Genomic DNA, 230,686 nt, shown 5'->3' with positions numbered 1-230,686 from the left:
GGCGGCAAGAACCAGCGCGACGGCCGCCGAGACCCATCCGTAGATCGTCACCCGTTTCATCGCAGCCCCCGAGGTCCCGTCCCGCCTTAAAAAATACAGTACCATCCTCTTACCCACGCGCCAAGGAGCAGGGCATGCAGTTTCTCTGGCCGCAGATGCTCTGGTTGCTGCTGGCGCTTCCGGTGCTGGCAGCCGCTTACCTGTACCTGCTCGCGCGGCGCAAGAAGGCCGCCGTGCTGTATGCAAGCCTTGCATTGCCGCGCGCCGCGCTCGGCCCGCGCCAACGCCTGCGGCGCCACATTCCACCGTTGCTGTTCTTCTTCGCGCTGACCGCGGCATTGCTGGCGTGCGCGCGGCCCAGCGCCACCATCACGCTGCCGGCCGACACCGTGACCCTGGTGCTGGCGATGGATACCTCGCGCAGCATGGAGGCCGCCGACGTGCCGCCCAACCGCATCAGCGCCGCCCAGCAGGCCGCGCGCGACCTCGTGGTGGGGCTGCCGGCCAGCGTGCGGCTGGGCATCGTCTCGTTCGCCGGCACTGCCGCGGTGGTGCTGCCGCCCACCGACAACCGGCAAGACATGCTCGACGCGATCGAGCGCTTCCAGCTGCAGCGCGGCACCGCCACCGGCAGCGGCCTGTTCCAGGCGCTGGCGGTGCTGTTTCCCGAAGACGGCATCGACCTCGAAGTGATCCTGTTCGGCAGCCGCTCCGACCGCGCCGGGCGCGGCACCTCGCTCGACGAATCCGCCGCGGCCGACGCCGCGCGCCGGCGCGAACAGAACCAGCAGGCGGCGCAGCCCGGCTCATACCGCCACGGCGCGGTGATCCTGCTCAGCGACGGGCGGCGCACCACCGGCCCGGACCCGCTCGACGCCGCGCGCATGGCGGCACAGCGTGGCGTGCGCGTCTACACCGTGGGCTTCGGTTCGCAGCAGGTCACGGCCGCGCCGGAGTCCAGCCTTGCGTACTTCATGCAGCTCGACGAGCCGACGCTGCGTGCGGTCGCCAACATTACCGGCGGCGAATACTTCCACGCGGGCACGGCGACCGACCTGACCCAGGTCTACCGCCAGCTCAGCGCGCGCTTTGCGCTGGAGCGCAGGGAAACCGAGCTGGGTGCCTTGTTCGCCGCGGGGGCGGTGGTGTTGCTGGCGCTGGCGTGCGGGTTGTCGATGTTGTGGTTCAGGCGGTGAGGGGCGGCGGTGGACGATGGCGGCATCAAGCACCGCGACGAGGGCGAAGGCCGTCCCCTATTGGTCTGCCTTCGCCCCCGAGCGGCGCACGATCTCGGCCCATTTCCGGCCTTCGGCAGCGTTGTAGCGCGCAAAGTCGGCCGGTGAAGAGCCGACCGGCTCCGCGCCCATGTCGGCATATTGCTGCCGTACATCAGGCCGTTTCAGCGCCGCAGCCGCGTGCGAGGCGAGCTTTTCAACCACTGCCGGCGGGGTCCCGCGCGGTGCCCACAGCCCATACCAGGTACTGATGTCGAAGCCAGGCAGGCCGGATTCGGCGACGGTCGGAATGTCCGGAAGCGCGCTCGCACGGCGCGGCGTGGTGACAGCCACGGCGCGCAGTTTGCCGGACTTGATGAAGGGCATGGCCGACGGCATGGAGTCGAACATCAGCTGGATCTGGCCGCCCATCAGGTCCGTCAGTGCCGGGGCGCTGCCCTTGTATGGAACATGCTGCATCGGCACCCTGGCCGCCAGCTTGAACGATTCGCCGGCGAGGTGCTGCGCCGAGGCATTGCCCGCCGAGCCGAAGTTGAGCGCGCCGCCCTCGCGCCTGGCATAGGCAATCAGGTCCTGCACGGTCTTCACCGGCGAGGCGTTGTTGACCACCAGCACCAGCGGTACGTCGGCCAGCTGCGTGACCGGCACGAAGTCCTTGAACGCGTCATAGCGCATCTTCGGCTGGATGCTGGGATTGATCACATGCAGCGAGGCATTGGCGAGGATGGTGTAGCCGTCCGGGGCCGCGCGCGCCACGGCTTCGGCGCCGATCATGCCGCTGGCGCCGGGCTTATTGTCGACTACCACGCCCTGGCCCAGGCTTTCGCCCATCTTGACCGCCACCACGCGCGCCAGCAGGTCGGTGGGCCCGCCGGCCGGGTAGGGCAGCACCATGCGCAGAGGGTGTTGCGGAAATTCCTCCGCGCCGGCAGCAGCGGGCAGCAGCGCGCTCGCGGCCGACAGCACCAGCGCCGCGCGCAGCCGCGTCCATATCGTATGTGTTTTCGGATATCGGGTGTTCACGTCTCTGTCTCCTTGATTTTTATCGCTACCTTGCCCACCACCTGGCGGGATTCCAGTGCGGCCAAGGCGTCGCCCAGGCCGGTGATCGGATACGTCGCGGACACGGTCGGCGCCAGCTTGCCCTGCGCGGCCCACTCGAGCAGCGTTGCCATGACGTCCTGCAGCGCCGCGGCGTGCTGTGCGCGCTCGTTGGCGGGCGTCCAGCCGATATAGCGGCCAAAGAAGAAGCCGTGCAGCGTCAGGTTCTTGACCAGCAGCAGGTTCACCGGTGCCTGCGGGATGGTGCCACTGGCAAAGCCGATGCTGAGGATGCGGGCGTTGGCCGCCGCTGCGCGCAGCGCCTGCTGGAACAGCTCGCCACCGACGGGGTCCACCACCACGTCGGCACCGCGCCCGCCGGTCCGGCCCTTGACCGCGCTTGCCAGGTCCGCTGGCGCCACCGCGTGCGTGGCGCCGCGCCGCAGCGCGTCGGCACGCTTGGCCTCGGTGCTGGCGCAGGCGATCACGGTGGCACCGAGTTCGCGCGCAATCTCCACCGCGGCCAGACCCACGCCCGCGCCGGCGCCCAGCACCAGGACGGTATCGCCGGGGCGCAGCGCGCAGCGCCACACCAACCCGCAATAGGCCGTGCCGTACGAAATCGGAATCGGCAGCGCGACCGACGAGGGCAGCGCGTCCGGCACGCGATAGACCGTGTATTCGGGCACCGTGACCCGTTCGGCAAAGCAGCCCCAGTCCGCGATCGCCACCACGCGGTCTCCCGGGCGCAGCCGAGTGACGGCATCCCCGCAGGCGACCACGCGGCCGACAGCCTCAGTCCCCGGCACGAAAGGCAGCGGCGGGCGCCTTTGGTACTGCCCGGCAATCATCAGGCCGGTAGCGTGGCTTACGCTGGCATACTCGACCGCGATCGTGACCGCATGCGGGTCAGCCAGCGACGGCTCGGGAATGGATTGCACGGCGACGTCGTGCACACTGCCAAATTGTTCGCACACGAGCGCCTTCATTGGACACCTGCCCTGGCCGCTGGGGCCTGCAGCGCCACGCCCTGGCGCAGCCAGTCGTCGATGGCCAGCTGGCTGAATCCCGCCTCGCGCAGGATCTCTACGGTATGTTCGCCGTTGGCCGGCGCCGGGCCGGCATCCCGGCGCAAGCCGCGCGCCGGGATGCCGGCAAAGGGCAGCGGCGCCAGCCCGGGCTGCGCGATGGCCTGGAAGGTTTGCCGATGCGCCGCCTGCGGATGCGCGAGCACGTCGTCATAGGTGCGTACCGGGGCGTGCAGCACGTCATGCCGGCTGAGGGTGTCCTGCCATTGCGCGGTGGTGCGCGTGGCAATACGGCGCGCGACCAGCTGGTTGAGCAGCGCGGCGTGGACCATGCGCGCGGCGTTGTCGGCGAAGCGCGGGTCTTCGAGCCAGTCGGCATGGTCCAGCGCCCGGCACAGCTTGCCAAACTGCGCGTCGTTCAGCGCCAGCAGCGTCAGACTGCCGTCGCGGGTGGCATAGACTCCGTTGGGCGCACTCACTGGCCCCGCGGCGGACGGGCCGCCGATGGCATGCTCGAGCAGGTTGTTGGCCTGCAGCGCGCAGCAGGCCTCGAACAGGTTCAGCTCGACATGGCCGCCGCGCCCGCTGCGAAAGCGTCGGCACAGTGCCGCGGCGCACGCCTGCGCGGCATAAAGTCCGGTGGCGGCATCGGCCAGCAGCATGCCGATGCGGCGCGCGCTGCCATCGGCGTTCCGGTTGGCGAACATCAGTCCGGAGTCCGCCTGCATGACAGAGTCCGACGCCGGATAGTCGGCATACGGACCGTCCGGGCCATAGCCGCTGATCGACACATAGACCAGCGCGGGACGTTGCTCGGCCAGCGTGGCATAGCCCACGCCCAGCCTTTCGGCCACCTGCGGGCGAAAGTTCTGCACCACCACGTCGGCCTGCAGCGCCAGGTCCAGCAGCACTGCCTTGCCGGTGTCGGTGGTGGCATCGATGCAGGCGCTGCGCTTTCCGCCGTTATAGGCCAGCGTCAGCGCACTGGTATCGCCGCGCACGACACCGACCTTGCGGCCCCAGTCGCCCGCCGGCGGCTCGATCTTGATGACTTCAGCGCCTTGCTGCCACAGGATGTGAGCGCAATACGGACCTGCAATGCCCTGGCTGATGTCCAGCACGCGCAGGCCAGCAAAGGGCAGGTCGGTGTGGTCCGGGCTGCTAGTGGAGGGTGGGGGCATGAGCTCGTCGGCAGGGATAAACACGAGCTTTATGCTAGGGTTGGCCTCCCGCCGAAACAATCCCTCGATTTGTGCCAATGGTGTTGACTGATGATTGACAATGATTTCGATCTCAACCTGGTGCGGCTCTTCGTCACCATGGTCGAGTCGCGTACGCTGACGGCGGCGGCGCAGCGCAGCGGCATGACGCGCTCGAACGTGTCGCGCCGCCTTAAGCTGCTGGAGCAGCATCTGGGCGCGCAGCTGATGCGCCGCACCACGCGCCATGTCGAACTGACCGAAGCGGGACGGCTGCTGTATGCGCATGGCTTGCGCGTGCTGGATGAGCTGCAGTCCGCCAATACCGCCATCGACAGCCTTGGCAAGGTGGTGCGCGGCGATGTGCGGATCCGCCTGCCTACCGGACTGGGCCACCTCTATCTGACGCCGCTGCTGCTGGAATTTGCACGCAGCTATCCGCAGATTTCGCTGCGCGTGGTGATCAACGACAACATTGGCGACCTGATCCCGGCCGAGGTCGACGTGGCGCTGAAGATCACCTCGCAGCCGCCCGACGACCATGTGGCGCGGCGCATCTGCGAGGTGGGCTGGTGCCTGTGCGCATCGGCATCGTTTCTGGACCGCCACGGGCCGGTACGCACGGTGGCCGACCTCGAACGATGCGACATGATTGCGCCGGCATCGCTGGGGCGCCGCTTCACGTTGAAGGTATGGCTGGCCGGCACGCCGATGACCTTGCGGGTGTCTCCCCGGATCCAGTCAGGCGACTATCCGTTCCTGTTCGAATCGGTCATGGGCGGGCTGGGCGTGGCCCTGCTGCCGCGCTATGCGGTCTGGCGCCAACTGCAATCGGGGCAGATGCGCGAGGTGCTGGCCGAATGCGAAGCCGAAGGCGTGGGCGACAGCGTCTACATGCTGACCGCGCCCAACCGTTTTCCGACCCTGGCCACGCGCACGCTGATGGACTTCATTCGCCAGCACCTGGAGCGGCAGGCTGAGAACTGGGGCCGCCGCAAAGTGCCCCCGCCTAGCCATGGCAAGGCAGCAACCCCGCCTACTTCTCCTGCATCTTCGCCGCCCTGACGATCTCGCCCAGGCGCCGGCGTTCCGCGTCGACGAACTTGATGAAGTCCGCGCGCGTGCCGCCGATCGGCTCGATGCCCACCTGCTTCAGCTTGGCAGCGGCGGCGGGGTCTTTCATGGCCTTGTCGACCGCCGCGGCGACCTTGTCGAGGATGGCGTCGGGCGTGCCCTTGGGCGCATGGACGCCGGCCCAGTGCGCAATCTGCAGGTCGGCGAAGCCTTGCTCCACCGCGGTGGAAAGTTGCGGGTAGGCCGAGATCCGCTGCGTCCACGTGGTGGCCAGCGGCTTGAACTTGCCGTCATGCACGATATGCGGCAACGCGATGATGCTGGCCTCGGAGGTGCCTTCCACCTGGCCGCCCAGCACGGCCGTGGTGCTTTCCGACCCGCTCTTGTAGGGCACCGGCTGCAGCCTTGCGCCGTACTTCACGTTGAGGAGTTCCGCGACGAAGTGCGGAGTGCTGCCGGTGCCGGCGGTGGCGAAATTGAAGCCGCTGCCTTTCTTCGAGGCCTCGACGAAGTCGCGCAGGTCCTTGTAGGGCGCGTTCTTCGGCACCACGATCACCGATGGTGCCAACCCGATCATCACCACCGGCACCAGCGCGTCGTCCCGGAACGGCATCGACTTCTTGATCATGCTGTTGGAGATGACGCCGGCGGCGCTGATCAGGAAGGTGTAGCCGTCCGGCGCGCTGCGGGCCACCACGTCGGCGCCCACGGTGCCGCCCGCGCCGGGCCGGTTCTCGACCAGCACGGTCTGGCCCAGCGCCTTGCCGGCGCCCTCGGCGGCCGCGCGCGCCATCAAGTCATTGGCGCCGCCCGCGGCGAAAGGCACGACGAAGCGGATGGTCTTTGCGGGCCAGGGGTCTTGCGCGTTGGCGGTCGAGGCTGCAAGAAATGCTGCCGATGCCAGCAGGCCCACGGCAAATCGGTTTTTCATCGTCAAGTCAGGTCTCCGTTTCGAGGTTAAACACACCGTCAGGCCGCGGCACGTCTTCCGGCTTGGACCGTCCCGCTCCCTGACGTGCAGGGCCGATATTGTCACTCATCGGCCCTACTGCCGCGGTCATATGTGCCTGATGCGCTCCCCCGCCACCCCTTTTCCATATGCGCCGGAACCGGTATCGTCAGTTGAAATTCATATATATGAGTTGGTTGACATGGATGAATCCACCACCTACCATGACTTTCACGCACGACCCACACAGAGGAGACAACGATGATTCACGTAGTGCTTCATGACGCCAAGGACACCGTCGCGGTAGCCGTGGTGGAAGGGATCCAGCCCGGCACCCAGCTCAATGCCTGGATCATGGACGAAGACAAGATCGTGACGGTGACCGCGCTGCAGCCGATTCCCATCGGCCACAAGGTGGCGCTGCGCGACATGGAAGTGAACGACACGGTCTACAAGTACGGCATCGACATCGGCAAGGTGGTGGCGCCGATCAAGGCCGGCCAGCACGCCCACGTCCACAACATCAAGACCAAGCGCTGGTAAGCCGGGCGCGCCGCGCCTGCGTTCCATCCGCCTTCATTCCGCTTCCATCGCTTATCCAAGGATCCACGTCATGTCCGTGATCGACCAAAACACCACCTTCTGGGGCTACCGCCGTGACAACGGCCGCGTCGGCGTGCGCAACCACGTCATCATCCTGCCGCTGGACGACCTGTCCAACGCCGCCGCCGAGGCCGTCGCCGCCGCGATCAAGGGCACCATGGCGATTCCCCATCCGTACGGCCGCCTGCAGTTCGGGCCGGACCTGGACCTGCATTTCCGCACGCTGATCGGCGCGGGCAGCAACCCCAACGTCGCCGCGGTGGTAGTGATCGGCATCGAGGAAGGCTGGACCAAGAAAGTGGTCGATGGCATCGCCCAGACCGGCAAGCCGGTGGTCGGCTTCGGCATCGAAGGGCACGGCGACCACGACACCATCATGCGCGCCTCGAAGGCCGCGCGCGAGTTCGTGCAGTACGCCACCGCGCTGCACCGCGTGGAGTGCCCGATCAACGAGCTGTGGGTGTCGACCAAGTGCGGCGAATCGGACACCACCTCGGGCTGCGGCGCCAACCCGACCGTCGGCAACGCCTTCGACAAGCTGCATCCGCTGGGCACCACGCTGGTGTTCGGCGAGACCTCCGAGCTGACCGGCGGCGAGCATATCGTCGCGGCGCGCTGTGCCAACGACGACGTGCGCCATCAGTTCATGGCGATGTTCGAGCGCTACCAGGGCATGATCGACCGCTGGAAGACCTCCGACCTGTCCGAGTCGCAGCCGACCAAGGGCAATATCGCCGGCGGCCTGACCACCATCGAAGAAAAGGCGCTGGGCAATATCCAGAAGATCGGCAAGAAGTGCACCGTCGATGGCGTGCTCGACAAGGCCGAGGCGCCGACGCATCCGGGGCTGTGGTTCATGGACTCGTCTTCGGCCGCGGCCGAGATGGTCACGCTGTGCGCGGCGGCCGGCTATGTGGTCCATTTCTTCCCGACCGGGCAGGGCAACGTGATCGGCAACCCGATCGTGCCGGTGATCAAGCTGTGCGCCAATCCCCGCACCGTGCGCCTGATGAGCGAGCACATGGACGTCGATTGCTCGGGCCTGCTGCAGCGCGAGCAGACGCTGGACCAGACCGGCGACAAGCTGCTGGAGTGCATGCTGGCCACCATCAACGGCCGCTGGACCGCGGCCGAGGCGCTCGGCCATCGCGAGTTCGTGCTGACCCGCATCCACGAGTCGGCATGATGAAGCGCATCTGCATCAGCGAGTTCATGGACCCGGCCGCGGTGCAGGCGCTGAGCGCCGGCTTCGACCTGCGCTACGAGCCGGGCTGGGTGGACAGGCGTGGCGAGCTGCTCGAGGTCCTGGGCGGGGCGCACGCGCTGGTGGTGCGCAACCGCACCCAGGTGGACGCGGCGCTGCTGGCGAGCGCGCCGGCCTTGCGGGTGGTGGGACGGCTCGGCGTGGGGCTGGACAATATCGATGTCGCCGCCTGCCGCGAACGCGGCATCCGCGTGATTCCCGCGGCCGGGGCCAATGCGCGCTCGGTGGCGGAGTACGTGGTGACCACGGCCGCCGTGCTGCTGCGCGGCGCCTACCTGTCCAACGCTGAGGTGGCGGACGGCCAGTGGCCGCGGGCACGGCTGTCGGAGGGCCGGGAGGCGCTGGGCAAGACGCTGGGCCTGATCGGCTTTGGCGACATCGGCCGGCAGACCGCGGCGCTGGCGCGCGCCTTCGGCATGGAGGTCATTGCCAGCGATCCGATGCTGCCGGCCGACGATCCGGTCTGGACCGCTACCGGGGTGGCCTGCGTGCCGCTCGACGCGCTGCTGGCGCAGGCGGACGCGGTCAGCCTTCATGTGCCGCTGGTGGCGGCCACGCGCAACCTGATCGATGTCGGCCGCCTGGCGGCGATGAAGTCCGGCGCGGTGCTGATCAATACCGCGCGCGGTGGCGTGGTCGACGAGGCAGCGCTTGCCGATGCGCTGCGGGCCGGGCACCTGGCCGGCGCCGCGCTGGACGTGTTCGACAGCGAGCCGCTGCCAGCGGGCAGCGTGCTGCGCGGCGTGCCCAACCTGATCCTGACACCGCATGTCGGTGGCGTGACGCGCGAAGCCAATGCGCGCGTATCGATGATGATCGCGCGCGAGGTGCGGCAATCGCTGGAGCAGATGCCATGAGCCGGATTGCGTTGCAGGAACTGGAGCGCGTGGCCGCCGCGTGCCTGCGCCGGGCCGGGGCCAGCGCGCTGCAGGCGCGGGCGACGGCGGCGGCGCTGGTGCGGGCCGATGCCGCGGGACTGCCGTCGCACGGGGTCTCGCGCGTGCCGATGTACGTGGCGCACCTGCGCCATGACCGGGTCGACGGCAATGCCGAGCCGGCGGTACAGGGCACGCGTGCCAGCGCGGTGCTGGTCGACGCGCGCTGCGGCTTTGCCTTCGCGGCGTGCGAGCTGGCCATCGCCGAAGCCATGGCACGCGCGCGCGCAACCGGCGTCGGCGTGGCCGCGGTCACCAACAGCCATCACTTCGGCGCCGCGGCGCTGCCGCTGGAAGCGGTGGCGCGCGCCGGCATGGTCGGCATCGCCATGGGCAATTCGCCCGCGGCGATGCCGGCGTGGGGCGGCAAGCGGCCGCTGTTCGGCACCAACCCGATTGCGGCGGTATTCCCGCGGCAGGGCTGCGCGCCGGCGGTGATCGACCTGTCGCTGTCGGAAGTCGCGCGCGGCAAGATCATGGTGGCGGCGAAGCAGGGCAAGCCGATTCCGCTCGGATGGGCGCTGGATGAGGCCGGCCAGCCGACCACCGACGCCCAGGCCGCGCTGCGCGGCTCGATGCTGCCGGCGGGCGGCGTCAAGGGCGCGATGCTGGCGTTGCTGGTGGAGCTGCTGGTGACGTCGCTGGCCGGCGCGCAGTTCGGCGCCGAGGCCGATTCCTTCTTCAGCGATGCCGGCAACCGTCCGCGCATCGGCCAGCTGTTCTTCGTGCTTGACCCTGGCGCCTTCGCCGGCTCGCAGGTCTACGCCGAGCGCGTCGAAGCGCTACTGGAGGCGATGCTGGACGACGAAGGCACGCGCGTGCCGGGCGCCCGCCGCGAAACCTCGCAGGCGCGGGCGGCCGCGCATGGCATTGACGTGCCCGACGCGCTCTGGCGCGAACTGCAATCGCTTGCGGGCGAGGAGGCCGGCGCCCCGCATTGATTTCCTCACAACGGACCCACGCTCAGATGGGCCGGCCATAACTACCGGAGACAAACCATGGATCGACGCTTGATGTGCGGCGCGCGCAGGCACCTGAACCGCGTGCTGCTTGCCTTGTCAGTTGTATCGGCCCTCGCTGCGCTGGCGCCCCGGCCTGCCGCGGCGCAGGGCGGCAGCGATGCCGCCGCGGACTTTCCGGGCAAGCCGATACGGTACGTGGTGCCATTCGCGGCCGGCGGCCTGACCGACATCATGGCGCGCATGGTCGGCCACCAGCTCTCCGAAGAGTGGAAGAAGCCTATCGTGGTGGACAACCGGCCAGGCGGCAATGCCAATATCGGCGCCGAGCAGGTCGCCAAGGCACCACCCGACGGCTATACCTGGCTGGCGGTGACGCTGACGCACGCGTCCAACGTGACCTTGTTCCCCAAGCTGCCGTTCAGCATGCAGAAAGACCTGGTGCCGGTGGCGCGCATCGCCTCGTCGCCGATGATGGTGGTGGTGCCGGCCAGCTCGCCGATCAAATCGATGAAGGACCTGGCCGCGGCGGCGCAGAAATCCAAGCTGAACGCCGGCTCGAGCGGCAATGGCACGCCGCCGCACCTGACGCTGGCGCTGTTCGAAAGCCAGACCCGCACCAGCTTCACCCATGTGCCGTACAAGGGCGGCGCGCCGTCGATGACCGACCTGATCGGCGGCCAGATCGACGTGGTGTTCTCCAACTTCCCCGAGTCGCTCGCCTATGTGAAAGGCGGCAAGCTGCGCGCGCTGGCCGTGACCACGCGTGAGCGCCACCCGCTGCTGCCCGACGTGCCCACCGTGGCCGAGGCCGGCTATCCGGAGCTGATCGTCGAGAACTGGACCGGCCTGATGATGCCGGCCGGCACGCCCCGGCCGATCGTCGACAAGGTGGCCGCCTCGGTCGCGCGCATGCTGGCCACCGAGTCGGTGCGCGGGCGCATCGTCAGCGCGGGCTTCAGCCCTGCTGCCGGCGGGCCAGCGTTTGCCGACTACTTCAGCGGCGAGGTGACGCGCTGGGCCCGGCTGATCGAAGAGAAGCACATCCGCGTCGAATAGCGGATAGCGCCGCGTCATGCCGCCGCGGCCGGCTTTAGTATGATTCGTCTTATCTATATGAGTCAGTCATGGATCGGCCGGCCGCCCCGCAGGCGGCGTTGCAAAGGACACTAACGTGGGTTCCAGATTCGATGCCGGCGCAGCCATAGGCGGCGTGCTGTACAAGGACGTCAAGCACGCCATCCTGGCCGCCCTGGCCGAGGGCGAGTGGAAACCGGGCGAGGCGATTCCGTCTGAGCGCAAGCTGATCGAGCGCTTCGGCGTCTCCATCGGCACGCTGCGCAAGGCCATCGACGAACTGGTGGCCGAGAACATCATGATCCGCCACCAGGGGCGGGGCACCTTCGTCGCGACGCACCGGCAGGAAGACCATTTCTTCCGCTTCTTCCGCATCGTGCGCCAGGACGGCTACCGCGAGTTCCCCACGGTAAAGCTGGCAAAGTTCCGCCGCGCCAAGGCCGACAAGGAAGAGGCCGCGGCGCTGGGGCTGCCGCTGGGCGAAGCCGTGTTCCGCTTCACCAACGTGTTGTCGCTGGAAGGGCGCCCGGTCATGATCGACGCCATCACGGTCCCGGCGGAACGCTTCAGGACGCTGACCGAGAAGCTGCTGCGCGAGCGGCCGAACACGCTCTACAACTTCTACCAGGACGTCTTCGGCATCAACATCATCCGCACCGAAGAGCGCCTGCGCGCCGCGCTGGCCGACGAGGAAGACCATGAACTGCTGGGCGTCCCCATCGGCACCGCGATGCTGAAGATTTTGCGCGTGGCATCGTCCTACCAGAACGAGCGCATCGAGTACCGCGTTTCCAGGCTGGATACTTCGGATTATGAGTTTGCGCTGTCGCAGCCGTGAAAGGGGCTGCCGAAAGTAGTGGCGGCCGGGCTCAGTCCACCACCACCACGACGCTGGCAATGCCTTGCCGGGCCATCTTCACATAGGGGCAGAAGCGCTCGGTATTGCGCACCAGTTCTTCGGCCAGCGCCCGGGCCACGCCCGGCATCCTGACGCGGACGTCCGCGGACAGCGCATAGGCGCCGTCCACCGGGTCGCGGCCGAAGGCGACTTCGACTTCCACGGCGATGTTGTCGATGTGGAGGCCGGCGCGCCGGGCCAGCAGGTGCAGGGCGCCGTGGAAGCACGCGGCATAGCCCGCGGCGAACAGCTGTTCCGGGTTGGTGCCGTTGCCCGGACCTCCCAGCGCGGCCGGCAGCCGCAGGTCGATGATGAGGTTGCCGTCATCGGAGCGGGCCACGCCTGAGGCGCGCCCGTGTCCGGTTTCGCCGCCCGTGACGGTGACGGAGGTGGTGTAGAGCGGATCGAAGCGGGGCCCGCGATATTTGTCGAGCAGGGTCAACGGCGGGGCCTGCAGCTTCCGGTTCGCCATGGGCCAGCCCTGGGATCAGGCGTGCGCTTGCTGGCGCTGTCGCAGCCATGCCTCGAAGCTGGTCTTGCCCAGTCGCGCGGGGCCCTCGGGGACCAGCGTGCCATCGTCCAGCTCGGCGCCGAAATATCGCGCCCCGGCGTCGACGACCACCTTGCGCGGATCATCGGTGGCTTCGAGATAGCGTTGCACCAGCTCGCTCAGCGCAAAGCGCTGCGGCCCGGCGATATCGACGATGCCGTTGGCGGGATCGGCAAGGGCCTGGTCGGCCACGGCCTCGGCCACGTCGTCGGAAGCGATCGGCTGGATCGATGCGGACGACAGGCGGATCGCGTCGCCGTCGGCGCCGGATTCGGCGATGCCGCCGAGAAATTCGAGGAACTGCGTGGAACGGACGATGGTGTAGGGGATGCCGGCATTGCGGATCAGCGCTTCCTGCGCGATCTTGCCGCGGAAGTAGCCGCTTTGGGCAAGCTTGTCGGTGCCGACCACCGACAGCGCCACATGGTGCCTGACCCCTGCGGCTTTCTCCGCCGCCGCCAGGTTGCGGCCCGAGGTCTCGAAGAAATGCAGCACGGCATCGTCGGCGAACGACGGGGAATTGGCCACGTCCACGACCACCTTCGCGCCGGCAAGCGCCTGCCCGAGGCCTTCTCCGGTCAGCGCATTCACGCCCGTCTGTGGCGATGCCGCCACCACTTCATGGCCCTGCGCGGCAAGCCGGGCCACGACCTTGCTGCCGATCAGTCCGGTACCGCCAATCACAACGATCTTCATCACGCACCTCGGTTCGGTTGGAAGGGATGGGCCGTCGACCCATGTCCCATGCTAGGTGAACGAGGTTCGGCGCGGTAGCGCCGCGGACGGATGCATGCTGTTTCCCGTCCGGCACCAATTGCCAGGCTGCTGGATGGAGGCTTTCAGCCGGTAACCCCGGCGCGGTACGCGCTCGGCGAGATGCCAAGGTGGCGCTGGAATGTCAGTCGCATCCGTTCTTCGCTGCCGAAGCCGCACTGCCTGGCGATCTGGTCGACCGGCCGGTGCGGGTCCTGCAGCAGCCGCCGTGCGGCTTCCAGCCTGAAATGCTCTACCCCCTTGGCGGGCGTGCGGCCGGTCTGCTGCTTGTACACCCGCGCAAAGTTGCGCGGGCTCATGCCGGCCTGCTCGGCAAGTTGCTCCACCGACAGGATTTCCCGCGACAGGTTCTCGACGATCCAGAGATGGAGGGCCTCGAACAATGGCACCTGCCGGCTCTGCGTCAGCAGCATTTCGCTGAGCTGGGGCTGGCCGCCGGGTCGCTTGATGAACACCGCCAGTTCCCGCGCCGCGCTCAGCGAGATGTCGTGGCCGTAGTCGTCTTCGACAAGCGCCAGCGCCATGTCGATGCCGGTGGTCACGCCGGCCGAGGTCCAGATCCGGTCCTGGCGCACGAAGATGGCATCCTGGTCCAGCGTGACCGCGGGAAAGCGCGCGCGGAACGCGTCGTGCATGGCCCAGTGCGTGGCCGCGCGCTTGCCGTCGAGCAGGCCCGCCTGCGCCAGCAGGAAGGCGCCGCTGCAGACCGAGGCGACGCGGGGCACCTGGGCGGCGGCTTGCTTCAACCAGGCGACCAGGGAGGTGGCGCAGTCCAGCAGGGTGAGCATCCCGGGTGCGCCGGGCAGGACAATGGTGTCGATACGCCGCAGGTCGATGGCCGCAAGCGGCTGGGTATCCATGGACGTGCCTTCGGCCGAGGCGGTCAGGCCGCCATGCTCGCTGGCCAGATGTATCTGGTAGCCGGCCAGGCCGCGTTCGCGCGCGTAGCGCGACGCCGCCCAGAACGCGGTCTGCGGGCCCGTGAGGTCCAACACGCTCATGCCGGGAAAGGCGACGAACAGCAGGCCGCGCGGGTGGTGGTCGAACGGCAGGGCAGAGTCGTGTGCGGCGGGCGCGGATGCGGAAGGGGCCATGGCAGGGATCGCGAAAGTCGGTCGATGTTATGCCAGGCGCGCGCTGCGCGGCAAGGCGCGATGGCCGCTGTCGCGCGGCGTGCGACGCCTGCTTCACGAAGCGGCTGCGGTGAAGGTCCGGCGCCGCGCCATGTCTGCATTGTCGGGTGTCGCGGCGGGCGGCTGGCAGAAATCGAGGGGCATCTGGCATTTACCCGGCCCGCTACGTGTCATTAAGATCCCGGCATGGTTATGCCCCACCTAATGTGGCGCTGAATTCTGGCATTGCGCCGAAAGGCATGGACATGGACATCGTCGTCCCCGAGCTTCGTCCGGCATTCCCCGCCAACCGCGCCGGCGCCGACATGGAGCCCGCCGGCCCGCTGCAACGGGAACAGCAGGCCCGGCAGGACTTCCGCCGCGGCGCACCCGACCGCGCGGACGGCCTTTCCGCCAGCTTCGCCGCCAGCTACGCCGGCATCATTGCCTTCATGGCGGTCGCCACCGAAGGCAGTTTCTCCAGGGCGGGCGAGCGGCTGGGCATCGGCCGCTCCGCGGTCAGCCGCAATGTGCAGAAGCTGGAAGCGCAACTGAGCACGCGGCTGTTCCTGCGCACCACGCGCTCCACCCGGATGACCAGCGAGGGCGAGCGCTTCTTCGAGAACTGCCACCAGGGCGTGGCGCAGATCGTCGCAGCCATGAACGATATGCTGGCGCTGCGCCAGGGCCCGCCGAGGGGCCTGCTGCGCATCAGCGCGGCAACCGGCTTTGGGCGCAAGGTGGTGGCGCCGCTGCTGACGCGGTTCTCGGCCGCCTATCCGGAGATCTCGCTCGACCTGCTGCTGGACGACCGCCCGCCGGATTTCACTGCGGACAAGATCGATGTGGCATTCCGCAACGGGCGAATCGAGGATTCCAGCATCATCGCCAGGCAACTGATCCCGATGCAGATGGCGGTGTGCGCGTCGCCGGCGTATGCCGCGCGGCACGGCTTGCCGCTGGCACTGGACGATCTTGCCAGGCATGAATGCATCCATACCCGGGTCGGCGGCGCGCGCGTGCTGGAATGGGAGTTCAAGGTCGACGGGCACCTGCGCAAGGTCCTGCCCACCGCAAGGCTGACCTTCAACGACCCCGACCTGGTGCTGGCGGCAGTGCTGGACGGCATGGGTCTGGCGCAGATGGCGGGCTACCAGGTGTGCGACCTGATCGCCCGCGGCGCGCTGGTCACCGCGCTGGGCCGGCATGCGCCGGACGATCGCGGCCACTATCTCTGCTACCTGAGCCGGCAGCACCTGCCGTCGCGCATCCGCGTGTTCGTCGACTTCATGACGGATGCAATCCGGGCGCAGAACCTGCACTGCCTGGCGGACTTCGGCATGGACTATGCGAATGCGGGGCCGGCTGGCTAGCGCCGCCAGCCGTGCCGCCAGGACGAAGTCTGCCTACGCCGCGCCTGCGGCATGGCGCCGCTGCAAATCCTCGAACGACACCAGCTCCCCGCAGATCGCACTGGCGGCCACCGTTGGCGGGCTGGCCAGCCAGACCTGTCCCGGGCCGGAGCGCCCGGGGAAGTTGCGGTTGATCGAGCTGACCGTCACCTGCTCGGGCCGCTCCGACGATCCCGGTCCGCAGTTGGCGCAGGCGCCGCAGGACGGTTGAAGGATGCGCGCGCCAATCGCCTGGAACGTCTCCAGGTAGCCCCGGCGAATGCAATAATCGCGCACGTCGGTGGTGCCGAACTGCAGGTAGAGCGTGACCTGCGGCGCCAGGCGCAAGCCGCGCTGCACGGCCCAGTGCAGCACCTCGTGGTATCGGTCGAAGTCTTCGCGCTTGCCCGCCGTGCAGGAGCCGCCGTAGGCAATGTCCACCGGCACCCGCTGCGTCAGCGCGGCGAGCGGCATGCCGTTGCCCGGATCGCCGGGGCGGGCCACCATGGGTTCGAGCGTGCCGCAGTCGATGTCGAGCGTGGCGGCGAACGCGGCGCCGTCGTCGCTGCGCATCCAGGGCTCGATCTCGAAATCGATGCCGCGCCGTTCCTTCAGGAAGCGCACGGTCTGCGCATCGGGCGCGACGATGCCGGTGAAGCCGCCCAGCTCGGCGCACATATTGGTCAGCGTGGCGCGCTCGTCGATCGACATCGCGCCGACCACCGGGCCGGTGAACTCGAACACCTTGCCGACGCCCGCGCCGGCCTTGATGTCGGCCCGGGCCAGAAGATGCAGCACCACGTCCTTGGCGGTGACGCCCGGCGCCAGCGCGCCATCCAGGCGCACCCGGATGCATTGCGGCAGGGTCATGCGCACCGCGCCGGTCACGAAGGCATTGGCCATGTCGGTGGTGCCGACGCCGAACGCCACGCAGCCCAGCGCGCCGCTGTGCGGGGTGTGGGAATCGGTGCCGACCACGACTTGCCCGGGCAGGGCATAGCGCTCGGCCATCATGGCGTGCGAGATGCCGGCCGCCCGGGCGACCGCGGCCCCGCGGGACTCGTCCTCGGTCAGCGTGCGATGGCACCGCAGCTGGTAGTCGCGCACGAAGTCGCGTTGCGCCGCGCACATGCGGGCGACGTTGTCGACCAGGCCGCCGCGCACGTGGGCCGGGCTTTCGCCGACATACGAGGTGTGGTCCTCGAACACCACGATGCGGTCCGCATCCCTGAGCTGCAGCGGCTTGCCGAACGCCGCGTGCAGCATGTGGGCGCACATGCCGGTGTAGTACTCGTGGATAAAGCGCCAGTCGGCCCGCACGAAAATGCCGTCGCCCGCGACCGCGCGCTCCGGCGTCACCGGCGTGGCCAGCAGATGCCGCTGCACGATTTTTTCGAACAGGGTCTGCGGGCCGGTGGGGAGTCCGGACGGCGCGGGTTCCACGTCGCTCAGGTACGCCTGGCCGAACCTGAGCAGCCCGCCATGCCGCAGGATGGCGGCGGCGAGGGCGTCGCGTCCGGCCACCAGCGTGTCCGCGTCGATGGGCTCGCCTTGCTCCAGCCGGGCGAGCAGGCTGAAGTCGGTCGAGGTGAACAGGCCGATGTTGTCGGCATTCTGGCGATAGATGCGCTCAAAGCTGCGGGCGATGACGAGGCGGATGCCGGCCAGCTTCTCCGCCGCCGGACTATGCTCGCGCGACGAACCCTTGCCGTAGCGGTTGCCGGCAACGGTCACGGCAAAGCCGCCGTCGCGGATCGCGCCGGCATGGACCGGGCACACGCCTTCGACCTTGTAGCCGGTATAGGGAAAGCGGCCGAGCGCGTCGTCATAGTGCGTCAGGATCGGCACCGGCGTGATTTCGTCCGTCGAAACGTCGTCGCGCAACGCGCCGGCGGTGGCCAGCGTCATCGGCTGCCCCTGCAGCTGTGCCGTCATGGCCGACGCCGAGTCGGCAAGGAACAGGATGCGGGCCGTGGCCGCGATGGCGCTCATGCAGGTCTCCGAAGGCATTTCGGCGCAACTCTACCGGCCCTGCGCGCGCGAACGAAGCGCTGATGCGGCATCGCGGCTATCTGCGCCAGGCATATCCGGGTAAACCCGTAGATCATGCGCGACGCCCGCCGCAAGGTTAGTATCGGGCGACATTCCGGCCTGCCCACGCGGGCGCACTGACCCATGCACCGAATCGATCCCGTCAATATCCAGCTGTTCCTGGCCGCGGCCCGCGAGGGCTCGATCAAGCGCGCGGCCGAAACCGAGCATATCGCGCAATCGGCGCTGAGCCGGCGCATCGCGGAGCTGGAGCGCAGCCTGGGGGTGGTGCTGTTCGTGCGCTCGCCCGCCGGCGTGGTGCTGACCGATGCCGGCGCCCGCGCGCTGGAACTGGGCCGCAAGCTGAACGAGGACATCGCCAGCTTTGCGCGCGAGGTGCAGGATCTGGGTGACCGGGTCGCCGGCGTGGTGCGGGTGTCGGCCAGCCCGTCGGCGATCATCGGTTTCTTGCCGGAGCGCCTGCATGCGTTCAAGGCGGCGCATCCGCTGGTCGAGATCGCGCTGTATGAGCGCTCGACTGCGGAAACACTACGTGCCTGCCTGGATGACCGCGCCGACGTCGGCATCGGCGTCGCGGCCAAGACGCCGGGCGGGCTGGAATCGTGGGCCTTTGGCAGCGATCCGCTCAATGTGGTGGTGCCGTCGTCGCATGCGCTGGCCCGGCGCAAGCGCATGCGCTATGCCGAGGTGCTGGAACATCCGCTGGTGGTGGTGCAGCCGGGCGGCGCGCTCGACCAGGACCTGCGCGAGCAGGCGGCCAACCTGCGGCTGCCGTTCAACCAGGGCGTGGCGGTCTCCAGTTTCGAGGCCGCCTGCCGCATGGTGGAGGCGGGGCTGGGCATCGCGGTGCTGCCGGCCAGTGCCGGAGCGGCCTATGCCGGAACGCGGCGCTTTGTGCGCGTGCCGCTGGATGAACCGTGGCGCCAGCGCCAGCTGCGCATCTATGCACCATACAAGCAGCCGCGGCTGCGGGCGATTGCCGCGATGATCGAGGCGCTGCAGCCAAAGGCGGGAACCGACGCTATGCCGGGCTGAGATACCCGGTGCAGCGGATTAGCACTCGGCCACCGCGGCGTCGCAACCCTACACTCCGTGCCAAAGCCACCGTCCACGGTGCGATTGACGGTCGATTCGACCCACGGAGACAAACCATGCAGACCTCGCTGTTTCGACAGGCGTGCAAGGCGCTTGCGGCCCTGACCACGCTGGCAATGCTTGGCGGCCAGGCCGTTCCAGCCCATGCGCAGGACGGCAAGCCGCTCAGGCTGATCGTGCCGACCCAGCCCGGCTCACAGGCCGATGCCGTGGCCCGCGCGCTGAGCCAGCCGCTGGGCAAGCAGCTGGGCCAGTCGGTGGTGGTCGAGAATATCGCCGGCGCCGGCGGCGTGCCGGGCACCCAGCAGATCGTGCGCGCGCCGAAAGACGGTTCGACGCTGGGCCTGATCTCGTCGAACCACGTCATCAACCCGTTTATCTACAAGAGCCTGCCGTATGACGCGCTGCAGGACATCACGCCGATCACCGTGATCGGCACGCTGCCGCTGGTGCTGGTGGTCAATCCCGCGGTGAGCGCGCACAACACCAGGGAACTGCTCGCGCTGCTGAAGTCGAAGCCGGGCGAACTGAACTACGGCTCGTCGGGCAACGGCACGGTGCTGCACCTGGCCGGCCAGCTGCTGGCCAGCGAGGCCAGGGTGGACATCCGCCACGTGCCGTACAAAGGGGCCGGCAACTACACCACCGACCTGGTCGGCGGCCAGGTGCAGATGGGCTTCCTGACCGTGCCGGCGGTGCTGCCGCTGATCAAGGCGGGCAAGCTGCGGGCGATCGCCGTGTCCACCGCGCAGCGGGTGCCGGCGCTGCCGGAGGTGCCAACGCTGGCGGAATCGGGCGTGCCGCGCTACAGCTTCGACGCGTGGCTGGCGATCGTCGGTCCCGCGGGCATGCCGAAGCCTGGTGTGCAGGACCTGCAGGCGAAGATCCAGGCCACGCTGCGCGAACGCGAGGTGCAAGAGCAACTGTCGGCGCAAGGGCTGGTGGTGACGGGCACCGGCGCCGACGCGGCGGTGCCGTTCTTCAGGAGCGAGCTGGACAAGCATGCGCGCATCGTAAAGCAGGCTGGCGCCACGCTGAACTAAGGGCTCCGGGCCGGGGCAAGCCGGCCCGCCACACGCTTGCGCGCTTCAGCTGCCGCAAGCGTGGATCAGGAATTCGCGCAGCGCATCGGCGGGTTTGCCCAGCTTGCGGCCAGGCTGCCACAGCATGCCGACCTCCATGTCGGGTACCGCATTGGCAATCGGCCGGGCTTCGATCTGCTTGCCTTCCAGCGACCAGGGCCGATACACCATGTCGGACAGCACGGTGACGCCGAAGCCATGCGCCACCAGCCCGCGCAGCGCTTCCATCGAGCCGGTGCGGAAGGCGATATTGGGCGCGAGCCGGTGGCTGCGCCAGTAGCGCAGGGTCGAGTCCTCGGCCTCGTCGACGGTGATGAGCAGGTACGGATACGCCGCGATATCGCGCAGCGAAGGCCGCTCCACCTCCAGCAGCGGATGGCTGGCCGAGGTCCATAGCTGGCGCCGCGACCGCATCAGCGTATGGCGCTGGAAGCGCTGGGGTTTCTCCAGGTTGGACAGCAGCGCGATGCCGAACTCGATCTCGCCCGCCAGCACGGCGCGCTCGATGTCGGGGCGGTCCATGTCGAGCAGGTCCAGTTCGATATCCGGATAGTTGGTGCGGAAGCGCGCCAGCAATCCTGGCAGGAAGTATCCCAATACCGTATATGACGCCGCCAGCCGCACGCTGCCCTGCAGCCCGTGCACCTGGAAGCGCGGCTCGCGCAGCGCGTCTTCGACCGAGTCCAGGATCTGGCGCGCATGCTGGAAGAACAGATGGCCTTCGGCCGTCAGTGTCACCCCGTGCGGCCGCCGCTCGAACAGGCGCACGCCCAGGCGCTGCTCCAGCGCCAGCACGGCATTGGTCACCGCCGACTGCGACACGTGCTCGGCGGTCGCCGCCATCGAGAACTGCCCGGTTTCCGCCGCCGCGACGAAATAGCGGAACTGCCGCAGCGTGACTTCCTTGGCCAGCCTTTCCGACCCTTCGCGCGCCTTGAACATGGTGTCTCCGAGGTATCCGTTTTGCAGATATCAGGTGTTGGAATTGATGATTTTACGATGAACGCGGCCATTCCTACACTGCTCCGGACAGCAAAAAAAGCACCCAGAACAAAGCACCGGAGACCCACATCGTGAATGCCCCGCTCAATCCCGCCTTGCTGGAAGCCCTGGCCAGCGCCAGCCTGGACGACAAGTACACCCTGGACCAGGGCCGCGTCTACCTGAGCGGCGTGCAGGCGCTGGTGCGCCTGCCGATGCTGCAGAAGGCGCGCGACCGCGCCGCCGGGCTCAATACCGCGGGCTTTATCTCGGGCTACCGCGGCTCGCCGCTGGGGGGCGTCGACCAGGCGCTGTGGAAGGCCAAGCAGCATCTCGCGGCCAGCGACGTGGTGTTCCAGCCGGGCGTCAACGAAGACCTGGCCGCCACCGCGGTGTGGGGCAGCCAGCAGGTCAACCTGTTCCCCGGCGCCAGGCGCGATGGCGTGTTTTCGATGTGGTATGGCAAGGGGCCCGGCGTCGACCGCTCCATCGACGTGCTCAAGCATGCCAACTCGGCGGGTTCGTCGAAGCACGGCGGCGTGCTGCTGCTGGCCGGCGACGACCATGCCGCCAAGTCCTCAACCGTGGCGCACCAGTCCGAGCATGTGCTGCAGGCGGCCGGCATCCCGGTGCTGTACCCCGCCAACGTGCAGGAATACCTGGACTACGGCCTGCACGGCTGGGCCATGAGCCGCTATTCGGGCCTGTGGGTGGCGATGAAGTGCGTCACCGACGTGGTCGAGTCGACCGCCTCGGTCGAGATCGACCCCAGCCGCGTGCAGGTCGCGCTGCCGCAGGACTTTGCCATGCCGGCGGGCGGCCTCAATATCCGCTGGCCCGATTCGCCGCTGGAACAGGAAGCGCGGCTGCTCGACCACAAGTGGTATGCGGCGCTGGCCTACGTGCGTGCCAACCGCCTGAACCGCGTGGTGCTGGATTCGCCCAACGCGCGCTTCGGCATCATGACCGCCGGCAAGGCCTACCTGGACGTGCGCCAGGCGCTGGTGGACCTGGGCCTGGATGACGACACCTGCGCGCGCATCGGCATCCGCGTCTACAAGGTGGGCTGCGTGTGGCCGCTGGAGGCGCACGGCGCGCGCGAATTCGCCACCGGCCTGGAAGAAATCCTGGTGGTCGAAGAGAAGCGCCAGATCCTCGAATACGCGCTGAAGGAAGAGCTGTACAACTGGCGCGAGGATGTGCGACCCAAGGTCTTCGGCAAGTTCGACCAGCGCGGCAACGACGGCGGCGAGTGGTCGGTGCCGCGCGGCGACTGGCTGCTGCCGGCGCATTACGAGCTGTCGCCGGCGCTGATCGCCAAGGCCATCGCACGCCGGCTGGAACGCTTCGACCTGCCGGCCGAGGTGCCCACGCGCATCGCCGCGCGCGTGGCGCTGATCGAGGCCAAGGAGCGCGAAGCGGCGCAGCCGCGCATCGCGGTGGAGCGCAAGCCGTGGTTCTGCTCGGGCTGCCCGCACAATACCTCGACGCGCGTGCCGGAAGGCTCGCGCGCGCTGGCCGGCATCGGCTGCCACTACATGACCTTGTGGATGGACCGCAATACCGAGACCTTCAGCCAGATGGGCGGCGAGGGCGTGGCGTGGACCGGGCAGATGCACTTCACCGACGACAAGCACGTGTTCGCCAACCTGGGCGACGGCACGTACTTCCACTCGGGGCTGCTGGCGATCCGCGCGTCGATCGCGGCCAGGGCCAATATCACCTACAAGATCCTGTTCAACGATGCCGTGGCGATGACCGGCGGTCAGCCGATCGACGGCGTGCTGACGGTACCGCAGATCGCGCACCAGGTGCTGGCCGAGGGCGCGAAGAAGCTGGTGGTGGTCACCGACGAGCCCGCCAAGTACGGCGATGGCGCGATGCTGCCGTCCGGCGTGGCGGTGCTCCATCGCGACCAGCTCGATGCCGTGCAGCTGGAGCTGCGCGACACCGAAGGCGTCACCATCCTGATCTACGACCAGACCTGCGCCACCGAGAAGCGCCGCCGCCGCAAGCGCGGCACCTATCCGGATCCGGCCAAACGCGCCTTTATCAACGACGCGGTGTGCGAAGGCTGCGGCGATTGCTCGGCCAAGTCCAACTGCCTGTCGGTGGAGCCGCTCGAGACCGAGCTCGGCACCAAGCGCCGCATCAACCAGTCGTCGTGCAACAAGGACTTCTCCTGCGTCAACGGCTTCTGCCCCAGCTTTGTCACCGCCGAGGGCGCGCAGGTGCGCAAGCCCGCGGCGGCGGCCGGCAAGGGCAGCGGCGCCGATTTCGCGGCGCTGCCGCAGCCGCTGCTGCCGGCTTTGGAGCGGCCGTACGGCGTGCTGGTCACGGGCGTCGGCGGCACCGGCGTGGTCACCATCGGCGGGCTGCTGGGCATGGCGTCGCACCTGGAGCGCAAGGGCGTGACCGTGCTCGACATGGCCGGCCTGGCGCAGAAGGGCGGGGCGGTGATCAGCCACGTGCAGATCGCGTCCGCTCCGGATCACCTGCACGCGACCCGCATCGCCACCGGCGAGGCGCGCCTGGTGATCGGCGGCGACGCCATCGTCTCGGCCTCCGCCGAAGTGCTGTCCAAGGTCCGGCACGGCCTGACCGCCGCCGTGGTCAACAGCGCCAACACCCCCACCGCGGAGTTCATCAAGAACCCGAAGTGGAAGTTCCCCGGCGCCAGCGCCGAGCAGGACCTGCGCGCCAGCGTGGGCGAGGCCTGCGCCTTCTTCGACGCCAGCGCCTGGGCGGTGACCCTGCTCGCCGACGCGATCTATTCCAACCCGCTGCTGCTGGGCTATGCCTGGCAGAAGGGCTGGATCCCGCTGCAGCACGCCAGCCTGGTGCGCGCGATCGAACTCAACGGGGTCTCGGTCGACAAGAACCGTCTCGCCTTCGAATGGGGCCGTTATCTCGCCCACCACGGCGAGGCCGCGGTCAGGGCGCTGCTACCTGGGGCACCGGTTGCGCCGGCCGCCGCCAGCGCGCAGGTCGTGGCGATGCCGCAGACGCTCGACGCGCTGATCCGCAAGCGCGAGGCGATGCTGACCGATTACCAGAACGCCGCCTATGCCGCGCGCTATCGCGACGCTGTCGCGCGCATCCGCGCCGCGGAGCAGCAACTGGGCATCGATCGCAAGCTGCCGCTGACCGAGGCCGTGGCCCGCAACCTGGCCAAGCTGATGGCGTACAAGGACGAGTACGAGGTGGCGCGCCTGTACACCGACCCCGCCTTCCTCGACAAGCTGCGCGCGCAGTTCGAAGGCGAGCCCGGCCGCGACTACCAGCTCAATTTCTGGCTGGCGCCGCCGCTGCTGGCCAGGACCGACGCCAAGGGCCATCTGCTCAAGCGTCGCTTCGGTCCGCGCACCATGACGGCATTCCGCCTGCTGGCGCGCCTGAAGGGCCTGCGCGGCACCGCGCTGGATGTGTTCGGCAAGACCGCCGAGCGCCGCGCCGAGCGCGCGCTGGTCAGCGACTACCTGGCCATGGTCGAAGAGTTCGCGGGTTCACTGAGCGCGGACAACGTCGACACCGCGCTGGCGCTGGCCGCGCTGCCGGACGATATCCGTGGCTACGGTCACGTGAAGGAGGCCAGCATGGCCGCGGCGGCGGTGCGGCGCGAGGCGCTGCTGGCGCAATATCGGGGAGCGGCGCGGCGGGATGCGGCTTGACGCGGTCGCGCCGGCGGTGGTCGCCGGCGCGACGTGAGGTCAAGTTAGCCCAAGGGGCAGGAAATCCTGCATGGGCGCCGCACCGGCGCCGCGGCGTGGTTGCGGCCAGGCCTACGCCCCATGCAGAATGGCAGCAAAACTACCTGCCCCCGACATGGAAACGCCAGACCGCCTGCTGCGCAGCTTTTTGCGTATTGCCTCGCTGAAGTCGCTGTCGAAGGCTGCGGATGACCTGAACCAGACGCAGTCCGGTGTCAGCAAGCAACTGGCCGCGCTCGAAGCCCACCTTGGCAAGGCGTTGTTTACGCGAACGGGGCGCGGCGTTGCCCTGACGGAGGCCGGGCAAAAGCTGCAGGAAGCGATCGAAGGGCCCTATCGCGCCATCGATCACGCCGTGGACATGATCCGGGACGCGCATGGCAGTACCGAAGGGACGGTCAGGCTGGCCCTGGTCCACACCGTCAGCTACTACTTCATCGGCGATGTGGTGGCGAGTTTCGTCAGTGCGCATCCCGGCGTCAACCTGTCGATGATGGGGCGCAGCTCGCCGGAGGTGGTTGCGCTGGTGGAAAGCGGCAAGGCGGATCTGGGCGTGGCCTACGATACCGCGGTGGACACGGCCTCGCTGGCGGTTTATCCACTCTTCGACGATACGATGTGCCTGGTGGAGCAAGGCACCATGGCCCCGGCAGCGGACGATGCCGGCGTCGACCTGGCCGGGCGCAACTTGCGCCTGGTTACCTTCCCGCATGGCTATGCATTGCGACGCATGCTCGATAGCGCCGGCCTGAAGGGGTCCTATGTCGCGGAGGCGGAAACGGTGGATGCCATGCTCAAGCTGGTTTCCGCCGGAGTAGGGTCCTGCATCCTGCCGAGCCGGCTGCCTGACAAGCTGCTGGCCGAGTATGGCCTGTGCAAGGTGAAGATCCGTACGCCGCTGTTGAAACGGCGCATGGTGGCGGTGGCGCATCCCGAGCGCCAACCCTTGCCGCTGGCCGCCGCGCTGCTGTCATGTGCGCTCCAGGTTGCCAGGGCGCTGGACACGTGAAGCCATGACATAGCTGCTATGAGGCCGGCTCCGTAGCTCGGCTGGAACCCCAATCCCATACTGGATCCCGATCCTTTCGACCTCTCGTCGCAGGGAAAACCCGGAGAAGACCAGTATGAACGCCCCCCTCAGAGACAAGTCGTATTTCGACCAGCGCGCGTCCAGCGACATGGCGAAGCACCTGCCGAGCCAGTCGCGCACCACGCAGGAGACCATGGCCTATGCCTGCCGCATCCTGGCCATGACGGAGCAGGAAGCCGGCCTGGCGGGCCAGATCAGTGTCCGCTCCGAACGACCGGGCGCTTACTGGACGCTGCGTTTCGGGCTCGGCTTCGACGAAGCGACGCCGGCGGACTTTATCGAGGTCGACCGCGATCTCAACACGTTGAGCGGCGGCGGCATGGCCAATCCGGCGACGCGTTTCCACCTGTGGGTCTACGACGCCCGGCCGGACGTCAACGCCATCATCCATACCCATTCGCCGTGGGCCAGCGCGCTCGCTGCCGCGCGCCAGCCCCTGGTCATCGCGCAGATGGACATGACCCCCCTGCATAACGACTGCGCGTTCCTCGGCGACTGGCCGGGAGTTCCGATCGCAGACCAGGAGGGCGTGATCATCTCGGAAGCGCTCGGTGACAAGCGCGCGATCATCCTCGCGCACCATGGCTATCTGACCGCAGGCAAGACCTGCGAAGAGGCGACCTACCTGTCCGTCTATCTCGAGCGCGCTGCCCGAATGCAGATCCGCGCGCAGGCTTTCGGCGCGCTCACGCCGGTCGATGACGAACTGGCCAGGGAGGCTCGCGACTACCTGCTGAAGCCGTCCATCGTCAACTCCACGTTCGCGTACTGGGCGCGCCAGACGCACGGCATCGCGCCGTACGTCAAGCCGTGACGCACAGGCAGCACGCATCAGAACAGACAAGGAGACAAGACGATGACCACGCAACAAGGCACGCGCTCGCGCCGCCACTACATCACGGCGGGCCTGGCCAGCATGATGGGCACGACCATCGAATGGTATGACTTCTTCCTCTACGGCACCGCCGCGGCCCTGATCTTCAACAAGATTTTCTTTCCCTCTTTCGATCCGCTGACCGGGACCCTGGCGGCGTTTGCCACCTACTCGGTCGGCTTCTTCGCGCGCCCGCTGGGTGGCATCGTCTTCGGCCATTTCGGCGATCGGGTCGGACGCAAGTCCATGCTGCTGATCACGCTGTTCATGATGGGCATCCCGACCATCCTGATCGGCCTGATCCCGTCCTATGACAGCATCGGCTACTGGGCTGCGGTCGCGCTCGTGCTGCTGCGCTTCCTGCAGGGCGTCGCGGTCGGGGGCGAGTGGGGCGGTGCGGTGCTGATGGCCGTCGAGCACGCACCCGAAGGCAAGAAGGGCTTCTTTGGCAGCCTGCCGCAGGCAGGGGTGGCACCAGGCCTGATCCTGTCCTCGCTGGCGATGGGCATGGTCGCGACGCTGCCGGAGCAGGACATGCTGACGTGGGGATGGCGCGTGCCGTTCCTGGCGAGCGTGGTGCTGCTGGCGGTAGGCTGGTTCATCCGTGCGAAGGTGAGCGAATCGCCGGACTTCGAGCAGATGAAAAAGTCTGGCGACAAGGTCGAGATGCCGGCGCTGGTGGTGCTGCGCCGCTATCCGCGCCAGGTCCTGACCGTGGTCGGCGGCCGCCTGGCAGAAGTCACGTGGTTCTACACCGTGGTGACCTTTGCCCTGGCCTACGCCACGGGCACGCTCGGCATAGCCAAGACCGTGATGCTCGATGCCACGGTGTGGGGCGCCGCGGTCGCGATGTTCACCATGCCGCTGTTCGGCATCCTGGGTGACCGCTTCAGCTTCAAGTGGGTATTCATGGCCGGCACCGTGGGGATCCTGGTCTTTGCGCCGCAGTTCTTCGCGCTGCTGCAAACGCTCGATGCAGGCCATGTCACGATTGCCATGGCGATTGCGATCGGTCTCGTCTATGCCTGCCTGTACGGCCCTGAAGGCAGCCTGTTCTCAGCCCAGTTTCCGCCCGAGGTCCGCTATAGCGGCATCTCGATCGCGGTGCAGGTGTCCGGTGCGATCGGCGGGGGCCTGGCGCCCATCGTGGCCACGTCGCTGTTGAATCATGGCGGCGGCGATCCCGCATACATCGTCTGGTACCTGGGTGCGCTTAGCGTGATCGCCTTCGTCAGCACGGCACTGATGCGCGATGCCAACGTGGCCAGGCATGCGGTCCCGCTGGCAAAGGGTGGACGGGTATGAAGGCCGGTGCGCATATCGACTACTACTTCTGGCTCAAGTCCGACCGGACTTTGCTGGGCATCGTCCAGACTAGACAGCGGCAGCACGCGCCCGCTCGGGGTCGGGGAGCAGGCATAGCCGGCAAGTGCGCGGCACGCTGCACGCGGCGCTGGTGCATAGCGCGCTGCTGCCGGTGCGGTCGATCGGCACTGCGGTAATTCATGCACGGCGCCGGCGGCAATATCTGCAAAGCCGGCCATCACGGCAGCACGTGCCGCTCGCCGGATGCAACGTGGTGAACCCGTCGAAGCCGATGGCATGACGCTTGCTGCCTTCGTTCACTTCTCCCCAGAACGTGAACCAGCGGAGGCGCCCATGGCACTGGAAGACCCGCTTGCTCCCCCGGCATCCGAGGCCGGCGCACTGCAACAGATCCCCACCACGCTGCACATCAACGGCATCACCCACGAGCTGCTGCTGGCCCCGTGGGTGATCCTGCTGGACCTGCTGCGCGAGCAACTGCAGCTCACCGGCACCAAGAAGGGCTGCGACCACGGCCAATGCGGCGCCTGCACGGTGCTGGTCGGCGGCAGGCGCATCAAGTCGTGCCTGTGCCTGGCGGTGTCCTATGACGGCGCCGATATCACCACCGTGGAGGGGCTGGCCGATCGCGACACGGGCGCGCTGCATCCGCTGCAGCAGGCTTTTATCGACCACGACGCGTTCCAGTGCGGCTATTGCACGCCGGGACAGCTGTGCTCGGCGCTGGGCCTGCTGAACGAGCATCCGCCGGCAAGCCGGCAGGAGCTCCGCGAGCGCATGAGCGGCAACCTGTGCCGCTGCGGCGCGTATGCGCAGATCGTCGAGGCGATCGCCGAAGTCGCCGGGCTGACCGAGCGCGACCAGGAGCCATCATGAACCCGTTCCGCTATGAGCGCGCGGCCACGGTGGAAGCGGCGCTGCAGGCGATCGCCGCGGCGCAGCGGGACGCCGGCGAGCTAAGCCTTGGCGACGACCACGCGCCGCACTTCCTGGCTGCCGGCACCAACCTGATCGACCTGGTGAAGGGCGGCATGATGCATCCGGCCGCGCTGGTCGATGTCAGGCAGCTGCCGCTGCGGATGATCGAGGCCACGGCGGAGGGCGGGCTCAGGCTCGGTGCGCTGGCCAGCAACGCCGATACCGCGCAGCACCCGCTGGTGCGCGCGCAGTATCCGCTGCTGCGCGCGGCGATCCTGGCCGGGGCCTCGGCGCAGATCCGCAATATGGCGACCAACGGCGGCAACCTGCTGCAGCGCACGCGCTGCTATTACTTCTATGATCCGGGCGTGCCCTGCAACAAGCGCGAGCCCGGCAGCGGCTGCCCGGCGGCGGCCGGGCTGGCGCGCCAGCATGCCATCCTCGGCGCCAGCGAGCATTGCGTCGCCACGCACCCGTCGGACATGTGCGTGGCACTGGCGGCGCTGGGCGCGGTGGTGCACGTGGCATCGGCGAGCGGCCGCCGCGAGATTCCGTTCGATGAATTCCATCGGCTGCCGGAGGACCGGCCGCATATCGACACCACGCTGCGCCCCGACGAACTGATTACCCATATCGTGCTGCCGCCCGCCGCCGGGTTCGCGCGTCATGCCTGCTACCTGAAGATCCGCGAGCGCGCGTCGTTTGCGTTCGCGCTGGTGTCGGTGGCCGCCGCGCTGGATCTCGCCGACGATGGCACCGTGCGCGCCGCGCGGCTGGCGCTGGGTGGCGTGGCCCACAAGCCGTGGCGCGATCCCGAGGCCGAGGCGCTGCTGCAGGGCCGGCCCGCCAGCGCGGAACACTTTGCTTCGGCGGCCCGCTTCCTGCTGCGCGACGCGCGCGCCTGGGGCGGGCCGGCCGTGCCCGAGAGCCTGCCCGGCAACAGCTTCAAGATCGCGCTGGCCGAGCGTGCGATCGTGCGCGCGCTGGAAATGGCAGTCGCCGGCGTGCTGAGCAATACCGGCGAAGACGCCTTCGGCGAGGAGGAGCAGCCATGAACGATCCGCTCCCGCAATGTACGCCGCGCGCACGGCCCGGCACGGGCCCGGTCGGCATCGGCACGCCGGTGCCGCGCCTCGATGGCGTGGCCAAGGTCACCGGCACCGCGCGCTACGCCGAGCATCCGGCCTTCGACCTCGCGCACGGGGTGGTGGTGAACAGCACCATTGCGCGCGGACGTATCGTGTCGATCGATTGCAGCGCGGCGCTGGCGGTGCCGGGCGTGCTCGAGGTGCTGACCCATGAGCGCCGCCCGCGCATGCGTTCGCTCGACCTGTTCTACAAGGACATGGTCGCGCCCGCCGGTTCGCCGTTCAAGCCGCTGCACGACGCGCGCATCTGGTACAGCGGCCAGCCCGTCGCGCTGGTCGTGGCCGAGACCTTCGAAGCGGCGCGCCATGCCGCCACGCTGGTGCGCGTGCGCTACCAGGCGTGGCAGCACGAGACCAGCCTGCTGGACCACCTCGGCCGCGCCGGCAAGCCGATGCGCTTCAAGGCGGGCTACTCCGGCCCGCCCAGGGCGCGCGGCGATGCCGACGCCGCCTTCGCGCGCGCTCCCTATCAGGTCGACGCCGAGTTCTACAGCGGCGTGGAACACCACAACCCGATGGAGATGCACGCCACCACGGTGGTCCGCGGCGGCGACGGCCACCTGACCATCTACGACAAGACCCAGGGCTCGCAGAATTCGCGCTGGATGGTGTCGCGCGTGTTCGGGCTGCCCAAGCGCAAGGTCACGGTGCGCAATGAATACGTGGGTGGCGCGTTCGGTTCGGGGCTGCGGCCGCAGTACCAGCTGATCCTGGCGGTGATGGCGGCGCTGGCGCTGGAGCGCTCGGTGCGGGTGGTGCTGACGCGGCCGCAGATGTTCACCTTCTGCCACCGGCCCGAGACCTGGCAGCGCGTGCGGCTGGGCGCCGATGCCGAGGGCAGGCTGATGAGCCTGATCCATGAAGCCGTGGCCGAGACCTCGCGCATGGAGCACTACGTCGAAGTGGTGGTCAACTGGTCCACGCAGCTCTATGCGTCCGAGAACAGCCGGCAGGACTATCAGCTGGTCGACCTGGACCAGCCCACCCCGGCCGACATGCGCGCGCCGGGCGCCGCGCACGGCGTGCATGCGATCGAGGTGGCGATGGACGAGTTGTCCTATGCGGTGGGGATGGATCCGCTCGCGCTGCGGCTGAAAAACTACGCCGAGCGCGACGGCGCCAGCGGCCTGCCGTTCTCGAGCAAGGCACTGCGCGAGTGCTACGCGCAAGGCGCGCAACGGTTCGGCTGGGCCGGGCGGCCGCCGCAGCCGCGTTCGATGCGCGATGGCCGCGAGCTGATCGGCTGGGGCATGGCCAGCGGCACCTGGGACGCGCTGCAGATGTTCAGCCGCGCCCGCGCGGTGTTCCACGCCGACGGCCGGCTCGAGGTAGCCAGCGCCGCCACCGACATCGGCACCGGCACGCTGACGGTGATGAGCCAGATCGCCGCCGCGTCGCTGGGCCTGCCGCTGGAGCAGGTGAGGTTCGTGCTGGGGGATTCGGACTTGCCGGTGGCGCCCGTCGAAGGTGGCTCGTCGCACGTGGCGACGGTCGGCAGCGCGGTCGACGGCGTGTGCGACAAGCTGCGGCGGATGCTGTGGCACATGGCGCGGCGCATACAAGGTTCAGGCTTCGAGCAGGCGCGCTACGAAGACCTGGTGTTCGAGCACGGCCGGGTCAGCCTGCGCGCCAGCCCCGGCGTGTCGTTGGAACTGACCGGCATCCTGGCCGCGGCCCGGCGCGAGCAGATCGAGGCATCGTTCCTGCAATTGCCCAATCTGATCAAGCAGAAGCAATACACGCGCGCCGCGCATTCGGCCGTGTTCTGCGAGGTGCGCGTCGACGAGGCGCTGGGCACCGTGCGCGTGACGCGCGTGGTCAGCGCGGTGGCGGCGGGCCGCATCATCAACCCCAGGACGGCGCGCAGCCAGATCCTCGGCGGCATGGTGTGGGGCATCGGCCAGGCGCTGCACGAGGAAACGCACAGCGACCATGCGCTCGGCCGCTTCATGAACCGCAATATTGCCGAGTACCACATCGCCTCGCACGCCGATATCCAGGACCTGGACGTGATCTTCGTCGACGAGGACGACCGCGTGGTCAGCAGCCTGGGCGCCAAGGGCGTGGGCGAAATCGGCCTGGTGGGCGTTGCCGCCGCGATCAGCAATGCGATCTATCACGCCACCGGCAGGCGGCTGCGCAGCACGCCGATGACGCCGGATAAGGTCATGGCGCGCTGAGGTGGCGGCTGAGGGGGCGCGCTGAGGGGGCGCGCTGAGGGGGCGCGCTGAGGGGGCGCGCTGAGCGGAGCCCGGCGCGTCAGCGCCGCTGCGCCAGCCAGATCCCGGCCGCGATCGCCGCCAGGCCGACGCCGTGGTACCAGCGCGGCCAGTCGCCCAGCAGCACCGTCGACAGCAGCGCGGCAAAGACCGGCGTCAGCGTGATGAAGAACACCGGCAGCTGCGCGCCCGCGCGCGCGATGGCGCGGTCCCAGGCAAAGTAGGCCAGCAGCGACGGGATGGTCGCCACATAGAGCAGGATGCCCGCGACCTTGCCGTTCCATTGCAGCGGCTGCTCCAGCGTCAGCAGTTCCCATGCCGTCACCGGCGCGCTGGCCAGCACGCCGGTGACGATCTGCGCGAACAGCAGCACCGGCAGGGGCAGCGCGGGACGCTGCTTGCGCAGCAGCCAGGTGTAGGCGCTCCAGGCAATGGTGGCCGCCAGCATGAACAGGTCGCCGGGCACCAGGTCCAGCTGCGCCAGCCGCGCCAGTTCGCCGCGCACCAGCACGAAGGTCACGCCGACCATGCACAGCAGTGCGCCGGCGACATGCCAGGGCTTGACCCGTTCGCCGAAGCACAGCGCGCCGATCACGATCAGAAACAGCGGCGTGGACGCGCCGATCAGCGTCACGTTGATCGGCGTCGAGCTGGTCAGCGCCAGGTACTGCAGCGCGTTATAGCTGGCGATCGACAGGATGCCCATGGCGGTGATCACGCCCGCGTGCCGGCGCAGCACCGCGCGGTGCTCAACCACGCCGCGCCACGCAAACGGTGCCAGCAGCATGCCGGCCAGCACCCAGCGCGCCCAGTTCAGCGCGACCGGCGGCACCGTGCCGGCGGCAAGCCGGCCCACGATGGCATTGCCGGCCCAGCTGAGCGGGGGAAAGGTCAGCAGGAACAGGGTGGTCCAGTCGATGCGTCGGGGGCTGGGGCTGCTGGCGGACATGGGGCGAGGTCGAGGGGTGGATGGCGCATTATCCGCGATGGCGGCGCTTCAGGTGTCGCCACGCGGCGCGGATACTTACCGGCCCGCGCGCGCGGCGCGCGCCAGCGGCAGCGTCGCCAGGCGATCGGTGACGACCTCGCGGATGGCCGGCGGGGCGTCGAGCTCGTCCAGCAGGCGCGGCCAGCGCGCATGCGCCAGCGCCACCGCTTCCCTGACCGCGGCGGTGGCGATGCGGCGCGGCACGCCGGCTTTCTCGGCGATCGCCTCGTACATGGCCAGGGTTTCCTCGCGCTGCAGCCGGTCGATGGCGACGTTCTGGCCGTACGAGGCAAAGCCGGGCAGCGCGGCCACGCAGACGATGTCGTACGCCGGCGACAGCACCGGCAGCACGCCGTTGGGGTAGATCACCGAGAAGTTCTTCAGGTGCGCGTCGCTGTTGCCGATCAGCGTATTGACCGCCTGGCGCAGGAAGAACTGCCGCACATGCTCGACCCCGCTCGGGCTCAGGCGGTACAGCGTGGCCACCAGTTGCACGTAGCCGTCGATGCTGGCGTACTTGCGCGCCGGCATGCGGCCCAGCATCTGGCAGCCGTCCTCGGCATGGACGCGCCCGGACGGGGAGCGGTCGAAGCGGTCGACGGCAAGGTAGTGCAGGTCCTCGCCCAAAGCCTCGGCCAGTCCCTCCACCGCGATGGTCGACATGGGCAGCACGCGCGTGGCCGCGACATGCACGCCGGCGGCGGCCGCCAGCTGCATCGAGACCGATTCGTTGAACACCTGCGCGTCGTCGTTCCTGGCCGGCAGCTTGGCGATGATGTCGGACAGCTTGCCGTGGCTCGGCAGCGTGTAGCGCTTGCCGTCCTGCACCGTCGACAGCGCCAGCTTGTTCTGCACCCCGGACACCGACGCGGCCCCTTGCGTGGCACCCTCGACCACGGCGATCTCGAGGTTGTCGGCGCCGCCGGTCACGCCATAGGCGCGGGCATAGGCGGGCAGGGCGCCGATCTCCGCCGGCCGCACCACCACCGCCCCGGGCAGGTCGTTGCCGGCGGAGGCCAGGATGCCGAAGTCGTCCTTGTCTTCAGGGTTGCTGCGGGTGGCTTCCAGCCGCTTGCGCAGCTCGCCTTCGGGCAGCAGGCCGGCAAAGTAGGGCGGCAGTTCATGGCCGGTGTTGTAGACCGCGGGATGGAAGGGGTTGTCCAGCACCTCGGCGGTGGCGCGGCGGCCGGCTTCGGTTGGCACGGTGATCGACAGGCTCAGCGTGGGGCGGTCGGTGTCGCCGCGGAATTCATCGGCGGGCACGAAGCGGACATTGCCGCCGGCCTCGCACAGGTAGCCGCACAGCCGGTCATATAGCCGAACCTCCAGAAAGCGGGGGTGCAGGTCGTAGCTCATTCCTGATCCAGGAAGATATCGAGCGCGGCGCGGGCGCCGCGGTCGGGACCGCTGCCCTTGCCTTCCAGCACCTGGCGGACTTCGGCGAGGCGTTCGTTGGGCACCAGCACCCACTGCGCATCGAGCGCGGCGGCCAGCGCTTCCAGCGTGGAAGCGCGGCTGTCCTTCTTGCCGAGCAGGATGGCCGACAGGTTTTGCGCCGCCATGCCGAGGATGCGGCCGAGTTCGCCCAGGCTCTTGCCCCTGGCTTCCCGCAACTGGCGGCATTGGGAGATTAATGACATAGCATTAGTCAATGAGAAAAATCATTCTTTAGAATGATACCTGTGTTATCGACCTCGTGTTTATCATTCGATAGAAGCTTTTTCTAATAAAAATCATTCTATTGAATGATAGTGCATGGCAGCGTCTGCGGCCAAAGGCCAGCGTGCGCGAAAGCGCCGGCGCATCGTCGAGACGCTCCGCAGTGCCGCTGCCTCCACCTCCTGCCGTTACCCCTTGCCTTGTCATCGATACTGTATAAATATACAGTTATCGTAAATATCCTAAATCCTCGCCCTGCCGGCGAGCGACGCTAACCTCACATGACTGCGCCATTGCACGCAGCCCCGCCAAGGGCGGCGGAGGGTCTGCTTTTCCCTGCGCCGGCAGACTCCGGGCCTGCCCGGCCGGCCGCGGCCGAGCGCCAGCAGGCGCTGTCGGCGCTCGAGCAGCGCTATCCCGGGCTGTGGCGGGCCGGCCAGCTGGGCCGCGCCGGCGGGGCCGCGGTGTGCCCGACCGGGTATGACGCGCTGTCGGCGGAACTGCCCGGCGGCGGCTGGCCGGCCGGCGGCCTGACCGAACTGCTGACCACGCAGGGCGGCGCGGGGGAAATGCGCCTGCTGCTGCCGGCCCTGCGCACGCTGGCCGGGGCGGGGCGGCGCATTGCGCTGGTGGCGCCGCCTTACCTGCCCAATGCGATGGGGCTGGCCGCGGCCGGGCTGCCGGCGCGGCAGTGCTACTGGGTGCGGGCTCCGGCCGAGGCGGCCAGGGCCGCGCAGCAGGCCGACATGCTGTGGGCCGCCGAACAGGTGCTGCGCAGCCAGGCCTTTGGCGGCGTGCTGGTGTGGCTGCCGGCGGCGCGCCCCGAGGCGCTGCGGCGGCTGCAGGTGCTGGCGCAGGCCGGCGACGCGGTGGCCTGGGCGCTGCGCCCGGCCGCGGCGCTGCGCGAGTCGTCGCCCGCGGTGCTGCGGCTGCTGCTGGCACCGCTGCCCGGCAACGTGTTGTCGATCACCTTCCACAAGCGCCGCGGGCCGGTGCGGGACACGCCGCTGCTGCTGCGCCTGGACGGCATGGCGGCGGCCACGCGCGCGGCCGCCTGGCCGGTCCCCGCAGGGGCAACTGTGGCGATGCCCGCCGTGCCCGAACCGCTGGCGCAGTCTTCTCAGCTTTCTTCCGATGCCGTACTGGATCGCGGTGCACCTGCCGCGCCTGCCCCTGGACGCCCTGCAGCCCAACTGGCCTGAGCTGGCGCCCGCCGCGAGCCCGCCTGCCGCCACCCTGCACCATGCGCTGCCGGTGGCGGTGATGGCGCGCGAACAAGTGGTGCTGGCCAATGGCCCGGCGATGCAGCTGGGCGTGCGCTATGGCATGCGCCGCGGCGGCGTGCAGGCGCTGTCGGCCGATATCGTGCAGCTGGAGCGCGACCCGGCTGCCGAAGTCGCGCTGATGGAAGCGGTGGCACTGGCGCTGCTGCGTTTCACGCCGGGCGTGACCGTCGACGAGGAGCCGGAGTCGGCCACGCTGATGCTCGATGTCAGCGCCAGCCTGCGCCTGTTCGGCGGCCATCGCGCGCTGTGCCGCGCGGTGCGTGCCTGCGTGCGCCAGCTGGGCACCGTGGCCCAGGTGGGGTGTGGTCCGACCGCGCACGGTGCCGCATGGCTGGCGCGCCAGCCGCTGCGGCGCACGCGGCGCGGCGTGGTGCGGCCCGGCCGCCGGGCGGTGGGCATGGCGCGCCTGCACCGGCTGCTCGACCGCCTGCCGGTGGAAGTGCTGCACACGCTGGCCGATCCGGCCTGGCTGGACGGCATCGGCTGCCGCACGCTGGGCGAGGTGCGGCGCCTGCCGCGCGCGGGCCTGACGCGCCGGCTGGGCCCGGCGCTGCTGGCGCGGCTGGACCAGGCCTATGGCGAGGCGCCGGCACGCTTTGTCTGGTTTGTGGCGCCGCCGGCGTTTGCGCAGCGCATGGACCTGCCGGGCCGGATCGAATCCGCCGAAGCCGTGCTGGCCGGCGCGCAGCGGCTGCTGCTGGCGCTGGCGGGCTGGCTGGCGGTGCAGCAGGCCGGCGTCACGCGCTGCGTGCTGGTGCTGGAACATGAACGCTACCGGCGCGGCGCGGCCACCGAAGGCACCCCGGTGCCGCTGGGCCTGGCCCAGCCCAGCCGCGATCCCGCGCACCTGTCGCGGCTGCTGCGCGAAAAGCTCGACCAGCTCAGCTTCCATGCCCCCGTGACCGGCCTGGCGCTGCGCGTAGAGGCCATGGCCGCGTGCGTGCCGCAAAGCGAGGCGCTGTTCCCCGAGCCCGGCGGCACGCCGGAAGACCTGGGCCGCCTGCTCGATACGCTGATGGCGCGGCTGGGCCGCGACAACGTGCTGCAGCCGCGCCCGCTGGCCGACCACCGGCCCGAGCGCGCCAACCGCTGGTGCCCGGTCGACGAGCCCGCTGGCAAGCCCGCCAGCCTGCCCGGGCCGCAGCCGGAGCGCCCGCTGTGGCTGCTGCCGCAACCGCTGCCGCTGCCGGTGCAGCGCCACCGGCCCTGCCACGGCGGCCCGCTGGCGCTGCTGAGCCGGCCCGAGCGCATCGAGGCCGGCTGGTGGGACGGGGCCCTGGCCACGCGCGACTACTTTATCGCCGAGCGCGCCGACGGCCTGCGCTGCTGGATCTTCCGCGAGCGTCCGGGCCATGGCGCGCACGACGATGGCGGCGAATACCGCTGGTTCCTGCATGGGTTGTTCGCATGAGCGCGCCGCCGTTGCCTCCTTCGTTGCCTCCTTCGTTGCCTCCTTCGATGTCCGCCTCGTTGCCGGGTTTGCTGCCGGCGTTGCCGGATTACGTGGAGCTGCACTGCATCTCCAACTTCACCTTCCTGACCGGCGCCTCGCACCCCGGCGAGCTGATCGAGCGCGCCTTCGGCCTGGGCTACAGCGGGCTGGCGCTGACCGATGAATGCTCGGTGGCCGGCACCGCGCGCGCGCACGATGCCATCGAGACGCTGCGCAAGCGCCTGCACGACGCGGTGGCGCGCAGCGCGGCACGGGGCGCCGAGGGTGTGGATGAAGGTGCCGATGACGGCGCTGATGACGGCATCGATGAACCGCTGCTCGACGACGGCGATGCCTTCGGCAGCGGCGACGACGATCCCGGCTTCCACGCCAGCCGCCACCAGCGGCTGCAGGCGCTGGCGCGCGCCGCCGATGCGTTCTCGCTGCTGATCGGCAGCCGCTTCAGCCTGACCGCGGCCGCTCGCCCGGAGCAGGCGCCGCTGCGGCTGGTGCTGATCGCGCAGCACCGCGAGGGTTTCGGTAACCTGAGCGAGCTGATCACGCTGGGCCGCCGGCGCGCGCAGAAGGGCAGCTACCGGCTGCATCCCGAAGACCTTGCCGCGCCGGCCGGCGACGTCGCCCACCTGCGCGGCATGCCCGGCTGCGTGGCGCTGCTGCTGCCCGACTACTGCGCCGAGCCGGAACGGCTGCGGGAGCAGGCCGAGTGGTGCCGCGCCGTGTTCGGCGAGCGTGCCTGGATCGCGCTGGAGCAACTGCAGGGCCATGCCGATGCCTTGCACCGCGCGCGCCTGGAAGCGGTATCGGCGCAGACCGGCGTGCCGCTGGCCGCGGCCGGCGCGGTCACCATGCATGTGCGCTCGCGCAAGCCGCTGTCCGACTTGCTGACCGCGATCCGGCTGGGCCAGCCGCTGCACGAATGCGGCATGGCGCTGGCGCCCAATGCCGAGCAGCACCTGCGCATGCGCCAGGTGCTGTCGCGCCTGTACCCGCGCGAGGCGCTGGCGCAGACGCTGAAGATTGCCCAGACCTGCGATTTCTCGCTGGGCACGCTGCGCTACGAGTACCCCGAGGAACTGGTGCCGCCCGGCGAGACCCCGATCTCGTACCTGCGCAAGGAAGTCGAGCGTGGCAAGCGCGAGCGCTTTCCCAACGGCCTGCAGCCGGAGTGGGACAAGCAGCTGGACGAAGAGCTGGCGCTGATCGAGGAAAAGCACTACGAGCCATTCTTCCTCACGGTGCATGACATCGTGCGCTTTGCGCGCTCGCGTGGCATCCTGTGCCAGGGGCGTGGCTCCGCCGCCAATTCGCTGGTGTGCTTCTGCCTGTATGTGACCGAGGTCAGCCCCGAGCAGGCCAACCTGCTGTTCGGCCGCTTCCTGTCGCGCGAGCGCGATGAGCCGCCCGATATCGACGTGGATTTCGAGCACCAGCGGCGCGAAGAGGTGATCCAGTACATCTACGACAAATACGGCCGCCATCGCGCCGCGCTGGCGGCGTCGCTGATCACCTACCGTTCGCGCAGCGCCCTGCGCGACGTCGGCCGCGCGCTCGGCATCGACGCCAGCGTGGTCGAGCAGGTGGTCAAGGGCCAGGCATGGTGGGACGGCGGGCCGGGCTTTGTCGACAAGATCGCCCGCTACGGGCTCGATCCCGAGTCCCCGGCAGTGCAGCAGTGGGCCAGCCTGACCGCGCAGCTGCGCGGCTTTCCGCGCCACCTGTCGCAGCACGTGGGCGGCTTCGTGATCGCGCGCCACAAGCTGTCGCGGCTGGTGCCGATCGAGAACGCGGCCATGGCCGACCGCAGCGTGATCCAGTGGGACAAGGACGACCTGGAGTCGCTGGGGCTGCTCAAGGTCGATGTGCTGGCGCTGGGCATGCTGTCGGCGATCCGGCGCGCGCTGGAGATGATCCCCAACCCCAGCATCGACCCGGCGCGCGCGGGGCTGCCGGCGCGCATGGAGGATATTCCGAAGGAAGACAAGCCGACCTACGACATGATCTGCAAGGCCGACACCATCGGCGTGTTCCAGATCGAGTCGCGCGCACAGCAATCGATGCTGCCGCGGCTGCAGCCGCGCGAATACTACGACCTGGTGGTGGAAGTAGCGATCGTACGGCCCGGCCCGATCCAGGGCGGCATGGTGCATCCGTACCTGAAGCGGCGCGAGGCTTTCCGCCGCACGGGCAAGCCGCCGGTCTACTTCAACCAGGTGATCGAGAAAGTGCTGGGCCGCACGCTGGGCGTGCCGATCTTCCAGGAGCAGGTGATGCAGCTGGCGATCGACGCGGCGGGTTTCTCGCCCGGGCAGGCGGACCAGTTGCGCCGCTCGATGGCGGCGTGGCGGCGGCGCGGCGACCTGCGCAAGCACCAGGACGCGCTGGTGCGCGCGCTGACCGGCAAGGGCTATCCGGAATCCTTCGCGCTGGCGATCTGTAAGCAGATCGAGGGGTTTGGCGAATACGGCTTCCCCGAAAGCCATGCGGCCAGCTTTGCCAAGCTGGTGTACGTGAGTTCATGGCTCAAGCGCCACCATCCGGCGGCCTTCCTGTGCGCGCTGCTGAACAGCCAGCCGATGGGTTTCTATTCACCCTCGCAGCTGGTGCAGGACGCGCGCCGCCATGATGTGCAGGTGCTGCCGGTGGATGTGACCATCAGCCGCTGGGACAGCACGCTGGAGCCGGTGCCGGAGTCCGAGGCGGCAAATGTGGCCAATGCGGCCAATGCGTTCAGCACTCGGCAGGATCGGCCGCCGCACCCGCGCGTGCGCCTGGGCCTGGGCCGGGTCAAGGGCATGCGCGAGGCCGCCGCGCTGCGCATCGAGGCCGCGCGCGCGCAGCGTGCCTTCGACAGCGTCGAAGACCTGGCGCTGCGCGCCGGCCTGGACCGCCACGACATCGACGTGCTGGCCGCCGCCGACGCGCTCGCGCCGCTCGCCGGCAACCGCCGCCAGGCCCGCTGGCAGGCCCGCGCCGCGGCCGCGCATGCCGCGCACCGCGACCTGCTGTACCAGGCGCCGCCAGCCGAAGCCGCGCTTGCGCTGCCCGCGCCGCGCCTCGGCGAAGACGTGACCGCGGACTATGCCAGCCTGGGGTTGTCGCTCAAGTCGCACCCGCTGGCGCTGCTGCGGCACAAGCTGGCGGCGATGCGCTTTGTCACCGCCAGCCAGCTCGAACGCTGCGCCAACGGCCGCCGCGTGCGCGCCTGCGGCATCGTCACCGTGCGCCAGCGCCCGTCCACCGCCAGCGGCACCATCTTCGCCACCATCGAAGACGAGACCGGCAGCATCAACCTGATCCTGTGGCCCGACCTGGTCGAGCGCCAGCGCAAGGAGGTGCTGGGCGCCACGCTGCTGGGCGTGGTCGGCACCTGGCAGCGCCAGGGCGACGTGCGCCACCTGGTGGCCAAGGAACTGGTGGACCTGAGCCCGATGCTGGGGCGGCTGCTGGTGGGGAGCCGGGATTTTCATTGAGACGCACGGCGCCAATGACGGAGATGCAAACGGCGCGAGACTAGTTGGCTCGCGCCGTTTGTTTTTCAGCGCTGCTCATCCGTCGGGCGGGTAAGCTGGCTCTCCCTGGTCAGACCAGTGCCTGCAGGCGATCTGCGCTCTCGTCAAGCTGTTGCTTGAGCGGCAAAAGCAGGGCGTGGAGGCCGATGCCTTGGGGGATGGTGTCGCTCTGCAGGTCCAGCAAGGTCAGGAAGGACTGAAGGCCGGCGCTGACGCGCAGGATGTCGTTAGTGGCCTCGAGGATTTGCTCCTCCAGGGTGACGGCTTTGCTGGGCGGGGGCGGAGCGGCTTTGGCGTGGGGGCGGGCCTGGGCGCGGTCCACTTTGGCCAGGTTCTCGGCCAGTTGAGCTTTTTGGGAAAGGGTGGGCTCTTGGGGAGCCGGGGTGTTGCTTTGCATAATGACCTCCGAACTAAAGGGGTGGAGGCCCGTCGTCCGCTGCTAATCGGGTGGGCGAGCACAGGGCAGGGTTAGTCAGTATGACTCCCCTGGAGCAAGGGCAAGGAGGGCTGGCCCGCCGCGAGGAATCAAACGCGGGTTAGCATGACTGCCAGAGCCGCACGGTGTGGACAGTGCCACACCCGGCGATTTCCAGCGCGGAGGCCAGCATGGAAAACGATATCACTTTGTATGTCGGTCTGGACGTCCATAAGGACTCGATCACGGTCGCGTACGCACTCGGCATGGCTGAGGTGGAACAGCTTGGCAAGATCGGTACATCGAAGGCTGATACCGACCGCTTGTGCAAGCGCCTGCAGTCCAAAGCGCGCCACATCCGAATCGTCTACGAGGCAGGCCCTTGCGGCTATGGTCTTTACCGCGAGCTCACACAAAAGGGATTCGACTGCATGGTGTGTGCGCCGTCGTTGATCCCGAAAAAGCCTGGTGAACGCATCAAGACCGATCGACGCGATGCGGTCAAGCTCGTGCGATCGCTGCGCGCCGGCGATCTCTCGGCGGTGTACGTGCCCAGCGTGGAAGACGAAGCGTTCCGGGATTTGTCACGCGCGTGGGTCAGCGCCAAAGACGACCTGAAGCGCGCCCGACAAAGGCTGAAGGCCTTTCTGCTCTCGCACGGTGTTCGCTACACCGGCAGAGCCGACTGGGGACCGGCGCACCGGCGCTGGATCAGTGCCTTTGTGTTCGACACCGTGTGGCAACAACTTGCCTTTGACGAATATCGACGTGCCATCGAGGATCGGCTCGCACAGTGCAGCCGTCTCAAAGAGGCCTTGCGCGAAGCAGTGGTCAACTGGCGCTTCTACCCGGCCGTATTGGGCTTGCAGACCATGCGCGGCGTGCAATTCACTACGGCGATAGGCATCCTCGCCGAGCTGGGCGATCTCTCACGCTTTGCCCATCCGCGCCAACTGATGGCCTGGCTCGGCGTGACGCCCGCTGAACACTCATCGGGAGAAAAGCGGCGCCAGGGCAGCATCACAAAGAACGGCAATAGCTATGCAAGAAAGCTATTGATAGAAGCCGCCTGGAGCTACCGGCACCCCGCACGCGTGAGTCCCCAGATCCAACGCCGGCACGAAGGCATCCCAAAGGCCATCGTTGACCGCTCTTGGGACGCTCAGGTTCGACTGTGCCGGCGCTATCGGAAACTTGCCGCCCGCGGCAAGAACCCGAACATTGCGGTGGTCGCAGTGGCCCGCGAACTGAGCGGATTCATATGGGATATCAGCCAGCTCGCGATGTCGCTTGCCGTACCGAACGAAGCGCGGGAAGCGTAACCTAGGCCATCAACCTATCTGACACTACTGTGAGGCCAGTTTCCTGAAGGCGGCGTAGCCCGGCACACGAGCAACCCGCGGGTCTGCTAGGCAACGGATTGCATCCGACTTGCGACGTTAGATAGCGGCCGGCTCATTGGGCGGACCTCTGTAATGCGGTAACCAACCCGCGGATATCAGCGTGATCCACCGTCGAGACTTACTGCTACGTCGCCCTCAGGAAATTGGGACCAATATGGGAAAGTGAAACTGAACCAACCAATCTCGATTGACACGGGGAGTCATATCAGCAGACCGGCACCACTCAACCGGCGAGCCCTGAGGCTCCCCTGCCAAGGCCCGCCCGCAGGTGTGGACGTTCGATGGCGCGACGGACAGCGCCGCTCGTGCGGCGCTGTCCGTGTGTGGTATGCAGGCTGCTAAACCTGATCGCCATTGGATTGGCGACAAACCATTCTCGAACACCCACGCCGGAGCGGCAATGGATCAGATCATTCAGAAACGAATTTTGACATACTGGTCAGGTATGCAGGTTAGAGCGCGAGCGCAATGTTGTCCGGAACGTTGCTGAAGCCATGTATCGTCGGCGCCTGCTCTAAGGTTGGGGCGGAGGGAGTCTTGGCTGGTGGGGGGCGCCTATCGGCCATGAGCGGAAAGCTGGCATTTGCAATTGAATGTCTGTTCCGCATGCGGGGTCTGTCCTTCGACTTGCTCAAGTCGATGTCCGAAAGCCCGTTCAACTTTGCTGCCGGGTGACCAGCACCTCCTCACACGGTCACCGGCTTGCCACGGAAGTGATCTCGTACAAGCAGGACTGATAGAGCCTTGGATGATGGGGTATTCCAAAGTTGCTGCCCTGGCGATCGAAACCGCCAAGGGCTGAGCGTCAAAGACGCTCACGCTTATGTGCACGTGGCATACTAATGTGCGCGTGGCATACTTAGAATTGGGAGGCGGGGTAGCATGGCGGTTATTCACTCTGCGGCATTCCATACTTGGGACAATCAGGTCAGGTCGGTTGACTTGTTGCTTGAGTCAGATCGACCTAGGTCAACCAACTTTGCGACAACCTTCATTACAGGTCGTAACGGCTCACACAAGAGCACGCTGCTGAAGGGGATCGTGTCTGGGCTGGCGGTGGTGGAACGCAACGCTCGAGAAGAGGCGTCGTCTGTACGGAATCCGGGTCGGGATCAGGTGCTTTGTGTATCAGGTTCGGTGGCTGACCGGTTTCCACAGAAGGAACTGCCGGGAGGAACTCGCAGTCCGTTTGACGTCCCAAATTACACGTACGTTGGTCAAAGAGTCATCAGCAACCTGCTTAGCAAGAAGGCACCGCTGGAGACCATGCTGGCTTTTGCGCTCGACCCTGCTAGGGCAGAGCGTTGCAGATGGGAATTCTTTAGCGTTGCACATCGGCACGCGGGAATTCGACCATCCGTAAAGTACATCTTGGAGGCCCAGCGTGGTGTGTCAAAGAAGGCACGAGGCCCGATGGGTGACTTGCTTGGGATCGTGCAAGGCATACGACCTGAGTCCGACAGCACTCGCAAGACAGCCGCAGATCGCCCGCACATTTCCTACGCCACGGCGCAGTGGCTGCTACAGGAATTCGGCTACGACGAGTTTTTGGCGCTGCAATTCTTTGTGAACAACGGGAAGCGGCGCCTTGCGGTCGAGCTTAATGAGACGGGGGCGCACTGCCAAGGCATCGCGCCCAACGTGCTACGACTGGGATTGCTCACGGACCTCGTGCGACTAGTGGATGTCACTGTTAAATCGGCAAGGGACGATTCTGGCTTTTCAGCAATGGAATTAAGCTCAGGTGAGTATCACATGTTCTCCAGCATCCTGGCAATTGGCTTCGGGCTCGAGGACAAGGCTGTCCTGCTGATAGACGAGCCCGAGAACAACCTCCACCCGCAATGGCAGCGGGAGCTGATGGCGACGGTATTCGACGTGTGTGCAGGCGCGATGAAGACGGAGGGGCATCTCATCGTATGCACACACTAGCCACTCATCGTGGGGGCCGCTCCGGAGGGCAGTTCTATTGTTGACATGAGTAGCGATGCGCCGCAGACCAGTGTCGCGTCCTACGGTGCATCGTCTGACGAGTTGCTTCTTTCCCAATTCGGCGTTGGCTCCAGCAGGAACAGGCTCGTCGTGGACACGGTCCAGCGAGCCGTGTCTTTGATCGAGCGAGGCGACTTCGAGAATGCGGAGTTCCAAGGATTGATGCCGAAGCTTAGGTCGATCCGTGACGCACTCACTCCAAGCGATCCAATGGCCGATGTCATTGAGGCGCTCCTAGACGAAGGACCTCAGCGGTGAACATCGGATTTGACAGAATCGTTCCGACCCTTGGCTATCCTGCCGGGACCACAGCTGCGGCGTTGGTCGGCCTTACATGGGAATCCAGGGCGAAAGTCGCGATCGAATTCCGCGCCGGGCTGAAGATTGCGCTCAGGACGGCGCAGTTGGGACGCTGCTGCTTTTGCAGACGTCACCTGTACGACGACTACGCGACTCATCTTGAGCATTTTGTCGACAAGGCGACATTTCCTCAATTTGCATACGAGATCAGGAACCTTGCGCTTTCTTGTGGGACCTGCAATATCCGGAAGAACGCATATTTCTTGTCTTGGAACCGCAGATACAGGTTCATGACCAGAACCTTCGTGGGGCCCGCGCCGGCTCGATGTCCTGTGCTCAGCATTGCTCTCACGTCCGGCGATGCGTTCCCGGTGGCTCCGGCCAATTTCAGCTGGGTCAATCCGCACTTTCACAATTATTCACAGCACATTTTGCTCGTGCGCGGTTGGGTTTTCGAAGGCCAGTCTCCGGAGGGAAGACGGACAATTCGTAGTCTCAAGCTGAACGATGTTGGACAGATCGAGCGGCGTGCGCTCGCGGAGCGGCTAGAGGCGCGGGGAGGCGCGCTGTCCATGCTTGTCGGCGCGATCTCTGTGCTAGACCAGCATCGAGCAAATGATGTGAAGGACGCAATCATAAAGGTGCTCCGGCGTCGTCGAGAGGCTGCCAAAGCAAGCACTGAAAATTAAAACCTTGAACGTCACGCACGGCCAAGTCGCCCACCATGGACAACATCGCTTAATGATGTGGTGTTCTTTACAGACATCACACCCACGAGAGGTTCCGGCCCGCGAATGGCATCGAACACCGTTGCTACGCACAAGCGCCACCCGACAGGTGATTCTCCAAGTGGGATCATCCAGACGGCCCCACCATACATTTCCCCATCCTGGCCGTCACGCAATAGCAGTGGCAAAGCAGCCGTTGGTGAACTTCAATCTTCTGCCTATACCGGACAGCCCTTCGAGCCTGGCCGGGCAGCTTGACCGTTTCAGGCTGCAAGCAGTCCTACGAGCCAGCACCCTGAGCGCCCGCTATGCCCGCGAAACTAGCCTCGAGACAAATGATTCGAAGACCCGGCGTCCACGCGTCGCCCTTCCGCCCCACTGGCAAGTCCCGTATCCCAGACAAGCTAGCGGCGAAGTAGAGGGGCGTTCGACCAGGCCTCCTCCTGGATTGCGATACCTTCTAGCTACTACACAGTGAACTATGCCCTCTGATCCGCCATCACTTTCAGCGGTACTGGTCAATCTTTGCAGGGATCAAATACGTCAAGCGGGCCAAAGGTATACGCCCGGCATCGATCCGAGCGCGCCTAATCTTCGGATTGCCGCGTTGTCTACCGCCATCGACAACGTTGCATGTGGCGATGCTGCGCAAACGCGCTTCCGGTCGGTCCTCGACGAGTTCGCCGAAGCCTGGAAGCGCGCCAAGCATCATAGCCAAAGACCCGCGGAGATCGAGCATTTGGTTGACGCCGCTGGCGCATCGCTTCCGGCGATGATGGATCGCCTGCGTTCGCGCGATGCCACTGCGGGCTATGAATGGGCCGACCAGCTGTCTGAGATCGACGCCCGCTTGATGCAGGATATCGCCCATTGGCGGGCCGAGGAAGCCAAGCTTGCCCCGGACGACGGGAGCTACTCTTCCGCGCACAACAGCGTGCGCGCGAACTTGGATGCGATTGGCCGCTGCCTGCGCATTGTTCGGGATGAGGCGGAATACGCGGGCAGCCCGTCGTTCAAGCTGCTCTCTGATCCGCTCCTGCTCATCGGTGGTGAATGGGGCACGGGCAAGACCCACCTGCTGTGCGATGTCACCAGTGAGCGCCTTGCCCGTGAAGCTCCCACAGTCTTGGTGCTGGCGAAGAACTTCGAAGGCGACGTGCTTGCGGATATTTGCGCGCGCCTCGGCGAGGCGACTTCGGTCGAGGACAAGTTCGCCGAGCTTTCGGGTGCCGGACAAGGGGCAAGGGGCCGCACTGTTTTCGTCGTCGACGGCGTCAATGAGGGACGTCGGCGCGAGTGGCGACAGGCGATCAGTACCCTGATCTCACTCGTCGCCGACCACCCCAACATCGGGGTGGTCGTGACATGCCGGACTCCATTTGAGGCCATAGCCATTGAGAAGTCGGACCTAGCAGGTTGCTGAAGTACTCCCCGTACAAGAGGCGAGGCTTCCCCCTGCAAGGCAGTAGGCTTGCGATTTTTCACAATCTGGAAGCGGGACGTCCCTACATCGATTTTTTCGGCGGTTTGGCGCCCGATTCCGGCCTCATTACCGCGATTACTGCAACTGCGGACGGATTTGTCCCAGTGAGCGCATGCGCACGAGGTTGTAGGCGGCCATGCTCAGCACGAACATCTGGTCGACTCGCTTCAGTCCACGCACCATCACCTGGCGCATGCGCCCGACAGTCTTGACCCATCCGAAGCCTTGTTCGATCAGCTTGCGCTTTTGCTGCGAAACGGCATACCCGGCGCTGCAAGCAATGGCATCAGGAACGGCCGAGCGGCGCCCCGAGGTGTTCTGTGCCACGTGGGGCGTCACCTTCAGTTCCAGGCAGGCTTGAATGAACTCTTGCGCGTCGTAGCCCTTGTCTGCACCCACCGTGATTTCGGTGTTCGGGTCGTCCGTCACCTGTCGGGCATCGTTGAGCATCACCTTCGCGGCCTCGCGCTCAGCATGTCCGTCCGCATTGGTCACCATGGCGCTCACCACCAGGCCGTGACGGTTGTCGCTCAGGGTATGACCCATATAGCGAAGTTCACTCGCAGTTTTGCCCTTGCGGTACAGCTTGGCATCGGGATCGGTCTTGGACTCGTGCGTCTCGTTGCTGCGCGTGCGACCTTTGAAGTTGGCGCCGTCGTTGTCGTCCTTGTCGTCGCCGCCGTCCTTGCGCACGAAGCTCTTGTGGCCTGCCCACGCCTGAATCAGCGTGCCGTCCACGCTGAAGTGCTCGCCCGACAGCCAGTTCTTCTTCTGCGCGATGGCCAGCACCTCGTTGAAAAACTGGATCACCGCATCATGCTTGATCAGCCGCTCGCGGTTCTTGGTGAAGACCGTGGGCACCCAAACGGTGTCGTCCATCGACAGCCCGATGAACCAGCGAAACAGCAGGTTGTACTGCGTCTGCTCCATGAGTTGGCGTTCGGAGCGAACGCTGTAGAGCACCTGCAGCAGCATGGCCCGCAGCAACTTCTCCGGCGCGATGCTGGGCTGGCCACCCTTGATATCGTCCTCGTACATCTGTGCGAACAACCGGTCCATCTTTACCAGCGCCTGGTTGGCCATGGCGCGGATCGAGCGCAGCGGGTGGGACTTCGGCACGAAATCATCCAGCCTCCGCATAGTGAACAAACTTTCCGTGAAGGTATCTGCGCCGCGCATGAAAGTGGAGTTGGATGGGTTCCTCAAATCAACGCTTCAGCCAGTTGTCGCGCTGACGTCCACCGGAGGTATTTCAGCGGCCTGCTAGAGAAATTTCATCGCCTTCAGCATTACGGCTTCGACGACCAGGAGTTCGATGCGCAGGCCGCCTTCTTTCAGTACTATCAGCTGCCGTTGCCGGAGGTTCCGCTGTTGGACCGCGAGTTTTCGCGCCCTCTCACCTTGAAACTCATCTGCCAGTCGCTGCAGAGCCTGTCGGGCAAAAAGCTGGCAAAGGGCTTCGCAGGCATCGCCTCCGGACAGCGCGGCATGACGTTCGTGTTGGAATCATTCGTCAATCGCGTTGGGCAACAAATCGAACACGAGTTCGGGCTGCAGGACAAGGGATGCTGGATCTTGCTGAAGGGTGACGACAAGTTCGTCGACAAGCGGATTGCCGGTTTCGCACCCTGCATGGCAGCGAAACTCCGCGGTTATGTCCTCCCGTCAGAGGCAGACCGCATCGTCGCCGCGAGCAGGCCTTCGTTACGACCCGCTCAACGGCGCCAGCTTCTGGAGGCGATGCGTACGAACGGGCTAATCGAAGAGGACGCCATCTGGTATTCCACGAGGGACGGACAGCACAAGTCCCGGGTGGTGTACCGATTGCCTTACCAGCGGTTCAGCGACCATTTGATCGCCAGGCACCTGCTAAAGGCATACCTGGATCCGTCGTCGCCTGCTGCCATCAAGGACAGCTTCGCAGCCACCTCTCCGCTCGCGAAGGTCTTTCGGCTAACCGATCGGAACTTCGGCCACTATGCGGAGCCGGGATGGGCCCAAGCATTGATCACGGAGTTCCCCGAGCGCGTTGGGAGCAGGCTTCCTACCAGCCAACGCGAGCTCTTTTTCTCGCTGCCACGGGAAGCACAAGATCTTAACGCCTATTTCGAGCCGTTTGTCGATGGCCTGTTCTGGAGAAGTCCGACCGCGTTCACCGAGGGGACGCAGAAGGTCATCAATCAATACTTGGGCGCAAGTTCCCGCGCCTGGGAGCGCGTCGTGGATGCGTTGGCGGCCGTCGCGACGAAACCGAGCCATCCCTACCATGCCAAGCGGCTGTACAAGTTTCTGTCGCGTTATCCAATGGCTGACCGCGACCTGTGCTGGTCCGAATACCTGCGACGAAGGTATGCCTCACCGACCATTCATAGGCTGCTGACCTGGGCGGAGAAGCTCGACACAGTGAACATGACTAGGGCTGTGGCCGCCGAGCTCGTGGTGTTGTTCTCCCTGGTCCTGCCCACAGTTGTTCGCAGTGATCGCGACCTTGCAACCAAGGCACTCGTTCTGATCGGAGAGCAACATCCGGACTTACTGTTCTCGCACGCGGTGGCATGCCTAGAATTTAACGATCCGTATCTCCCTGAGCGAGTACTTGCGGCCGCCTACGGGACGGCCCTGTCGCTGGTCGATTCCAAAAAGGCAGCTTCGTTCAGGCCGCTCCTTGGGGACCTGGCCAAGAAGCTCTACCTTCAGATGTTCGCGCCTCGTGCGCGCCACGCGACGCACCACACGCTCATGCGGGATTACGCGCTTGGGATTATCGAGGTCGCGCGGCGAGCAAGGTGCGTCAAGCTGCCGAAGACGTCAGGCCGCTACCTCAGCCGACCATTCCCGAATACCCCGTCGCCATTCACCAGCAATGGAACGCCTGATGACGCAGTCAAGGATGCGATTGGCCACGCCATCCAAATGGACTTCGGCAACTACACAATCGGTCGACTGATTCCCAACAGGGCAAACTATGACTATACGAAGCCAGACTACGTGCGGGTACGGTCAAAGATCGAGCGGCGCATGTTCGACCTGGGGTATCGGGACAAGCGGTTCGAGCACGTCGAGTCGGAGATTGGGCGGAACTCTTGGAACGCTCGCAACGAACATAAAGTTGACCGCTACGGTAAGAAGTATTCCTGGATCGCGTACTTCGAGATGTGGGGAGAGCGCGATGCGAACCGGAAGCTCCCGGATTGGCGTCAGGGTAGCCGGACTTCCGATTGCGGTGTAGATCCCACTTTCCCCAAGGCGCCACCCGATTGGACGCCTCCCTTGCCGGACCTCTTCGGTTCGCCCGCCGCGACCACGGAGGACTGGGTCGCAGGCGGGTTCACGCCAAACTGGCACTCGCTTTTGGTGGTCCCCGAGATCAATGGGCATCGGGGTGAATGGGTGCTCGTCGAAGGCTTTGTCCAAGGAGCTGACAGCTCGCACGACCGTGAACTCTTTGCCTTCCTGCGCGGAGTGTTTGTGGCCAAGAAGGATGTGGACACGCTCCGGTCGAGGTTCCTGTCCATCGACTACCCGGGTAACCAGAAGATCCCAGAGGGAGCCGACGAGCACTATCTGTTCGCAGGAGAGCCAAGCCACCGCCACAACTTTGCGCGGCATCTTCTCAAGCGCAATGGCCTATACCGCCGGCAGATTGCGGAGGCGTTCGATGAGTACGAGCGTGACTACAGCGCCGGTGAGAAGCGGTCTCTCACCATCAAGATCGCCTCGATGTCAGGCACTACAACGGGCGACGAAGAAGCTTCCGTCATTGAATTCGACGTCCCCACCACCCGCCATATTCCGGGTGTCCGACTTGAGCTGCCATCCATCCAGTTTGGCTGGGAGTCCTACCACTCCGCGCAGAACACCTTCTCGGGTTTTCACATACCGGCGCCAAGCCTGATCCAGCGTCTTGGCCTCTCCTGCAGCAACCGCGAAATCGACTTCTTCGATGCAAGCGGCCATCCCGCAACGCTCTACAGACAAGCAGGCGAAGGCTATTTTGGCGACAAGCACAAGCTGCTCTACGTCCGGGCGGATCTGCTTCGCCGGTATCTGAAGGAGACGCGCCAGGTCCTCGTCTGGTGCAACTGGGGCGAACGTGACTGGCTGAAGAAGATGGATGGGTACGACTTGCTCCCTAATGAGGGCAGACAGCGAGTCTTTCAAACTCACGCACACATCCATCGGACCTTTTCCCAATGGTCTGCCAAAGATGGCGTCGTACTGTAGGTGCAACTGCTCTGAGTGCTGCGCTGGCGGAGCATCCTTTAACCGGTGCCCCACCACCAAAGGTCAGGTGCTGGATCAATGGCCGGTTGGTGACGCATTCCGGCCGCTCGCCCATAACCGTCGTAGGACCGCAATCGCTGCACAGCAGACATAGGCCGACGATGCTCGAACGCCTGCACCGGGTCGGTCAGAGACGGCCACGGCATCACTGGCAGCAGCCAGATGCCGCCGACGCAGGTCCTGATCCCTGGCAACGCCAAGCGGGGAACGCCGTTGATGCTCGCGGCACCCAGCGTTGCGCTGGACTTGCCCCTGCGCGTGCTGGTGCGCGACGACTGCCAGGGCAGCACCCGAGCGAGCTTCCACACCGCCGCGGAACTGGAAGGCGCTCACGCATTGCCAGCCGCACCGCGCCGCTGGCTGTTGCGCAGCGGCTGGTTCTTGACACGGTGGGCGCGCAGGCGCCCCGGGTGATTTACCTGGCCAGGCCCTTGTTCGGGTTGATCAGGTACTTCTCCCCCGTCGCGCGCTTGTTGTAGACGGCGATCACATCCAGGTCCAGCACCTCGGCCAGCGAGATCTCTTTCGAGTAGTGGCTGGCAAAGGTGGTCTTCAGCTCCGCCACCACGCGTTGCTTCAGCGCGTTGGCCCGCTCGCGCCCGATCTTCTGCAGGAACGGGAATAGCAGCCAGCCGCCCATGCCCCACGCCATGCCGAAGTTGCGGTTGAACTCGGTCGGGCTTGTGTCCAGGCCGCCGTAGAGGTAGACCTGCTTATGGGTGGTCGAGCCATAGCGGCTGTATTCGCGGGCCGTCTTGTTCAAGGCCGCTTCCATGCAGGTGAGGATCTGGCCGGCGAGCTTGCCGCCGCCCGTGGCGTCGAACGCGATCGTTGCGCCAGTGGCGACGAGTGCCTCGGTGAGCTCCTGCATGAACGTGGGCGACGCGGAGTTGCAGACGTGGACCGCACCTTGTGCCTTGAGCAGGTCCGCCTGCTCCTGCTTGCGCACGATGTTCACCAGCTTGATGCCATCCTTGAGACAGATCTGATTGAGCATCTGGCCCAGGTTGGAGGCCGCGGCGGTGTGCACCAGGGCGCTATGTCCTTCGCGCCGCATGGTCTCGACCATGCCCAGTGCGGTGAGCGGGTTGACGAATGACGACGCACCGTCAGCAGGCGTAGCGCCTTCGGGCAGGACCAGGCACTGGTCTGCGGGAATGCAGCGGTACTGCGAGTACATCGCGCCGCCGATGGCAGCCACGGTCTTGCCCATCAAGGCTTGCGCCGCAGGGGACGAGCCTGCATCGACGACCACGCCCGCGCCCTCATTGCCAACCGGCATGGACACATCCAGGCGGCCCGCCATGCTGCGCATCGCGGCTTCCGGAACGCGCGCGGTGACGATGGGGCGCTCGGCCGTGCCGCTGGCCCTGGCCGTGCTCATGTCAGCCGCACCGAACAGCAGGCCGAGATCGGACGGGTTGAGAGGAGAGGCTTCAATGCGGATGAGCACTTCATCCGGGCCAGGATGCGGCGTGTCGATGCTCTCTAGCGATAGCTCGAGTTCACCGCTGCTCTTGATTTGCGAACGAAGTTGAAGTGCGGTGTGCATTCGATGTCTCCCTTGTCTGTCGGTTTTCGGTGAGCGGGGCAGCTGCCTGGGGCTGTTTTCGCCAGTAGTCAGCAATGTAGCAAGTTCCTGCCAATCCCGTACTGGCCGGAAATTCAGGTCTTGCGTCGGAGTCCGGCAAGGCATCTTTCCAGGAGAGCGGCATTAGTGCGGCATTTATGCGGCATTAGTGCAGCGGGGCTAGACTGCGTACATTTTGTTACAATAGAATATTGTAGGTTCCAGAAAATGTAGATGTATCAGGACATTCCGTTTATGAGAAATATTACGTTTCTGATGCTTTCGATGGTTGTTGGCCTTGCAGCATGCGCCGCGCAATCGCCAGCAGACCAGTTGTCCCCCCAGTCGCAAACCGTACGCCTGTGCCAAGGCAACACCTGCACCGAGCAGGATCGCCGTGTCGCCACAGGGCAGGCTGCACCAGCGGATGCCGACCACCGTATGCAGGCGCTGGCAGCGGTGGCTGAGCGCGATGCGAACGCGGCCTACGACCTCGGCCTGCGCCTGCTGCGTGGCGATGGCGTGGAGCGCAACAGCTATCAGGCCCTCCAATGGTTGCGCAAGGCCGGCGACAACGGCCATATGCAGGCCCAGCTGGCGCTTGGGCGAATCTACCTGATGGGCTTTGAGGAAATGGGCTCGGACCCTGCTGAAGCCGAGGCGTGGCTGACGCGCGCTGCAGCGAAAGGCAGCAAGGAGGCACGGGACCTGCTGCCGCAAGCGCAAGCAGCCAAGAAGGACGAGCAGAGCCTGTACCAGGTGCGCGAAGCCTACCGCAAATCCTGGCTGGCCTGGTACAGCAGCTATCCGTACTACTGGGTATGGGACCGCGCCGGCTGGCAGCCCCGCTAAGCCCGCCCATCCTCCGATTTTTCTAATTACTTCCGTCAACAGGAACGCGTTTTCATGCCGAACAAGACTTCTCTGCGCGTGGCCGGCCTGGCCACATCCCTGATCCTGGCTGGCTGCGCCAGCGGGGGCGGCATCATCAGCACCGGCACGGCACCGACGGCCGCCACCGGCGCGGCGGGCGGGGCCACCAGCGTGAATGCCAATCCGACGCTGGAGCGCTGCGACAAGCCGCTGGGCACGCTGGCCGTCGATGATGGCCGGGGCAAGGAATGGTATGCGAGCTTCGGCGCAGCCACCAAAGTCACTACCATCGAGCCACTGATCCGCCTGGCGGTGCAGCAGTCGAACTGCTTCGTGATCACCTCGGTCGGCAACAACCGCACCGAAAGCAAGCTTTCGAACATTACCGACAAGCAGCGCAATTCCGGCGAGTTCCGCGCCGGTTCGCGCCAGCAGAAGGGACAGCGCGTCGCGGCCGACTACTACATGGAGCCGGCAATCATCATCGACAACGACTCCACGGGCCAGTTGGCCGCCGGTGTGGGCGGTCTGTTCGGTGCGGTCGGCGCACTGGTCGGCGGCGCCATGCAAAGCAAGGCATCGGTCGTAACCCTGACCATGTTCGACATCCGGTCCGGCGTGCAGCTGTCCATCTCGGAAGGCAACTCCACGGCAACCAATATCGGTGCCGCCTTCGGCGCGCTGGGCGGCGGTGCGGCCGGCGGGCTGGGCGGTTTCTCGCGCACGCCTGAAGGCAAGGCCACCGTGGCGGCATTCATGGACGCCTACAACAACATGGTGGTCTCGCTGCGCAACTACAAGGCCCAGGAAGTGAAGGGCGGGCTGGGCCGCGGCGGCCAGCTCAAGGTTGGCTCGTAACCTGGCACCTTCAAGCAAAACCTTCCACGTTCCACGCGATAGGCGAGCGCGCGCAGCAATCGCCCTGTCGCAGGCCCAGCTGGCGCGGCCTAAGCCAGCCTGGGCCTGTCTGATCAAGTTCCACTCCTGTCCCTGCTCCGCCCCGGCTCCGGGTCGCTGGTGGGGATCCCGCTCCCAGCCGCGGTACCGCGCCTCGATACCCGGCCAGCCACCGGCCAGACACCCCGCAGCGCGCATCGCGCCCTTTGTTGTTCACGCAACTGTCATGAAGCGCGGTTAAGGTAGCGTCCGTCCACCACGGACGACCCCAGGGCGCTGCGCCCGGCCCGCGCCACCTACATCGGCGCTGCCGGCGCGTGCGCCCCGCCAGCCTCACCGGGCTGCCCGCAGTAACTTGCCTGCCGCGCGGGCACGCTTCGCCCGCATTCCCGAACCACCCAGACCTGCCACTGACATGAAATCCCGCCTGATCGCCGCGGCCTTGCTGGCCGCCTCGGCGAGTCCTGCCTTCGCCCTGAACATCCTGCTGACCAACGACGACGGCCTGACCAGCAACCTGAAGGCGCTGTACGACGCGCTCAAGGGCGCCGGCCACAACGTCATCGTCAGCGTACCCTGCACCGGCCAGAGCGGCCGCGGCGCGGGCATCGTGATGTACAGCACCACGGTCATCGTGCCGGACAACGACAAGACCCAGGTCGAGGCCGAGGGCGGTTGCCACAACGGCGCGGCTAAAACCGGTGAGCCGGCGGTGGGGCCCTTCACCAAGGCGGGCTACACCAATGGTGACTACCACTACGCCCATGGCACGCCCGTGATGGCGACCATGTACGGCCTGGACGTGCTGGCGCCGGCACGCTGGGGCAAGGCCCCGGACCTGGTGCTGTCCGGTCCCAACGAAGGCCAGAACGTCGGGCGCATCGTCAACAGCTCGGGCACCGTCAGCAATGCGCAGTTCGGCGCGGCGCGCGGCATTCCGTCGATCGCGCTGAGCGCGGGCACGGACTCGGTCGACAATGCCGGCCTGGCGAGCCCGGTGTCCGGCGTGGTGGCGCAGCTGACCACCAAGCTGCTCGGCACGCTGCAAGCCAAGGCCAACGGCGGCCCGCTGCTGCCGGCGGGACTGGCGCTGAACGTCAACTTCCCGAACGCGCCGACGGCGGCCACGCCGTTCGCGTTCTCGCGGCATGGCACCTTCGACGCCTATGCGCTGAAGTTCAGCGGCACGGCGCCGTACGGGCTCGGCATCGGCGCCGGCAGCGGCACGCCGACCGCCGCGCAGGCCGAGGACGAGTCCGTGGTCTACAAGACCAAGACGGCCGTCACCGCCATGCAGATCGGCTTCGACCAGCGTCCCGCCGGCCAGCAATGGCTGCGCCTGCGCCTGGGTGAACTGTTCGGCCAGTGAGGCAGGTCCCGATGAAACGCGTTATTTCCCTGTTCCCCCTGGCAGCCGCGCTGGGGCTGGCCGCTTGCGGCGGCAACGACGCGCCCGACAACGGCGCACCGCCCGCCACCGCAACCCTGTCGGTCACCGACCTGGAGCCCGGCGCCTATGTCGTCAGCGTGGGCGATGCCGACAACCCGACCGTCGGCAAGTACTACGCCGGCACGGACGGCAGCCGCTACCTGGCCCTGGCCGATGCCGAAGACAAGGCCACCGCCATCTACCGCCGCGACAAGGGCGGCAGCTGGGTTGCCGCACCGGGCGCGGACGCGTCCGCCAGCGTCAGGCTGCTGAGCCAGGCGGCGGTGCCCGCCGCGAGCGTCGAGCTTGCCAGCGTGGCCGGTACCTACACCACGGTGCTGCCCACCGGCGCCAGCGCCACCTTCACCGTCACCGGGGAAGGCAAGATCGCGCCCGGCGCTTCGGCATGCCAGCTGTCGGGCACGCTCGCCGCGCAGGCCATGCCGAATACGCTGAGCCTGAAGCTGTCGACGTCGGCCTGCGGCACGCTGCCCGCCAATGCCACCGGCGTGCTTGCCATCGATACCGACTACCAGCCGGCCGCATTCCGCCTGATCGCGGACGACGGCGGCCGCGTGGTGGATTTGTGGGCCTATCGCGACTGAGCGAAGCAGCGGCTGAGCGACGCCGCGACTGAGCGATGCCGCCTGGCGTGCTAGCGCATTGCCAGGCTGCCGGCCAGCATTTGCTGCTCTGCCGAGAGTTCGCGAATGGCCTGGTTCAGCGTCGCGGTCGTGGTGGTGATGGCACTACCCAGGCTGGCGATTTCCTGCTGCAGCACCGCGATGCGGATGCGCTTCTGGTCCGGCGTGCCGGTGGTGGCATTCTTCGCCTCCTCCAGCTCCTGCAGCTTGCGCTCCAGCTGTGCGCGCAGTTCGCGCAGGCGCTTGATCGCATCCTTGGCCTGATCGGGCAGGCCGCTGTCGTCGACATCGCTGTTGTCGCGCACTGACGCGGCCTTGTCGCCACCAACCAGCGCGTGGCCGGGGGCCGAGATATGGATCTCGGTACTGGCCGCGGGCCGGCCGCTAATTCCTGGCGCGTCGCCGGCGCTTTCGCTGGTGGTGGCGGCCGGTGCCGCGGGCGCATCCATCGACACGGCAGCCGCTGTCTTGGCTGCAATCGGTTCGATCATCGTCACGGTGGTACTTCTCCTGGTTTGCCGGCGCTGGGCAATTCGTCCGCGGAAGCTGCCGGCTCAAGGCGGATATCGGCTGCTTTGTGCGCGGACTTGAGTCACGGCTTCCGTCAGGCCGAAGCCTTCTTTCTCCAAACGTGAATTCACGTCGCTCTGACGGTCGATTTATCGTGATTCGACGCCGCGCCACGACCACAACACAGAAGCATGGCGCGGCCGTAACAGGAGACGACGATGAAACAGGCTTTCAACGGGCTGTCGCTGGCCCTTGGTGTTGCCCTCATAGCGGCCCATGGCGCAGCCCTGGCGGCATATCCCGACAAGCCGATCCGGCTGATCGTGCCGGCGGCTGCTGGTGGAACGACCGATATCGCCTCGCGCCTCGTCGGCAAGCGCATGGGCGAGTTGCTGGGCCAGCCGGTGGTGGTGGAAAACCGCGCCGGCGGAGGCGGCATCATCGGCGCGCAAGCGCTCAGGCAGTCGGCCGCCGACGGCTACACGCTGATGATGGGCAATATCGGGCCCAATGCCATCAACTACAGCCTGTACCGGCAGTTGCCTTACCGCGCAGAGGACTTTGCGCCGGTCACCCTGGTGGTGTCGGTGCCCAATGTGCTGGTGGTCAATGCCAACGTGCCGGCCCGCACCGTCGCCGAACTCGTTGCGCTGGCCAGGGCGCAGCCGGGCAAGTACTCCTTTGCATCTTCGGGCACCGGCCAGTCGGTCCATCTGTCCGGCGAGCTGTTCCGCAAGCGCACCGGCACCGACCTGATCCACGTTCCGTACAAGGGCGCGGCGCCGGCCGTGGCCGACCTGGTGGCGGGACAGGTCACCATGATGGTGGACAACTTGCCCAGCTCGCTGCCGCATATCCGCTCGGGCAAGCTGCGCGCGCTGGCCGTGACCAGCGCCAGCCGCGTGCCCGAGCTGCCCGACGTTCCCACCATGAAGGAAGCCGGCGTGAACGACTTCCAGGTGACGGCATGGTTCGGCCTGGTGGCGCCGGCCGGCACGCCGCCGGAGGTGATAGACCGGCTGCAGAAGACAGTCGCCGGCATCCTGGTCGAACCCGAGATCAAGTCAAGGCTGGCGGAGCTGGGCGGCATCCCGGGCGGCGATACGCCGGCCCAATTCGGCACCTTTATCAAGAGCGAGCGCGAGCGCTGGGCGCGCGTGGTCAGGGACACCGGGATTCCGCCGCAATGAGATCAACCCGCATGGCGCTGCTGCGCCGGGCCGACTGTTCAGGCCTGCCCGGCACGGCGTGCCGACGTGCGCGACAGTGCCGCCCAATCCAGGTGGCCTTCGCCATGCGCCAGACTTTCGATATGTGTATCGCGCAGCGTACTGGCCAGGGGCAGGGGGACGTTGGCCTGTTCCGCAGCCTCCAGTGCCAGGCGCACGTCTTTGAGGCCGAGCGCCAGCTTGAATCCAGCAGGCTCGAAGCGCTCTTCGGCGATGGCCTGCCCATAGCCCTTGTAGACGGGAGCAGCGAAGGCCGTAGACGTGACCAGTTCCAGAAAGCCGGCCTTGTCCACCCCATGGCCGTGCGCCAGTGCCACGGCTTCGCCCATCGTGCCGATGGCGCTGGCGATCATGAAATTCACGGCGAGCTTGGCGGCATTGGCCTGTTCTGGGCGTTCGCCCAGGTGCCAGGTCTTCTGGCCGATTGCATCCAGCAGCGGCTGCACGGTTGCAATGGCGTCGGAATTGCCCGCTGCCAGGATGTTGAGCTGGCCCGCTTCAGCAACGTTTGCCCGGCCCAGCACCGGTGCGGCGACATAGTCCACGCCTTGCGCCTGGTGCAGCGCCGCCAGTTCGGCTGCCAGGGCCACTGATATCGTGGCCATGTTGACATGGATGGCTCCCCGCTTCAGCGCGGACAGTGTCCCTGCATCCACTATCGTGGCACGGGTGGCGGCATCGTCGGCCAGCATCGAGATCAGCACGTCCGCATCGGAGACCGCCTCGACGGGCGTGGCCGCGCCCTGCGCGCCGAGCGCTGCCAGTTTCGCCACCGGCGCGGGCGAACGATTCCAGCCGCGCACTGCATGGCCGGCCTTGAGCAAGTTTGCAGCCATTGGCAGGCCCATGGTGCCCAGTCCAAGAAAAGCGATCTTCATCGGTGTTCTCCTCGGTCAAAAATGGAAGCGATTGCTTCCTAAATAGCGAAAAAAATTTTCAGGCTAATACCTGCAGCGCAGCCGTCGCCACGGCTTGCATCTGTTCGCGGCTGCGTCCGGTCTTGCCGACGACCCGCATGCCTTGCGTCAGGCACAACAGCATCCGCGCGGTCGCTTCGACGTCCACATGGGCCGGGATCGAGCCGTCTTGCTGGCCCTGGCGGATCAGGTCGGCCAGCAACGCCTCGTTGCGCGACATCGCGGCGGCGATGTGGCTGGCAACCGGTTTGTCGAATGCCGACAGTTCCACCGCGCTGCCGACGACCAGGCAACCTTGCCGGCCAGTGGCGCCCTGCGCGGAGTCGGCATAGAAGTCCAGCGTGGCGCGCAGGCGTTCCAGCCCGGTGCCGGCCTTGTCGATGGCCCGGTGCAGCTTCTCCGACCGCTGCGCGCGGTAGCGATCGAACGCCGCCAGGAACAGCGATTGCTTGTCCTTGAACGCCTTGTAGAGACTGCCCTGGGCGAGACGCATGGCGCGGGTCAGGTCGGAGATAGAAGCGCCGTGGTAACCGTGTTCGCTGAACACGCGCACAGCCCGATCCAGCGCCTGGTCGACGTTGAACTCGCGCGGGCGGCCGCGGGAACGCGAGCGCGTGGGGACTTGTGGCTGGGGTACGGTCATGCTGCCAGACGGGCAAATTAGGAAACGATGGCTCCCAATATAACACCTGATCGGAGCTTCGTCATGGCGGCGTCCTTGAACTTGACGACCTGGCACCGGTAGCAGGCGCCTGCACTTTACATTCGTTTGCAATCGCTCTGGCGCCGTTGCGCTAAATTCCAAACGCCACCTGGCAGCGTGAATCCACGCTGCGATGGCAGATCCGCTTCCCCTAGCGGCTGGCTTCGCCCGGCATCAGTCCCTGATGCCGGGCCTTTCTTGATACGGGTTGTATCAAACATCTCCAGTGCCATGAGGCGCCTTGCGGACCCTGACGCCGGTTTGCCCTCCACCCACGGCGGCCTTCCAACCCATCCTGCCTATGGTTGCGCCCCGCACCCGGCAAGCGCCGGATTAGCGTTTTACGTGGAGCGGCGACCCGACCCGCGTTGTGCGCCATAATCGCGGGTTTTGCACAGGTACCACGCTGCCATGCCCGTGCCCCCATTCCTGCGTCTCCGCTTCCACTTCGATGCTCGTCCATAGCTACGACAAGTTACTCGTACTGTTTTCCGTGCTTGTCGCGGCGATGGCTTCTTATACGGCGCTCACCCTGGTTGGCCGGTTGACGGTGGCGCGGGGCCATGCGGCGCAGATGTGGCTGGCTGCCGGGGCACTGGCCATGGGGCTCGGCATCTGGTCCATGCATTTTGTCGGCATGCTGGCATTTCGCCTGCCAATCCCGCTGGGTTACGACATTGCCCTGACCACTTATTCGCTGCTGATCGCAGTGGCCGCCTCCGGGTTCGCGCTGCGGCTGGTGAGTCGCCAGACGCTGCCATGGAACCGGTTGGGACTGGGGGCGCTGTTGATGGGCTTCGCCGTCGCGGGCATGCACTACACCGGCATGGCGGCGATGCGGATGGATCCCGCCATCGACTATGATCCGCTGCTCTTCGGCCTTTCGGTCCTGATCGCCGTCACGGCTTGCGGCGCGGCGTTGTGGATCGTCTTTCGTCTGCGCCAGCACACGCGCCATACCGTGCATCTTCGAATGGGTGCGGCAGTGGTGATGGGCGTGGCGATCGCGGCGATGCATTACACGGGCATGGCCGCCGCGCGCTTTCCGCTGGGCAGCGTTTGCCGCGCGGCAGCCAGCGGGCTGGCTGCCGACGAGCTCGCCATGCCGGTGCTGTTGATTACGATCTGCGTGCTGGCCATGGCGCTGCTGACGTCGATACTGGACCTGCGCATGGAAATGCGCACTGCCGTACTGGCCAACTCGTTGGCCGCAGCGCACCAGGAACTGGGCTACCTGGCCCTGCACGACAAGCTGACGAAACTCCCCAACCGTGCGCTTTTCGAAGACCGGTTCGAGCAATCGCTGCAGGCGGCAACGCGGCTGCGTACGCGGCTGGCGGTCCTGTTTATCGACCTGGACGGCTTCAAGGTCATCAACGATTCATTTGGCCACCAGATCGGTGACCACGTATTGGCCGAAGCGGCAAGGCGGATCTGGACGGTTGCCGGCGCGGCCAACATCGTAGGCCGGCTGGGCGGAGACGAGGTGGTGCTGCTGGCGGCCGTCGATGGTCCAGATGACGCCGGGGCGCTGGCCGAGCGGATACTTGGCGACCTGCGTGAACCGATCGAGATCGATAACCACGCGCTTCGCATCTCGGCCAGCATCGGCATCGCCATCTACCCGGATGATGGCAATGACCAGCGCACGTTGCTGCGCAATGCCGACGCGGCGATGTATCACGCCAAGGGATCCGGGCGCGACGCCTCGTGCTTTTTTACGGCATCGATGAACAGCGATGTCCAGGCGCAGCTGGAACTTGCGCAAGACTTGCGCTGCGCGCTGCATCAGAGGCAGCTGGAGCTGCACTATCAGCCCAAGTTCTCCGCCGCCGAAACGGAAGTGATCGGCGCCGAAGCACTGTTGCGCTGGCGCCATCCACGGCACGGCTTGCTGACGCCGGACCAGTTTCTGGGACTGGCCGAGAAGACCGGCATGATGCTGCCGATCGGCAACTGGGTACTGGACGAGGCCTGCGCCCAGCTCGCTCGCTGGCATGCGGCCGGCCACAGGCACTGGACCATGGCGGTGAACCTCAGCACCACACAGTTTTCCCACCCGGGCCTGATGGGTACGGTGCACGCCGCAATCGAACGACACCGGCTCGATCCGTGCGCGCTCACCCTGGAAATCACTGAGTCGACGGCGATGCTGAATATGGAGAAGAGCCTCGCCATCCTGCAGCGCCTTGCCGCGATGGGTGTGCGCATTGCCATCGACGACTTCGGTACCGGCCACTCGAGCCTGCTTTATCTCAAGCGCCTGCCGGCCAGCGAGCTGAAGATCGATCGCGGCTTTGTGCGCGACCTGACCGAGAACGGCGAGGATGCCGCCATTATTTCCGCGATCATCGCATTGGGAAGGACGCTGAATCTGCAGATCGTCGCCGAGGGGGTGGAAACCGCGGCCCAGCAGGCCATCCTGGTAAAGCTCGGTTGCCATGCGCTGCAAGGCTACCTGCTCGGCCGGCCAGCTCCCGCTGCAGCGTTTCCGGCGTCCTGAAAGCTGCGCCGGCACAAGGTAATTCGGAGATATTCAACAAGCCGCATGAGGCCCGGCGACGCTGGGGACAAGATTTTGCGGCGTTTGATCGACAGGGTGGCGTGCGGATACGGCACGGCTTTGAAGTATCGACAGGCACACCGTGCAACTTTTTAGCCGGGCGGCGGACGCCACAGCGTCGATTTCCCGAACAGGCTTTCCACCAGGTCCACGGCCAGCTGCGCGGTCTGGTTGCGTACGTCGCAGGCCGGGTTCAGTTCCATTACGTCGAGCGATGCCAGCCGGCCGGTATCGGCGATCATTTCCATGCACAGCTGGGTTTCGCGATAGGTCGGCCCGCCCGGCACGGTCGTGCCCACGCCGGGCGCAATCACGCAGTCCAGGAAATCCACGTCGAAGCTGACGTGCAGGTGCGTCTGCGCGTCGATGCCGGCCAGCGCCTGCTGCATGGTGTGGCGCATGCCGTTCTCGTCGATGTAGCGCATGTCGTACACCGCCAGATGCAATTCGTGCAGGCGGCGCTTTTCCTCCGCATCGACGCTGCGGATGCCGATCTGCCGGATCGCGCTGCGCTGCACCGCCGGCGCCGCGCCGGCCAGCGTGGTCAGCGGTGCCGGACCGTCTCCGCACAGGCAGGCGACGGGCATGCCATGCATGTTGCCGGTAGGGGTGGTGGTGCCGATATTGGCGTCGGCGTGCGCGTCGAGCCACAGCACCATCAGGGTCTTGCCGGTGTCACGGCAATGGCGCGCGGCGGCGCTGATCGAGCCGATCGCCAGGCAATGGTCGCCACCCATCAGCAGCGGCAGCCGGCCGGCTTGCAGGGTGCCGAGGCAGGCGTCATAGACCGCACGGTTCCACGCCAGCACTTCGTCGAGGTGGCGCAGGCCGTCCCGGGGCGGCTGCCACGGGTTGGCGGGGCCGTCGAGGTTGCCGGCGTCCTCGACCTGCAGTTTGTTGCGAGACAGCGCCTGCGCCAGGCCGGCAACGCGCAGCGCCTCCGGGCCCATCGAGCAGCCGCGCGTGCCGGCTCCGACGTCGGTGGGGGCGCCAATCAGCGTGACAGGTTTCATGGTGTGGATGCGGTGAGTGCGGATGCCAGCATGTGTTTGCAGGTTTCGTACCCGCCGGCTGGTGCGGGTTCTTACGTCTCCCTGGCCACAGCCACATGCCTGCAGTCTCGGAGCTAGCCTTCGATTTCGCTGCGGACCAGCAGCACGGGCTTGTTCGTCTTGGCCAGCACGCCTTCCGATACGCTGCCCATCAGCAGGCGCCGTACCCCGCGGCGCCCGTGCGTGCCCAGCACGATCAGGTCGGCATTCCAGGCATCGGCCTCGGCAACGATGGTCGACGAGATCTGGCCCGGCGCCACGGGCTTTTCATCCAGCTGCATCAGGTGCGGCACGCCCGCCTCGCTGAGCCTGACGGAGGCCGCATCGAGCGCCTTGCGGCCGTGCGCGATGAGGTTGTCGACCAGTTCCTTCGGGTTGAAGTAGCTGGCTTCGAAGAAGACATCGGTGTCGTCCGCCACGAACAGCGCCTTGACCTCGGCACCGGTCGCCCTGGCGATGATGATGGCCTGGCTCAGCGCCAGGTCCGAAGAACGGCTGCCATCGACGGCGAGCAGGATGCGCTGGTACATGATGAGTCTCCTGACGAAGGGATGTGCGGGATCGAAGCTGGGGCGCATTCTTCAGCGTAGATGCCGACGTGGATGCACGCTTGACGGGCATCAATCTGAAGTGGCCGGGCTGGCGCGTCCAGGTTGTTGATCTGAAGGGTTACACCCCGGGCGCGTGACAAACCACCTCGATGTTGTGCCCGTCAGGGCCAATGACGAACGCCGCATAGTAGTTCGCGTGGTAGTGCGGCCGCAGCCCGGGACCGCCATTGTCCCGGGCCCCGGTCGCCAGTGCTGCGCGATGGAAAGCGTCGACCTGCTGCCGGGTCTCTGCGACAAACGCCAGGTGCAGATGCGCGGGCTTCTCGTCGGTCTGGAACAGGCATAACGAGGCCTTGCCCCTTCCGATGAGCTCGACACCGTAGTCCGGCGGCCCCTCCGATGCCACCGCTACACCGAGCGGCTCCAGCGCTTTGAGGAAGAACGCCTTGCTGGCTGCATAGTCGCTGACTCCGAATTTGACGTGGTCAAACATGGGGGCTCCTCAGTCGTTGGTGTGCCCGCGTTGCGCCTCGGGCGGCTGCCGCCCTGGCACTGCTTGGTTGAGGGCGGCGACATAGGGCTCGCTTCAGCGAATGACGACCGACTCTATCACGGCAACGAGGGCAGGTTCCGATCGCGTCCTGCACGGCCATATGCCTTGTCAAACATAAGCTATACCGCACCAGCGCTTGCTAACACAATCAGGAATCATTATCATTCCCGGTTTTGTTACAAATCATTAAAACCCTGCGCGCGCGCCTGCAGCCACCATGCAAACCCTTCCGGCCACCTCTATCCGTTTCGCCCTTCGTCCTCGCCCGTTGTCCCTGCTGATCTGTGCCATCGCGGGCACGCTGCCGCTTGTCTCGGCCGCACAGGCCCAAGCACAAGCTCAAGCCCAGGCGCCGGCCGCGTCGGTGGAAGCGGGCAGCCTGAATGCCGTGGAGGTGCGCGTCGACCGTATCAAGAGCGACCTGGTCAACCCGATGCGGCAGGTCACGGTGATCGAGCGCGAGGAGCTGGACGAGCTGCGCACGGGGTCGACCAACCTTGCCACCATGCTGAGCAAGGTCATTCCGGGCATGGCCGATTCCAGCCGCACGGTGACGGATTTCGGCCAGACGTTGCGCGGGCGCAGCGCGCTGGTGCTGGTCGACGGCATCCCGCTGAACACCAACCGCGACTCGGCGCGCAACCTGGCGACCATCGATCCCAGCAATATCGAGCGCATCGAAGTGCTGCGCGGCAGCAGCGCGCTCTACGGCGCGGGTGCCAGCGGCGGCATCATCTCGATCACCACGCGCCAGGCCGGCGGGCCGCCGAGCGCGGATACCACGGTGACGCTGGGCACGCCGCTGACGCGGCTGAGCAAGGAAGGGCTGAGCGCCAACGTGCAGCAGCATTTCTCCGGCAGCCAGGGACCGATCGACTATGCCTTCCACCTGGGCGCGCAGCGCATCGGCAGCCCCTACGATGCCGAAGGCCAACGCATTGCGCCGGAGCCCAGCCAGGGCGATCTCTTCGATTCCAACGTCTACAACCTGAGCGGCAAGCTGGGCTGGCGCATCGACGGCCAGCAGCGCCTGCAGCTGAGCGTCAGCCGCTACCAGGCCAAGTAGAACACCGACTATGCGTCCGATCCGTCGGTGGCACGGGCGCCGGCCGGCTCCACCGCCGCGCGCGCGATCCGCGGCCTGCAGCTGGACAACCAGAACGAGCTGCGCAATACCGTGGTCAACCTGGACTACCAGCACCAGGACCTGTTCGGCAGCACGGTATCGAGCCAGTTCTACTACCGCGACTATTTCACGCGTTTCCCGCCGTTCGATGCGCGCGCGGTGGCCACGCGCGGCGGCAATGTCGACCAGATCAGCCAGAACAGCGACGTGTTCGGCGGGCGCCTGACCATCAGCACGCCGCTGGGCCAGGCCAAGGCCACCAAGCTGCTGTGGGGTGCCGACTACAACCAGGAGCGCAGCGACATGCCGCTGGACCTGTTCGATCCGCGCGCCTACGACAGCAGCGGCGGGCTGGTCTTCAACCGCATCGGCACGGCCACCTACATGCCGCCGCTGACCACGCGCAGTGGCGGCATCTTCGGCCAGCTGCAGCACAAGTTCAGCGAGCAGTGGTCGGCCGAGGGCGGCCTGCGCTATGAGCGCGCCAGCGCCAGCTTCGATGATTTCGTGCCGCTGTCGCAATCGCGCGTGAGCAACCCGGCCACGGTCAAGGGCGGCACGGTCAACTATGGCGCCTGGCTGTTCAACCTGGGCGCAGCCTATGCGCCGGTCAAGGGGCAGGAGTTCTATGCCTCGTTCAGCCAGGGCTTCCAGCTGCCGGACATCGGCCTGCAGATCCGCAATGCGCGCGCCGGCTTCGATATCAATTCGTCCAGCCTCGATCCGGTCAAGACCAACAACTATGAACTGGGCTGGCGCGGCGCGCTGGGCAATACGCTGGCGAGCGTGGCGCTGTTCTATACCACGTCCAAGCTGGGCGACGTGCAGAGCTTCAACAACGGCCTGATCCTGACCCGCACCGAAGAGCGCATCGCGGGCGTGGAAGCGGCCGCCGACTACCGCTCGGACGACGAGCGCTGGGGCGCGGGCGGCACCATCACCTGGATCAACGGGCGCGAACGGCCGCAGGGCAGCGCCAGCATGCAGGACATGACCGGCTACCGCATCCCGCCGCTCAAGGTTACGGCGTACCTGCAGTTCCGTCCCGTGAGCCAGTGGAGCAACCGCGTGCAGCTGAGCTACTACGCCAACCGCGACTACCGCCTCAACGGCCAGAACAGCTTCGGCCGGCGCGAGGTCGGCAGCTATACCACCGTCGACCTGATCAGCCGCTATGAGCTGACGCGCAAGGACACGATCACGGTCGGCATCGAGAACCTGTTCAACCGCAACTACTACCCGCTGTACAGCCAGCTGCTGCGCAACAGCAACAACACCAGCCGGCTGCCGGCGGCGGGCATCACGCTGACGGCGATGTACCAGCACCGCTGGTAAGCGCTGCGGCGTGGCTGGCGGCGCCGGTGCCGCCAGCCCGAGGCCTTAGTCGAGCGTGATCTTGCCCGCCTTGACGATCTCCGCGTAGCGCCTGGTGTCGCGCTCGATCAGCTTGCGGAACTCCTCGGGCGTACCGCCCACCGGCACAAAGCCCAGGTCGGTCAGCTTCTTCGTGACTTCCGGGCTGCGCGTGGCCGCGGCGATTTCCCGGGCCATGCGCGCGACGATCGGCTGCGGCGTGCCGGCCGGCGCCAGCAGGCCGGTCCACGAGCTCATGACGAAGCCGGGGAAGCCGGCTTCTTCCATGGTCGGGATGTTGGGCTCGCCCGGCCAGCGCTTGGCCGAGGCCACGGCCAGCACGTTGATCTTGCCGGACTTGACGTGCGGCATCGGCACCAGCAGCGGGTCGAACGCCACCGAGACCTCGCCCGACACCAGTGCCGGCAGGATCGGCGCGCTGCCGTTGTAGGGCACGTGGGTGAGCTTGAGCTTCGATTCCATCGCCAGGCGTTCGCCGGTCAGGTGCGCGGAACTGCCGACGCCGCTGGAGCCGAAGGTCAGCGTGTCGGGATGCTTCTTGCCGTAGTCGACCAGCTCGGCCACGGTCTTCACCGGCAGCTTCTTGCTGGCGAACAGGAACAGCGGCAGCTCGGCCATTTCCGCCACCGGCACCAGGTCCGCGGGCTTGTAGCTGAGCTTGGAATACAGCGACATATTGGCGCTGTAGGCCGCCAGCACCGAGACAAAGGTGTAGCCGTCCGGCGCCGAGCGCGCAGCCACGCCGACGCCCAGCGTGCTGTTGGCACCGGGCTTGTTTTCGATGATGATGGGCTGGCCCAGCCGTTGCGAGACCTGCTCGAACACGACCCGCGAGACCGTGTCGGTGGAGCCGCCCGGGGTATAGGGCACGATCACCTTGATCGGCTTGGCCGGCCACGCGTCGGCGGCAAGGGCAGTGGGGGCGGTGTGGATGGCGGCCACGCCGGCAACGGCGATGGCGATGGAACGCGCGCTGCGCGCGACGCGATGCTTGATGCTGGACTTCAACTACGTCTCCTTCTTTGGCATGCTTGGCAATCCCCTGGCGGGGCCTGCGGCCGGAGCTCCGGCCGGCCAATTATGCGGGACGCAGTCTGTGCGGTGCCGCACTGGGGGCGGCTGAATCAGGGATGCGGGCCATCCAATGTGCGATAGCCGAACCAGGCTGGCAGTGATGATCGTCAGAATTCATAGTTGACCGACAGGTCGAACACCGCGTTGGTGCGCTTGCGCGTGATCGGGCTGTCGGCCGCATCGCCGGCGAGTTGCGACACGGCCACGTCAGAGCTGGCAAACCAGTGTTTGGCGAAGTACCACACCGAGGTCACGCCGAAGCCGTATGACTTGATGCCGCCGCGCGCGTGGTACTGCGGCCTGCCAGCGCGCGCCTGCGCGGCGCTGACGCCGTACCAGGCGTTCATGTAGCGCGAGTCGGCCAGCGTGACGGTGGGGCCGGCGAACCAGAAGAATCGCTCCGAGCTGCCGGGCAGCGGCATATAGGCGCCGATATCGCCGACCCAGCCGTCGCTGCCGCCCAGGCTGCGGCGCGCGTCGATGCGCAGCACCAGCGGGAATGCTTTCGAGATTGCGTATTCGGCGAACAGCTTGCCTTCCGGCGCCGGGTTGATATTGCCCATGCCGTCCAGGTGCGGCGAATCTTCCTGGCCGCGCCGGCCCAGGTTGTAGGTCAGGGCGATGCCGGCGCGCCAGTTCCTGCCGCGCAGCAGGTTCACGCCCAGCCCTTCGCCGATCGACGCAAAGGCAAGGTCGCGGTAGCGGATATCGATGCTGGGGCCGCCGATCACGATGTACTCGGACGAGCCGTCGTAGCGCGGCCGCAGCATCGCGGCGGCGCCAAGCCGGACCTGCCAGTCGGGGATGTCGTCCTGGAACAGCTTCTGCAGCGGGATGCCGGCGGAGAACTGCCATTCGGCCAGCGGTGCCGGCGTCTGGGCGCTGGCCGGGCCCGCGGTCAGCAGCGCGCCGGTGGCCAGCAGCAGGGCGATGCACGAGGAAGTACGCGGTGGAATTCGCTCGGTCACGGCAGCCTCCATGCCCGCATGGCGGGCAGCCAGATTGGGGGCGCGGGGCCCGTGGACGACATCTTTCCACCGGATCGCGGCCGGCGCAACCATGGTGCAGCCACCGCGGCGCCTGCAGATTCTGCCTGGTGACGGGAGGGCGTTCAGTCGAGCAGCTTGTCCAGCGTGATCGGCAAGTCGCGCACGCGCCGGCCGGTAGCGTGGTACACGGCATTGGCAATCGCGGCGGCCACGCCGACGATGCCGATCTCGCCGATGCCCTTGGTGCCCAGGGCGTTGATATGCCGATCGTCCTCGTCCACCACCGTGACCTCGATGGAGCCGATGTCGGCATTGACCGGCACGTGGTACTCGGCCAGGTTGGCGTTGGCGACGCGCCCGGTGGCCAGGTCCAGCTCGGTCTTCTCGTGCAATGCCATGCCGATGCCCCAGACGATGCCGCCCATCAGCTGGCTGTGCGCGGTCTTGCGGTTCAGCAGCCGGCCGGCGCCGTAGCTGGCCACCACGCGGTGGACGCGGATCTCGCCCAGTTCAGGGTCGACGCGGACTTCGGCAAAGACCGCGCCGAAGGCGTGCATGGAATACGTCTGGCGCTCCTTGCCGGGCCTGGTGCTGGCGCGGGCTTCGATCGCTCGCCCGCCCGCACGCTGGATCGGCGCGGACATCGGTTCGCGCTGCGCCACATCCGAGCGGTGTTGCGAGCGGCGTTGCAGCCAGCCATCGACGATCTCGACGTCCTCTACCGGCGCGCCCGCCAGCGGCGAGGCGGTATCGGCCACGGTCTGGCGGATCAGCCGCAGCCGCGCCGCCTCGGCCGCCTGCTGCACGGCGGGTGCGACGCTGGCCACCGATTGCGAGCCGCCCGACACCGGCGCCTCGGGGAAGGCCGTATCGCCGAGTTCAAGGCGGACGCGTTGCGGCGGCAGGCCCAGCGCATCGGCGGCGACCTGCGTCATCACCGTATAGGTGCCGGTGCCGAGGTCCTGCGAGCCGGTGCGTACCAGCGCCGTGCCGTCCGGCAGCAGGCGCACCATCGCGCTGGCCGGCGAGCGGTAGGTGGGATAGGTGGCGGTGGCCATGCCCAATCCCACCAGCTTGCCGTCGGCGCGCATCGAGCGTGGGGCCGGATCGCGGCGCGCCCAGCCGAAGCGCTCGGCGGCGTCGCGATAGCACTCGCGCAGCGACTTGCTCGAGAACGGCAGCTGCTTGTCCGGATCGGTGTCGGCGTGGTTGCGCAGGCGCAGCGCAACCGGGTCGAGCCCCAGCCGCTCCGCCAGTTCGTCGAGCGCGCATTCCAGCGCAAAGCTGCCGGTGGCTTCACCCGGCGCGCGCATGAAGGTAGGCGTGCCGATGTCCAGCTCGACCAGCCGGTGGCTGGTCTGCAGGTTGGGACAGGCGTAGAGCCGGCGCGTGATGAGTGCGGCGGATTCGACCCATTCCTCGATCGTGGAAGTGCATGTGGTCACGTCATGGCGTAAGGCTTGCAGCGCGCCGTCGGCCGCCGCGGCGGCGACCACATGCTGCTCGGTCAGCGGACGCCCGCCCACCGGGCCGAACATCTGGGTCCGTTCCACCACCAGCCGGACCGGCCGGCTGACCTGCCGCGCCGCCATCGCGGCCAGCACCACGTGCGACCACACCGAGCCCTTGCAGCCAAAGCCGCCGCCCACGTAGGGGCAGATCACGCGCACCTTGTCGGCAGCCATGCCGAACGCGGCCGCGACGGCCTTGCGCACGCCGGTGACGTATTGCGTCGCGTCGTACAGGGTCAGCTGCTCGCCGTCCCACGCGGCGAGGGTGGCGTGCGGCTCCATCGGGTTGTGGGTTTCCATCGGCGTGGTGTAGACCGCGTCGATCACGGCTGCGGCGCCGCGCCGGCCCGCATCGGGATCGCCGCGGCGGCTGTCGGCGGATTCGTCCTCGTCAGGCTTGCGGGCCCGCGCGCGCGCCTGCGCGAAGTCCAGTACGGCATCGCCCTGCCGGTATTGCACCGGCAGGCAGCGCGCGGCGTCGCGGGCCTGCTCGAGCGTATCGGCCACCACCACCGCGATGGGCTGGTTGTTGTAGTGGACCGTGGTGTCCTGCAGCAGGCTCATGAGATGGCCGGCGGTGGGGATGTCCGCGGCCGCCTTGCCGCCCTTGGGCAGGTGCGGGGCGTTGAACGGCGTCAGCACCAGCCGCACGCCCGGCATGCGTTCGCACGCGGCGGTGTCGATGGCGACGATCTCGCCGCGGGCAATGGCGCTGGTCACCATCACCGCATGGACCAGTCCCGGCAGCGTGTGGTCTGCGGTGTAGCGGGCGCTGCCGGTGACCTTAGGGATGCCGTCGACGCGGTCGAGGGGGGTGCCGGTCACGCTCATGGCGAAGCTCCTGGCGGGCCGCTGGCAACCTTCAGCGCGAGGGCGACGGCTCTCTGAGCCAGGCCGATCTTGAACGCGTTGTGCGCATACGGGTGCGCGCCGTCGAGCAGCAGCCGCGCCGCGTCCGCCGCGCTGTGCGCGCTCAGCGGCCGGCCGGCCAGCGCGCGTTCCGCTGCGGGAACGCGCCAGGGCTTGTGCGCCACGCCGCCCAGCGCCAGCCGTGCGCTGTGCACCAGCTTGCCGTCGAGTTCGAGCGCCGCGGCGACCGAGACCAGGGCGAAGGCAAAGCTGGAGCGGTCGCGCACCTTCAGGTAGTGCGCATGGGCGGCGTAGGGCGAAGGCGGCAGGTCGATGGCGACGATCAACTCGCCGGGCGCCAGCATGGTGTCGCACTGCGGGGTATCGCCGGGCAGGCGATGGAAGTCGCCGATCGGGATGCGGCGCTCGCCGGTGGTCGCGCGCACCACGATCACGGCCTCGAGCGCGGCCAGCGCCACGCACATGTCGGACGGATGCACCGCGATGCAATGTTCGCTGGCGCCGAGGATGGCATGGATGCGGTTGATGCCGTCGCGCGCGCCGCAGCCCGAGCCGGGCTTGCGCTTGTTGCAGGCCGGAAAGCCCAGGTCATAGAAGTAGTGGCAACGAGTGCGCTGCAGCAGGTTGCCGCCCACCGTGGCCATATTGCGCAGCTGCCCGGACGCGCCCGACAGCAGCGCCTGCCCCAGCAGCGGATAGCGTTCGCGCACCAGCGCGTGGTTGGCCGCATCGGTGTTGCTGGCCATCGCGCCCAGTCGCAGGCCGCCATCGGGCAGCGCCGTGATCTGGTCCAGCGGCAACCGGCTGACGTCGACCAGCAGCCGCGGTGCTTCCACGCCGGCCTTGACCAGGTCCAGCAGGTTGGTGCCGCCCGCCACATAGCGGGCACCCGGCTGGCTCCCCAGGCGCATGGCCTCGTCGACCGAGCCGGGCCGTTCATAGGCGAAAGGATTCATACCGGGCCCTAGCTGCCGTCGCCGTTTCCGCAAACGGCGCGGACCGCGGCGACGATATTGGGGTAAGCGCCGCAGCGGCACAGGTTGCCGCTCATGCGCTCGCGGATCTCGTCATCGTTGAGCGGCAGTGGCGGCGGGCTCAGTGGCAGCACCGCGCTGGCATGGCCGGCCTGCGCCTCGGCCAGCATGCCCACCGCCGAGCAGATCTGGCCCGGGGTGCAGAAGCCGCACTGCAGCGCGTCGTGGGTGACGAAGGCCTGCTGCATCGGGTGCAAGGTGTCGCCGCTGGCCAGGCCTTCGATGGTGGTGATGTGGCGGCCTTCCTGCATCACCGCGAGCGTCAGGCAGGCGTTGATGCGACGGCCGTCGACCAGTACCGTGCAGGCGCCGCACTGGCCGCGGTCGCAGCCTTTCTTGGCGCCGGTCAGGTGGAGGATTTCACGCAGCGCGTCGAGCAGCGTGCAGCGCGGTTCCAGCTGCAGGGTGCAGGGCTTGCCGTTGACATGGAGCGTGACTGCGCGGGTGGCCGCGCCTGGCGGGGCGGTGGTGCTGCAATGGGCCGGAACGTTGTCTTCGGACATGGGCGAGCCTTCTGTCGGCGTCCCGGCATGTCGTCGGAAGGCGCCGGGAATACCGGAAGGCTGCAAGTTCAGTGCCGGGCAGCGCCCCGGCCATGGCGCCGTGGGCGGTACGGCAACGCGGCGCGGCAAGCGTCAAAAACGCCACGCGGTGCGTGTAGAAATTACGCTGCCCGCAAGCGTGGCCCCGAAAACAAAAACGGCGCCCGAAGGCGCCGCCATGAGGCCGTATGGGACCGGGCTCAGCCCTTCAGCACGCTGCCGATGGCCTTGGCCACGATGCCGACATTGCGCTCGTTCAGGCCGGCCACGCACATGCGGCCCGAGCGCAGCAGGTACACGCCGTGCTGCTCGCGCAGGCGCTCGGCCTGGTCGGCGGTGAGGCCGGTGTAGGTGAACATGCCGCGCTGGGTCAGGTAGCGCGATAGCGCCTCGCCGCTGACATGGTCGCGCAGGTGGTGGTGGATGGCCTCGCGCATGCGCGCGATGCGGCCGCACATCTGGGCCAGTTCCTGTTCCCACAGCTGGCGCAGTTCGGGCGTGGTCAGCACCTTCGAGACCACGCGCGCGCCGTGCGTGGGCGGGTTGCTGTAGTTGGCGCGCACCGCGCCGGTCAGCTGGCCCAGCACGTTCGACGCTTCGGCCGCGGTGTTGCAGAACACGCTCAGGCCGCCGCAGCGCTCGCCATACAGCGAGAAGTTCTTCGAGAACGAGTTGGCCACCAGGCAGGGCACGTCCTGCGCCACCAGTTCGCGGATGGCGAAGGCGTCGTCTTCCAGGCCGGCGCCGAAGCCCTGGTAGGCCATGTCGACGAACGGCAGCAACTTGTTGGCCTTGAGCAGCGCGATCAGCTGGCGCCACTGGTCCTGGTTCAGGTCGACACCGGTCGGGTTGTGGCAGCAGGCGTGCAGCAGCACGATGCTGCCGGCCGGGATCGCGCGCAGCGCGTCGATCATGGCGTCGAACTTCAGGCCGCCGGTGGCATCGTCATAGTACGGGTAGGTATTGACGGTGAAGCCGGCGCGCTCGAACACCACGCGGTGGTTTTCCCAGCTGGGGTCGCTGATCCACACCTGCGCCTGCGGGTAGTAGCGCTTGAGGAAATCGGCACCCACTCGCAGCGCGCCCGAGCCGCCCAGCGTCTGCAGCGTGGCGATGCGGCCGGCGGCCCGCGCGGGCGAGTCCTCGCCGAACACCAGCGCCTGCACGGCGTTGCGGTAGGCCGCCAGGCCCGACATCGGCAGGTAGGGGCGCGGACCCATGTCGGCCAGCAGCGCGGCCTCGGCCTGCGCCACCGCCTGCATCACCGGCAGGCGGCCGTCGTCGTCGAAGTAGATGCCGATGCTGAGGTTGACCTTGTCGGTGCGCGGGTCGCGCTGGAAGTCCTCGTTGAGCGAGAGGATCGGATCGCCGGGAAAGGCCTCGATGTGTGCGAACATGGGATGCGATGGGGTTGGGTCGGGGGCGGCTGCCGCGGCGCAAGGCGCCGCGCAGCCCGGGATTTTAACCGGTGGCGCCCGCAGCCTGCAGGCGCCACCCTGGCTGGGGGCCGCTCAGCGCAGCTGCTGCGCGGCCACGCCGGCCTGCAGCGCGGCGCCGGCCTTCTTCTGGCGCACCAGGTAGCTCACGCCGAGCACCACCAGCCACACCGGGATCAGGTACACCGAGATGCGCAGGCCTTCGGTCAGGTACATCACCACCAGGATGCCGGCCAGGAACACCAGGCACAGGTAGTTGGTCAGCGGATAGCCCCAGCTCTGGAACGCCGTGGCCTGGCCGGCCTTGCGCTTGTCGGCGCGGAACTTCAGGTGGATCAGGCTGATCATGGCCCAGTTGATGATCAGCGCCGACACCACCAGCCCCATCAGCAGCTCGAAGGCCTTGCCCGGCATGAAGTAGTTGATCACCACGCAGGCCGCGGTGGCCACCGCCGAGAACGCCAGCGCCGTCAGCGGGATGCCGCGCTGGTTGACCTTGAGCAGCGCCTTGGGGGCGTTGCCTTGTTTAGCCAGGCCGTACAGCATGCGGCTGTTGCAGTACACGCCGCTGTTGTAGACCGACAGCGCCGCGGTCAGCACCACCACGTTCAGCACGTTGGCCACCCAGTTGCTGTTGAGCGCGTGGAAGATCAGCACGAACGGGCTGCCGCCGGTGACCACGTTCTCCCACGGGTACAGCGACAGCAGCACCGCCAGCGCGCCCACGTAGAAGATCAGGATGCGGTAGATCACCTGGTTGGTGGCCTTGGGGATGGTCTTCTCGGGGGAGTCCGCCTCGGCCGCGGTGATGCCCACCAGCTCCAGGCCGCCGAACGAGAACATGATCACCGCCATCGCCATCACCAGGCCGCCCATGCCGTTGGGGAAGAAGCCGCCGTGCTGCCACAGGTTGGCCACGCTGGCCTGCGGGCCGGCGTTGCCGGACAGCAGCAGGTAGCCGCCGAAGCCGATCATGCCGATGATCGCCGCGACCTTGATGATCGAGAACCAGAATTCCATCTCGCCGAAGGACTTCACGCTCGCCAGGTTGATCGCGTTGATGATGACGAAGAACGCCAGCGCCGAGACCCAGGTGGGAGTCTCCGGCCACCAGTACTGCACGTAGATGCCGACCGCGGACAGTTCGGCCATGCTCACCAGGATATACAGCACCCAGTAGTTCCACCCCGACAGGAAGCCGGCGAAGTGGCCGCAGTACTTGTCGGCGAAGTAGCTGAACGAGCCGGCGACGGGCTCGTCCACCACCATCTCGCCGAGCTGTCGCATGATGAAGAAGGCGACGATGCCGGCGATGGCATAGCCCAGCAGGACCGACGGTCCCGCCATCTTGATGGTCTGGGCGATGCCCAGGAAAAGTCCGGTGCCGATGGCGCCACCCAGGGCGATCAGCTGGATGTGCCGGTTCTTCAGCCCGCGCTTGAGCGAGCCGTCGTTGTTGCTGGAATGCATGCAGTGTTTCCTCTACCCATTCTCATGGAATGCGGGCCCGCGTCTCTGGCTGTTGTGGGAGTCGGACGCTTGGGCCTGGGGGTCGTCGCCGCGCGCGCGGCAGGGTGTCTGCCGCGCGGGGCGTGCGCGTTGCCGGACCGGCGCGCCGTCGAAGGCGGCCGGTCAGTGCGGGCCGATGCCGGTCAGGCCTCGACCTTGAGCGTGCCGCGTTCGATCTGGTCGCGTTCCAGCGACTCGAACAGTGCCTTGAAGTTGCCTTCGCCGAAGCCTTCGTCGCCCTGGCGCTGGATGAACTCGAAGAACACCGGGCCGAGCGCGGTCTTGGAGAAGATCTGCAGCAGCAGACGGGGCTTGCCGCCTTCGGTGGTGCCGTCCAGCAGGATGCCGCGCGACTTCAGTTGCTCGACCGGCTGGCCGTGGCCGGGCAGGCGGGTGTCGAGCGCCTCGTAGTAATAGTCGTTCGGCGCGGTCATCAGCGGCACGCCGGCCAGTTGCAGGCGGTCGATGACCTCGATCAGGTTGGCGGTCAGGAAGGCGATGTGCTGGATGCCCTCGCCGTTGAAGGCCATCAGGAACTCTTCGATCTGGCCGGCGCCCTTGGACGATTCCTCGTTCAGCGGAATGCGGATTTTACCATCCGGCGCGGTCATGGCCTTGGAGGCCAGGCCGGTGTACTCGCCCTGGATGTCGAAATAGCGGATTTCCCGGAAGTTGAACAGCTTTTCGTAGAAATTGGCCCAATACGCCATGCGGCCACGGTAGACGTTGTGGGTCAGGTGGTCGATCAGCTTGAGGCCGTGGCCGACCGGGTGGCGGTCGACGCCCTCGATGAACTCGAAGTCGATGTCATAGATCGACTTGCCTTCCTCGAAGCGGTCGATCAGGTACAGCGGCGCGCCGCCGATGCCCTTGATCGCCGGCAGGCGCAGCTCCATCGGGCCGGTCGGGATCTCGACCGGCTGCGCGCCCAGTGCCAGCGCGCGGGCGTAGGCCTTGTGCGAATCCTTGACGCGGAAAGCCATGCCGCAGGCGCTCGGGCCGTGCTCGGCGGCAAAGTAGGCGGCGTGGCTGTGCGGCTCGCGGTTGACGATGAAGTTCACTTCGCCCTGGCGGTACAGCACCACGTCCTTGGAACGGTGCTTTGCCACCAGCGTGAAGCCCATCTGCTCGAACAGCGGCTCAAGCAGGTTGGGGGTGGGCGAGGCGAATTCCACGAATTCGAAGCCCATCAGCTGCATCGGATTGTCAAACAGGTCGGCCATGGCTTTCTCGGTAAGAACGTAGGGGCGGGAAATAATATTGTGGCTTCAGCACTTGCTTGCGCAGTCGCGCCGGGGCCAGCCGGCTCGGCACCGGACCCGTGACGGCACGGGTTTGCGGTGCGCTTGCTTGGGATGCAGTGTATATTCGGGGCGGCAAAATTGGATTTCGTAAAACAGGCAGGGAAACCCTAGATTATGAAATTTGATTTCCTGAATACTTGAAACGAGGAAACCGAAGTGCAATCAATCGAGCTGGACCGCACCGATCGCCGCTTGCTCGGGGTGCTGCAGGAGCACGGGCGTGCCTCCAACCTGGAACTGGCCGAGGCCATCGCGCTGTCGCCGGCGCAGACCTTGCGGCGCCACCGCCGGCTGGAAGAAGCCGGGCTGGTCAAGCGCTATGAGGCGCGGCTGGACGCGGCGGCGCTGGGCTTCGGCGTGGTTGCCTTTATCCACGTGACGATGGAGCGCGGGCATATCCGCGACCTGTCCAACTTCAAGCGGCTGGTGGCGGAACTGGCGCAGATCCAGGAGTGCTTCTCGGTGACGGGCGATATCGACTACGTGCTGAAGGTGGTCGCGCGCGACCTGAAATCGCTGTCCGACTTCCTGCTCGATACGCTGATGCGCATTCCGGGCGTCAGCGGCGTGAAGTCGAGCGTGTGCCTGGACGAGATCAAGTGCACCAGCGCGGTGCCGATGGAGCCCTGAAGCGGACCGGTCAGTCCTCGGGCAGCGCGATGCGGTCGCACTGCACGTTCATCGCGCGGCAGACCGCACACCACGATGCCCGCGCGCCAGGGGCGGCTTCGTAGCGGGAACCGTCGCCGCTCACCGTGCCGGTGGAGGCCGCCGGGTCTTGCCCGGGCGCGGGGCCGGTTGGTTCCGGCTCCGGCGCCCTGGACGGCTGAGGCCGGCCGCCGCAGGCTTGCGCGACGGCGGCATCCAGCGCCTGCAAGCCCACCGGCTTGACCACCACGGCGTTCATGCCCGCGGCCAGCGCCGCGGCGTGGTCGCTGGCCACGGCGCTCGCGGTGCAGCCGACGATGGGCACGCCGCGGTGCGCATCGTCGCGGGCCCGCACCGCGCGCGTGAAGGCGAGGCCGTCCATCACCGGCATGGCGCAGTCGCAAACGATCACGTCGAAGCTGGCGCGCTCCAGCGCGGCCAGCGCTTCGCAGCCATCGCACGCCGTGCTCACGCGGTGTCCCAGGTGTTCCAGCTGGCGCTGCAGCAGCAGGCGGTTGGGGGCGTGGTCGTCGATCACCAGGATGCTGGCATTGCGCCGCGGGCAACCGGCCATAGGCGACAGCGGCGCTGGCTCGGCCGGCTCGGCCGGTTGCGGCGCGCTGGCGATGGCCAGCGGCAGTGACACCACCACGCGCGTGCCCCGGCCCGGCTGGCTGGTCAGCGTGATGCGGCCGCCCATGGCCGTGGCCAGGCGCCGGCAGATCGCCAAACCCAGCCCGGTGCCGCCGGCATGGGTGCGCGCGCAGCCGTGCACCTGCTCGAACGGCTGGAACAGCCGGGCCTGGGCTTCGAAGGGAATGCCCACGCCGGTGTCGGAAACGGTCAGCACGACGTGCTGGACGCCGTCGCACGGCGCCTGCGCATCCAGGCGAACGTGGACCGTGCCGCTGTCGGTAAAGCGCACCGCATTCGACACCAGGTTGGCCAGGATCTGCCGGAAGCGCAGCGCGTCGACCTGATGCAGCGGCGCCAGCGCGGCGCTGACGCCGCTGGTCAGGGGCAGGCCTTTTTGCGCGGCCACGGGCCCGAAGATCAACAGGGTATCGTCGACCAGCGCTGACAGCGACGCGGGCGCCGGATGGATGCTGAACTTGCCCGCCTCCAGCTTGGACAGGTCGAGGATGTCGTCGATCAGCGCCAGCAGCCCCAGTGCCGACCTGTGCGCGGTGACCAGCTGCAGCCGCTGCTCGTCCGGCAGCTGGCTTTGCGCCAGCGTCAGCTCGAGCATGCCGGTGACGGCATTCATCGGCGTGCGGATCTCATGGCTGACCGTCGCCAGGAACGCGGACTTGGCGCGGTTGGCGGCTTCGGCCTCGGTCTTGGCCTGCGCCAGCTCGGCCAGCATCTGGTGGCGCTCGGTCAGGTCGACGCAGCCGCCGGCCAAACCCTTGACGGTGCCGTCGGCGCCGCGCAGCGGGGTCAGCCAGTTCAGCACATGCAGGGTACGGCCGCCCAGGTGCAGGCATCGGTCGGTGCGCAGCGGCGCGCCGTCTTCGATGACCTGGCGGTAGTCCTGCGCCAGTTCCGCCATGTCGAGGGCGAAGGGGTGTGACGCCTGCAGTGCGTGCAGCGGCTGCCCCACCAGGGTGCCGCGGCTGGCGCCCAGCAGTTCCTCATAGCTGCGGTTGCAGGCGACGAGCCGCAGCCGGGCATCGCGCAGATAGACCGGTTGGGGTATGCCGTCGAGCAGCGCGGTCTGGATTGCGACACAGTCCTTCAGCGCGGCCTCGGCGGCCCGGCGCCGGCGCACCTCGCGGTACAGCGCAATGATCCAGGCCAGCAGGCAAGGGGTAAGCACGCAGAACACCGCGGTGGACCAGCCCAGCCATTGCGCATGCGAATCGGGCGCCGGCCCGGTTGCGGCCAGCGCAGCGCCAACCCCGCCACGCGAAAGGCCGATGGCCAGCGCGATGGCGCACGCAAGCCGCAGCGCGCGGGGGCTTCGGCCGGTCCGTGCCGGGGCCCGGGCGGGTTGGGGGGAATCGACAGCTGCGCTAGGCGGGCGCGTGATGACGGGTGGCGAAACGTTAGCGAGGGAAGAGAGCGGACGGTACGGCAAACGGGTAGCGAGATCGGTTTAGTGTTTTCACTCTAGTGGCGCGGGCCCGCCATCTCATTAGGACGAATCTGAAATTGATACAGAAATTTCGAAATCGCCGGCACTTTGTCGACTGCCGCGCCACATATAGAACACAATCTGGGCCCGCTTGCGCCGCGATGGGAAGCATGTCGGCGGCACTGCAATGCCGGCACGTTTGCGGTGCATCACATGAGCGGCGGCGCCCTATGGCAAGCGCGGCCTTTCGGAAGAAACCACCCCTGCCTCGGAAATTTCTGGTTTCGTAAGGCGCAAAGGCTTAGCACAATGATGTGCCCGCTCGCGCGGAAAACGCGATGTTTGCAACGGAGTACAGCTTGACCACAATCCTGATCGTCGATGACCACCCGCCCGTGCGCGCCGTACTCAAGACGCACTTTTCCCAGGTGCTGGGCATCACCCACGTGCTCGAGGCGGACAATGGCCAGGCGGCCATCGAGATCGTGCGGCAATACATGCCGGACGTGGTCATCCTGGATCTGGATATTCCCAAGATCAACGGGCTGGACGTGATTCCGCGCCTCAAGGCCAGCCATCCCACGGTGCGCATCCTGGTGATCTCTGGCCAGGACCAGAACGCCTTCGCGCCCCGCGCGCGCCATGCCGGCGCCCATGGCTTTGTCAGCAAGACGCAGGAGCTGGCCGAAATCGTGCGGTGCACGGAGTCGGTGCTGGCGGGCTATACGGTGATGCCGGAGATCGACCACGGCAAATCCGGGCTGGCCGACGAAGCCGAGCGCCTGGCCTCGCTGTCGGACAAGGAACTGGTGGTCATGCAGATGCTGGCCAAGGGCATGTCGAACAAGGAGATCGGACAGGTCCTGTTTATTTCCAACAAGACCGTCAGCACGCACAAGACCCGGGTGATGGAAAAACTGGGTGCGAAATCGATTGTCGATGTCATCGATTTTGCGCGGCGCCACCATATTGCGGTGGGATAGCGTGGACGCGGCTGAAGCGCAGTCCGGCCCCCGGGCCCTGTTACTGGCATCGTCCGGGGATTCAGGCTGGCTGGCGGATGCCGCCCGGACCCTGCGTGACCTCGGCTTTGTGGTGCGGATCGACGTGGGCGCGCCGCAGGCGGATATGGCCGCCGATGTCGAACTGGTGATGGCGAGTGCCGCTGCCGGCGTGCCTGCCTCGCTGATGCACACGTGGCGCATTCGCGGCGCGATTTGCGCCGTGGTGTTGCCGCCGTGCGCGGTGCCGGTGGCTGGCGCGGACGCCGACGTGGCCACTCTGCCCGCGCCGGTCACCGAAGCGACGTTGCTCGCCATGCTGGCCGGTCAGCACTACGTGGCGCTGTCCGCGCGCGAGGCCGCCGGCATCGCCGGGGCCATTGCCGCGCAGACCTTCGGCAATCCGGCATTCGCCAGGGAACTGCTGCAGGCGCTGGTGACCTCGACCCGCGACGACCTGGCGCAACTGCGCCGGGCCGGGCCCGACCTGGAGACCGTCCGGGGCGTCGCGCACCGGCTCAAGGCCTCCGCCCACTATGTCGGCTGCCATGCGCTGCGGCTGACGGCGCAGCGGCTCGAGCATGCCGCCCGCGACGGCGATGCGGGCACGGCCGCGGCGCTGGCGGCGATCGTGGTGCCAACGGCGGCACGGCTGCTCGCGCTGCTGGCCAGCCTGCCGTCGGCAAAGCATTCCGATAACCCTTCGCAAAAATAGCACAGCGGGAATACACCGAATTGGCGCGATCCCGGCGCTTGATTATTCTGGTGCCTTGAATGGAAACAGGGCGTGCTTTATTGATTATCGGGAATAAATCCCGACGATTTATTTTGTTCGGGACTGGTTGAATGCCGGATGCGAGCTGGCCTTTGCCGGCAGCGGCTTCTGGCATTTACGGGAAGGAGGGCAGGGATGGCCCATATCATGGCGTCAATGCCGGATTCGGCGGTCTATTTCCACCTGGCGGCGGTGGCGCTGCTGTTGCTGGGACTGGCCGCGTTCCGCGCGGTCGCTTATGTCATGGCATCGCCGCAGGGGCGCCCGGCACGCGCGCGGCGCATGCTGCTGGTCAGCGCCGGCCGGGTGCTGGCGGTCGGAGCGATCTGGACCGCCATCGTCTACGGCCACGGCGTTACCGAGCGCGCCGGTGCGCACAACTGCCGCCGCGTGCCGGCCGTCGATGCCGCGGCCCGCTATGCCGCCGAATACTGCTACCTGGGCGGCGAGCGCATCTTGCTGCGGATCTACGGTGCCGAACGCGACCGGGTGCTGGCCCATCGCACCTTTACCAGTACCGGGCCGGTGCGGCTCAGTTGGGACGGGCAGGCCGTGGTGTTCGACGCGACTGCGCCGGGCCGCAAGGGTCGGCTGGCATTGCCGCCCGCGCTGCATGACCGGCTGCTGGCGTGGCTGCCTTGAGCGCGCAGGTCCGCACGCTAGCGCGGCTGGGCCAGCATCCGGGCCAGCACAGCGTCCAGGCCGTCGGGCCGCGGCAACTGCGCGATCAGCCAGCGCACGGCCTCGGACAGTTGCTGCGCATCGTAGTCGGGCGCGAAGCTGTGCAAGGTGGCGCCGTGCAGGAAACAGCGCAGCGCCAGCCATTCCGGCTGGGGCGGTGCGTCCGGCGGCTGGCCGAACAGCCGCTGCGGCACCGACGCCAGCGGTTCATGCACGGCGCGGGCGAGGCGGATGTCGCCGCGCGTTGCCATCCACACCTCCAGGATCGCCAGCGAGGCATGCCGTTGCGGCCGGTTTGCCAGCGCATGCAGCATCAGGTGCATGCGTAGTGACGGGCCCAGCGGCCCGAGCGCTGCCAGACGGTCGGCTTCGCGCTCCAGCAGCGACTCCAGCATGGCGGGCAGCAGGTCGTAGCGCCCTTCCGGAAAGTGGTGGCGCAGCGAGCCGCGGCTGGTGCCCGCCAGCTCGCACACGCGCGCTTCGGAAAAGGCCGCGTAGCCCTGCTCGATGAGCAGGGTCGCGGCGGCGTCGATCAGGGACTGGCGGGTACTGGCGCTGCGTTCGGCTTGGCTGGGCATGGCCCGGATTGTAGCAATGGCGCCGGGGCGGCTTGCCGTGCCCGCGTACCGCATTTCGATCAGGCCTGAGAAGGCAGACCCGTGCGCTGCAGTTCCGGTGGTGCGCGGACGCTTCAGTGCGGCGCGGCCGCCGGAATGTCGGCACTGCAGCTCGGCGCCGTCTCGTCATGCGTATGCGGGGCGAGGGCGCCGGGGATGCGGGGGGTGTCGAGGCCCTTGGCGCGCAGCCACTCGGCCGTGGTGGCGGCGGCGCGGTCGATCAGCTCGCCGCAGCGGGAGTAGTCGTAGGGCGAGATGTCGAGCGGGCACAGCGGCGGCACCACGCTGATCTGCGCCTGATTGGCGAAGTGTTGCAGGTCGTGCACCAGCTGGCGCGCCACCAGCAGCGAGAGCGCGTTGAATGCATGCTCCAGCGCGCCGCGCGGAGGACGGCGCTCGGCGCAGGTAAAGCCCGCCGGCAGCACGATCACGCGGGTGGCGCCCAGGCCGATCGCGGTCGACACCGGCGTATTGTTGGCCACGCCGCCGTCGATCAGGATGCGGCCCGCCAACTGCACCGGCGGGAACACGCCGGGAATGGCGGCGCTGGCCAGTACTGCGTCGACGATGTTGCCGCTCGACAGCACTACCTCGTCACCGCTGTGCATGTCGGTCGCCACCACGTGCAGCGGCAGTTCGGCGGCCTCCAGGTTGCGCGGCCCGAAATGCCGCGCCAGCAGGCTGCGCAAACCTGTTGCTTCGACCAGATGGCCGCGGCCGCCGCCGAACATGTTCCAGACACTGCGCCAGCTCCACGGCAGGATGTCGGTGCGCCGGATTGCGCGCCACAGCGCGTCGAGCCGCTGCGCGCCTTCCACGCCCGGGTTGCAGGCAAAGTAGGCGCCGTTGATGGCCCCGGCCGACGCGCCGATCACGATATCAGGCGTCACGCCCCAGGCCGCAAGTTCACGCAGCATCCCCACCTGGATCGCACCCAGGCTTCCGCCGCCGGCGAATACAAAGGCTGTCTTGTCCATGGCTGCGGCGCTCTCCCCTGGCTTGTCGGCGTCCTGTGCAAAACAGGATAGGCGACGTACGGGCCATCCGACAGTTCCGCCTGCCACCGCGGCGAGTGCGATCTTTTGCTCGATAGTGCAATTAACCGCCATGAGTTTACCCCGCCCGTTGGCCTGGGCCAGCAAGGGTGGGTCGGCGTTTTCAGCGGGGTGGTGGTGCCGGGAATCAGCCGAGAAACTCGTCGGCCGAGATGCCGAGCTGCGCGGCCATGTGTTCGACCAGGCCTTGCAGCCTGGCCACTTTCTCGCTCAGGGCCTGCTGCTCGGCGCGCAGCTGTTCCAGTTCGGCCGACGGTGCGGCGTCGCCGTCGGTGCCACGCCCGCCGTCTTCTGCGGCCGCGGCGGCGCTGGCTTCGCCGCTCAGCAGATGCATCCAGCGGTTTTCACGGGCGCCGGGGGCGCGCGGCAGGCGTACCACGCGCGGCGGCGTCTGGGTGGCCAGCTCGTCGAGAAATGCCTCGACCGAGGAGATGTCGGCAAAGCTGTGCAGGCGCGCGGTATTCAGGCGCAGTTCCGCGGCCGTCTGCGGGCCGCGCAGCAGCAGCATCGCCAGCAGCGCGACCGACTGGCTCGGCACGCCGAGCGCGCGCTGCATGTTGTGCTCGAAGCGCGGCACGCGGCTGCTGCTGCCTTCGAACACCAGGCTCAGGCCCTTGAGGCCGTCGATGGCCTCCAGGATCTCGGCCTCGCTGACATTCATCACCGGCGCGCGCGCAGTCTTCTGGTTGCAGCCGGAAGCCAGCGCGTTGAGCGACAGCGGGTAGGTATCGGGTACGGTGTGCTGCTTTTCGACCAGCACGCCAAGCACGCGTCCTTCGACGGGCGTGAGGGCGCGCAATGCCGGGCGCGCGGGACGGTCGTTGGACGGGGTCGGATCGGATTCAGGGGTGGATTGCATCAAGGCTTGATTTTGCTGACGGTGACGGCGCGGTCTGGGGTGCCGGAGCGCCGAGGCGACCATTCAATCCCAAGCCGGCGCAATGCGCAACTGTTCGCGCCCCCGTCTCGCATTCCCCGCCGCGCCGTCTACTATCGATAAGCCGCGCCGCGGCAGCCGGGATATGCGCGATCCGGCAGGTACCGATGTCATCAGGGGGCAGTATGGCGAACTTGCAGTCGGAGGCAGTGGCGGCCGAAACGGAGCCGGGCGCGGAGGCCGGTGGCGGCCTGGAGGCACCGTACTCCACGCTGGAATCACGCTGGCACCAGATGTTCCCGCAACTCACCGCCGACGAGATGGCGCGCGTGCGGCGTTTCGGCACGCCGCAGAGCTGGCATGCGGGCGAGAAGCTGTTTGCCATCGGCCAGTCCGGGCGCGGCATGTACCTGGTCACCAGCGGCCGCGTGCGCGTGATGCGGCGCGACGGCCTGGGACGCGAACACCAGATCACCGAGCAGGGCGCCGGGCACTTCCTGGCCGAGGTCGGCACCCTGGCCGGCCGCCCCGCGCTGGTCGACGGCGTCGCCGTCACCGAGACCCACGGCTACGTGATCATGCCAGACCGGCTGCGTGCGCTGCTGGTGGCCGAGGCCGAACTGGGCGAGCGCATCATGCGCGCGCTGATCCTGCGCCGCGTGGGGCTGATCGAGTTCGGCAGCGGCCCGGTGCTGGTGGGCCACGGCACCGAGCCGCGGCTGCTGGCGCTGCAGGCCTTCCTGCGGCGCAACGGCTACCCGCATACCGTCATCGATATCGACGCCGACCGCGACTGCTCCTTATTGCTCGACTACGCCAACGCGCCCGCGAGCGACTTTCCGCTGGTGATCTGCGCCGACGGCCGCGTGCTGCGCGCCCCGGACGAGGGACAACTGGCGTCGTGCCTCGGCCTGCTGCCGGAGTTCGATCCGGACCACGTCTATGACGTGGTGGTGGTCGGCGCCGGGCCTGCAGGGCTGGCGACGGCGGTCTATGCCGCCTCCGAAGGCCTGTCGGTGGCGGTGATCGATTGCCGCTCGCCGGGCGGGCAGGCGGGCGCGAGCGCGCGCATCGAGAACTACCTGGGCTTCCCGACCGGCATCTCCGGGCAGGCGCTGGCCGGGCGCGCGTTCGTGCAGGCGCTCAAGTTTGGCACGCACATCGCGATTCCGCTGGAGGTGAAGGCACTGCACTGCGGCGACGACCCGATCCGGCTGGAGCTGGCCGACGGGCGCATGGTGCCGACCCATACCGTGGTGATCGCCACCGGCGCGCAGTACCGCCGCCCCGGCATCGCGGCGCTCGAGCATTTTGAAGGCCGCGGGGTCTACTACTGGGCTTCGCCGGTGGAAGCCAAGCTGTGCAAGAACGAGCCGGCAATGCTCGTGGGCGGCGGCAACTCGGCCGGGCAGGCGGCGGTGTTCCTGGCCTCGCACGCGGCGCACGTGCATATGCTGGTGCGCGGCCCGGGGCTGGCGGCGACCATGTCGCGCTACCTGATCGACCGCATCGCCGCGCTGCCGAACATCACGCTGCATACACACGCCCAGATCAGTGCGCTGGACGGCGACGGATGGCTCAGCGCGGTGCGCTACGAATGCCGCGCCGAGCATCCCGCGCCGGTCACCATGGCGGTGCGCCACCTGTTCCTGTTCATCGGCGCCGACCCCAATGCGGCGTGGCTGCGCACCTGCCATGTCGAGGTCGATGACAAGGGCTTCGTGCGCACCGGCGGCGGCGCGCTGGGCTGCGCGTCGGCGGTGCCGTATCCGCTGCAGACCAGCGTGCCAGGGGTGTTTGCCATCGGCGACGTGCGCGCGGGATCGACCAAGCGCGTTGCCGCCGCGGTCGGCGAAGGCGCGGCGGTGGTGGCGCAGATCCACGACTACCTGGCGAAGATCCAGGCGCCCGTTTTGCGCTGATCGGCGCGCGGCTTCAGCCCTGCGCCTCGCGCTCCAGCAGTTCGCGCTTGCGCGCCACGCCCCAGCGATAGCCCGACAGGTCGCCGTCGCTGCGCACCACGCGATGGCAGGGAATCGCCACCGCCAGGTGGTTGGCCGCGCAGGCCTGCGCCACCGCGCGCACCGCGCGCGGCGCGCCGATGCGGGCCGCGATCTCGGCGTAGCTGGCGGTGCTGCCCGCCGGGATCTCCCGCAAGGCTTGCCACACGCGCTGCTGGAACGCGGTGCCGCGCACGTCGAGCGGCAGCGCCAGGCCGATCGAGGGCGCTTCGATCAGCCCCACCACCTGCGCCACCAGCTGCTCGAACTGCGCGTCGCCGCCGATCAGGTTGGCGCGCGGGAAGCGGTCCTGCAGGTCTTGCAGCAGCGCTTGCGGATCGTCGCCCAGCAGGATCGCGCAGACGCCGCGCTGGCTCTGCGCCACCAGGATCGCGCCCAGCGAGCATTGGCCGACGGCAAAACGGATATCGATGTCGGCGCCGCCGGCACGGTAGCGCGACGGCGTCATGCCGAGCACGGCATCGGCGGTCTCGTAGAAGCGGCTGTTGGAGCCGTACCCGGCGTCGTAGATCGCTTCGGTCACGGAGTCGCTGGTTTCCAGCTGTTCGCGCAGTTTCCTGGCCCGATGCGCGGCGGCGTACGCGCGCGGGGTCAGGCCGGTGGCGCGCTTGAACAGGCGGTGGAAGTGGTAGGGGCTGACGCCCGCGGCGCTGGCCAGCTCAGGAAGCGTGGGCACGGCGTCGGCGGCCTCGATGCGGCGACAGGCGTCGGCCACCATGGCCGCGTGCCGTTCAGCCAGCGCGGGCGGCGCGGCACGGCGGCTGGGCCGGTAGCCGGCGGCTTCGGCCGCGGCGGCGTTGTCGAAGAACTCGACATTGGCCGGTTGCGGCAGGCGCGACGGGCTGCTCGGCAGGCAATACACGCCGGTGGTCCTGACCGCATAGACGAAGTCGCCGTCGGCGCCGGGGTCGCGCGCCAGCACGCGCGCCCAGCGCGGATCCTGTTCGACCAGGTTGGCGTCGGCTGCTTGTGCCGAACGGCGGATGGATCGGGTCATGGCATGCCTCACGCAGCGTCGTGGAAGATGATGCCGAGCATGTAGCGCTGTCCGGCATGCAGCCGGCTGACGCCGTGCCGCAGGTTGACGCGATAGCTGCCGCGGCTGCCCTGCACCGGCCGCTGGCTGACCGCGAACACCACGGCATCGCCCTGGCGCAGCGTCACCACCTCGGCGCGCGACTGCATGCGCGGGCGCTGCTCGGTCAGCACGAACTCGCCGCCGGTGAAGTCGCGGCCGGGCTCGGACAGCAGCACCGCGACCTGCAGCGGGAACACGTGCTCGCCGTACAGGTCCTGGTGCAGGCAGTTGTAGTCGCCCGGGCCGTAGCGCAGCAGCAAGGGCGTCGGCCGCGACTGGCCGGCGTGGTGGCAGCGGGCGATGAAGTCCCGGTGCGCGGCGGGATAACGGACGTCGATGCCCATGGCGGCATTCCAGCGGTTGGCTACCGGCGCCAGATGCGGGTAGAGCGCCGTGCGCAGTCCGGCGACCAGAGCGGGCAGGGGATAGCGGAAGTACTTGTATTCGCCCTGGCCGAAGCCGTGCCGGCGCATCTCGATGCGCGAGCGGTACAGCGCGTCGTTGCCATAGCCGGCGGCCAGCGCATCGCACTCGTCGGCCGACAGCAGGCCGGGGATGGCGGCACAGCCGTAGTCATCGAGCTCGCGCGCGACCGCGGCCCAGTCGATGCCGTCGACCCGAGTCGCCACATCCGCCTCATGTCGCCGGGCGAAAGCGGTGCCACGTGCCGGCGGTATCGGACGGCGCGGCCCGGCGACCGCTGCTTCGCGCTGCTGGATCTGGCTGGTGCCCACTGCAAATCTCCTGTCCTGTGCTTGCATGGTGCCAACTTTAGGCCGGGTCCGTGCGCGGTGCACTCCGGGTCTTGCTTTTGAATTCTTCCTACATCGTGCCTTGACAAGACAGATCTGTCTACCAATAATGAGACAGACCTGTATCACCTCGTCTTTTACCAGGGAGCTTTCATGTCAACACCCGTTGAAACCCGTCCGCCGCTGCCTCCGTTCACCCGTGAAACCGCCATCGTCAAGGTCCGCGCCGCCGAGGACGGCTGGAACAGCCGCGACCCGCAACGCGTGTCGCTGGCCTATACCGTCGACAGCGCCTGGCGCAATCGCGCCGAGTTCGTCAACGGCCGCACCGATATCGTCGCGTTCCTGCAGCGCAAATGGCAGAAGGAGCTCGATTACCGCCTGATCAAGGAGCTATGGGTGCACGAAGAGAACCGCATCGCCGTGCGCTTTGCCTATGAATGGCACGACGATTCCGGCAACTGGTACCGCTCATACGGCAACGAGAACTGGGAATTCGACGAGGCGGGGTTGATGCGCAAGCGCTTTGCCTGCATCAACGATGCGCCGATCCAGGCGGCGGAGCGCAAGTTCCACTGGCCGCTGGGCCGGCGCCCGGACGGGCATCCGGGCTTGAGCGAACTGGGCTTGTGATGGGTGTTGGCGCCTCTCCCGGGGGCGGGAGAGGTGACGCAACAAAAGGCCGGCTTACTGCATCTTGTCCAGGTTGCCGATCCGCACCAGCATCTCGGTAAACATTTGCATATCGAGATTGAGGTCGGCCACTTCCTTGTATTCGCGCGCATTGTGCGCGGTGTACTTCTTGCCCGGCATGGCCGGTCCGAAGTTGATGGCGTTGGGCATCAGCTTGGCGGTGGTGCTGCCGGCGGTGGAGACCGGCTTGGCTTCGAGCCCGGTGGTGTCGCCGAAGATGTTCAGCAGTGTCGACAACCACGCGCCCTTCGGATCGCGCGCCATCCAGTTGCCCTGGTCGTACTTGATCTCGACCGGCCCATGGGTGGCGGCCCAGGCGAAAATGCGCTTGGTGATCTTGCCGCCCAGCTCGTCCGGGGTGCGTCCGCGCGGCATGCGCACGTTGGTGACCACATCGACATATTCGCCGCGCTCGCGCACCAGCGTGGGCGACATGGTCAGCGGGCCCATGAACGGATCGCGGTAGGCCACGTCCATGCGGTTACCCAGGAAGTCCAGGCCATACAGGTCGTTCAGGTAGCGCACCGCGTTCAGGTAGTGGTTTTCGGCGAAGCGCACGCCGCTGGCCTGCAGGAACAGCGCCAGCCGCGGCAGCGGGTTCACGCCTTCTTCCGGCCGCGAGCCGTGCGCCGAGGCGCCGGTGACCTTGACCTCGACATCGTTGCCGGTGTGCTTGACCTCGATCGAGAACTTGCCGCGCGGCGTGTAGCGGCGCAGGAAATCCGCGCGCGCCTGTTCCAGCGCTGTGGCCACCGCGGCGGGATCGCCGCCGGCGATGCGCGCGGTCGCGGTCTCGGGAATGGCGTTGGCCGAGGCCGCGCCGCGCATCGCGACTATCGCCGGGCCCTTGCTGTCGGCCTGGCTGGGCGCGCGCTTGTCGTCGGCCGCCTTGATGCCGAACGAGACGGTCAGCGTGCCTGCGCCTTTCTCTGCCACCACGGCCGGATACTTGCTGTCGAGCACGACGTTGTACTCGGGCAGCGTGGTGTGCTGGCGGTAGTACTTCATGCCGTCGCCACCGGTTTCCTCGGTGGTCTCGATCATCAGCCGGATGCTGCGCTCGAGCGGCACGCCGCTTTCCTTGACGGTCTTCATCGCGTACAGCACCGCGGCGATCGAGCCCTTGTCGTCGATGGTGCCGCGCCCGTACAGCAGGTCGCCGATACGCGTCATGCGGAACGGGTCGAGTTTGGTGCCGTCATCCAGCACCCATTCCTCGGCCACCGCCGGCACCACGTCGGCGTGCGTCAGGATGCCGAAGGTGTCCTTGCCGCCGCCGGGCAGGGTGACCTCGAACACGCGGTTGTCGACATTGCGATAGGCCAGTCCGAACTCGCGCGCCATGCCTTCGATCATCTTGCCGAACTCGATGATGGCGGGATTCTCGTGCTGGGCGATCTTCTCCTCGCGCACGGTGCGCAGCGCCACCATCCTGCCGAGCACGTCGATGGCGGCGGCCTCGTTGCGCAGCCGGTTGTAGACCCCGAGCAGCCGGGCGACATTGACCAGGTTGTCGCCCGACAGCGGCGCTTTCGACTGCCATGCCGCCACCGCGGGCGCGACCATCGGCTCGGCCTTGGCCGCCGCCGCCATGAACGCCGGCAGGTCGGCCTGGGCCGCCTTGGCCGCGGCCGGGCTGTTTGCGGTCAGCGCGTCCAGCGCGGGCTTCTTCAGCGTCTGGGCGTGCGCGGGAAGGGCCAGCGCCAGCGACAGCGCGAGCAGGGATGCCCACCGATGGCGGTACGGCAGGCGGCAAGGTTGGGTCATTGCGAGGCAGGGAATCAGGGGAGATGCCGCATGATAGGGCACTTCCCGGGTGTTTCTTGAAAAAATATGCCTTTTCGTCCGCGCGGACTGGGCAGCTTCCGAGCCGATAGGCAGTGCCTATGCTGCAATCATAGTCTTTGGCAATCATCGTCGTTGAAACGATGAATTGTACAAATCACTTCCCGCTCTACAGAATGGGGCCTTCGCTGCAACCCGCAGCCGAACCAACCCGATCCAGAACCAGGAGTGAACTGATGCTGCAATCCCGCGAAGGCCAACGCGTTCCCAATGTCGCTTTCCGTGTGCGTGAAGACAACGAGTGGAAGACCGTCACCACCGGCGAGCTGTTCGACGGCAAGACCGTGGTGGTGTTCTCGCTGCCGGGCGCCTTTACCCCGACCTGTTCGTCGACCCACCTGCCGCGCTACAACGAGCTGGCGCCGGTTTTTGCCAAGCATGGCGTCGACGAGATCCTGTGCGTGTCGGTGAACGACACCTTCGTGATGAACGAATGGGCCAAGGACCAGGAGTCCGCAAACATCACCATGATTCCCGACGGCAACGGTGAATTTACCGAAGGCATGGGCATGCTGGTGGACAAGGCCGACCTGGGCTTCGGCAAGCGCAGCTGGCGCTATGCGATGCTGGTCAAGGACGGCGTGGTGCAGAAGATGTTCATCGAGCCGGAAGAGCCGGGCGACCCGTTCAAGGTGTCCGATGCCGACACCATGCTGGCCTATATTGCCCCCGGCGCGCGCAAGCCTGACCAGGTGGTGGTGTTCTCCAAGGTCGGTTGCTCGTTCTGCGCCAAGGCCAAGCAGCTGCTCGACGACAACGGCTTCGACTACATCGACGTGCCGCTCGACAACAAGGTGCGCGGCAAGGTGCTGGGCGCCGTGTCGGGCGAGATGACCGCGCCGCAGGTCTTTATCAACGGCAAGCTGATCGGTGGCGCCGAAGCGCTGCAGCAGTACCTGGCCGCCTGATCCGCAATCAGCGGATTCCCATTCCTGCCCCGAGCCACGGGGCCGGCAGTCGCCGGACCCGATGGCGCCGCCTTGCCCGAACCGCGCCGGGCAGCGCCATCCAGCCCGCTGATTGACCCAGCCTGACGCTTCAAAACACAAAGGAACCACCGCCATGACCACTATCCAGACCGACGTCGCCGTGATCGGCGCAGGCACCGCCGGCCTTGCCGCCTACCGCGCCGCGATTGCGGCGGGCAAGCGCGCCGTGATCATCGAAGGCGGCCCCTACGGCACCACCTGTGCCCGCGTGGGTTGCATGCCCTCCAAGCTGCTGATCGCCGCCGCCGAGGCCGCGCATGAACTGCGCCACACCGCGCCGTTCGGCGTGCATGTCGACGGCCAGGTCCGCATCGACGGGCGTGAGGTGATGGCACGCGTGCGCAGCGAGCGCGACCGCTTTGTCGGCTTCGTGGTGCGCGGCGTGGAGAACATCGCGCCGGCCGACCGCATTCGCGGCTATGCGCGCTTTATCGATACCACCACGCTCGAAGTGGACGGGCACACCACCGTGCGCGCCAGCCGCGTGGTCATCGCCACCGGCTCCACGCCGGTGCTGCCGGCGCCGTTCAAGGTGTTCGGCGACCGCCTGATCGTCAATGACGATGTGTTCTCGTGGCAGGACCTGCCCGGCAGCGTGGTGGTGTTCGGTCCCGGCGTGATCGGGCTGGAGCTGGGCCAGGCGCTGTCGCGGCTGGGGGTGCGGGTGCGCGTGTTCGGCGTCAGCGGCTCGCTGGGGCCGCTGACCGACCCGGTGATCCGTGCCGACGCGGCGCGCACCTTCAACCAGGAGTTCTATCTCGATCCCGACGCGCAGGTGACCGACATGGGCCGCGACGGCGACCAGGTGGTGGTGACCTACCTCGACCGCGAAGGCCGCAGCGTGACCGAGCGCTTCGACTACGCGCTGGCAGCCACCGGCCGCGCCCCCAATGTGCGCGGCCTGGCGCTGGAGAACACCGGCCTGGCGCTGGATCCGCGCGGCGTGCCGCTGTTCGACGCGCACACGCTGCAGTGCGGCGACGCGCCGGTCTTCATTGCCGGCGACGCCAACAACATCCTGCCGCTGCTGCACGAGGCCGCGGACGAGGGCAAGGCCGCCGGCGAGAACGCCGCCAGCTATCCGCAGGTGAAGCCGCTGGCGCGCCGCGCGCCGATCGCGGTGGTGTTCACGGACCCGCAGATCGCAATGGTCGGCCAGCGCTACGCCGAGCTGGCGGCGCGCGGCGAGGACAGCTTCGTCACCGGTGAGGTCAGCTTCGAAGACCAGGGCCGCAGCCGCGTCATGCTGAAGAACCGGGGGCTGATGCACGTCTATGCCGACAAGACCACCGGCCGCTTCCTGGGCGCCGAATGGACCGGCCCGCGCGCCGAGAATATCGCCCACCTGCTGGCATGGTCGTACCAGCAGGGGCTGACCATCGCGCAGATGCTGACGATGCCGTTCTACCACCCGGTGGTGGAAGAAGGCCTGCGCACCGCGCTGCGCGATGCCGCGGCCAAACTGGAAGGCTGATGCGTCGTGATTGCTAGACAGGTCTGTCTGTCATAGTATCGAAGCAGACCCGGGGCGGCGCGTTGCGCTGCCCCGGGCGAATTCCTGTTCTCGCTGAACCGCTTGCATCACATGGCCACCCCTTCCGCCCGCGACCGCATCCTCGACACCGCCGCCCGCCTGTTCTACCAGGAGGGCTATCGCGCCACCGGCATCGACCGGATCATTGCCGAATCCGGCGTCGCCAAGATGTCGCTCTACCGGCATTTCGCCTCCAAGAACGCGCTGATCGCGGCGTTCCTGGCGCGCCGGCATGATGAATGGATGGGGTGGTTCCGCCAGGACGTGGAAGCCCGGCTCGCCGAGCGGCCCCGCCTGGACGTGATCGCCGACACGCTGGCCGACTGGTTCGCCCGCGACTTCCGCGGCTGCGCCTTCATCAACGTGGTGGCCGAGGCGGGCGGTGACGACCAGGCACACCAGCAGGCCGCAGCCCACAAGGCCGAGCTGGAGGCCTTCGTCGCCGACATCGCGGCGCGCCTGGGACTGCGCGAGCCACAGGCGGTGGCTGCGGAGGCGATGCTGTGCATCGAGGGCATGATCGTGCGCTATCAGATGCAGCCGGACAGCGCGGTGATCGAGGCGGGCAGGCGGTTGCTTGGCCGTTTGCAGGGCGAATGACGGGATGGTCCGGCCTAGCGCCGGGGCAGCAGCCGGCGCGCTGCCGCATAGTCGCGCAGCGCCTCATTCATCAGCGTTTGCCAGCCGCTGCCGGTTGCCTTGTAGGCCGCCAGCACGTCGGGATCGATGCGTAACGTCTGATTGACCTTGCGCTCGCCGACCGGTTTGGCCGGCCTGCCGCGACGTTTCGCCAGTGCATCGGCTTTATCGTCGCCGAGCAGCTCCCGTGCCGGGCGCATCTTCCTGAACTGCTCTGTCGGCACTGACACCGCACTGGGGTCTTGCGCAATGCCGCGCGCGATGGCGGCGTCCTCTGCCGGGGTGGGGCGGATGAGGTCAGGTTTCCTGTTCATAGTGTCTGCCCGGAAATGGCGTTGAACCGTTTATGCTACAGCACAAAAGATCGAGCTGACATGGCATGGAAGCAGTCGGGTCGCTTTTTGCGGCATAAAGCCACCGAAAGTACTGGTCATATGTCTCGCTTCTGACACATTCAGGCTACAATTCTGACGTAATCACGAATCATTCCTATTCGTAATCAGAATTTTCCACTTGTGATGCCGCTTCGGCGGCAGTTCCACCTTCAGACCCCTGAGTGATGCCTCTGCACCCGAACCGTCGGGCAAAGCCGCGCTTTGCCCGCTCCGCGCTTGTCACCCCCTGCCGTCTTTCCCTGACTACCCTTGTGCTGAGCCTGCAGGCCGGCGGCGTGTTTGCGCAGGCCGGCGCGAGCCCTGTGCCTGCCGCGCCGGCAGCCGCAGCCGCAGCGGAATTGCCGGCGGTCACGGTGCGCGCGACCAGCGACGATGAAACCGCCACCGGCCCCGTCCATGGCTTTGTGGCGAAGCGCAGCGCCACCGCCACCAAGACCGACACGCCGGTAATGGAGACGCCCCAGTCGATCACCGTGATCACGCGCGACCGCATGGAGGCGCAGGGCGCGCAGAGCGTGCAGCAGGCGATCGGCTACAGCGCCGGTGTCTACGCCGGTCCCTTCGGCAATGACGCACGCGGTGACTGGGGCCGGTTTCGCGGCACCGAGTTCACGCAGTATCGCGACGGCTTGCTGAACCAGGTCGGCTTCTACAACAACGTGCGTCCCGATGTTTACGCACTCGAGCGCATCGATGTGCTGCGCGGGCCGTCGTCGATGCTGTTCGGGCAGGGCGCGGTCGGCGGCATCCTGAACCTGGTCAGCAAGCGACCGCAGGCGGAAGCGGCGCGCGAGATCGGAGTGCAGTTCGGCAACTACAACCGCAAGCAGGTGCAGGCCGACCTGACCGGTCCGCTCGATGCGGACGGCAAGTGGCTGTACCGACTGGTGGCGCTGGCGCGCGACAGCGACACGCAGGTGGACTACGTGCAGGACAACCGCTACCTGATCGCGCCGTCGCTGACCTGGCGGCCGACCCAGGACACCTCGCTGACGCTGCTGGCCAACTTCCAGCGCGACGTGAGCGGGACTTCAGTCGGATTCTTCCCGTGGCGCGGCACGCTGACCCCGAACCCGGGCGGACAGATTCCGGACCACCTGTTCATCAGCGAACCCGGCTTTGACCGCTACACCGCGGAGCAGCAGTCGGTCGGCTATGAATTCCAGCACAGGTTCAACGACACCGTGACGGTGCGGCAGAACCTGCGCTACTCGCACAGCTCGGTGGACTACCGCAGCATTTATGCCGCCGGCTTCAACGGTGCCGGCCACGGCTGGGTGCCGGGCAGCAATTCGCTGCTGCGCCGCACGGTCTACGTCAACCAGCCGACGCTGAACTCGTTTGCGGTGGATACCCAGGCGCAGACCAACTTCCGCACCGGCCCGGTCCAGCACACGCTGCTGACCGGCGTGGACTACCAGCACTCGGAAATCACCGGCAGCGCCGGCGTGGGCGGCTCCGCCGCGCCGCTCAATGTGTTCAATCCGGTTTACGGCAATTTCACGCTACCGGGCTCGCGCGCCCTGAATCCCGCGACGCAGGCGCAAACCGGCCTGTACGTGCAGGACCAGCTGGCCTGGAACAAATGGCTGCTGATGCTGGGGCTGCGCTATGACTGGTCGCGCGCCGCGCAGGACAACACGCCGTCGGCCAGCCGCGACGACAACGAGCTGACCAAGCGCGCCGGCCTGATGTACCGGTCCGACATCGGCCTGAACCCGTACGTCAGCTACTCCGAGTCGTTCCAGGGGCTGGCCGGCTTCAACAAGGCCAACCAGGCCTTCAAGCCGCTGCGCGGCTCGCAGTGGGAGGCGGGCATCAAGTACCAGCCGCCGGGCAAGAACGCCACGCTGACCATCGCGGCGTTCGACATGCGCGAGAAGAACCGCAAGACCGCCGGCGTGGTCAACGGCATTCCGGATTCGGTGCAGGTGGGCGAAGCGCGCACGCGCGGTATCGAGGTGGAGGCACTGGCTTCGCTGACGAACCGGCTCGACCTGATCGCCACCTACACCTACCTGGACGCGCGCGTGATCGACGGCACCCCGGCCGAGGTCGGCAAGAAGCTGGCGAGCACGCCGTCGAACATGGCATCGCTGTGGGCCAACTATCGCTTCAAGCTGTTCGGGATGCCGGGCTTCGTGGCGGGCGGCGGCCTTCGCTACGTCGGGCCCAGCTATGACGGCAACGACCAGAACCGGGTGGGCGGCGTGACGCTGTACGACGCCATGATCGCCTATGACCACGGCCCGCTGCGGGTCGCGCTGAACGCCAACAACCTGTTCGACAAGCAGTTCCTGACTACCTGCCTGGCGCGCGGCGACTGCTACTTCGGCGCGCGCCGCACGGTGGTGGGCACAGTTACCTATCGCTTCTGAGTGCGGCCGGCGCACAGCACCGAGCCCACGGCCTAATCCGAGTCGGGAATGGGCGCGCCCTGCACTTTGGGCGCGGGCTCGGCCCGCAGGGCGTCCGCCGGCAACAGCCTGAGGAAGGTGCGCGCGATCTCGGGGTCGCGGCACGCCAGCCAGTCGTCCCACTGCGCGCGCGGCACGATGACCACGGCGCGCTTCTCGTCGCCCGGCTTGTGGAAGCGCTGCAGCAGCGGGTGCTGCGCCGAGTTGACGGTCAGCATGGTGAAGGACAGCGCCTGGTCCGGCCAGCCGCGCCACAGACCGGCAATGCCGAAGGCCGGCTCGCCGGGCAGCCAGACGCGCCAGCGCACCGGCTTGCCCGGTGTCGCGCCGTCCGCCTCGCTGTCGGGGTACGCAAACTCATAGAACGCCGTGGCCGGTATCAGGCAGAGCTGGCCCTGGCGCCAGTAGCGCGCAAAGGCGGGCCGCTCGCCGACCGTTTCGCTACGGGCATTGGTGGTGTCGTAACGCCGTGTGCCCGGAGGAATGCGCGCGCGCGGCACCATGCCGAACGAGGCCAGGTCCGCGCTGCGTGCACCGCCGTCATCGGCGCGCACGATCGGCGCCGCATAGTCAGGGTAGGTCTCGGCCTTGTACACGCCCGCGGGTGGCTCCACGCCGAAGATCTCCCGCAGGATGCGTCGCTGGACCGGGGCATAGTTGGTGCACATGCGCTGTCTCCCAAGGGGATGCCCGTATCGTGTGGGACCCCGGGGCGTCGCGTCAAGGCCGCTTCGGCCCCGCCAAGCCGCCCGGCAAGGATGGCAAAAACCGTCAGCCGCGCTGGCGGAATCGGTTATTGCCGGATCGGCGCGCCGTGGCGCACACTCTTGCGGCAGCCGTGGCGCGGCAAAGCGCACGGCCATCGACTACAAGGCACCAGCCGGATCCAGGAGACACCATGCGCGACTACGCCCAAGCTTTCGACGGATTTTCCTATGACGACGCCGTGGCCCGGCAGCTGCACGGCAGCCTGGCGGCGATGAACGCCTGCGTCGAATGCTGCGACCGGCACGCGCAGCCCGGCCGCATTGCGCTGAACTGGGAAGGGCGCAACGGCGATGCGCGCAGCTGGACCTTCGCCGAGCTGCAGGCACTGTCGGCACAGTTCGCGGGCTTCCTGAAGGCGCAGGGTGTGCAGCCCGGCGATCGCGTCGCGGGCCTGCTGCCGCGCAACGCCGAACTGCTGGTGACGATCCTCGGCACGTGGCGCGCCGGGGCCGTCTACCAGCCGCTGTTTACCGCATTCGGGCCCAAGGCCATCGAGCACCGGCTCAATGCGTCGGGCGCGAAGGTGGTGGTCACCGATACCGCCAACCGGCCGAAGCTGGATGAAGTGGCCGGCTGCCCTGCCATCGTCACCGTGGCCGGCACCCAGGGCGGCACGCAACAGCCCGTGAGCGCGGGCGATTTCAGCTTCTGGGCCGAGCTGGCAAGCCAGCCGGCATCGTTCGCGCCGGTGGTGCGGCGCGGCGACGATCCCTTCCTGATGATGTTCACCTCCGGCACCACCGGCCCGGCCAAGCCGCTGCTGGTGCCGCTCAAGGCCATTGCCGCATTTGCCGGCTATATGCGCGACGCGGTCGACCTGCGCGACGACGACGCGTTCTGGAACCTGGCCGATCCGGGCTGGGCCTACGGCCTGTACTACGCCGTCACCGGGCCGCTGTCGCTGGGCCATGCCACCACGTTCTACGACGGCCCGTTCACGGTCGACAGCACCTGCCGGGTGATCCGCAAATACGGCATCACCAACCTGGCCGGCTCGCCCACGGCCTACCGGCTGCTGATCGCGGCGGGCGAGGCCGTGTCCGGCCCGCTGCGCGGGCAGTTGCGCGCCGTCAGCAGCGCCGGCGAGCCGCTCAACCCGGAAGTGATCCGCTGGTTCGCCAGCGAGCTGGGCGTCACCATCCACGACCACTATGGCCAGACCGAACTGGGCATGGTGCTGTGCAACCACCATGCCCTGGCCCACCCGGTGCGCATGGGCGCGGCCGGCTTTGCCAGCCCCGGGCACCGTGTGGTGGTGGTCGACGACGCGCTGCGCGAACTGCCGCCCGGCCAGCCCGGCACGCTGGCGCTGGACCTGAAGCGCTCGCCGATGTGCTGGTTCGGCGGCTACCACGGCACGCCCACCAGCGCCTTTGCCGGCGACTATTACCTGACCGGCGATTCCGCCGAGCTCAACGACGACGGCAGCATCAGCTTTATCGGCCGCGCCGACGACGTCATCACCACCTCCGGCTACCGGGTGGGCCCGTTCGACGTGGAAAGCGCGCTGATCGAGCACCCGGCGGTGGTCGAGGCGGCGGTGATCGGCAAGCCCGACCCCGAGCGCACCGAGCTGATCAAGGCCTTCGTGGTGCTGGACCCGCAGCACCAGGGCTCGCCCGAACTGGCCGAAACGCTGCGCCTGCACGTGCGCACGCGCCTGGCGGCCCACGCCTATCCGCGCGAGATCGAGTTCGTCGCCGAACTGCCCAAGACCCCCAGCGGCAAGGTCCAGCGCTTTATCCTGCGCAACCAGGAGGTCGCCCGCGCGCGGGAGGCGGCCGGCGCCTGAGGCCTATCGGCACAGCCGGGTCCGCCGTTGGCGGCAGGGCCCGCGCCGGACCGCTTCCTATAATGAGGAAGCGGTTGCCGGGGTCCCGGGGGTGAAGGAGGCCGCGGCGCCGCTCCCGCGCGCCTGCAGGCAGGGGCGCGCATCCCTCCATCTCCAGACCAACCGGCGAGGCGACAACATGCAGAGTAGCGAAGCGGTGCTGACGCAGGCGCGCGCAGCCCTGGCCCATGTGCCTTATCAGGGCCATGTCCTCCATCCCACCATCCAGCTGCGGCTCTCGGACGGGGCGCTGATCCTCGAGGGCGAGGTAGCCGATATCGTCGACAAGACCCGGGCCGCGGCGACGCTGCGGCGCGTGGACGGCGTCACCAGCGTGATCGACCACCTGCGCGTGGCCAACGGCGGCGCGCCGGTCGGCGACGGCGAACTGCGCGACGCGGTGTGCGAGCGCCTGCTCAATGCCGTCGAATTCCACGATTGCAAGATTTGCGCGCGCGTCAAGGGCAAGCCGGAGGCCATGCGCGAACCGGTGAACCAACGCAACGGCTGGATCGAGGTCGCGGTGCAGGACGGCGTGGTGACGCTGTGGGGGCAGGTAATCAGCCTGTCGCACATGCGCCTGGCCGGCGTGCTGGCGTGGTGGTCGCGCGGCTGCCGCTGCGTGGTCAATGAACTGGTGGTGGCACCCGCCGAGACCGACCGCGACGATGAGATCACCGAGGCGCTGATGCTGGTGCTCGAGACCGATCCCTTCGTCGATGCCGCCCAGGTCAGCGCGCATACCCAGGACCGCGTGGTCACGCTCGAGGGCTGCGTCAGCAACGAGCGCACGCGCCGCCAGGCCGAGCGCGATGCCTGGTATGTGCAGGGCGTGGAGGACGTGGTCAACCACATCGCGCTGCGTCCCTGAGCGCGGGCACGGGACCGGCTATCGGTGCGCGGCGCGCTTTGCAGCGGTATCTTCCATGCGCCAGTAGCGCCGCCGCGCCCGCAGCGCGAAGCGGGCGCGGTAGTCCGACATCGACATGCCGGTGGCACGCTGGAACAGCCGGCGGAACGCCGCGGCGTCGCTGTAGCCGCAGGCCTCGGCAATGGCATGGGTGCCGTGCAGCGTGACTTCCAGCAGCATGCGGGCACGCTCCACGCGCAGCGTGTGCAGGTAGTCCAGCGGTGTCATGCCGGTGACCTGGCCGAAATGCCGCAGCAGCGTGCGTTCGCTGACCGCCGCCGCCTGCGCTACCGCGGCCAGACGGTAGGGCTCGGACACATGCTCGCGCAGCCATTGGATGGCGCGGTAGACCGGGCTGTCGGCGGTGCGGCCGAGCCAGCGTTGCGACACCAGCGCCGGCACGCTGCGCTGGCGCTCGGGCTGGAACAGCATCAGCCGCGACGCCGCCTGCGCCAGGTCGGGGTCGTGCAGATGGCCCAGCACGCGCAGCATGAACTCCACCTGCAGCGCGGGCGCCACGCACGAAAACACCTGCCCGTGCACGCTCATGGCCGCGTCGCTGGCCAGGTCGCAATGCGGATACTGGCGCGCCATCCAGCTCTGGAACATCCACGGCGCGCCCACGCTGGCGCCATCGAGCAGGCCCAGCTGCAGCGGCAGCACCATCCCTGACGCGCACGCGGCAATCCAGCCGCCGGCGCGCGCATGGCGCTCCACCAGCCGCAGCGCCGCGGCATCGCGCTGCACCAGTTCGCCCAGTTCCGGCGCATTGCTGGCCAGCAGCGCGGGAATGACCAGCAGCGTGCGGCTGCCCGGTACGCGTGCGCGCCGCGTCGACGATACCAAGCCCGGCAGCTCCGTGGCCAGTGTGCGGCCGTTGGCGCGGCACAGTTGCCAGCTCAGCGTCGGCGCGGCACCGGGGTGCTGCAGGCTGGCCACGCCCGCCACCGTGCGCAGCACGTCGAGCGTGGTGAACAGGCTGCCGGGCATGGCTTGCGGCAGCCACAGCAGGCGCACGTGCAGGGGGACGTTCTGGGACGATGGCGCGATGGGGGCGGTGGGGGCGGTGGGGGCGGCGGGGGCGGTCATGCCTTGGGGCGGTCCGAAGGGTTGGAGATGGCGGGGCGGCGGAACGCCGTGGCGGGATCGGCATCCGGATTGGCGATATTGAACCTCCCCATAGTGGCTGGCAAGGACTAGCATCGTGCCGTTGTGCCGTGGCGATTGGCCAGGACCGCGGCACCCCAACAAGACCATACCGAGGAGATTCCATGCCGTTTTCCGTCCGCCACGTTGCCATTGCCGCTGCCCTGACGCTTGCCGGGACCGCCATGCCGGCCATTGCCGCGCAGCCCGATGCCGCGCTGCTGTCCGCCGCGCAGGCTGCGCAGCCCAGGGTCGTGCAGTCGCTCAAGGAGATGGTGTCGATCGAATCCGGCAGCGCCAATGCCAAGGGGCTGGCGCAGATGGCCAGCTATACCGAGAAGCGCCTGCAGGCGCTCGGTGCCAAGGTCGAGCGCCTGCCCGTCACCAAGGGCCCGGGCACCATGGTCAAGGCCACCTTCACCGGCACCGGCAAGCGCCGCGTCATGCTGATTGCCCACCTCGACACCGTATACCCCGACAACACGCTGGCCACGCAGCCGATCCGCGAGGAAGGCAACCGGCTCTATGGCCCCGGCATCGCCGACGACAAGGGCGGCATCGCCGTGATCCTGCATTCGCTCGAGATCCTGAAGCAGCAGGGCTGGCGCGACTACGCGCAGATCACGGTGCTGTTCAACCCGGACGAGGAGGTCGGCTCGGTCGGTTCGGCCGAAACCATCGCCACGCTGGCGGCGCAGCATGACGTGGTGCTGTCGTGCGAGCCCACCGCGGCCAAGGATGTGGTCAAGGCCGAGGCGCTGCTGCTGGGCGCCTCCGGCACCGCCACCGCCACCATGCAGGTCAAGGGCCGCGCCTCCCACGCCGGCGCCGCGCCCGAGCGCGGCCGCAATGCGCTGATCGAACTGGCCCACCAGCTGCAGCAGACGCGCGACGCGGCCAGCCTGGTGCCGGGCTCGCAACTGAACTGGACCCAGGCCCAGGCCGGCACGGTGCGCAACCAGATCCCTGAAAGCGCCGTGGCCTATGGCGACGTGCGTACCACGGCAGCCGGTGCCGCCGAGAAGCTGAAGGTGGCGCTGCAGGACAAGGTCAAGACCAGCCAGCTGGTGCCCGACACGCACACCACGGTGACGATGGAAGAGGGCCGTCCGCCGTTCGTGGCCGATGCGCGCGGCCGCGCCCTCGCCAAGCGCGCGCAGGAAATCTATGCCGAACTGGATGGCCGCACGCTGGCGCTGGCCGAAGGCACCGGCGGCGCTACCGACGCCAGCTACGCCGCCCGCTCGGGCAAGCCCGCGGTGGTGGAGAGCTTCGGGCTGGCGGGCTTCGGCTACCACGCGCGCGACGAATACATCGAACTGGATTCGATCGTGCCGCGCCTGTACCTGATGACGCGGATTCTGCAGGATATTGGCCGCAACTGAGCCTCCGCCCCAAGCCCGCCCCCGGGCTTTCCCCCATCCCGGCAAAGGCCAGCCGCAGGCCTGCTACAGTGTCATGGCCGCCTGCCTGGCGGCCATGACAAAAGAGCTTCCGGGGAGACAGCAGATGAATCGCAAAGGCCTGGTCGACGCCGCCATGGCGCTCGAAGACCTGGCGGCCGGCAACGTGCCCGCGCCCGCCCAGGTGGCGGCGGGCGCCGCCGCACTGGAAAAGCTGCACGCCGATTTCCCGGCCTGGCGCGACGTGGGCGATGCGCTGTTTGGCCTGAAGGCGCTGGCCGGCGGCAGCGGCATGGGGCTGGACGCGAAAGGGCGCCAGCGCGCCGGCCGGCTGGCCGACGTGGTGCGCAGCCTGATCGACCAGATCTGAGCGCCGGAACTGAGTCAGCGCGCAGCTACAGCATCGACTCGATCGGCAGGATCGACAGGAACCAGATGCCGAGACGACGCCACCAGCTGGTGTTCGGCTCGGTATCGTGGCGGATCACCTCATCGCCGCGCCGTTCCAGCCAGTAGAGCTGGCCGGTCTCGTCCAGCTTGACCTGGTAGGCCGCCTGCGGGACCACGCTGGCGAAGGTGGATTCGATCCGGCCCGCCAGCGCGGGGCTGTCGATAATAAAGCCGAGTTCGGTGTTGAGCATGGCCGAACGCGGATCGAAATTGAACGAGCCCACGAAGACCCGGCTGCCATCGACCGCAAAGGTCTTGGCGTGCAGGCTGGAGCCCGAGCTGCCGAAGGGGCCGGCGCGCTCCTCCTTCTTGCGCGGCGCGGCCGCGCGGCGCAGCTCGTACAGGTCCACGCCGGCCTCGAGCAGGGCCTTGCGCCGCTTGGCATAGCCCGAATGCACGGCGGCCACGTCGGTGGCCTCCAGCGCATTGGTCAGCACGCGTACCGCGACGCCGCGCCTGGCCATATCGGCGAAATAGGACGTGCCGCCGGTCGAAGGCACGAAGTAGGGCGAGACCAGGTCGAGCTCGCGCTGCGGCTCGCCCAGGATCTCGCGCAGCTGGTGCGCCACCAGCGTGCTGCGCGAGGCTTCGCCCAGCGCCTTGGCGGGATTGTCGCTGACCATGCGCGTGCTGGCCCACTGGAACTGCAGCGTGCCGTCGAGCATCCGCTGCACGTCGGGCAGTTCGCGCACCGCGGCCAGGTAGGCCGCCGCGGCCGGGTTGCGCTCGACCTCGCGCGCGTGTCCGACCAGCGCCTGCAGCCGCTCCACGCTGACCGGCGGCAGCAGCCGGTCGACCGGGTAGGCCGACGCGCTGGACCAGTAGCGGTCGAAATCCTGCGCCACGTCGCCGGCCGCCGGACCGACTGCAATCACGTCGAGGTCGGCGAACAGCACGCCGTCGGTGGCGCCGAAGTATTCGTCGCCGACATTGCGCCCGCCGATGATGGTGGCGACGCCATCGGCGGTGAACGACTTGTTGTGCATGCGCCGGTTCAGGCGCCGGAAATCGGTCAGGAAGTTGAGCGCCTTGGGGTGGCGGATCACGAACGGGTTAAAGATGCGCACCTCGACCTGCGGGTGCGCGTCCATCGCGGCCAGCAGTTCGTCCATGCCGGCAATGCCGTTGTCATCGAGCAGCAGGCGTACGCGCACGCCGCGATCGGCGGCCTCGTGCAGGGCCTCGAGCAGCAGCGTGCCGGTCAGGTCGTCGCGCCAGATGTAGTACTGCACGTCGAGCGTGCGCTGCGCGGTGCGCGCCAGTTGCACGCGCGCGGCAAAGGCGGCGTAGGCGTTCTCCAGCGGGTGGATGCCGCTCAATCCCGGGTGCTGTGCCACTGCGCCGGCCAGCGCCTGGCCCAGCGGCGTGGCTTGGGCTTCGGCCGGCGTCAGCGCAGCGGATTCGGTGCGGGGATTCAGCGGCGGCAGCGCGCAGCCGCCAAGCAGGGCGGCGCAGCACAGCATCAGCGAACTGGCGCGCAGGCGGCGCTGGGGGGCGAATGCGGCGTGGGTCGGCAATGGCATTGGGCGTCGGGACGGCCCGGTTGCGGGGCCCCGTGGTTGCGGCAATGGCGCCATGTTGCCATGCCCAGTCGGGTGCGTCGCGATTCGGGCGGGCGCAAGCGGCTGCGCCATGCACCAGACTGCGCCCTGGCGTGCGCCATGGCGTAGCACGGCAGCGCAAAAACCGTTGAGTCTTCGAGGTACGGCGCTGGCCCGGAACCTGCATGAGCGGCGGCAAGAGTAGAAGCGTTCACCAGCCGCGTGCCAGATCGATGCGCATGCGGGCTGGCCGGGAATTGCTCTTGAAGTCCGTGCCCCGCGCCGTTGCGCAGGCTGGCACCGTCGGCCTCAGGAGCGCGCTGTCCCGGCGCGCATTGTCGTTGGCGGCCATGCCTGGGCCGGCGCGGGGCAAGTCCCCTGACCCGCTTGCCACGAGGAATGCCATGACCCAGCCAGACCAAGCCTGCACCCTGGACGAACTCCGCCGCGAATCGCGCATGGGCGCGTTCGGCTCCGAAACCCGCCAGCGCGAGATCCGCCGCATCGACCTGTCCGACTACGCGCGGCGCAAGCCGCAGATTGCCGACGCGCTGTGGCAGGCATCGATCGACGTCGGCTTCTTCCAGCTCGCCAACCACGGCATCGACCTCGCCAGCGTGCACGATGCCTTTGCCATGACCGAGCGCTTCTTTGCGCTGCCCGTTGAAGTGAAGGCGCAATACCCGCTGCAGAAGGCCAACAACGCCGGCTGGGAAAGCCGCGCGCAGGTCCGGCCCTCCACCGGCACGCCGGACCAGAAGGAGTCCTACCAGATCACGCGCCCGCACATGGATGGCCTGTGGCCGGGCGAGGACGAAATGGCAGGCTTCCGCGACACCATGCTTGCCTTCGAGGCGCAATGCTGGGAAGTCGGCATGAAGGTACTGTCATGCTTTGCCGACAAGCTGGGCTTTGCCAGCGACTTTTTCACGCAGGCGCACGATCCGCGCGCGCCGGACTACCAGAGCACGCTGCGGCTGCTGCACTACTACGCGATCCCGCCCGAGCTGCGCGACGGGCTGGGCCTGTGGCGCGCCGGCGCGCATACGGACTTCGACTGCCTGACGCTGTTGTTCCAGCGCCCCGGCCAGGGCGGCCTGCAGGTATGCCCGGGCAAGGAGATGGCGGCGCAGGCATGGACCCCGATCGAGCCGGACGAGACCGTCATCACTTGCAATATCGGCGACATGCTGATGCGCTGGAGCGATGACCGGCTGCCGTCGAACTTCCATCGCGTCCGCAATCCCGCGCCGGGCGAGTACATGGGGTCGCGCTACAGCATGGCGTTCTTCTGCCAGGCCAACCGTGGCGCGACCATCGCGGGGCCGGGCGGCAAGTATCCGCCGATCAGCGCGGGGGATTACCTGCGCCAGCGGGTCAATGCGAACTTCAAGGGGGATTGAGGAGGGTGCGGCAGCGCGGCGAGCCCGGACCCGCGTGGTCCAGGCCCGCCGGCCGAGCGTGCTGCGCTCAGGACGCGGCCACCACGCCGCAGGCAATGCGGCCGCCGGCATTGCCGGTGGGCTGCGTCTTGTAGTCGTCCGGATCCTTGTGCACCACCACCGCGCGGCCGATCACGCTGTTGGTGCCGGTGCCCACCGACAGCGACGGCAGCAGCATGCTGACGCGCACGTTGCCGCTGGCATCGGCGGTGACGTTGTTCATGTCGCCGGCATGGTGGTCCGGCATGGTCATCTGCCCGTGGGGCTTGCCGGTCGGGTTGAAATGGCCGCCCGCGCTCATCGCGTCAGGCGCGGAGCAGTCGCCTTTCTCGTGGACGTGGAAGCCGTGGACCGAATTGGGCGGCAGCCCGGTAATCGCGGCGGTCATCATCACGCCGCCGGGCTGCTGCTGGAAGGTGACGGTGCCCGCGGTGTTGGAGCCGCTCTTGGGCTGCAGCGTGGCCGACGCGCGTGCGCCGCTGGTGGCGCCGGTGGCGGACGGCTGGGCCGCCGACGACGAGGTCATGCCGGAGCCGGCGCAGCCGGCCAGTGCCAGGGTTGCGGCGATGCACGCCGCCAGGGGGAGAAGCACTTGTTTCATCGGAATCCTCTTCTTGTCGTGATTTCGGATGAAACAGTATAGGTCGGCGGCCGCTGAACCGATTTCCGGTTTTGTCCTACATGGCGCCTGGCACACGCGCCGCTGGCGGATCGCGCCAGCGGGGTGGCCGTTCAAGTTAGCGACTCAGGCCGCCACGGGCAGCGGCTGCTGTGCCGCACCAAAGTGCGGATGGCGCGAGAACAGCTCGGCTGCCCAGTTCACGAACACCCGCACCTTGGCCGACAGGTGCCGGTTCTGCGGATACATCGCCGAGATCGGCAGTTCATCGGTCTGCCAGTCGGCCAGGATTTCCACCAGCCGGCCGCTGGCCACATAGGGCTCGGCCATGGCGCGCGAGATGCGCGCGATGCCGTGGCCTTCCAGCGCGCAGCCGAGGTAGACATCGGCGTCATTGGTGGAAATGGCGGAGGGCAGCAGCACCTCGCCGCGCTCGGTGCCGCGCGCCAGCGGCCACGGCATTTCCCGGCCGGTGCGGTTGGACAGGAAGTTGACCGCCTTGTGCTGCGCCAGCTCGGCCAAGTCATGCGGCGTGCCGCTGCGCTTCAGGTAGATCGGCGAGGCGTAGAACGCCAGTTGCACATGGCCGATGCGGCGGGCCACCATGGCTTCGTTCAGCGGAATGCCGACGCGCAGCACCACGTCGACGCCTTCCTGCAGCAGGTCGATCGGCTTGCCGTTGATGGTCAGCTCCAGCTTCAGGTCCGGATAGGCCTGGAAGAATTCATGCAGGTGCGGCACCAGCACCAGTTGGGCCAGCCCGGCGGTGGTGTCGACCGACAGCGTGCCGCGCGGCGAATTGTTCTGGCGCGTCAGCGACTGCTCGGCCTCCTCGACATCGGCCAGGATGCGCACGCAACGCTCGTAGTAAGCGGCGCCGTCGTTGGTCACGCTGATGCGGCGCGTGGTCCGGTGCAGCAGCTTCACGCCGAGGTGGGTCTCCAGGTTCTGGATCAGGCGGGTCAGCGTGGCCTTGGGCAGGTCCATCGATTCGGCGGCACGCGCAAAGCTGCCGACATCGACGACCCGGGTGAATGCCTGCATTGATACGAGACGGTCCATGATGAGGTTCCGACGATAGATCCGAACGGCGTGCCGCCCGCGCTCGTGGCGCACGCGGCCTGTGTTGTTGTGATGGGGAGTCTGCCGGCTGCTGGCACTGGATGCGCGCTGGCTGGGCGCGATGCCGGCCTGAATTCAGTCAGGCGTCCGGCGCCGCGGGGAATCCACCCACGGGCCGGGCGCGCAACGGCCTGGCCAACCGCCGCGCGTGCCGAGAGCGGGAGTGAATCACAAAATCCAAGACCTTGTCATGCGTGGGGATTTCAGTTTTCAGACGCATGACAGCCCGGTTTGCGATTATTCCAATCCCGGAACAGTGCATTGGCGATCTCTCGCTTTATCCCATCCTCGTCAATCACCATAATCCGTTGCATCGCAACACTCAAGCGCATTGTCCATGCCGTGCGCCGCTGCCATGTCACAGAAGCCAGGCCAACGCTCCGCAGCCGCCAGCGCCGCCACTGCCCCCGCGGCAGCCGGGCCGGGACAGGCGCGCGTGGCAGAGCACACGGTGACCAGCGACGGCCGCGAGATCCTGGTGCGGGTGTGCTATCCGCCGGGCTATCCGGCACCGGGCATCGACAGCGCCGCGCTGCTGCCCTGGCTGGTGTACCTGCACGCCGGCGGCTTCGTCGACGGCGGCCTGGAACATGCGTGCCACCTGGTGCAGGACCTGGCCACGACGGTGCCCGCGGTGGTGGTTACGCCGGCGTATTCGCTGGCGCCCGACCATCCGTTCCCGGCAGCGCCCGAGGATGCGCACAGCACGGTGCAATGGGTGTTGCGCAATGCCCGGCGCCTGAAGGTCGACAAGACCCGCTTCGCGCTGGTGGGCGAGGAAGCCGGCGGCAACCTGGCGATCGCGCTGGCGCAGATGCTGCGCGACCGCGGTACCGCCCAGCCGCGCGGCCAGTGGCTGATCCGCCCGGTGACCGACCCGTGCCTGCAGCATGCCTCCTGCGCGGGTTTTGGCGGCGGCACGGTGCCGATGGAAACGCTGCGCCGGCTGGCCGACAACTATCGCGACTACCTGCCGACGCCGGCCGATACGGTGCATCCGTATGCCGCCCCGGCGCTGGCCTCGCGCCTGGCCGGGCTGCCGCCCACGCTGGTGCAGGTGGCCGAACACGACGCGCTGCGTGCCGAAGGCGAAGCCTTCGCCGGGCGCCTGGGCAAGGCCGGTGTGCCGGCCCAAGCCATGATCATGCCCGGCGCCTGCGGCGACGGCGTGGAAGAGGCCCATGACAGCTGTCAGGCATGGGTCGACGAAGGTGCGCGGTTCCTGCGGCGATGTCTGGCCGTGGCCGACGCCACCTCATCCCTGACTGAACGCCACGCTGGCGCCAACGCCAGCGGGCCTGGAGCCAAGCCCGCCGGCTGAGCCGCTCCAGACAACCGCCAGCCGGCTCTGTTTCGGCCAGAGCCAGGACCGTAGCGCGCAGTGATGCGCGCGGTCCCAAGTCCGACCATCAGCTTGACCATGGTTCCGATCCGCCCGCGCGGACCGGCAGGCGGCGTTCGGCCATTTGCTTTTCCGGTTGAAGAAAACCCGATCCAGGAGTTTGAGAAATGCAGCAGCAGAAGCGACGTACCCTGATTGCCCTCGCCATCGTCGTGGTGCTCGGTGCCGGCGTGGCCGGTTCGATCCTGCGCCCGTGGCACAGCGGCGAAGCGCACGCCAATACGCCGCCGCCGGCGCCGGCCATCGAGGTGGCCGCGGTGGTCGGGCAGACCATCACCGAGTGGGATGAATTCTCCGGCCGCCTGGAAGCGGTGGACCGGGTCGAGATCCGCCCGCGCGTCGGCGGCACCATCGATGCCGTGCACTTCCGCGAAGGCGCGCTGGTGAAGAAGGGCGATCCGCTCTTCACCATCGACCCGCGGCCTTATGCCGCGGAGGTGGCACGCGCCGAGGCCGCGCTGGCCGCGGCGCAGGTGCGCGCGGCCCACGCCAAGAGCGAGGGCGAGCGCGCCCAGCGCCTGCTGGACGACAACGCGATCTCGCGGCGCGAGTTCGACGAGCGCATCCATGCCGCGCGCGAAACCGGCGCCAACGTGCGCGCCGCGCAGGCACAGCTGGAAACCGCGCGCCTGAACCTGGCCTACACCCGCATCACCGCGCCGGTGTCCGGCCGCGTGTCGCGCGCCGAGATCACGGTGGGCAACCTGGTGGCGCCCGGCGTGGCGACGCCGCCGCTGACCACGGTGGTGTCGGTGTCGCCTATTTACGCCAGCTTCGAGATCGACGAGCAGAGCTACCTGCGCTACACCGCTCCCGGCGCCGGCGGCGGACAGGCCAACCTGCCGGTCTTCCTGGGCCTGGCAAACGAAGACGGCCATCCGCATCAAGGCAAGATCCAGTCGGTCGACAACCGGCTCGATACGCGCAGCGGCACCATCCGCGTGCGCGCGGTGTTCGGCAACGACGACGGCCGCCTGCTGCCGGGCCTGTACGCCAAGGTCAAGATGGGCGGCGGCGCGCCGCATGCGGCGGTGCTGGTCAACGACCGTGCGGTCGGCACCGACCAGGGCAAGAAGTTCGTGCTGGTGGTCGACAAGGCCAACAAGCTGGTCTACCGCGAAGTCGAGCTCGGGCCCAACTATGAAGGCCTGCGCGTGATCCGCAAGGGGCTCAATCCGGGCGAGAACATCGTCGTCAATGGCCTGCAGCGCGTGCGCCCGGGCGACACGGTGCAGCCCAAGACGGTGGCCATGGCCTACCGCAGCGAACTGGAACCGCGCCCGGCAGCGCCTGACCGCAAGCAGGCCGCGAGCGAGAAGGGCGACGCGGACGCGAAGCCGGTGAGTTGAGCCCGCACACCCAGCGCCCCTAGTTTTGCATCGTTCCCCAGGCTATTGATGGTGCCCGCCACGAGCGGGCCGCCAGGGGAGCGCTTTTAGCAGAGACCAACATGAATCTCTCAAAATTCTTTATCGACCGCCCCATCTTCGCGGGGGTGCTGTCGGTGCTGATCTTCCTGATCGGCGCCATCTCGATGTTCAAGCTGCCGATCTCGGAGTACCCGGAAGTGGTGCCGCCGTCGGTGGTGGTGCGCGCGCAGTATCCGGGCGCCAACCCCAAGGTGATCGCCGAAACCGTGGCGTCGCCGCTGGAAGAGCAGATCAACGGCGTCGAGGACATGCTGTACATGTCGTCGCAGTCCAACAGCGACGGCCTGCTCACGCTGACCGTGACCTTCAAGCTGGGCACCGACCCGGACAAGGCACAGCAGCTGGTGCAGAACCGCGTCTCGCAGGCCGAGCCGCGGCTGCCGGAAGACGTGCGGCGGCTTGGCATCACCACGGTCAAGAGTTCGCCGGACCTGACCATGGTGGTCCACCTGGTCTCGCCCAACGACCGCTATGACATGACCTACCTGCGCAACTACGCGGTGATCAACGTCAAGGACCGGCTGGCGCGCCTGCAGGGCGTGGGCCAGGTGCAGCTGTTCGGCTCGGGCGACTACGCCATGCGCGTGTGGCTCAACCCGGAAAAGATGGCCGAGCGCCAGCTGGCCACCGGCGACGTGATCAAGGCCATCCGCGAGCAGAACGTGCAGGTGGCGGCCGGCGTGATCGGCCAGTCGCCGTCGCTGCCGGGCGCCGACCTGCAGCTGTCGGTCAATGCGCAGGGCCGCCTGAGCACGGTGGAAGAGTTCGGCGATATCGTCGTGCGCACCTCCGCCGACGGCGCCGTGACCTACCTGAAGGACGTCGCCCGCATCGAGCTGGGCGCGTCGGAATACGCGTTGCGCTCGCTGCTCGACAACAAGCCGGCGGTGGCGATTCCCATCTTCCAGGCACCAGGCTCCAACGCCATCCAGATCTCGGATGACGTGCGCAAGACCATGGAAGAGCTGAAGCAGAACTTCCCCGACGGCATCGACTACAGCATCGTCTATGACCCGACGCAGTTCGTGCGCCACTCGATCGAGGCGGTCACGCACACGCTGTTCGAGGCGATTGCGCTGGTGGTGCTGGTGGTGATCCTGTTCCTGCAGACCTGGCGCGCGTCGATCATCCCGCTGCTGGCGGTGCCGGTGTCGATCGTCGGTACCTTCGGCCTGATGCATCTGTTCGGCTTCTCGATCAATGCGCTGTCGCTGTTCGGGCTGGTGCTGGCGATCGGCATCGTGGTCGATGACGCGATCGTGGTGGTGGAGAACGTCGAGCGCAATATCGAGGAAGGGCTGACGCCGAAGGAGGCCACCTACAAGGCCATGCGCGAGGTCAGCGGCCCCATCATCGCCATCGCGCTGACGCTGATCGCCGTGTTCGTGCCGCTGGCCTTCATGACCGGCCTGACCGGGCAGTTCTACAAGCAGTTCGCGCTGACCATCTCGATCTCGACCATCATCTCGGCGTTCAACTCGCTGACGCTGTCGCCGGCGCTGTCGGCGCTGCTGCTCAAGAGCCATGACGCGCCCAAGGACTGGCTGTCGCGCTGGATGGACCGCGTCTTCGGCGGCTTCTTCAAGCGCTTCAACAAGTTCTTCGGCCGCAGCGCCGAGAGCTATGGCCGCGGCGTGAAGGGCGTGATCCGCCGCAAGGGTTCGGTGTTTGGCGTCTATGCGGTGATGCTGGCGCTGACCTGGGGCGTGTTCCAGCTGGTGCCCAAGGGCTTCGTGCCGGCGCAGGACAAGCAGTACCTGGTGGGCTTTGCCAAGCTGCCTGACGGCGCCACGCTGGACCGCACCGAAGACGTGATCCGCAAGATGAGCGACATCGCGCTCAAGCATCCGGGCGTCGAATCGGCGGTGGCCTTCCCGGGCCTGTCGATCAACGGCTTCACCAACAGCCCGAGCGCCGGCATCGTGTTCGCCACGCTCAAGCCGTTCGAGGACCGCAAGAGCGCCGAGCTGGGCGGCGCGGCCATCGCGGCCGAGCTGAACCAGAAGTACGCGGCGATCCAGGATGCCTTCATCGCGGTGTTCCCGCCGCCGCCCGTGCAGGGCCTGGGCACCATCGGCGGCTTCAAGCTGATGATCGAGGACCGTGCCGCGCTGGGCTATGACGCGCTGTTCGAGGCCACCAATGCGTTCGCCAACAAGGCGCGCGCCACGCCCGAGCTGACCGGCATCTTCAGCAACTACCAGGTCAACGTGCCGCAGCTCGACGTCAGGCTGGACCGCGTCAAGGCCAAGCAGCTGGGCGTGCCGGTGACGGACGTGTTCGACACGCTGCAGACTTACCTGGGTTCGGCCTATGTCAATGACTTCAACAAGTTCGGCCGGACCTACCAGGTCAAGGTGCAGGCCGATGCGCCGTTCCGCGCCCATGCCGAGGACATCCTGCAGCTGAAGACGCGCAACGCCGCCGGCGACATGGTGCCGCTGTCGTCGCTGGTGCAGGTGAAGCAGGGCTTCGGTCCGGACAGCGTGGTGCGCTACAACGGCTTTACCGCCGCCGACATGAACGGCGGGCCCGCGCCCGGCTTCTCGTCGGGCCAGGCGCAGGCCGCCGCCGAGCGCATCGCCGCGGAAACGCTGCCCAAGGGCATCAAGTTCGAATGGACCGAGCTGACCTACCAGGACATCCTGGCCGGCAATGCCGGGATCTGGATCTTCCCGCTGTGCGTGCTGCTGGTGTTCCTGGTGCTGGCTGCCCAGTACGAGAGCCTGACGCTGCCGCTGGCGGTGATCCTGATCGTGCCGATGAGCCTGCTGGCGGCAATGACCGGGGTGTGGCTGACGCAGGGCGACAACAACATCTTCACGCAGATCGGCTTTATCGTGCTGGTGGGCTTGTCAGCGAAGAACGCGATCCTGATCGTCGAGTTTGCGCGCGAGCTGGAGCATCACGGCCGCACCGTGGTGCAGGCCGCGATCGAGGCCAGCCGCCTGCGCCTGCGCCCGATCCTGATGACGTCGTTCGCGTTCATCATGGGCGTGGTGCCGCTGGTGATCTCCACCGGCGCCGGCGCCGAGATGCGCCATGCGATGGGCGTGGCGGTGTTCGCCGGCATGCTTGGCGTGACCTTCTTCGGGCTGTTCCTGACGCCGGTGTTCTACGTGGCGCTGCGGCTGCTGGCCACGCGTGGCCAGCGCCGCGCGGCGACGCAGGAGCAGGGCTCCGCCCGCCTGACCGCATCGGCTGAATAATGGTGATCAACATGAATGCCCCTGCAATGTCGACAACAAACTACTGGTTGCCGAAACTGGCGACGCTGGCCGCCGCGCTGATCCTGGCCGGCTGCTCGCTCGCGCCGACCTACAAGGTGCCGGAGACGGCCACCGTGCCGGCCTTCAAGGAAGCCGAGGCGGCCCAGGCCGAAGGCGCGCAATGGAAGACCGCGACGCCGGCCGAGGGCCAGCATCGCGGCGAATGGTGGAAGATCTTCGGCGACGCCGAACTGGACCGCCTGATCGCCGCTGCGGGCGAATCCAACCAGGATCTCGCCATCGCCGCGGCCCGCCTGAAGCAGGCGCGCGCCTTTACCGGCGCGACCGAGGCGGACCTCTATCCGCAGCTGAGCGTGGGGCTGGACCCGACCCGCTCGCAGCCGTCGGCGGCGTCGCAAGGCTTGCCCGACGGCACCCGCGTGCCGCCGCAGACGGTGCTGAAGGCGCGCGCCTTCGCCAGCTATGAGCTGGACCTGTTCGGCCGCGTCGCGTCCAGCGTCAATGCCGCCCGCGCCGAAGGCGAGGCCGCCGAAGACCTGTACCGCTCGGTGCAGCTGGCGCTGCAGGCCGACGTGGCGCAGGCGTATTTCGCGCTGCGCACGCTGGACAGCGAGCGCGAGCTGCTCAAAGCCACCATCAGGCTGCGCGAGGACGCGCTGTCGCTGCTGAAGAAGCGCTATGACGCCGGGGAAACCACCGACCTCGATCCGGCACGTGCCGAAGCCGAACTCGGCACCGCGCGCGCCGACCTGGCCGGCATCGAACGCCGCCGTGCCAACCAGGAGCATGCCCTGGCGGTGCTGACCGGGGTGCCGCCGGCGGCGTTCGCGCTGCCGTCCAGGCCGTTCGATGCCGCGCCGGTGGCGATCCCCGCCGGGCTGCCGTCCGAACTGCTGGAGCGTCGCCCGGACATCGCCGCGGCCGAGCGCCAGATGGCGGCGGCCAACGCGCGCATCGGCGTGGCCAAGGCGGCGTTTTTCCCGCGCATCACGCTGACCGGGTTGTTCGGCTTTGAATCGGCCGACCTGTCCAACCTGTTCAAGTGGTCCTCGCGCACCTGGATGCTGGGGCCGCTGATCGGATCGAGCATCGCGCAGACCGTGTTCGACGGGGGCCGCAACAGCGCCAACCTGGCCGGTGCCCGCGCCGCGCACGAGGAAACGGTAGCAAGCTATCGCCAGACCGTGCTGGTGGCCTTCCGCGAGGTGGAAGACAGCCTCGCGGACGTGCGCTGGCTCAGCCAGCAGGCCGGCGCGCTGGACAGCGCACTCGGCGGCGCGAAGCGTGCGGCGCGGATTTCGCGCAGCCGCTATGACGCGGGCGCGGTCGACTACCTGACGGTGATCGATGCCGACCGTACCGTGCTGCAGTCGCAGCGCGAGGCCAACCAGGTTGCCGGCCTGCGCGCGGCCGCCACGGTATCGCTGGTGCGCCGTCTGGGCGGGGGCTGGGGCCCGCTGCCGGCAACGGTGGCCACGGCGCCGGCGCCTGCGGCCGACGGCGCTGCCACCCCGGTGGCGCGCTAAGCCACGCACGGGACTGGCGCGATGCCGGGCAGTCACTACACTGTAAGCATCGCGCCATGCGCATGGGATGCACGGGTGCTTCCCGGTTGCGTCCGGTTGCGTCCGGTCCCGCCGCCATGCTTGTCCGACACAGGAAACTGCTCTGGGGGTTCGTCTTCGCCGCGCTCACCGTGGGCGCGCTGGTGGCGCCGCTGCCGGGGCTGGACCGCACCGCGATCCATGACGAGGTGGTGATCTCGCGCCCGCCGGCGCAGGTCTTCGATTTTGTTGCAACGCCGCGCCATTGGCCCGCCTGGCATCCGGCGTCGCTGGCGGTGGCGGGCGCGACCGACCATCCGCTCGAGCGCGGCGAGCGTGTGGCCGAGACCTTCATGCTGGCCCGGCGCGGCGGCGTGGTGGTCTGGACCGTGATCGAAAGCCAGCCGCCACGCACGTGGTCGATCGAGGGCGTGGCCGCGGGCCACCGCGTCGGCACCATTACCTACCGGCTGACGCCGGCGATGTCGCCGTCGCTGACGCCATCGGCCGAGCGCACCCGCTTCGAGCGGGAGTTCCGCTACCGCTCGCCGACGCTGCTGTTCGCACTGATCAACTGGCTGACGCTGCGCGACCAGCTCCAGGCCGAGTCCACCGAAGCCGTGCGCCGGCTCAAGTCGCTGCTGGAGGCCCAGCCTGCGCCATAGCGCGCGACCCGGTCACGATCCCGCTCCCGATATTGCACAATACCGGCTTTGCAGGACTTGCATCGACCGGAGATACCGCATGGCAAAGCAGGGCGCACTGGGCCTCAGGAGCATTGCGTTGTTCGAAGCGGCCAAGGGGCTGCTGGTGATCGTGGCCGGGCTCGGCCTGGCCGCACTGCTGCATCGCGATGCCCAGGCGCTGGCCGAGGCCATCATCCAGCGCTGGCACGTCAATCCGGCCAGCCGCTATCCCACCATCTTCCTGTCCTTGCTCGAGCATCCCGACAACGCGCGCCTGTGGGCTATCGGTGCATCCGCCGCGGCCTACGCGCTGCTGCGCTTTGCCGAAGCTTATGGGCTGTGGCGCGGGCTGGCCTGGGGCAACTGGCTCGGCGTGTGGTCGGGCGGCATCTACATCCCGCTGGAACTGTACGAAGCCCTGGTCCATCCCAGCTGGCTGCATGGCGCGCTGGCCGCGGCCAACCTGCTGGTGGTGCTCTACCTGGCGCGCGGGCTGTTGGCGAAATCGACCACCAGGGGATCGTGATCGGAAGACCGGTACGGGTCATGCGCATAGAAGGCCGGCGCGGCGCCTGAGCCCGGGGCCGAGGCATAGGAGAAGGCCGCAGGCTCATCGGCATTGATATGCCACGCATGTACGGCCACCACCTGCGCCGCGGCCGAGGCGTCGGCAAGCACATGGTCCAGATAGCCGGCCTGCGCCGCGTAGACGTAGCTGTAGGTGTGCGGGCCGGCAAAGCGCGCGACCAGGTCGGCGTAGCCGCGTCGTGCCAGCAGGCGTATCGGGTCTTCCATCGCGTAGCTGTTCAGGTCGCCGATCACCAGCACGCCGGCTTCGGCGATGCCGGTCGGCGCGGTGCCCAGCCAGCGCGCAAGGGTGTCGGCGGCCTGCACGCGCGCGGGATTCCAGCAGCCCTGGCCGTCGCGCTGGTCGGCTTGCGCGCCGGCGGCCTCGACGCAGTTCTTGGATTTGAAATGGTTGACCACCACCGTCACCGGCGCGCCACCTGCCGCCGCGCGGAACGTGGCTGCCAGCGGCTGGCGGCTGCGCTCGCCCAGCCATGTGGTCGCCACCCGGCCGGCGGGCAGCGCGGTGCGGGCGTTGTACAGCAGCCCGACCGCGATGGCATCGGTGCCGAGCGCGGGCGTGCCTGGGTCGGCCACGCGCCAGTCCGGCCCCAGCAGCGTGGCGAGCTGGCGGATCGCGCCGGTCGGGCCATAGCCATTGTTCTGGACTTCCATCAGGCCGATCACGTCGGCGTCCAGGCCGCGTAGCGCGGCCACCAGCTTGGCCTGTTGCCGTGCCAGCGCTGCAGTGTCCGGCGCGCCGCGGTTGTCGGGCGCATCCAGGCCCCCGCCGTGGCCATCGCCATTGAAGTAGTTCTGCAGATTAAAGGCCGCCACGCGCAGCGCGGTGGCCGGATGCCGCGGCGGTGCCGCGGGGCGCGGGTTGGCGTGCTGGTAGGCCGGTGCGCCGGCACCGCGTACCGGCTGCAGCCGCCATTGTCCGTGCCGTCGCTCCAGCACCCCCTGCACGCCGGTGACGGTATCGCCGGCGCGTACCGGATGCGCTGGCGAGAGTCGCGGGGGCGGGTAGGGCACCACGGCAGGAAACTGGCGTGTCGAGCCATCGTCGAGCAACAAGCGGTTGCGTGCGTTGGCGGCGGCGGCTTGCCGCGCAGCCGGCCCCGGCAGTGCCTGTTGCGTGGGCGCGATGGGGCGCCCGTGGCTCAGCACCAAGGTGCCATAACGGCCCAGTTCGTGGGCATCGCTGACGGTCAGCGTCTGTGGCAACCGTACCAGCATGCCCTCCATGGCGGCCAGGTCGGATTCGCCGGCAAGCGGCAGCGTCAGCGTTTGCGGCGTGACGGACAGCCCGCGCGCGCATACGGCGGGCGAGCCCGACAGCGCCAGTTGCGTTTGTCCGAATTTTTCTTCGATCTTTCCGGACACGCGCACCATGTCGCCGACATCGGCCCGGGCGCGCGGCGCGTAGACAAAGAGCCCTTCCGAAAGACCGGGTCGATGCAGGCGCTGCGCATCCGCGGTCTGCAGGAAGAAGCCGCGCAGGCCGCCGTCGCCGCTGAAGTCCGCCGTGACGATGGCCTGGACTTCGACCGTGCGGCCGGCAAGCGGCGAGACCTGGCCGGGGCTGCGGATCTCGGCAAGCGCGGTCGCGGGGCTGCCGCATGGCTGCATTGCAGCATCGGCGCCGGACGAACATCCCATCAGGCAAGCCAGGGACAGGGCGGACAGCGCAATGCTGCATTCAGGCGGAGGCAGACGCATGACGGTTTCGGCAGGTGTTGGCAAGGTGGACGATGCTAACCCCCGCTTGTAACGGAATGCTTGCCGCGGGCATGTGACGCCGCGATCGTGCTAAGGTAGTAGAGACCCGCCGGTACCCGACCGGCGCCGGCATCCACCTCATCGCCACGACGACATGATCAAGGAAATCGCGCAAATCACCATCAAGCCCGGCATGGACAAGCAGTTCGAGCAAGGCGTAAGCCAGGCCACGCCGCTGTTCCTGCGCTCGCACGGCTGCCACGGGGTGCAGCTGTTCCGCTCGATCGAGCAGCCGGAACAGTACACCCTGGTGGTGGACTGGGAAACCGTCGACGACCACATGGTGCTGTTCCGCGAATCGCCCGAATTCCAGCAATGGCGCGGGCTGGTAGCGGAAACCTTCGCCGCGCCGCCCAACGTGCACCACGTGTCCAAGGTCCTGTAAGCCGCGCCATGAACACCCGGCCCGAACGCCCCCGCCATTTCTCGATGCTGCGCGAACTGCAGCTGGCCGATGTGTTTACGCTCGGCAACGCGGCCTGCGGCATGGGGTCGGTGTTCTTCGCGATGTTTTTCGTCGCGGACCAGCAGTTGGCGCATTTCTATACGGCCGCGGCGCTGGCACCGCTGGCCTTTATCTTCGACGTGCTGGACGGCCGCATCGCGCGCTGGCGCCATGCGCATTCCGCGCTGGGGCGCGAGCTGGACTCGCTGGCCGACGTGATCTCGTTCGGCGTCGGCCCCGCCACGCTGGCCTTTGCCGCCGGCATGCGCGGCGGCTGGGACCTGGCGGTGCTGATCTACTTTGTCTGCTGCGGCGTCAGCCGGCTGGCGCGCTTCAACGTCACCGCCGAATCGCTGGCAGCCGGCAGCGACAGCGGCAAGGTGGCGTACTTCGAAGGCACGCCCATCCCCACCAGCGTGCTGCTGACCGCCGTGCTGGCGTGGTGCGCCTCGCAGGGCCAGCTCGGTGCCGAACTGCCTGGCGGCGCATGGGCGCTCGGCCCCGCCGTGCTGCATCCGCTGGTGCTGCTGTTCGCGCTGTCGGGTACGCTGATGGTGAGCAAGACGCTGCGTATTCCGAAGTTCTGAGTGGCCGGCGCGCATGACGCCGGCGAGTTCTCTTTCTCGTTCTCTCCGCCAGCGCTGACGCGAACAACGCCTCACGCCTGGCTTAGGCGCGCGCCGCCTCTGTGACCACCCCCGCGCGCTGGCGGCTGACCATCAACGCCATCAGCGCCGCCACCAGGCAGGCCGCTCCCGCCGCGTAGAGCGCCGGCGTATAGGTCAGCAGCAGCGTACGGCTCAGGCCTGCGCCGAACGCCGCCACCGCCGCGCCGATCTGGTGCGCTGCGAAGATCCAGCCGAACACCATCGGCGCGCGCTCGCGCCCGAACGCGGTTGCCGCCAATTTGACCGTCGGCGGCACGGTGGCGATCCAGTCGAGGCCGTAGAACATCGCAAAGATCGACAGCCCGTACAGCGTGAAGGTGGAGTGCGGCAGCCAGAACAGCGACAGGCCGCGCAGCGCGTAGTACCAGAACAGCAGCTTGCGGCTGTCGTAGCGGTCCGAGAGCCAGCCCGACAGGATGGTGCCGACGAAATCGAACGCGCCCATCATGGCCAGCGCGGACGCCGCCGGCACCGGGCCCATGCCGAAGTCGCCGCACAGTGCGATGAAATGCGTCTGGATCAGGCCGTTGGTGCTCAGGCCGCAGATGAAGAAGGTGCCCGCCAGCACCCAGAACGCCTGGGTACGCGACGCTTCGCGCAGCACGCGGAACGGGCCTCTCAGCGTGAACGGCGTAGCAGGCTGGGGTGCGGGCGGTACGGCCGCGCTGGCCGGCGCTTCGCCGAACGCCGCCAGTCCCACATCGGCGGGCCGGCTGCGCATCAGCCCGAAAACCAGCAGCGCCAGCGCCGCGCACGCAACCAGCACCGGCAGCACGGCTACGCGCCAGCCCATATGCTCGATCAGCCAGGCCGCCACCGGCAGGAATGCCAGTTGCCCGGTGGCGGCGCTGGCCGTCAGGATGCCCATCACCAGGCCGCGCCGTGCGCTGAACCAGCGATTGGCAACGATGGCCGCCAGCACCAGCGCCGTCAGCCCCGAGCCGACGCCCAGCATCAGACCCCATGCCACAAAGAGCTGCCACAGCTCGGTCGACACAGTGGCCAGCGCCATGCCGCCGGCAATCAGCGCCAGCGCTGCGCAGACCACGTTGCGCACGCCGAAGCGATCCATCAGCAGCGCCGAGAACGGCGCCATCAGCCCGAACAGCGCAAAGCGGAACGCCAGGATCGACGAGATCTGGTCGGTGTTCCAGCCCATCTCGCGGCTCATCGGCTGCAGGAAGGCCCCGGGCAGGCCAAGCGCGGCCGAAGTGGTGAGCATGACCAGGAAGGTCAGGGCGGCGATCAGCCACGCGTAGTGGATGCCGCGCCGGTCGAGCCGGCGGGAAAGGGCTTGGGCGAACATGGGGCTCTCGTGGTCTCGGTTTCGGTGCGGGTCGGAAAGGGCAAAGGAAGGGCATCCCGCTGCGTTCGGCCGCGGGTTGTCGGTCAGTCTTCAGGAAAAAAGCTTGGGTACTAGGCGGTGCTGTCCAGCAGGTGAGCCCGCGCCGCGTTCAGCATCTCGTCGGAGAGCGGATCGCCTTCGGTGGCGCGCGCGAGCGTGAGGGCGCCGACCAGCAACGCCATTCGCACCAGCGCCTGGTCGTGGCGTACCTGCGGATCGTCCGACGCCACGGTCTGGGCCATGTCATCGATCATGATTCGCAGCCCTTCGGCATAGGCCTGGCGCACCGGTTTGCCGGCGGGCTCGCGGGCGACATCGACGGCCAGCGCGGCGGCCGCGCAGCCGACGCCTGGGTTGGCGCAATGCGCGGCGGTCAGGTAGGGCTCGACCAGGTTGGCGAGCATGGCCTTGCGGTCGCCGTCGGCACGTGCAAGGCGGCGCTCCCAGCGTGCGGTCGATTCCTCGAACGCGCGCTTGCAGGCCTGCGCCGCGAGCGCGTCCTTCGACGCAAAATGGCCGTAGAAGCCGCCATGGGTCAGGCCGGCGCCGGCCATCAGTTCCGCCACGCTGACCCCGTTGAGGCCGCGCTCGCGGAACAGCCGCGACGACGCTTGTTCGATCGCCTCGCGATTCTTGTCGGTTTGCTCGCGTGATGCGCGTGCCATCTGTAGACCTCGCTGGGGTTGGGCTTTCACGAAGCTTAGATGATGTGCATCATTTATTCAATAGATGTTGAGCATCATTTAATCGGTCTTGCCGAAGCGTAAATGTGCATACATAGGAATGCCTCTTCAGCAAGGTGAAGGGTTTTCCCGTATCGTCTTGCCTGATGATCGCCCCGGCTGCAGTGCGCCCCCGCACTGCGAACCCCGGCCCCGGCGGCAACCGGTAAAGAAAGTGTCCAACACAGCCCCCATTCAGACCGCCTCTGCGGCCGACGCCATGACCTCGCGCGAGCGGCGCGGCATGGCCGCCATCCTGATCGCCGTCGCCCTGGCCACGCTCGATACCGCCATCGCCAATACGGCGTTGCCATCGATTGCGGCGGACCTGCGCGCCACCCCGGCAGCCTCGGTGTGGGTGATCAACGCCTACCAGCTGGCGATGGTGGCGACGCTGCTGCCGTTCGCGGCGCTGGGCGGCGTGGTTGGCCACCGGCGCATCTACCTGGGCGGCGTGCTGCTGTTCACGGCCGCGTCGGTGGTGTGCGCGCTGGCGTGGTCGCTGCCGACGCTGGCCGCGGCGCGGGTGCTGCAGGGCATCGGCGCGGCGGCCGTCATGAGCGTCAACACGGCGCTGATCAGCGCGATCTTTCCGACCCACCGGCTTGGCCGCGGGCTGGGGCTGAATGCGCTGGTGGTCGGGGTTTCGTTCGCGGTGGGGCCGACGGTGGCGTCGGTGATCCTGTCGTTCGGCACGTGGCCGTGGCTGTTTGCCGTCAACCTGCCGATCGGCCTGCTGGCGCTGGCGATCGGGCGCGGCTCGCTGCCGCAGACGGCACGCAGCACGCACGGCTTCGATCGCGTGGCAGCGGGGCTCACCGTGATTGCCTTTGCCGCGCTGATCCTGGCGCTGGGCGAGGGCACCCAGCGCGCGCCGCTGCACTTGTCGCTGGCCGCGGCCGGCGTCTTCGTGGTGGCGTTCGGGCTGCTGCTGAGGCGCGAGCGCGGCCATCCGGCGCCGATGCTGCCGGTGGACCTGTTCCGGCGGCCGATGTTCGCGCTGTCGACGCTGACCGCGGTGTGTTCGTTCGCGGCGCAGGGGCTGGCCTTTGTGTCGCTGCCGTTCTATTTCCAGCACGTGCTGGGGCGAGGGCAGGTGGAAACCGGCTTCCTGCTGACGCCATGGTCCGTCGTGGTGGCGCTGATCGGACCGCTGGCCGGGCGCCTGTCCGACCGCTATCCGCCCGCCGTGCTCGGCGGCGTGGGCCTGGCCGTGCTCAGTGCCGGCATGCTGTCGCTGGCGCTGCTGCCGGCCAACCCCAGCGCGTTCGATATCGGCATCCGCATGTGCCTGTGCGGCGCCGGGTTCGGCTTCTTCCAGTCGCCCAATCTCAAGGCCTTGATGACCAGCGCCCCGCGCGAGCGCAGCGGCGGCGCCAGCGGCGTGGTGGCCACGGCCCGGCTGCTGGGGCAGGCCACGGGGGCGGCGCTGGTGGCATTGTGCTTCGGCATCGGCGGCGACCACGGGCCGGGTCTGGCGCTGGCGTTGGGCGCGGCGTTCGCTGGCGCCGGTGCCGTGGCCAGCTGGATGCGGCTGGCCGCTGACGCGCCGCGTCCGTAGCGGCGCGGGCCGCCGCTCGCTACTTCAGTTCAGGCGCGTGATCCGGTTCGGTGCGCCCGGACCGACCGGGGATTTCGCCCTGAAATAGCTTTCGAAGACATCGATATCGACCGGCCCGGCTTGCTGGTTCGTGCCTTGCGTCAGCACCGTGAAATTGTCGCCGCCGGACGCCATGAAGTTGTTCACCGTGACGCGGTAGGTCTTGGCGGGGTCGATGACGACGCCGTTGAGCCGCAGCGACGCCGGGTCGACGCGATTGCCCTGTCCCGCGGCGGCGCCTGCCGGCTTGCTCGCGTCCCAGGTATAGCTAAAGCCGCTGGAAACCTGCAGCACGCGACCGCCCGCAGGTTGAGGCGCCTCCCATTGCTGTTCCAGCAGCCGCAGGATTTGCGCGCCGGTCAGGTCCATCGTCACCATGCTGTTGCCGAAGGGCATCACGGCGTAGAGCTGCCCGAACGTGGTCTGGCCATTGGTGGCGGCGTCGTACGTCAGGTTCTGGCGCAGCCCGCCGGGATTGGTGAAGGCGATCACCGCCGGCCCGAATGATGCATCCGACGTGCCGGCCAGGTAGGCGTCCGCCACCAGGTCGCCCAGTGCCGACTCACCCGCCGCAGTCTGGGTGCGATCGATGCTCGCGGTGATGGCGCCCACCACCGCATTCTTGATCGGCGCGGTCAGTTCCACGTAACGGCTGACCATCGCGTCGACCGCGCTGTCCTTCGGCAGCGCCGTATAGCCGGCAGGCAGCGGGATCGGCTTGCCCTGGCTGTCCTTGATCACCAGATCGTTGACCGCCACGCGGTTGTTCGCCAGCTTGGACGAGACCCGGCGCGTGGCCGGATCGATGGTGATGTCGATTTCCGAAGCCAGCCGGCCGTAGAAGCCCGTCTGCGTCAGCAGCTTGCCGTCCGGCCGGGTGCAGACATATTCCTGGTGGGTGTGGCCGCTGACCACGATATCCACGGCGGGATCGAGCTTGTCGACGATCGACACGATGGCGCCGTTCAGTCCCGGGCAGCTCTTGTCGTTCACCGTGCCCGCCGTGGTCGATCCGCCTTCATGCAGCAACACCACGATCGCATTGACGTTCTGCTGGCGCAGTTCCGGAATCAGCTTGTTGACCGTGTCTGCCTCGGACTCGAACCTCAGGCCCGCCGTGCCCGCGGGCGTGACCACCGACGGCGTGTCCTTCAGCGTCATGCCGATAAAGGCGACCTTGGCCCAGTCGAAGGTCTTGATCTGGTACGCCGGCAACAGCGGCTTGCCGGTTGCCTGGTCAATGACGTTGGCGGCCAGGTACTTGAACTTCGCCCCGGCGTAGGCGCCGTTGGTCATGCACGTGTCCACGCCGACGATGCCGCGCCGTCCGTCGGCCGACCGCGGAAAGCAGCCCCCGTTCTGCAGCCGCAGCAGCTCATCGCGGCCCTTGTCGAACTCATGATTGCCCACCGATGAAATTTCCAGGCCCATCTGGCCCAGCACATCGATGGCCGGCTCCTCATGGAACGCCCCGGAAACCAGCGGCGAAGCGCCGACCATGTCGCCGGCAGCCACCACCACGTTATTCGGATTCTTCGCCTTCAGGGTCTGGATCAGCGCCGCCAGGTACGCGGCACCGCCCGCCGATACCCGGGTACCAGCCGGGTTGGCGGCATCCTGCACCACCACGCTGCCGCCCGGCGCTTCCAGGTTGCCGTGGAAATCATTAAGACCGATGATCTTGACCGATACCGGAGCATCCGCCACCGGAGCAGGGCTCGACGGCGCCGAACCGCCCTCGTCATTCCCGGAACCGCAGGCAGCAACGATGCCTGCAAGAGCGAGCGCACCCAGGCTCGCGACGACATACCGTTTGCGTGTCATGTGGCCAATCCTTTGGGAAGCGGCTGCAGGCAGCCACTCTATGGGCCCATCGTGACTGCTTCATGACGCGGGGATGTCATGCCATGGCGCTAACCTGAGGTGCAATCAACGCTATGCATCGAATGCCATGCATCCCAACCTGATCGCCTGCGCACTGGCCGTGTGCACGGGCATTACCCAAGCCGCCACCACCGAACTGCCGCCAGCCGTGGCACAGGCAAGCCGGCATGCCATGGCGGCCTGCCAGGAATACATGCATGACGACGCCGACGAATACCGCTCCTGCATCGACGCCATCGCCCACGAGATTCCGCGCGGCCGGAAGCATACGGCGGCGCGGTTGCTCGGGCATTACTACTATGCGTGGGTCGGGGCCAATAGTTCGGCGCGTTTGTCGCTGCCGGGGGCGCAGGCGGCGGCGCGGGTCTATTTGCGGGAGTTTCGGGTCTTGCAGCGCAAGCTGGGGGTGGATGACAAGACGCTGTGCAAGGCGGTGGAGGGGGATTGTGGGCAGAGGGTGGGGGTGATTGAAAAGATGGAGCGGGAGAAGGGTCGGTGAAATGCTCCAGGAATAGTTGCGCGCGATAGTTGCAGGCGGACTATTCGCTGTACGCGCGGAGTAGGTCGCGTATCTCTTCCTTGGTCAATTGGCCTGAGCCGAGCACAGCTGAAAAATCATCCTTCCCCAGTGGAAAGCGCTTGAGCAGCGCATGCAGGCTGTCCTTATCGAAGGGCGTTGCAGTCAGCGGGTCTAGCCAGAATTCTTCCGTTGCGTCCCGAGGCTGGAGCTTTGTGCCCTCCACATTGATGTAGACCTTGTATCGGACAAAGCCTTCCGGGAAGGCGCGATCGAAATATAGAGAGGTCCCTCGGGGAAGGATTGCGGCAGGGCTATCGGCATTTCCGCCAGTAAGCATCAATGGATACTGAAGCTTGTGCACCTTCGGAGTTTCTTCGTGCGCGAGCTGGTGTACCACGGTTGCGCCAACTATGGCTCCGATGACTGCGGAGAGGATCGGGGTTAGTAGGCGCTTCATGGTGCTATCCATTCTCGCTGACGCTCATTCGGTTTCGTCAATTGGCGCGTCCAAGCTGCTGGTGACAAGGTTCGCATCACGCAAGCGTTTGGCGTAGGCAACGAGGTCTTCAATGACTAGGCGTGACCTTGTCGTCCTGAATCGATTAGACGTGTTTCAGAGCCTCGGATCCGACAGGTCAATGTCCCATTGACAGATGGTAGTGCCATAGTGAGGCCACTACGGGCATGGTGTCGCCTTGCTTGAAATATCGCCGGGAGAGAACCTTAGTCGGTGTTATCCAGCAGCCGCTCTTGGGGCAAAATTGCCTGTCTTCGCAACTTAGGCGATATTCCTTAAGGGCTTCGGTCGATCGGACCGTTTTCCACAAAATGCCAGGTGGTATTCATGGCTTTCGTTACCGGCTCACCTTCGAGTTCCAAATTTGGCTCAAGCGCGCTTCCCGCCTTTTCATCGAGAGGCCACATATCGAGCCTAATAATTTTGTAGGCAGGCTGCATTGATAGACCTTCAACACAGAAGGCCAAGCTAAAATCACTGGCGCCTGCAATCCATTGTGATGGCACCCAAACGCCGGTGCGGGGACATATCTGTCCAGGGGATACTGAAAAATCGTCGTTGATCCTGTGCCTTGGATAGGTCTCTAATGAATTGAGTATGCCATATTTTTCCAGGAACCCTATTGACTGGGCCATGTCGCCGACATGGCTATCGTCCCGGTCAACAAAGGGTGACTCGATCGCATCTGCACCACGCTTGAGCCATTCCAAACCGCCCGAGCGGAGGTTGTTCAGCGTGACATGCCCGGTTCCACAAGCAGCGCTAAGCCGTTCGTGCGATTTTTTCCACTGTTTGGATTGTTCTTCGGTCATCCAACCGAGTGGTTGTTCAATGAGACCGCGATAGTCGGTGGTGGGCGAGTTAAGAAAACCAATCATAGGAATATAGTCGCCTCCGTCCTTAATGAACTTAATTCCGCGGCGAATGTTGTCGGCATGCTGTAGGTAGCGCGAAACCCAGTAATCCAGCCGAGCTTGGCGATGGAGTCCATGGCCGGTGATGAAGCTGTTGTACAGGGTGGCAAAATCTTCGCATAGCGTTGCACACAACTCGTAAAAGCGGAAAGACGTGGTCTGATAAAGAAACCACGCATCCTGATCCAGGTTGCGGGGGAGGTTGGGACTGGAAGAGACAACATTCGAGTAATTCGTTGCACTCATGGTGTAATGATAACTTTCGAGGCGACGCTATTACATAGATGGGATGAACGTGAGAGCACGTGAGGTCCTTTAAGGGCATTTATAGCCTTGGATCGGACTGGTCCACGTCCCATTGCCAAATAGTCGAGCCAAAGTCCGACGAAACGACGGGCATGATTCCGCCTTGCAGAAAAAAACGCCTCGAGCCTGCCTTAGCCGGAGTCATCCAGTAGCCGGTCTTGGGACATGGGAGATTGCTATCGGCACGCAGTCGCTCATGGCTTTCCGGCTGCAGTTGAGCGTCGGCTGCCTTCTCCACGAATGTCCAAGTCGTATCAACAGCCTGCGTTACAGGCGAACCTTTTGCGATCGCTTCATATTCGGCGGCCATCTCGTCGTCAAATCCTGCAAAAGGATTTGATACCTTGAGCCCAATTATCCGATAAGCGGGCTGCATCGGTTGGCCTTGAACGCAGAACGCTAGGCTAAAATTACTTTCGCCACCGAGCCATTGTGCTGGTACCCAAACGCCGGTACGTGGACAAGGTTCTCCGGGAGCAATCGTGAAAGCGGTGTCAATCGTATGTTGCGGATACTTTGACGGCGGAGATAGAATTCCAAAATCCTCGGCGTATTTAATGGAGTCAGCTCGATCGCCGGGATGACTATCATCTCGATCAAGATATTTTCGATCATTGATCGAGCCTCGATTCAACCACTGTCTGCCTTTGGTGCGATTGTTGCCAAGCGTTGTCTTGCCGGTACCACAGGCGTAACTCAGCCTTTGGAAAGTGTCATCCCACTGCTTGCGCTGCGCATCACTCATCCAGCCGAGGGGCTGCTCGACCAGCCCTCGGTAATCCGTCGTAGGCTCGTTGAGGAAACCGATCATCGGCATATAGTCGCCGCCATTCTCGATAAACTGGATGCCGCGTCGAATATTGTAAGCGTGCGTTAGGTAGCGGGACACCCAGTAGTCCAGTCGCGCCTGCCCATGGAGCCCATAGCCTGTAAGGAATTTGTTATACAATTCCGCAAAGTCCTCGCATAGATGCGCGCACCGTTGATAATAGGGCAGCGATGCCGATTGGTAAAGGAACCACGCGTCTTGGTCTAGGTCGCGTGTCGTTGTATAAGGTCGCAAATTCGCTTCGCTCATTGAATGTCGTCCGGTAATGCCAGGATGATTTCATTCGCCTGATTTTTATTCCAATCGGCAAATCCCCAGCCGGTTTCAAAAGGACCTTTTACATGCGAATCGTTGGCCTTCTCCCGTGCGACCGCTGTAGTTTTCCTGCCAGTGACGTCTGTCCACACGATCCGGGTATCCGGTTTACCATTACGATCCAAAAGATTCTCGCCAGACTCAAGGTCAATCCGTGGTCGTGAGGGTAGCAGGTCGTCGGGAGTTGGAAAGAAAACAATCTGATCCGCTCCACCAGGTAAGTGATATGGCGTCCCGTCCAAGGGTTGAGAGGCCGCGGGACCGCGCCAAACTTGGAATGCTTCCCCCGGGGGTACCTCGTAGACTACATATTGGCCATTCTGATTCCATTCAGGCTTGACGGCTAGCTTTTCGCGCCAATCCGCCCGACTCCTAAGGCTTTGAAAGGTCGTCTCGTCAACCCAGAAAATACCGCCGGCAGCATTTGTGGGATCTACGATACGATACAGTTTCCTCGGTCCCGTAATGGTATCAATTTTAAGTTGGTCTCTTTCGAAGGTGGCTATTAGGTTGGCATCGATCGCCGGTGGATTTGATTTGCCAGCGGCAGTTCTTTTTGCGAGCACGTCTTTCAGGGCTAACTCAGCCGCTATGGCTTCCTCATTGCTGGGGGCGGGGTGAGGGAGATCGTCGGCAATTCGCACCCATTTAGGTGGATTTTTATTTATCAATTGAGCTGCGCCTTGAGAGCTAATTGGTGCAATCCAGCCCTTATTATGCGTCTGGGTATAAGCAATCCAGGCGTGGTCGTCCAAGCGCTTCGCTGTAATTTTCAAGATCGTGCGAATCGGTGCCGTGAACCGCTCTAATTCGTTTGCGATCTGTTGCTTGTTCTTCGCAAGGAAATCTAGAAAATCGTTCAATTTCTCGCGCGTGGGGCCAGGGACGATATACTTCAATCTGCCGAGTAGCTTCTCGGTTTTGTCAGCGGCCGTGAGGAATTGGGTCCTCAACTTGGCGCCGTTGACCAAATTTGCGAGTTCAGCAATCTTCCGCGCGCAGAAGCGGTAGATGTCAGCCACGCCCTCCTTCGTCGCCCATTTCACGACCCGAGAACTGCTGAGAAACTCAGTAATTTTGGGCAGGGCGGCGTCGAGCGCCTGGTCAGTAGCACGGGCAAGCTTGGTCGCATCGAACAGGTCCTCTAGCCTACGCAAGTACTTGCGGATGTAAACAAAGGCGATCTTGATGACCCCCTTGATTACCGAGCCGACCTCGGGGAAGAAGCCGATAATGGTCAGGGCGATGAAGAAGAGGATCAGCTTGTTGCCGGGGTCTTTCCGATACGCACGAATATTTGCACAGAGGTCGCGGATGTCGCAGATCGTATCGACGATCGGAATCAGGGAGATGACCATGTCGGCCGCAATCTGACCGGCGGAACGGTCTTCATTGAAGTCGCCCTGAATCGCTTCCCATAGCCAAAGGCCGACCCCTTTGTCTTCAGGCTTGGCCTGGCCGTGAACAAGGCCCCATGCCTCTTCTGTCTGTTGTTGGGTGCTCATGCGGTCGTATTCGTCTGGTCCTGGTTTAGCCGTGCTTCCTCTTCACGGATGAGCGGTTCAGTGGCAGCCAGCAGGTCATCCAGAGAGGGCCGAGGCACGTCCTTTGCAGCCGGGTTGTTCTTGTACGTGAGCGTGGCTTGACCCCATGGCACGGCTTCTTCCCGCTGCTCGGCAACGCCATTCAGCTTGCCCGTACGCTTGGTGCCGTCGGCAAACGTGAGTTCGTATTCGATGTTGCGCATAGGCTGACCTTCATAGCCCAGCAGGCTCATCTCGATCCAGTTGGGCTGGCTTGCTGGAATTGGCAACGCCGGCAACGCCGCGGCATTCCCCCCAGCCCCCACCAACGGATGCCCAGCCCCCTTCACCGACAACAACCCCGGTGTCTCAAACGTAATCGCATTCCCATCCAGCACGATCCGCGACGAGCCGCCGTGCAGCACCACTTTCTTCTGCGCCAGCACCTCGATGCCGTCGGTCGATGAAGTCACCGTCACGGCCTTGTCCGCCATCACTGCCAGCGCATCGGTATGGGCCTGGATTGCGCGCCCCAGTTGGGGCCGGCTGCGGCAGTGGCCACGCGCACCCAGGCGGTGACCTGGGTCAGGTCGTCCTGGGCCGGGTCGGCGGCGGTGTCGGCCCTGGGGTCGGCCATCGGCGCGCGCAGCCAGGGCAGGCGCACGCGCACGCGGTGATCGCGCTCGGTGGTCAGCGGGGCGCCGCCTTCGGCGATGACGACGGCAGGCTGTCCTTCCGGAGCGGTGGGCTTGGGGCAGTACACCGGCACGATCGGGGCATCGGCGCGCACGGCTTCGAAGCGGTTGCGGTAGCTGCCGGCCTCGATGTCGGACAGGCCCAGCAGCAACGCTACCTCGGCCCCCAGGTTGTTGGCCGCTTCATGGCGCACGGCCAGCGTGACGAACTCGTTCGCGGCGGTGTCGAAGTGCCCGGTCAGCGTGAAGCGCTCGCCGGCGCCCAGGGCGCGGACGCTGCCTTCGCCTTCGTAGCGCAGGTAGCGGCTTTCATGCGCTTGCGCGCGCAGCTGCGCGGCGCGGCGGGCGGCGTCGGCGTCGGGGAAGCGGTACGTGCCGCGTGTTTCGAAGGACTCCAGCGTTGGCCATTCGCCCAGGCTTTCGCTGCCGGCGTCGGCCGCCGTGGCGGCAATGGCGGGGGACTGGCGCCTGTCATCCTGGCCGGATTGCCCGGCACGCCTTGCCGGTGCTCGAAGCGGTAGGGCAGGCCTTCCTCGGCCAGCAGGCGCGTGACTAAGCCAAAATCCGTCTCGCGGTACTGGCAGCAGATCGAGCGCTTGCGCAGCGGCTGGCTGACCGCCATGCGGAAATGGGCAAGCGGGTAGGTCGGCCAGCACGTCTTCGATGATCTCCAGCGCGGTCTTGTCTTGGTAGACGTAGCAGTCCGCCCGCGTGCGCAGGTGGTCGAACCAGGAACCCACCGTCAACCGGTAGCGGGCCAGGCCGCCGTCGCCGCCCAGGGCCGCGCAGGCTTGCACGTTGCCCGTGCCAAGCGCGCAGCTTCCCTTTGCAAAGATAGTCAGTTGCAGATTTCAGAGGGTTGGATCTGCTTGATTCGGATCCCATTGCCAAATGGTCGTGCCATAGTCGGAGGCGACTGGGGGCATCTCCTGGCCCTGCGGAAAATATCGGCGAGACCCCGACTTGGCCGGCGTCATCCAGTACCCGCCCTTTGGGCAGGGTTGCCCGGCTTCGCAGCGCAGACCCGTTGCCGCTACCGCATTCTGTTTAGCTTCCAGAACCGAATGGGCTTTTGCCCAATCGACAAGATCCTTGGGGTAGTAAAGATAGGTGTGAAGGCTGCTATCGTCGTCGATGCCAAGCAAGAGGACTGCCGCTCCAGCTTCAAAAGACCAATAGCCATAGTAGCCTCCGGTTCGACCTTGGGCGTCCGGCTTGTGTGCGTCGTGCCAAGGCGCTCCGGCAAGATCCTTATACCAGCGTTTAAGAAACTTCCGCAGATGCTTTAATGCATCCTTATTGTCGGCGCTGTCCATGGCATCGGCCAGGGATTCGAATGGCTCAGTCACGAGCAGCGTGTCACTCTCATAGCGGTCCATGGGAGCGTAGGAGAGAAAGTCCTCAATCAGGAAATCCATGCCGACATTATTCTTGTCCGGCCCGTCAAGAAGCTCCGCAACCCTGGGGAGCAAATCTCGGCGATGCAGGAGGTAGCAGAGACTAATCAAGCCCAAGCAAGGACAATATCCATCAAAAGAGTCGACTTGAAATCCGCTGGCGTTTGGATCTCTAGAGTATTCGCGAAGTTGATTGGTGGCCCGTTCGTAACCCTCCACGACTCCTTCAAGCTCACTGCGCATGGCTTCGATTGATTCTCCGCCGGTATACTTCAATACGAGGAGGTTGAATAAATCGAAAGCTATCATCCGGTATGAGATCAACCAGCCTTCCGCTTCAGAGCTACCAGATCTCGCGGGCTCCGATTCGAACAATTTGATTCCTTGTGGAATTTCTTTAAGGGCGAGCTGATAATTTTTTTCGCTTAAAAATTGTTGACGACGTTTTACGTGAAAATTCATCATCATCTCTGTCTTTATCGTTTTCGCGATACACCCGTCAAGCCTTGACGGCCGTCAACGAGTTTCTGAATTTGATTCTCCGTCCATTCTCTAGTAGCTTCGTGACCGGAATGCATGGATACATTGACTGCCTTGTCGGCTAGATGCATAAGTAGAGCTTGAGCATGACTGATTGCATGAGGAACAGAGAAAAAAAGTACATGTCGAGAATAGCCTCTGAGAATAATGGTTCTTGAAAGCAGAGAGCTTCCTACGGCATTTGCAATGCGACTCTCAATCCAATCTTTGCTCATCGGGGTTCGGGATGGGGCCGAAGCCTTGACCGCAGTTGTACCATTCTGCAGTTTAGGAGGAGCCTGCTTGCTTTGTCTCCCCCGTCGAGGACTCGAACTACTCCGTGCATCCTTCCCTGTTTTATCACTCAAATCCCGCAACAACGAGGCCAACGACTTGGTTGGATCATAACTGGCCTTGGCTTCGATAATTGCGTACGGTTTGTTGCCGTTCGATTTCCACACCGCGTCGATTCCGCGTCCTCGCACTCTGAGTGGCCACAACTGCACGAGTTCGGAGTCATCGTTCAGCTTGGCTATGTTCTTTCGGCCCCCGTCATGCCTGGCTCGCTCGCCCCATCGCTTAACCTCTTGGCAATGGTAGTCAGCCATGTGCTCTCCCAGCACTCCAAGGGCCTTCTGCTTCAATTGCCCCAGTGTACGTCGTGCAAGTTCTGACGATTTTGTCTGATTCGCGTGTGTACCGTCATTGGCATCGGCCTTGCTTTTAGTTCCCCCCTTTGCCTCTGTGTTGGGCTTGGCGGACGGCGTAGTTTTGCCAGGCTTGGCCACAGGCGCCTCTGCAGAGGTCTTTCGGCCCCGGGTGAGCCAGCCGTCCACTTCACGCTTGAATGCATCAAACTGATGAGAAAGATTCTTACGAATGCTGTCTAGCTGCCGTTGCGCAGTAGGACTCAACTGGCGTCTCAGGCTCGGATTGTTGAGCATGTCATCAAGCAACTTCTGGAGCTTGCTTGGATTGAGCATCTCCCGTAGGAATTTCTCCGGGTCGCCCTTGCCGAATTTCCGCATCAGGTCCAGCAGGCTATCAATGTTCGCCGAACCGCTCTTGATCGCACGCAGGCTACGCTTGGTTGCATCGCCGCCACCTGGCACCAGTCCAATGAGCGCGGTGATGAGATTGAACCAGGCCGCGGGCGAAGCCGGCGCCCCCGAGACTTCGATCAGGCCCTTGATGATGTCACGTGCATCGACCACTTGCCCGAGCACAGGTACGCAGCCGATCACCGTTTCGGCCAGGATTGCCCATGGGGCATTGTTATCCCCCTTAAAGAAGCTGATGGCTTCGTCAGTCAGCGAGTCAAACCAACTATTGCGCTTCGAGTCTGCTGCGGCTCTCCCGGTGCGAGCCAATGCACTAGCCGTGTTCATCCTTGTACCTCACCACGCAGCTGTTGCTCCAGAGCTTGCTGTTCTTGTGTGTCAAGGTAGTTCCACAGACTTTCGCCGGCGGATTCGTCAGTATCGTTTAGCAGAGCGAGATACTCCCGTTGCTCGGAGGTGGCCTCTGTCGCCCAGAAATGGTCCGCTTCTGCGAGATATCTCTCGATGTTTGCGATGGCCTCTTCGTTAGTTGTCGAGCCTGTTTTCAACGTGTTGGCGGGCAAGGTTGCCTCCAACGTGAAGGGGCGGGGGTCTTCGCCGTAATAGACCCGGGCAGAGCTATTCGGCACGTTCTCGACGCGCGCGAAGCCTTTGTCGTCGAGTTTGCCTTGCAGGACTGTACCGTCTTCGAACACGAGTTTGTAGGGCGCGCCCGGCACCGGCGAAAGGTCATCGTAGTGATAGTTGAGTTCAAGGAAATTTGGCGCCTGATTGAGCATTCCCACCGGCAGCGCCGCCAACTCCGCCGGATTCCCCCCAGCCCCCACCAACGGATGCCCAGCCCCCTTCACCGACAACAACCCCGGTGTCTCAAACGTAATCGCATTCCCATCCAGCACGATCCGCGACGAGCCGCCGTGCAGCACCACTTTCTTCTGCGCCAGCACCTCGATGCCGTCGGTCGATGAGGTCACCGTCACGGCCTTGTCCGCCATCACCGCCAGCGCATCGGTATGGGCCTGGATGGAAACCGGTCCGCCGGCCGCAATGGCGCGAATCCCATTGTTCTGGCTGAACAGGCTCACGCCCTTGGCCGCGGCCGCGGCGACGGTGTTGCCGGCGCCGACATGCCAGTCAGCCTGTGCCAGTCCCAGCAGGTGGCGTCCGGCAAAGATGCTGGTGGTGGCCTGCGTGGCCAGCGCAATCGAGCTGGGCGATTCTGCGACGAGCCATGGTTGCCCGAAGCGCTCGGCGGCGGTGCCGGTATCCGGGCGCTTGGCGTCCTGCTCGTTGACGCGGTCGGGATAGCTGCCGTCCTGCTGCGGGTCGATGGCCTTGGTCAGCGGTTCGAAAGCGGCGAGCGCTCCCAGCGGCAGCGCCCGCTGCGAGGCGGCGGCATCGGACAGGCGCTGGGCGGTACGCTCGGCGGCGGCGATCTGGCCGCGGGCTTCGCGGATGTCGAGCATGGTGCCGGCGGCCCTGGCCTGGACGGTGGTGGACAGCAGCAAGCCGTTGCCGGCGCGCACGATGGCCCACGCGTCGGTGCGCAGTTCGGCGCCGGTGCCGCGCCAGGCGCCGCGTTCACCGCTGGCGGGAGCCTGCGCGATCACGTAGCCAAGGTTGAGCTGGGTGTCGGCGGCGGAGCTGGCCAGGCGCATGCGCAGCTGGCCAGTGTTGTCGTCGACCACCCACTGGTTGTAGCCGCCGTCGCCAAGGTTGTGCGAATGCCAGCCGGACAGCGCAGTGTTCAGCGGGGCCTCGGTGGCAGGCCAGGGCAGGGCGTCCTGTTCGTTGTGCAGTTGCGCCACCACCATCGGGCGGTCGATGTCGCCATCGAGGTAGGTCAGCATGACCTCGGTGCCGGCGCGGGGCAGGTGATGCGCGCCCCAGTTGGGGCCGGCTGCGGCAGTGGCCACGCGCACCCAGGCGGTGACCTGGGTCAGGTCGTCCTGGGCCGGGTCGGCGGCGGTGTCGGCCCTGGGGTCGGCCATCGGCGCGCGCAGCCACGGCAAGCGCACGCGCACGCGGTGATCGCGCTCGGTGGTCAGCGGGGCGCCGCCTTCGGCGATGACGACGGCAGGCTGTCCTTCCGGAGCGGTGGGCTTGGGGCAGTACACCGGCACGATCGGGGCATCGGCGCGCACGGCTTCGAAGCGGTTGCGGTAGCTGCCGGCCTCGATGTCGGACAGGCCCAGCAGCAACGCTACCTCGGCCCCCAGGTTGTTGGCCGCTTCATGGCGCACGGCCAGCGTGACGAACTCGTTCGCGGCGGTGTCGAAGTGCCCGGTCAGCGTGAAGCGCTCGCCGGCGCCCAGGGCGCGGACGCTGCCTTCGCCTTCGTAGCGCAGGTAGCGGCTTTCATGCGCTTGCGCGCGCAGCTGCGCGGCGCGGCGGGCGGCGTCGGCGTCGGGGAAGCGGTACGTGCCCCGCGTTTCGAAGGACTCCAGTATGGGCCATTCGCCCAGGCTTTCGCTGCCGGCGTCGGCGGCGGTGGCGGCCAGGGACTTGTAGTCCCATGAGGCCACGGTGACGGCGTTGGTGCCGGCGGCGGCCTGCAGCGACCAATGGTCGATGGCGTCTTCGCGCTCGGTGGCGTCGCTGCGGTGAAAGCGGATGCTGGGCTGCGCGCAGGCGGGGCGTTCGGCCTGGTTGTCGAAGATGACCAGGCAATGACGGGACTGGGTCTTGTCATCCTGGCTGGATTGTTCGGCGCCGTCCTGCTGATGCTCGAAGCGGTAAGACAGGCCTTCCTCCGCCAGCAGCCGCGTAACAAAGGCAAGATCCGTCTCGCGATACTGGCAGCAGACCGAGCGCTTGCGCAGCGGCTGGCTCACCGCCATGCGGTATTGGGCCAGCGCATAGTCTGCCAGCACGTCTTCGATGACCTCGAGCGCGGTCTTGTCCTGGTAGACATAGCAATCGGTGCGAGCGCGCAGCTGATCGAACCAGGTGCCGACCGTCAGCCGGTAGCGCGCCAGGCCACCGTCGCCGCCGATGGCCGCGCACGCTTGCACATAGCCATGCCAGGCGCGGCGGCTGCCGTCGGCAAGCATCAGCCGCAGCGTGATTTCCTCGGTGGCCAGGCGCGCGGTGTCCAGGTGCGCAGACGGGCTCAGGCAATCGATCTGCAGCCGGAACGGTGTGCAGACACCTTCCTGTGCGACGAAGCGCTCCACTACCAGGTCGTCGGCGGTAAGCGCCGTCTCCAGCGTGATCTGGCGCGTGCGCTGGCCCAGCAGCCCGGACAGGGCGGCCATCGCGGATGACGGGTAAGAGGACAAGGGCTTCATCGGAGCAGGGTCGCGCTAGAGGGTTCGGCATGCGGGCCTGGATACGGCAGGACCGCCTTCGATGACATCAACGCGGCATCAGGGCAGCGAGATGGTCAGGTGCGAATAACGCGGCCCCAGCTTGATCACCTGCGAGTAACCCTGCAGCGTGTCGCTGGTCTGCGAGCGCAGCGTGGTCGACAGCCCCAGGAAGGCCAGCAGTGCGATCAAGGCAAAGACCGCGCCGAAGATCCACAGCGGGGTTTCGCGCTTGAGTGCGTGCGAGATCTTGTCCGGGATCGGCCAGTGCGGCGCAAAGGCGGCGCGCTTGCCCTTGATCGCCGAGATCTCGTCGCCCAGCCGCGCAGTCAGGTAGGCCAGTTTCTCTGGCCCTTCCAGGATGTACTTGCCGCGGAACCCCAGCAGCAGGCACATGTGGAAGACTTCCAGCGCCTGCAGGCGCGGCGCGCCGTGCGCGCGCAGTTCTTCCAGCTTGGTGAAGAAGCCTTCGCCGGCCAGCTGCTCGCCGAACAGCACCAGTTGCAGCGGCCGCCGCTCCCACGTGCTGCGGATGCTGAAGTTCGACGCCAGGATGGTTTCGTCGATGGCGGCGCAGAAGGCGTACTTGGCATCGAAGATGTCTTCGGCCGCCACATTGAGCCGCTTGGCGCCGCGCTCGAAATCATCGAGGAAATCGCGCACCTTCTGCAGGAACTCTTCGGCGCTGCCCGGCTGCTGGCCATTGCGCAGCAGGAACAGCATGAAAAAGCCATCGTAGAGCAGGTCCAGCAGCGTGCGGGCGTGCATGGCGCCGTCGGCGGAGCCCGCTGCGGCAGGGGATGGCTGGCCGGCCGGCGAGGCGCCGAACAGCGAAGGCGTGGAGGTAGCGCTCATGAGGTCACCGCTATCAGTTCAAGTTTGAGTTCCCGGATGCCGGCCGGGGTGTAGATGGTGATGGTCTGTGCCTGCAGCATGCGGTCGTACAGCGCGCCACGCGCTTCGATCGCGAAATAGCATGCGCCCGGACGCACCGGGATCGCGGGCGGCACCTGCGGCGTGTAGGTCAACGGCACGCCCGGCATCGACGACAGCACCAGCTTGTCCACATCGTCCGGGGCGCCGACCTTGAAGCGGCTGGGGATGGCCTCGACCAGTTCGGCCACGGGCATGTCCGCGCTGACCGACAGGTAGAAGCTGGTCTTGTCGTCGATCTTGCCGGAATCCAGGCGCCCCAGATGGAACGAGGGACGGGTCTCGTCCAGCGCGATCGAGAAGTAGCGCGTGGAGATAACGGTATCGAGCAGGTCGCGGATGATGCTGTCCAGCCGCGCAAAGACCGGGCCCGGACTGTCGTGGTCATAGACCGGCAGATCGGCCAGCGTGTGGCTCTTCGAAAAAGTCATCAGCGCGCCGGCCAGCCGCAGCATTTCCTGGAACAGCCGCTCGGGATGCAGTTCGGGATGGTGGAACAGGTGCGCCAGCGCAGCGAAAGAGGCGTTGGCAGTGTGCAGCAGCCAGAACGACGCGATATCGCCCGAGCGGAACTCGATGATGTTCTTGGTGGGTTCGCGATGGAAGCCGTACAGCGCGTTGACCTTGGCCTGCAGCGCATCGATCAGCCGCCGCAGGCGCAGGTACAGCACCGCCGACGCATTGATCGACAAGCTCGGGGCGACAAAGGTCTCGTCCAGTTCGAAGCCGCCGGTCGCGGTACGCCGGATGCGCACGACCGGCAGGGAGATGAACTGGTCGCGCGGCTCGGTCTCGGCCACCAGCCGCACCGCCTTTTTCAGGTAAGTGATGGCGGCCGGCTCGGCTTCCGTGAACAGGTCCGAGGTTTCGGTCTGCAGGCCGACATAGCGGGACGACAGCGATCCTTCCGCGTCGTCGCGGTAGTTGCCGCCGGCGTCGTGCAGCGGCTGCAGCGCCAGGTAGAAGGTCAGTTCAGAAGTGCCGGCGGGAATCGCGTCAAGCACCACCGGCGGTGGCAGCTCGTCGGCCTGGGGCGCGGAATACAGCTCGCCGTCGGGAAAGAACAGCGACAGCTCGGTGACGCGCAGCACCCCGCTGGCGAGCGCATCGGTGTCAAAGCTGGCATTGCGCACGCCCCAGCCGTAGGGCTGGATCACTTGCGCAGTGGCGTGCAGGCGCGACTCATGGTAGGCGTCCTGCCGCTGGAAATGCTGGGGCCGCAGGAACAGGCCTTCGCCCCACAGAATCTTGGCGGAATAACTCACGTTTGCCTTTGTTGTCCTTGTTGGTGCCGGGTCGGCTACGTCAGGTGCGGCAGCCGGCTGCCGAGACCAGGTTCAGGTTGCTGCTGGCCGCTGCGCCGGCCGGCGTGATGGCATCGCCCACGGTCAGCGTCATGGCGCAGGCGTGCAGGCCGATGGTCACGCCGGACTTTTCGCTCCTGGCGCTGTCGAACGCGAATTTCCAGCGCTGCGGGGCAGGGCTGCGAAACAGCGCCACCACGCCGAAGGTGCCCGCCTCGCGCGTGATCTTTTCCACGATTTCATAGCGCTGGCCGGGAATTAGAGTCATCTCTCTAACTTGTACCAGGTCAGCGCCGAGTGTCTTCTGCTCTCGTTGCGGATCGATGAAGGTATCGAACGGTGCCTGCAGGAAGCTGGTGGGGTCCTTCAGCTTGTAGAGCCGCACCACGATGGCGGCCGGCCGGTTATCGGCCGCCGCATTCAGGTTGTTGCCGGCGTACAGCTTGAGCGGGACTTCGCGCGGCGGCTTCTGCGATTCCGGCACGTTGGACGGCTTGAGGCCAACGGCTTCCAGCGCACCGCTGGCTGCCCCCGCGAGCAGCGTGCCGCCGACCGAGCAGCCTGTCAGCGCCGCAATGCAAGCGGCTGCGGCCAGGCCTGCGCCAAGCCTGGAGCACGGACCCGCAGCGGGGCGGCGCGCGGCGCGAGCGCTTGGCTCGCTGTACGGCTCCCGACTGAATTCAATTTGTCGCATGACAGAAATTAAAACTATCTAATTCAGCAGACGGAGACTTATCCGACAAACGGTAGAGAACTACCAAAAAGTACTAATGCTGACAATATCTTCCGATCTGTTGTCAGCCGTAAGCGGCAGAGTGTACTATTCCGGCCAATTCGGGTTCAACACAGTTCTGACATTATTGGCATTTGGCACTTTTCCTAGCCGGAGCTTGCCAGGGCCAGGCCCGGATCGCCCCGCCGCAATCTTGAACTTTCACAGAGACTCGCCGTGAACGACTACAAGCCCAAGTCAGGAATCCATCGCACCCTGGTGATGCTGGCCAGCACCGCCGTGCTGCTCGCCGGCTGCGCAACCTCCAATCCGGGGCCGCAGAGCGATGAGTCGTTCAAGCAGAGCATGTCCGAGGCCGAAGCGGCCCTGGCCAGCGGACAGCGCGAGCAGGCCATCAGCCTGTTCGAGCAGATCGCCAAGAACAACCCGACGCGCGAAGAGCCGTGGTCGCGCATGGCGCAAATCGAGTTTGGTGCCGAGCACTATCCGCAGGCAATCGTCGCGGCCGAAGAAGCGCTGCAGCGCGACGCCACCGACCGCAAGGCCAAGAGCGTGCTGGCGGTCAGCGGCCTGCGCGTGGCGCGCCGCTCGCTGCAGGAACTACGCGCCGACAGCGCGCTGGCCGGCGACGTCCGCTCCGACGCCCAGTTGCTGGCCCAGATGCTGCGCGACACGCTGGGCGAGCAGGTGCTGTTCCCGCGCGAGAAGAATGCCGCGCCCGTGGCCAAGCCGGCTCCGCGCCGCCGTGCCGCGCCTGCCAAGCCGACCGCCGCCGCGGCGCAGCCGGCACAGCCTGCGGCTGCGGGCGGCGGCAACGCAGACCCGTTCGGCGCCCTGCGCTGATTCCCAGACCGGATTCCGCCAGATCGGAGAGTAGTGATGGCCAAGAAAGAGAGTGTCCAGAAGCGCCTGCAGAAGGTGCGTCCCCCGCGTGTGCAACTGACGTACGACGTCGAGAAGGGCGACGCCATCGAGCAGAAGGAATTGCCCTTTGTCGTGGGCGTGGTGGCTGACCTGTCGGGCCAGTCTGAAGTGGCGCAGCCCAAGCTGCGCGACCGCAAGTTCGTCAATATCGATCGCGACAACTTCGACGACGTCATGGCCGGCATCGAGCCGCGCGCGGCGTTCCAGGTGCCCAACACGCTTTCCGAGGAAGGCGGCAAGTTTGGCGTGGACCTGAAGTTCCATTCCCTCGAAGACTTCAATCCGGAAGCCGTGGTCGAGCAGATCGAGCCGCTGCGCAAGCTGCTCGAAGCCCGCTCCAAGCTGGCCGACCTGCGCAACAAGCTGGCAGGCAACGACAAGCTGGAAGACCTGCTTTCGGAAGTGCTGACCAATACCGAGTCGCTGCAAAAGCTCGGTGCCAATGCCAGGAACGGTGGCGACGATGCTTGATAACCAGTCCGCTGCAGTTGCCCAGCCCGGTGCGGCTGTCGGCACGTTGAACCTGCTCGACGAGATCGTCGAGCAAAGCAAGGTGGCGAAGTCGGATTCCGAGCATGCGCGCGCCAAGGACATCATCGGCGAGCTGGTCAGCCAGGTGCTGGATGGTACCGTGGTGGTGTCCGACAACCTGTCGGCGACGCTGGATGCGCGCGTGGCCGAGCTGGATCGCCTGATCTCCGCACAACTCAGCGCCGTGATGCATGCGCCCGAGTTCCAGAAGCTGGAGAGCACGTGGCGCGGCCTGTCGTACCTGGTCAAGGAAACGCAGACCGGCACGATGATCAAGATCAAGGCCTTGAACGCGACCAAGCGCGACCTGGTGCGTGACTTCAAGACCGCGATCGACTTCGACCAGAGCGCGCTGTTCAAGAAGGTCTACGAAGAAGAGTTCGGCACCTTTGGCGGCGCCCCGTTCGGTGCGCTGATCGGCGACTACGAGATCACGCGCCAGCCCGAGGACGTGTATTTCATCGAGCAGATGTCGCACGTGGCCTCGGCCTCGCACGCACCGTTCATCGCGTCGGCGTCGCCCGAGCTGCTCGGCCTGGAAACCTTCGCCGATCTCGGCAAGCCGCGCGATCTGGCCAAGGTGTTCGATACCGTCGAGTATGCCAAGTGGAAGTCGTTCCGCGAATCCGAGGATTCGCGCTACGTCGGCCTGACCATGCCGCGCTTCCTGGGGCGCCTGCCGTACAACCCCAAGGACGGCACCACGGTCGAGGGCTTCAATTTCGTCGAGGATGTCGACGGCACCGACCATGGCAAATATCTGTGGTGCAACGCCGCCTGGGCCTTCGGCGCGCGTCTGACCGCAGCCTTTGAAGATTTTGGCTGGTGCGCAGCCATCCGCGGCGTCGAAGGCGGCGGCCTGGTCGAGGACCTGCCGACGCATACCTTCAAGACCGACGATGGCGAGATCGCACTCAAGTGCCCGACCGAGATCGCCATCACCGATCGCCGTGAGAAAGAACTGAGCGACCTCGGCTTCATCCCGCTGGTGCATTGCAAGAACTCGGACTATGCCGCGTTCTTCGCCGCCCAGTCGGTGCAGAAGCCCAAGAAGTACAACACCGACAGCGCCAACGCCAATGCCGTGCTGTCGGCGCAGCTGCAGTACATCTTCTCGGTGTCGCGCGTGGCGCACTACCTGAAGGCCATGATGCGAGACAAGATCGGCAGCTTTGCTTCAGCGCAGAACGTGGAGAGCTTCCTGAACCGCTGGATCTCCCAATACGTTCTGCTGGACGACAACGCCAGCCAGGAGCAGAAGGCTCAGTTCCCCCTGCGGGAAGCCTCGATCCAGGTGTCGGAGGTACCCGGCAAGCCGGGCACCTACCGCTCCGTCGCCTTCCTGCGCCCGCACTTCCAGCTTGATGAACTTTCGATCTCGCTGCGGCTGGTTGCGGATTTGCCGAAAGCGGCAAACTCCTGACCGCGATCCCTGCGGGGGAATGCGGGCGCAGTACCTAGCAATGCCAGGCAACTGGCAAGAAGCCTAAATAGCGATTTTCATCGAGGGTCTTTCCATGAAGGATATCTACGTCAAGTTCGGCAGCCCGGCAATCAAGGGCGAATCGCAAGACAAGGACCACAAGGACTGGATCGAGGTCAACACCTGGAAGCACAGCATCACGCAGCCGCGTTCGGCAACCGCGTCCACCGCGGGCGGCCATACCGCCGAGCGTTGCGAGCACGGCGAGATGGTGTTCACCAAGGATCTGGACGTGGTCAGCCCGCTGCTGTACCAGCACGTGTCGGGCGGCACCACGTTCGACGAAGTCACCATCGACTTCCTGCGTGCCGACGGTGAAGGCAAGCGGGTCAAGTACCTGGAAATCAAGCTGAAGAACGCCATCCTGGGTGCGGTGTCGGCCAACGTGGTTGCCGAAGGCATCCCCAGCGACAGCTTCACGCTGAAGTACGCTGCCGTGCAGTGGAAGTACACGCAGCAGAAGATCGGCGGCAACCAGGGCGGCAACTCGCAGGGCGCCTGGAGCCTGACCAAGAACGACAAGACCTACTCGGTCTGACGTTACTGCAGCCAAGCCTTGCCGCGGCAGCGTTGCCGCGGCATTTGCTTGTTCGCTCCCATGAAAGGCTTTGAGCCCAGCCTGCTCGACAAGCTCTTCGACGACGAGCCGCACGCGCCACTGCCCAGCGCGCTGCGGCAATTGTCGCTGGAGGAGCTGAAGGCGACGGTCGCCCGCGACATCGAGTCGCTGCTGAATACGCGCATCGTCCATGAGGATGCCGATTTCAACGGCTTGCCCGAATGCCGGCGGTCGCTGCTGACCTACGGGCTCAATGACTTCGCGGGGCTGAGCCTGGCCAGCTTCGATGACCGCCAGTACATTTGCCAGTCGTTGCGCAATGCGATCGAGCGCCATGAGCCGCGCTTGCAGAACGTCAACGTCGCGCTGTCGGTCAACGAGCGGGCCACCAGCGTGCTGTGCTTTGGCATCAGCGCGGTGCTGCTGGTGGGGCCCGCGCGCGAGCCGGTCAGCTTCGATGCCATGTTGCAGCCATCGACGCTGCAGTACTCGGTCACGCGGGGGCGGGGCTGAAGCGCGGCGCGGGTCAGGTTGGCCTTCGGAGCCACAGACCTCCATCGTTGCGTACCCGCCTTACTAGTGTCACCACCGGCCACACAGAATGGAAGACTTGCTGCCATATTACGAACGCGAACTGGCCTTCCTGCGCCGGTATTCGCGCGACTTTGCCGAGCGCTATCCCAAGATTGCGGCGCGCCTGGCAATGTCGGCCGATGGCTGCGACGACCCCCACGTCGAGCGGATGATCGAATCGTTCGCCTTCCTGTCCGCCCGCATCAGCAAGAAGCTCGACGACGAGTACCCCGAATTCACCGAAGCGCTGCTGGAGGTGCTGTACCCGCACTACCTGAGCCCGTTTCCGTCCTGCTCGATTGCGCATTTCGACGTGGCCGGCATGGCCGCGCAGTTGAGCGCGCCGGTCACGGTGCCGCGCGGCACGTTGCTGACCACGCGCCCGGTGCGCAAGGTGGAGTGCCGTTTCCGCACGGCCTATGACGTGACCTTCCTGCCGTTGCGGGTCGCTGCCGCGGGCTTTGAGCGGGCGGTGTCCGCGCCGTCGACGGTGACCTTGCCGAAGGGCGCCACGGGCGCCATCTCGATCGAACTGGAGTACCTGGGCGAGCAGGGCGGCTTCGATGCACTGGGCCGCCAGGCGGTGCGCGTCTACCTGGATGGCGAGCCGTCATTCGTGGCGGCCCTGGGCGACGCGCTATTCCTGCACATGGCCGCGGCGTATGTGGAAGAGCGCCCGGGTGTGTGGAAGCGCCTGCAGCGGGTGCCGCTGCGCGAGGTGGGTTTCGGCGCGGACGAGGCGCTGATCGACACCCCCGCGCGCTCGCATCCGGCATACCGCCTGCTGAGCGAGCATTTCGGCTTTGCCGAGAAATTCAACTTCTTCGATCTCGACCTGGACCCGGTTCAGCGGGCGCTGTTGCCCGGCGGCGCTGTGCGCCGCGTGACGCTGCATCTGGTGCTGACAGACGTGCGCAGCGACAGCAACACCGCGCGCCTGCTTGAAGGGCTTGGCGCTGCTCACCTGCGCCTGCACTGCACGCCGGTGGTCAACCTGTTCCGGCAAAAGGCCGACCCGATTCGCATCGAGCATACCGCCACCGCTTATCCGGTGGTGGCCGACAGCCGCCGCGCGCATGGTTTCGAGATCTATTCGATCGACCAGGTGCAACTGGTGCGTGAAACCGCAGCCAGTCACGACGTGGTGGAGTTCCGGCCGTTCTACTCTCTGCACCACGGCGAAAATCCGGGCAGCGCCGGCCATTACTGGATCGCCCGCCGCAATGCCCTGGTAGCGGAACGCAGCCCGGGCTTCGAGACCGAAATCTCCATCGTCGATTCGGACTTCGATCCCGCAAGCCCGCGCACGGAAACGCTGAGCCTGAGCGTGACCTGCACCAACCGCGACCTGCCCGCGCTGCTGGCGTTCGGGCAGCCCGATGGCGACCTGACCATGGAGGGCAGCTCGATCGCCCGCCGCATCAGCTTCCTGCGCAAGCCGACGCCGTCGATGCGGCTGAGCAGCGGGCGCTCGTCGCAGTGGCGGCTGGTTTCGCTGCTGGCGCTGAATCACCTGTCCCTTGTGCAGAACGGCCTGGCCACGCTCAAGGAGATGCTGCGCCTGCATGACCTGCCGCGCAGCGCGATCTCGGCGCGGCAGATCGAAGGCATCGTCGGCCTGGATTACAAGCCGACGACGCAGTGGCTGGCCGGCAAGCCGTTCGCCACCTTTGTGCGCGGGATCGAGATCCAGCTGACGCTGGACGAGGATGCCTTCGTCGGCACCGGCCTGCATCGCTTTATCCGGGTCATGGATCATTTCTTTGGCCTCTATGTCCACCTGAACAGCTTTGTGCAGCTGGTCGCGGTATCGCGCCGCGGCGGCAAGGAACTGGCAAGATGCGCACCCCGCAGCGGCGAATCGATCCTGGTGTAATCCGCACGCTGCTGCGGCAACCCTACCGCTACGAGTTCTTCCAGGCGGTGCGGTTGCTCGAGCTGCACTATGCGCGCGAAGGTGCCGGCACACCGGAGCAGGTGCTGGCCACGCGCGTCGCCTTCCGCAACACCCTGTCGCTGTCGTTCCCGCCCAGCGAGCTGCAGTCCATCGAGGCCGCCACAGCGCTGAATGGCGAGCTGGATAGCGACGCGGCCTTTGCGCAGGCCCTGGCCGATGGTGCGCTGGACCAGGTGTCGATCACGCCCACCTTCTTCGGGATGCTGGGCGCGCAGGGCGCGCTGCCGCTGCACTACACCGAGATCGTGGCAGAACGCGAAACCCTGCGCCGCGACCGCGCCGCACGCGCCTTCTTCGATATCTTTTCCAATCGCGCCACGGCGCTGTTCTACCAGGCGTGGAAAAAGTACCGGCTGCCGTTCCAGCACGAAGTCGACCGCAACCGGCACTACCTGCCACTGCTGCTGTCGCTGGCCGGCATGGCGGACAAGTCCATGCGGCGCGGCCTGTCTGCCACGGCCGGGGTCGTGCATGACGAAGCGCTGGCCGGGTATGCCACCGCCGCGCGCCACCGGCCGGTATCGGCTGCCTATTTGCAGCAGGTGCTGTCCGACTATTTCCAGGCTGAAGTGCGCGTGGAGCAGTTCGTCGGCGGCTGGTACCAGGTGCCGCCGTCACAGTATTCGCGGCTTGGCGGCACCAACAACCTGCTGGGCGCCACTGCCCTTGCCGGGGCCCGCGTCTGGCAGCGGGACCTGCGCGTGCGGATCTGGATGGGGCCGCTGGGCCGCGAACAGTATCGAAACTTCCTGCCGGGTGCCGAAGGCGCCCTGGCCTTGCGCAAGATGGTGACGGTGCTGTGCGGCGCGACGCTGGAGTATGAAGTCGGCCTTATTTTGCGCGCCAGCGACGTATCCGGCTGCGCGCTTGGCGCCAAGGGCAGCGGCAGGCTTGGCTGGGATACCTTCCTCAGCACCAGGCCCGCGCGGCAGGACCGCAGCGATGCGCGCTACACGCTTGCGCCCGTGCATTGAGTACAGCTTTGCTTTCGTCCCGATTTCGCCACTGACGCGCACCACCAACGCGATTCACACCTACCGGAGCCCAAGCCGCCATGGCCATTCCCCTCAAGACGTTGATCGCCAAACTGAATGCAAGCTGCCGGCAGGCCGCGGAGCGCGCCGCGTCGCTGTGCATGGCGCGCGGCAACTATGAGGTCGACCTGGAGCACCTGTTCCTGGCGCTGCTGGAAAACGCGCGCAGCGATTTCTCGGTGGCCGTGCGCGCCAGCGGCATCGATGCCTCGGCGCTGCAGCGCGACCTGGAAGCGGAAATCGCGCGCTTCAAGGACGGCAACACGCGCACGCCGGCTTTTTCGCCTTATCTGCCGAAGCTGTTCGAACATGCGTGGCTGATTGCGTCGCTCGACTCCCAGACCACCCGCATCCGATCCGGCCACCTGCTGCTGGCCCTGCTGACCGAGCCGGCGCTGGCGCCGCTGGCAGTACGCGGCTCGCATCGCTTTGCCGAGTTCGATGCGGACCGCCTCAAGCATGATTTCGACAAGCTGACCGCCGGTTCCGAAGAGCGGGAGCAGGCGGTGGACATGGCCGAGGGCAGCGGGATCACGGCAAACGCCAACGGTGCCACGGCGGCGCCCGCGCTGACCGCGACGCCGGCGCTTGACCAGTTCACCGTCGACCTGACCCAATCCGCCCGCGATGGCCGCATCGATCCGGTGATCGGGCGCGATGCCGAGATCCGCCAGGTCATCGACATCCTGATGCGGCGCCGGCAGAACAACCCGATCCTGACCGGCGAGGCGGGCGTCGGCAAGACCGCGGTGGTCGAAGGCCTTGCGCAGCGTATTGCGGTGGGCGACGTGCCGCCGCCGCTGCAAGGCGTGACCGTGCGTACGCTCGACATGGGGCTGCTGCAGGCCGGTGCCAGCGTCAAAGGCGAATTCGAGAATCGCCTGAAGAACGTGATCGAGGAAGTCCGCAAGAGCCCGCAGCCCATCATCCTGTTTATCGACGAGGCCCATACCATCATCGGCGCGGGCGGCCAGGCCGGGCAGAACGATGCCGCCAACCTGCTCAAGCCGGCGCTGGCGCGCGGCGAGCTGCGGACCATCGCCGCGACTACCTGGAGCGAGTACAAGAAGTACTTCGAGAAGGACGCCGCCCTGGCGCGGCGCTTCCAGGTGGTCAAGGTCGACGAGCCCAGCGAGACGCTGGCCGCAGCGATGCTGCGCGGCATGGTTCCGCTGATGGAGCGCCATTTCGGCGTGCGCGTGCTGGACGAAGCCATCACCGAGGCGGTGCGCCTGTCGCATCGCTACATCAGCGGCCGCCAGCTGCCGGACAAGGCGGTCAGCGTGCTCGATACCGCTTGCGCCAAGGTGGCGCTGGGGCAGAATGCCACGCCAGGCGCGATCGAGGACGATCGCAAGGCGCTTGAGCGCCTTGCCGTGGAGCTGGCCGCGCTGCAGCGCGAGGAACGCGCCGGCGCCGCGCACGCGGAGCGTCTGGCAACGCTGGAAGCACAGCGTGCCGAACTGGAACAACGCGTGGCCGCCGCCGATGCACGCCTGGCGCAGGAGCGCGAGTTGGTGGCGCGCATCCAGGCACTGCGTACGGCACGAGAGCAGGGCAACGATGCGGAGATGGAAGCAGCCGCCCCGGCCATGGCCGCCAACAGCGATGTGGTGGCCATGCCGCGCAAGGGCAGCCGCAAGGCAGCCGCTGCGGCTGCGGAGCCCGACGAACTCGAGCGGCTGCTGGCGGAACTTCGTGCGCTCCAGGGTGAAGCGCCGATGGTGCCGTTGCAGGTGGACGGGCACGTGGTTTCCGAGATCGTATCGGCATGGACCGGGATTCCGCTCGGGCGCATGGTCAAGGACGAGCTGCGCACGGTGCTGAACCTGAAGCCCTTGCTGGCCGCGCGCGTGATCGGCCAGGACCATGCGCTGGATGCAATCGCCCAGCGCGTGCGCACCGCCACCGCGAACCTGGAAGATCCCAACAAGCCGCGCGGCGTGTTCCTGTTCGCAGGCCCGTCCGGCGTGGGCAAGACCGAAACCGCGCTGGCGCTGGCAGACATCCTCTACGGTGGCGAACGCAAGCTCATCACCATCAACATGAGCGAGTACCAGGAAGCGCACAGCGTGTCGGGGCTGAAGGGATCGCCGCCGGGCTATGTCGGTTATGGCGAGGGCGGCGTGCTGACCGAGGCCGTCCGCCGCAACCCCTACAGCGTGGTGTTGCTGGACGAGATCGAGAAGGCCCACCCGGATGTGCTGGAGATGTTCTTCCAGGTGTTCGACAAAGGCGAGATGGACGATGCCGAAGGGCGGCCCATCGACTTCCGCAACACCATCATCATCCTGACGTCGAATGTCGGCTCGTCGGCCATCATGCAGGCATGCCTGAACAAGCCGGCAGAGGAACTGCCTGACGCCGACGCCCTGGCCGAGATGCTGCGACCGACACTGTACAAGGCCTTCAAGCCGGCCTTCCTGGGACGTACCAAGGTAGTGCCGTACTACCCGATTCCGGACGACGTGCTGGTGGAGATCATCACGCTCAAGCTGGGCCGCATCCGCGACCGTGTGGCCGCCAACCACCAGGCGGAATTCCAATGGGATAACGCGCTGGTCGAGGCGGTGCTGGCGCGCTGCACGGAAGTCGATGCCGGTGCGCGTGCGGTCGACCATATCCTGAACGGGACGTTGCTTCCGGAGATCGCGCAGACCGTGCTGGTGCGCATGGCCGAGGGCGGTGGTGTCGACAAGATCAAGGTCACCACGGGCAAGAACGGTGAGTTCAAGTACCGCATCAGCTGATATCGGCATGCGCAGACTCGTGACATCGCGGGAGTAATCCATGGTTTCAGCGACCGACCTGGCCAAACTGCTTGGCGCCGCTTTCTCGCAGGCCAACCGCTTGCTGCGCCTGCAGACGCCCCTTGGGCAAGACGCGCTGATGCCGGAGCAGCTGCAGGCGGCAGAGCAACTGGACGGCGGCGGGTTCCGCATCGACCTGACGGCGGTGTCGGATAACGCCGGCATCGATGCGCAAAGCCTGCTGGGGCAGGCCGTGCGCATCGACCTGCTGACCCAGCGCAGCCGCACCACGCTGCGGCCCTTCCATGGCCACGTCACGCGCTTTGAGCTGGTGGGCGCCAACGGCGGACTGGCGCGCTACCGGATCGTGGTGGAGCCCTGGCTGGCCTTCCTGCGCCACCGCCGCGACAGCTTCCTGTTCCAGGACATGTCGGTGGTCGACGTGGTGGACAGCGTGTTCGGCGACTACAACGGCCAGGGCAAGCTGGTGCCGGCGTGGCGCTGGGCGCTGCGCGACGCCTCGGCCTATCCGCGCCGCAGCATCGTCACGCAGTACGAAGAGAGCGACTTCGATTTCGTGACGCGCCTGCTCGCCGAAGAAGGCTTGTTCTACTACTTCGAACATGAAGCCGCCGACGGCGAGGCACTCGGCACGCACCGCATGGTGATCGCCGATGCCAACGATGTCTTCCAGGATAACGAACAGGCCAGCATCCGCTTCGGCCGCGCCGATGCCACCGCTGCCGAAGACGTGATCGACCGCTGGCAAGGCGCGCGCAGGCTGCAGACCAATGCCGTGGCCGTGGCCAGCTGGGACTATCGCGCCAAGGCGGTGCGCAGCGCCGAGGCCGGTGCGCCGGCCGAGGGCAATTCAGCCGCTCCGACCCTGCAGGATACCGACTATCCCGGCCAATACTGGTTCGAAGACGGCGAACAGGCGCAGCGCCATGCCCGGCAACTGGTGGAGGCGCTGGAAGTCCGACGCCTGTCGTTCTCTGGCGAGGGCAGCGTACGCACGCTGGCGCCCGCCAGCCGCTTCATGCTGACCGGCCATTATGACTACGAGCGAGTGCAAGGAGACGACGAACGCCGCTTTGTCGTCCTGGCGGTGGCGCATGCGGCCCGCAACAACCTGAACGAGCGCTTCCGCGGCGTCATCGATCAATTGCTCGGGACCGGCCAGCCGACTGAGGCGCCAACCGAAGGTACATCGGCCGCCGCGGACGTGCCGTTCTACCGCAACCAATTTACGGTAGTGCCGGCAAAGCTTCCATACCGCCCGCAGAAGCTTGACGGACGAGGCCGGCAACTCCACCCGCGACCCACCGTCACGGGCGCACAGACCGCCATCGTCATCGGTACGGACGGCCCCGTGCATACCGACCGCGACCATCGGGTAAAAGTCCAGTTCCACTGGCAGCGCGGGGCCCGCTCGGCCAGCCGGCTGTCTCATCCCGCGGGCGACGACAACGCCCGCGCCGAAGCCGGTTTGGGCACCTGGGTGCGCGTAGCGACCCCGGTTGCCGGCGCAAACTGGGGCGGCGTGGCACTGCCGCGCGTCGGCCAGGAAGTGGTGGTGGAATTCCAGCACGGCGACATCGACCGCCCGGTCGTGATCGGCGCCGCCTACAACGGCCGCGGCCAGGCCAGCGCCCAGTACAACCAGAACCAGACCGGCGCTGCCAACGCCACCGGCAACGCACCGGCGTGGTTCGCCGGCAGCAACGAGACCGCCGATGGCAAACAGGACGGCAACGGCAAGCCCGACGGCCAGCAAGGCCACGCCCACAATGCGGTGCTGTCCGGCATCAAGACCCAGGCCCTCGGCCACAGCCAGGACGGTACCGGCGGTTACAACCAGCTGGTCTTCGACGACACCTCGGGACAAAGCCGCACCCTGCTATCTACCACGCAAGCGGCCTCGGCGCTGACGCTGGGCCACCACCTTGAGCAACGCGACAACGCCCGCCAGGCAGCCCTGGGCCACGGCGCCGCGCTGGAAACGGCAGACAGCGGCGCCTTGCGAGGCGGCGCGGGCATGCTGCTGACCGCGCACGGCGCCGGCACCGGCGTACCTTTGCTCGACAGCGAGGGCGCTGCAACGCAGGTGGAGGCCAGCACCGAACTGCTGACCTCACTGGCCGATGTCGCGCGCAAGCAGAAGGCGGACTTGCCGGATGAGCCGGCTCCCGCCGAACTGCCCGCCATCGCTCAACTGAAGCACACCACCGAAGTGCTGCGCCATACCGAAGAAGGGGCCGATGGCAAGGCCAGCGCCACTGCCTATAGCGAGCCCCATCTGCAGGTGTCCGCACCCAAGGGCATCGCCGCAACCACGCCCGCCGATGCGGTGCTGGTCGCGGGGACGCAGTTGACGGTGGCAGCGCAGAAGGATGCCAATGTGGCGGCGGGCGGGAATCTGTCGGTGGCGGTAGCGGATGGCCTTAGCTTGTTTACGCATGGGAAGGCTGGGGGTGAGTCCGCAGCGGGGATCGCCATGCATGCGGCGAGTGGGAAGGTGGGTGTTGCCAGCTTGCAGGGACAGGGTCGCATTGCCGCCGAAAAACTGGTGACGGTGTCCTCGTCTCAGGGAGCGGTCAATGTGCAAGCGAAGGAGCATGTGCTGTTGAATGCGGCGGGGGCGCAGATCCGGGTGCTGGGGAACGCGATTGAGGTGCATGCGCCGGGGATGACTACGTTTAAGGGGGCGCAGCATTTGTTTGTGGGGCCGGGGGGGAGTGAAGCAAATACGAGCCTGCCCAAGGGCGAGCTACCCTTGTGCGAGTATCAGGCGATGGGGGCTGAATCGACCGGTGCCGCCATCGTTCCGATTCAATCCTGACTTGCTAATTATGGCCGTGCAAGATCGCCACCTAATGAATCACGCTGAGTCCTGGAATGCGCAGGGCGCAGCTGACATGCCTGCTGGCCACTCCGCCTTTTCTCACCGGTGGCTATCAGATTTCGCCTACGGGCTGCTGAATCCGCTGCGCCTTGAACGTGAGGAATGGGAAGACCTTCCGGTTACCAGGCTAGCACCTCCAGGATTGAAAGTGCAGGCGGAGTTCATGCCGTTGCTGTTAAGTTTCAATGATCTGACCGCGTCGCAACGCGCTATCCTGCTGGGTCGTATAGAAACGAGAGAACAGCAGGGGGACTCATATCTTTGCGGTCTCCTCAACAGCGACGCCGAGAACTCAGTGCTGAGCGCCCATCTCAGCCGCCTTCTGGTGATGACACGACAGGACAATGGACAGCGTTACTTGCTTCGCTATTACGACCCGCGTGTCATGCGTCACTTGCAATGGTTATTGACGGACAAGCAGCATGTGGAATTCTGCGGGCCGATCAGCGTCTGGTCGTGGCCTGCATCCAGCGGCTGGATTACCAGCCGCCGTCTCGCCCAATACAGTCCCGGCCAGCGATTGGTCCTGCATCCCCACCAGTGGGCGACGCTCGAGCGCCTGGCCCTAATGAACCGGGCACTGACGGAACTTGAGATTTTGGCGCCTGATCTATCGCAGAGCGACGCGTTGTTTCAGCGGCTCGATGCGGCGCTGCTCCAGGCCAGTACTGAACTCGCGCTCACCGATAGCGAGGATTGGCTGTTTTGCGCCATTCAATCCGTCCGCTTTCATCCGCAGATCCACCATCATCCGCAGCTATTGGAACGTCTTGGGCAAGCAGCTACCAAAAGGGGAAGCTATGCTGCCGCATGTGCGGACCTTGACGATTCCGCTTGGCTCAGTATGGCGGAGGAGCTGAACAGCCGAATGCCGACAGCGTAATGAGACAACCATGACCCAATCTGGTACGACTCCGAAGAACAACAAAGCCGGTTGCCCGTTCTGCCTAAAGAAAGGGCTGCCGATCTTGCCTGTCCGGTATGCGATCGCCCGCGATGACATAGGCAAGGGCAAACCTGCGCCACGCCTTGGTGGTCCCTTTGGTCACGGCGTCCAAGAGAATGAACTGCCGGCAGGGCAACACTATACGTTGCGTCTCATGCGGCCCGGCTACCTCTATGTGTGCAATGAAAAGCGTGGCAGCTGGGATGCCTATGTGGTCACGGAAAAAGGGTACCTGTACCCCTTTGCAACCGAGATCAAGCACAGTGTCCTGGAAAAGATGGACACCAACAAGGTGCAGACCATTGACGCGTTGTTGCAGCCGCCCAAGGAAGCCATCGAATTCAGTTGCCAGAGGGAACCCGATCATCCCTATCTAGCTCGTTGCATCATGGTTCCCGATGCCAGTTCCGCAGAAAGAATCTGGATCGGATTCTCAGATACACCGTGGACAAAACGTGTATGGAAGGCGCATACCAATGCGAGGGAGAGAGCGCGCCATATGCGCGAACTCCGTTTGGATCTTTGGAAAGGAGGAAGCCACCGCCACGTCGATTCGTTGGAAAAGCTAGGTAGCCATTTGTCCGAGGGAGGCTATGCGATCAAGGAGACCCGTCCCGAAGCAGGCAAGCGCGGCACATATCCAAGCGAAATGGCGGGACAACCATCCGCATTTTCTCACTCGCCACAGGCATTTTACGGTTTGAGCGAACAGCTGCCCGGTCTTGTCAACTGGGCAAACTCGCAAGCAAAGCGCATGGGAATGGTTGCCCCAATGTTGGCAGTTGACGACCCAGTCGGATTGGCTTTGGAGGCCGCTCAATTGCTGCGCTTGCGCGTCGAAATATTCGAACGCGACAAGGGCAGAGACTGGAAACACGCCACGTCCACGACCATCGTGGGCATGCGGCATGCCATTGAAGAGCAGGCCGTGCAGGAAGCGCTCCAAGTCAAACGAAACACTTCTAGCGTTGCCGTCTACACGTACGCCGATGGAATGCCGGTCGCGACGCCCTATGACCCAGACCTGGAGGAAATGGTATGGGAGCAGAATGGACTGAAGGCACTGACGCCGGATGAAGAGAAGCGCGCGCGCCGAAATGCTTGGAAGGAGTATCTGAACGATTACAGCGAGCCTAACCGAGAAGCCTTCGATAAGGAACTCGAGCGCGATATGAACGCGTACGCCAAGAACATACTCGCGCCGCTCGCGCGGAGCTTTGTGGCATGGTACGGAGGGACTCCGTATCGCGAGGCGATGGCCTGCAACCACGATGATACCGATATCAAGAGCGGCGAAGCCATGACCAGCCTGGTCATGGCTTGCTTGTATGACATTGTTGGTATTGAGCCGGTATCCGACATCCTTCTCAAGGAATTGCAGGGTGCCTTTACGGAGCGCAAGAACATGGTTCTGCGGGCACTTGTGCTTGACAACTCCGAGGCGGCGAAGAAATTGGAGAAGGCGGCGACTGCAGAGTTAGAAGTAGGCAATCCTGGAGCCTGGAGCAATGTATTCAAGGCCTTTGCCCACGTACTGGAAAAGGGGCATGCAAATGAATTGGCAGGGGCCTTTACAAGCGTCGCGCGCTTGGCTTACAGCGTGTCAGGGCCTATCGTCACCTTGCTTGGGCGCTCCGGTCGGGCAGTCGCTGGAAAAGCTGGAGATGCAGCGGTTAGTCTTGCGGTTCGCTATCGCCAGATGGCGTTGCTCGGTTTGCTCGCCAATAAACCGCTAAACCGACTAAAGATTCGGGCATCGGAGGCAGAGCTTGCCCACATCATCGTTGATGAGTTGGCGCGGGCGAGTCCAAATGTTGACCGTGAGGCCTTACGGCGGCAGGTGGACCGTCACGTTAGGGCGGAACTGTCCGAGCGATCCGGCGCTCGAGCTCGTGCCCCCGACGCAAGGAATGCTAGGGGCAGGCGCGTGTTCCACTGGACAGTCTTCTGGGATGAAGAGAGTAAGCGCTTGTTCAACGGTACCAGGTTGGATCAGTTGGACAACGTGCTATTGAGAGAGGATCAGCTAAGATCTGTGCTGCGAAGCCGGACGGCAAACGGGATCAAGTTGGATATCGGCCTGGGTGCGGCTGGGATGATTCTGGATGGTTGGAACGTCTGGCAGGCGTTCGCCGATATGCCTGATGCCAAGAAGGGAACGAAGGGGCAAAGACAGCTTCAACTCGTCGGCGCGTTGACCAGCCTGGCGGGAAGCGGTGTGGAACTATTTGGGAAAGCGCTGGAGCGAACTAGATGGGGAAAGACTGCACTTGTTAGCCCCTTTCGGGTGTTTCTGACACAGGTTCCAAATCGCGGAGCGTTGGTCGCCTTTTTTGGCAAATGTATTGGCACAGTCGGCAGCTTCCTAGGCGCTGCGCTGGATGCTTGGAAAGGTTGGCAGGCGGTGATGCGCGGAGACGTTCCTATGGCGGTGCTTTATTTCAGCTCCGCCCTCGCTGGAGGCATCATCGCCGGTCTCATGCTTTTTGGGTTGCTAAGTGCCGGCTTAGGATTCTTGCTCTTGCTTGCTCTTGCATTGCTTTCCATGTTGGGTGAGTGGTTAATCAATGTTATACGTGACAACAAGGTAGAGATCTGGCTCGATAAATCGCCATTTGGTCGTCATGAGCATGGACGATTCAAGCACTTGAAGGAACAAGAATTCGCCTATGAGGCGATGATGAAAGCCTGAATGGAGTAGGTAAATGAGAGACGGTGAGTATGCAGGCTGGATTACACGGTACAAATTAGATAGGTCGCTGTATCAGTATGAGGAGGAGGAACATTTGGATCCTAAAGCTCCCGCCGCGGAATTACCTCCAAATGATCATGGGCTCCTTCGCTTGAATTCGACTTTTTGTGAATACAGGGATAGGTTTTTTTTGCGCCGCGGGTGGGCTGCAATGGGCGGCGCTCCATTCTTTTTTTTGGCCTTGTTTTTTGCTGGATTGTTTGGGTTTACTATATATTCACCACGTGATGATGGATCGGACCCCACCGATGCAATGGTTACATTTAGTTGGATCGTTACCATAATATGCATCCTGGGCGCAATATTCGTCGTAAAGGTCATCTGGTTGAAGGATTTTTTCCGCTATACGCACTACCCGATTCGTTTCAATCGGAAAAATAGAGTAGTCTACGTTTTTCGGCACAATGGTCCGGGAGGTGTTCTGACGGTGCCTTGGGACGACGCCTATTTCTTCATCGGACGTTCCGGGCCAGCTATGGGCGGGCAGACTTATTTCACGTTCGATTTGCGTTGTCACATCCTCGACGATCAAAGAATAGTCCGCGATACATTCGCGGTTGGGATGGACGGCAGTAACAGTCGCGGTGCAGTCCTGGAACATTGGGAAATGGTTCGGAGGTATATGGAGGATGGACCGCAATCGCTACCGTTTCCACCACTGGCAATGACGGTCAACACAGAACCGACTTTTCGGAATGCAGTGATAACACAAGTGAGCGGCCAGTTTTCCGGTATCTGGCGAATCCTGATGCTGTTCATTACGCTACCTTGGGCGCTGTTCCGCTATCTGGCCATGAAGACATGCAAACGCCCTGTCTGGCCGGCAGAGGTGGAGGCGGCCTGCATCATCGATCCGGATGATCCTTTTGTCCAATATGAGCCCCGCTATGCGGGGGACCTTAAGACGAGGGGGCCTGCAGGCGAGAATGAGCTGCTTGCCTACCGCGAACGTGCGCTGAGGATGGCCCTGGAGTACGATGCCGAGCGGAGAAACCGTCTCGGTCCGGATGGGACAGCTGCTTAAAGTTTATCCACGCTGGGAAGCTTACCGTTGACGCTGGCGGTTTGGCGTTGGCCGATTTGACGACCGCTTCGCATGTTGCTCGATCCAAATTGCCACGGAGAGGTAGAAACAGGCAAGGAGCTTCATGTTCGGTCGCGAATACGAGTGGGCACGCGCTAGGCACCAATCTATTGCCACAGCGACTGCGGCAAGCGAAGACATGATCTGATCGAGCCGACGAGCCGTTACGATGGAGGGTTGCTCGCGAAACCGGTAGGAAAGGTCAAGGAGAGTCGGTGGCTGTTTGACTGGCAGTGCCGCAGCGCGAATCGGCGGGTTCCGCATCGACCTGACGGCGGTGTCGGATAACGCCGGCATCGAGGCGCAAAGCCTGCTTGGCCAGGCCGTGCGCATCGACCTGCTGACCCAGCGCAGCCGCACCACGCTGCGCCCCTTCCATGGCCACGTCACGCGCTTTGAGCGGGTGGGCGCCAACGGCGGGCTGGCGCGCTACCGGATCGTGGTGGAGCCCTGGCTGGCCTTCCTGCGCCACCGCCGCGACAGCTTCCTGTTCCAGGACATGTCGGTGGTCGACGTGGTGGACAGCGTGTTCGGCGACTACAACGGCCAGGGCAAGCTGGTGCCGGCGTGGCGCTGGGCGCTGCGCGACGCCTCGGCCTATCCGCGCCGAAGCATCGTCACGCAGTACGAAGAAAGCGACTTCGATTTCGTGACGCGCCTGCTGGCCGAAGAAGGCTTGTTCTACTACTTCGAACATGAAGCTGCCGACGGCGAGGCACTCGGCACGCACCGCATGGTGATCGCCGATGCCAACGATGTCTTCCAGGACAACGAGCAGGCCAGCATCCGCTTCGGCCGCGCCGATGCCACCGCTGCCGAAGACGTGATCGACCGCTGGCAAGGCGCGCGCAGGCTGCAGACCAATGCCGTGGCCGTGGCCAGCTGGGACTATCGCGCCAAGGCGGTGCGCAGCGCCGAGGCCGGTGCGCCGGCCGAAGGCAATTCAACCGCCCCGGCCCTGCAGGATACCGACTATCCCGGCCAATACTGGTTCGAGGACGGCGACCAGGCGCAGCGCCATGCCCGGCAACTGGTGGAGGCGCTGGAAGTCCGACGCCTGTCGTTCGCTGGCGAGGGCAGCGTACGGACGCTGGCGCCCGCCAGCCGCTTCATGCTGACCGGCCATTATGACTACGAGCGAGTGCAAGGAGACGACGAACGCCGCTTTGTCGTCCTGGCGGTGGCGCATGCCGCCCGCAATAACCTGAACGAGCGCTTCCGGGCCGTCATCGATCAATTGCTCGGGACAGGTCAGCCGACTGAGGCGCGAGTCGAAGATACATCGGCCACCGCAGACGTGCCGTTCTACCGCAATCAATTTACGGTTGTGCCGGCAAAGATTCCATACCGCCCGCAGCAGCTTGACGGACAAGGCCGGCAACTACACCCGCGACCCACCGTCACCGGCGCACAGACCGCCATCGTCATCGGCACGGACAGCCCCGTGCATACCGACCGCGACCATCGGGTAAAAGTCCAGTTTCACTGGCAGCGCGGGGCCCGCTCGGCCAGCCGGTTGTCTCATCCTGCGGGCGACGACAACGCCCGCGCCGAAGCCGGTTTGGGCACCTGGGTGCGCGTAGCGACCCCGGTTGCCGGCGCAAACTGGGGCGGCGTGGCACTGCCGCGCGTCGGCCAGGAAGTGGTGGTGGAATTCCAGCACGGCGACATCGACCGCCCGGTTGTGATCGGCGCCGCCTATAACGGCCGCGGCCAGGCCAGCGCCCAGTACAACCAGAACCAGACCGGCGCTGCAAACGCCACCGGCAACGCACCGGCGTGGTTCGCCGGCGGCAACGAGGCTGCCGATGGCAAACAGGATGGCAACGGCAAGCCCGACGGCCAGCAAGGCCACGCCCACAATGCGGTGCTGTCCGGCATCAAGACCCAGGCCCTCGGCCACAGCCAGGACGGTACCGGCGGTTACAACCAGCTTGTCTTCGACGATACCTCGGGACAAAGCCGCACCCTGCTATCCACCACGCAAGCGGCCTCGGCGCTGACGCTGGGCCACCACCTTGAGCAACGCGACAACGCCCGCCAGTCAGCCCTGGGCCACGGCGCCGCGCTGGAAACGGCAGACAGCGGCGCCTTGCGGGGCGGCGCTGGCATGCTGCTGACCGCGCACGGCGCCGGCACAAGCGTGCCCTTGCTCGACAGCGAGGGCGCTGCAACGCAGGTGGAGGCCAGCACTGAACTGCTGACTTCGCTGGCCGATGTCGCGCGCAAGCAGAAGGCAGACTTGCCGGACGAGCCGGCTCCAGCCGAACTCCCGGCCATCGCCCAGTTGAAGCACACCACCGAAGTGCTGCGCCATACGGAAACAGGAGCCGATGGCAAGGCCAGCGCTACTGCCTATAACGAGCCCCACCTGCAGGTGTCAGCACCCAAGGGCATCGCCGCAACCACGCCCGCCGATGCGGTGCTGGTCGCGGGGACGCAGTTGACGGTGGCGGCGCAGAAGGATGCCAATGTGGCGGCGGGTGGGAATCTGTCGGTGGCGGTGGCTGATGGGCTTAGCTTGTTTACGCATGGCAAGGCTGGGGGTGAGGCTGGGGCGGGGATTGCCATGCATGCGGCGAGCGGGAAGGTGGGTGTGATGTCGTTTGAAGGCAGGGTCAGCATAGCAGCCGACAAGGTCGTTTCTCTTTCGTCTGTGCAGGGCATAGTCAATGTCGAGGCACGAAAACACGTGCTGTTGAATGCTGCTGGGGCCCAAATTCGCGTCGTCGGTAGCCAAATTGAGGTACATGCTCCGGGTATGACGACTTTTAAAGTGGCGCAGCATCTTTTCACTGGGCCTGCGGGTTCCGAAACGGAAAACACATTACCTAAGGCCAAGCCCGCGTATCACGAGCAGTTTGTTCTACGTGATGAAATCAGCAATGAGCCGGTCGCATTCCGTCATTATCGAATCGAAGATGCAAAGGGCACGCTACTGGCCCAAGGAATTACCGATGAGCACGGTCGAACGATGCGTGTTTATACGGAAAGACCCGAAGAAATCAAGGTGTTCTACTGAGCGGATATTGCCATGTACGACGACAAGACATCGACTCCTGACAATGACACGTCCGCCGGATCCGCCCCAGACAGAGAGGCTCCGCGAGAGACGGCGCGGACTAATCCTAAGCCGAAGAGCGAGGTGGTCACCAAGGTTCGGCCTGAGCCTCTTCTGGTCTTCAGACCTGAAACAGGAGAGTTTATCTGCGTGCCCGCCGCAGACGTGACTGCGTTTGAAAATGCTTGCGCATTGCTCGACCGGGTTATTGAGGCCTTCCACGCTGCGAATGAAAAGGTCGATAAGCTGGCAGAGCGCTTGCACAAGTTACAGACATCGCCATTATCAAGTCCAGCAGAACGCAGCACGGCAGAGCAATCCCTGATGAAGGCATATCAGGAAGCTAAGGCAGCGCAAGAGAAGTTGCGGGGGACACTCGAGCCGCTTGACAAGCTGGACGGAGGGCATAAATCCATCGTTGAGCTAATCCCAATATACAAGGACAAGGCGGGGCGGGAAAAACGGAGCTTCCGTAAGTATACGGCGCGATATGTACGGTCAGACCGAATCAAGAGCGCTTGGGACAAATATGTCCCGACCGGCTGGGAGCAGTTGAAAGGAACCGCTAAAGAGAAAAAATCTGGCGACAAAGCGTTTCTTTCGCGTGCCAACGGGACTACCAAGATCGATACAAAGGAACTAAAGAAAGGTCTCACCGAGCTTGAGAAAAAGTTCAAGACCGATCTGATTAAAATTGATTCCCATGCAGTGCAAGGAATACTTTTTCCCTGGGCGGAAAGTTGGAATAAGAGCCTTCAATATGATCGCGCCAATTCCAATCCGGACGCTGCGCTCAAAAATAATGTCGATCTTACCGCTCAGGCCCAGTTGATGCGCTATTTTGCCGGCGTCGGTCTCGCTGCTGAGTGGGATCCCAAGAAAGGCGAATGTGCCTTGAAGGCGGGAGCCAGGGCAGAGTTTGCGGTGGCGGAAGCCAAAGCCTCTGCCAAGTTCTATTTTCCGGACAAAGTTGGCTGGATCTGGCAACTGACAGATAAGCAGTCAGACAAGTCGACGGCGATTCGCTTCGCGGCTGAACTCGGACTATCCGGCATGGCCGGTGCGAGTGTGGTCGCGGAACTAGGCGTCGCTATTAACTATAAGGACGAGAAACGCAAGGAGCTCGGCCTCTATGGTGCGGCCGTCAATGGGGCAGGTGCTAGACAACGAGAACTAAAAATCAACCAGCGACCCATCGACCCGGCCGTGAGTGGCGAGTTGGAGGCGTTTGCTGGTGTGAAGGCCGAGCTCAAGTTACTTGGAAGTGTTCAGTGGCTAAACCCTGAAGACCTGGCTGGAGGGTATCAGGACTTTGCGAAAGTCGGTCCGGCAGTCACCGGCATGCTCGGTGCAGGTGCCGGATGCATGCTAGAGCTTACATATGCGGCAGGAAAGTTTCGTTTCCGGGCCATGGCAAGCGTTTGCCTGGGTGCGGGCGCCAAGGGCAAGTTAGAACTCGAAGTGGATGTTGGCCAAATCGCGCAGTTCTTCAAGTGGTTTGCCTACCAACTTTACCATGCGGATTATACGCAACTGAAGTTCGTTGCAAAGGAAGCGTTTGAGTTAATTGTTCGCCTCCATGTGATGTTAGTAGAAGGTACGATTCGGGAAGCACGCGAGGTCGTCGGATGGGCTGAGTCGAAGATTCGCGATAATTTTGATGATTTGCTTGACATGTTGGAGAAAGAAGATCGGCGAGTAAAGTTGATGGAGCGTATCCTTGTTAGTTCATCCGCCGCATTGCGGAATACTGTGCCCGAGGCAAAAGGAGCGATGCTATATCAGCTTACGCGTCACGATTGGCGTATAGATGGTTTAGATGCGCGTAACCATCGAGGGCGATATTATGGTCGCCGTAAAGATGCAGTAAAAAAAATATTGCGCGAAGCGCAGACTCGTAGAGATTTCGATAACATAGTGCAACACATGACGCCGGATGGTAGTAAGGGCAGCCTGCCTAATAACCGGGCACATCTCGAAAGGTTTTTGGATATGGCTCTTATCGGCAATGCGGGTGATGACGAAGAGATCGATGATTTTTACTATCGGCTTCAGGCTTCGTTAAAATTGGAACCGACTAGAGGTTATCCAATGTGTTCGAATAATGCTCCTGTATATCTTGCTCAATGCAGTATGGGTACGGATCATCCTCTTCTGGCCGATATTGGTATGATGCCGATGCCAAACACGGCATCGGCATAAGAGCCGTCAGTTGACGGGGGTTGTAGAATTTACTACGCATCGAAAACCAATGTCGGGGTGTCGATCAGTTGTCGGGATATTATCAATGAATCTCGTTTCTTTGCTAGGAGGGGCCTTCTGTCGATACATGGTAACCGCCGTCGCATAATCCCCTTCCAACCCGCGCACGACCTTTTCTGTACCCCTAGATGGCCCCGGCGGATTGTGGCGCGGTGAATGCTCGTAATAAGTCGGCGAAAACCAGTCATTCACCCAATCTCTACCGTTACTTGACATGTCATAGATGCCAAGAGGATTGGGGGGGAACTTACCGACCGGATACGCTCTGGGGGAAGATACGCCCGGCATCATGTCTCGGCGCTGTTCATAGCTTGCCACATTTCGACCGTCGTCGTATTTGCCGTTATCGGTGGCCCACGCATGATATTTACCACGGCTGCGGGCCGCATACTCCCACTGCGCTTCAGAGGGAAGGTCGAAGGGAAGTTTGGTGACGTTCCTGAGCCACAGGCAGAAATTTTTAGCTTCGTGCCAGTTTACGCCTGCAGGGACATTGGGAACTGTTCGATATGGTCTCGTCACGTTTTAATTCTGCGATCCGTGGCGTGCCTGTGGCTGAGGAGTAAACGTCGAAATCCTCATATGTCACCTTATACTTTCCAATAGAAAAGCTCTCTAATTCCACGTCATGCAGCGGTTTCGATTCGTCTTGGCTCGTATATGGAAGTTTGTCCGGAGTGCTGATAGATCCGAAGTCTCCCATCTTAAACGTGCCGCCCTTGACAAAGACCAGGTTTGATTTGGTCTTCTTAATCAGCGCTTGCACTGCTACGTTACCGTCATGTGCCAACGAAGATTGAGTCGGCAACATAGAGAGCAAGGCAATCAGCAGAGCAGAAGACTTCGGAATCGGCTGTGATGTTATCTGCATCGCTTTCTCTGGTTTGGTCTAGAGCGGATATTATGCAAGAAAATGCACAAGTATTGAAGTAAAATGGTAATGTTAACCGTTTCACGTGCGTAGGGAGCATGAAGTTGGCATACATGCGACCTATCGACAATCCGTCGAATCATGCGCAAGGACTTCGTTCCTTGCTACTGAGTCAGCATGACGCCAGAGCAATGCGCGGGGCGAAGAGTGCGGCATCTGCTTCACTTAACTCAGGTCCTACTGAGCGAATTACGTCCTACACTCCAGCCGAAGTTCAGCGGCAAAGGCTAAGCCTACGGTTCACTGTCACGTCTATTTTAGTCGATTGGTAACGGGGAATTTACGGCGCACCGGAATCCCGATTCCGGCTGGCGATCCGAAATCGGCGTTTTTCCAAGATAAACCTGGGATTTAATCGCTCGGGCTTTTTGTCGATACATGGTTAATGTCGCCCACGGATGAAATTTCCCACCGCTTCTTGCTGCATATTCCCATTGTGCCTCGGTTGGTAAATTTGATTGCGCATCGCTAATTTTTGCGAGCCACAGGCAATAAGTCCTTGGCTTCTGTCCAGTTGACACCGGCTGGAACATTGGCAACCGTACGGCAGGCCTTGTTAGCTTCCAATTGGCCAATTTGTTGCGTGTGGGTGGCCTTAGAATATACATCAAAATCCTCGTAAGTAACTTTATATTTCCCAATGGAGAAATTGTCTAGTTCCACATCATGAAGCGGTTTAGACTCATCTTGGGTGGTAAACGGGAGTCCATCCTCGGTCGAAATTGATCCAAAATCGCCCATCTTGAATGTCCCGCCTTCAACAAAAACAAGATTTGCCTTGCTCTTGTTGAGGAGTGCTTATACATCCTCATCGAGTTGGAGTGCCCATGATGAGGATGCAAAGAATGCGAGAGCAGTGGCTATCAAGGCGTAGGTGATAGAACGGCGAGCGTGTTGCATATCATCTCATCCCAATGGCTGTCGGTAGGTTGAATTATGCGGGGGACCGCCTGAGGTCACTAGTCACATTGACAAGAGTAACAAATATGACCGAATGCATTGTGCCATCCCGTTCGTCGGATGGGGCTGTTGCAGTGCCCAGAGCAAGCGCTAGGCCATCTGCCACGCCCCGCTGCAATGTCTTGGTTGACGAGCGGATTGTGCGCGATACCTTTGCCGTTGGCATGGATGGCAGCAGCCGCCGCAGGGCAGTACTTGAACATTGGGAGATGGTGCGCCGTTACATGGAAGACGGCCCACCGAGCCTACCGTGTCCACCGTTGGCGCCGCAAAATGCTTGCTCTGGGCACCACGCCCATGGCCTTACCACACCTCCAACGCTACACTTACCTCTTGTTCCCAAGGCTGACTGACCACCATGGCATCCCTCCAGTTCGACCGCTTGCTTGCCCCGCTTCCCGGCGACCAGCCCTGCGGCGAAGACCTGCTGTTTTCCGCTGAATTCGACCGCATCCAGGAGGCGCGCCGCGCTGATGATCCGTCGTTGGACCAGGGCGATTGGGTTACGGATATCAAGGAGGCAGACTGGCGCGAGGTGATCGGCATCGCCACCTCGCTGCTGCAGGATCGGACCAAGGACCTTCGCCTGGCGGTGTGGTTGACCGAGGCCCTTTCCAAGGAGCGGGGTTTTGCCGGGCTGCGCGACGGCTACCAGCTGACGGCCGAGCTTTGTGCCCAATACTGGGATCACCTGCATCCGGTAATGGAAGCCGACGATGTCGATTACCGTACCGGCAGCGTGACGTGGCTGGCGGGGCGGTCGAGCCAGTTGATCCGCGAGATTCCACTGGTCGATGAATCGGCGGGTGGATATACCTACGTCGACTGGGAGGTGGCGACGCACCTCGCGGAAGCGATTCGGCGCGATCCGGAGCAGGCGGACGAACTGGCTCAGGGCAAGACCAGCCAGGAGCAATTCGAGGCAGCGCGTAAGAAGACGCCTGCGGCATTCTATACGGCACTGCATGCGGACCTGGTGTCCTGCGAAGCAGCGCTGAAGCACCTCGGCGATGTTCTGGACGAGCGGGCCGGCGAGCATGCGCCCAGCTTCCGGCAGGCGCGAGAGGCGCTGGAGGCAGTGCGTATGCTGGTGGAGCGTTTTGTCGGCAAGCCGGCGGAACGGGCACCCGGTGCGGAGGTTACCCAGGCATCGTCCTCGCCGGCGCAGGCCGGGCATGCAAGCGCGCCAGCCGGCGCTGCAGACGCCATGCACTCCGGCCCGATTCGCACGCGTGCCCAGGCGCTGGCCCAATTGCGCGAGGTCGCGGATTTTTTCCGACGCACGGAGCCGCACAGCCCGGTGGCTTACCTCGCGGCGCGCGCTGCCAAGTGGGGCGACATGCCGCTGCACGCGTGGCTGCGTACGGTGGTCAAGGACGATGCCACGCTGTCGCAGATCGAGGAATTGCTGGGCGTTAGCGCGGATCCTTCCACCGATAACGACGCATAATCCCAGGCCACGCCGGCAGTATCGATGCGCCGGCGTGGGTTGCAGCAATGCTGGATTACTGCCCCGCCCGGAACTCGATCCTCCGGTTCTTCGCCCTTCCTTCCTCCTTGTCATTCGGTGCCACGGGCTGGTCCGGCCCCACGCCCACCGCCGTCAGCATGCCGGGCTCGCCGCCTTTGCCGATCAGGTAGTTCTTCACCGTCTCGGCGCGAGCCTGGCTTAGCGTCAGGTTCAGCGCGCGGCTGCCGGAGTTGTCGGTGTGGCCGACAATCTCGATCTTGCGCCCACTCAGGCGCGGCAGCACCGCGGCCATTTCATCGAGGATGGCGCGGCCCTTGGGCGTCAGCGTGGCGGCGCCTGTTTCGAATTCGATGATCCGGTTGGCCAGGGTCTGGTCCAGCAGGTTCTGTTCGGAGGCCGGCACGCGCAGGCCGTTCTTCACCGTATAGCTCTGGCCCAGGCCGGTGGCCATGTCGCTGGCGATCTGCTGGCGCTGGGCCTCGTTGCGTACGTCGCCGTGCACGGACACCTGCGTGCCATTGATGCTGAGCTGGCCGCGGCTGACCTGCTTGATTTGCGGCGAGAGAATCTTCTGCACATTGGCCGACCAGTTCGGCGGCGAGACCACGTTGCCGACTTCGATCTGGTCCACCACGTTGGCGCTGCCATACAGCTCGCGCAGGCGCGCCAGCACGCTGGCCTTGGTGGCTTCGTCAGGGACCGCGCCGCCTGCGACGACGCGGCCTGAAGGTGCCGCCGCCGACGCGGCAGGCGTAGCGGTGGTACCGGTATCGCCGGGCGCGGCATGGCCGGGCAGCATGACCAGCGCGGCCAGCAAGCCCGCGGCCAGTGCAGGCGTGCGTGTTCCAACGGCGGCGGAGGCAGCCTTGAAGTGGGCCACGCGGTTGCGTACTGCATTGACACCCATGCTCATTCCCCGGCAAAGACTTCACGGAAGGTGTCGAGCGCCAGGCGCAGCGACAGCTGCGGCTGGTCCATGTAGCTGACGAACTTGGCCATGCCGTAGTCTCCGTTGACGTGTTGCTCGACCCATTCCGGGTCATCGATATTGATGTTCTGCTCGGCATACGCCAGCGGCGAGATCACGCCGTGCAGCGTGCGTGACGAGGCGCCGTTGAAGCCGATCACCAGCCGCTCGTTGCCGCCGATCTGCCCGAGGAAGATCGACAGTTCGAAATCGGCCCGGTGCAGGAAGCGCGACACCAGTTCCAGCCAGAAGCTCGCGACCAGGCTGCGGTAGAGCGGGTCGGCTGGAAGCGGCAGGGTCAGGCCTTTTTCCAGGTGCGAGGAGCCGGATGACATCAGTGGCTGCAGCAGGATGCCGAGCGCCAGCAGCGTGCGGCGCAAGCGCACATGCTGGCCCTGGCCGGCCAGCATGTGTTCCAGTCCGGCCACGGTCTGGAAGTCGATGAAGTCGGCAAAGCTGGCGTCGTGGGTCTGCGCGCCGGCGCCGGTTTCCACGCCCAGTTGGGACTGGGCCAGCTGCTGCAGGCCTTCGGTGGCATCGGAGGCCTGGGCGAGCGCATGCATCTGCTGCCCGGCGCGCGTCCACAGACGGGCCAGCGCCAGCGGGCTGCGCGCGATGAATTGCAAGGGACGCTCCACCTCCATCGCCGCTGCCGTCAGGAACGGGAAGCGCCGCGACGACAGGTCGCTGCTGGCCATCAGCGCACCCGCGATGGCAAGCTTGCTTTGCGAGCCCAGGAAGGCGAAGTGCATCGGCTTCCACGCGTCATAGCAAGCCTTCCAGGCCGGGTCTTCGGCCAGCAGTTCCATGCCTTGCGCAAGCCAGCGGTCCAGCGTATCGAGCAGCTGGGTGTTATTGGCACTTTTGACGAAGTCGCCCCGCGACGGGATCTTGCCGAAATAGGACAGCTGCAGTTGGGTCGGCTGGCTCATTGCGCCGTACCTCCTTGGTTGACTTGGGCCGAGGCCTGCGCGCTGCCCGGCGTGCTGGCCTGCGGGTTCGGGGCAGGCGGGGCGGACGGCGCCGCCGCGGGCGAAGTCGACGGTGAAATGGCTGGCGAAGGGGCCGGCGGCGTCGCGGTATTGAGCGGCGCATTGGCGTCGGCGATCGCGGTCGGCAAGCGCAGGCCGCGCAGGCCCTGGCTCTGGGGCGAGTCCGATGCGCTGGCGTTGCCGGCGGTCTGCGGGCTGCTGATGATGCGCAATGCCACGCTGACCGCAATGTTGTCGCGGCTCCAGGTCAGATCGAAGGCGCCATCCGGGCGGCGCTTGCGCGCGGCCGTGGCAATCAGGCGCTCCAGGCCGAAGCGGCCGGGCTCGTTGAGCAGCTCGACGGAGCGGCCGTCGAACGTCGTCGCCGTGATCTTGGCGCCGGGCGAACCCTGCGGGTTGGGCCAGACAAAGTTGGCCCACTGCGCCGGCGTATTGCGATAGCGCAGCTGCTGGCCATCGATTTCGATGGTGTACTCGGTGGTGCCGGTCGCGGGCGTCGGCAAGATCTGGAATACGGTCTGCTGGGCCGCTGCGGCCGTGGCGCCACCACCGCCGCCGGCCGCTCCGCCGGTCAGCGGTGCCACCCAGCGCGTGAAGTTGGTGGTGAACTCCGGCGCCAGCGTCAGGCCCAGGTCGCCCCAGGTGCGCGCGGCCAGCATGTCGCCGCGGCGCACCGACAGCGGGCCGATGGTGGCAGTGGTGAACTTGGCGATGGCGCCCTCCGGCCCGAAGATCTGGCCGATCTCGGCCGCGCTGGCTTCGATCTTGGCATCCGATGCAAACGGATACTTGGTCGCCAGGGTCTGGCTGAACGGCTGGTACACCTGTGCGTTCCAGACCTTGTTGATCTCGACGCTGGCCGGGCGGATCACCACGGCGTACGACTGCAGCAGCGGGCGCACCAGCAGAGGCCGCAGCGCCTGGCGCTGGCTGTCGGTGAGGCCGGTCATCATCTGCTCGTCGACATACTTCAGCGCATCGGCCAGCTCCGAGCCATTGCCGTCCAGCGTCTGCTGCATCAGCTGGCGTGCGCCGGGGCCGGGATCGCCCTGGTTCTTGAGCTGGTTGAAGCGCGTGCGCACCTTCGACAGCGACTCCATATAGCCGCGCAGCATCGAGTTGTTGTCATGCATGACGACGATGCGCGCCAGGCCGGAGAACTCCTTGCCGACCGGGCCCATCGGGATGGTGCCCGCTGCGGTATTGGCGCCGCTGACATCGACATTGACGCTGACCTGGGAGGGCGTGCCACGCGAGATCAGGCGCTTGAACCAGTCGAGCATGCCGGACTTGGCCTGCTTCAGGCCGGCATTGAGCAGCGACGGGTTGTCCCACGAGGTCTGCTCATAAGCGGTGTCCAGCACCTTGCGGATCGGCGAGTTGGCCGGATCGCCCAGCAGGTTCATGCTGGCCACGGCTTGTTCGAAGCTGCCGAAGTCCTGGATCGTCACCCCCTGCATGAAGCGCTGCCATTCCCGTGCGTACTCGTTCTTGTACATCGTGACCAGCGTCTTCTGGATCTGCTCGGGACTGCCTTCCAGGGTCAGGTCGTCGCGCGCGGCGACGTTGAGCACCCAGTCCTTGCTTTGCAGTTCCTTGCTGGCGGCCTCCCGGATGGCGGGCTGCACGTAGCCGAGCCAGGCCTCGCGCGTGAAGGTGCCGGGCACGGCGTAGCTGCCGGCGACCACGGAGGCGCCGGTGTCGCCCACGATGCGGGCCACGGTCATCGGCGCAAAGCGAGTGGAGGCGCGGGCCTTGATCTCGGCGTAGGCGCGCTCGCGCGCGGGCATGCCGCGCACCACGCGGCGCAGGTTCTCGCGGGACTGGTCGATCAGCGACAGGTTGCCTTCGAGCAGCGGCCAGTTGTCGTCATTGACGCGGGCCAGGAAGAACGACAGGTTGCGCTCCGCCGAACGGATCAGCTGTTCGCGCGGCATGTTGCCGCGGTTGTCTTCGAGCCAGCCGCGCCAGAAGCGGGTCATCTGGTCGGTCAGGTGTGCGACCTCGACGTGGCGCTTGTCCGCCAGCATCAGGTAGGTCTTGAGCGCGTTGTACGCGTCTTCCACGTTGGTGGGGGAGGCGTCGGTGTAGCGCTTGCCAGCGGCGGGCGCGGCGGCGGTTGTCGGGGCGCTGGTGGCGGCGGTGGTGGCAGCGGTGCTGGCGGTGGCAGCGGGCGCGGAAGCCGGTGCTGTCGAGGCCAGCGACGTTGCGGCCACTGCGCCGGTCTCCGGCGGACGCACCATCGGCGCAAGCTGCTCGGGATGGGCGTTGACTTCAGCCAGGAAGGTCTCGATGGCGCCACCGACCGGTTTCAGCATCACCTGGCGCAGGCCGTTGTAGTACTCGTCCAGCAGCTTGTGCTGCAGCGTGTCGCCCTGGTACAGGCCCAGCGACAGCGCCAGAGGATGGTCGGCGCGGAAGCGTTCCAGCTGCTCGATGCGGTCCTGCAGGATGTCCAGCGCTTCCAGCCGCGCCTGCAGGTCGACACGGTTCTGCTGCATCTTGACGATCTTGTCCAGGTCCGCCTGCACGTTGGCGGTCAGCTGCCGGTTGCCGAGGAACGACCAGGTCCAGCCGCCCAGCAGCAGGCCCAGCACCAGCACCAGCCCGAAGAACGTGGCGAAGCGCAGCCGCGTCTTGGCGGGGCTGGCGAACTGGCGCACGGTGCGGCGGTCGGCGAAGATCACCTTCGAGAACAGGTCGCGCAGGAAGAAGCCGTTCTTCGAGAAGACCTCGCGATTGCCCGCCACGCCTTCCAGCTTCAGTCCGAAACGGCGCGCGATGCGCTCGGCCGACACGCTGGTGGTGCTGGCCTCCTGCACCGCGCTGGTGAAGTAGAAGCCGCGGAACACGGGCTTGTACTGGAACGGGTTCTCGTCGAACAGCGTGACCAGGAAAGCGCGCAGCGTGGGCTTGACCGAGGCAAACTCCAGCGGAAAGCTCAGCAGCCCCGGCGACAGCTTGCCGTTGCGGTGCTGCGCGATCTGCGCCACGCTGATCTCCTTCAGACCGTCGCACAGTTCGTCGAAGCGCTGGTCGAATACGGAGGCGACGTCGCGGCGCTCTTCGGGTGCGAAGGGCAGGGTGGCGCCCCACACGCGGTCGCGCTCCTGCTTCTCGTTGTCGCCGAAGAATTCGGTAAAGCCGGTGATCAGATCTGCCTTGGTGAACATCACGTAGACCGGCGCGAAGACTTCAAGCCGCTCGGTCAGTTCCTGCACGCGCTGACGCAGGTTCTTGGCGAGGTTGATGGCGAACTCGGGCCGGTTCTGCGTCAGCTCCGGAATGCTGACCGTGACCACGATGCCGTTGATCGGCGCCTTGGGCCGGTAGCGCTTGAGCAGGTCCAGGAAGCCCAGCCATTCGCGCCGGTCTTCCTCATGCACCGCATAGCGGCCCGCGGTATCAAGCAGGATGCCTTCGGTGGTGAAGAACCAGTCGCAGTTGCGCGTGCCGCCAATGCCGTGGATCACGGCGCTGTTCTTGTCGGCGAACGGAAACTGCAAGCCGGAGTTCAGCACGGCCGTGCTCTTGCCCGCCGCCGGGTTGCCGATCACGATGTACCAGGGCAGTTCGTAGAGTGCCTCGCTCCCCGACATCTGGCCCAGCTTCGAGGTCTTGATGGTCTTCACGGCGCTGGCCAGGCGCGTGCGCAGCGCCTCGACCTCGTCGCGCTTGTCGGGCGGCGCGGCCTTGGCGGCCTTGTCGGCCTGCTGCTCGAGGATGCCCTCGAGCTTGCCGCTGGCCCGGCGCGCGCGCCAGCGTTTCCACAGGTAGGTGGCCAGCCACGCCAGCAACAACACACCCAGGACGATGGCGACCCAGGCCAGTCCGATTTCTAAAGTCTGCGCCATCAGCAACAGGAAGACGGTCAGCACGACCACGCCGAATACCGACAGCGTGCGTGTGTGGGTCAGGAAGTTAAGGATGCGATGCATGTTGCCTTTGGCTCGGGAGCAATACGGGATTTGGGGGCGGGGGTGCGGGTCAGGTGATGGATCACGCCGGCAGGATCGCAACGGCGCCACGCTGCTGCGCGTCGCCGGCGCTCAGTGCCAGCACGGGCCGGCCGCCGTCGAGCGCCAGCTGATGGGCCACCACCACTGGCAGCAGCGCACCGGCGGCGCCGGCGTAGCCGCACGGCAGGCCCAGCGCCAGCAGGTCGGCAACGGGGTCCAGCGTGGGGAAACGGGTGCTGACGACCTGGGCGATCTCGACCGTGCGCACGGGGTGGACGCCGGTGTCTGTGACGATGGTTGCCACTGCCGCCGGGGCTTCTTCGGGCTGCGGCGCGGTGTCTGCTGCATCCTGGGGCGCGGCTTCGGCCTTGCCGGCAATGGTGTCGAGCGCCTGGGCGACAGCCTGGGCCAGTGCCTCGAGCCGGGGCTGGCCGCGGTCTGCGGTAGGCGCTTCCAGGCGGGCCATTGCCGTGCGCGTAACGAGGATCGGTGCGCTGTCGGCTTGGGCGTCGGCATCCTCGTCCGTGCCGGTCCCGGCCGCGCCGGCGGCAGGCTGATGCGCGCCCAGCAGCACGCCGGCGGCGGCCTCGCCCGGGGTCCGGCCATGCGGGCAGCGCGCACTGAAGAGCTGGTCTTCCTGTTCCAGTGCCTCGACGGCATTGGCGCCGATCAGCGAATCGGCGGCCACCAGCATGCGCAGCGCGGACTGGCCGTCGACCGGGCGGTTCACGGCCTGCGTGGCGCGATCGAGCAGCAGCAGGGCATCGCCGTCGCCGCGCGCGGCCGTGGCTTCCAGCGTGAGCCGCGCGGCTGGCCAGTACTGGGACAAGCGCTCGCGCAACCAGTCGCCTGCCGCGGCCTGGCGCGGTTCGGGCCAGCCACGCGGCAGCAGCAGGGTGGCCACCAGCGGCGCGGTGCTGTCCGGCAAGGCCATGTCGTGGCCGGCTGGCGCGTAGACCGCGGCCTGCATGGCGAGCTCGTCGGTGACCTCGGCCGCAAGCGCGAGCGCGCGCAGGGCCTCGTCGTCCCAGACCAGATCAGGCGTGCGCGCGGTGAATTCCGTGCGCAGGCTTTCGATATCGAGCGACTCGACCTGGGCAGCAAAGACAGGCGCGGGCAAGCCATCCATCGCAACCAGGCCGGGCCGGTTGCCGGCCTTGGCGGCCTCCGCCAGCGCATCGGGTGCGTTGCCGGCGGGCGTGCGCAAGGCGGTGGCAAGCAGCGCCGCGCGCCAGGTACGGGTGGGATCGTTGGGCTCCGCCTGCACCCCCTCCACGGCATTGCCGGCTGCTCCGGGCGCCGCAGTGGCGGGTCTTTGGCTGGCGGCCGCGACATTGGTACGGATCCCGTCCAGGGCCCGCTTGATGACCAGATAGGCAGCAACCATGCCCGCCGGCATCAGCGCCAGGTGCGTGACGATATCCGTGGTGGTCGGCATGCGATTGATCGACTGCCACCAGGCAATGGTCGCGACCCACACCACGGCGAACACCGCGAACAGGATCAGCGTGGACTTGATCAGTCTTGGAAACATGGTTTCGTGTCGAGAAGCGGCGAAATGGCGTTTGAAACGGCCGTTCGATGCCGGGACTTCATGTGCTGCCGGTCACGCCCTGGCTGGACAGCAAGGTTGCGCCACAAGCGGTCTTGTCGCCGTGCCGCGCGGCGGCACGGCCGTCGATGATCACGTTGGGGTCGCCGGTGACGATCACGGTGGTACCGCCATGCCCGGAGCGCGGGCAGGTGACACGATCGCCCACGCACGCAATGCCCTTGCCGTTGGTGCTGGTGTTGCCCGAGGCGGTGATCACCACGCCGCCGTGGTCGGTCTTGTCGCCCAGCAGAATGAAAGGACGTGCCACTACGCTCTCCCAAAATTGCGCCGGCCAACCGCTGCCGGTCCTGTATCCATGTTCCTGCCAGCCCCGCCATGCGGGACGATCGTGCCGTTATTGCTGTGCCGGCCGCTTGCCCAGCACACCCGGACGGCGCAGCTCGACGTGCCCGAGATCCATCATCTTCCAGCGGCCGCCCCAGACCAGGCCGGCTGACTCCGCGGCGCGGCCATACAGCTCGTAGCCGCGCATGGCCCACGGATCCTTCTCGCTGATCACCAGCTTGCCGTCGCGGTAGAAGGCACTGTCCGCGGCCAGCCCGAACTGGTGGTAGCTGTGGTAGGCGCCGGCCTGCGTCACGTGGCTGCCCATCGCCGCCAGCCTGGCCTGCCGTTCCGGGCTGCGGTAGCCCTCCAGCAGCGCCATTTCATAGCCGTGCTCGTCGTGCATGATCTTGTAGACCAGCAGCAGCCGCTGCCTGAATTCGGCATCCAGCTGCTCCCAATCCCGGCTGGCCTCGCGGATCGCCGGGCGGATCAGCTCCACTTCGCGCGTGGTGAACACCTCTGGCGGCAGCGGTGGCGGCGGCACCAGTCGCTCGCCATTGAGCAGTGCGGCGATCTGCGGATCCGGTTCGCGCACACCGTCATCGTCCTCGAACTGGAAGACCTGCCGGTGACGCAACGCCAGCGCCAGCACCGGCGGCAAAGTCACCACCCCTGCGGCAGCCAGCACCAGTGCGCGGCGCTTGGCCAGGAAGTCACGGGCTGAAGCCAGTGTCGTGGTGGCGCTGCCCACGGAGTGGCGGATCGAACTGGCCGATTGCGAGCCCGCTGACGCCGCGCTGGTGCTCAGGCGGCGCCACTGCGAGCGCGCCATCGCAAAGCAGCGCTGCCGTACTGCGGGAAGAAGCAGCACGGCAGCAGCGGCGACCATCAACACGAAATAGAGGACCAGTGCGACAAAGACCATGCTTACCTGCTTGACCGGGCTGGGCTACGCCCCGGGGGGCGAAGCCTCCGCAAGGGCGTCGAGCATATTCAGTATTTTTTACATCTGTATTCGGTTTGATCTCAATCCGGGGGGATGTCCCCCGTATCGGGTTTGTCTTTCGACGATGCCAGCCGTAGAATCCGGGAGTCTAAGGCCAAAATGATCGAATCTGCCATATATGACACAACGGGCCGGTAATTGTAAATCCGGCCGGTAGCGTCCGCCGCGCATTTTATTTCAAATTTCTTGATGACAGATGAGCAATAGCGACGATGTGAAGCCGTCAGCGCCACCAACGCTCTTCGGCAGCGAGCCTGACGCCGGCGCCGCCGGGCAGACCCGCATCCTGGCCAGCCTGGAAGGCCGCGTGCCGATGGCGGCCAAGGCTCCGGCCAGGAAGCCGGCTGGGCGCTACCTGGGAGCGGGCCTGGTCGCTGTTGCCGCTACGGCTGTGGCCGGCTGGCTATGGCTGGACCGGGGCGCCGATGCGCCCGTATCGGTTCAGGCGGGCAATCCGGCGGTCCCCGCACAGCCTGCCGCCGGCGTAGCTGCGCCCGGCGGGCAGACGCTGGCCGACAATGCGCCCGCATCGGCGCCGGTCAATGCCGCCGATCCAGCGGAATCTGCCCAATCGGTTGCCGAGAATTCCCAGCCGCAGGCCGCAACCATCGTCGATGCCGACAACAGCGACCCTGCGCTGGATCGGCTCGGCAAGGTCGAAGGCACAGCGGTTGCCGCAGGTGCCGTCGCGGGCGCGACCACGCTGGCCGCGCTGACGTCCCTCGGTACCCAGGCGGCCGGGGCCATGCCCAAGACCGCTGAAGTCAGCAAAAATACCAAAAAGACAGCAACGTCGAAGACGACGCCGCCGGTGGAAAAACGCACCGCCAGTACCGCCGCGAACAGCAAGGGCAAGAAGACCGTCGCCAAGGCCACCGCCTCGGCCAAGTCGAAAACAACACGTCGCAAATCCTCCGCCACAACGGCTGACCCAGACGCCGAAGTCCTGGCGGCGCTACTGTCCCAACCCGAGGGCAAGCCGATCAGCACGGCGACAGCCAGCACGCGCTCCACCACCAAGGCGCGCAACTGAACCCCGCGACGGTTCGATCGCATGACAGAGAATCTGTGTGGCGGCCCGGCATGCGCCACACCGTGCTTGCAATCAAGGCGGGCACCGGCAACGGTAGACCCGCGGCATGTCGGCCCCTGACGCAGTTGCGGCTGCACGAACGGACAGCGAATGGATGTAACCACTCTTTACCAACATCTTTTCAGTGCGGCGCACCGCCTGTATGCGCTGGAAGGTGAAGGCGCGCTGGGCGAACTCGCCGTCGAGGCCTGGATCGGCCGCGAAGGCGTGTCCGCGCTGGCCGAGTCGCGCATCGTCGCGGTCAGTGCCAACGCCGATATCGCACTGGACAGCCTGCTTGGCCAACGTGTCACGCTGCTGACCACGCTCACCGGCGGCGGCCAGTCGCGCCGCACCGGCCTGATCCGGCAGGCCGAGAAGCTCGGTGCCGACGGCAGCCTGGCGCGTTATCGCCTGACCGTGGTGCCGTGGCTGTGGCTGACCACGCAGCAGCGCAACAGCCAGGTGTTCCAGAACCGCAAGCTCGACAGCATCATCGAGACCGTGCTGCAGCCCTATGCGCCGCACGCGCAATGGCGCTACGCGGCCGGCGCCGAGGCGCGCATTGCCGCCATCGGCGAGCGTGCACATGTCGCGCAGTTCCGAGAGACCGACTTTCATTTCCTGTCGCGCCTGCTGGCCGAGGCCGGCCTGGGCTATACCGTCGTGGAAGACGAGGAAGCGCCCAGCGGGCATGCCGTGGTGATCTTTGCCGACAGCGCGCAATTGCCGGAAGACGAAGAATCCGCGGCAGGTTGCGGCATCCGCTTCCATCGCGCGCACAGCCAGGAATCGGCCGATGCCATCCAGCAGCTGGCGTGCGAGACCCGCGCGACGGTGGGCGGCGTGGCCGTGACGGCATGGGACCCGGAGGCCAAGCGTGCGATCCGCGGCCACGCGCCGGCACGTTACGTTGGCAATGCGGGCCGGGCGGTCAGCCCGGATCCGTACCTGTCCGTCAGCCTGTCCTTGGCGCCGGACGCCGCGAGCGCGCAGCGTGTTGCCGAGCAGGTGATCGAAGCTGTCGAGGCCCGCGCACTGCTGTTCACCGGCCGGGCGTCCGTGCGCACGCTGCGCAGCGGCATGCGCCTGACCGTCACTGGCTGCCCACACCTGCCGCTGCAGGAAGATGATGCGGCAGGCTACCCGCTGTTGCTCGATGCGGTGGAGCACTGCGGCATCAACAACCTCGCGGCCGACACGAGCGCCGCACTGGCCGATCGCATGGGACCGCTCGAGGCAGCTTTGTGTTTCGACACACCCCCGCCGGCACCCGACGCGCCGGAGGCAACCCCCGGGCTGCTGGGAGTGCTGCCGGATCACGATCCCGTGCGCCTGGTCCCGACCAAAGCCTTGAAGACGGCAGCACGCGAACAGGGCTACGCGGCCATCTTCCGCGCCATCGACGCCCGCCGTCCGTGGCGCGCCTGCGTCCTTGACGTCAATTGTCCTCGTCTTTACAGCCGTTCCGGCCCGCTAGGGGTACATAGCGCGATCGTCGTCGGTCCTGACGGCCAGTCCCAGGCCGAAGGTAACGCCGAACACCACGCCAGCCCCGCCGGTGAGATCCGCGTGCGCTTCCACTGGCAGCGCGGCGAGCGCGCCGACGACCGCAGCAGCCGCTGGATCCGCGTCGCACAGCGCCAGGCCGGCGCCGGCATGGGCTGGCAATGGCTGCCGCGCATCGGGCAGGAAGTGCTGGTCAAGTTCGCCGACGACGACATCGACCAGCCGTTCGTCATTGGCGCGCTGTACAACGGCCAGGGCGAAGCCGGCCACGCACCGACGCCAGGCGGCAAGAGCGCCGCGGCGAGCAGCGACAGCCAATCCCTGTACGCACAGGGCACGGACAGCGCCCCCAGCGCGCAAGGCAACCTTGCTGGTGGCAACAGCCCCGCCTGGCACGGCCTGGGCGCTCAGCCCGACGGCCACCGCAATGCCGCGGCGCTGACGGGTTTCAAGAGCCAGGAACACGGCGGCAAGGGCTACAACCAACTGGTGCTGGACGACAGCGACAGCCAGCTGCGCACCCAACTGGCCACCACGCTGCAGTCGACCCAGCTCAACCTTGGCCACCTGATCCATCAGCAGGACAACCGCCGCGGCAGCTTCCGCGGCCAGGGGTTCGAGCTGCGCACCGACGGCCACGCCGCCGTGCGCGGCCAGGCCGGCCTGTTGCTGACCACCTACCGCGACGCCGCCACCGGCCGCGCGCTGCCCACCGGCGACAACGCCGCCGGCATAGCGTTGCTGCGCCAGGCGGGCGACCTCGTCAAGACCCTGAGCCAGGGCGCGACCACGCACCAGACCCGGGCCCTGTCCACCGGCAAGGATGACGAAGCCCCCTTGTCGAAGCAGACCAAGGCTGCTTCCGGCATGGTCGATGGTCAAGCGCTCGAAGCGGCCAAAGACGATGCGTCCAGCGGCAACACCACGACCCCCGGCAAGGTTCCGCACCAGGCCGCGGCCATGGTCCACCTCAACGGCCGGGCCGGGCTGGCGGTGGTTGCAGGCCAGGACCTGCAGATTGCCAACGGCGAAAGCGTGGCACTGGCCAGTGGCCAGGACAGCAACATCGCGGTAGCTGGCCAGGCCCGCGTACACGCGGCGCAGGCGATTGGTGTCGCGGCGGGACTGTCGGGTGCTGGGGACAACAATATCGGCCTGCAACTGACGGCGGGACAGGATGATATCGATATCCAGGCGCAGCATGATCTGCTGAAGCTGGCGGCACGGGACGACCTGACCGTGGTGTCGGCCAACATGAACGTGGATTTCGCCGCGGCGAAACGGATCCGCATTGCCACGGCGGGTGGGGCGTCGATATTGATCGAGGACGGAAATATTACCGTGGAGTGTCCGGGGGCGATTACTTATAAGGCGGCACAGAGGAAGTTTGAGGGGGCGGTGGATACGGCTTACGTCCTACCGTCATTCCCGGATGCGGCCATAGAGGACATTCCAGTGCAGTTCAATATTGCATTACAGGATGTACCGGGTCCGCTGGGGGCGGCGTTCCCCCTGACCGATTGGCGCATTGTCAAGGCCGAGAGCGAACTCGAAGCCCTATATAGCGATAACGAGATTTTGCGGGGCAAGAGTGACGACGCTGGAAAGCTGGCCTTGTCAATGGCTGAACAAAATGTATTGCAAGGTGCTTGTAATAAGCACATCAATCAGATCTGGCTTGTCTGTGATAGCCAAGTGCACCGGGTTTCGCTTTTGCGTGAATCCGAAGAATGGGATGACCGGCAAAAAATGGCGCATGCGCTCAACGCAATGGGATACGCCGATAGTTTCGGAGTCGCAGAAGGACATCCAGTAGAAGAATACTACGCTGACGTTGCAGCTCGCGATATCAAACATACGACAGGCGAAGCGCTGCTAAACCATATTAAGGTCAAGTGAGCATGGCTGGGCAAGAAAAATCGTCTCGCGTCCTTACGCAAATTATTGGTAAGGAGGGAAGGGCCGCGCAAGGCGCAGCAACCAGCAATCTCTGGGTAGGGCACGGCGCAGTGTTCTCCAAAGAGACAGCGGGAAACAAGGTTGTATCCTTCACTACCGGGCGAGAGTATTTCGCCGACTTTATCGCCGCCTGTGAAAAGGCCTCGCAGGAGATCTGCATCATAGGATGGCAAGTGAACTGGGACGCGATGCTGGCTCCTGGTAAGCGCCTCTGGGATGTGTTGTGTGAAGCGGCCAAGCGCAAGGTCAAGATTTATGTGTTGCCCTGGGACGATACCAGCCCGGTGCAAACTTATGATGATCAAACATGTAATGCACTGGAAGCAATCAATACTCACCTTGGCTACTCCAGCAAGGAAAAGTGTGTGCACGTGGCGGTCGCGAAATCCAATGCTACTAGAAACACCACATATTTCAGTCATCATCAAAAACTTGTAGTCATAGACCGAGAGATTGCATTTGTCGGTGGCATTGATTTAGCTTATGGTCGTTATGACGATGCTAGCTATGATTTGCGTGCAGATGGTGATGGCCGCAAGGCTCTTAATCGTTACAATCCTTGCATTGCTTGGCTAGGTTCACTTGATAAGAGGGCTAGGGATATCGTCGATCCTGATCTGCTTACCGGCGCAGCAGATAGTTTCAAGTTACCTGGCCTGACCAACAGCACGGCCGACGGAGTGCTTAAGCAAATCTCTTCCGGTGGAGTTCAAGTACCATATAGTGAACCGACGATGGATGCCGTCGGAGCAAATGCTATTGGGCTAGGCCGTCGCGCAGAACGAAACCGTGTCCAATACGTGACGTTGAATGCAGCCGTTCAACCACGAATGCCATGGCAAGACGTACATAGCCGTATCGAGGGGCCAGCGGTTTCGGATCTGCTTCGCAATTTCGTTGTTCGGTGGAACGTGGTAAGCAAAATGAAGTTGCCTATGCCTAAGCCACCGAGCACATACGAAAAGCGCGGGGAATGCTCATATACAAGTTTTGCGAAGCGCGCCAGCCGGTATGCGGAAAGCCGAGTACGACGCGATGCAGAAGAAGCCGGACACAGCACCAACCGGCACAGAGGATGATATTCACCGGGCGATGTTGCAATTGATCGCCAAGAGTAGGCGTTTCATTTATATTGAGAGCCAGTTTTTTGTGTCAGATTTTGGCGAAGAGGCCGATTTTGTCACCGGTTCCTTGTCTCCTGCAGCGAAGTACATCAATGATCTCGGAGGTAAAGACGCCAGCAAGACGGCTAAGCAGCTCGGCGTTCTCGATGACGATGCGCCAGTTGGAATAACGTTGGATGGTTTCAAACCCCGGTTGAAGGTGGACGATAGCAAACTCCTCAATCCACCAACCAACCGTGTATGCTCCGCTCTCGTTACCAGAATTACACGAGCTATTCTCGATAAAGACCGGCCACCTTTTCATGTTTATATTACATTGCCAGTGCACCCCGAGGGAAGTTTGTTAAACGCCAGTATTGCGGTGCAAGTCTATTGGACAATGCAGACTATCGCTTTCGGAAGCAAGAGTTTGCTCAGCGGCATTCGCAGGGCTTTGAAGGCGCGAGAGCTACGCGAGAAGAAAGATCCTCGCTATATGCGGGTTATCGAGGATGATAGAAACCGAGAATACGAGAGTATTCCGGTCTCAGCCTGCTTCGACTACGTAACGTTGCTTAATTTGCGCAATTGGACGAAGCTCGGTGAGCGCTATGTGACTGAACAGATTTATGTGCATAGCAAGTTGATGATCGTTGATGACCTGTACGCTTTGCTCGGTAGTGCGAATATCAATGACCGAAGCCTGTTGGGGGAGCGTGATTCAGAGATCGCGGTCTTGGTCATGGACGACGATCATCGTCGCGAGGATATCAATGGAAAGGGGAGCCAGCAGCCAGTCCGGGTTTTCGCGCATGAACTACGAAAAAAAATCTGGGGAAAATTGTTCGGGCTGACGGCGGGTGGCAGCAAGGCAGCTAATGAGCTAAGGGATGCGGTGTTGCAACCGGGCAAGCCAGATAGTTGGCGCATGATACAGAAGCGGGCGGAAGCAAATGCAAAGGCTTATGAGGCTGCCTTCAAGCATGTGCCGAGAAACTGGTCGCCTTTTGAACCGAACCGGCCTGCCTCGATCCTGCCCAATTGGGATCCTCTCGCGCAGAAGTCCGCAGGCGCAGGTGCCAGCGGTGCGCCAGCATATCCTCAACCCGCCGAGGACGCATTCTGGCAAAAGCCGCGCCATGAACCGACGGGCGTCAAGCTGCTTGAGTCAGTGACCGGATTTATAACTTCGCTGCCGATCCATTGGACCCGAGGCGAGAATAACCGTTTCCCTTATCCGACCGCGTTGGTGGCCCATAACGACGAGCCGCATGACAGCGGGGAACGCTACGCGATGCAAACGCAGTCGAGCGACGACGGAGGACTGGCCGTGTTCTCCACAGACGATACCGCCCGCAAGGAACACGCATGACCATATTGAACGCCCAGGCCAAACTAGTCCGCCGTTTTCTGTTTGCCGTTTGTAGTGCCGGGCTAGGATTCGGCGCCTCAGCAGGAGAGGTTCCGCCTAGTTGGAAAACTGAATGTGTTGGGCGCACACAGCTTCAATTGCCTGGTGAAGTGGAAGTGGCGGCGTTGTCGGCGGCGGATTTTCGAGAGTACGCGGCTGGCAACGGCGATGCTTATCCCAGAAGCAAATTTCCGGACGGGCAGTATGCATTTGGCCCGATGCAGTCATTTATGGGATTGATGATGGTTTCGCAGCCGGAAGGGGAACCGCACCGCCGGGAGTTCAGGCAAGCCGCGGAGGGAAGAAAAGCAGCCGATTTGAGGAGATTGAAGGCCAATCACGGGATAACGCCGCGCGGGCAGAGAGCAAATCTCGAGACGCTTGCAACGGCTCGACACGCTGGCGTCGCGTGGCGCATGGGATCTCACTATTCTGCGTATATCGAAGTCGGGCGGAGCGCGCTTTGGTGGGGCGTATCAGGCCGCCCAGAAGAGACGGCGGTGTTGGAAAAGTATTACCGTACCTTAATAAATGGCGTGCAGCCCCGACCACTATTTACTATTCCTAGTGCGCCAGGCGTTTGCTTGCCCCATATGTTCATTGGCGACGATGGAACGAATCCGCGTTCTATCAGCGTAGCGTATCGCTTGCGCGAGCACCCCGATATCACGGTATGGATGGAGGATCGAAATGCCCGTGTGGCGGACAGGAATGAGAATTCGTCGGCCTATTCTGCAGCAGCTCGAGCGGACTTCTTCTGGATGCAAGACTATGCCGGAAATTACCAAAGCGTTAGGAGCCTTTGGCAAGAGTTGTACAAAGATGTAACAGTGCCAGCAGGCCGAGGGGTCGAATCGTTCGTCGCGTTGAAGCGCAAGGACGGCACGGAAGACTATGGATACCTACTGTCCTTACGTGGCGAGCCTAACGCTAAGGACGAACGGCCAGATCTGATGATGTATGTGATTCGCGACGCGGCCTACGCCCGTGCTAAAGGTGTCGCGCCGGTTAGCCGTGAAGGTGTGCTTGCCCTGGGCAAGACTATTGCGGCTGGTATGCGCCCGTTGCCAGCGCGATAACCGCAAAAAAGGGCTCTTCTCGATCAGGGCTTGCGTTTTGTCCCACCGGCTCTATAAGCGGATTTCATACCGATAGCCCCGCCCACCGCAAATTTAACGGCCTTCGCGGGAATCCGGAATTTCTTCCGCCGCCAGTTCACCGCGGCTCAGCAATCAGGGCGATGCGGATGCGACCCTTTTGGCAGACGAGGTTTCCGCACATTTGCTAGCTGTCCTGATCGGCGTGCGGGTGCTGGCGCGCGCTACTGGAGGGCGGGGTGCGGCCGACGCTGTGCCGGCACCGGTTGACCTCTGCCAGACTTTTCCCCATAGACGCCATGCACGCGGCCTGGCCGTGTGCAGGTGAATCGCATCGATTTTTTCGGCGCCATGCACTGACGCCGGTGGCCGCCGCCTGTTTCTTTGCGTGGCACTTTACTTCCGGGCTGGCGGGCAGCGGCATCATGGTGCTGGATTGTCCAGCGCGGTGCAGGACGATGATCAGCCGCCTGCAACAACGCCGGCATCGGCCTAGAATCGAAAATTCCTGTCTGGAAGGGCAGCAAGATCCTGCAAGGAGCACCACGTATGAGCCAACTGTTCGAGCCGCTCGCCATCGGCGGCCTCACCCTTGCCAACCGCATCACCATAGCGCCGATGTGCCAGTATTCCGCACACGACGGCAATGCGGGTGACTGGCACATGATCCACCTGGGTTCGCTGGCGCTGTCGGGCGCGGGCATGCTGATCGTGGAGGCCACGGCGGTCTCGGCGGAAGGGCGGATCACGCCGCACGACCTGGGCTTGTATTCGGACGACAACGAAGCGGCGCTGGCCCGCGTGGTGAACGCGATGCGCGCGCATTCGCCGATTGCGATCGCGATTCAGCTCGGACACGCCGGCCGCAAGGCATCGAGCCAGGCGCCATGGGATGGCGGCCAGCAGATTGCCCCCGATGCACCCGGTGGCTGGCATACGGTGGCGCCTTCTGCAGTGCCGCACGGCGCTAAGGAAGTCGCGCCCGTTGCGCTGGATCGCGCAGGCATGGACAAGGTGCGCGATGACTTCGTCGCCGCGGCAAGGCGGGCGGCGCGGCTGGGGCTGGATGGCATCGAGATCCACGCCGCGCATGGCTACCTGCTGCACCAGTTCCTGTCGCCGCTGGCCAACCACCGCGACGACGAATACGGCGGCAGCCTGGAGAACCGCATGCGCTTCCCGATCGAAGTGTTCGACGCGGTGCGCGAGGCGTTTCCGGCGCAGCGGCCAGTGTGGATGCGCATCTCGGCGACCGACTGGGTGCCGGGAGGATGGGATATCGAGGGCACGGTGGCCTTGTCGAAGGCGCTGAAAGCGCGCGGTTGCGCGGCGATCCACGTGACCACCGGCGGGGTCTCGCCGCAGCAGGCGATCAAGCTCGGGCCCGGCTATCAGGTGCCCTACGCGCAGCGGGTGAAGGCGGAGGTTGGCCTGCCGACGATTGCGGTGGGCCTGATCACCGAACCGGAACAGGCCGAAGCCATCATCGCCAACCAGGAAGCCGACGCGGTATCGCTGGCGCGTGCCATGCTGTATGACCCCCGCTGGCCCTGGCATGCGGCGGCGCGCCTCGGCGCGAGCGTGCAGGCGCCGAAGCAATACTGGCGTTCGCAGCCGCGTGAGCTGAAAGACCTGTTCGCCGGTGCAGCGTTTGGACAGCGCTAGACTGTCGACCAACAACGTGAGGAACTGCCATGAAACCGAGGATTACGCTGATCACGCTGGGTGTCGATGACTTGCAGCGTGCGGTGCGCTTCTATCGCGACGGACTTGGCCTGCCTACCGCGGGCATCGTGGGCGAGCAGTTCGAGCACGGCGCGGTAGCGTTCTTTGACCTGCAGGCCGGCCTCAGGCTGGCGCTATGGCCACGCGCCAGCCTGGCGCATGATGCCGGACTGCAGGTAACGTCGCGCGCGCTGACCGATTTCTCGCTGGCCCATAACGTTGCCGACAAGGCCGAGGTCGATGCGGTGATGGCGCAGGCACTGGCCGCGGGGGCGAGCGTGGTCAAGCCGGCACAGGACACCTTCTGGGGTGGATACGCCGGCTATTTCCACGATCCGGACGGGCATCTGTGGGAAATCGCATGGAACCCCGAGATGCTGCCGGCCGATTGAGCCGACCCGCACCGCTGCTGGTGCAGTGCCGCAAAGGGATTTCCATAATTGCCACGCGCCGCCGAAGTACGGACTATCCTCTGAACAGACAGCCATAGCATGCTGTCGACGGAGCGCCCCCACGCAGTTCCGCAATACCCCACGCATCCCGCCCCGTTGGCAGCCCACCGAAGTAAAGCAATAAGAACAATGGCAAGGGAGACGTCCATGCAAGTCTATGACAGCCTGCTGTATGTGACTGCGATGGTGCTGGTGTGTTTGTATGTGTATCTGGGCGTGCTGTCGCGCAGCACGGCGATCAGGCTCGGGTCGCCGGCAATCGTCGCGGGACTGGTGCTGGCCTATTCGCTGTCGCCGCTGCATTCGGGCGGTTGATTGGCCCTGAATTCGCCCTGATTTCGCCCTGACTTGGCCCTGACCCCGGCGTGACCGGGGCGTAGTTCATTTCGTCACCGCCCCCTGGGGGTCCGCAGCGCTGTTGGCCTGGAACTCGCGCAGCAGGGTGTCGATGGCCGCCTGCAATTCCTGCGGTACCACCGGCTTGTGCAGCAAGGCGGTGCCGGTTGCGTGCGCCGTGCGCAGGCGGTCGGCCGCAGTATCCCCCGTAATGATGATGGCAGGCACGTGGCGCCCCAGCCGCTGCCGGATCGCGTCGAGCGCCTGCTGGCCGGTGCGGTGTCCGCGCAGGCGGTAATCCGCAAGCACCAGCCTGGGCGTGAACTCCTCCAGCGCTGCCAGTGCCTGTTCTTCCGATTCGACCGTGCGGCATTCGCAGCGCCATGCCGACAGCAGCTCGGACATCGCGCTGCGGATGGCCTCGTCGTCGTCGATCACCAGCACGCGCAGCCCATCGAGCGCGCGCGCCGCTGGCGGGCGCGGGCTCTCTTCGGGGGACTCCCAGGCCTGCGGCATGCCGAAGCGAAACACCGAGCCCCGCCCGGGGCGGGAGCCCAGCGTTACGCGCGTCTGCATGGTGCGCGCCAGGCCCTCGACTATGGCCAGTCCCAGCCCGAGCCCCTTGCGCTGGTCGCGTTCGGGATTGCCCAGCTGATGGAATTCCCGAAAGATGTCGCGGTGCTGGGCAGCGGGGATGCCGATGCCGGTGTCCCAGACTTCGATGGCCGCGTGCGCGCCGCGCTTGCGGCAAGCCACCAGCACGCCGCCGCGTTGCGTATAGCGGATGGCATTGGCAATCAGGTTGCGCAGCACCAGTTCGACCAGCGTGGGATCGCCATGCAGCGTGACGGTGGTATCGCGCGTGCGGTACACCAATCCGCGCGCTTCGGCCTGCGGAGCGAACTCGTTCTCCAGCTTGTGCAGCAGCGGCTGCAGGCGGAACGCACGCGCGCGCGGCGTGATCACGCCGGCCTCGAGCTTGGAGAAATCCAGCAGCGAGTTCAGCATCTCGCGCGCGGCGCCGGAAGAGGCCTCGATATGCGCCAGCAGCTGGCGCTGGCGTTCATCCAGGTGGGTGCGGCCCAGCGATACCAGGAACAGCCCCATCGCGTGCAGCGGCTGGCGCAGGTCATGGCTGGCGGAGGCCAGGAACACCGATTTGGCGCGGCTGGCTTCTTCGGCCGCGTGCTGCGCGGCCTCGGCGCGCGCGGTCTGCTCGCGCAGCTGCGAGATCAGTTCCACGTTCTCGAAGCGCAGCGCGATCGATTGCCGCGCCACGCGCGCGTAGTTGCGCGCGAACACCAGCAGCACGCACAGGTACAGCGGCGTGGCGAGGAACATCGGCAAGTATTCGATATCGCCGGTAGCCAGGAACGCGATCCAGACCGGCACGATCGCCGGCACGAAGAAACCGATCGCCACCGGCAGGCATGCCGAAAATACCGCCAGCGCCGCCGCGCTCATGCCGGCGATCAGCGACAGGATGCAGATCACCACCGCCGGCATGCGCACGTCCAGGTATAGCCATGCCACCAGTCCCCACAGCGCGCCGATCAGCATCAGCATGGCGGTCATGCCGCGCGCATAGCGCGCCGCGCCGGCTTCGGTCAGCCGCCCGGGCAGCCGCAGCCGCCCGAAGTGCGCCACGGCGCAAGCCAGCACCATCGCGCAGGCCCAGGGCACGGCGCCGGGACGGTCCCAGTTCAGGACCAGGCCCGCCGCCAGGAAGATCGCTGCCAGCGAACTGCCTGCCATCGCGCAACCGAAGCTCTGGTCGATCAGGCTCATCTGCGCCGCCAGAATGCGTGGCGCATCGTAGCGGGGCAGCCAGCGCAGCGGCCCGCGCGCGGGGGCTGCCGGGGCGGTGGTCTCCACCGTCATCGCACCGCCTGTACCAGTCCGCGCCGCTGGGCTTCGAGGATGGCTTCGACGCGGCTGACCACGCCGAGATGATCGAGAATCGCCGCGACATGGACTCGCACGGTGTTCTCGGACAGGCCCATATGGTAGGCAATGACCTTATTCGAGCGGCCCAGCGTCAGCTGGTGCAGCACTTCCAGCTGGCGCGGTGTGAGGTTGCTCGCAGCGTAGGATGTCTGGAGCGGTGCCGCGGCATCGGCTTCGCCGGAAAAATGCGTGCCGCCGGCCAGGCAGCACGCGATCGCTTCCTCGATTTCGTTTGCGTCGGCGGACTTGGGCAGGAAGCCCGCAATCTCGCGCCGCACTTCGGCCGGGATGGTGTCCAGCCCCGAAGTGCCCGACACGATCAGGATGCGCGCCGCCGGGAAATGCCGGCGCAATACCTTGACCCCCTCGATGCCGTTCAGGCCGGGCATCTGGATATCGAGCAGCATGATGTCGACCGCCGCGCCGCCGTGGTCCTGCACCGCGTGCATGACCGAACCGGCCTCGATGATATGCGCCACGCTCGGGCTGTCGGCCAGCACCAGGCGCAGCCCGGTGCGGAACAGGGTATGGTCGTCGATCAGCAGCAGGCGGGCGTGGGACATTGAACAGAGCGGACTCGAGGGGCGATCCATTGGACAAGAATCGACCGCGCTTGTCCATGCAACCGCTGTGGGGACGCAACTAGTCCGGAAAGATTATTGGCGCACGGCAATGCCGATGCAAAGATGCGAGCCGTGGGCAGTTCCGCGACGTGCCCGCACCACTTTGTTACCCACTACCACCCGGCTGTGGGTATTTTTTTGCCGGCAAGCTGTTGCGGGCTGGCGTGAAGGAAAAAAAGCCGGCACCGCAGGGCGGTGGCCGGCTTGGTGTGAGCCGCATGCAAGGCGCCTGACTTGGCGCCTCTGTTACGGTTACGGGCGGCTTACCGAGATATCGTAGAACGATCCGTTCACGGCGATTCCCAGGCTCAGGCCGGTATTGCCCGGCACCATCGAGATCATCTCGGAAGCCTTGCTACTGGCGGCACGGTAGCGCAGACCGTTGGCCGGGCTGTTCACCTTCCAGCTGTCCAGGCGGCCGTCTTCCACGCGTTTGCGCGTGTAGCTGCTGGTCTGCGCATCCACCATAGTCACGATGGTCGACCACGTGCCGGCGTTTTCCAGCGTGGGCACCAGGCCGCCATACAGTACTGTGTCCCAGTACGAGCTTGTCGTACCCGCCACCGGCAGGGGACGTAGCACCTGTTTGGCGGCGATCATGAAGCCATCGTCGTGGGTGATCACGACCGTCACCTGGCCGTCGGTGCCCTTGAATGCATAAGCGAGCTGCGTGCCGAAGCTGTCGGTGATCTTGAAGCTGCCGTCGGCGTTGGCGCTAAGCGTCGGCAGTTCATCCGGCAGCCATGCCTCGCAGGTGTCCACGTTCGAGCAGTCCGCCCCCTTGGTCAGCTTGCCCGCGGCATCGATGCTGAAGGTTACGCGGCGCGATGCGTAAGGGGTGCCGGCGTTGTCGCGCTCCATGCCGAGACCGTTCCAGTCGCCTGCCAGGTCGGCCAGGGCAACGGCCTGTGCGGGCACCAGCAGGGTGGGCAGATCGCTCATCGGGCCAGCGGGCGGCACGGCCAGTGCGATGCCGGACTTGGCGACCATCACGGTGTTGGTGGCCCCGTTTGTGCCCGGCACGGTGAAGCGGCAGTTGTCGTTGGCAACGGCGGTGAAAGGGACGGTCTCGTTGCCGACCTGCAGCTTCAGCGCGGCGGCGTCGAGGTCGCCGGCTTCCGCCGCTGCGGAGCCCAGTCCGATCACATGGTATTTGCCGGTCTTCAGCCCGGTGCAGGTCGCCGCCGCCGGTTGCAGCGCGGTCTGGACCGCCGCGGGGTCGGCATTGGCGGCCACCGCGGAGGACAACTCATCCAGCGTGGTCTTTGACGCTTCCAGGCGATCGCCCAGCTGGTCCAGCAGTTTGTCCTGCGCATTGCCGGCGTTGGCGCCGTTGGCGGCCACCAGCGGATCCTTGAGCGGGTCGACGCCGCCCAGGTCCACCACGCCGGTCAGCACCAGGCGCACCGATTCCGTGGCGCTGGTCAGGTTGCCGGAGGTCAGCTTGGCCTGCGCGGCGGCATCGAATTGCTCGAAGAAGGCGGCGGTGCTGCCTTGCGCCAGCGACGCGGTCACCAGTTCGGTCAGCGGAGTGATGTTGGCCACGGCGGTAGTGCCGGTGCCGGCCTCGACCACCGAATGCAGCGTGGTGCCGTCGGGCGTCTTGACGCTGAGCACGCACGGGCGCGTGGCGCCATTGATGCTGAGCGTGAAGCTGCCGTCCGCGGCGGTAGTGGCCGTGCCGCTCCCCGTGGCACATTTGGCCTGGACCGTGGCATTGCCCAACGCAGCGCCAACGGCCGCGGTGCCGGTGATCTTGGTGGCAGCGGGCGCAGTGGTCGCCGAATCTCCGCCGCCGCCGCCGCAGGCCGTCAGTACGGCCGCCGCCAGACCCGTCAAAAACAGATGTTTTGTTTTCATCCCTGTATTGATTTCTGTGGTTTTCTTGTTATGGCAGGGCGCTGCGTGGTGGAACACTGGCTCATGCAGGACCCCCGCCCACGGAACGGCTGACCCGCCCCGCGGGCGCGATTTTGCGCGCATTGCCTGAGCGAGCCCAACCCGCGTTGAGGTGATTGACAAAGCTCATGCGGCGTGCAGGACGTCTGCCACAACAAGAGAGCGGTTCAGGCAGCCGCCCGCACCAGCCCCGGCCAGGTTGCCGCCGGCGCGAGCGTGCGGCCGCCAGCGCGGCAATCTTCTAGCAGCCGCATGGCGTCGATGCCGAACCAGTCGTGCCAGGCGCGCGCCAGCGCGCTGGCCGAGCGCAGGCCCGCGTGCATGGCCAACTGGTCCAGCGCGGGCACCAGGCCGCCGGCGCTGGCCAGCGCGTGCAGCGCATGGGCGGCGCGTTGTTCGCGCAGCAGCGGATGCAGCGCCTCGCCTTCGGCAAAGAGCCGCGCGCGCACCAGGCGCTCGGGCACCTGCCATTGCGCCGCCAGGCGTTCGGCGTTCCAGTCGGTGTCGGGACGGGAGAAGACCAGGCCGGCGAACTGGCGCGACCATGGGCGATCCGCCGGCTTGCCGGCCAGCCGGGGACAGTCGCTGTCGGGTACGGCGGTCAGGACGATGGCGCAGGGTTGTTGCCAGGTACCGGGCAGGTCGCAGTCGAAGTGGGCGAATGCGTGCACCACGAACGGGTCGCCGGGCCGCACTTCGCGTCGTGCATTGGCGTCGCGCAGGCTGGCGGTGCCATGCAGGGCTTGCACATGGACGGCAAAGGGAAAGCGCAGGCGGGCAAAGCGGACGTGGTGACGGCTGACAAGCGGCATGCGGAAAACGACCCGGAAACTGGCGGCGGTGCGGCGGGTAACTGTCGCAGGATTCGGCGGACGGCGCAAGGCCGCGGAGATCGCGCTTAAAGACCGGGGCCGCCCTGGTGGCTGCCGCGTTACAGCTCGGACATCCCGAAGTGGCGTAGCCGTGGCAGGTCGGTCACGCGGATGCTTTGGTACGACAGGTGCACCATGCCCGCATCGGCCAGCCGGCGCAGCGCCTGGTTGACGCGCTGGCGCGAGAGTCCGGTAAGCAGGCCGATTTCTTCCTGAGACAGCTCGAGTACCGGGCTGGTGCGCGGATACAGGTCGGGGTGGAACAGCTGCGCGATGGCTTGCGCCACGCGCGCATCGGCCCCCAGCAGTCGATCGTTCTGCACGGTGGCGATAAACTGGCCCATGCGTTCGTTGAGCTGGCGCACGACAAAGCTGGCGAACGGCAGGCTCTGCGCGAGCAGTGTGTTGAAGACCGGCTCGGGCACCAGCAGCACCTGCGAGTCGCGGATCGCGATCACGTCATAGCGGCGGTGCTCGCGCTTGATCACGCTGCCTTCGCCGCACCAGCCGCCGGCAGGCACGCCAGAGAAGGTGCAACCTCGGCCATCGGGCGTGTACACCGCCAGCTTGATCAGGCCGCTGTCGACGCCGATCCAGTGGCGCGACGGCTCGCCGCGCCGGGCGATGAAGCTGCCCGCGGCAAAGGACTGCAGCAGCGTTTCGCGCGCGGCAAGGGCCTGGTGTGCCGGGGCCAGTTCACCGAACCAGGCATGTCCGGCCAGCACCGCGGCGGGTGCCGGGGCGGGGAGGGAAGTGGGGTGTGCGGGTTCGCTCATGGCACCGACGGGCGGGCTGCGCCGCATCCTGTAAGAATCGTGTAAGCCTTGCCTGGCGCGGGTTTGCGGCAGGTTTGTCGTCTCGACGACAGTGCGCCGGTGTGTGCGATGATAGCCTTGTGCCGGAAAAAGTGACAGCGCCATAAGGCGCCCGAATGACAGCGCCCGAATGACCCGATAAGGCGGAGACAACAGCAATGCCAACCGATTTCGACAGCGGCCTGGCCCGCAACGCGGCCAATTTCGTGCCGCTGACCCCCATTGATTTCCTGGTCCGCGCCGCCGAGGTGTATGGCGATCGCCTGGCCATCGTGCACGGCCCGCTGCGCCAGAACTGGCGCGACACCTATGCGCGCGCGCGGCGCCTGGCCAGCGCGCTGGCAAGCGCCGGCGTCGGCAAGGGCGATACCGTGGCCGCGCTGCTGCCCAATACGCCGGCGATGGTGGAAGCGCATTTCGGCGTGCCGATGGCCGGTGCCGTGCTCAATGCGCTGAATATCCGCCTCGACGCCGCCAACCTGCTGTTCATGCTGCGCCACGGCGAGGCGCGCGTGCTGCTGGCCGATACCGAGTTTGCCGACGTGGCGCGGCAGATGGCGCTGGAACTCCCCGGGCTGAAGGTGATTGCCGTGCACGACGCGCTGGGTCCGCAGGCGGAACCGTTCGGCGATACCGATTACGAAGCCTTCCTCGCCGGCGGCGACCCCGCGTATGCCTGGCAACTGCCCGCCGACGAGTGGGATGCGATCGCGCTGAACTACACGTCGGGTACCACCGGCGATCCCAAGGGCGTGGTCTACCATCACCGCGGCGCGGCCATCAATGCCGTCTCGAACATCCTTGAGTGGGACCTGCCCAAGCACCCGGTCTACCTGTGGACGCTGCCGATGTTCCACTGCAACGGCTGGTGTTTCCCGTGGACGGTGGCGGCGCGCGCGGGCGTCAACGTGTGCCTGCGCAAGTTCGAGCCCAAGCTGGTGTTCGACCTGATGCGCGACGAGGGCGTGACCCACTACTGCGCCGCGCCGATCGTGCATACCGCGCTGGTCAATGCGCCCGCTGCGTGGCGCGAAGGCGTGCGCGGGCCGGTGCGCGGCATGGTGGCCGGCGCGCCGCCGCCGGCCGCGGTGCTGGCGCAGATGGAGGCGATGGGCTTCGAGCTGACCCACGTCTACGGCCTGACCGAGGTCTATGGCCCGGCCGCGGTTTGCGCCGAGCAGGACGACTGGAGCACGCTGTCCGAGCAGGACCGCGCGGTCAAGAAGGCGCGCCAGGGCGTGCGCTATCACCTGCAGTCGCAAGTGGCCGTGCTCGACCCCGATTCGATGCAGCCGGTGCCGGCCGACGGCGAGACCATCGGCGAGATCATGTTCCGCGGCAACATCTGCATGAAGGGCTACCTGAAGAACGAGAAGGCCACGCGCGAAGCCTTCGCCGGCGGCTGGTTCCATACCGGCGACCTGGGCGTGTGCATGCCCGACGGCTACATCAAGATCAAAGACCGCAGCAAGGACATCATCATTTCCGGCGGCGAGAACATCTCGAGCGTGGAAGTGGAAGACGCGCTCTACCGGCATCCTGCGGTGCTGGCCGCGGCGGTGGTGGCGCAGCCCGATGCTAAGTGGGGCGAGACGCCGTGCGCCTTTGTCGAACTGAAGGACGGTGCCAGCGTCAGCGCCGAAGAACTGATCGCGCATTGCCGCACGCTGCTGGCGGGCTTCAAGGTGCCCAAGGCGGTCTACTTCGGACCGTTGCCCAAGACCTCGACCGGCAAGATTCAGAAATTCGAGCTGCGCCGCAAGGTGAAGTCGGATTCGGCCATCGACGTCTGAAATGCAAGCGGCGCCATGCGGCGCCGCATTCGTTCAGCGCGCCCGCACCTCGGGCGGCGTTGCGGTCCTGGGCGGTTGATGCCAGTCCGGGCCGATGTCGGGGAAGACCTCGCACTCGCCGCGCACGATGCTTTCGATGGTGGCGCATACGCATTCGGTGCCGCGCGGTCCTACGCAGACCAGGCTGCGCGGATGATCGCTGTGCTGCGGAATGGCGTAGACCCGCATGCCCTCGCGGAACAGCGGGTGCTTGGTGAGGCGTTCGTTCATCAGTTCAACGAAGCGCTGGGGCGTGACGACCGGCTTGTCCATTGCATGCTCCTGCGGCCTTGGCCACCGTACCCGTTTCTTGGGGCGGCATGGCGACCAGGTCAGTAAAGGCCAGGAAGATGACAGGCAGGTGGCAGAAAAGCGCACCGGGCAGCAGCGCGTGCCCGGGACGTGGCCGGAATGAAGAATCGCGGGCAATGCATCGCCCGCGTTGCCACTGCCACGCTTCCAGACTAGGTCACGCGGCGCGTAGTGCAAGTGAATCGCGAAATTTTGCGGGTGTCAGGTGATGCGCAGTTCGCCTGCGGCGCGCGGGCCGTTCAGGATGCCGTTGCCGGCGGCCCAGCATGCGGCTTCAGCTTCCGCATAGGACCGGTAGGTGTCCGGTGCCGCGACCGTGCAGTCCTCGTCGGCGGCGCCGCAGCGTTCTTCCATGACGATGCGCCAGGTGAACTGGCCCGCTCCGTCCTCGAGGACATGGAGCACCAGGGTGCGGTGATTGTCGGTCAGCGTGAGAGGCAAAGTCGACATGGGTGTCTCCCGTTCGCAGGTAGGCGCATTGATGCTAGCAAGTGTGCGCCGCAAATGCCATGAGGCATTACGGGCGCGCCATGGCAAGATACGGCCTTTGCGGCAACTGCCGCGCCGGATCTTGTCGCCTGAACATGCCTCTTTCGCCCGAGCTCAACCAACGGATCGCCGCCCTGACGGCGCATTACGACACCGTCGTGCTGCCGCTGTGGACCGCCTCCGGCTGGAATCCCGACCTGTTGCTGCCCTATGAAGCGCTCGACGGTGGCAGCGCCGCGCCGCTGCCGCCGGCGCGCTATCGCGCCATGGCGTGCGCGCGCCAGCTGTACGTGTTCTCGCTGGCAGGGCAGCAGGCGCACGCCGATACGCTGTTTGGCTCGCTGCAGGCGTATTTCGGCAATGGCGAGGGCGCGTGGATCTACAGCGTCGACCCGGCCGGCGCGCCGCTCGACAGCACTCGCGACCTCTACACCCATGCCTTCGTGATCTTCGCCTGCGCCGTGTATTACGCGCGCTTCGGCAACGAGGATGCGCTGGAGGTGCTCGATGAAACCGTCGATATCGTCGAAGACCGCTTCGCCGACGGCCAGGGCCTGTACCACGCCGCGCTGACCGAGCATTTCCGGCCCAAGGGCGCGGGCGTGCTGCAGAACCCGGTCATGCACCTGACCGAGGCCTACCTCGCCGCGCTGGATGCCACCGGCGACGAGTGGTATGCGGAACGGCTGCGCGAGATTGCGATGGCGGTGCACGAGCGTTTTGTCGATCCCGCCAGCGGCTGCGTGGCGGAGCTGCCGCAAGGCAGCGCGGACAACCGCATCGAACCGGGGCACCAGTTCGAATGGTTTTCGCTGGTGGCCGGCAGGCCGGCGCTGTTTGGCGATCTGCCGCTGTCGGATGCCCTGCGCCGCGCTTTCGCGTTCGCGCAGCAGCACGGCGTGGCGGCGGGCACGCTGGGCGTCTGCGCGGCGCTGGAGGCGGGCGGCGCACGGATCGACGGCACCGAGCGCATCTGGGCGCAGACCGAGTTCGCGCGCGCGCTGGCAGTGGAAGGCTCGGTGCAGTCGCTGGCCACGCTGGCTGACTGGGCCGCGCAGTTCCGCGACCGTTTCCTGTCTGCGCAAGGCTGGCACGAGTGCCTGGCGCCGACCGGCGACGTGGTGCGTGCGGAGATGCCTTCGACCTCGCCCTACCACCTGGCGACGTCTTACCAGGCGCTGGCTGCGGCGGCAGCGCTGCAATGGCCCGCACCGGTGGCATGACCGCACGGAGCCGGGCGTTGTCAATTCTTTGCAGTTGTCGGCAGAGCGCGCGTCTACACTCAAGCCCGCGCTCCGGCCTGCATCGAAATCCTTCTTAACTACCTGGTCGTCGTTCTGAAGTTGCGGGCTGGAGCGCGCCTGCCGGCTTGATGCGGACAGCCATTTGCTCGACGCGCTTCTGCGCCTGGGTTTCGGCGTGGTCGTTCAGGATCAGGCACAGCAGCGTCAGCAAGGCTGCTGCGATCATGCTTAGCGCAATCCAGGCCAGGCAGTGCTTGCGTTCCATGGTGGCGGACAGTGGGGCGGCGTTGTGGGGCATCATCGGTGCGCGAAGTTTAAGCGCGCGTACGCCGGGCGATTGTCAACCTTTGCAAACGCAGTTGCTCTGCGGGCTCTGCGGGCTTTGTGGGCGTCGTGCTTATTCCGTGACGCCGTGCTCGTGCAGCAGCCGCTCGCATTCCTCGAGCATGTCGTAGGCGAACGCCGACTGGTAGTTCGGGTCGAGCGCTTCCATCATTTCATGCGCGGCATAGAGGCCGGCTTCGCGCGACAGGGTCTCGGCGAGCTGCCGCGCAAACTGGTCGCTCAGTTCGGACAGCAGGCGCCGTTCCGACAGCGGCAACTGCAGCTTCGAGCGCGACAGCCATTCACCGGCCAGCGTGGCGCCCTGGGCGTCGGTCATCCACTTGCGGTGTTCGTAGTAGGCCGACAGGCGTTCCGCGGCCAGCGCGAACAGCAATGCCTTGCGGGTATTGAAATCGATGCGGCGGGGTGGGGCGAGGGTCATGTCCGGGGGAAATCAGGCGGGCGCGGCGCCGGCCTGCGCAAAGCGCGAAGCCAGCCAGGCGCCGATATCGGCAATCTCTTCCAGGCAGACCGCATGGCCCATCGGATAGGTGTGCCACGTCACCGGATTCGGCCGCGCCTGCACGAAATCGCGTGCGGCCACGCCAAGCGCCAACGGCACCACGTCGTCCTGCGTGCCATGGGCCGCGAACACCGGCGTGGCGGCGTTGGCCGGGTTGGCCTCGGCAGCGAGCGTCGCGGGTGCGGGGATGTAGGTGGACAGCGCAACGATGCCGGCAAGCGGCTCCGCGTGGGTCAGTCCGGCGGTGTAGGCGATCGCGCCGCCTTGCGAGAAGCCGGCCAGCACGATGCGCCCGCTCGGGATGCCGCGCGCATTTTCTCGTGCGATCAGCGCGCGGATGGCCTCGCAGGATGCGCGGATGCCGGCCTCGTCGGCGCGGCGGCCTGCCTGGTCGAGGGAAACGATGTCATACCATGCCGGCATGACATAGCCACCATTGCAGGTCACCGGTATCGACGGCGCATGCGGGAAGATAAAGCGCACGCCGGGTGTGGCCGGCAGCCGCAACTCGGGCACAACCGGGGCGAAGTCGCTGCCATCGGCGCCGAGTCCGTGCATCCAGATGACGGCGCAGCCCGGATTGGGCGCAGTTTCAATTTCGATCGCGGGCAGCAGTTCGCTCATGGGGCCGGTTCCTGTGGGTGGTCTGCCTGCGCCACGGGGGCGTCAGGCAGCGCGAGTATCGCACAGGTCCGGGCCTGCCTTGCCCGCATGCCCGGGCACGTACCGGGGCGTGGGGGTCCGCTTCAGGCTGCGGACGGAACGATCGGCACCGTGGTCAGGCCCGGCGTGCGCGCCGGCAGCTCGGGCATGGCGGGCGGTGTGGCGCGGCGCTTGTCGACCACGTCTTCGACGCCCTTGGCCGCGACATCTTCGAGAAACGCCACCATGTCGCGGTAGTAGGCGACCTGCATCTGTGCCTCGAGCAAGCGCCGTTCGGCCTGGAATAGCGTCAGCCTCATGTCTTGCAGTTCCCTTTCGGCGATTTTTTCCGGGGTCGGCGGACTGAACAAGTTTGCAAGCCAACGCATGGCAGTACCTCCAGTGCTGTCAACAGCGAGTTTGCGGGCTTTCGCCATGAGGACCAATATAGACAAGAAATCGCGAAAGCGTCCCTCGGGCACTTGGCCGTGGCGCCTCGCCCACAAGGATGATTGCCGCTTGCGGGACTCTACGTTAGATTAATTGGCCATGACGTGTCCGGCATCACGCGCTTGCTTGCGATGGTGCCTCGGGGCCGGTTGACTGTGCCTGCATGAAGCGCAGGATCGGCGGCCAGAAGGTGTCGATATGCTCGGGCAACAGGGCCGCATCGTGCGGCATGGCCTCGTGCATGACCAGCGCATGCAGATGCCTGGCGGCGCTTGCCACGCGTTCCGCATGGGGCGGCACGATGACAACGTCGTCACGGCTGTGCACCACCAGCAGCGGCCGCTCCAGCTTGCTCGCACGCGCTGCGTTGTTCCACGGATCCGGCAGCAGCCAGGCAGCCCATGCGGGAATGCGACCGGTCTGCACCGCGGCCAGCCGCGCCGAGCTGAAGCCCGCGGCTATCACATAGCCATCGGGCTGTGGTTCGAAACGCCGCGCCACATCGAGCAGGATGCCCGATCCCAGCGAATGTCCCAGCACCACGCGCCGTTTCGATTGCGGCGTGGCGGCGATGAACTGTCCATAGGCAATCCGCGCATCCTGCCGCAGCCGGCGCACGCTGGGCCGCCCGGTGCTGCGCCCATAGCCGCTGTAGTCGAACACATAGGATGCGATGCCCGCATCGGCCAGCATGGCCTGCACCGGCGCCCAGTCGGGGAGGCATTCGTTGTCGCCATGGCACACCATCAGGGCCGGTGCCTCGGGGTCTGGCACCGGCATGAAGGCCGCATGGAGGATGCGGTCGCCGCTGGCGAAGGTGGCGTGCCGCACCATGGGGGTGGAATTGTCAGGGGGTTCCGCGAGACTTGTCTCATCCGTTGGCGTGACAAACGCTTTGCGCTCCAGCGCACGAAACAGCAGATGCCGCGCGACCCCGGCCGCCACGGCCATGCCTGCTGCCGCAGCCAGCCAGCGATGCCGCGCGGTTTGAGAAGGGGGGCGGGGGTCCGGATTCATTTGCTTCAGGCTAGCAGGCCAGGCACCGCAAGTGAAGAATTGTTCATGCAGAAGCGCTTTTCCCGGGCGGGTCCGGGGCGCTATCCCTTCGATAGAAATCTTTTTCCTTGACTATCTACCTATCAGTAGATAGCATTCAGTCCATGGCACCGCTGCACTGCCAACCAAAGCAAGAAGGCACGGAAAAATGTGGCGATTCCATTGCATGACCTGAGCGGTCATTTTTTCAGGCCCGGCAATCTATCTACTAGTAGATGCGAGTCTGGAAAGCGACCTGCCGAATCGCCACCGACAACGAATTTCACGCGATCCCGACGATCGCACCCCAGGAGCCCATCATGACCAAGACCGCCAAGACCCTGATCACCGCCGCCACCCTTGCCGCCGCGCTCGTCGGCGGAGCGGCGCAGGCCGCCAGCGTGAACGCCAACGCCGGCGACAAGTACGGCTACAGCTACCGCGTCGGCAACGCCGATGCGTTTACCGACGGTGCCCGCACCGGCAAGTTCGACCCGTTCACGGAAGGCGCGCGCAGCGGCAAGTTCGATCCGTTCACCGAGGGCGCACGCGTCGGCAAGACCGACCCGTACACGGATGGCTTCCGCACCGTGGCGGGCCTGGACCGCACCGGCGTCTCGGCCGAGCCGGCCCGCAGCTTCGACCCGTACACCGACGGTGCGCGCGTCGGCAAGGTTGACCCCTATACCGACGGCGCCCTGGCCTGATTGCTGCCGGCACCGGCCGGCGGCCCAACACTTACGATGGCGGTCCGTGGCCGCCATCCGATGGAGTCCATCATGAGTTTGCGTGACAGCATCCTGTTGCTTGGCGGATGGCTGGTACTTTGCGTGACGAGTGGCTCGATGATTACCTTCGCCGCGCAGGTCCTGCCTGGCTAACGCCCATGTAGTGCACTGTGCCCCGAGGCTAGGGAATTACCCCAGCCTTGGGGCATTTCAACTTGAGCGTCTATCTTCGCGTAGATAAACTGCTTGCATGAAAACCCAATCCGTACGCGAGCAGTTGCTCGAGCACACCCTGATCCTGATCCGGCGGCGCGGCTTCAACGGCTTCAGCTACCGCGACCTGGCGGAGTTGGTGGGCGTGAAGACCTCCAGCATCCACTATTACTTTCCGACCAAGGAAGACCTGGTCCAGGAAGCGGTGAAGGAATACAGCGCCCGGCTGGCCGAGCGCATCAACGCCATCGATACGACCTTGCCGGTCACCGAGCAGGCCGCGATCTACCTGGCGCCATTCCGCGCCAGCTGTGGCTCGGACCAGATCTGCCTGTGCGGCATGCTGTCGACCGAGACGCTGTGCCTGCCCGAATCCGTGCACAAGATGCTGCAGGGCTTCTTCCTGCTGAACGAGCAGTGGCTGGCCGGGCTGCTGGAGCGAGCCCAGCCGCATCGCAGCACGCCGTTCCCGGTGCCGCCGGCGCGGCTGGCGCAGGTGGTATTCGGCTCGCTGCAGAGCGGGCTGATCGCGGCACGCCTGTTCGGCACCTCGGACCGCGTTGAAGCGGCCGCCGACACGCTGATGGCTGCCGTATCCGGTTGAGTTTGCGCGCGATTGCAGTGGCGCGTCTGAAGCCGTCATGTGGCGTGAGCCGCATGGCGGTTTTTTTATTTGCCTGCCGCAAGGCCGGCCGGTTGCGGAAAATCGCTTCAGAAACAACGGTTTAACGCGTCATGGAGAATCACTATCGGATCGATAGAAATGTTTTTCCTTGACTCTCTACCTAGTAGTAGATAGTATCAAGTCCATGGAAGCGCTGCACCGCCACCAACAAGCAAGACCAGGCGGCATACGGCGGTCCCATTGCACGACCGGAAGCGGTCATTTTTTTGAAACCGGTTATCTATCTACTGATAGATGCGGAATCGGAAGAAGGACTGCAACAGCCACTGATACCGAATTTGACGCGATCCCGAACCATCGCACCCCAGGAGCCCATCATGACCAAGACCGCCAAGACCCTGATCACCGCCGCCACCCTTGCTGCCGCGCTCGTCGGCGGCGTGGCGCATGCCGCCAGCGTGAACGCCAATGCCGGCGACAAGTACGGCTACAGCTATCGCGTCGGCAACGCCGATGCCTTTACCGACGGTGCCCGCACCGGCAAGTTCGATCCGTTCACGGAGGGCGCGCGCAGCGGCAAGTTCGATCCGTTCACCGAAGGCGCACGCGTCGGCAAGCCCGACCCGTACACCGACGGCGCGCGCACGATCGCGGCCACGGTGCCGGCCGACAGCTACGGCTACAACTACCGCAGCGGCAAGGCCGATCCGTTCACCGATGGCGCCCGCGTGGGCAAGCCCGATCCGTACACCGACGGCGCCCGCACGGTAGCCGGCCTGGACCGCAGCGGCGTGTCGGCCGAGCCGGCCCGCAGCTTTGACCCGTACACCGACGGGGCGCGCGTGGGCAAGGTCGATCCCTACACCGACGGCGCCATCGCCTGAAAACCGGCCGGCCCGGCGCCGGCCACCGACAACAACCGGGCCGCCATGGTGCGGCCCCGCTTCAGGAGTTGATCATGCGTTGGCGTGACACTGCGCTGATCCTGGGCGGATGGGTAGGGCTTTGCCTCGCAAGCGGGTCCCTCATCACGCTGATCGCACAAACGCTGCCGGCCTGAATGTCCCGGCGGCAAGCCGAGGAGTCGATGCCATGAATACCCCAACCGTACGCGAGCAACTGGTCGAACACGCGCTGGTGCTGATACGCCGCAGGGGGTTCAACGGCTTCAGCTACCGCGACCTGGCCGAACTGGTCGGCGTCAAGACCTCGAGCATCCACTATTACTTCCCGTCCAAGGACGACCTGGTGCTCGAAGCCGTGCGCGAATACAGCGCGCGCAAGCGGGCGCGGCTGCAAGCCATCGATACCAGCCTGCCGTGCGCAGAGCAGGCGCGGCAGTACCTGCAGCCACTGCGCGACGGCGCCTGCACCGACCAGGCCTGCGTGGTGGGCATGCTGTCGGCCGACGTGCTGGCCATGCCTGATACCGTGCGCGCCGCGATGCAGGACTTCACCCGCCTTAACGAGGAATGGCTGGCGCGCCTGCTCGAACAGGCTGCCGCCCGGGGCGCGGCGCCGTTCTCGCTGCCGCCGCAACAGCTGGCGCAGGTGGTATTCGGCGCGCTGCAGAACGGGCTGATCAGCGCGCGGCTGTTCGGTACGTGGGACGCGTCGATGCCGCCGCGGCGCTGCTGGCCAGCGCCATGCCGGTAGAAGAAGCACTAGCCGAAGCGTGATCCGGCGCGTGCGACGGCATCGCATACCCATTGCGGGTCGTCGTGCGGCAGGTCATGGCCGGCCCAGTGGTGCGTCAGCAAGGGCACGTTCCAGGCCTGCGCAATGCGCGCCGAACAGGCCGGGTTGACCAGGCGGTCTGCCGCCGAGGCTAGCAGCAATACCGGACAGCGCGGCGGCTCCGCGGGCGCGCAGTAGCGCGCGGCGGCCAGCAATTGCGCCAGCGCGGCCTGCCGGCTGACCGGTGCGTCCGCCGCGATGGCCTGCCACTGCGCAAGGTCGGCGGCCTGCGTGTCGGTGCGCGCGCAAGTGATGGCGTGGATGGACCGCTCGCAATACGCGCGATCCCCCCAGCGCTGCGCCACGCGCAGCAGCCTGCCCCAGTTGCGCGGACGCAGGCGCTGCGCCGGCGTGCAGAAAGGCCGCATGCTGGTGTTGACCAGCACCAGGCCGCTCACTTCTTCCGGATATGTACTGGCCCACTCGGTCGCCGCCATCGCCCCCAGCGACATGGCCAGCACGCGGTACGGCCCGGGCATGCCGGAGGCAGTCAGCTGGCGCCGCACCGCCGTTACCATGTCGCGCACGCGCCACGGCGCGGGCTGCGCCGACAGCGCGCCGTTGCCGGGCAGGTCAGGCAACAGCGGGCGTCCCAGCCCGGCTGCTTCCCAGCGCGCCGGCAGCGTTCCCCAGTGGCGCGATTCGCGCGTCAGTCCCCGCAAGAATACCCATCGGCTCATGGCGCCTCCGTGTGCCAGTGCGCGCTTGCCTGCTGCAGCAGCTCGTCGCGCTGCGCGCCGCGCGGCAGCCAGCGGTCCGAGGCAAAGGCGACGCGGCCGAGAAAGTCGAACAGGCTGACGTGCCGGCGCAGCACGCGCGCGGTGCGGTGCGCCTTGATCGGGTTGAAGATGCCCTCGCGCGAGAACAGCTGGCGCGGATTTTTCTTGATCCACAGCCACGAGCCCAGCTCCAGCGTCATCGGCAGGAACAGGTTGCCGCGCGGGGCCAGGTCATAGGCATGGTCCCACAGGTCGCCGTGCAGCAGGTACTGGTGGCTCTGCGGCTCGAAGGTATAGCCATGGTGCGGGTGGGCCTGCTCGAACAGGGTCTTGAGCAGGTACATCTCGGCCAGGTGCGGCATCGGCCGGCGCGTGCGCGCGTACGGAAACCAGATGCTGTCGCGCCAGCCGTAGCCGGAATGGCAGTCCACCGCAAAGCTGAGCGGGCGCGGCAGCAGTTCCTGCCTGACCACGCACAGCAGGGCGCTGCTTTCGGCCTCCATCGGCGCGCCGGCCGCGCCGCGGTACCACGGCAGCCAGGCGCCGATGCGCTGGCCGCCGGCCAGGAAGGGCACGCGCGCGTCGGCGTCCTGCGGGCCGTTGCGCATCAGGTCGACGCCGTTGGGGTTGGCGCGCGTGCCGGCCCACATGCCGCCGGGGTTGACGATCGGCATGAACACCAGCCGCACCGATTGCAGCTCGCGGTGCAGCAGTTCGTCCCAGGCCAGGCGCGACAGCACCGAGCGCAGGTAATCCAGCACCAGCTGCGTGCCGATGCGCTCCAGCCCGTGGATGCCGCCGAAGATGCCGATCGCAGGCGCGCCCGGGTCGCGGCTGCCGAGCGTGGCGACATGGACGCCAAAGCGGTGGCCCTGCACGGTGGTCTCGCATACCACCTGGGTCTCGAGCACGTGGCTGCCGGTATCCAGCAAGGTCAGCAACTGGTCATATTCCGGGAAGTCGGCGCGCGGGTGCATGGGCTCACCGGGTGGCGGCCACGGGATTGAACGGGACCAGGCGTGGTGCGGCTGGCATGCAGCGGGCTCCCAAGATAAAAACCGCCGTGTCAGGCAGCTTGGGCGGTGAGCGCCGCTGCATCCCCCGCGACGCAATCCAAGAAGGCGCCGACCAAGCGCGTCTGCCGCCGGCTCTGCAGGCAATACAGGTATTCGTGCAGCACCGGCGCGCCCGAAGCAAACGGCACCACGCGCAGCAGCGGGTCGCGCGGCACCTCGCCCAGCGGCACCACGCTGGCGCCCAGGCCCTGGCGGATCGCCTCGTAGATCGCCTCGCGGCTGCCGATCACGGTGTGCGGCGGCAGCTCCAGTCCGCACGCAGCCAGCGCGGTTTCGATCGTCTTGCGTGTCATCGAGCCGTGCTCGCGCACCAGCAGGTGACAGCCGCGCAACTGCGGCAGGTCGATCTGCGCCAGCCGTGCCAGCGCATGGTCGGGATGGACCACCAGCACCATCGGGTCGCTCGCCAGCCGGATGCAGGCCAGGCGGTCATCGTCCACCGGGTGCGAGGACACCGCCGCGTCGATGCGGTACTCGAACAGCGCTTCGAGCATCTGCTGCGAGTTGCCGATATCCAGGCTCACGTCGATCGCCGGATAGCGCTGCCGGAACGCCGCCACCGCGCGCAGGATGTAATACGGCCCGGTGGCGCCGATGCGCAGGTTGCCGAAGCGCAGGTTGCCCGCGTTGCGCAGCAGGTAGTCGGCATTGCCTTCCTGCTGCATCAGTTGCTCGACCACCGGCATCAGGGCCACGCCCACATCGCTCAGGTCGACGCGGCTGGCGCGGCGATGGAACAGCTCCACGCCGTAGGTTTCCTCCAGCTGGCGGATGCGTCCCGTGACCGTGGGCTGGCTCACGCGCAGCTGCCGCGCCGCCATGGTGATGCTGCCCTGGCGCGCCACTTCGAAAAAGGTCATCAGCAGGTCGCCTAGCATGGTCATCCGCGCGGAGTTTGGGGGAGGGGTCCGGACCGGGCCGGACGACCGCGCAGTCTAGCGGCCCAATATGACAAAACGGCTACGCCCGCCCGGGCCGGTCCGCTTGGGACCGGCCGGGGCGGGGCTTGGCGTTGTGCCGGGTCGACGGGTTGCGTCAGCCGGCTGCGCCCATCGCCGGGTCGGACACGCCGTCCTTGCCGGTTTCGATGCGGCCGGCGAAGCGGCGCGTAAAGCCGCCTTGCGCGGTGGTGACGGTGAAGTCGTACCAGTTGCCCTGGCGCGCCACCGGCCAGTGCTGCTGCAGCTGCATGCCGGCGGGCACTTCGTAGGTCCACGGGCCGTCGGTGCGGTAGGCGTTGGCCTCGACCGTGAAGGTGCAGGGGGCGCTGCCGGTATTGATCATGTCGACGTACACCGCGGCGTTGGCGATGTCATAGCAGACGCGGATCTCCGGCGCGCTGGCGCCGGCCGCGATCACCGCCGCCACGTCGCCGCGGAAGGCGCGGTGGAAGCCGTTCGGGCCCAGCACCCACAGGTCGTACTTGCCGCCGTCGCTGGCAAAAACGTCCCAGCTGCCATGCAGCTCCTTGCCCGGCTCGACCATATAGCGGCGCGGCACGCGGTCCAGGTGCAGCCGGTCATAGACGTGGAACACCGCCGCCGCCGTGCCGGTGTTGCTGAACAGCAGCCACACCGCGCGCCGGTCGCGGGCGTCTTCGCGCGCGCTGACGTGCAGTTCATAGGGCAGCGCGCGCGACGGGCGCGTGCCGGGGTCCTGCTGCGGCATCTGCTGGCTGCCGGCCGGAGGCAGCGGCACCTGCGGCAGTACGCCCTGCGCGGTGCGGATGGCGTCGGCGCTGGCCTTGTCGCGGCTGGGCAGTTCCGGCAGCGGGTTGGTGTTGGGGCTGACGAAGTTGAAGGCCGAGGTCAGGTCGCCCGCCACCGCGCGGCGGAAGCCGCTGATATTGGGTTCCGCCACGCCAAAGCGCGCTTCCAGGAAGCGCAGCACCGAGGTGTGGTCGAACACCTGCGAGTTGACCCAGCCGCCGCGGCTCCAGGGCGACACCACGTACATCGGCACGCGCGGGCCGGGGCCGTAGGGACGCTTGTCGACGTGGTATTCCGGCTTGAGCTGTTCCGGGTCGAGCGTGGTGGCACCGGCGAGCGTGTCGCCGTCATAGGCCGGCGCGCACGGCGGCGGCAGGTGGTCGAAATAGCCGTCGTTCTCGTCGAAGTTGATCAGCAGCACGGTCTTGCTCCAGACCGCGGGATTCGCAGTCAGCGCATCGAGCACCTCCTGCGTGTACCAGGCGCCCTGCACCGGGCTGGACGGCCCGGGGTGCTCCGAGTACGTGGCCGGCGCCACGATCCACGACACCTGCGGCAGCTTGCCCGCGGCGATATCGTCGCGCAGCGCCTGCAGGAAGCCGCCGTCGGGCATGGTGTTGGCCACGCCCTTGAGCAGCGGGCTGACCGCGTCGTCGGCGCTGGTGTACGGCGGATAGGGGCTGCCGTTGGCCTGGTTGCCGCGCGAGGCATTGGCGTCGCGGTATTGCTTGAAACCCGCGAGCGGGTTGTCGGTGAAGTTGTCCGGCATGTTCTGGTAGACCTTCCAGCTCACGCCGGCGGTTTCCAGCCGCTCCGGGTAGGTCTTCCAGGTATAGGGCGTGTTCGACCCGGTAAACGAGTCGCCGCTGTTGTCGATCACCGGGCCGCCGAAGGCGCCGGCCGGATCGTTGGTGCCGGTCCAGTGGAACAATCGGTTGGGATTGGTGCCGCCATGGAAGCTGCAGTGGTAGGCGTCGCACAGCGTGAAGGCATTGGCCAGCGCCACCTGGAAATCCAGCTCGGCCTCGGTGTAGAAGCCCATCGACTGGGTCTGCTTGTAGGTGGGCCACTTGTTCATGCGGCCCAGGTCCCAGGCGTTCTGCGCGTCCGGATACGAGTGCGGGGTGCCGCTGACGCGCTGCGCATTGCCGGCGCTGCTGTCGAGGTGGTAGGGCAGCACGGTGCGGGTGGTGCTGCCGTTGGTATAGGTCTGCTGCCAGACGTTCAGGCCGCCCGCCAGCGGAATCGGGAAGCGGTCGCCAAAGCCGCGCACGCCGCGCAGGGTGCCGAAGTAGTTGTCGAATGAACGGTTCTCCTGCATCAGGATGACCACGTGCTCGACGTCGCGGATGGTGCCGGTGGCGTTGTTGGCCGGAATCGCCAGCGCGCGGCGGATCGACGGCGGGAAGGCTGCCAGCGCGGCGGTGGCGGCGGCGCTGCCGCCGGCGAGCTTGAGGAAGTTGCGTCTGCTTTGGGGGTTCATGGGATTCGGTGCCGGATGGTTGCGGGGAGGGGTGACAGGCCGGGCCGGCTTCAGGGCGCGCAGCGCAGCTGCGGCTTGACCGCCGGGGTCTCGCCGGGCCGGTCGCTGCCGTTCCCCTGGCCGGGGTTGCCGCCGGTGCCGGGCGCGCCGGGCGTGGTCGGCGCCGCGGCCGGGTTGCCGCTGGTGCCCTCGCCGGAGTCGCCGCCGCAGCCGGCGAGCGCCGCGCTCAGCAGCAGGGCGGCCAGCCAGTGCGGCCGGGCCAGGGAGGAAGGTCGGAAGGTCATGGTTTCAATCTCCTGCAGGGGGATCGGGGTGCGGGGAGGGTGAAGCCCGGCCGGGCACCGGTTCCGTCGCGAAACGGGTGCGCCGCCGGATTCTGGGAATTCAGGGGTTCAGCGTCGACAGCGGCTGGCGTGCGCCGGTGATGGCTTTCAGCTCGTCGAGCGTCAGCACGCGCGTCCACATCGCCAGGTCGTTCAGGCCCATCACGCCCTTGAGCGCGCCGGGGTTGTTGCCGACGTAGTTGTGGGTGGCGTCGTCGTTGACGCCCCAGCCGGTGCCGAGGCCGGCAAGCCTGGTCACGTCGGTATTGGCGATCGCCTTGTTCTCGGTCTTCTGCAGGCCGAGCACCGGGTCGACGACGTAGGCGCTGAAGCGCTTCGCCGCCGCGTCGACCGACAGCGCCAGGTAGGCCCACTGGTTGGCCGAGACCTTCATGCCATTGATGTCGTCGCGCTTGCCGCTGCCGCTGCCCAGGTTGAAGCGGATCTCGCAGCTGCCGAACAGGGCGATGGCGATGCCGGGATTGCCGCCCGAAATGTAGTTCTTGTTCGACAGGATCGGTTCGCCGGTGCCGGTGCCCTGGGTGCAGTCGGTGCGGAACCAGAGGCCGATGGTGAACTGCGGGCTTTGCGCGATATCGGCAGCGTTGTGCTTCAGTTGGTAGCTGTCGATGCGCGAGTCCAGCTGCAGCGACTGGCCGCCGAAGTTGTCGGCCGCGAGCGTGCCGCCGTCAACGCTTGCCACCCACGGGCCCAGCGTGGCCGCGTTCTTCGCGTCGGCGAACGGCTTGCTGTCGAGGCTGAAATACGACGCCAGGCCGGTCAGCAGCGACGGCATCAGCGTCACGGGTTTGACGTAGTGGATCTGCGCCAGGTACGACACCGGCACGTCGTTGCGCACCAGCGTGTAGTTGAACTGGTACAGGCCCGTGGCCATGTCGAAGCCCTTGTCGGTGAAGGTCCGCACCTCGGGTCCCAGCGCGGCGATCTGCACGCCGTCACGCAGCACGCGCGTGACGCCGTAAGCCGGGCTCGGGTTCTGCCAGGTCAGCGTGATGGCGTCGTTGTACTGGCTGATGCTGGCGCCGATGGCGCGCACGCCGGCGGTGGCGGTGGTCAGCGCGGAGCCGTCGAGGCGCGTTGCCGCGGGGTCGAGCGCGACGCCGGCGTGGGCCAGCACGGTCGGCACGATATCGGCCTCGGTCGGCAGCGCGGACAGGTCCGCCGGGGTGTCGGGGGCCGCGGCGCCGGGCCTGGCCAGCGCGCCGTTCAGGGTCTTGTTGGTGGCGAGGAAGGCGGTGCGGTTCTCCACCGTCGGTACCGTGGTGGTGGCGCCGGTGGCATCCAGGCCGTGGCTGGTGGTGACCAGCACCAGCCAGTCCTCGCCCGGCTGCGCCTGGCGGCGCGCGGCCACGGCGGCCAGCAGTTCGCCCAGCGCCTGGTCGGTCTCGCCGAGCGCGGCGGCATAGACGCCGTTGCCGAAGCCGCTGGCTTGCGCGGCCCGCGCCGGGGCGCTGTACTGCGCGAACACCACGCCATAGCCGGACTGCACCTGGCGCACGGCATTCTGCGTGACGCAGCGGTCGACGCCCGCGCAATCGACCAGCGTATCGAGCACGCCGGCTTCCTGGTCGGTCTTGAGCAGCACCGGCAGTACCGGCGCACTGACCACGGCGCCTTGCTGCCCGCCGGCCTTGCCGGCTGCGCGCAGGTAGTGGAACACAGTCGGCGCGCGCAGCGCGGTGCTGCCGGTGTCGTCGTCGATGCCATGGCGGTTGGCCCAGGTGCCGGTCAGCACCGTGGCCCAGCTGGGCGCGTCGAGCGTGGGCTGGGCGGTGATGGTGCCGGGCATGCCGCCGGTGGCGGCCGGCACCAGGTTCAGGCTGGCCAGGTTGGGCAGCTCGCGCCGCAATACTGCGCCTTGCACCTGCGCATAGGTGGCGCCGTCGACGCCGACCAGCAGCACGCGCGGGCCGCTGGCGCGATCAGGCTCCGGCGCGGGCTTGCTGGTGTCGGTATCGCTAGGCGCTCCGGTCGGTGCGCTGTCGTCGCCGCCGCAGCCGGCCAGCGTCGCGGCCAGCATGAAGGCCACGGTGCCGGCCAGCGCACGCGCGCGCGCCGTCCCCGACAACCAGCCAGCCGGCCAGCCCCGTGCAAGGTTCCCTGCCATCGTTCATTCCCCTGATCATCTGCGTTGTTGTGCGCCCGCGGCGATGGCCGCGCGGCGGATTGCGTGTGCCGCAATGCGCTCGCAGAGTAAGAAGCGGGGTTGTCACCGTGGTGACAGCGGGGCAAAGAATGCTGATGGGGCTATTCGGATTCTTGAGGGCCGGGGGGAGTCGCGGCCGAGGCAGAGAGTGGGTTCGGCCGGAATTGGTGCCCGGGTGGGGCGTCAGCTGTGGAAGCCTACGCCCCGCATGATCAGCCGCAGCACCCACGCGGCCACGCCCAGCGCCGCCACGCTCGCGGTCCAGATCAGCACCAGCCAGCCGACGCGGCGCAGCCAGGTGCCGGTGCGGGTGCCGCTGTCTGCGTGCGGCGCGCCCATCAGTGATAGCCCTCGCCGTGGCGGACCTTGCCGCGGAACACGTAGTACGCCCACACCGTGTACATCAGGATGAAGGGAACGATGAAGAGCGCGCCCACCAGCGCAAAGCCCTGGCTTTGCGGCGGCCCGGCGGCCTCCCAGATCGAGATCCCGGGCGGGATGATATTGGGCCAGACGCTGATCGCCAGGCCGCTGTAGCCCAGGAACACAAGTCCCAGCGCATACAGGAAGGGCGAGATATCGGGCTCGCGGCGCAGCGCGCGCATCAGCATGAACATGCACAGCGCCACCAGGATCGGCACAGGCGAGAACCAGAACAGGTTGGGCAGGCTGAACCAGCGCTGCGCAATCTCCGGATGGGTCAGCGGCGTCCACAGGCTGATCACGGCGATCACCGCCAGCAGCAGCCATGCCAGCGTGCCGGTCAGGCGGATCATGCGCTGCTGCAGGTCGCCCTCGGTCTTCATGATCAGCCAGGTGCTGCCCAGCACGGCGTAGGCCACGATCAGCCCCACGCCGCAGAACAGCGGAAACGGCGCCAGCCAGTCCAGCGGGCCGCCGGCAAAGCGGTGGCCTTCCAGCTTGATGCCATCGATATAGGCGCCCAGCGCCACGCCCTGGAAAAAGGTGGCGGTGGCCGAGCCGAGGATGAAGGCGGCGTCCCACACCGGGCGTTCGCGGTCATTGGCCTTGAAGCGGAACTCGAACGCCACGCCACGGAAGATCAGGCCCAGCAGCATCAGCATCAGCGGCAGGTAGAGCGCGCTCAGCACCACCGAATACGCCAGCGGGAATGCCGCCAGCAGCCCGGCGCCGCCCAGCACCAGCCAGGTCTCGTTGCCGTCCCAGACCGGCGCGACGGTGTTCATCATCACGTCGCGGTCATGCCGGTCAGGCACGAACGGGTACAGCATGCCGATGCCCAGGTCGAAGCCGTCCATCACCACGTACATCATCACGCCGAAGAAGATGATGACGATCCAGAGAAGCGAGAGATCGATGCCCATGATGTCAGCTCCGGGTGCGTGCGGTGGGGGTGGGGGCGAGCACTTCATCGTCATCCACGGCCGACAGGGGTCGCGCCGGCGTATGCTCGCGGCCAGGGCCGCCATGGGGCTTGGGCTCTTCGAGCAGCGGCCCCTTGCGCACCAGCCGCATCATGTAGGCGATGCCGACGCCGAACACGAAGCAATACGCAACCACGAAGATCGCCAGCGTGGTCGCCAGTTCCGGCACGCCGTGCGGCGAGACTGCGTCCGCGGTGCGCTGCAGCCCGTACACCACCCACGGCTGGCGCCCGATCTCGGTGGTGTACCAGCCGGCCAGGATGGCGATCACGCCGGCCGGTCCCATCCACAGCGCCATATGCAGGAACGGACGGACGCGGTAGATACGGTCGCGGCGCCGCAATATCAGGCTCCACACGCCCAGCAGGATCATCAGCAGCCCCAGGCCGACCATCACCCGGAACGACCAGAACAGGATCGTCGCATTGGGCCGGTCCTCCGGCGGGAACTCCTTCAGGCCCTGGATCTGCCCGTCCCAGCTGTGCGTCAGGATCAGGCTGCCCAGGTGCGGCACTTCGACCGCAAAGCGGGTTTCCTCGCGCTCCATGTCGGGCCAGCCGAACAGCAGCAGCGGCAGGGCCTCGTTGCCCTTGTTCTCCCAATGCCCCTCCAGCGCGGCGATCTTGGCGGGCTGGTGCTTGAGCGTATTGAGGCCGTGGAAGTCGCCGATCACCGCCTGGATCGGCGCCACGATCAGCAGCATCCACATCGCCATCGACAGCATCTTGCGGATGGCGGGATTGTCGCGCCCGCGCAGCAGGTGCCAGGCCGCGGACGCGCCGACAAACAGCGCCGTGGCCAGGAACGCCGCCACGCTCATATGCGCCAGCCGATACGGGAACGACGGATTGAAGATGACCTCGAACCAGTTGGTGGGCACCACGCGGCCGTCGATGATTTCGAAGCCCGCCGGCGTCTGCATCCAGCTGTTCGACGCCAGGATCCACGTCGCCGAGATCAGCGTGCCCAGCGCCACCATCACCGTGGAAAAGAAATGCAGCCCGGGGCCGACCCGGTTCCAGCCGAACAGCATCACGCCCAGGAAGCCCGCTTCCAGGAAGAAGGCGGTCAGCACTTCATAGGTCAGCAGCGGACCGGTGATGCTGCCCGCAAACTCGGAGAAAAAGCTCCAGTTGGTGCCGAACTGGTAGGCCATCACCAGCCCCGACACCACCCCCATGCCGAAGTTGACGGCAAAGATCTTGGACCAGAAGTGGTAGAGATCGCGGTACAGCGGCCGCTGCGTGCGCAGCCAGCAGGCCTCGAGCACCGCCAGGTAGGCGGCAAGGCCAATGGTGATGGCGGGAAAGACGATGTGGAAGGAAATGGTGAAGCCAAACTGGATGCGGGCGAGGTCGAGCGCGGTCAAACCAAACATATCGTGTTCTCCGTGGCGCTGGCCTGGCGCGTGCCCTGGACGGGTGCGGACTGCCTTGAAGAGTCTTTGGCAGTTCGACACGCAGGCAGAAGCGCGCCGGGGGCGCGGGGGCGCAGGCGCGTGCGGTAAGCGTAGTGTACGCCGCGCGCGCCGCAAAGGGCAGCGTCATGCCCGGTGCCAGCCGGGCGACATATCGCCGCACCTGCTGGTACGCGCGGCCGTCGTTGCGCCGCGCAGGCCATAGCCGATGCGCAGATCGTAGCGGACCCACGGCAGGTAGAACAGAATCAAGTCCGGGCAAAAACACCGTATCAGATTTGCGCGACGCAGCAGCGCCGAAGGCTGACAACGAGGGCAGGGAAGTGCATAGTTATGCGCCCTGCATCGTCCGTCTCTCGCGTCCTTCCTCGTGTCCTTCGATTCCACCTTGCTGATCGTCATTGCCGGCGCCGCCGTGGCCGGCTTCGTCCAGGGCCTGTCTGGATTTGCCTTCGGCATGGTGGCGATGTCGTTCTGGGCCTGGGCCATCGAACCGCGGCTGGCCGCGGCGATGACGGTATTCGGCGCGCTCACCGGCCAGTTGCTGGCGGCCGCGTCGGTGCGGCGCGGCCTGTCGTGGCGGCGCCTGTGGCCGTTCGTCGCCGGCGGCGTGGCCGGCATCCCGCTGGGCGTGGCGGTGCTGCCGCTGCTCGACGCGCAGTGGTTCAAGGCGGTGCTGGGCGCGTTCCTGACACTGTGGTGCCCGGTGATGCTGATGGCTCCGCGGCTGCCGCATATCGGCGTGGGCGGGCGCGTGGCCGACGGCATGGCCGGCGCCGCCGGCGGCGTGATGGGCGGCATCGGCGGCTTTACCGGCGTGATTCCCACGCTGTGGTGCACGCTGCGCGGCTTCGACAAGGACGAGCAGCGCGCCGTGATCCAGAACTTCAATCTCGCCACGCTGGCCATGACCATGGCCGCCTATGTCGGCAAGGGCATCGTCACGCGCGAGATGCTGCCGATGTTCCTGGTGGTGGCGCCGGCAATGCTGGTGCCCACGCTGCTGGGCACGCGGCTTTACCTGGGCATCAGCGAGGCCACCTTCCGCAAGATCGTGCTGACGCTGCTGACCGTATCCGGCGTGGCGCTGCTGGCGACTTCGGTGCCCGTGCTGGTGGCGCGCGGCGCGGGCTAGGGCTGCGCCGCGGCCGCCTGCCGCAGGCACGCCAGCAGCTGGTCGGTGCCGATCGACGGCGCACGTTCGCGCAACGTGATGATGCCCACCGGTGGCAGGTCGACCGGCACTTCCATCTTCAGCACCTGCAGCCGACCTTCCTGCTGCATCGCCATGGCAACCGATGCGGCCATGAAGGCGGCAGCGTCGCGCTGTTCGATGAAGGTGGCCTGGGCCAGGTACGAGGAGGTCTCGATCACGTCCTGCGGCGGGTGCAGGCCGTGGCGGAAGAACGCTTGCTCGATCTTCACCCGCAGCGAGGCCCACGGCGGCGGCAGCACGCACGGCATCGCGGCGAGGTCGGCCCAGCCGGCCCGGGCCTTGCGTGCCAGCTTGTGGCCGCGCCGCACCACGACCACCATCGGCTCTTCATAAAGCGCTTCGGTCAGCAGGTCCGGTGCGGCATAGCCCGGCTCCAGCCGGCCCACGATCAGGTCGAGCTCGCGCAGGCGCAGCTTGGGCAGCAGGTGGGTCAGGTCGCCTTCTTCCACCAGCACGGTGGCGTGCGCGTGGCGCTGCTTGAGCGCGCTTACCGCCTGCGCCAGCAGCACCGGCAGTGCGGCCCCCATCGAGCCCACGCGGATGCGCCCGGAAGCGCCGCTCTGTACCGCCGCAATCTCGTCGCGGGTCTGCTCGTATTGCGCCAGCACCGAGCGCGCAAAGCGCACCAGCGATTCACCGGCGGGCGTGGGCTCGGTGCCGCGGGTTGAGCGCGTGAACAACGTCAGCCCCAGCATTTTCTCGACTTCGGTCAGCACCTTGGACACCGCCGGCTGGCTCACCGACAGGAACTCCGCAGTGCGCCCGAGATGGCGAAACTCGTCGAGCGCCACCAGCAGTTGCAGGTGGCGCAGCTTGATATTGGAGCGCAGCGCGCGGTCGATCTGTACCATGCCCGCAGTCTAGCTAACCAGAAGGTTATGAAGCAATGCCAATTAGCGATTGGATTGTTATGACCTGCGCCGACAGAATGCGGGCATGACGAGGCTGGCAGCGCCGGCCGCGCCGATAATCAAAACATCGGAGACACCCCCAAATGACGCAATCATTCCCCATCGATGCCAAGCGCCGCCGCCTGCTCATCGGAGCCGCCGCGGGTGCCGCCGGCGTGCTGTTGCCGGCCACGCGCGCGCTGGCCGAGCAGTACCCCGAGCGTCCCATCACCTTTATCTGCCCGTGGCCGGTCGGCGGCACCGCCGACCAGTCGATGCGCGCGCTGTGCCAGGTGGCCGGCGGCATTCTCAAGCAGTCGATCGTGGTGGAGAACCGCGCCGGCGCGTCCGGCATGATCGGCACCAAGGCGCTGGCACGTGCCAATCCCGACGGCTACACCATCGGCCAGATCCCGATCTCGGTCACGCGCTTCGCGCAGCTCGGCATGCTGCAGCTGGACCCGCGCACCGAACTGACCTATCTCGCGCGCACCTCGGGACAGACCTTCGGCATCGCGGTGCCGGCCAACTCGCGCTACAAGACGCTGCAGGACGTGGTTGCCGCCGCCAAGGCCAGCCCGGGCAAGGTCACCTATGCGCACGCCGGCATCGGCGGCGCCACCCATGTCGGCATGGAGCAGTTCGCGCTGGCCGCGGGCATCCAGTTCAATGCCATCGCCTACAAGGGCGGCGCGGCCGCGCTGCAGGACGTGCTGGCCGGGCAGGTGGAACTGCTGGCCGATTCCAGCTCATGGGCGCCGCATGTCGAAGCCGGCAAGCTGCGCCTGCTGGCAACGTGGGGCGAACAGCGCGCGACCCGCTTCAAGGACACGCCCACGCTCAAGGAGCTGGGCTACAACGTGGTGGTGGAAGCCCCCAACGGCATCGGCGCGCCCAAGGGCCTGCCGCCCGCCGTGGAAAAGAAGCTGCGCGACGCCTTCCGCGCCGCGGTCGCCAGCAACGAGTTCAGGCAGGTCGCGGCTCGGCTGGACGCGCCCGTGATGTACCTGGACGGGCCTGACTACAAGAAGTACGTCGCCAGCGTCTATGAACAGGAAACCCAGCTGATCCAGCGCCTCAAGCTGAAAGAACTGCTGCAGCAAAGCTGATGGCCCGACAAGCCCAAGACCCAGTGAACTCCAATCCCGTCATCCGGTTGCATCCCAACGACAACGTGCTGGTCGCGCGCAGCGACCTCGGCCTGGGCCAGCAGCTGGCCGACCCCGCGGTGCGCGTGCGCGCGCAGGTGCCGGCCGGCCACAAGATCGCGGCCTGCGCCATCGCGGCCGGCACGCCGGTGCGCAAGTTCGACACCGTCATCGGCGTGGCCGCGCGCGATATCGCGCCGGGCGACCACGTGCATGCGCACAACCTGACGCTGGTCGACTTCTACCGCGATCCGGCCTTCTGCCAGGACGTGCGTCCGGTCGACTATGTGCCCGAGGCGCAGCGCGCCACCTTCAACGGCTTTGTGCGCGCGGATGGCCGCGTCGGCACGCGCAACTTCATTGGCATCCTGTCGTCGGTCAACTGCTCGTCCACCGTGATCCGACAGATTGCGGCGCATTTCACGCCGCAGCGGCTGGCCGGGTATCCGAATGTCGATGGCGTGGTCGCCTTTGCGCAGACCAGCGGCTGCGGCATGTCATCGCCGAGCGAGCATTTCGACGTGCTGCGCCGCACGCTGGCGGGCTATGCGCGCCATCCCAACCTCGCCGGCGTGCTGATCGTGGGGCTGGGCTGCGAGCGTAACCAGGTCGGATCGCTGGTGGCATCGCAAGGACTGGAGCCAGGGCCCGCAGTGCATACGCTGGTGATGCAGGATACCGGCGGCACGCGCGCCACCATCGCGGCCGGCATCCGCGCGATCGAATCGATGCTGCCGGCGGCCAACGCCGCGGTGCGCCAGCCGGTGCCCGCCAGCCATCTGAAGATCGGCCTCGAGTGCGGCGGCTCGGATGGTTTTTCCGGGATCAGCGCCAATCCGGCGTTGGGCGCGGCGATGGATATCCTGGTGCGCCATGGCGGCACCGCGATCCTGTCCGAGACCCCGGAAATCCACGGCGTGGAATTCATGCTGACGCGCCGCGCGGTCACGCCGGAAGTCGGGCAGAAACTGCTGGACCGCCTCGCCTGGTGGGAGCGCTACACCGCCGGCCACAACGCGCAGTTCAATGGCGTGGTCGGCCACGGCAATCAGCAGGGCGGCCTGGCCAATATCTTCGAGAAGTCGCTGGGCTCGGCGATGAAGGGCGGCACCACGCCGCTGCAGGCGGTCTACGAGTATGCCGAGCCGATCGACCAGGCCGGCTTTGTGTTCATGGACTCGCCCGGCTATGACCCGGTCGCCGTCACCGGCCAGATCGCCAGCGGCGCCAACCTGATCTGCTTTACCACCGGGCGCGGCTCGATGTTCGGCTCGAAGCCGGCGCCGACGCTCAAGCTGGCATCGAATTCTGCGATGTACCAGCGGCTGGAAGAGGACATGGACATCAACTGCGGCCTGGTGCTCGACGGCGAGCTGAGCGTGCCGCAGATGGGCCAGCGGATCTTCGACCATATCCTGCGCGCGGCCTCGGGCGAGCCGACCAAGAGCGAATTGCTCGGCCTGGGCGACAACGAGTTCGTGCCGTGGCATCTCGGCATCGTCAGCTGAACCGCGCTTCACCAATCCCTTTGCATACACATCGATGCTGACGCTTTCCGAGCCAATGCTGCTGCGCAGCCAGAACCTGATCGACGACCAGTGGCGCGATGCCGGCCTGGGCGCGCGCCTTGCCGTGACCGACCCGGCCACCGCGGAGGCCTTTGCCAACGTGGCCGACAGCGATGCCGGCGACGCGCGCCTTGCCGTCGACGCCGCCGCCGCGGCGTTCCCGGCATGGAGCCGCCGCCCCGCGCGCGAACGCGCGCAATTGCTCAAGCGCTGGCATGCGCTGATCCTCGAACACGAGGAAGACCTGGCGCGCATCATCTCGACCGAACAGGGCAAGCCGCTGAAGGAAGCGCGCGGCGAGGTGCAGTACGGCGCGTCGTACGTGGAATGGTTTGCCGAGGAAGCGACGCGCATCTGCGGCGACATCGTCGCCGAGGCCGTGCCGGGCCGCAAGCTGCTGGTGCTGAAGGAACCGGTAGGCGTGGTCGCGGCGATCACGCCATGGAACTTCCCGCTCGCGATGATCGCCCGCAAGATCGCGCCCGCGCTGGCAGCCGGCTGCACGGTGGTGGCCAAGCCCGCCGAAGACACGCCGCTGACTGCGCTGGCGCTGGCATGGCTGGCGCAACAGGCCGGCATGCCAGCGGGCGTCGTCAATATCGTCACGGCGTCGCGCGAGCACACGCCCGGCGTGGTCGATGCCTGGCTGTCCGACAGCCGCGTGCGCAAGGTCACGTTCACCGGCTCCACGCCGGTCGGCAAGCACCTGGCGCGCGAATCCGCGGCGACGCTGAAGAAGCTCTCGCTGGAACTGGGCGGCAACGCGCCGTTCATCGTCTTCGACGATGCCGACCTGGATGCCGCGGTCGATGGCCTGATGGCATCCAAGTTCCGCAACGGCGGGCAGACCTGCGTGTGCCCGAACCGGGTCTATGTACATGACACGGTGCACGACGACTTCGTCGAGCGCCTGGCACGACGCGTGGGCGCGCTCCATGTCGGCCCGGCCACCGAGGACGCCGCACAGATCGGCCCGATGATCAATGCCCGCGCCGTCGACAAGATCGCGCGCCATGTCGAGGACGCAGTCGCCAGGGGCGCGCGGGTGGTCACCGGCGGCAAGCGCGTGCGCAGCGCCGACGGCCCGCACTACTACGCGCCGACGGTGCTGGTCGATGCCACGCCGGCGATGGAACTGTCGTGCGAAGAAACCTTCGGCCCGGTCGCGCCGATCTTCCGCTTCTGCGATGAAGCCGAGGTGATCCGCGACGCCAACGACACCCCGTTCGGCCTGGCCGCTTATTTCTACTCCAACGACATCCGCCGCATCTGGCGCGTGGCGCAGGCGCTGGAGACCGGCATGGTCGGCATCAACGAAGGCGCGATCGCGGCCGAGGCGGCGCCGTTCGGCGGCGTCAAGGAATCCGGCTACGGGCGCGAAGGCTCGCGCCACGGGCTGGACGACTACATGCATACCAAGTACCTTTGCCAGGGCCAGCTCGGCTGAAGCGCCAGGCGTATCCCCTTTGCACCAGGAATACTCCATGCCCGCAAACAATCCCTTCAAGACCGCACTGGCCGCGCGCCAGGCGCAGATCGGCCTGTGGCTGTCGATGGCGACGCCGTACCTGGCCGAAGTCTCGGCCACCGCCGGCTTTGACTGGCTGCTGATCGACGGCGAGCACGCGCCCAACGACCTGCGCTCGACGCTGCACGCACTGCAAGCCGTGGCGCCGTATCAGGTCCAGCCCGTGGTGCGCGCCGTGGCCGGCGAAGTGCCGCTGATCAAGCAGCTGCTCGATATCGGCGCGCGCAGTCTGCTGGTGCCGATGGTCGATACCGCCGCGCAGGCGCGCGCGCTGGTCAGCGCCACGCGCTATCCGCCCAATGGCATCCGCGGCGTTGGCAGCGCCATCGCGCGCGCCTCGCAGTGGAGCGCGCGCACCGATTACCTCGACGTGGCCGACGACGAAATCTGCCTGCTGGTGCAGGCAGAAACCGTCACCGCGCTGCAGAACCTGGAAGCGATCTGCGCGGTGGACGGCGTCGACGGCGTCTTCATCGGCCCCGCCGACCTGGCCGCGTCGATGGGCCATCGCGGCCGCCCCGGCCATCCCGACGTACAGGCCGCCATCGAAGGCGCGATGCGCACCATCATCGCCAGCGGCAAAGCGGCCGGCACGCTGACGTCGGACCCGGCGCTGGCGCGCCGCTACCTCGACCTGGGCTGCACCTTCGTCGCCACGGGCGTGGACGTGATGTTGTACGCCAATGCCGCGCGCAGGCTCGCCGCTTCGTTCCGCGAGCCGCAGGCCGATGCCGATGCCAATGCCGGCAAGCCTTCCGCCGCGTACTGACCCGACCATCCTTCGCCTGATATTCATGACCGTCGAGCTACCCACCCCGGACACCACCTTGCGCGCGATGCAGGCCATCGTCGGCGCCAATGCCTGCCGCAGCGGCGACGCCGATACGCAGGCCTACGTCACCGACTACCGCGGCATCTATCGCGGCCAGGCGCAGGTGGTGGTGCTGCCGGCTTCGACGGAAGAAGTCAGCCGCGTGCTGCAGTGGTGCCATGCGCAGCGGGTGCCGGTGGTGCCGCAGGGCGGCAATACCTCGCTGATGGGCGGCGCCGTGCCGGATGACAGCGGCACCGCCGTGGTCGTCAACCTGAGCCGCATGAACCGCGTGCTGGCGATAGACCCCGTCAACGACACCATGACCGTGCAGGCCGGCGTCACGCTGAGCGCGGCTCGCAGCGCCGCCGAGGCGGAGCAGCGCCTGTTTCCGCTGCGGATCGGCTCGGAAGGCTCGTGCCAGATCGGCGGCAACCTGTCGACCAATGCCGGCGGCACCGCGGTGCTGCGCTACGGCAATATGCGCGACCTGGTGCTGGGCCTCGAGGTGGTGCTGCCCGATGGCCGCATCTATTCGTCGCTGCGCGGCCTGCGCAAGGACAACACCGGCTACGACCTGAAGCAACTGTTCGTCGGCGCAGAAGGCACGCTCGGCATCATTACCGGCGCCGTGCTCAAGCTGATGCCCCAGCCGCGCAGCAGCGCCGTGGCCTTCGTCGCGGTGCCGGATCCCGCTGCTGCAGTGGCCTTGCTCGGCGAGGCGAAGCGCCTGTCCGGCCAGGCCGTGACTGCGTTCGAGCTGATTTCCCGGCCGGCGCTGGACCTGGTGCTGGAATACCTCGGTAACATCGCCTCGCCGCTGCAGGACCGGCACGACTGGATGGTGCTGGTCGAGTTGACGTCCGGCAGCGATGCCGACAGCCTCAACGGCACGCTGATGGAGATCCTCGAATCAGGCTTCAGCCAGGGCCTGGTACTGGACGCCGCGGTAGCCGCCAGCCTGTCTGACGCGCAGACCTTCTGGCGCATCCGCGAAGAGATTTCCGACGCGCAGACCCGCACCGGCGGCAGCATCAAGTGCGACGTCTCGGTGCCGCTGTCGCGCATCGCCGCGTTCGTGGAAGAGGCGTCGGCCCGGGTGCTCCAACTCGTGCCCGATGCCCGCATGGTGATCTACGGCCATATGGGCGACGGCAACGTCCACTTCAACCCGCTGCGGCCCAGCGACCAGCCCGCGCGGGATTTCCTGGCGCAATGGTATGAACCGGTCTCCGCGCTGGTTGACGGCATGGCCCACGCCGAAAACGGCTCGATCTCCGCCGAGCATGGCATCGGCGTGGCCAAGCGCGACGACCTGACGCGCTACAAGTCGCAGGTGGAACTGGAACTGATGTGGCAGGTGAAGCAGGCACTGGATCCGCTGAACCTGCTCAATCCGGGCAAGGTGCTGCCGGCACCGGCGCGCTAATGCGCGAGCATCGTAAGCGTCGGAACGCGCGCTGAGGGAAGGGGGGCGGCGCGCTCGTGGCATGAATCGCCCATCTGGGCTAAGGTGTCAGCTATCCAGAACGCAGCCGGGCCGGGGCATCGCTGCTCCCGGCCACGGCGCACTGCCCAGCCGACCCACCGGCCCAGACACCGATGACCGCCCACTCCCCCGACATCGCGCTCGCAGCTGCCCCGATCTCCCTCGAAAAGCGAACTCGACTGTGCGCCGGCTGCCGCATATCGGCGTGGTGCTGGTGGCGCGCGGTGCGGCTAGGGCTGCGCCGAGGCTTCTGCCACGAATTCCAGTTGGCCGATACTCATGAACCGTTCGTCGCCGGCGATAAGAAATTGAGCGCACATAACGCGCGGCGCATGGCGGCGCGGGCATCGACAACATCCGCATCGCGCCGAACTACGACATCATGGCTGGCTACAGCGAAGCCGGCGGCAATGACTTCCCAGATCAATTGGGACGTCGGCCTTTGGGTCAAGTGGCACTATCAGGGCTACTTCTCGCATACACAGACTGTTGGCCATTGGCGCATGGCTAGTACCTTTGCGACGACCGTCGGCACGCTAACCAATTTCTCCATCGCAGAGCGGAACCGGTTCGACAACTGTCTCTTCCAAGGCTACCGTGGCTTGGCGATCCGTTCGTCTGATCTGTGCCCCATCACCAGCGTATCGGACAGCGCGGTCGAGATTCCGTGAAGTGCACGTCCGGAACTGATAGCACCTATCGCATTGGCACGCCTACGTTCCGGTAGAGCGAGGTGCACGCAGTCAGAGCCTTTCTACCCGCCCGCGGCTGTTACTTCTGGCGAATAATGGGGAGGTTGCATTGCAATTGACCAGCAACACCCAGCTAGCCTTCAAGGCTAAGGAGTCGGACGGGGCGGTTCGAAGTGCGAGCCTTACGCTGGCGTAACAACTTCCACGCGGTTGTCGGAATGCACGGCAACCCGCGTGGGCTTCCACGGCTGCATTCCTTGAAGATTTGCTTCGATGCGGTCGATGCAGCCGGGCAGATCGGTGATGTCGATGCCATTCAGGCCACGGAGGCCATAGTCCCACCATCGCAGCGCCATCAGCCGTTCAACTACATCGGGCGGGAATCGGTACTTCAACACCTTGGCAGGCGTTCCGCCGACGACAGCGTAGGGTGGCACGTCCTTGGTAACCACCGCGCGGGATCCAATCACGGCTCCATCGCCAATTTTCACGCCGCGGCGTATCAGTGCGCCGTAGCCTATCCACACATCGTTCCCAATCTCGATCTTGGTGCTACGGCTGGCGATGCTCGCCCCGGCTGCTGACATTGCCTTTGCAACAAGCGCCTGATTCTCGGAGTAGTACGCAGCCACCTCCGGGGAGCCCTCCCAAACCTTTGACCAGTTCCCATACAGCATCGAATGCATCGACAGCATATCGGTAGGATGCTCCATCTGGCCTGTCTGAATCCCCCCGGCAATCGAGCAGAATCGGCCGATGCGGGCCACGTGCCGGAACGATGAGCCATCGCCACCAAGGTATGTGAATGCTCCGACTTCGTCTGCATCAATCAGGCCCGCCCTCAATTCCAAGTGCGGCTCAAGGATGATCGGCTTGGAGCGCTTCCCGAATCCCAATTGGACGCTTGCGAACGCATTCCGCTGGCAAACAATGTGATGGATTTTTAGTTTGATGGCGAGAGATTCGATCACGGGATGCGTTCTAGTTTTTGAGGTGGTCGATTATTGCATAGCCCATACCGTCACCGCGACTCGAATTGCATCCCCACGACTAGCGTCTCCACAACCCAAGCCGGTTACCGCGCTGCCCGAATAGGCAGGCGGGCAGGGACCAATCCTATAGCCAACGCGATACGAGGATTGAAGTGGGATGGAATTCGACCTGAACGACCCTGAAGCAGTCCTCAAGGCTTTCGAAGCTGACATGAACGGACAAACCATGCCGCCGTTTGGTGGGCCGAGTAAGCCCGAGAAGGCAGCGGCAGAAGCAAAGGTAGCCAAGGAAGCAGCCGAAGCAGCAGCGGCAGCAGCAGCCCAGGCGGCGAGCGCCCAGAAGCAAGGCGCTGCGGCAGGCGAAACGATGCAGAACGACGTGAGCGACGCGGAAGGCGTGCTTGCCCACGACGGCAAGAATGTTTCCCCTATTCGGCGCTGAAGAGCGAGCGCGCGCGGCACGGGCTGAGCAGTTGGCCCAAGGATGCCGAATCGTAGATCGCTGATCCCAAAGCGCAGCTTGCAGCCGGGAATCAAAGGGCGACACCGATGGATCAACCCGCACCACTGGCGCAGCACCCGAAGCCGAGGCGCTGTCCGAAGAGAAACTGCAGTCGAACCGCGAGGATTTCCCCACCATGTACAAGGTACTGAAGGCGCAGCAAGCGACTATCGTTGCCATGCAAGCGAAGCTCCAGCCGGTGGAGCAGGAGCGTGAGCAGCGAGTGCGGACCGAGCCCGAAGAGCGGCCGATGGCAGTCCGCGACGCGATTGAAGCGACGCCCGAACTGGCGTACATTCAAGCTACCGACCATAAGCTCTTCGCCGCGGCCCAGCGTTTCGACGCAGTGCTGCGCGAGGATCGCGACTGGGCTGGCAAGCCCGCTGGCTGAACGCTTCGCCCATGTGGTGACCCTCAGCGAGACGAGGCATGGCGCGATGGAAATCGCGAAAACTCCCACTGCACAGAAAACGCCGTATTAACTGAAGCAGCAAGCGCTTGCCGCCGCCAAGGCCACGTCCAAGGCACCTTCCCGACCTCCCTGACGGATTCGCCGGCCGGCTCGCCCCCGGCACAGAGCGAAACCCAAGCGCTGGAAGCCATGTCGCAGGCCCACTTCTCTGACAAGGTCGCCCGGACGTCGCCGGATCAGGTCGATGCTTCCCAACTTGGTGGGTCTGTTCAGCAAAAACCCAGCACGAGGCCGGCTTCACGAATCTGCGCTCCGGCGAGATGCCGAAGGAGGGGGGCTGCTAAGACCAAGGGCCAGACCAGACTCGACTACTCGGTTGGAAGTGCGGTGACCTGACGAAGGGCGCCGACGATTCGGTATCCATCGACCTGTTCAACCAGCTCAGCGGCACGCCCGTGATGGGCGACAAGCGCGTCGAAGGCCGCATGAGGGGCCTGACCTCGTCCGGCACGGACGTGCGTGGCGCGAATCGCCCATCTGGGCTAAGGTGGCAGCTATCTATAACGCAGCCCGGCCGGGGCATCGCTGCCCCAGGCCACGGCGCACAGCCCAGCCTGTCCACCGGCCCAGACACCGATGACCGCCCAATCCCCCGACATCGCGCTTGCAGCTGCCCCCATCTCCCTCGAAAAACCCGTACTCGACTACCCCTGCGGGGATGCTCCCGAGCCCGGCCGCGCGCGCGAAGTGGCGCCCGGCGTACTGTGGCTGCGCATGCCGATGCCGCTCGGCCTGAACCATATCAACCTGTGGGCCATCCGCGATGGCAGCGGCTGGGCCGCCGTCGATGCCGGCCTGCAGACCCCGGAAACCGCGCAGGCCTGGCGCGCGCTGTTTGCAAAAGGCGGCGCGCTGGACGGCGGGCTGACCCGCCTGTTCGTCACCCATATGCATCCCGACCATATCGGCATGGCGGGCTGGCTGACCGGCAAGTTCGACTGCCAGCTATGGATGACGCGGCTCGAATACCTGATGTGCCGCGTGCTCGCCGCCGACACCGGGCGCGCCGCGCCTGACGACGCCATCGCGTTCTATCGCAAGGCCGGCTGGGATGACGAGGCGATCGAGGTATACCGCACGCGCTTTGGCGGCTTCGGCAAATACGTGCATGCCTTGCCCGAAAGCTTCCGCCGGCTGTCCGACGGCGACACCGTCCGCATCGGCGCGCACGACTGGCACGTCATCGTCGGCACCGGCCATTCCCCCGAACATGCCTGCCTATATTGCCCCGCATTGAAGCTGCTGGTATCGGGCGACCAGGTGCTGCCGCGCATCTCGTCCAACGTATCCGTGTTCCCGACCGAGCCCGACGCCGACCCGATGGCCGACTGGCTGGCGTCGCTCGACAAGGTCCGCGCCGCCGTGCCGGACGACGTGCTGGTTCTGCCGGCGCATAACGAACCGTTCCGCGGTCTGCACGCCCGGATCGACTATCTGCGGGCCAGCCAGATGCAGGCGCTGGACCGGCTTCGGGGAGCGCTGGCCGAACCCAAAAGAGCAGTGGACGTATTCGGCGAGTTGTTCTCGCGGCCGATTACGGGGAGTGGAGGGCTGCTGGGGATGGCGACGGGGGAGAGTGTTGCGCATTTGAATTATTTGTTGGCGCGGGGGGAGGCGGTGCGGGAGCTTGGCGAGGGAAGCTGCTACTGGTATCGGATGGCCTGATCCACTCTGGCGTGCCGATCCTGTACGTTTCATACACGGACTTCCGCTGCCATACTGTTGGCCGCCTGCAACGGGCTGCCGTCTCGCCAAGGCAGTCAGCAAGCCATTGACGCCGCCGAGACTTGCTCCGGCGTGACCCCAGTCCTCGATGCGCATCCGACTCCTATAAGTACGGAGTTTGCTGGCCGCCAACAAATATGCGTCCGTGCGGGACATTGCCGGATTCGGACTCAGTGTAAATGCTGCACCTGCACATCGGCGTCACGCTACTGCTTCTGTTCAACGCTTGGCCCACTCGGGGCGGCACTTGTAAATCGTAGATCCGCCCGTTCTTGGGAAATAACTAGGCCGTTATATTTCCTTAGAAACTGTTGTGGTCGTTCATTCCCAATTATTGATCGAGGATTTTTGCCTGGATAAGTCTCTCGCTTTTATTGATTGTCTTTCTGGGAAGTTAATGTATTTTATAAATGACATTTTATGAGTTGCATTAATCGAAGTTGATCTGGCGCAAAGTTGCTGCTCTTGCTGTAAAAGGGGTATATACCTACCTTTTGTTACATTTTCCTTGGAACCCTTCTCCGGCGTGGGTTTGCGGGTGGAGAATACGTCGCACATTAGCCTCAGATGAGTCGACCAAAGGCCACAAATTCCCCTTCGAAGTGACGTCATCCCCCTTGTGGGGGTGAAGTTGTATTTTGTTACCAGTTGTTGCGTGACGCGCTGCGGCCGCTTATTATTGCGCCCTGCAAAAAGTAAGTGGCCACCGAAAAGTGGCCAGGGCTAGCAAAAAAACAGAAGCGGATAATGAGCGCAGCGGTTCGGGAAAGCGTTGGGCGCACGGCGGCAAGGAGCTTGGTGGAAGGCAGGTGCCAACACCGGGCTGGCGCAAGTGTGGGAATTCTTGATCAGGTCACGCCGGAGTGGGTCGAGGCCGGCGTCCGGAAACTATCGGTTGCGGTGGGCGGTATAGTCCACTTTTGCGTCGACATCGCAGATAGTCGCAAACGCCAGCAATGAGCCGGACATCAGTCCGGTCGGACGTCTCCATCGCAGTTTCCGTATGGCGCGCGCTGTTCCTGCGCGAGGCCAGCGCTCGCCTGGCGGGCGCGCGCGCGGCGTGGATCTGGATCCTGCTTGAACCGGCGGCACACATCGTTTTCCTGATGGTCGTGTTCGGCGTGATCAGGCATCAGGTCCGGCAGGACGCAAACATCGAAGTGTTCATCCTCGTCGGGGTATGGGGATTCTTCCTGGTGCGCAATATCGCGCAACGGGGCATGGAAGCCATCAACGCCAACCAGGCCTTGTTCTCGTACCGCCAGGTACAGCCGGTCGACACGGTGTTGGTACGCGCCACGGTCGAGGCCTTCCTGTATGTCATCGTCGGCGCCGTACTGCTCGCCGCCCTGGCGCTACTCGATATCGATGTGCGCCCCGCCGATCCGCTACTCGTCATGTGGTCGGCTTTCCTGCTGTGGGCGTTCGGCCTGGGCCTGGGCCTGATGTTCTCCGTCATCGGCACGCTGCTGCCGGGCCTGGGCAAGCTCATACGCATCGTCTTCACGCCGCTCTACTTTCTTTCCGCAGTCATGTATTCGGTCGCGAGCATGCCGCGGGCCATGCGCGAGGTGGTGCTGGTCAATCCGATCACGCACGGCCTGGAAGCGATGCGCAGCGGCTGGTTTGCCGCCTACCACGGCGAAGCGCATATCAGCCTTGGCTATCTCGCTTTCTGCGCGCTGGCCACGGTGTTCCTTGGCCTGGCCATGCACATGCGGTACGCAACCCGGCTGACCGCGCAATGATCGAGATCACCGATGTCCACAAGCGCTACCGCACCACCCACGGCTCGAAGTGGGTGCTGCAGGGCGTGACCCTCCGGATTCCGCAGAAGAGCCGGGTGGCACTGATCGGCGCGAACGGCGCGGGCAAGTCGACCCTGCTGCGGCTGGTGGGCGGGATCGACCAGCCCAACCGCGGCAGCATCGTCCGTAACTGCAGGGTGTCGTGGCCCCTGGGCCTGAGTGGCGGATTCCAGGGCTCGCTGAGCGGTCGCCAGAACACCAAGTTCGTCTGCCGCATCCACGGCATCCACGGCACGCTGGCGGAGAAACTCGAGTTTGTGCGCGAGTTCTCGGAGCTGCATGATGCCTTCGATGACCCAGTCAAGACCTATTCGTCTGGCATGCGTTCGCGACTGGCATTCGCCATGTCGCTTGCCTTCGATTTCGATACCTATCTCGTGGATGAACTGACGGCAGTCGGCGACGCAGCGTTCAAGCGCAAGTCGCAGAAAGCCTTCGAAGACCTCGCCGGCCGTGCAGGCCTGGTAATGGTCTCGCACAGCGAATCCACGCTCAAAAATTTCTGCCAGTCGGCAGTCTGGCTGCATCAGGGCCAGGCGCACTGGTTCGATTCCGTTGAAGAGGCCCTGCGCGCGTACAGGGACAGCATTCCAGCATGATGAAGACCATTACGTCGGGCGCCGCAGGGCAGATCGGGCGCCTGACACGAGTGAACACCCTGAACCGGATCTGGCAAGTCGCTGTGGCCGCGTGCGTGCTTGCCGTGGTGTACTGGAGCGTGATTGCGTCCGACCTGTATGTGTCGGAAGCGCGCGTGGTGGTGGAGCGCAGTGATGGCGTGGGCGCCAGCGCCGCGGATTTCACCTCGTTGCTGGTCGGCAATACTGCTCCTCAGGACTTGCTGCTGCTGCGCGAGTACCTGCTGTCGGCCGACATGCTCAAGAAGCTCGACGCCAAGCTCGGGCTGCGCAAGCACTACGCCGACAGCGGCCGGGATCCGTTGTCGCGTTTGTGGTTCGAGGATGCTTCGCTGGAACGCTTTCATGATTACTACCTGAAACGCGTCAGCGTCGAATACGACGACTTTGCGCGCGTGCTCGTGATCCGGGTGCAGGGCTACACCTCGGAGATGGCACATGCCATCGCGCAGGAGCTGGTCGCCGACGGTGAACGCTTCATGAACGAGATGACACACCGCATCGCCAGCGAGCAGGTGGTCTATATCGAGAAACAGGTACACGACCAGGGCGAACGGCTGAAGGCTGCTCGCCAGGCGCTGGTGGCTTACCAGAACGCCAACGGCCTGGTGTCGCCGCGCGGCGAGGTGGAAAGTCTCTCCACCGTGGTCGCTAATGCCGAGGCCACCCTGGCCGAGCTGCACGTCAAGCGCAACTCGCTCAAGGACGTCTTCACGCCGCAGTCGCCGGCGATCCAGCAGATCGACGCGCAGATCGCCGCGGTCGAACGCCAGATGGCAGAGCAGCGCGGCCGCATGGTCTCGACCAAGGGCCGGGGCCTGAACCGTGTGGTGGAGGAACACGACCGCCTGCAGGCCGCCGCCGAGTTTGCCTTCGATATCTACAAGACCGCGATCGGTGCGCTGGAGAAGGCGCGCATCGAGGCCACGCGCAAGCTCAAGAACGTAGCGGTCGTGCAAAGCCCGACCCGGCCGGAGTATCCGCTCCAGCCCCGGCGAATCTACAACATCGTGGTGTTCGTCCTGATGACGCTGATGCTGGCAGGCGTCGTGCAACTGCTCAGCGCCATCATCCGCGACCACCGAGACTGATCCA

192 protein-coding genes and 6 pseudogenes (2 of these 198 cut by a window edge) are annotated in these 230,686 nt (G+C 66.0%); 105 read left to right on the top strand and 93 right to left on the bottom strand.

All coding sequences use genetic code 11. From position 1 onward, the window contains the following. Positions 1–60, bottom strand: partial view of a S1C family serine protease gene (locus A2G96_RS27650; RefSeq protein WP_062803351.1) — the 5' portion only. It extends 861 nt beyond the left edge of the window; the window shows 60 of its 921 coding nt (coding positions 1–60); it begins with the start codon at positions 58–60; its stop codon lies beyond the left edge, outside the window. A gap of 74 nt (positions 61–134) precedes the next feature. Here A2G96_RS27650 and A2G96_RS27645 point away from each other — a divergent pair, with 74 nt between their 5' ends. Further along, positions 135–1,196 carry a VWA domain-containing protein gene (locus A2G96_RS27645; protein WP_062803350.1) on the top strand — a complete coding sequence of 354 codons (1,062 nt, stop codon included), beginning with the start codon at positions 135–137 and terminating at the stop codon, positions 1,194–1,196. A gap of 57 nt (positions 1,197–1,253) precedes the next feature. Here the strand turns inward: A2G96_RS27645 and A2G96_RS27640 are convergent, their stop codons facing one another. Genes A2G96_RS27640 through A2G96_RS27630 form a run of 3 tightly spaced genes read right to left on the bottom strand, consistent with a single transcriptional unit; the run spans position 1,254 to position 4,485 of the window. After that, on the bottom strand, positions 1,254–2,258 hold the full coding sequence (locus A2G96_RS27640) for a tripartite tricarboxylate transporter substrate binding protein (protein WP_082819119.1): 1,005 nt from the start codon (positions 2,256–2,258) through the stop codon (positions 1,254–1,256). Beyond that, complete coding sequence (locus A2G96_RS27635) at positions 2,255–3,265, bottom strand: NADPH:quinone oxidoreductase family protein (protein ID WP_062803349.1); 1,011 nt, start codon at positions 3,263–3,265, stop codon at positions 2,255–2,257. Before A2G96_RS27635 ends, A2G96_RS27640 begins: the two co-directional genes overlap by 4 nt. Beyond that, the gene (locus tag A2G96_RS27630; protein ID WP_062803348.1) at positions 3,262–4,485 is read right to left on the bottom strand and encodes a CaiB/BaiF CoA transferase family protein; all 1,224 of its coding nucleotides are present in this window, start codon (positions 4,483–4,485) and stop codon (positions 3,262–3,264) included. Before A2G96_RS27630 ends, A2G96_RS27635 begins: the two co-directional genes overlap by 4 nt. 90 nt (positions 4,486–4,575) lie before the next feature. Between A2G96_RS27630 and A2G96_RS27625 the strand changes: the two genes are divergently transcribed. After that, positions 4,576–5,568 carry a LysR family transcriptional regulator gene (locus A2G96_RS27625; protein WP_062803347.1) on the top strand — a complete coding sequence of 331 codons (993 nt, stop codon included), beginning with the start codon at positions 4,576–4,578 and terminating at the stop codon, positions 5,566–5,568. On the opposite strand, the gene A2G96_RS27620 is transcribed toward A2G96_RS27625, so the two are convergent. Continuing rightward, complete coding sequence (locus A2G96_RS27620; protein ID WP_062803346.1) at positions 5,540–6,508, bottom strand: tripartite tricarboxylate transporter substrate binding protein; 969 nt, start codon at positions 6,506–6,508, stop codon at positions 5,540–5,542. The genes A2G96_RS27625 and A2G96_RS27620 overlap by 29 nt on opposite strands. Positions 6,509–6,787: 279 nt before the next feature. Between A2G96_RS27620 and A2G96_RS27615 the strand changes: the two genes are divergently transcribed. The 6 genes from A2G96_RS27615 to A2G96_RS27590 all read left to right on the top strand — a co-directional run bounded on the left by A2G96_RS27615 (position 6,788) and on the right by A2G96_RS27590 (position 12,202). After that, entirely contained in the window at positions 6,788–7,069 is a 282-nt protein-coding gene (locus tag A2G96_RS27615) for a UxaA family hydrolase (RefSeq protein WP_062803345.1), read from the top strand. Positions 7,070–7,139: 70 nt separating this feature from the next. Beyond that, positions 7,140–8,315, top strand: coding sequence for a UxaA family hydrolase (locus A2G96_RS27610; RefSeq protein WP_062803344.1), 1,176 nt, complete (start codon positions 7,140–7,142; stop codon positions 8,313–8,315). Then, positions 8,315–9,250, top strand: a complete 936-nt coding sequence (locus tag A2G96_RS27605; protein ID WP_062803343.1) for a hydroxyacid dehydrogenase — start codon at positions 8,315–8,317, stop codon at positions 9,248–9,250. The genes A2G96_RS27610 and A2G96_RS27605 overlap by 1 nt, the downstream gene beginning before the upstream one ends. Next, complete coding sequence (locus A2G96_RS27600; RefSeq protein WP_062803342.1) at positions 9,247–10,269, top strand: Ldh family oxidoreductase; 1,023 nt, start codon at positions 9,247–9,249, stop codon at positions 10,267–10,269. Before A2G96_RS27605 ends, A2G96_RS27600 begins: the two co-directional genes overlap by 4 nt. Before the next feature lie 57 nt (positions 10,270–10,326). Continuing rightward, a complete protein-coding gene (locus A2G96_RS27595) occupies positions 10,327–11,346 on the top strand; it encodes a Bug family tripartite tricarboxylate transporter substrate binding protein (RefSeq protein ID WP_082819118.1) in 1,020 nt (339 codons plus the stop codon). Between the two features lie 115 nt (positions 11,347–11,461). Beyond that, entirely contained in the window at positions 11,462–12,202 is a 741-nt protein-coding gene (locus A2G96_RS27590; RefSeq protein ID WP_062803340.1) for a GntR family transcriptional regulator, read from the top strand. Between the two features lie 31 nt (positions 12,203–12,233). On the opposite strand, the gene A2G96_RS27585 is transcribed toward A2G96_RS27590, so the two are convergent. The 3 genes from A2G96_RS27585 to A2G96_RS27575 all read right to left on the bottom strand — a co-directional run bounded on the left by A2G96_RS27585 (position 12,234) and on the right by A2G96_RS27575 (position 14,680). Continuing rightward, a complete protein-coding gene (locus tag A2G96_RS27585) occupies positions 12,234–12,734 on the bottom strand; it encodes an Ohr family peroxiredoxin (protein ID WP_062803339.1) in 501 nt (166 codons plus the stop codon). Positions 12,735–12,749: 15 nt separating this feature from the next. After that, a complete protein-coding gene (locus A2G96_RS27580) occupies positions 12,750–13,508 on the bottom strand; it encodes an SDR family oxidoreductase (RefSeq protein ID WP_062803338.1) in 759 nt (252 codons plus the stop codon). A gap of 143 nt (positions 13,509–13,651) precedes the next feature. Next, positions 13,652–14,680 (bottom strand): GlxA family transcriptional regulator, encoded by a 1,029-nt coding sequence (locus A2G96_RS27575; RefSeq protein ID WP_062803337.1) that lies wholly within the window; start codon positions 14,678–14,680, stop codon positions 13,652–13,654. On the opposite strand from A2G96_RS27575, the gene A2G96_RS33590 reads away from it, so the two are divergent. Then, complete coding sequence (locus tag A2G96_RS33590) at positions 14,679–14,924, top strand: hypothetical protein (RefSeq protein ID WP_150124272.1); 246 nt, start codon at positions 14,679–14,681, stop codon at positions 14,922–14,924. The genes A2G96_RS27575 and A2G96_RS33590 overlap by 2 nt on opposite strands. A 100-nt stretch (positions 14,925–15,024) precedes the next feature. Continuing rightward, on the top strand, positions 15,025–16,071 hold the full coding sequence (locus A2G96_RS27570) for a LysR family transcriptional regulator (protein ID WP_062804165.1): 1,047 nt from the start codon (positions 15,025–15,027) through the stop codon (positions 16,069–16,071). 33 nt (positions 16,072–16,104) lie between these two features. On the opposite strand, the gene A2G96_RS27565 is transcribed toward A2G96_RS27570, so the two are convergent. Beyond that, positions 16,105–18,081, bottom strand: a complete 1,977-nt coding sequence (locus A2G96_RS27565; protein WP_231909670.1) for an aconitase family protein — start codon at positions 18,079–18,081, stop codon at positions 16,105–16,107. Between the two features lie 183 nt (positions 18,082–18,264). Between A2G96_RS27565 and A2G96_RS27560 the strand changes: the two genes are divergently transcribed. Both A2G96_RS27560 and A2G96_RS27555 read left to right on the top strand, forming a co-directional pair. Beyond that, the gene (locus tag A2G96_RS27560; protein ID WP_012355693.1) at positions 18,265–19,176 is read left to right on the top strand and encodes a LysR family transcriptional regulator; all 912 of its coding nucleotides are present in this window, start codon (positions 18,265–18,267) and stop codon (positions 19,174–19,176) included. Between the two features lie 116 nt (positions 19,177–19,292). Beyond that, positions 19,293–20,279 (top strand): Bug family tripartite tricarboxylate transporter substrate binding protein, encoded by a 987-nt coding sequence (locus A2G96_RS27555; protein WP_062803335.1) that lies wholly within the window; start codon positions 19,293–19,295, stop codon positions 20,277–20,279. Between the two features lie 45 nt (positions 20,280–20,324). On the opposite strand, the gene A2G96_RS27550 is transcribed toward A2G96_RS27555, so the two are convergent. Further along, complete coding sequence (locus A2G96_RS27550) at positions 20,325–21,260, bottom strand: LysR substrate-binding domain-containing protein (protein ID WP_018007449.1); 936 nt, start codon at positions 21,258–21,260, stop codon at positions 20,325–20,327. Positions 21,261–21,391: 131 nt separating this feature from the next. Here A2G96_RS27550 and A2G96_RS27545 point away from each other — a divergent pair, with 131 nt between their 5' ends. From A2G96_RS27545 to A2G96_RS27515, 8 genes are all read left to right on the top strand, one after another. Beyond that, positions 21,392–24,970, top strand: coding sequence for an indolepyruvate ferredoxin oxidoreductase family protein (locus A2G96_RS27545; protein WP_062803334.1), 3,579 nt, complete (start codon positions 21,392–21,394; stop codon positions 24,968–24,970). Positions 24,971–25,124: 154 nt separating this feature from the next. Beyond that, the gene (locus A2G96_RS27540) at positions 25,125–26,018 is read left to right on the top strand and encodes a LysR family transcriptional regulator (RefSeq protein WP_062803333.1); all 894 of its coding nucleotides are present in this window, start codon (positions 25,125–25,127) and stop codon (positions 26,016–26,018) included. Between the two features lie 115 nt (positions 26,019–26,133). Continuing rightward, on the top strand, positions 26,134–26,913 hold the full coding sequence (locus tag A2G96_RS27535) for an aldolase (RefSeq protein WP_062803332.1): 780 nt from the start codon (positions 26,134–26,136) through the stop codon (positions 26,911–26,913). Between the two features lie 42 nt (positions 26,914–26,955). Then, entirely contained in the window at positions 26,956–28,278 is a 1,323-nt protein-coding gene (locus A2G96_RS27530; protein ID WP_062803331.1) for an MFS transporter, read from the top strand. A gap of 124 nt (positions 28,279–28,402) precedes the next feature. Further along, positions 28,403–28,579 carry a hypothetical protein gene (locus tag A2G96_RS33935; RefSeq protein ID WP_167354400.1) on the top strand — a complete coding sequence of 59 codons (177 nt, stop codon included), beginning with the start codon at positions 28,403–28,405 and terminating at the stop codon, positions 28,577–28,579. Positions 28,580–28,632: 53 nt separating this feature from the next. Further along, the gene (locus A2G96_RS27525; protein WP_150124271.1) at positions 28,633–29,175 is read left to right on the top strand and encodes a (2Fe-2S)-binding protein; all 543 of its coding nucleotides are present in this window, start codon (positions 28,633–28,635) and stop codon (positions 29,173–29,175) included. Continuing rightward, the gene (locus tag A2G96_RS27520; RefSeq protein ID WP_062803330.1) at positions 29,172–30,272 is read left to right on the top strand and encodes an FAD binding domain-containing protein; all 1,101 of its coding nucleotides are present in this window, start codon (positions 29,172–29,174) and stop codon (positions 30,270–30,272) included. Before A2G96_RS27525 ends, A2G96_RS27520 begins: the two co-directional genes overlap by 4 nt. Further along, on the top strand, positions 30,269–32,545 hold the full coding sequence (locus A2G96_RS27515; protein WP_062803329.1) for a xanthine dehydrogenase family protein molybdopterin-binding subunit: 2,277 nt from the start codon (positions 30,269–30,271) through the stop codon (positions 32,543–32,545). The genes A2G96_RS27520 and A2G96_RS27515 overlap by 4 nt, the downstream gene beginning before the upstream one ends. Positions 32,546–32,624: 79 nt before the next feature. On the opposite strand, the gene A2G96_RS27510 is transcribed toward A2G96_RS27515, so the two are convergent. The 3 genes from A2G96_RS27510 to A2G96_RS27500 form a co-directional block, all read right to left on the bottom strand. Then, entirely contained in the window at positions 32,625–33,533 is a 909-nt protein-coding gene (locus A2G96_RS27510) for a DMT family transporter (RefSeq protein WP_062803328.1), read from the bottom strand. Positions 33,534–33,608: 75 nt separating this feature from the next. Then, positions 33,609–34,928 (bottom strand): type II toxin-antitoxin system HipA family toxin, encoded by a 1,320-nt coding sequence (locus A2G96_RS27505; protein ID WP_062803327.1) that lies wholly within the window; start codon positions 34,926–34,928, stop codon positions 33,609–33,611. Further along, entirely contained in the window at positions 34,925–35,212 is a 288-nt protein-coding gene (locus A2G96_RS27500; protein ID WP_174549330.1) for a helix-turn-helix domain-containing protein, read from the bottom strand. The genes A2G96_RS27505 and A2G96_RS27500 overlap by 4 nt, the downstream gene beginning before the upstream one ends. A 300-nt stretch (positions 35,213–35,512) precedes the next feature. On the opposite strand from A2G96_RS27500, the gene imuA reads away from it, so the two are divergent. The 3 genes from imuA to A2G96_RS27485 are packed head-to-tail and all read left to right on the top strand — an operon-like array spanning position 35,513 to position 41,440. Next, on the top strand, positions 35,513–36,433 hold the full coding sequence (imuA, locus tag A2G96_RS27495; protein WP_062803325.1) for a translesion DNA synthesis-associated protein ImuA: 921 nt from the start codon (positions 35,513–35,515) through the stop codon (positions 36,431–36,433). Beyond that, on the top strand, positions 36,366–37,928 hold the full coding sequence (locus A2G96_RS27490) for a Y-family DNA polymerase (protein WP_062803324.1): 1,563 nt from the start codon (positions 36,366–36,368) through the stop codon (positions 37,926–37,928). The genes imuA and A2G96_RS27490 overlap by 68 nt, the downstream gene beginning before the upstream one ends. 47 nt (positions 37,929–37,975) lie before the next feature. After that, the gene (locus tag A2G96_RS27485; protein ID WP_062803323.1) at positions 37,976–41,440 is read left to right on the top strand and encodes an error-prone DNA polymerase; all 3,465 of its coding nucleotides are present in this window, start codon (positions 37,976–37,978) and stop codon (positions 41,438–41,440) included. 109 nt (positions 41,441–41,549) lie between these two features. On the opposite strand, the gene A2G96_RS27480 is transcribed toward A2G96_RS27485, so the two are convergent. Beyond that, positions 41,550–41,876: a DUF1484 family protein gene (locus A2G96_RS27480; RefSeq protein WP_062803322.1), complete on the bottom strand. Its 327-nt coding sequence runs from the start codon at positions 41,874–41,876 to the stop codon at positions 41,550–41,552. A gap of 209 nt (positions 41,877–42,085) precedes the next feature. Between A2G96_RS27480 and A2G96_RS27475 the strand changes: the two genes are divergently transcribed. From A2G96_RS27475 to A2G96_RS27465, 4 genes are all read left to right on the top strand, one after another. Next, entirely contained in the window at positions 42,086–43,216 is a 1,131-nt protein-coding gene (locus A2G96_RS27475; RefSeq protein WP_062803321.1) for an IS110 family RNA-guided transposase, read from the top strand. A gap of 1,494 nt (positions 43,217–44,710) precedes the next feature. Then, positions 44,711–45,229 carry an AAA family ATPase gene (locus tag A2G96_RS33995; protein ID WP_174549329.1) on the top strand — a complete coding sequence of 173 codons (519 nt, stop codon included), beginning with the start codon at positions 44,711–44,713 and terminating at the stop codon, positions 45,227–45,229. Between the two features lie 314 nt (positions 45,230–45,543). Then, on the top strand, positions 45,544–46,278 hold the full coding sequence (locus tag A2G96_RS33585) for an HNH endonuclease family protein (RefSeq protein ID WP_150124270.1): 735 nt from the start codon (positions 45,544–45,546) through the stop codon (positions 46,276–46,278). Positions 46,279–46,924: 646 nt separating this feature from the next. Further along, on the top strand, positions 46,925–47,740 hold the full coding sequence (locus A2G96_RS27465; RefSeq protein ID WP_062803320.1) for an NACHT domain-containing protein: 816 nt from the start codon (positions 46,925–46,927) through the stop codon (positions 47,738–47,740). A gap of 135 nt (positions 47,741–47,875) precedes the next feature. On the opposite strand, the gene A2G96_RS27460 is transcribed toward A2G96_RS27465, so the two are convergent. Beyond that, a complete protein-coding gene (locus tag A2G96_RS27460; RefSeq protein WP_062799342.1) occupies positions 47,876–48,979 on the bottom strand; it encodes an IS5 family transposase in 1,104 nt (367 codons plus the stop codon). On the opposite strand from A2G96_RS27460, the gene A2G96_RS27455 reads away from it, so the two are divergent. Next, entirely contained in the window at positions 48,905–52,024 is a 3,120-nt protein-coding gene (locus A2G96_RS27455) for a hypothetical protein (protein ID WP_167354391.1), read from the top strand. The genes A2G96_RS27460 and A2G96_RS27455 overlap by 75 nt on opposite strands. A 222-nt stretch (positions 52,025–52,246) precedes the next feature. Continuing rightward, positions 52,247–52,498, top strand: a complete 252-nt coding sequence (locus A2G96_RS34470) for a DUF302 domain-containing protein (protein ID WP_062803318.1) — start codon at positions 52,247–52,249, stop codon at positions 52,496–52,498. 1 nt (position 52,499) lies between these two features. Here the strand turns inward: A2G96_RS34470 and A2G96_RS27445 are convergent, their stop codons facing one another. Then, on the bottom strand, positions 52,500–53,636 hold the full coding sequence (locus A2G96_RS27445) for a zinc-binding dehydrogenase (protein WP_062803317.1): 1,137 nt from the start codon (positions 53,634–53,636) through the stop codon (positions 52,500–52,502). 252 nt (positions 53,637–53,888) lie between these two features. On the opposite strand from A2G96_RS27445, the gene A2G96_RS27440 reads away from it, so the two are divergent. From A2G96_RS27440 to A2G96_RS27425, 4 genes are all read left to right on the top strand, one after another. Then, on the top strand, positions 53,889–54,506 hold the full coding sequence (locus A2G96_RS27440; RefSeq protein WP_231909669.1) for a tetratricopeptide repeat protein: 618 nt from the start codon (positions 53,889–53,891) through the stop codon (positions 54,504–54,506). A 54-nt stretch (positions 54,507–54,560) separates the two neighbouring features. After that, positions 54,561–55,385: a hypothetical protein gene (locus tag A2G96_RS27435; protein WP_062803316.1), complete on the top strand. Its 825-nt coding sequence runs from the start codon at positions 54,561–54,563 to the stop codon at positions 55,383–55,385. A 454-nt stretch (positions 55,386–55,839) separates the two neighbouring features. Next, a complete protein-coding gene (locus A2G96_RS27430; protein WP_062803315.1) occupies positions 55,840–56,793 on the top strand; it encodes a 5'/3'-nucleotidase SurE in 954 nt (317 codons plus the stop codon). 11 nt (positions 56,794–56,804) lie between these two features. Then, positions 56,805–57,458, top strand: a complete 654-nt coding sequence (locus tag A2G96_RS27425) for a hypothetical protein (protein ID WP_062803314.1) — start codon at positions 56,805–56,807, stop codon at positions 57,456–57,458. 50 nt (positions 57,459–57,508) lie between these two features. Here A2G96_RS27425 and A2G96_RS27420 read toward each other — a convergent pair whose 3' ends face one another. Further along, a complete protein-coding gene (locus A2G96_RS27420) occupies positions 57,509–57,988 on the bottom strand; it encodes a coiled-coil domain-containing protein (RefSeq protein WP_062803313.1) in 480 nt (159 codons plus the stop codon). 237 nt (positions 57,989–58,225) lie between these two features. Between A2G96_RS27420 and A2G96_RS27415 the strand changes: the two genes are divergently transcribed. Continuing rightward, the gene (locus A2G96_RS27415) at positions 58,226–59,197 is read left to right on the top strand and encodes a tripartite tricarboxylate transporter substrate binding protein (protein ID WP_062803312.1); all 972 of its coding nucleotides are present in this window, start codon (positions 58,226–58,228) and stop codon (positions 59,195–59,197) included. Positions 59,198–59,235: 38 nt separating this feature from the next. On the opposite strand, the gene A2G96_RS27410 is transcribed toward A2G96_RS27415, so the two are convergent. Both A2G96_RS27410 and A2G96_RS27405 read right to left on the bottom strand, forming a co-directional pair. Further along, positions 59,236–60,114, bottom strand: a complete 879-nt coding sequence (locus tag A2G96_RS27410) for an NAD(P)-dependent oxidoreductase (protein WP_062803311.1) — start codon at positions 60,112–60,114, stop codon at positions 59,236–59,238. Between the two features lie 58 nt (positions 60,115–60,172). Beyond that, positions 60,173–60,796, bottom strand: coding sequence for a TetR/AcrR family transcriptional regulator (locus tag A2G96_RS27405; protein WP_062803310.1), 624 nt, complete (start codon positions 60,794–60,796; stop codon positions 60,173–60,175). Between the two features lie 511 nt (positions 60,797–61,307). Here A2G96_RS27405 and A2G96_RS27400 point away from each other — a divergent pair. Continuing rightward, the gene (locus A2G96_RS27400; protein ID WP_062803309.1) at positions 61,308–63,359 is read left to right on the top strand and encodes a putative bifunctional diguanylate cyclase/phosphodiesterase; all 2,052 of its coding nucleotides are present in this window, start codon (positions 61,308–61,310) and stop codon (positions 63,357–63,359) included. Between the two features lie 152 nt (positions 63,360–63,511). Here the strand turns inward: A2G96_RS27400 and rocF are convergent, their stop codons facing one another. The 3 genes from rocF to A2G96_RS27385 all read right to left on the bottom strand — a co-directional run bounded on the left by rocF (position 63,512) and on the right by A2G96_RS27385 (position 65,515). Further along, entirely contained in the window at positions 63,512–64,432 is a 921-nt protein-coding gene (gene rocF, locus A2G96_RS27395; protein WP_062803308.1) for an arginase, read from the bottom strand. 113 nt (positions 64,433–64,545) lie between these two features. After that, positions 64,546–65,001, bottom strand: a complete 456-nt coding sequence (locus tag A2G96_RS27390) for a universal stress protein (RefSeq protein WP_062803307.1) — start codon at positions 64,999–65,001, stop codon at positions 64,546–64,548. Between the two features lie 139 nt (positions 65,002–65,140). Beyond that, on the bottom strand, positions 65,141–65,515 hold the full coding sequence (locus A2G96_RS27385) for a VOC family protein (RefSeq protein ID WP_062803306.1): 375 nt from the start codon (positions 65,513–65,515) through the stop codon (positions 65,141–65,143). A gap of 277 nt (positions 65,516–65,792) precedes the next feature. On the opposite strand from A2G96_RS27385, the pseudogene A2G96_RS27380 reads away from it, so the two are divergent. Next, a pseudogene (locus tag A2G96_RS27380) lies at positions 65,793–68,036 on the top strand (TonB-dependent receptor). 45 nt (positions 68,037–68,081) lie between these two features. On the opposite strand, the gene A2G96_RS27375 reads toward A2G96_RS27380, so the two are convergent. The 8 genes from A2G96_RS27375 to hppD all read right to left on the bottom strand — a co-directional run bounded on the left by A2G96_RS27375 (position 68,082) and on the right by hppD (position 78,263). Then, the gene (locus A2G96_RS27375) at positions 68,082–69,083 is read right to left on the bottom strand and encodes a Bug family tripartite tricarboxylate transporter substrate binding protein (RefSeq protein WP_062803305.1); all 1,002 of its coding nucleotides are present in this window, start codon (positions 69,081–69,083) and stop codon (positions 68,082–68,084) included. Positions 69,084–69,256: 173 nt separating this feature from the next. Further along, positions 69,257–70,210 carry a MipA/OmpV family protein gene (locus A2G96_RS27370; protein WP_062803304.1) on the bottom strand — a complete coding sequence of 318 codons (954 nt, stop codon included), beginning with the start codon at positions 70,208–70,210 and terminating at the stop codon, positions 69,257–69,259. Positions 70,211–70,260: 50 nt separating this feature from the next. Then, positions 70,261–72,480 (bottom strand): xanthine dehydrogenase family protein molybdopterin-binding subunit, encoded by a 2,220-nt coding sequence (locus tag A2G96_RS27365; protein ID WP_062803303.1) that lies wholly within the window; start codon positions 72,478–72,480, stop codon positions 70,261–70,263. After that, the gene (locus A2G96_RS27360) at positions 72,477–73,475 is read right to left on the bottom strand and encodes an FAD binding domain-containing protein (RefSeq protein WP_062803302.1); all 999 of its coding nucleotides are present in this window, start codon (positions 73,473–73,475) and stop codon (positions 72,477–72,479) included. Before A2G96_RS27360 ends, A2G96_RS27365 begins: the two co-directional genes overlap by 4 nt. 8 nt (positions 73,476–73,483) lie before the next feature. Next, on the bottom strand, positions 73,484–74,056 hold the full coding sequence (locus A2G96_RS27355; RefSeq protein ID WP_062803301.1) for a 2Fe-2S iron-sulfur cluster-binding protein: 573 nt from the start codon (positions 74,054–74,056) through the stop codon (positions 73,484–73,486). 239 nt (positions 74,057–74,295) lie between these two features. Then, positions 74,296–75,492: an amino acid aminotransferase gene (locus A2G96_RS27350; protein ID WP_062803300.1), complete on the bottom strand. Its 1,197-nt coding sequence runs from the start codon at positions 75,490–75,492 to the stop codon at positions 74,296–74,298. A 114-nt stretch (positions 75,493–75,606) separates the two neighbouring features. Next, positions 75,607–77,001, bottom strand: coding sequence for an amino acid permease (locus A2G96_RS27345; RefSeq protein ID WP_062803299.1), 1,395 nt, complete (start codon positions 76,999–77,001; stop codon positions 75,607–75,609). A 182-nt stretch (positions 77,002–77,183) separates the two neighbouring features. Then, a complete protein-coding gene (hppD, locus tag A2G96_RS27340) occupies positions 77,184–78,263 on the bottom strand; it encodes a 4-hydroxyphenylpyruvate dioxygenase (RefSeq protein WP_062803298.1) in 1,080 nt (359 codons plus the stop codon). Positions 78,264–78,500: 237 nt separating this feature from the next. Between hppD and A2G96_RS27335 the strand changes: the two genes are divergently transcribed. Further along, positions 78,501–78,974 carry an Lrp/AsnC family transcriptional regulator gene (locus A2G96_RS27335; RefSeq protein WP_018007494.1) on the top strand — a complete coding sequence of 158 codons (474 nt, stop codon included), beginning with the start codon at positions 78,501–78,503 and terminating at the stop codon, positions 78,972–78,974. A 10-nt stretch (positions 78,975–78,984) separates the two neighbouring features. Here A2G96_RS27335 and A2G96_RS27330 read toward each other — a convergent pair whose 3' ends face one another. Beyond that, positions 78,985–80,811, bottom strand: a complete 1,827-nt coding sequence (locus tag A2G96_RS27330; protein ID WP_231909668.1) for a PAS domain-containing hybrid sensor histidine kinase/response regulator — start codon at positions 80,809–80,811, stop codon at positions 78,985–78,987. A gap of 617 nt (positions 80,812–81,428) precedes the next feature. Between A2G96_RS27330 and A2G96_RS27325 the strand changes: the two genes are divergently transcribed. From A2G96_RS27325 to A2G96_RS27315, 3 genes are all read left to right on the top strand, one after another. After that, entirely contained in the window at positions 81,429–82,052 is a 624-nt protein-coding gene (locus A2G96_RS27325; protein ID WP_062804161.1) for a response regulator transcription factor, read from the top strand. Beyond that, on the top strand, positions 82,009–82,785 hold the full coding sequence (locus A2G96_RS27320) for an Hpt domain-containing protein (RefSeq protein WP_082819116.1): 777 nt from the start codon (positions 82,009–82,011) through the stop codon (positions 82,783–82,785). The genes A2G96_RS27325 and A2G96_RS27320 overlap by 44 nt, the downstream gene beginning before the upstream one ends. 195 nt (positions 82,786–82,980) lie before the next feature. Beyond that, positions 82,981–83,487: a hypothetical protein gene (locus A2G96_RS27315; protein ID WP_062803297.1), complete on the top strand. Its 507-nt coding sequence runs from the start codon at positions 82,981–82,983 to the stop codon at positions 83,485–83,487. A 17-nt stretch (positions 83,488–83,504) separates the two neighbouring features. Here the strand turns inward: A2G96_RS27315 and A2G96_RS27310 are convergent, their stop codons facing one another. The 3 genes from A2G96_RS27310 to A2G96_RS27300 form a co-directional block, all read right to left on the bottom strand. Beyond that, positions 83,505–84,104: a TetR/AcrR family transcriptional regulator gene (locus tag A2G96_RS27310; protein ID WP_062803296.1), complete on the bottom strand. Its 600-nt coding sequence runs from the start codon at positions 84,102–84,104 to the stop codon at positions 83,505–83,507. Between the two features lie 113 nt (positions 84,105–84,217). Beyond that, on the bottom strand, positions 84,218–85,120 hold the full coding sequence (locus A2G96_RS27305; RefSeq protein WP_062803295.1) for a patatin-like phospholipase family protein: 903 nt from the start codon (positions 85,118–85,120) through the stop codon (positions 84,218–84,220). Positions 85,121–85,325: 205 nt separating this feature from the next. Next, a complete protein-coding gene (locus A2G96_RS27300; RefSeq protein ID WP_062803294.1) occupies positions 85,326–86,057 on the bottom strand; it encodes a YceH family protein in 732 nt (243 codons plus the stop codon). Positions 86,058–86,260: 203 nt separating this feature from the next. Between A2G96_RS27300 and A2G96_RS27295 the strand changes: the two genes are divergently transcribed. Continuing rightward, positions 86,261–87,997 carry an FAD-dependent oxidoreductase gene (locus tag A2G96_RS27295; protein ID WP_062803293.1) on the top strand — a complete coding sequence of 579 codons (1,737 nt, stop codon included), beginning with the start codon at positions 86,261–86,263 and terminating at the stop codon, positions 87,995–87,997. Positions 87,998–88,010: 13 nt separating this feature from the next. On the opposite strand, the gene ada is transcribed toward A2G96_RS27295, so the two are convergent. Then, positions 88,011–89,093 (bottom strand): bifunctional DNA-binding transcriptional regulator/O6-methylguanine-DNA methyltransferase Ada, encoded by a 1,083-nt coding sequence (ada, locus tag A2G96_RS27290; protein ID WP_150124268.1) that lies wholly within the window; start codon positions 89,091–89,093, stop codon positions 88,011–88,013. Positions 89,094–89,101: 8 nt separating this feature from the next. Next, positions 89,102–89,908 carry a 2OG-Fe(II) oxygenase gene (locus A2G96_RS27285; RefSeq protein ID WP_150124267.1) on the bottom strand — a complete coding sequence of 269 codons (807 nt, stop codon included), beginning with the start codon at positions 89,906–89,908 and terminating at the stop codon, positions 89,102–89,104. A 171-nt stretch (positions 89,909–90,079) separates the two neighbouring features. Here A2G96_RS27285 and A2G96_RS27280 point away from each other — a divergent pair, with 171 nt between their 5' ends. Next, a complete protein-coding gene (locus A2G96_RS27280; protein WP_062803292.1) occupies positions 90,080–90,559 on the top strand; it encodes a nuclear transport factor 2 family protein in 480 nt (159 codons plus the stop codon). Between the two features lie 54 nt (positions 90,560–90,613). Here A2G96_RS27280 and A2G96_RS27275 read toward each other — a convergent pair whose 3' ends face one another. Continuing rightward, a complete protein-coding gene (locus tag A2G96_RS27275; protein ID WP_062803291.1) occupies positions 90,614–92,386 on the bottom strand; it encodes a dipeptidase in 1,773 nt (590 codons plus the stop codon). Between the two features lie 254 nt (positions 92,387–92,640). Between A2G96_RS27275 and A2G96_RS27270 the strand changes: the two genes are divergently transcribed. The 3 genes from A2G96_RS27270 (at position 92,641) to A2G96_RS27260 (ending at position 95,587) form a co-directional block, all read left to right on the top strand. Beyond that, a complete protein-coding gene (locus A2G96_RS27270) occupies positions 92,641–93,372 on the top strand; it encodes a glutathione peroxidase (protein ID WP_062803290.1) in 732 nt (243 codons plus the stop codon). Positions 93,373–93,526: 154 nt separating this feature from the next. Next, a complete protein-coding gene (locus A2G96_RS27265) occupies positions 93,527–94,927 on the top strand; it encodes a dihydrolipoyl dehydrogenase (RefSeq protein WP_062803289.1) in 1,401 nt (466 codons plus the stop codon). Positions 94,928–95,038: 111 nt separating this feature from the next. Continuing rightward, positions 95,039–95,587: a TetR/AcrR family transcriptional regulator gene (locus A2G96_RS27260; RefSeq protein WP_062803288.1), complete on the top strand. Its 549-nt coding sequence runs from the start codon at positions 95,039–95,041 to the stop codon at positions 95,585–95,587. A gap of 14 nt (positions 95,588–95,601) precedes the next feature. Here A2G96_RS27260 and A2G96_RS27255 read toward each other — a convergent pair whose 3' ends face one another. Continuing rightward, complete coding sequence (locus A2G96_RS27255) at positions 95,602–95,940, bottom strand: BrnA antitoxin family protein (RefSeq protein ID WP_082819115.1); 339 nt, start codon at positions 95,938–95,940, stop codon at positions 95,602–95,604. Positions 95,941–96,185: 245 nt separating this feature from the next. Between A2G96_RS27255 and A2G96_RS27250 the strand changes: the two genes are divergently transcribed. Further along, positions 96,186–98,399 carry a TonB-dependent siderophore receptor gene (locus A2G96_RS27250; protein WP_062803287.1) on the top strand — a complete coding sequence of 738 codons (2,214 nt, stop codon included), beginning with the start codon at positions 96,186–96,188 and terminating at the stop codon, positions 98,397–98,399. 32 nt (positions 98,400–98,431) lie between these two features. Here A2G96_RS27250 and A2G96_RS27245 read toward each other — a convergent pair whose 3' ends face one another. Then, positions 98,432–99,106 (bottom strand): SOS response-associated peptidase, encoded by a 675-nt coding sequence (locus A2G96_RS27245; protein ID WP_062803286.1) that lies wholly within the window; start codon positions 99,104–99,106, stop codon positions 98,432–98,434. Positions 99,107–99,336: 230 nt separating this feature from the next. Here A2G96_RS27245 and A2G96_RS27240 point away from each other — a divergent pair, with 230 nt between their 5' ends. Together A2G96_RS27240 and A2G96_RS27235 are read left to right on the top strand one after the other, a co-directional pair. Beyond that, entirely contained in the window at positions 99,337–100,998 is a 1,662-nt protein-coding gene (locus A2G96_RS27240) for an AMP-binding protein (protein WP_062803285.1), read from the top strand. A 178-nt stretch (positions 100,999–101,176) separates the two neighbouring features. Beyond that, positions 101,177–101,908, top strand: coding sequence for a BON domain-containing protein (locus A2G96_RS27235; RefSeq protein WP_062803284.1), 732 nt, complete (start codon positions 101,177–101,179; stop codon positions 101,906–101,908). 18 nt (positions 101,909–101,926) lie between these two features. On the opposite strand, the gene A2G96_RS27230 is transcribed toward A2G96_RS27235, so the two are convergent. Then, positions 101,927–103,036, bottom strand: coding sequence for a GlxA family transcriptional regulator (locus tag A2G96_RS27230; protein ID WP_062803283.1), 1,110 nt, complete (start codon positions 103,034–103,036; stop codon positions 101,927–101,929). Between the two features lie 182 nt (positions 103,037–103,218). Here A2G96_RS27230 and A2G96_RS27225 point away from each other — a divergent pair, with 182 nt between their 5' ends. Next, on the top strand, positions 103,219–104,478 hold the full coding sequence (locus tag A2G96_RS27225; RefSeq protein WP_062803282.1) for a M20/M25/M40 family metallo-hydrolase: 1,260 nt from the start codon (positions 103,219–103,221) through the stop codon (positions 104,476–104,478). Positions 104,479–104,602: 124 nt separating this feature from the next. Next, entirely contained in the window at positions 104,603–104,866 is a 264-nt protein-coding gene (locus tag A2G96_RS27220) for a hypothetical protein (protein ID WP_062803281.1), read from the top strand. A 25-nt stretch (positions 104,867–104,891) separates the two neighbouring features. On the opposite strand, the gene A2G96_RS27215 is transcribed toward A2G96_RS27220, so the two are convergent. Further along, positions 104,892–106,469 (bottom strand): phospholipase D family protein, encoded by a 1,578-nt coding sequence (locus tag A2G96_RS27215; RefSeq protein ID WP_062803280.1) that lies wholly within the window; start codon positions 106,467–106,469, stop codon positions 104,892–104,894. 422 nt (positions 106,470–106,891) lie between these two features. Between A2G96_RS27215 and A2G96_RS27210 the strand changes: the two genes are divergently transcribed. Next, positions 106,892–107,890 carry an isopenicillin N synthase family dioxygenase gene (locus A2G96_RS27210; protein WP_062803279.1) on the top strand — a complete coding sequence of 333 codons (999 nt, stop codon included), beginning with the start codon at positions 106,892–106,894 and terminating at the stop codon, positions 107,888–107,890. Between the two features lie 67 nt (positions 107,891–107,957). Here the strand turns inward: A2G96_RS27210 and A2G96_RS27205 are convergent, their stop codons facing one another. Then, positions 107,958–108,530: a superoxide dismutase family protein gene (locus tag A2G96_RS27205; RefSeq protein WP_062803278.1), complete on the bottom strand. Its 573-nt coding sequence runs from the start codon at positions 108,528–108,530 to the stop codon at positions 107,958–107,960. Positions 108,531–108,674: 144 nt separating this feature from the next. After that, on the bottom strand, positions 108,675–109,610 hold the full coding sequence (locus A2G96_RS27200) for a LysR family transcriptional regulator (protein ID WP_062803277.1): 936 nt from the start codon (positions 109,608–109,610) through the stop codon (positions 108,675–108,677). Positions 109,611–110,025: 415 nt separating this feature from the next. On the opposite strand from A2G96_RS27200, the gene A2G96_RS27195 reads away from it, so the two are divergent. The 6 genes from A2G96_RS27195 (at position 110,026) to A2G96_RS27170 (ending at position 118,488) form a co-directional block, all read left to right on the top strand. Beyond that, positions 110,026–110,991, top strand: coding sequence for an alpha/beta hydrolase (locus A2G96_RS27195; RefSeq protein ID WP_062804156.1), 966 nt, complete (start codon positions 110,026–110,028; stop codon positions 110,989–110,991). 188 nt (positions 110,992–111,179) lie between these two features. Beyond that, positions 111,180–112,421, top strand: coding sequence for an efflux RND transporter periplasmic adaptor subunit (locus A2G96_RS27190; protein ID WP_062803276.1), 1,242 nt, complete (start codon positions 111,180–111,182; stop codon positions 112,419–112,421). Between the two features lie 101 nt (positions 112,422–112,522). Next, complete coding sequence (locus A2G96_RS27185) at positions 112,523–115,711, top strand: efflux RND transporter permease subunit (RefSeq protein ID WP_062803275.1); 3,189 nt, start codon at positions 112,523–112,525, stop codon at positions 115,709–115,711. Positions 115,712–115,722: 11 nt separating this feature from the next. After that, on the top strand, positions 115,723–117,258 hold the full coding sequence (locus A2G96_RS27180; RefSeq protein WP_062804155.1) for an efflux transporter outer membrane subunit: 1,536 nt from the start codon (positions 115,723–115,725) through the stop codon (positions 117,256–117,258). 116 nt (positions 117,259–117,374) lie between these two features. Beyond that, positions 117,375–117,941 carry an SRPBCC family protein gene (locus A2G96_RS27175; protein ID WP_062803274.1) on the top strand — a complete coding sequence of 189 codons (567 nt, stop codon included), beginning with the start codon at positions 117,375–117,377 and terminating at the stop codon, positions 117,939–117,941. A gap of 79 nt (positions 117,942–118,020) precedes the next feature. Next, positions 118,021–118,488 (top strand): DUF2127 domain-containing protein, encoded by a 468-nt coding sequence (locus A2G96_RS27170; RefSeq protein WP_062803273.1) that lies wholly within the window; start codon positions 118,021–118,023, stop codon positions 118,486–118,488. Here the strand turns inward: A2G96_RS27170 and A2G96_RS27165 are convergent. Further along, positions 118,440–120,251 (bottom strand): ExeM/NucH family extracellular endonuclease, encoded by a 1,812-nt coding sequence (locus A2G96_RS27165; protein ID WP_062803272.1) that lies wholly within the window; start codon positions 120,249–120,251, stop codon positions 118,440–118,442. The genes A2G96_RS27170 and A2G96_RS27165 overlap by 49 nt on opposite strands. A gap of 154 nt (positions 120,252–120,405) precedes the next feature. On the opposite strand from A2G96_RS27165, the gene A2G96_RS27160 reads away from it, so the two are divergent. Next, positions 120,406–120,696: an antibiotic biosynthesis monooxygenase family protein gene (locus tag A2G96_RS27160; protein ID WP_026164392.1), complete on the top strand. Its 291-nt coding sequence runs from the start codon at positions 120,406–120,408 to the stop codon at positions 120,694–120,696. A gap of 8 nt (positions 120,697–120,704) precedes the next feature. Continuing rightward, a complete protein-coding gene (locus A2G96_RS27155) occupies positions 120,705–121,343 on the top strand; it encodes a CDP-alcohol phosphatidyltransferase family protein (protein WP_062803271.1) in 639 nt (212 codons plus the stop codon). Positions 121,344–121,425: 82 nt separating this feature from the next. On the opposite strand, the gene A2G96_RS27150 is transcribed toward A2G96_RS27155, so the two are convergent. Next, the gene (locus A2G96_RS27150) at positions 121,426–122,730 is read right to left on the bottom strand and encodes an MFS transporter (protein WP_062803270.1); all 1,305 of its coding nucleotides are present in this window, start codon (positions 122,728–122,730) and stop codon (positions 121,426–121,428) included. Between the two features lie 110 nt (positions 122,731–122,840). Next, the gene (locus A2G96_RS27145) at positions 122,841–123,434 is read right to left on the bottom strand and encodes a TetR/AcrR family transcriptional regulator (protein WP_062803269.1); all 594 of its coding nucleotides are present in this window, start codon (positions 123,432–123,434) and stop codon (positions 122,841–122,843) included. 277 nt (positions 123,435–123,711) lie between these two features. Between A2G96_RS27145 and A2G96_RS27140 the strand changes: the two genes are divergently transcribed. Beyond that, the gene (locus tag A2G96_RS27140; protein WP_062803268.1) at positions 123,712–125,052 is read left to right on the top strand and encodes an MFS transporter; all 1,341 of its coding nucleotides are present in this window, start codon (positions 123,712–123,714) and stop codon (positions 125,050–125,052) included. A 24-nt stretch (positions 125,053–125,076) separates the two neighbouring features. On the opposite strand, the gene A2G96_RS27135 is transcribed toward A2G96_RS27140, so the two are convergent. After that, positions 125,077–126,915, bottom strand: a complete 1,839-nt coding sequence (locus A2G96_RS27135; RefSeq protein ID WP_167354399.1) for a bifunctional metallophosphatase/5'-nucleotidase — start codon at positions 126,913–126,915, stop codon at positions 125,077–125,079. Positions 126,916–127,042: 127 nt separating this feature from the next. On the opposite strand from A2G96_RS27135, the gene A2G96_RS27130 reads away from it, so the two are divergent. Next, positions 127,043–127,474, top strand: a complete 432-nt coding sequence (locus A2G96_RS27130; RefSeq protein ID WP_231909667.1) for a hypothetical protein — start codon at positions 127,043–127,045, stop codon at positions 127,472–127,474. A gap of 40 nt (positions 127,475–127,514) precedes the next feature. Here the strand turns inward: A2G96_RS27130 and A2G96_RS27125 are convergent, their stop codons facing one another. From A2G96_RS27125 to tssJ, 13 genes and pseudogenes are all read right to left on the bottom strand, one after another. Next, positions 127,515–127,952, bottom strand: coding sequence for a hypothetical protein (locus A2G96_RS27125; protein WP_062804152.1), 438 nt, complete (start codon positions 127,950–127,952; stop codon positions 127,515–127,517). Between the two features lie 335 nt (positions 127,953–128,287). Beyond that, positions 128,288–129,172: a hypothetical protein gene (locus A2G96_RS32840; RefSeq protein WP_335340554.1), complete on the bottom strand. Its 885-nt coding sequence runs from the start codon at positions 129,170–129,172 to the stop codon at positions 128,288–128,290. Positions 129,173–129,251: 79 nt separating this feature from the next. Next, complete coding sequence (locus A2G96_RS32835; protein ID WP_082819113.1) at positions 129,252–130,310, bottom strand: hypothetical protein; 1,059 nt, start codon at positions 130,308–130,310, stop codon at positions 129,252–129,254. Continuing rightward, positions 130,307–131,881 (bottom strand): hypothetical protein, encoded by a 1,575-nt coding sequence (locus A2G96_RS27120; protein WP_062803267.1) that lies wholly within the window; start codon positions 131,879–131,881, stop codon positions 130,307–130,309. The genes A2G96_RS32835 and A2G96_RS27120 overlap by 4 nt, the downstream gene beginning before the upstream one ends. After that, positions 131,878–132,393 (bottom strand): DUF2345 domain-containing protein, encoded by a 516-nt coding sequence (locus A2G96_RS34465; protein WP_062803266.1) that lies wholly within the window; start codon positions 132,391–132,393, stop codon positions 131,878–131,880. Before A2G96_RS34465 ends, A2G96_RS27120 begins: the two co-directional genes overlap by 4 nt. Continuing rightward, a pseudogene (locus A2G96_RS34460) lies at positions 132,393–133,216 on the bottom strand (contractile injection system protein, VgrG/Pvc8 family). The gene A2G96_RS34465 and the pseudogene A2G96_RS34460 overlap by 1 nt, the downstream one beginning before the upstream one ends. A 79-nt stretch (positions 133,217–133,295) precedes the next feature. Then, positions 133,296–133,391: pseudogene (locus A2G96_RS34455) on the bottom strand (hypothetical protein); the annotation flags it as partial. 54 nt (positions 133,392–133,445) lie between these two features. Further along, positions 133,446–134,459, bottom strand: a complete 1,014-nt coding sequence (locus A2G96_RS27105) for a PoNe immunity protein domain-containing protein (protein WP_082819112.1) — start codon at positions 134,457–134,459, stop codon at positions 133,446–133,448. An 8-nt stretch (positions 134,460–134,467) separates the two neighbouring features. Next, positions 134,468–135,898 (bottom strand): hypothetical protein, encoded by a 1,431-nt coding sequence (locus tag A2G96_RS33580; RefSeq protein WP_150124265.1) that lies wholly within the window; start codon positions 135,896–135,898, stop codon positions 134,468–134,470. Continuing rightward, entirely contained in the window at positions 135,895–138,861 is a 2,967-nt protein-coding gene (locus A2G96_RS27100; RefSeq protein ID WP_231909666.1) for a type VI secretion system Vgr family protein, read from the bottom strand. Before A2G96_RS27100 ends, A2G96_RS33580 begins: the two co-directional genes overlap by 4 nt. A gap of 78 nt (positions 138,862–138,939) precedes the next feature. Then, on the bottom strand, positions 138,940–139,734 hold the full coding sequence (icmH, locus tag A2G96_RS27095) for a type IVB secretion system protein IcmH/DotU (protein ID WP_062803263.1): 795 nt from the start codon (positions 139,732–139,734) through the stop codon (positions 138,940–138,942). Next, complete coding sequence (tssK, locus tag A2G96_RS27090) at positions 139,731–141,077, bottom strand: type VI secretion system baseplate subunit TssK (protein WP_018007532.1); 1,347 nt, start codon at positions 141,075–141,077, stop codon at positions 139,731–139,733. Before tssK ends, icmH begins: the two co-directional genes overlap by 4 nt. Positions 141,078–141,117: 40 nt before the next feature. After that, positions 141,118–141,810, bottom strand: a complete 693-nt coding sequence (tssJ, locus tag A2G96_RS27085) for a type VI secretion system lipoprotein TssJ (protein ID WP_082819111.1) — start codon at positions 141,808–141,810, stop codon at positions 141,118–141,120. 300 nt (positions 141,811–142,110) lie between these two features. Here tssJ and A2G96_RS27080 point away from each other — a divergent pair, with 300 nt between their 5' ends. The 14 genes from A2G96_RS27080 (at position 142,111) to A2G96_RS33570 (ending at position 164,610) form a co-directional block, all read left to right on the top strand. Continuing rightward, positions 142,111–142,692, top strand: a complete 582-nt coding sequence (locus tag A2G96_RS27080) for a tetratricopeptide repeat protein (protein WP_062804150.1) — start codon at positions 142,111–142,113, stop codon at positions 142,690–142,692. A gap of 36 nt (positions 142,693–142,728) precedes the next feature. Beyond that, entirely contained in the window at positions 142,729–143,244 is a 516-nt protein-coding gene (gene tssB, locus A2G96_RS27075; protein ID WP_012355842.1) for a type VI secretion system contractile sheath small subunit, read from the top strand. Beyond that, the gene (gene tssC, locus A2G96_RS27070) at positions 143,237–144,727 is read left to right on the top strand and encodes a type VI secretion system contractile sheath large subunit (RefSeq protein WP_062803262.1); all 1,491 of its coding nucleotides are present in this window, start codon (positions 143,237–143,239) and stop codon (positions 144,725–144,727) included. Before tssB ends, tssC begins: the two co-directional genes overlap by 8 nt. 94 nt (positions 144,728–144,821) lie before the next feature. Continuing rightward, complete coding sequence (locus A2G96_RS27065; RefSeq protein ID WP_012355844.1) at positions 144,822–145,325, top strand: Hcp family type VI secretion system effector; 504 nt, start codon at positions 144,822–144,824, stop codon at positions 145,323–145,325. A gap of 60 nt (positions 145,326–145,385) precedes the next feature. Next, complete coding sequence (gene tssE / locus A2G96_RS27060) at positions 145,386–145,859, top strand: type VI secretion system baseplate subunit TssE (protein WP_012355845.1); 474 nt, start codon at positions 145,386–145,388, stop codon at positions 145,857–145,859. Between the two features lie 88 nt (positions 145,860–145,947). Further along, entirely contained in the window at positions 145,948–147,795 is a 1,848-nt protein-coding gene (gene tssF, locus A2G96_RS27055; protein WP_062803261.1) for a type VI secretion system baseplate subunit TssF, read from the top strand. After that, complete coding sequence (tssG, locus tag A2G96_RS27050) at positions 147,759–148,850, top strand: type VI secretion system baseplate subunit TssG (RefSeq protein ID WP_062803260.1); 1,092 nt, start codon at positions 147,759–147,761, stop codon at positions 148,848–148,850. The genes tssF and tssG overlap by 37 nt, the downstream gene beginning before the upstream one ends. Positions 148,851–148,930: 80 nt before the next feature. Further along, positions 148,931–151,660: a type VI secretion system ATPase TssH gene (gene tssH, locus A2G96_RS27045; protein ID WP_062803259.1), complete on the top strand. Its 2,730-nt coding sequence runs from the start codon at positions 148,931–148,933 to the stop codon at positions 151,658–151,660. A 40-nt stretch (positions 151,661–151,700) separates the two neighbouring features. Beyond that, positions 151,701–154,502 (top strand): type VI secretion system Vgr family protein, encoded by a 2,802-nt coding sequence (locus A2G96_RS27040; protein ID WP_062803258.1) that lies wholly within the window; start codon positions 151,701–151,703, stop codon positions 154,500–154,502. 76 nt (positions 154,503–154,578) lie between these two features. Beyond that, entirely contained in the window at positions 154,579–155,448 is an 870-nt protein-coding gene (locus A2G96_RS27035) for a DUF4123 domain-containing protein (RefSeq protein ID WP_167354398.1), read from the top strand. A 10-nt stretch (positions 155,449–155,458) separates the two neighbouring features. Then, the gene (locus A2G96_RS27025; RefSeq protein WP_150124263.1) at positions 155,459–158,203 is read left to right on the top strand and encodes a T6SS effector BTH_I2691 family protein; all 2,745 of its coding nucleotides are present in this window, start codon (positions 155,459–155,461) and stop codon (positions 158,201–158,203) included. Between the two features lie 13 nt (positions 158,204–158,216). Next, positions 158,217–159,287, top strand: coding sequence for a DUF6708 domain-containing protein (locus A2G96_RS33575; RefSeq protein WP_150124262.1), 1,071 nt, complete (start codon positions 158,217–158,219; stop codon positions 159,285–159,287). Between the two features lie 283 nt (positions 159,288–159,570). Next, entirely contained in the window at positions 159,571–162,369 is a 2,799-nt protein-coding gene (locus A2G96_RS27015; RefSeq protein WP_231909665.1) for a type VI secretion system Vgr family protein, read from the top strand. Between the two features lie 12 nt (positions 162,370–162,381). Continuing rightward, positions 162,382–164,610: a hypothetical protein gene (locus A2G96_RS33570; protein ID WP_150124261.1), complete on the top strand. Its 2,229-nt coding sequence runs from the start codon at positions 162,382–162,384 to the stop codon at positions 164,608–164,610. A 6-nt stretch (positions 164,611–164,616) separates the two neighbouring features. Here A2G96_RS33570 and A2G96_RS32825 read toward each other — a convergent pair whose 3' ends face one another. The 4 genes from A2G96_RS32825 to A2G96_RS34050 form a co-directional block, all read right to left on the bottom strand. Continuing rightward, positions 164,617–165,192, bottom strand: coding sequence for a formylglycine-generating enzyme family protein (locus tag A2G96_RS32825; protein ID WP_082819109.1), 576 nt, complete (start codon positions 165,190–165,192; stop codon positions 164,617–164,619). Further along, a complete protein-coding gene (locus tag A2G96_RS34450; RefSeq protein WP_417926446.1) occupies positions 165,131–165,481 on the bottom strand; it encodes an SUMF1/EgtB/PvdO family nonheme iron enzyme in 351 nt (116 codons plus the stop codon). Before A2G96_RS34450 ends, A2G96_RS32825 begins: the two co-directional genes overlap by 62 nt. A 377-nt stretch (positions 165,482–165,858) precedes the next feature. After that, positions 165,859–166,134, bottom strand: a complete 276-nt coding sequence (locus A2G96_RS34445; RefSeq protein ID WP_197672308.1) for an SUMF1/EgtB/PvdO family nonheme iron enzyme — start codon at positions 166,132–166,134, stop codon at positions 165,859–165,861. Beyond that, a complete protein-coding gene (locus tag A2G96_RS34050; RefSeq protein ID WP_082819107.1) occupies positions 166,070–166,342 on the bottom strand; it encodes an SUMF1/EgtB/PvdO family nonheme iron enzyme in 273 nt (90 codons plus the stop codon). The genes A2G96_RS34445 and A2G96_RS34050 overlap by 65 nt, the downstream gene beginning before the upstream one ends. A 577-nt stretch (positions 166,343–166,919) precedes the next feature. Here A2G96_RS34050 and tssA point away from each other — a divergent pair. Continuing rightward, positions 166,920–168,011, top strand: a complete 1,092-nt coding sequence (gene tssA / locus A2G96_RS27010) for a type VI secretion system protein TssA (protein WP_062803254.1) — start codon at positions 166,920–166,922, stop codon at positions 168,009–168,011. Positions 168,012–168,066: 55 nt separating this feature from the next. On the opposite strand, the gene A2G96_RS27005 is transcribed toward tssA, so the two are convergent. The 6 genes from A2G96_RS27005 to A2G96_RS26980 all read right to left on the bottom strand — a co-directional run bounded on the left by A2G96_RS27005 (position 168,067) and on the right by A2G96_RS26980 (position 176,757). After that, complete coding sequence (locus tag A2G96_RS27005) at positions 168,067–168,939, bottom strand: OmpA family protein (RefSeq protein WP_062803253.1); 873 nt, start codon at positions 168,937–168,939, stop codon at positions 168,067–168,069. Positions 168,940–168,941: 2 nt separating this feature from the next. Next, positions 168,942–169,931: a type VI secretion system-associated protein TagF gene (tagF, locus tag A2G96_RS27000; RefSeq protein ID WP_062803252.1), complete on the bottom strand. Its 990-nt coding sequence runs from the start codon at positions 169,929–169,931 to the stop codon at positions 168,942–168,944. Next, positions 169,928–173,929 (bottom strand): type VI secretion system membrane subunit TssM, encoded by a 4,002-nt coding sequence (gene tssM, locus A2G96_RS26995; RefSeq protein ID WP_062803251.1) that lies wholly within the window; start codon positions 173,927–173,929, stop codon positions 169,928–169,930. The genes tagF and tssM overlap by 4 nt, the downstream gene beginning before the upstream one ends. Before the next feature lie 61 nt (positions 173,930–173,990). Then, entirely contained in the window at positions 173,991–175,484 is a 1,494-nt protein-coding gene (locus A2G96_RS26990) for a hypothetical protein (protein WP_062803250.1), read from the bottom strand. 58 nt (positions 175,485–175,542) lie between these two features. Next, entirely contained in the window at positions 175,543–175,812 is a 270-nt protein-coding gene (locus tag A2G96_RS26985) for a PAAR domain-containing protein (RefSeq protein WP_062803249.1), read from the bottom strand. A gap of 87 nt (positions 175,813–175,899) precedes the next feature. After that, positions 175,900–176,757: a M15 family metallopeptidase gene (locus A2G96_RS26980; protein ID WP_062803248.1), complete on the bottom strand. Its 858-nt coding sequence runs from the start codon at positions 176,755–176,757 to the stop codon at positions 175,900–175,902. A 277-nt stretch (positions 176,758–177,034) separates the two neighbouring features. Here A2G96_RS26980 and A2G96_RS26975 point away from each other — a divergent pair, with 277 nt between their 5' ends. The 8 genes from A2G96_RS26975 to A2G96_RS33930 all read left to right on the top strand — a co-directional run bounded on the left by A2G96_RS26975 (position 177,035) and on the right by A2G96_RS33930 (position 187,481). Further along, positions 177,035–177,871 (top strand): hypothetical protein, encoded by an 837-nt coding sequence (locus A2G96_RS26975; RefSeq protein WP_062803247.1) that lies wholly within the window; start codon positions 177,035–177,037, stop codon positions 177,869–177,871. Between the two features lie 150 nt (positions 177,872–178,021). Continuing rightward, entirely contained in the window at positions 178,022–181,318 is a 3,297-nt protein-coding gene (locus tag A2G96_RS26970; RefSeq protein ID WP_062803246.1) for a type VI secretion system Vgr family protein, read from the top strand. Positions 181,319–181,320: 2 nt separating this feature from the next. Next, positions 181,321–182,457, top strand: coding sequence for a phospholipase D-like domain-containing protein (locus A2G96_RS33560; protein WP_150124260.1), 1,137 nt, complete (start codon positions 181,321–181,323; stop codon positions 182,455–182,457). Beyond that, positions 182,414–183,853, top strand: coding sequence for a phospholipase D-like domain-containing protein (locus A2G96_RS34310; protein ID WP_167354397.1), 1,440 nt, complete (start codon positions 182,414–182,416; stop codon positions 183,851–183,853). Before A2G96_RS33560 ends, A2G96_RS34310 begins: the two co-directional genes overlap by 44 nt. Continuing rightward, the gene (locus A2G96_RS32805) at positions 183,850–184,971 is read left to right on the top strand and encodes a T6SS immunity protein Tli4 family protein (protein ID WP_082819106.1); all 1,122 of its coding nucleotides are present in this window, start codon (positions 183,850–183,852) and stop codon (positions 184,969–184,971) included. Before A2G96_RS34310 ends, A2G96_RS32805 begins: the two co-directional genes overlap by 4 nt. 567 nt (positions 184,972–185,538) lie before the next feature. Continuing rightward, positions 185,539–186,654 (top strand): NADH:flavin oxidoreductase/NADH oxidase, encoded by a 1,116-nt coding sequence (locus A2G96_RS26960; protein ID WP_062803244.1) that lies wholly within the window; start codon positions 185,539–185,541, stop codon positions 186,652–186,654. 29 nt (positions 186,655–186,683) lie between these two features. Continuing rightward, entirely contained in the window at positions 186,684–187,106 is a 423-nt protein-coding gene (locus A2G96_RS26955) for a VOC family protein (RefSeq protein WP_062803243.1), read from the top strand. A 207-nt stretch (positions 187,107–187,313) separates the two neighbouring features. Continuing rightward, positions 187,314–187,481, top strand: a complete 168-nt coding sequence (locus A2G96_RS33930) for a hypothetical protein (protein ID WP_010812488.1) — start codon at positions 187,314–187,316, stop codon at positions 187,479–187,481. A 66-nt stretch (positions 187,482–187,547) separates the two neighbouring features. On the opposite strand, the gene A2G96_RS26950 is transcribed toward A2G96_RS33930, so the two are convergent. The 5 genes from A2G96_RS26950 to A2G96_RS26930 all read right to left on the bottom strand — a co-directional run bounded on the left by A2G96_RS26950 (position 187,548) and on the right by A2G96_RS26930 (position 193,619). Continuing rightward, on the bottom strand, positions 187,548–189,383 hold the full coding sequence (locus tag A2G96_RS26950) for an ATP-binding response regulator (protein WP_062803242.1): 1,836 nt from the start codon (positions 189,381–189,383) through the stop codon (positions 187,548–187,550). Next, positions 189,380–190,012, bottom strand: coding sequence for a response regulator (locus A2G96_RS26945; protein WP_062803241.1), 633 nt, complete (start codon positions 190,010–190,012; stop codon positions 189,380–189,382). The genes A2G96_RS26950 and A2G96_RS26945 overlap by 4 nt, the downstream gene beginning before the upstream one ends. 312 nt (positions 190,013–190,324) lie before the next feature. Beyond that, positions 190,325–191,932, bottom strand: a complete 1,608-nt coding sequence (locus tag A2G96_RS26940; RefSeq protein ID WP_062803240.1) for a hypothetical protein — start codon at positions 191,930–191,932, stop codon at positions 190,325–190,327. A gap of 206 nt (positions 191,933–192,138) precedes the next feature. Then, positions 192,139–192,783, bottom strand: a complete 645-nt coding sequence (locus tag A2G96_RS26935; protein WP_062803239.1) for a hypothetical protein — start codon at positions 192,781–192,783, stop codon at positions 192,139–192,141. 119 nt (positions 192,784–192,902) lie between these two features. Further along, positions 192,903–193,619, bottom strand: coding sequence for a Crp/Fnr family transcriptional regulator (locus A2G96_RS26930; protein ID WP_062804149.1), 717 nt, complete (start codon positions 193,617–193,619; stop codon positions 192,903–192,905). A gap of 197 nt (positions 193,620–193,816) precedes the next feature. Between A2G96_RS26930 and A2G96_RS26925 the strand changes: the two genes are divergently transcribed. Next, a complete protein-coding gene (locus A2G96_RS26925; protein ID WP_062803238.1) occupies positions 193,817–195,451 on the top strand; it encodes an acyl-CoA synthetase in 1,635 nt (544 codons plus the stop codon). A 33-nt stretch (positions 195,452–195,484) separates the two neighbouring features. Here A2G96_RS26925 and A2G96_RS26920 read toward each other — a convergent pair whose 3' ends face one another. After that, the gene (locus A2G96_RS26920) at positions 195,485–195,763 is read right to left on the bottom strand and encodes a hypothetical protein (RefSeq protein WP_062803237.1); all 279 of its coding nucleotides are present in this window, start codon (positions 195,761–195,763) and stop codon (positions 195,485–195,487) included. A 240-nt stretch (positions 195,764–196,003) separates the two neighbouring features. Then, positions 196,004–196,252, bottom strand: a complete 249-nt coding sequence (locus A2G96_RS26915; RefSeq protein WP_062803236.1) for a hypothetical protein — start codon at positions 196,250–196,252, stop codon at positions 196,004–196,006. 134 nt (positions 196,253–196,386) lie between these two features. On the opposite strand from A2G96_RS26915, the gene A2G96_RS26910 reads away from it, so the two are divergent. Continuing rightward, positions 196,387–197,514, top strand: coding sequence for an AGE family epimerase/isomerase (locus tag A2G96_RS26910; protein ID WP_062803235.1), 1,128 nt, complete (start codon positions 196,387–196,389; stop codon positions 197,512–197,514). A gap of 94 nt (positions 197,515–197,608) precedes the next feature. Here A2G96_RS26910 and A2G96_RS26905 read toward each other — a convergent pair whose 3' ends face one another. From A2G96_RS26905 to A2G96_RS26885, 5 genes and pseudogenes are all read right to left on the bottom strand, one after another. Continuing rightward, the gene (locus A2G96_RS26905) at positions 197,609–197,800 is read right to left on the bottom strand and encodes a hypothetical protein (protein ID WP_062804148.1); all 192 of its coding nucleotides are present in this window, start codon (positions 197,798–197,800) and stop codon (positions 197,609–197,611) included. Between the two features lie 132 nt (positions 197,801–197,932). After that, positions 197,933–198,301: a hypothetical protein gene (locus A2G96_RS26900; protein WP_062803234.1), complete on the bottom strand. Its 369-nt coding sequence runs from the start codon at positions 198,299–198,301 to the stop codon at positions 197,933–197,935. Between the two features lie 12 nt (positions 198,302–198,313). Continuing rightward, on the bottom strand, positions 198,314–199,006 hold the full coding sequence (locus A2G96_RS26895) for an alpha/beta hydrolase (protein ID WP_062803233.1): 693 nt from the start codon (positions 199,004–199,006) through the stop codon (positions 198,314–198,316). 122 nt (positions 199,007–199,128) lie between these two features. Next, complete coding sequence (locus tag A2G96_RS26890; protein ID WP_010812500.1) at positions 199,129–199,413, bottom strand: hypothetical protein; 285 nt, start codon at positions 199,411–199,413, stop codon at positions 199,129–199,131. Positions 199,414–199,563: 150 nt separating this feature from the next. Then, a pseudogene (locus A2G96_RS26885) lies at positions 199,564–200,491 on the bottom strand (alpha/beta hydrolase). A gap of 338 nt (positions 200,492–200,829) precedes the next feature. On the opposite strand from A2G96_RS26885, the gene A2G96_RS26880 reads away from it, so the two are divergent. The 4 genes and pseudogenes from A2G96_RS26880 to A2G96_RS26865 all read left to right on the top strand — a co-directional run bounded on the left by A2G96_RS26880 (position 200,830) and on the right by A2G96_RS26865 (position 203,754). Then, positions 200,830–201,216 carry a hypothetical protein gene (locus tag A2G96_RS26880; RefSeq protein ID WP_062803231.1) on the top strand — a complete coding sequence of 129 codons (387 nt, stop codon included), beginning with the start codon at positions 200,830–200,832 and terminating at the stop codon, positions 201,214–201,216. A gap of 271 nt (positions 201,217–201,487) precedes the next feature. Continuing rightward, positions 201,488–202,054 carry a TetR/AcrR family transcriptional regulator gene (locus A2G96_RS26875; RefSeq protein ID WP_062803230.1) on the top strand — a complete coding sequence of 189 codons (567 nt, stop codon included), beginning with the start codon at positions 201,488–201,490 and terminating at the stop codon, positions 202,052–202,054. A gap of 398 nt (positions 202,055–202,452) precedes the next feature. Continuing rightward, positions 202,453–202,959: a hypothetical protein gene (locus A2G96_RS26870; protein WP_062803229.1), complete on the top strand. Its 507-nt coding sequence runs from the start codon at positions 202,453–202,455 to the stop codon at positions 202,957–202,959. A gap of 208 nt (positions 202,960–203,167) precedes the next feature. After that, a pseudogene (locus tag A2G96_RS26865) lies at positions 203,168–203,754 on the top strand (TetR/AcrR family transcriptional regulator). Here A2G96_RS26865 and A2G96_RS26860 read toward each other — a convergent pair. The 9 genes from A2G96_RS26860 to A2G96_RS26825 all read right to left on the bottom strand — a co-directional run bounded on the left by A2G96_RS26860 (position 203,740) and on the right by A2G96_RS26825 (position 214,073). Continuing rightward, positions 203,740–204,492, bottom strand: a complete 753-nt coding sequence (locus A2G96_RS26860) for an alpha/beta fold hydrolase (protein ID WP_062803228.1) — start codon at positions 204,490–204,492, stop codon at positions 203,740–203,742. The pseudogene A2G96_RS26865 and the gene A2G96_RS26860 sit on opposite strands and share 15 nt — an antisense overlap. Then, on the bottom strand, positions 204,489–205,508 hold the full coding sequence (locus A2G96_RS26855; RefSeq protein ID WP_062803227.1) for a M14 family zinc carboxypeptidase: 1,020 nt from the start codon (positions 205,506–205,508) through the stop codon (positions 204,489–204,491). Before A2G96_RS26855 ends, A2G96_RS26860 begins: the two co-directional genes overlap by 4 nt. Positions 205,509–205,597: 89 nt before the next feature. Next, the gene (locus A2G96_RS26850; protein ID WP_062804147.1) at positions 205,598–206,485 is read right to left on the bottom strand and encodes a LysR substrate-binding domain-containing protein; all 888 of its coding nucleotides are present in this window, start codon (positions 206,483–206,485) and stop codon (positions 205,598–205,600) included. A gap of 157 nt (positions 206,486–206,642) precedes the next feature. After that, positions 206,643–208,799, bottom strand: a complete 2,157-nt coding sequence (locus A2G96_RS26845; RefSeq protein WP_062803226.1) for a phosphocholine-specific phospholipase C — start codon at positions 208,797–208,799, stop codon at positions 206,643–206,645. 50 nt (positions 208,800–208,849) lie between these two features. Next, a complete protein-coding gene (locus tag A2G96_RS26840) occupies positions 208,850–209,083 on the bottom strand; it encodes a hypothetical protein (RefSeq protein WP_062803225.1) in 234 nt (77 codons plus the stop codon). Between the two features lie 100 nt (positions 209,084–209,183). Next, positions 209,184–211,250 (bottom strand): LamG-like jellyroll fold domain-containing protein, encoded by a 2,067-nt coding sequence (locus A2G96_RS26835; RefSeq protein ID WP_062803224.1) that lies wholly within the window; start codon positions 211,248–211,250, stop codon positions 209,184–209,186. 222 nt (positions 211,251–211,472) lie between these two features. Beyond that, complete coding sequence (locus A2G96_RS32800) at positions 211,473–211,628, bottom strand: DUF2474 domain-containing protein (protein ID WP_082819105.1); 156 nt, start codon at positions 211,626–211,628, stop codon at positions 211,473–211,475. Next, complete coding sequence (cydB, locus tag A2G96_RS26830) at positions 211,628–212,635, bottom strand: cytochrome d ubiquinol oxidase subunit II (RefSeq protein WP_062803223.1); 1,008 nt, start codon at positions 212,633–212,635, stop codon at positions 211,628–211,630. The genes A2G96_RS32800 and cydB overlap by 1 nt, the downstream gene beginning before the upstream one ends. 4 nt (positions 212,636–212,639) lie before the next feature. After that, the gene (locus A2G96_RS26825; RefSeq protein ID WP_062803222.1) at positions 212,640–214,073 is read right to left on the bottom strand and encodes a cytochrome ubiquinol oxidase subunit I; all 1,434 of its coding nucleotides are present in this window, start codon (positions 214,071–214,073) and stop codon (positions 212,640–212,642) included. A gap of 409 nt (positions 214,074–214,482) precedes the next feature. On the opposite strand from A2G96_RS26825, the gene A2G96_RS26820 reads away from it, so the two are divergent. Next, positions 214,483–215,247: a sulfite exporter TauE/SafE family protein gene (locus tag A2G96_RS26820; RefSeq protein WP_062803221.1), complete on the top strand. Its 765-nt coding sequence runs from the start codon at positions 214,483–214,485 to the stop codon at positions 215,245–215,247. Here the strand turns inward: A2G96_RS26820 and A2G96_RS26815 are convergent. Further along, a complete protein-coding gene (locus tag A2G96_RS26815) occupies positions 215,244–216,179 on the bottom strand; it encodes a LysR substrate-binding domain-containing protein (protein ID WP_062803220.1) in 936 nt (311 codons plus the stop codon). The genes A2G96_RS26820 and A2G96_RS26815 overlap by 4 nt on opposite strands. A 143-nt stretch (positions 216,180–216,322) precedes the next feature. Here A2G96_RS26815 and A2G96_RS26810 point away from each other — a divergent pair, with 143 nt between their 5' ends. From A2G96_RS26810 to A2G96_RS33555, 6 genes are all read left to right on the top strand, one after another. After that, the gene (locus A2G96_RS26810; protein ID WP_062803219.1) at positions 216,323–217,327 is read left to right on the top strand and encodes a tripartite tricarboxylate transporter substrate binding protein; all 1,005 of its coding nucleotides are present in this window, start codon (positions 216,323–216,325) and stop codon (positions 217,325–217,327) included. After that, complete coding sequence (locus tag A2G96_RS26805; protein WP_174549328.1) at positions 217,327–218,874, top strand: UxaA family hydrolase; 1,548 nt, start codon at positions 217,327–217,329, stop codon at positions 218,872–218,874. Before A2G96_RS26810 ends, A2G96_RS26805 begins: the two co-directional genes overlap by 1 nt. A 34-nt stretch (positions 218,875–218,908) precedes the next feature. Continuing rightward, a complete protein-coding gene (locus A2G96_RS26800) occupies positions 218,909–220,381 on the top strand; it encodes an NAD-dependent succinate-semialdehyde dehydrogenase (RefSeq protein ID WP_062803217.1) in 1,473 nt (490 codons plus the stop codon). A 37-nt stretch (positions 220,382–220,418) separates the two neighbouring features. Further along, positions 220,419–221,231, top strand: a complete 813-nt coding sequence (gene hpaI / locus A2G96_RS26795) for a 4-hydroxy-2-oxoheptanedioate aldolase (protein ID WP_062803216.1) — start codon at positions 220,419–220,421, stop codon at positions 221,229–221,231. Positions 221,232–221,256: 25 nt separating this feature from the next. Then, on the top strand, positions 221,257–222,702 hold the full coding sequence (locus A2G96_RS26790; RefSeq protein ID WP_062803215.1) for an FAD-binding oxidoreductase: 1,446 nt from the start codon (positions 221,257–221,259) through the stop codon (positions 222,700–222,702). 173 nt (positions 222,703–222,875) lie between these two features. After that, positions 222,876–223,433, top strand: a complete 558-nt coding sequence (locus A2G96_RS33555) for a hypothetical protein (protein ID WP_150124259.1) — start codon at positions 222,876–222,878, stop codon at positions 223,431–223,433. 203 nt (positions 223,434–223,636) lie between these two features. Here the strand turns inward: A2G96_RS33555 and A2G96_RS34440 are convergent, their stop codons facing one another. Continuing rightward, positions 223,637–224,425 carry a CatB-related O-acetyltransferase gene (locus A2G96_RS34440; RefSeq protein ID WP_062803213.1) on the bottom strand — a complete coding sequence of 263 codons (789 nt, stop codon included), beginning with the start codon at positions 224,423–224,425 and terminating at the stop codon, positions 223,637–223,639. Positions 224,426–224,603: 178 nt separating this feature from the next. Here A2G96_RS34440 and A2G96_RS26775 point away from each other — a divergent pair, with 178 nt between their 5' ends. From A2G96_RS26775 to A2G96_RS26745, 8 genes and pseudogenes are all read left to right on the top strand, one after another. Continuing rightward, the gene (locus tag A2G96_RS26775; RefSeq protein ID WP_062803212.1) at positions 224,604–224,888 is read left to right on the top strand and encodes a hypothetical protein; all 285 of its coding nucleotides are present in this window, start codon (positions 224,604–224,606) and stop codon (positions 224,886–224,888) included. Positions 224,889–225,084: 196 nt separating this feature from the next. Then, positions 225,085–225,339 (top strand): hypothetical protein, encoded by a 255-nt coding sequence (locus tag A2G96_RS26770; RefSeq protein WP_062803211.1) that lies wholly within the window; start codon positions 225,085–225,087, stop codon positions 225,337–225,339. A 413-nt stretch (positions 225,340–225,752) separates the two neighbouring features. Beyond that, a pseudogene (locus A2G96_RS34435) lies at positions 225,753–225,869 on the top strand (phage capsid family protein); the annotation flags it as partial. A gap of 127 nt (positions 225,870–225,996) precedes the next feature. Then, positions 225,997–227,085 carry an MBL fold metallo-hydrolase gene (locus A2G96_RS26765; protein ID WP_062803210.1) on the top strand — a complete coding sequence of 363 codons (1,089 nt, stop codon included), beginning with the start codon at positions 225,997–225,999 and terminating at the stop codon, positions 227,083–227,085. Positions 227,086–228,101: 1,016 nt separating this feature from the next. Next, positions 228,102–228,893, top strand: a complete 792-nt coding sequence (locus A2G96_RS26760) for an ABC transporter permease (protein WP_062803209.1) — start codon at positions 228,102–228,104, stop codon at positions 228,891–228,893. Then, positions 228,890–229,552, top strand: a complete 663-nt coding sequence (locus tag A2G96_RS26755; RefSeq protein WP_062803208.1) for an ABC transporter ATP-binding protein — start codon at positions 228,890–228,892, stop codon at positions 229,550–229,552. Before A2G96_RS26760 ends, A2G96_RS26755 begins: the two co-directional genes overlap by 4 nt. Beyond that, positions 229,549–230,682 (top strand): KpsE/RkpR family capsule polysaccharide export protein, encoded by a 1,134-nt coding sequence (locus A2G96_RS26750; RefSeq protein ID WP_062803207.1) that lies wholly within the window; start codon positions 229,549–229,551, stop codon positions 230,680–230,682. Before A2G96_RS26755 ends, A2G96_RS26750 begins: the two co-directional genes overlap by 4 nt. Positions 230,683–230,685: 3 nt before the next feature. Continuing rightward, position 230,686, top strand: partial view of a polysaccharide biosynthesis/export family protein gene (locus A2G96_RS26745; protein ID WP_062803206.1) — a 1-nt sliver only. It continues 1,754 nt past the right edge of the window; a 1-nt sliver of its 1,755-nt coding sequence is all that appears in the window; only part of the start codon is in view: it crosses the right edge, with 1 base visible at position 230,686; the stop codon falls past the right edge of the window.

The sequence above is a fragment of the Cupriavidus nantongensis genome (assembly GCF_001598055.1).
In the GTDB taxonomy this organism is placed as follows: Bacteria; Pseudomonadota; Gammaproteobacteria; order Burkholderiales; family Burkholderiaceae; genus Cupriavidus; species Cupriavidus nantongensis.
The sequence above is the reverse complement of the archived record's forward strand: the minus strand, read 5'-3'. Positions and strand labels throughout refer to the sequence as shown.

Excerpts from the sequence above, each read along its gene's own strand:
- A2G96_RS27400 (WP_062803309.1), top strand. The coding sequence starts at position 61,308 with ATGCTCGTCCATAGCTACGACAAGTTACTCGTACTGTTTTCCGTGCTT.
- A2G96_RS27245 (WP_062803286.1), bottom strand. The coding sequence starts at position 99,106 with ATGTGCACCAACTATGCCCCGGTCCAGCGACGCATCCTGCGGGAGATC.
- A2G96_RS33580 (WP_150124265.1), bottom strand. The coding sequence starts at position 135,898 with ATGAACACGGCTAGTGCATTGGCTCGCACCGGGAGAGCCGCAGCAGAC.
- A2G96_RS26910 (WP_062803235.1), top strand. The coding sequence starts at position 196,387 with ATGCCTCTTTCGCCCGAGCTCAACCAACGGATCGCCGCCCTGACGGCG.
- A2G96_RS27140 (WP_062803268.1), top strand. The coding sequence starts at position 123,712 with ATGACCTCGCGCGAGCGGCGCGGCATGGCCGCCATCCTGATCGCCGTC.
- A2G96_RS26765 (WP_062803210.1), top strand. The coding sequence starts at position 225,997 with ATGACCGCCCAATCCCCCGACATCGCGCTTGCAGCTGCCCCCATCTCC.
- A2G96_RS27255 (WP_082819115.1), bottom strand. The coding sequence starts at position 95,940 with ATGAACAGGAAACCTGACCTCATCCGCCCCACCCCGGCAGAGGACGCC.
- A2G96_RS26760 (WP_062803209.1), top strand. The coding sequence starts at position 228,102 with ATGAGCCGGACATCAGTCCGGTCGGACGTCTCCATCGCAGTTTCCGTA.
- A2G96_RS27510 (WP_062803328.1), bottom strand. The coding sequence starts at position 33,533 with ATGTCCGCCAGCAGCCCCAGCCCCCGACGCATCGACTGGACCACCCTG.
- A2G96_RS27215 (WP_062803280.1), bottom strand. The coding sequence starts at position 106,469 with ATGCCATTGCCGACCCACGCCGCATTCGCCCCCCAGCGCCGCCTGCGC.
- A2G96_RS26825 (WP_062803222.1), bottom strand. The coding sequence starts at position 214,073 with ATGTTTGGTTTGACCGCGCTCGACCTCGCCCGCATCCAGTTTGGCTTC.
- A2G96_RS26970 (WP_062803246.1), top strand. The coding sequence starts at position 178,022 with ATGGATGTAACCACTCTTTACCAACATCTTTTCAGTGCGGCGCACCGC.
- A2G96_RS27295 (WP_062803293.1), top strand. The coding sequence starts at position 86,261 with ATGGCGAACTTGCAGTCGGAGGCAGTGGCGGCCGAAACGGAGCCGGGC.
- A2G96_RS32835 (WP_082819113.1), bottom strand. The coding sequence starts at position 130,310 with ATGAGCGAAGCGAATTTGCGACCTTATACAACGACACGCGACCTAGAC.
- A2G96_RS27260 (WP_062803288.1), top strand. The coding sequence starts at position 95,039 with ATGGCCACCCCTTCCGCCCGCGACCGCATCCTCGACACCGCCGCCCGC.
- A2G96_RS27210 (WP_062803279.1), top strand. The coding sequence starts at position 106,892 with ATGACCCAGCCAGACCAAGCCTGCACCCTGGACGAACTCCGCCGCGAA.
- A2G96_RS27440 (WP_231909669.1), top strand. The coding sequence starts at position 53,889 with ATGTATCAGGACATTCCGTTTATGAGAAATATTACGTTTCTGATGCTT.
- A2G96_RS27250 (WP_062803287.1), top strand. The coding sequence starts at position 96,186 with ATGCCTCTGCACCCGAACCGTCGGGCAAAGCCGCGCTTTGCCCGCTCC.
- hppD (WP_062803298.1), bottom strand. The coding sequence starts at position 78,263 with ATGGCCGACCTGTTTGACAATCCGATGCAGCTGATGGGCTTCGAATTC.
- A2G96_RS27240 (WP_062803285.1), top strand. The coding sequence starts at position 99,337 with ATGCGCGACTACGCCCAAGCTTTCGACGGATTTTCCTATGACGACGCC.
- tssM (WP_062803251.1), bottom strand. The coding sequence starts at position 173,929 with ATGCATCGCATCCTTAACTTCCTGACCCACACACGCACGCTGTCGGTA.
- A2G96_RS27490 (WP_062803324.1), top strand. The coding sequence starts at position 36,366 with ATGCCGTACTGGATCGCGGTGCACCTGCCGCGCCTGCCCCTGGACGCC.
- A2G96_RS27200 (WP_062803277.1), bottom strand. The coding sequence starts at position 109,610 with ATGGACCGTCTCGTATCAATGCAGGCATTCACCCGGGTCGTCGATGTC.
- A2G96_RS27420 (WP_062803313.1), bottom strand. The coding sequence starts at position 57,988 with ATGATCGAACCGATTGCAGCCAAGACAGCGGCTGCCGTGTCGATGGAT.
- A2G96_RS27150 (WP_062803270.1), bottom strand. The coding sequence starts at position 122,730 with ATGTTCGCCCAAGCCCTTTCCCGCCGGCTCGACCGGCGCGGCATCCAC.
- A2G96_RS27345 (WP_062803299.1), bottom strand. The coding sequence starts at position 77,001 with ATGCATTCCAGCAACAACGACGGCTCGCTCAAGCGCGGGCTGAAGAAC.
- A2G96_RS27610 (WP_062803344.1), top strand. The coding sequence starts at position 7,140 with ATGTCCGTGATCGACCAAAACACCACCTTCTGGGGCTACCGCCGTGAC.
- A2G96_RS27405 (WP_062803310.1), bottom strand. The coding sequence starts at position 60,796 with ATGACCGTACCCCAGCCACAAGTCCCCACGCGCTCGCGTTCCCGCGGC.
- A2G96_RS26980 (WP_062803248.1), bottom strand. The coding sequence starts at position 176,757 with ATGGTCTTTGTCGCACTGGTCCTCTATTTCGTGTTGATGGTCGCCGCT.
- A2G96_RS26870 (WP_062803229.1), top strand. The coding sequence starts at position 202,453 with ATGACCAAGACCGCCAAGACCCTGATCACCGCCGCCACCCTTGCTGCC.
- A2G96_RS27630 (WP_062803348.1), bottom strand. The coding sequence starts at position 4,485 with ATGCCCCCACCCTCCACTAGCAGCCCGGACCACACCGACCTGCCCTTT.
- A2G96_RS27390 (WP_062803307.1), bottom strand. The coding sequence starts at position 65,001 with ATGTACCAGCGCATCCTGCTCGCCGTCGATGGCAGCCGTTCTTCGGAC.
- A2G96_RS27220 (WP_062803281.1), top strand. The coding sequence starts at position 104,603 with ATGAATCGCAAAGGCCTGGTCGACGCCGCCATGGCGCTCGAAGACCTG.
- A2G96_RS34470 (WP_062803318.1), top strand. The coding sequence starts at position 52,247 with ATGCCGCCGACGCAGGTCCTGATCCCTGGCAACGCCAAGCGGGGAACG.
- A2G96_RS26750 (WP_062803207.1), top strand. The coding sequence starts at position 229,549 with ATGATGAAGACCATTACGTCGGGCGCCGCAGGGCAGATCGGGCGCCTG.
- A2G96_RS27190 (WP_062803276.1), top strand. The coding sequence starts at position 111,180 with ATGCAGCAGCAGAAGCGACGTACCCTGATTGCCCTCGCCATCGTCGTG.
- A2G96_RS27555 (WP_062803335.1), top strand. The coding sequence starts at position 19,293 with ATGCAGACCTCGCTGTTTCGACAGGCGTGCAAGGCGCTTGCGGCCCTG.
- A2G96_RS27505 (WP_062803327.1), bottom strand. The coding sequence starts at position 34,928 with ATGAGCTACGACCTGCACCCCCGCTTTCTGGAGGTTCGGCTATATGAC.
- A2G96_RS26810 (WP_062803219.1), top strand. The coding sequence starts at position 216,323 with ATGACGCAATCATTCCCCATCGATGCCAAGCGCCGCCGCCTGCTCATC.
- A2G96_RS33570 (WP_150124261.1), top strand. The coding sequence starts at position 162,382 with ATGTACGACGACAAGACATCGACTCCTGACAATGACACGTCCGCCGGA.
- A2G96_RS27625 (WP_062803347.1), top strand. The coding sequence starts at position 4,576 with ATGATTGACAATGATTTCGATCTCAACCTGGTGCGGCTCTTCGTCACC.
- A2G96_RS26815 (WP_062803220.1), bottom strand. The coding sequence starts at position 216,179 with ATGGTACAGATCGACCGCGCGCTGCGCTCCAATATCAAGCTGCGCCAC.
- A2G96_RS27595 (WP_082819118.1), top strand. The coding sequence starts at position 10,327 with ATGGATCGACGCTTGATGTGCGGCGCGCGCAGGCACCTGAACCGCGTG.
- A2G96_RS27430 (WP_062803315.1), top strand. The coding sequence starts at position 55,840 with ATGAAATCCCGCCTGATCGCCGCGGCCTTGCTGGCCGCCTCGGCGAGT.
- A2G96_RS27195 (WP_062804156.1), top strand. The coding sequence starts at position 110,026 with ATGTCACAGAAGCCAGGCCAACGCTCCGCAGCCGCCAGCGCCGCCACT.
- A2G96_RS27645 (WP_062803350.1), top strand. The coding sequence starts at position 135 with ATGCAGTTTCTCTGGCCGCAGATGCTCTGGTTGCTGCTGGCGCTTCCG.
- A2G96_RS26770 (WP_062803211.1), top strand. The coding sequence starts at position 225,085 with ATGTACAAGGTACTGAAGGCGCAGCAAGCGACTATCGTTGCCATGCAA.
- A2G96_RS27165 (WP_062803272.1), bottom strand. The coding sequence starts at position 120,251 with ATGCGTCTGCCTCCGCCTGAATGCAGCATTGCGCTGTCCGCCCTGTCC.
- A2G96_RS26890 (WP_010812500.1), bottom strand. The coding sequence starts at position 199,413 with ATGCGTTGGCTTGCAAACTTGTTCAGTCCGCCGACCCCGGAAAAAATC.
- A2G96_RS27530 (WP_062803331.1), top strand. The coding sequence starts at position 26,956 with ATGACCACGCAACAAGGCACGCGCTCGCGCCGCCACTACATCACGGCG.
- A2G96_RS27175 (WP_062803274.1), top strand. The coding sequence starts at position 117,375 with ATGCTTGTCCGACACAGGAAACTGCTCTGGGGGTTCGTCTTCGCCGCG.
- tssA (WP_062803254.1), top strand. The coding sequence starts at position 166,920 with ATGGCATCCCTCCAGTTCGACCGCTTGCTTGCCCCGCTTCCCGGCGAC.
- A2G96_RS27635 (WP_062803349.1), bottom strand. The coding sequence starts at position 3,265 with ATGAAGGCGCTCGTGTGCGAACAATTTGGCAGTGTGCACGACGTCGCC.
- A2G96_RS26920 (WP_062803237.1), bottom strand. The coding sequence starts at position 195,763 with ATGGACAAGCCGGTCGTCACGCCCCAGCGCTTCGTTGAACTGATGAAC.
- A2G96_RS33555 (WP_150124259.1), top strand. The coding sequence starts at position 222,876 with ATGACCGCCCACTCCCCCGACATCGCGCTCGCAGCTGCCCCGATCTCC.
- A2G96_RS26955 (WP_062803243.1), top strand. The coding sequence starts at position 186,684 with ATGAAACCGAGGATTACGCTGATCACGCTGGGTGTCGATGACTTGCAG.
- A2G96_RS26805 (WP_174549328.1), top strand. The coding sequence starts at position 217,327 with ATGGCCCGACAAGCCCAAGACCCAGTGAACTCCAATCCCGTCATCCGG.
- A2G96_RS27235 (WP_062803284.1), top strand. The coding sequence starts at position 101,177 with ATGCAGAGTAGCGAAGCGGTGCTGACGCAGGCGCGCGCAGCCCTGGCC.
- A2G96_RS26875 (WP_062803230.1), top strand. The coding sequence starts at position 201,488 with ATGAAAACCCAATCCGTACGCGAGCAGTTGCTCGAGCACACCCTGATC.
- A2G96_RS26900 (WP_062803234.1), bottom strand. The coding sequence starts at position 198,301 with ATGACCCTCGCCCCACCCCGCCGCATCGATTTCAATACCCGCAAGGCA.
- ada (WP_150124268.1), bottom strand. The coding sequence starts at position 89,093 with ATGACCCGATCCATCCGCCGTTCGGCACAAGCAGCCGACGCCAACCTG.
- A2G96_RS27415 (WP_062803312.1), top strand. The coding sequence starts at position 58,226 with ATGAAACAGGCTTTCAACGGGCTGTCGCTGGCCCTTGGTGTTGCCCTC.
- A2G96_RS27265 (WP_062803289.1), top strand. The coding sequence starts at position 93,527 with ATGACCACTATCCAGACCGACGTCGCCGTGATCGGCGCAGGCACCGCC.
- A2G96_RS32805 (WP_082819106.1), top strand. The coding sequence starts at position 183,850 with ATGACCATATTGAACGCCCAGGCCAAACTAGTCCGCCGTTTTCTGTTT.
- A2G96_RS27410 (WP_062803311.1), bottom strand. The coding sequence starts at position 60,114 with ATGAAGATCGCTTTTCTTGGACTGGGCACCATGGGCCTGCCAATGGCT.
- A2G96_RS34050 (WP_082819107.1), bottom strand. The coding sequence starts at position 166,342 with ATGGGCGATTTTGGATCAATTTCGACCGAGGATGGACTCCCGTTTACC.
- A2G96_RS27435 (WP_062803316.1), top strand. The coding sequence starts at position 54,561 with ATGCCGAACAAGACTTCTCTGCGCGTGGCCGGCCTGGCCACATCCCTG.
- A2G96_RS27580 (WP_062803338.1), bottom strand. The coding sequence starts at position 13,508 with ATGAAGATCGTTGTGATTGGCGGTACCGGACTGATCGGCAGCAAGGTC.
- A2G96_RS27480 (WP_062803322.1), bottom strand. The coding sequence starts at position 41,876 with ATGCAAAGCAACACCCCGGCTCCCCAAGAGCCCACCCTTTCCCAAAAA.
- A2G96_RS27565 (WP_231909670.1), bottom strand. The coding sequence starts at position 18,081 with ATGAGCGCCATCGCGGCCACGGCCCGCATCCTGTTCCTTGCCGACTCG.
- A2G96_RS27385 (WP_062803306.1), bottom strand. The coding sequence starts at position 65,515 with ATGTTTGACCACGTCAAATTCGGAGTCAGCGACTATGCAGCCAGCAAG.
- A2G96_RS26925 (WP_062803238.1), top strand. The coding sequence starts at position 193,817 with ATGCCAACCGATTTCGACAGCGGCCTGGCCCGCAACGCGGCCAATTTC.
- A2G96_RS33590 (WP_150124272.1), top strand. The coding sequence starts at position 14,679 with ATGGCAGGGATCGCGAAAGTCGGTCGATGTTATGCCAGGCGCGCGCTG.
- A2G96_RS27460 (WP_062799342.1), bottom strand. The coding sequence starts at position 48,979 with ATGCGCGGCGCAGATACCTTCACGGAAAGTTTGTTCACTATGCGGAGG.
- A2G96_RS27615 (WP_062803345.1), top strand. The coding sequence starts at position 6,788 with ATGATTCACGTAGTGCTTCATGACGCCAAGGACACCGTCGCGGTAGCC.
- tagF (WP_062803252.1), bottom strand. The coding sequence starts at position 169,931 with ATGAGCCAGCCGACCCAACTGCAGCTGTCCTATTTCGGCAAGATCCCG.
- tssJ (WP_082819111.1), bottom strand. The coding sequence starts at position 141,810 with ATGCGACAAATTGAATTCAGTCGGGAGCCGTACAGCGAGCCAAGCGCT.
- tssG (WP_062803260.1), top strand. The coding sequence starts at position 147,759 with ATGCGCACCCCGCAGCGGCGAATCGATCCTGGTGTAATCCGCACGCTG.
- A2G96_RS26855 (WP_062803227.1), bottom strand. The coding sequence starts at position 205,508 with ATGCACCCGCGCGCCGACTTCCCGGAATATGACCAGTTGCTGACCTTG.
- A2G96_RS26755 (WP_062803208.1), top strand. The coding sequence starts at position 228,890 with ATGATCGAGATCACCGATGTCCACAAGCGCTACCGCACCACCCACGGC.
- A2G96_RS27225 (WP_062803282.1), top strand. The coding sequence starts at position 103,219 with ATGCCGTTTTCCGTCCGCCACGTTGCCATTGCCGCTGCCCTGACGCTT.
- A2G96_RS27205 (WP_062803278.1), bottom strand. The coding sequence starts at position 108,530 with ATGAAACAAGTGCTTCTCCCCCTGGCGGCGTGCATCGCCGCAACCCTG.
- A2G96_RS27155 (WP_062803271.1), top strand. The coding sequence starts at position 120,705 with ATGAACACCCGGCCCGAACGCCCCCGCCATTTCTCGATGCTGCGCGAA.
- A2G96_RS26800 (WP_062803217.1), top strand. The coding sequence starts at position 218,909 with ATGCTGACGCTTTCCGAGCCAATGCTGCTGCGCAGCCAGAACCTGATC.
- A2G96_RS26895 (WP_062803233.1), bottom strand. The coding sequence starts at position 199,006 with ATGAGCGAACTGCTGCCCGCGATCGAAATTGAAACTGCGCCCAATCCG.
- A2G96_RS27125 (WP_062804152.1), bottom strand. The coding sequence starts at position 127,952 with ATGAAGCGCCTACTAACCCCGATCCTCTCCGCAGTCATCGGAGCCATA.
- A2G96_RS27105 (WP_082819112.1), bottom strand. The coding sequence starts at position 134,459 with ATGATGATGAATTTTCACGTAAAACGTCGTCAACAATTTTTAAGCGAA.
- tssE (WP_012355845.1), top strand. The coding sequence starts at position 145,386 with ATGAAAGGCTTTGAGCCCAGCCTGCTCGACAAGCTCTTCGACGACGAG.
- A2G96_RS26835 (WP_062803224.1), bottom strand. The coding sequence starts at position 211,250 with ATGGCAGGGAACCTTGCACGGGGCTGGCCGGCTGGCTGGTTGTCGGGG.
- A2G96_RS27310 (WP_062803296.1), bottom strand. The coding sequence starts at position 84,104 with ATGCCCAGCCAAGCCGAACGCAGCGCCAGTACCCGCCAGTCCCTGATC.
- A2G96_RS26940 (WP_062803240.1), bottom strand. The coding sequence starts at position 191,932 with ATGAAAACAAAACATCTGTTTTTGACGGGTCTGGCGGCGGCCGTACTG.
- icmH (WP_062803263.1), bottom strand. The coding sequence starts at position 139,734 with ATGAGCGCTACCTCCACGCCTTCGCTGTTCGGCGCCTCGCCGGCCGGC.
- A2G96_RS26935 (WP_062803239.1), bottom strand. The coding sequence starts at position 192,783 with ATGCCGCTTGTCAGCCGTCACCACGTCCGCTTTGCCCGCCTGCGCTTT.
- A2G96_RS27485 (WP_062803323.1), top strand. The coding sequence starts at position 37,976 with ATGTCCGCCTCGTTGCCGGGTTTGCTGCCGGCGTTGCCGGATTACGTG.
- A2G96_RS26945 (WP_062803241.1), bottom strand. The coding sequence starts at position 190,012 with ATGTCCCACGCCCGCCTGCTGCTGATCGACGACCATACCCTGTTCCGC.
- A2G96_RS26790 (WP_062803215.1), top strand. The coding sequence starts at position 221,257 with ATGACCGTCGAGCTACCCACCCCGGACACCACCTTGCGCGCGATGCAG.
- A2G96_RS27300 (WP_062803294.1), bottom strand. The coding sequence starts at position 86,057 with ATGCAATCCACCCCTGAATCCGATCCGACCCCGTCCAACGACCGTCCC.
- A2G96_RS27025 (WP_150124263.1), top strand. The coding sequence starts at position 155,459 with ATGACCCAATCTGGTACGACTCCGAAGAACAACAAAGCCGGTTGCCCG.
- A2G96_RS33995 (WP_174549329.1), top strand. The coding sequence starts at position 44,711 with ATGGGTGACTTGCTTGGGATCGTGCAAGGCATACGACCTGAGTCCGAC.
- tssB (WP_012355842.1), top strand. The coding sequence starts at position 142,729 with ATGGCCAAGAAAGAGAGTGTCCAGAAGCGCCTGCAGAAGGTGCGTCCC.
- A2G96_RS27605 (WP_062803343.1), top strand. The coding sequence starts at position 8,315 with ATGAAGCGCATCTGCATCAGCGAGTTCATGGACCCGGCCGCGGTGCAG.
- A2G96_RS27185 (WP_062803275.1), top strand. The coding sequence starts at position 112,523 with ATGAATCTCTCAAAATTCTTTATCGACCGCCCCATCTTCGCGGGGGTG.
- A2G96_RS27160 (WP_026164392.1), top strand. The coding sequence starts at position 120,406 with ATGATCAAGGAAATCGCGCAAATCACCATCAAGCCCGGCATGGACAAG.
- cydB (WP_062803223.1), bottom strand. The coding sequence starts at position 212,635 with ATGGGCATCGATCTCTCGCTTCTCTGGATCGTCATCATCTTCTTCGGC.
- A2G96_RS26960 (WP_062803244.1), top strand. The coding sequence starts at position 185,539 with ATGAGCCAACTGTTCGAGCCGCTCGCCATCGGCGGCCTCACCCTTGCC.
- A2G96_RS33575 (WP_150124262.1), top strand. The coding sequence starts at position 158,217 with ATGAGAGACGGTGAGTATGCAGGCTGGATTACACGGTACAAATTAGAT.
- A2G96_RS27035 (WP_167354398.1), top strand. The coding sequence starts at position 154,579 with ATGCCTGCTGGCCACTCCGCCTTTTCTCACCGGTGGCTATCAGATTTC.
- A2G96_RS26850 (WP_062804147.1), bottom strand. The coding sequence starts at position 206,485 with ATGCTAGGCGACCTGCTGATGACCTTTTTCGAAGTGGCGCGCCAGGGC.
- A2G96_RS27620 (WP_062803346.1), bottom strand. The coding sequence starts at position 6,508 with ATGAAAAACCGATTTGCCGTGGGCCTGCTGGCATCGGCAGCATTTCTT.
- rocF (WP_062803308.1), bottom strand. The coding sequence starts at position 64,432 with ATGAAACCTGTCACGCTGATTGGCGCCCCCACCGACGTCGGAGCCGGC.
- A2G96_RS27320 (WP_082819116.1), top strand. The coding sequence starts at position 82,009 with ATGTCATCGATTTTGCGCGGCGCCACCATATTGCGGTGGGATAGCGTG.
- A2G96_RS27560 (WP_012355693.1), top strand. The coding sequence starts at position 18,265 with ATGCACCGAATCGATCCCGTCAATATCCAGCTGTTCCTGGCCGCGGCC.
- tssC (WP_062803262.1), top strand. The coding sequence starts at position 143,237 with ATGCTTGATAACCAGTCCGCTGCAGTTGCCCAGCCCGGTGCGGCTGTC.
- A2G96_RS27570 (WP_062804165.1), top strand. The coding sequence starts at position 15,025 with ATGGAGCCCGCCGGCCCGCTGCAACGGGAACAGCAGGCCCGGCAGGAC.
- A2G96_RS27585 (WP_062803339.1), bottom strand. The coding sequence starts at position 12,734 with ATGGCGAACCGGAAGCTGCAGGCCCCGCCGTTGACCCTGCTCGACAAA.
- A2G96_RS27130 (WP_231909667.1), top strand. The coding sequence starts at position 127,043 with ATGCATCCCAACCTGATCGCCTGCGCACTGGCCGTGTGCACGGGCATT.
- A2G96_RS27360 (WP_062803302.1), bottom strand. The coding sequence starts at position 73,475 with ATGAATCCTTTCGCCTATGAACGGCCCGGCTCGGTCGACGAGGCCATG.
- A2G96_RS27355 (WP_062803301.1), bottom strand. The coding sequence starts at position 74,056 with ATGTCCGAAGACAACGTTCCGGCCCATTGCAGCACCACCGCCCCGCCA.
- A2G96_RS27135 (WP_167354399.1), bottom strand. The coding sequence starts at position 126,915 with ATGACACGCAAACGGTATGTCGTCGCGAGCCTGGGTGCGCTCGCTCTT.
- A2G96_RS27120 (WP_062803267.1), bottom strand. The coding sequence starts at position 131,881 with ATGAGCACCCAACAACAGACAGAAGAGGCATGGGGCCTTGTTCACGGC.
- A2G96_RS27040 (WP_062803258.1), top strand. The coding sequence starts at position 151,701 with ATGGTTTCAGCGACCGACCTGGCCAAACTGCTTGGCGCCGCTTTCTCG.
- A2G96_RS26845 (WP_062803226.1), bottom strand. The coding sequence starts at position 208,799 with ATGAACCCCCAAAGCAGACGCAACTTCCTCAAGCTCGCCGGCGGCAGC.
- A2G96_RS27270 (WP_062803290.1), top strand. The coding sequence starts at position 92,641 with ATGCTGCAATCCCGCGAAGGCCAACGCGTTCCCAATGTCGCTTTCCGT.
- A2G96_RS27170 (WP_062803273.1), top strand. The coding sequence starts at position 118,021 with ATGGCAAAGCAGGGCGCACTGGGCCTCAGGAGCATTGCGTTGTTCGAA.
- A2G96_RS27525 (WP_150124271.1), top strand. The coding sequence starts at position 28,633 with ATGGCACTGGAAGACCCGCTTGCTCCCCCGGCATCCGAGGCCGGCGCA.
- A2G96_RS27080 (WP_062804150.1), top strand. The coding sequence starts at position 142,111 with ATGCTGGCCAGCACCGCCGTGCTGCTCGCCGGCTGCGCAACCTCCAAT.
- A2G96_RS27005 (WP_062803253.1), bottom strand. The coding sequence starts at position 168,939 with ATGGGTGTCAATGCAGTACGCAACCGCGTGGCCCACTTCAAGGCTGCC.
- A2G96_RS33930 (WP_010812488.1), top strand. The coding sequence starts at position 187,314 with ATGCAAGTCTATGACAGCCTGCTGTATGTGACTGCGATGGTGCTGGTG.
- A2G96_RS27180 (WP_062804155.1), top strand. The coding sequence starts at position 115,723 with ATGAATGCCCCTGCAATGTCGACAACAAACTACTGGTTGCCGAAACTG.
- A2G96_RS26915 (WP_062803236.1), bottom strand. The coding sequence starts at position 196,252 with ATGTCGACTTTGCCTCTCACGCTGACCGACAATCACCGCACCCTGGTG.
- A2G96_RS26975 (WP_062803247.1), top strand. The coding sequence starts at position 177,035 with ATGAGCAATAGCGACGATGTGAAGCCGTCAGCGCCACCAACGCTCTTC.
- A2G96_RS27475 (WP_062803321.1), top strand. The coding sequence starts at position 42,086 with ATGGAAAACGATATCACTTTGTATGTCGGTCTGGACGTCCATAAGGAC.
- A2G96_RS26840 (WP_062803225.1), bottom strand. The coding sequence starts at position 209,083 with ATGACCTTCCGACCTTCCTCCCTGGCCCGGCCGCACTGGCTGGCCGCC.
- A2G96_RS33560 (WP_150124260.1), top strand. The coding sequence starts at position 181,321 with ATGGCTGGGCAAGAAAAATCGTCTCGCGTCCTTACGCAAATTATTGGT.
- hpaI (WP_062803216.1), top strand. The coding sequence starts at position 220,419 with ATGCCCGCAAACAATCCCTTCAAGACCGCACTGGCCGCGCGCCAGGCG.
- A2G96_RS27145 (WP_062803269.1), bottom strand. The coding sequence starts at position 123,434 with ATGGCACGCGCATCACGCGAGCAAACCGACAAGAATCGCGAGGCGATC.
- A2G96_RS27230 (WP_062803283.1), bottom strand. The coding sequence starts at position 103,036 with ATGACCGCCCCCGCCGCCCCCACCGCCCCCACCGCCCCCATCGCGCCA.
- A2G96_RS34445 (WP_197672308.1), bottom strand. The coding sequence starts at position 166,134 with ATGTTCCAGCCGGTGTCAACTGGACAGAAGCCAAGGACTTATTGCCTG.
- A2G96_RS27280 (WP_062803292.1), top strand. The coding sequence starts at position 90,080 with ATGTCAACACCCGTTGAAACCCGTCCGCCGCTGCCTCCGTTCACCCGT.
- A2G96_RS27425 (WP_062803314.1), top strand. The coding sequence starts at position 56,805 with ATGAAACGCGTTATTTCCCTGTTCCCCCTGGCAGCCGCGCTGGGGCTG.
- A2G96_RS27100 (WP_231909666.1), bottom strand. The coding sequence starts at position 138,861 with ATGAAGCCCTTGTCCTCTTACCCGTCATCCGCGATGGCCGCCCTGTCC.
- tssH (WP_062803259.1), top strand. The coding sequence starts at position 148,931 with ATGGCCATTCCCCTCAAGACGTTGATCGCCAAACTGAATGCAAGCTGC.
- A2G96_RS27065 (WP_012355844.1), top strand. The coding sequence starts at position 144,822 with ATGAAGGATATCTACGTCAAGTTCGGCAGCCCGGCAATCAAGGGCGAA.
- A2G96_RS26930 (WP_062804149.1), bottom strand. The coding sequence starts at position 193,619 with ATGAGCGAACCCGCACACCCCACTTCCCTCCCCGCCCCGGCACCCGCC.
- A2G96_RS27600 (WP_062803342.1), top strand. The coding sequence starts at position 9,247 with ATGAGCCGGATTGCGTTGCAGGAACTGGAGCGCGTGGCCGCCGCGTGC.
- A2G96_RS27515 (WP_062803329.1), top strand. The coding sequence starts at position 30,269 with ATGAACGATCCGCTCCCGCAATGTACGCCGCGCGCACGGCCCGGCACG.
- A2G96_RS27520 (WP_062803330.1), top strand. The coding sequence starts at position 29,172 with ATGAACCCGTTCCGCTATGAGCGCGCGGCCACGGTGGAAGCGGCGCTG.
- imuA (WP_062803325.1), top strand. The coding sequence starts at position 35,513 with ATGACTGCGCCATTGCACGCAGCCCCGCCAAGGGCGGCGGAGGGTCTG.
- A2G96_RS32840 (WP_335340554.1), bottom strand. The coding sequence starts at position 129,172 with ATGAGTGCAACGAATTACTCGAATGTTGTCTCTTCCAGTCCCAACCTC.
- A2G96_RS27540 (WP_062803333.1), top strand. The coding sequence starts at position 25,125 with ATGGAAACGCCAGACCGCCTGCTGCGCAGCTTTTTGCGTATTGCCTCG.
- A2G96_RS26905 (WP_062804148.1), bottom strand. The coding sequence starts at position 197,800 with ATGGAACGCAAGCACTGCCTGGCCTGGATTGCGCTAAGCATGATCGCA.
- A2G96_RS27350 (WP_062803300.1), bottom strand. The coding sequence starts at position 75,492 with ATGTTCGCACACATCGAGGCCTTTCCCGGCGATCCGATCCTCTCGCTC.
- A2G96_RS32800 (WP_082819105.1), bottom strand. The coding sequence starts at position 211,628 with ATGGGCGCGCCGCACGCAGACAGCGGCACCCGCACCGGCACCTGGCTG.
- A2G96_RS34465 (WP_062803266.1), bottom strand. The coding sequence starts at position 132,393 with ATGGCGGACAAGGCCGTGACGGTGACTTCATCGACCGACGGCATCGAG.
- A2G96_RS26860 (WP_062803228.1), bottom strand. The coding sequence starts at position 204,492 with ATGAGCCGATGGGTATTCTTGCGGGGACTGACGCGCGAATCGCGCCAC.
- A2G96_RS26880 (WP_062803231.1), top strand. The coding sequence starts at position 200,830 with ATGACCAAGACCGCCAAGACCCTGATCACCGCCGCCACCCTTGCCGCC.
- A2G96_RS27500 (WP_174549330.1), bottom strand. The coding sequence starts at position 35,212 with ATGTCATTAATCTCCCAATGCCGCCAGTTGCGGGAAGCCAGGGGCAAG.
- A2G96_RS27535 (WP_062803332.1), top strand. The coding sequence starts at position 26,134 with ATGAACGCCCCCCTCAGAGACAAGTCGTATTTCGACCAGCGCGCGTCC.
- A2G96_RS27275 (WP_062803291.1), bottom strand. The coding sequence starts at position 92,386 with ATGACCCAACCTTGCCGCCTGCCGTACCGCCATCGGTGGGCATCCCTG.
- A2G96_RS27575 (WP_062803337.1), bottom strand. The coding sequence starts at position 14,680 with ATGGCCCCTTCCGCATCCGCGCCCGCCGCACACGACTCTGCCCTGCCG.
- A2G96_RS26775 (WP_062803212.1), top strand. The coding sequence starts at position 224,604 with ATGGAATTCGACCTGAACGACCCTGAAGCAGTCCTCAAGGCTTTCGAA.
- A2G96_RS27305 (WP_062803295.1), bottom strand. The coding sequence starts at position 85,120 with ATGGACAAGACAGCCTTTGTATTCGCCGGCGGCGGAAGCCTGGGTGCG.
- A2G96_RS34310 (WP_167354397.1), top strand. The coding sequence starts at position 182,414 with ATGCAGAAGAAGCCGGACACAGCACCAACCGGCACAGAGGATGATATT.
- A2G96_RS27370 (WP_062803304.1), bottom strand. The coding sequence starts at position 70,210 with ATGGTTGCGCCGGCCGCGATCCGGTGGAAAGATGTCGTCCACGGGCCC.
- A2G96_RS27550 (WP_018007449.1), bottom strand. The coding sequence starts at position 21,260 with ATGTTCAAGGCGCGCGAAGGGTCGGAAAGGCTGGCCAAGGAAGTCACG.
- A2G96_RS26990 (WP_062803250.1), bottom strand. The coding sequence starts at position 175,484 with ATGTTTCCAAGACTGATCAAGTCCACGCTGATCCTGTTCGCGGTGTTC.
- A2G96_RS27365 (WP_062803303.1), bottom strand. The coding sequence starts at position 72,480 with ATGAGCGTGACCGGCACCCCCCTCGACCGCGTCGACGGCATCCCTAAG.
- A2G96_RS27445 (WP_062803317.1), bottom strand. The coding sequence starts at position 53,636 with ATGCACACCGCACTTCAACTTCGTTCGCAAATCAAGAGCAGCGGTGAA.
- A2G96_RS26950 (WP_062803242.1), bottom strand. The coding sequence starts at position 189,383 with ATGACGGTGGAGACCACCGCCCCGGCAGCCCCCGCGCGCGGGCCGCTG.
- tssF (WP_062803261.1), top strand. The coding sequence starts at position 145,948 with ATGGAAGACTTGCTGCCATATTACGAACGCGAACTGGCCTTCCTGCGC.
- A2G96_RS27315 (WP_062803297.1), top strand. The coding sequence starts at position 82,981 with ATGGCCCATATCATGGCGTCAATGCCGGATTCGGCGGTCTATTTCCAC.
- A2G96_RS34450 (WP_417926446.1), bottom strand. The coding sequence starts at position 165,481 with ATGTTGCCGACTCAATCTTCGTTGGCACATGACGGTAACGTAGCAGTG.